The following is a 230,686-nucleotide window of genomic DNA, read 5'->3' as shown; positions in this document are numbered from 1 at the left end:
TCTAAATCCTAAATCAAAAACTCCACCAATAGCGTTTCCATATTCTGCTGGAAATGCCGAAGTAAAAAAATCAGAGTTTTCTAGCATATTGGGGTTTAATGCTGATACAGGGCCACCTGTAGTCCCGGCAGTTGCAAAGTGATTAGGGCTGGGAATAGGAATACCTTCTAATCTCCACAATAGTCCTGTAGGAGAATTCCCCCGAACTACAATGTCATTTCGGCTATCATCTGGAGCAGATACCCCGGCAAAGTTTGCAGCTAGTCTACCCACATCACCTCGACCTCCAGAAAATCGCTGAACTTCTTCGACACCAAACTGCCTTGCAGAAACAGTAGCCAGTTTATTGATTGGCCTATCTTTTCTTCTGGAAGAGGTTAAGACTACTTCGTCTAATTGTCCGAATGCTTCAATAAGTTGGGCATTTGCCCTAGCGTCCTTACCCGTAGTTACTACGATGTTTCCGTTGGTAATCGTTTCATATCCTAAAAAAGAAAAACGAATTGCCTGCCTCCCTAGCGGTACTTCATCAAGAGTATAATAACCATTTTGATTGGTAATGACTCCTTTGGCCGCTTCTTGATTTAAAAGCTCTATAGTCACTCCGGGAATGGGCAAGCCTGATTGCTGATCAATAACGCGACCTTTTATGGTGCCTGTTTGTGCTGTTACAGAGAGCGTAATTATTAAAATAGCGTAAGTGATTGTTAATTTCATTTCTAAAAGTTTTATTCAAAACTGCGCTTCAAATTCTTTACAAGAAATCCAGAAAAATTAAATTGAGAAATTATGGGTTAAACGAAGATAAAACTTCATAGAACTGCTAAATGCAAGAATTATTTATTAGCCTACAGTTGAGCACGGATTAAAAACGATTTAAAGTAAAAATCAACAGTTCAAATATACTAATTAGGTGATATCGCAGTGGTTTTTTACTTTTGAAAGTACTATATCCTTGTATTATGAAGCTATTACAAAAGATTCTTAAAAAATTAGCCATTCGATTAATGGTGGTAACTGGCGTTTTTGCCTGTATTCATTACTCGATGGTTGAGGATAACAGCTTACTGGATAATGCTACATTATTTTATTATTTCAGCGCAGTATTCTTTTTTATTACCGCTTGGGAAATTAGTGATAGGTTGATCAAGAAGCACGTTAAAAAGAACCGATTGAACAGCCTTGATTGGCGAGACGGCTTATTGATTCTGGCTGCGACCTTATTCATAATGATACCTATTTTTGCGATAGTCTATTATATCGCTATTTTCTACTTTAGAGATAATCTTGGCATTAATTGTGGTGAAGGCGGACCAATACAGCAATTCATAACTGATATGCTACGCGCAACCACCTTAACTATTACGGTATCCGTTTTTAACCTTTTTTACTTTAGCAACCAGGTAAAAAAACAAGTTCAAAATAGAATGCAGTCTTTGGAAAAAGAATTGGTAACTTCTAAATACAAAAGCCTAAAGAGCCAGATAAGTCCACACTTTCTTTTTAATAGCCTTAATACCCTTACCGCATTAATGTACGAAGATAGAGATTTGGCTTCTGATTTTACAAACAGGCTAGCCTTGTGCTATCGATATATTTTAGATAACCGTGATAAAGATTTAATACCTTTAAACAAGGAACTGGATTTTTTAGACTCTTTTATTTTTATGATGAACATACGTCACAACATGTCATTAAAAATTAGTACACACATAAATCTAAATACTAAAGATTACGTTATACCTACACTATCGATACAGATGCTTTTAGAAAACGCCTTGAAGCATAATTATTATTCAAAAGAAAAACCGATGCTTATCTCTATTACCAATACCGAAGAAATGTTGATCGTAGAGAACACATTTCGAAAACGGGAAAACGTAAAAAACTCGACTCAATTGGGTCTTAAAAATATTAAAAAACGTTTTGGTTTCTATTCGAATACAAAGGTGAGGATTGAAAAAACAGATAGTATTTTTCGAGTTGAATTACCGCTATTAAGTAAGGATATTGAAATGAGACCACCACTAACTATAGTTTCCTGATGAAAGCATTAATCATAGAAGATGAACAAATAGCCTCAAGACGCCTTACCAATCAAATCAATGAGTTAGGATTTGACATTGAAATTGTAGATACTTTAGATTCTGTCGAAAGCGGAAAGTCTTGGTTTCTGCAAAATGAGGCTCCAGATTTGGTTTTTTTAGATATTCAACTTAATGATGGGTATGGATTTGATATTCTGGAAGCCTTAGAAAAACAACCGCCTGTGATTTTTACAACTGCCTACAATGAATATGCGGTAAGGGGATTTAAATATAACGGTGTGGATTATCTTTTAAAACCTATTGATAAAAAAGAACTAAAGACCGCTCTAGAAAAATTTATGGAACGGCCTGTAATACAACAAGATCATTCTACTGCGAATATAGCCCAGTTTAAAAATATTTTCAAAAAAGAATACAAACATCGCTTTATGGTCAAGGTAGGAAATCATTTTAGTACATTTAATGTAGCCGATGTTGCTTATTTTTATGCCAGTGATGGTAGTATTTGTCTTCGCTCTTTTAACGGTAAAACGTTTCCTATTGAATATACTATAGATCAACTAGAAGAATTACTTAACCCGATTGATTTTTTCAGAGTAAATCGAAAATTCCTGATATCCCTTACATCTGTTGAAGAAATACATAATTACTTCAATAGTCGTCTACTGTTAAGACTTGAGCCTGATGTGCTTGAAAAAGTTATAGTATCCAGAGAACGTTGTACTTCATTTAAGAAATGGTTAGATATGTAACCTAAGCCTTCCCGGTTGAAAGTTTACAATTTTAGCAAAATAAAGTATTTGACTATCGTATCTACAAATTACTAGACTATTCCCACAAAAGTATTGGCATTAGGACTAGAAACCTATAAGCAATCAACCAAGGTATAGAGGATTTTGCAATCATGTTAAGATCGCTCGTTTACTGCGAGACCACTTAAAGTAGTCAATAGAGCGATATGTATCATTATATTCAACCAGTTTCCTGAGGGTATATGTACCAAAACAAGTGCCATTAACATCGTAAAAGCTAAAAAAACATACGATAGAAACTTAAAACGGTTTATCAGTACAAACACACCTGCAATAAGTTCAAATGCCGCCAATAGGATGGCGAGTATAAATGTACCGCTGCTACCTAAAAAATCTAATCCACTGTTGGCTAAAAAATCGGCCATATTCTGTAGGCCTACGCCTCCAAGAAATCCTTCAAAAAACTTTTCTAACCCTCCCCAAATAAAGAGTAGCCCAAATCCTATTCTAATAATTGTATTACCTGTATTCATCATATTTTGTTTATTGATTATTACTGATACAAATGTAGGCTCGAAATCGGCTTTATGCGATATAAATAGTTCACGGCTAATTGTATATTTTTCCCTTTTTATAGTATCTTGACCAGCAAAAAGTACAGCTAATTGGATATCATATCCTTTATATGAAGTAAGTCATAATAATGTGAGATACTCCCACCGATATGATGAAATGGCAATTCGACCCGCCTAACAGCCGCTAGGCAAGCAGGTCTGACCATCAAAAGCAATAAAAATAAACCTATGAAACTTGATTATACTAGCATAAAGGACGAAAGCCATTTTATAGTAACCAATTTTAGTTGTGGCCCTGCAATGAATTTATTGGATCAAAAAGGTTTCTATAAAATTTTATGGGCACGCGATAGTGCTGCCCAAATTACAGTTGATAGTTATAAACTACAGGTTAAAAAAAATCAGGTGGTTTTCTGCACACCACTTAACATAGTTGAGCTAGAAAAGGATGCCGGATTTACAGCATTGGTGTTTAATAGAGAATTCTATTGTATTAGAGACCATGATAAAGAAGTTTCTTGCAACGGTTTTCTATTCTATGGCTCCTCATTACCACCTGTACTAACTTTATCTGAAAGAGATATAAAGAGCTTTGAGGCAATGTTGGTAATTTTAAAAGAAGAGTTCGAGACCAAAGATCACATTCAAGGGGAAATGCTACGTTCAATCCTTAAGCGATTGCTTATCAAGTCAACCAGACTTATAAAGGAAGATAATAATCAGGCAGATTTACCAAAACCACAGTATGATTTGGTACGGCAATATCATGTTTTAGTAGAACAACATTTCAAACAAAAACATCAAGTGGCAGATTATGCAGATATGCTCTTTAAGTCTCCTAAAACCTTATCAAATGCATTTAAGAAATCTGGAAATAAATCACCATTAAAGATAATTAACGAACGTATTATTCTTGAGGCCAAAAGACTGTTGTTATATTCTGATAAAAATGCAGAGGAAATTGGCTTTGAATTAGGCTTTTCAGAACCTGCGCATTTTTCAAAGTTTTTTAAGAATCAAGCGGGCAGCCCACCTGGCAGTTTTCAAAAAGAATTCAAGAGCAATCTTTAACTGCTTTACAATAATACTTATGGTAAGTTATCTATGTACATACAAAAGCTACCCTTTCAAAATTTTCTAAAAAATGTCTACGGTCACACGCTTAGATAGCCGTTGTTGAGTACTTTTGGCTACCTATACAGTACTTATACCAAAATAAAAAAAGAGCAGTCCACTTCTCATAGACTGCTCACTTTCGTTGTACTTGTGTAAACAAGGGGGGTATTACTGTACAACTTCTAGGGGTGTGACCTCGGGGAAATCTACTGGTATCTTTGTGGTATTATTGATATAGTTCGAAATGGTCTTATCACCCACCAACGAAATAGTATCTATTAAATGCTCTTTGGTCCACCCGGCATTGAAAAAAGTTTCCAAAACTTCGGAATCTGTATTTCCTCTGTTTTCAGTAATATTTCTGGCCAGTTTTGCCAAAGCATCTAGTTTACTATCAAAAGAAGCTTCGCCAGCACGCAACTCTAATATTTGGTCTTCGGTGAAACCGTTTAGTTTAGCAATAGCCGTATGCGCTGCAAGACAGTATTCACAATTATTAACCTGGCTTACCGCTAAGTTTATCACCTCTTTTTCTTTTGCCTTAAGCGACGTTTTTGCATTCGAAAATTCGAGATAGTTTTTCAAGGCATTATTCGAATACGCATAGGTGGCGAAAAGATTGGGAACAAACCCTACGGTCTTTTCCAAATTATCGAATAGTGCTTTGTTAGTTTCACTTACTTCATCTCTTGTTGGTACATTAAATGTGCTCATAATCTTTGTTTTTAAAATGTTATTAAATTGCTTCATATAATTTGTCGGAATCGCAATAGTAATCATGGTGAGGATGTGTATCACAGTTCCGAGGTGTTCTGTTTGCATTTCTTTTTGAGTTTCCAAAAATTTCAATCAGGTTGAAAAGTGAGGTGCTGTTTAGCTTCATTCTTATTTTAATTTTAAGTACACCACAAAGATGCAACCGATACACAGCCAACGGCATATATGTTTTTCCTGTTGAATTATACATAATTCCCAAAACCTGAACTTTATTAATGAACTGGTTTAAACTTTCTTCAGCTTACCCTACCGATATGATTAAACCCGGTTTATGTATTAGAATGTCGTTATGAGGTTTAAAAATGCGATAAAACCAAGTGTTTTCTAAGTTTTAGCATAGCAGTTTACCCTGAGCGGAATCGAAAGGCTACGGCGAAATCTAAAAACATAACGTAGTGCTTGGTTTTGAAGCAGTTCTGGACCGTAGTAAATTTTCTAATGTATAAAGTGGGTAAAATAAGCTTATGCGAAAACGAAGCGGTTACAACTGTTTATAATTTTGTAACTGTTTATTTTCATTGAATTATAAAATTTTAAACAGATAAAAACAGATGACCATATCACTTTAGGCACTGCAAGTAAGCCACTGGTATATTATTAGGAAAATTGAATTCTACGGAAGACCTACTGACATAATTGAAAAGGAAAAAGTAGGCAGCAGTTGTGTGAATTATAATACTCAAAATTGTAACAAAAAAAAGTTTTTCTCATCTATATAAACGAATAAACTATTTATTTTGAATGTAGATATCATACCAAAATGAGTATAACTAAACTTTGAAACATACTATTCTATGAAAACTAACATTGTATTTTTAATACTGATTTTGTCTTTACAGCATATACGCGCTCAAAAACTGGATAAATACACAGGAAGTGTAACCGTGAATATGAAAGAACGTGTATACATTGCTGACCTCAATATCACTTTTGATTCGTTTTTGAATAGTGATGTCATTAAGCTCTACATTCAAGGAGGGGCTCAAATTAATGCGATCAAGTCTCAAGGCGTATCAATACCTTATGAAATTACTGCTGAAGAGTTAGTTTATGATAGTAGGAAAAAACAACTATTAATTGCCGTTGATAATATTTACCAGAAAAGCTTGAATATATCCTATTCAACTAGTTTTGACGAAATAAAAAATAAACGATTTCAATACAAACCGGATTGGGCAGAATTTAATATCTATACAGACTGGTTTCCTTGGAATATCAATTACGGACTATTTCACTACGAAGTGAAAATCAACTCGAAAGATACAATCATAGGAGCTCATCTTTTGTCAAATAACGTACTTAAAAGTACGAGAGAAACCTTTGACATTCCGTTTTTAGTTTCATCAAAAGCCAAGAAAATATCCACAAAGAATAAAAAAATTCATATTTACTCTCATCAAGTGGCAGATAGTATAATTGAAAGCATCCAGAACAAATCACAACAATTTTATGCTCATTTTGAAAAAACGTATGGGCCAACCAACTCAAAAGAACTACATATAATTGTTAACAATTCCAAACGCTCTCTAGCCTACGCACGACCTAATTACATATCTCTTGCTTTTGACGAAAAGTTTACCAAAATAGATTTTAAAACACTAGCGCACGAGATTGCTCATCTGTGGTGGGATAAGGCAGACCTGGCTACCTGGGAAGATTGGTTAAATGAAGGGTTTGCCGAATATAGTTCTATGAGAATCTATAGCGCAGAATATGGTCAGGATATTTGTGATGAATGGATTAAAAAAATAGATAGCTGGATTCAAAAGCTCGAAGCTCCTTCAGTTTGGGGAATCGATAAAAATAATTCTAAAAGCAATGCTGTACTAACATATAAAGCCGCTCTTATTTTACAAGAATTAGAACATAAGATGGGTAAAGAAAAAATGGATATGCTCTTAAGAGAAACCCATGAAAAACAGATCAAGACCACAAAAAATCTCCTAAAGTTGGTTACAAAGCTTACGGATCAAACAACGAGTCAATGGTTTGAAGAACAACTAAAAAAGTGAGTATATGTAATCCGTATTTATTAGAACTTCGTCATTAGACTTTCAAACACATTACAAAACAACGCTTTGAACGAGATCTGGTAATGGAAATGTTTTCTTAATTTTAGCATAGTACCGAGCTTTCGATGAGGTTGTTCATGCTACTTTTTGGGTATACTTTTCTCTATATAAAAGAATAAGATTACAAAAAGAAATAATAAACCCTGCAGAAAATAAATAGCATAAAAATAACAGGACAATAAGTTGTACTCTGTTGGCAGTAATACTTGCTTTTGTCCAAGCTTTCTCTGGATCTCCCAATAAGATCATCATTTTCTCATTTCTTGCCGGTAGGAAGCCGTGAGAAGCTTCGAAAGCTTTAAAGGGATTGTTGGCTATAAATTCATTTCCGATTACGATATCTTTTTCTTGATAGGGCAAGGTTTTGGCTTCTCTAGTAAAATAATAAGCCGTATAAACTCCTATCAAAATTAGAATAAAACTAACTGACAATCCCATCCAGACCCGAGTCTTTTTGTTTTTTAAAGAATATAAAATTAGAAAACCTGCCAGTGCTGTAGCAACAAATATTCCAAACTTTACTAAAAAAGAACTATGATCATCGGTTGCATACCAAGATGGTAATGGAATGATAAAAGCACCTGCTAAAGCAGCGATCCATGTGCTTAACAAAGTAACCTCTTTCCAAACTTCTTTTAACTTTGATACAAACATAATGCTTTCACTTTGGGGTTTGTAGTACTAGTGTTTTTTCTTCTTCTCCACTAGTACTCATGATAAGATGTAGCTCTGGCTCTCCTATCCTATCGTCTTTTTCTAACCAAAATAAATAATATCCAGGCACAAAATCATGGATCGCATCTTGAGTGGGCCGGTTAAAGCGAAATCTTTTAATATCTTGTTCTCGCTCGTAGGATAATTTTCCAAAAACAAAAAATCCTTCTTCTTCGTTAGAGTTTACGATTACCTTAATTTTTGTAGTAGCATTATTTTGTGCAGTATTACGAATTGTGCTTAGTTTGGCATCGTAATCCTGGTATATGGCATGGATCAAATATTCTTTATTGGCTATCGTCTCATAATTTTTAAGAAGATAACTTAATGTTTTTTCCGTTTCTTTTAATGTGGAAATATATTCTGGAGTAAGTGCGTATTTATCATTACATTTTTCCAAAACTGGGAACAACTCCAAACTCTTTTCATTCAATTCATTATAAACGTTAAGTAGCTTTGAATCATTTGTTTCTATGAGTTTTTTCTGTAACGCTTCTAATCGCTGCTGAGTGGTTAATAAAACCGATGAAAGCTCTTTGTTTTTAGGGCCATAGCTGGCACAACCATAGAATATTACTGTCACACAAAACAGAGCTATTTGTATTTGTTTCATTTTAAAGATATTTGAATGCATTATCGCAAAAGATTATAGTACACCTATCCAAAAGTTTGTAGAAGTATACCTTTATACTATCGTTACTACTTCAAATATAAGTAAACTTATAGCGATACTCGAGATATCATACCTCCCTTACAATGAACTGATTGAAACTTTTTTCAATTTGATAAAAAAAATGCAGTTTTACACGTATACTTTATAATTTTTGACTTCCGTAACGCGGCTATGCAAGTAAAAAATTACTTCATCCAAGCACAAAACCTTTCGCAATCGCACCATTTGGCATCTTCCTATGGGGTCGGTCCTGCTTACATCAAAAAAGTTTATATCAGTTCAATTTTATCGCTACTATAATTAGAAACTCCATCAATTTTGCCGTAAGATTTCGCCTCAATACTGTATCTTTATAATTTATCTGTAAAGCCATCTATGATACCTGTCGAAAAAGCGTTAGCGCTCGTTGATCAATATACTGAAAAAACTAAGAACATACTTACGGTCTCTTTATCAGAGGCTTTGGGTGCTACCTTGGCTAATGATGTAATCTCCCCTATTCATATGCCACCATTTCGGCAATCGGCCATGGATGGTTATGCCTTGGGTTCTATTGAAGAAAACAAATTTAACTTGGTTGGCGAAGTACAAGCTGGTGATAACAGCGATCCCGTATTACAAAAAGATGAAGCGATTCGAATTTTCACAGGAGCACCCGTACCATCTACTGCCAAATCAGTAATCATGCAAGAAAAAACCAAAGTAGTCGCCAAACAGCTATTTTTGGATGAACCTGCAAAAAAGGATGCTAATATTCGACCATTAGCTGAACAAATTAAACAAGGTGATCTTGCACTTCCAAAAGGTACTTTTATAAATGCAGCGTCTATTGGATATCTCGCCACGTTGGGAGTAACCCATGTAGAAGTGTACAAAAAGCCATCTATCGCAATTATTGCTACCGGAAATGAACTTATTAAACCGGGACAAGAACTTAAACACGGGCAAATTTATGAAAGTAACTCTATTATGCTTTCTACTGCCTTACAAACCTTCGGTTTTAAAAATACGACACGCTATAAAGTAGAAGATGATTATGACGCTACGCTAACCCTGCTCAAAAAAGTATTGCAACAACATGATGTTATTCTTATTTCAGGAGGGATTTCGGTGGGTGATTATGACTTTGTTGGTAAGGTACTGCGCGAGCTTCAGGTCAAAGAAATTTTTTATAAAGTAAAGCAAAAGCCTGGCAAGCCGCTTTATTTTGCAAAAAAAGAACACACTACGATCTTTGCTTTACCAGGTAATCCAGCCTCTTCATTAAGTTGTTTTTATATTTATGTTCTTCCGGCTTTACAAAAAATTTCAGGTGTAGCAGACTACCATTTAAAACGCAATTCTTCAATCTCAAACAGCACGTATTCAAAAAAGGGCGTGCGAGCAGAGTTTTTAAAAGCTACTTTGAAGGATGGAAAAGCGACGATTCTCGATGGTCAAGCTTCTTCAATGCTACGTTCTTTTGCCATAGCCAATGTTTTACTATATATCCCTGAAGAAATTTCAGAAATCAATCCTGGTGATACCGTACAAATCATTCCTATAAACCAGATGATGCATTAGATTTTACTAAGCAAGCTCATATAACTTACTAAAAATTATACAAAATAAGTGCTATATTCAAAATTTCGCTGTATCTTTAAAAACATAACGTTTGGTTATAATGAAATATAAAATCAAAAGTCGAATTTGGATAGAGTCAGACCATGGTGTTTTTTTGGGTGAAGGACGAGTACGCCTTCTTAAAGCTATCGCCAAAACAGGTTCATTAAGTCAAGCGGCAAAGTGTTTGGGTATGTCTTATAAAAAAGCCTGGAACTTATTAAATAGCATGAATACCATTGGCAATCGACCGTTGGTTACTACGGCAATTGGCGGCAAAGGTGGTGGTGGAGCATCCCTTACGGCTTATGGTGAAGAAGTTATACAGACCTTTGATGAAATCAATCAAAAATGTTGGGAATTTTTGGATCATGAATTACACAAGGTTTCTTTATGAAAGGAAATGTTTAAAATTTTTAATGTGAGAGCGTAGCGGCTACATACGTTCTCCATTTTTTAATTAGTTTGTTTTCAAACAATTAAAAACATGTGAACGTATGAATCAACTTAAAAAAATAACCGGTATTATACTCGCAGGGGGCAAAAGCCAAAGGATGGGTCAGGACAAAGGATTGATGATTGTTAACAACAAGCCGTTTATTCAACATATAATTGATGCACTAATGCCCCTTACCCACGAGATCATTATCGTAAGTAATACTTCTGCATATGATACCTTTGCAATCAAAAGGGTTGAAGATCATATTCCCAATGCTGGGCCAATAGCAGGAATACACGCTGGATTAATGCACTCTAAAACCGTAAATAACATCATCTTAAGCTGCGATGTACCCATGATTACTACTTCGTTGTTAGAAAAGTTAACATCCTACAAAAATGATGATTATGATGTGGTTCAATTTGAAGCTAATAGAAAAACGATGCCTTTAATCGCTTTATATAAGAAACGATGTGCAGCCTATTGTCTAGATGTACTTTCAAGAGGAGAAAAACGCTTGCGTACTTTAATTTCTGAAATGAATACCAAGACTATCGTGCTTCCCAAAAAGGATTGGTTTTTGGTTCATAATATTAATACAGTGACTGATTTAAAAACGATAATACATGCGATTGACCATTAAATACTTTGGCATGTTAGCAGAAACTACTTCGGTTAGCGAGGAACAGCTGGAAATAGAAAGTAGTTCTGTTGCCAAATTAATTGTAAAACTTAAAGATAAGTATCCCGAATTAAATAATCTAGACTTTAAAATTGCCGTAGATCAAAGACTGGTTTCTAATGAAGATCATATCCATGCTGAAGCCGAAGTTGCTTTGTTACCTCCTTTTGCAGGCGGTTGAAAAAAAAGACAATGAGTATATCAAACACCAGATACCATAGACAAATTATTCTTCCTGAAATTGGGACGGAAGGACAAGAAAAACTCACGGCTTCAAAAGTGTTGGTTATTGGTGCTGGTGGGTTAGGCTGCCCTATATTACAATATCTTGCGGCAGCCGGTGTTGGCACAATAGGTATCATAGATTTTGATCGCGTAGAAACCTCTAACCTACACCGCCAGATTTTATACGGACAAACCGCAGTAGGTGAACATAAAGCCATTGCCGCACAACATCGCCTAGAAGATTTAAATCCTGAAATACATACGATTGCGTATCCAGAAAAACTAAGTACAACGAATGCCTTGTCTTATTTTTCTGAATATGATATTATTGTAGATGGTACCGATAATTTTTCAACACGATATTTGATAAGTGACGCTTGTGTTATCGCCAACAAGCCGCTGGTATACGGAGCAATTTTTAAATTTGAAGGACAGGTTTCGGTATTTAACTACAAAAACGGCCCTACATACCGCTGTTTATTTCCCGACCCGCCCAGGACAGGAAGTGTTCCTTCTTGCGCCGAAATAGGAGTTCTGGGAGTCTTGCCCGGAATCATAGGTAGTCTACAAGCCAACGAAGTTTTAAAAATTATACTAGGAATAGGCGAGATATTGAACGGAAAACTACTGGTATATGATAGTCTTACTACCCGGTTTTCAACATTTTCTATACAGCGTATCGAATCTGAAGTAGAGAAAGTCATCAATTTAGCAGATCAATTTAAAACAATGGATTATGATTTTTTCTGCGGAATTAAAACAATAAAAGAAGTTACACCCGAAGATATTACCTCAACTAAAAATAGTACCCTCATTGATGTTCGAGAAACGAGCGAACAGCCTCGATTGAAACATTTGAATGCTATTTCTATTCCGTTAAGGGTACTATCTAAAAAGTTAACCACTTTGGATAAAGACAAAGAAATTGTGGTCTTTTGCCAATCAGGCATTCGCAGTAAAAAGGCGGCAGCACTGCTTTTGGATAATGGATTTACAAATGTCGCACACCTAAAAGGAGGAGCCCTTGCGCTTCATAATCATAAACCGCTAAGCAAAGTTTAATATTGACTATGGAAAAAAAGAAACCCAAAAATGTTTTTAGAGAAGGAGCAATTTCTTCAGAATTTATAGGCACATCTATCGCAAAACATCAAACAAAAACAAGTATCGGTGCTCATAATATCTTTTTAGGGCAAGTACGGGCCGATAGTATTGATGATAAAACAATCACAGCTATCGAATATACGGCTTACGAAGATATGGCCAATCAAAAATTTCACGAAATACGAGAGACCACTTTTGAAAAGTTTGACCTTACCTGTATGCATATTTACCATAGTTTAGGAAAAGTAAACGCTGGAGAAATCTGTCTTTTCGTTTTTGTTTCTTCTCCCAGAAGAAAAGTAGTTTTCGAAGCTTTAGAATATGTAGTAGAGGCAATAAAAGCTGATGTTCCTGTTTTTGGTAAAGAAATTTTCGAAGATCAAACCCATCAATGGAAACAAAACACTTAACTACGCATTACTAAAATGCAGACCAAAATTCAAAAAACAAAACGAACTAGATCCCTCACAAATGAGGGGATGACAATTTAAAAGTTGCTCGCGATCATGGTAGATATTACAAATAAAACCTCAACACTACGAATTGCCACAGCCCAAGCCGTGGTTAAGGTGAGTACGCCAGCTACAATCGAAGCCATAAAAAAAGGGACGGTGCCCAAAGGCGATGTATTGGCTATGAGTAAAGCTGCAGGACTGCTAGGTGTGAAAAAAACTCCGGATCTACTTCCAGATTGCCACCCTTTACCTATAGAATATACAAACATAGCATATAAAATTAGTGATCTTGAAATCCAGGTATCGGTTACCATAAAAACTATTTATAAGACCGGTGTCGAAGTAGAGGCGATGCACGGAGCGAGTATCGTAGCCTTAAACATGTACGACATGCTCAAACCTATTGATAAAGGGATAGAGATTCATCATATTAAATTGATCGATAAAAAGGGAGGTAAATCAGACTATACAGATACTTTTCGTTCAGATATACAGGCAGCTGTAGTGGTATGTTCTGATACGATTTCGGCAGGAAAAAAAGAAGATAAAGCAGGCAAGGCTATCATATCTAAATTAAAAAAATGTAATGTAGAAATTTTGAACTATGCTATTATACCAGACGAAGTAGCAACTATTCAGCAAAAAGCTAAACATTACCAAAGTCAAGGAGCAGATATTATCATTTATACAGGAGGAACGGGGTTATCCAAACGCGATGTAACTCCCGAGGCGCTTCAACCTTTGTTAGATCGAACCATACCCGGTGTAGAAGAAGCTATTCGTAAATATGGTCAGGATCGCATGCCCTACGCTATGCTATCAAGAAGTGTGGTAGGAACCATAGAAAATACATTGGTATTGGCGCTTCCCGGTTCTACAAATGGTGCAAAAGAATCGATGGAGGCTATTTTTCCCGAAATTTTACATGTTTTTAGAATTTTGAAAGGGGCGCGGCATGATTAAATTATAGTATTTTAATAATGAAAGACATACTTACAGATACTTTTGGTAGAAAACACAACTATTTACGCATTTCACTTACAGAAAGGTGTAATCTGCGTTGCACCTATTGTATGCCTGCAGAAGGCATTCAATTGTCTCCAAAAGAACACATTATGACGTATGAAGAGATTTATACGATTGCCAAAAAGTTTGTTGATCTAGGGGTTACCAAAATTCGGCTAACAGGAGGAGAACCGCTGGTTCGAAAAGATGTTTCACAGATCTTAGAGCAATTAGCTTTACTACCTGTGCAACTTACCTTAACGACCAACGGAATTATGGTAGACCGCTTTATTGATCTGTTTAAAAAATGTAAGATCAAATCACTTAATGTAAGTCTGGATTCCCTAAAGGCAGAAAAAAATAGAAAAATCACCAGAAGATCTTATTTTGAAAAAGTATACCAAAATATTTTGCTACTTATTCGAGAAGGTTTTACCGTTAAAATTAACTGTGTATTGATGAAGGGTTTTAATGATGATGAAATTATTGACTTCATTAAGCTCACCAAAGAACATCCAATACAAGTTCGGTTTATAGAATTTATGCCTTTTGATGGAAATCGCTGGAAAATGGATCAAATGGTTTCTCTGCAAGACATACTTCAAAGAGTAACTACTCATTTTGACCAAAAAAATTGCATTAAACAACAAGATGCCTTAAATGACACGACTAAATCTTATCGCATAAAAGGGTATCAAGGTACATTTGCCATTATAAGTTCTGTCACCAATCCATTTTGCGATGGTTGTAACAGAATTCGCTTAACCGCTAACGGACAGATTAAAAATTGTTTATTCTCGTCAAAGGAGTCAGATATCTTAACTCCGTTGCGACAAGGACACTCCATAACTTCAATTATTGAGCATGCCATACAAAGTAAATTTAAAGTTCGTAGTGGCATGGATACTATAGATAAATTCAAACAAACCGATGCACATAATAACCGAAGCATGATTACCATAGGAGGATAAGTTCACGTGGCTACCCTATATTCGAATTAACTGATAAATATCATAGTAATTCTTGCATCTCTACACTACTTTTAAAATCTACAATGGTAGTTAATAAATTGAGATGTACTGATCTTAGGTAGTTTACGATAATGAAGAATGTTTTACTTCCCACCGACTTCTCTGACAATGCTAAAAACGCAATGAACTATGCGATGGAGTTTTTTAAAAACGAAACCTGCACTTTTTATATGCTACATATTCATAAATCATCTCATTACATCACAGATGATCTTATGACTGCACCTACCAGTTCTTCGGTACACGAATCTGTGATAAGTGTGTTTAAGAAAAAATTAACCACGGTCACCAACGAACTAAAATCTGCATATGCTAAAGAAAGATACGCTTTTCATACCATTATTGATTATGATGATTTTGTTGACGCAATAAAACAAACCATTGCATCCAAAGACATACACCTTATTGTGATGGGAACCAATGGTGCTACAGGAGCGATAGAGGTCGTTTTTGGAAGTAATACACTCAATGTCATTAAAAAAGTAAGTTGCCCGGTAATCGCTGTCCCTCAAGGGTATAAGTTTAAAAAGCCTAAAACAATTCTGTATGCAATAGATAAAACCGATCGTTTTCATAGCGAGGGTATAGCACCCCTATACGATACCATATCCAGATACAAAGCTTCACTGCGAATAGTAACCATTAAAGAGGATGATACTATTACCGTTGCCGATTTTGATGATAAAAAGCAAATGAAAGCATTTTTTAAAGATGTTAATCATAGTTTTCATTCTATTATCAACATTCCGACAGCATTAGCTATTCATAGTTTCGTTCAGATTATGGATATCGATCTAACCGCAATGTTTATCAAAAGAGAAACGTTTATGGAACGTTTTTTTATTGGGACAGAAACCTCAAAAATTAGTTATGGTACACGAGTCCCTCTTTTAATTATGCATAGCTAACATTTATCTTATCTTCTATTTTGGGAATTTAATGTAACGTTAACCACATTCATATAAAATACCTTTGTAAAGTTATCGTTTACAATCTGTCGTATGTTTAACTAGACACAAACAATATCGAGAATAACATTTTTTTGGCTGTAGCGCTAAAACTTGAGGTCGTTATGAAACGAATAGTAACAAATTTTAAAAATTACTTCACGGGGTGGAGCGTTAAAAAAATGTTTAGTAAAAATTTTTAGCGAACAAGCCAGATGGCACGCAGGATTTAAAATTTTTAATATGAGAGCGTAGCGGTTGTATACATTCTCAACCTGCCTGCCAGCAAGGTAGGTTTTTTTATTATTTATTTTTCAAACAATTAAAAGATTCAAACGTATGAAATACTCATGTGTCATCTAAACTAAAAGAAGTTAATCGTTAGACCTTAAGTCGTAGTTTCTACTAGTCAGAATCATATAATATTGCAAATGAGGTTAGAGTTTGAAAACTAATTGCCTTATTTTTGAAAAAAATCATAAATCCATAGTTTTTTAATAATGAACTGGTTTAAACTTTTTTGATTTAGGCAGGACCGACCGATAGGAAGGTGCCAGATGGTGCGATTGCGAAAGGTTTTGTGCTTAGATGAAGTAATTTTTTACTTGCATAGCAGCGCTACGGAAGTTAAAAATTATAAAATAGAAGTGCAAAACAGCATTTTTTTAGCAAATTAAAAAAGTTTAAACCAGTTCAATAATTTGCTGAAGCTTTAAAAAAAGAAAATATGAAGATAGAACAAATGTACACAGGTTGTCTGGCACAAGGCGCTTATTATATTGAAAGTAACGGTGAAGTGGCTATAGTAGACCCATTAAGAGAGATTGAACCCTACATTGAAAAAGCTAATGAGGATCATGCCAAAATAAAGTACATTTTTGAAACTCATTTTCATGCCGATTTTGTAAGTGGCCATGTTACATTGGCAAAAGAAACTGATGCTGATATTATATTTGGCCCCTTGGCAAATCCCACTTTTGACGCTATTATAGCCACAGATGGGCAAGAATTTAAATTGGGCAATATCACAATAATCGCATTACATACTCCCGGTCATACGATGGAAAGTACAACATATCTTCTTAGAGATAAAAACGGTAAAGATCATGCTATTTTTAGTGGGGATACCTTATTTTTGGGTGACGTAGGTCGACCTGATCTCGCTCAAAAAGCAGCACATATGACGCAAGAAGAATTGGCTGAAACGCTTTTTGATAGTTTACGCAATAAGATTATGCCTTTGGCAGATGATGTGATTGTTTATCCCGCCCATGGTGCAGGTTCTGCATGTGGTAAAAATATGATGAAAGAAACTGTAGATTCTCTAGGTAATCAAAAAAAAATGAATTATGCGCTTCGTGAAGATATGACCAAAGAAGAATTCGTTAAAGAAGTAACCGATGGTTTATTACCACCACCTTTATATTTTCCTCTCAATGTTAAAATGAACAAAGAGGGGTATAAAGATATTGACAAGGTTATAGAACAAGGAACAAAGCCATTATCTCCGACAGAATTTGAAAAACTTGCGAATGATACTGGCGCTGTGGTACTAGATGTAAGGCATCAAAAAGATTATGTAAAAGGTCACATCCCCAGATCCATTTTTATTGGGATAGATGGTAGTTTTGCCCCTTGGGTTGGTGCTTTAATTGCCAACGTACAACAACCTATCCTACTTATAGCGCCCGAAGGCCGAATTGAAGAAACGATTACCAGATTATCTCGAGTTGGATTCGACAATACATTAGGCTACCTGAAGGGTGGTTTTGATGCCTGGAAAAATGCTGGTAAAGAGTACGACACTATTACTTCTATAACTGCATCTGAATTGAAAGATGTGATAGATAAAAAAGAAACTATTGTATTTGATGTACGTAAAGAAGGTGAGTTTACTGCCGAACATATGGATGCAGCATATAATACTCCCTTAGACTATATCAATGAGTACTTATCTGAATTTCCTGAAGACAAAACATTTTATTTGCATTGTGCAGGAGGATATCGCTCGGTTATTGCCGCTTCTATTTTAAAAAGTCGCGGTATTCATAACCTTATTGATATAGCCGGTGGTTTTAAGGACATAAAAGAAGTAGGAATTAAAACCACTAATAACGTATGCCCTAATACGCTTAAATGAACGTCATCATGGGTATTTAATTGAATTTTGATAATTAAGTAAGTTCATTCTCGGTGTGCTCTTTTCGATCCCAGCAGTTGATCGTATGAAATGTGGTTTCAGCGATATTAGAGAGTGCTTCTTGCGTAGCAAATGCCTGATGCGGAGTCAGCAGTACATTAGGTAGGTCAATAAGTTTTTGCAATACATCGTCTTTGAGTGCATTGTTAGAATGATTATAGAAAAATACCCCTTCCTCTTTCTCATAAACATCTGTTCCATAAGCATATATCTTTTTTGCTTCTAATGCGGTAAGGATATCTTGGGTATGTACAAGCGCGCCTCTAGCGATATTTATCAAGATAACATGAGGATGCATTTGCGCTATAGCATGTTTATCAATAATATAGTGCGTTTGAGTGGTTAGTGGAACGCAAAGAAAAATGATATCAGAGTTTTTATAGATATCATGCAAAGAAACGTATTGAGCATCGTAAGTAGTTATCAAATTTTGATCTTCCTGCACATCGTTACATAATATCTTACATCCAAATCCATGAAGAATGCTAACAATAACCTTACCTATTTTCCCTGTTCCAATAATTCCGACAGTTTTTTGGTTTAGATCTGACCCAACAAGAGCACTCAGAGAAAAGTTGTGGGCATTTACCATCTCGTTGGATGCTATTAATTTGCGCTTAATTGCCAGCAGCAAACCTATCGCATGTTCTGCAATAGCATAGGGAGCATATCCCGAGGCATTGGCTACCCGCAACCCCAGGATTTTTGCCTTCATGATGTTAACATTATCATACCCTGTAGCCCTAATTGTGATATAACGCACCCCAAAGTCTTTTAATCGTTCTAAAACCAAAGAAGATGCATCATCGGCAGAAAAGATAGAAACCACTTCGAACCCAATGGCTATGTGGGCTGTTTTTAATGTAAGCCTTTTATCACTATACGTAACATGATGTTTTTCTTGATTAGCTTTCTCTAGAAATGGAATTTCAAAATCTTTGGCACTATAAATTAGTATTTTCATACGTTTAAATCTTTTTAATTGTTTGGAAACGAAATAATTAAAAAATTGAGAACGTATGTAAGCGCTACGCTCTCACATTAAAAATTTTAAACATTCCCTTTTGTGAAGTAATTTTTAAAATTTATTAATGCTCGTTTCATCTGTCTGCTCTTCAATAATTAAAAGTTGTTGTTCTTCAAGTGCCCAAATCAATACGTTGACATAATCACTTACTGCTTTTTTAATATTTTCGGGTTCTGTGATATCTATAGATCCTCTCCAGATAAGCTCTCTTTCTTTTTCAGGACAAATGCAATAAAGCGAAGACTCTGCATGAAAAATTTGATAGGCTTCATAATACTCTTTGTCATAATATATTTCTTGGTTCTTATAATAATCATCTTTAAACCTTTTGAAGGTTTTATCCAGGTTTCTATATGCCTTAACTACAGTTACTTTATCTTCTACTCCTAACACTTTAGATAGCAATATTGCGTCAAAGCCTGCTTCTAAAAGACTACCTTCTAGCGCTATTAATTCTTCTTCCGATTTTTGCGATGCTGTAAAATTTTTTTCAAAAAACTCAAAACTCCTAACGGCATTTACGTGTTTTCTTTTTAGCGCTGCCACTAGTTTTCGTTCAAATGTTCTTCGATGATCATCTTCTGGAGTTATCCCAATAACCAAAACCTTTTGTGCTTCAAAAGTATCAATATCCGGATGCTTCCAATTCTCGACCAATTCGCTAGAAATACAGCTAGACAGTAGCCCTATAATAAGCAATGAGCATATACCTAATTTGTTCATTTTTAGTTACGTTTATTGTATTAGTTTATTCAATTTTTCTATTACGATACCAGAGTACTTAGGTGTTTTTTCCATAATAGATTCGCCAGATATTACATCGACATCTTTTAATGCGATATTACTACTACCAACTGTAGAAAGAATGATTAGCTTATCCAATTGATTTGGATGATTTTTAATAAATTTTTTAACATTTTTAGGAGGGCTTCCATACTCCCATGAGTTTATAATTACTACAGCATCCCATTTTTTAATAGTTACCGTAAACAGGGTATACACATCTATCACTTTAAAATAAATACTATCGTGTTGATAATGCGTAATAATACTTTGTACTAGTGAATCCTTAAATCTGCTTCCTTGTGATGCAATCAAAACTTTGGTTTGTAGATGTGGATCATTAATTTCAAAAGGAATTACGGTATCCATAGCATATGTATATTCATACCAAACCCAAAAAATGGCAAATAGTAGGATTAAAGATAATGCGGCGATTTTTATAGTTTTTCTAATCAAAACATACGTAATTAGCAGGTTGTACTTGATTATTGAGATCTAAAAGGTACAGGACTTCCCTAAAAATTAAAACTAGTTTCTAACTGGATGCCTTTTGGGCGTACCCATAGGTAGTTTATTCTTTTTCCTGGTTTTTTTTCAAAACACTACCTGTATACTTGAAAATTTTAGATTTTAATTCTCTAAAGTCTTGATTGCATTTTGAATATCGATCACCCAACAATTCATGTGTATTAAAATATGCATCATCGTAGGCAATAGTATCATAGGCTAATCGGTTACCCAATTCATTTTCATGCTTATTGATGCCTTGAAGTAGCTGCTGTAGACTTTCTTCAACTTTTATTACTTGTCTTAAGTATTCCTGCAAACGTTCAAAAAGATTAGGGGTCGAAGATTCAAATGCAGAAGATTTTAGAAGTAATTTAATAAAATCAATGTCTTCTTTAATAAGAGAAACACCAGATTTCCATGTGAATATATTAAAATGCACTTCCTTCCATTTTTTTTCTGCTGTAGTTTCTATTTTAGCTGCCATGGTGTATGATGATGTTTCGTTAAACCTATTTGGCGTCTGACCTAAATTTAGAGTATTACCTTTAGCGTTTAAAGAACGATTGTTTAAAACACGATCTAATCATTTGAAATAATCACGTATCAAAGCCTTTGTTTGATTTTCGGTCATGCTATCTGCCTTGTACACGCCTGTTGTCTTGGTGTAGAGATGGGTATTATTCTCTTTTAATTCTTTTTGAAACTTTTTAGCCGCTTCTGCAGGACCAAACAGGGCTATTTTATGTGCGTCTTTGATATGAGGAATTATTTTTGAAAAGTAAACTTTAAATTGGTTTTTTTCGCGTTCCAAATATCTACTGTCTTGAACTACATCTTGAGGCCCTCCTTTAAGCCTGGTTCCTGAACCGCCATGTATGCGAAAATTTTCGATATCTGATTGAATCACTGTCATGTCGGTAGTATCTTCTGTCAATGTGATGATGAAGGCTTTTTCTTTATCCATCCAAATCCCTATATTTTTCATAGCACAGTGTTTTAACCCGGGTTTAATTTCTAATGTTATGCAATGCCAGTACAGGTACTTTTGCGTATCGACCTAAGTTTTTTACCATTGGTCTTGAAAATATGCTTCCAAAGAAGCTATGCTTTCTATTAAAAAAAGCAATTAGATCACTATCTCTGCTTTCGACAAAGCAACGTACGGCTGAAGATGCGTCTAGGCTATACAATGTGTGTATAGAATGTGTTAACCCATCAAAATATTCTTGAAGCCGTTTTTTATTGTTCTCTTGCAATTCGTTAAGTGCTTCTCCGTTTGATGCATATAAGATCCGGATTGCAGCGTTACTGATTTTAGTAATTTCAATAATATCTAAAAGTTCACGCTTTTTAAAGCTCATTCTAAAGTTGGTCGGAAACACGATTTCTTCTAAACCCTCATAAACGGCATCTTCTGGGATCGCCATTACTGGGCAATTTCTGGATTTTTCCATGATGGTTACGGTGTTGCTGCCAAAAACAACATCTAGTGCATCAGTAATGCCTTTGGTGCCCATCATGATCATTTGTATATCCTCTTTATCCACTATATCTTTTATAGCTTCTAAGAGACTATTGAATTGAGAAACCATATAAAATTCGTGATTATTATGCTCATCCTTGAAAGTTAAGCGCTCTAGTATTTTAGATAAGCCTTGTTCTGATCTGGCTTTGGCCTCTTCATATAACCTTTCACCAGGTTCTGGAACCATCATACTTTCAAGAGCGTATCCCGTAGCATTAAAAGCATTGAGAATGTAAAAGTCACATTTTTGATCCTTATACAACGCCGTTGCGTATTGTATCGCATTCCATGCATTTTTTGAAAAATCTGTGGGCAACACTATTTTTTTTCTCATCACGTTACGTTTTAATTTTGCTAAGTAAGTCACTTCAAGGTCTACTCAAATTTGGATATAAATCTGAGTCCTTCTACTTCTTGATTATCGCGTAAATTTAAAAGGATACTGTTGCTAAAACTATGATAATTATCAGCTAGCTGAAGGTATTACTAAAAACGGTATTGTGGCTTCAAATCCTATTTTTTTGACTACTGGTTCGCGAGTAATAGTATCAAAAAAACCATGCTTATGCCTAAACATAGTTAGCAGGTCTATTTTCATGGTCTCTAAAAACGTTTTGATTACCTCAGTTTTTTGATCAAACTTTGATACCCAGTGCAAACTATACGTATACTCTTCGAGATATTTTTTAAACCTTTTAAAATGAAGCTCTTGTGTTCTGCTTAGTTTTTCATTTTCATAAATATGTAATACGCTAATGTGAGATTTGAACATCGCCGCAATCTCTAAAAATGGTACTAATTCGTCTAAGCTATAGTCACGTTTAAAATCTGTAGTAAGTGCTATTTCCTTGGGTATTTTAAAATCATGCTCATCTGGCACAGCCAATACTGCACAGCCTTCAATCTTCTTTGTTACGCTAACGGTATTGCTCCCTATAAAAACTTCTTTGACTCCGCTAGCTCCCTTCGTTCCCATCACTACAAGGTCTATCTTTTTATTTTTTATAGTCTTATTAATTGTTGTTGTTAACTCTTTTGAAACCGAAATCATCTCAAAAGAATGGTTGTAATCTTCTGTATCTCTTCGAATACGATAAAGTGATTCTCTTAACTTTTCTTGCGATTGACTATATAATTGCCGAAACAAAAGCTTTCCTTTATTCGTGTCTATTCTACTAGTTAATAAAGGTGTATTTACTTTGAATGTATGCAAAAGCAAAAATTCACAATCTTCATTTTGAAATAATCGTGTAGCGTACAGAAGTGCGCTATATACATTATGTGAAAAATCTGTAGGAACGAGTATCCGCTTCATGATATACATTTATCGATTAAAAACATAAAACTAAATGCTAATGATGAAAAGATCTATGACAATGCTCAGTTCTTAACAGAAGGAATCACTAGAAAAGGAATATTCGTATGATATGCAATTTGATGAATTACAGGCCTAAACAATAGATTTTCAAAAAACGAATGTTGATTGTGAATCATAATTAACAAGTTGACTTTGTATTTCTTCCGAAACTCTTCTAGGGCCTCAATCACGTCAACTTCTTCTTCAATATGAAAAATAGCCGTATTTTCTTTAAAGTAATCACTTAAAAATTCTTTGATCTCTTTTTGAGTATCCCGAAGAGGTATACCATAGTATGCATTTAAAATATTCAATCTAGATGTATAAGCATCACAAATCTCTTTAATAAGTGAAAGATATGTATTGTTTTTACTTAGCTTATAATCGGTTGGAAATAAAACATCTAAAGGCTCTTCAAATTCATACCCAGAGGGTATTGCTAAAACAGGAATTTTAACTTTCTTGATGGTATACATCGTATGCGTACCGATAAATACCTCTTTTGCTCCAGTTGCACCTTTTGTACCCATCACAATTAGGTCGATAGCATACTTTTCTACCGCCACTTTGATTTCACCCACCAGCGTATTGAATGATGCTAGCTTTTTAAAGGTATGTTTAGGATTGTCAAATTCGTTTTTGATTTTTTCTTCTGTTCGCTCCAGCTCTTTTTTTGAATTCATCATGGCTACATCTTCTAGACCATACATGGTAGGGTTTTCGATAAGATAGCCTGCATGATAAGAGACCGGTGTAAACGTATTTAGTATATAAAAAGTTGTAGTATTATTTTTGAAAAAATGCATAGCATAACGAATAGCATTAAATGCATTTTCTGAAAAGTCGGTAGGTAATAAAATTCGTTTCATACGTTTAAATCTTTTTAATTGTTTGGAAACGAAATAATTAAAAAATTGAGAACGTATGTAAGCGCTACGCTCTCACATTAAAAATTTTAAACACTCCCTTTTGTGAAGTAATTTTTAAAATTTATTAATGCTCGTTTCATCTGTTTATTTTATTGTTTTTTTATGGTCAGACCTTCCTGCCTAGAGGCTGTAGGCGGGGGGAATTGCCATATAATTATATCCGTGGGTATCATCTTCATTGTTACAACTAATTTCATGATCACCTTTCTTAATATCGTTGTAAGTTTTGCATTGTTAAAAATGGGATTTTAACATGCAAACCAATTTTATCAATAGTCGATTGATATAACATGTGCTCTAGATAAGAATGTCGTGAGTTCACCATGACCAAGAAATCTATGTGATTAAGTGCTATAAATTCGTTAATCATTTGTGTAAGATCTGTAGCATCAACACTGATAAACTTAAGTTCTATATCTGGTAACGACCCTTGTAAAAACAATTTATTATCCTCTTGCCGAATCGATAACGTTTTGGCTTTTGTACTATGTAAAAAGTGAATACTCGACCTAAAACTTTTGGTAAGGGTACTTAATAATTTTAATTCTCGTCGTTTAAAAGGCAATAAGTAGTCTGTAGGAAAAAGTATACGTTTTGGGCGCTTGTAGGTGAAGCTACTTGGGATAGCCAAAACCGGGCATTTTACATATTTTAGCACCTGCAAGGTATTGCTTCCGAAAGTTAAATGTTTGTCATTCGTTTTTCCTCTCGTTCCCATAATAACGATGTCTATATTTTCTTTATCAACAAGATCGTTAGTTTCATCAACAAGGGATCCAAATATAGAAAGTGCTTGATAGGTATGTCTAGGGTTAGGTGATATTTCTTCGATCTGTTCAACGATGTCTTCAAGTTGCTTTTCAGAGTTTTTATGAACGGTCTCCTTCAATTTTTCAAAAGAATCTCTTGATGCGCTTGTAGTGTGGTCGTATATTTCATCTGCAAATGCATTAATTATATAAACATCACATTTTTCGTACTTAAAGAGTTCTAATGCATAGCGTACCGCATTCATTGCATTCTCTGAAAAATCTGTAGGTATTACTATTTTTCTCATCAAAAAGTATTTGAAACTTGGTATCCAAATCTATATATACTTATTATGTAAAACTATGATTTTTATCAGGACCACCATATGAACGGTAACGATTTGTAACACTTGTTTTTAAATATGACAAATGTCATTCATTAACCAATCATACTTTGTCACCTTTGTAGTAAAACTATGGTGTCTATGATAGCGTCTACTTGTTTTCACTGCGGAAATGATTGTGGTAAAACAACGATAAGCTTTGATCAAAAAACATTCTGCTGCCATGGCTGTAAAACCGTATATGATATTTTTTCGAGTCATAATTTATCCTCTTATTATGACTTACAATCTGCTCCTGGAGCCATTCCTAAAAAAATTGAAGGAAAATACGATTATCTCGATACTCCTGATATTATTGAAAGATTAACCGAGTTTGATAACAATCATACTCAAATTACAACGCTTTATATCCCCCATATACATTGTAGCTCGTGCATATGGATATTAGAGAATTTGCATAAACTAGAATCTGCGATCACGGTCTCTCAAGTTAATTTTCCGAAGAAAACACTGAGAATAACCTACAATAAAGAGCATATTTCTCTCAAAAAAGTGGTATTACTATTAAACACTATAGGATATGATCCCTACATTAGTTTGGATGACTATTCGATCAAAACCACCAAAACGAACCGAAATTTGATATACAAACTCGGTGTTGCCGGTTTCGCTTTTGGTAACGTTATGTTTTTGTCTTTCCCCGAGTATTTTGAAGTACAAGAATATTGGTTAGAACAGTACAAGCATGTTTTTAGGTGGCTCATGTTTATCTTTTCACTACCTGTAGTTGGCTATGCAGCTCAGGATTATTTTATTTCCGCTTATAAAGGGTTACGCGCGCGATTACTCAATATAGATGTGCCGATTGCTCTAGGTATTTTGGTACTTTTTATAAGAAGTACAACCGAAATCATATTTGACCTGGGAACTGGTTTTTTTGATAGTCTTACCGGATTGGTATTTTTTTTGTTACTCGGAAAATTTTTTCAGCAAAAAACCTATTCCTTTCTATCCTTTGAAAGAGATTATAAATCATACTTTCCTATCGCGGTGACAAAAGTCAATACAGAAAAACACAATAATCAAAGATCTGAGAAAAATATACAAGTATACGATATTAAAAAAGGGGATCGACTTTTGATTAGAAATGAAGAATTAATACCAGTAGATGCTGTTCTATTAGAAGGTTGTGCTCAGATTGATTACAGTTTTGTGACTGGTGAAAGCGAATCTATTCATAAAACCCCGGGTGAAAAACTGTTTGCAGGAGGAAGACAAGTATCTGGAGCCATAGAAATTGAAGCATTAAAATCTGTTACACAAAGTTATCTAACTCAATTATGGAGCAATAATGTGTTTACCAAAAATAAATCAGCCTCTTTCACCAACCTAACCGATACCATAAGCAAATATTTTACAATTACAATACTATGTATAGCCCTTACAGCTACTACATTCTGGTTATTTTACGACAGTTCACAAGCAATTCATGTTTTTACAGCAGTTCTTATCATCGCTTGTCCTTGCGCACTAGCCCTGGCAAGACCTTTTGCACTAGGCAATATTCTTAGAATTTTTGGAAAAAGAAAATTTTATCTCAAAAATGCCGATGTGATCGAGCAATTGGCAAAAGCGAATACCATCATTTTTGATAAGACGGGCACCATAACTACTTCACAAAAAAGCACGATAACATATCAGGGGTTACCATTATCTAGGCAGGAAGAAGCACTACTTAAAAACACACTTAGAGCTTCGAACCACCCGTTAAGCAGGTCGCTTTATAAAATTCTTTCTGAACATGATATATATATTTTAGACGAATTTGATGAACACACCGGAGAAGGTATTGAAGGAAAACGCGAACAACATACCATTAAAGTTGGATCATCAGGTTTTGTACGAAAAAAAATAGATTCAGATGCTATGAATACCGCCGTACACATAAGTGCAGATGATACATATAAAGGACGATATATTTTTAATAATTCATACAGAAAAGGGATTTCCGAAGTATTTAAAGCCTTATCACAAATCTATTCGTTATCTATTTTGTCGGGAGACAATTCAAGCGAAAAAAAGTACTTACAAAAAGTGTTGCCTAAGCACACTGACCTACTATTTCGGCAAAAACCCAAAGATAAGCTCAATTATATTGATGCATTGCAACAACGAGGAAAAAATGTTGTGATGATTGGAGATGGCTTAAACGATGCCGGAGCACTAGCGCAAAGTGATGTGGGAATTGCCATATCAGAAAATGTGAACGTATTCTCACCTGCTTGTGATGCCATTCTAGATGCCTCTCAATTCAAAAATATATCCAATTATTTCAAGATCTCAAAAAGTACTATGAAAATCATTTCCTCTAGTTTTGTGTTTTCATTTTTATATAATATCATAGGGCTATACTTTGCCGTTACCGGTCAGTTGTCGCCCTTGATAGCTGCTATACTTATGCCATTAAGTTCTATTTCTATTATAGTATACGTTACTTTGCTAACGAATTTTTTATGCAGAAAATTGAAGGTAGAACAATGAACATTCGAGAAAATCATAATCCCATGGAGCATTTTCAACAATGGTTCTACGAGGTAGACACAGCGCATCCTGAAGACGAGGCAAATGCTATGCTATTCACTACAGTTGGAGAAGATGGGTTTCCAAAAAGTAGAATCGTATTATTAAAAAAGTTTACTTGGGAAGGTTTTATTTTTTTCACGAATTATCATAGTGAAAAGGGAAAAGCAATAGCCTATACGAACAACGTATGCATTTCATTTAATTGGATGACTTCGGGTCGTCAAATTATGATTGAGGGAAAAGCAGAAAAAATAGCCAAAAATATGGCCGAAGGATATTTTGAATCCAGACCCAAAGGTAGTCAACTAAGTGCTTGGGCTTCACAACAAAGCCAAATAATCGCCTCACGCGATGTCCTTGACAACCAATTGAAAAAGTATGCCAAAACATTTAATAATACTTCGGTTCCCAAACCCGAACATTGGGGCGGCTACATTATCAAACCATTGAAAATGTCATTTACAGAAAAAGATAGCAAAAATAATATCTACAAATCTACCCTGTATTCTTTACTATCCAACTACTCATGGACGAGAACAACCTTTTTTGAGTATATATAAAACCTGACAAATATCATTTTTTAAGAAAATATTCACACATACATTTGAGGCGTAAACAAAAAAAGTATGGGTGTCATTTATGTACTCTTAACGATAAGTATTGTCGTTGCGATACTCTTTTTTATAGGCTTTATCATTTCGGTAAAAAACGGTCAGTACGACGACATGTACACTCCTTCAATACGAATTCTTTTTGAGGATGAATTGGTGAAAGAACGTAAAAACACCCCTTCAAAAAGCACCAATAGTAAACAATCTTAATATGGAAATAGAACAATTCTATTACGATAATAACATCGTAAAAAAATTCTTGTACGCCACACTGCTTTGGGGAATTGTAGGGATGTCTGTAGGGCTATTACTGGCATTCATGTTTTTATTCCCCAATCTTACCGATGGCATATCCTGGTTAAGTTTTGGTAGATTGAGACCCTTACATACCAATGCTGTTATTTTTGCTTTTGTTGGTAACGCCATTTATGCCGGTGTCTATTACTCTACCCAACGTTTGCTTAAAGCGCGAATGTTTAGCGACACCCTTAGTGCTATTAATTTTTGGGGATGGCAATTAATTATTGTAGGCGCTGCAATCACACTCCCTTTAGGATTTACAACTTCAAAAGAATATGCAGAGCTCGAATGGCCTTTTGATATTGCTATCGCTATCATTTGGGTAGTTTTTGGCTGGAATCTCATCGGGACTATTCTAAAAAGAAGACAACGACACCTATATGTTGCCATTTGGTTTTACCTGGCTACCGTAGTTACTGTTGCCGTTCTTCATATTTTTAACAGTCTAGAGCTTCCGGTAAGTGCTTTAAAAAGTTATTCAGTGTATGCCGGGGTTCAAGATGCATTGGTACAATGGTGGTATGGTCATAACGCAGTAGCATTTTTCTTAACTACACCCTTTCTAGGTTTGATGTATTATTTTATTCCGAAGGCAGCAAATCGCCCGGTATATTCGTACCGGTTATCAATTGTACACTTTTGGTCTCTCATATTTATTTATATCTGGGCGGGACCGCATCACTTATTATATTCATCCCTGCCAGATTGGGCTCAAAACCTTGGTGTTGCCTTTTCGGTCATGCTAATAGCACCATCCTGGGGTGGAATGATTAATGGGTTACTTACGCTTCGTGGTGCCTGGGATAAAGTACGTACTGATCCCGTATTAAAATTTATGGTAGTGGCTATCACAGGATATGGTATGGCTACTTTTGAAGGACCTATGCTTTCCCTAAAAAATGTGAACGCCATTGCACACTTTAGCGATTGGGTTATTGCGCATGTTCATGTAGGTGCTTTGGCGTGGAATGGATTTTTAACTTTTGGGATGGTGTATTGGCTAGTGCCTAGATTGTGTAAAACCAAACTATGGTCGACGGGATTGGCGAATACTCATTTTTGGCTAGGCACTTTAGGAATAATCATGTATGCGCTGCCCATGTATGTTGCAGGTTTTGTACAAGCTTCTATGTGGAAACAATTTAATCCTGACGGAAGTTTGGTATATGGTAATTTCCTGGAGACTGTTAATGAAATTATCCCTATGTATTGGATGCGTGCTATTGGCGGAAGCATCTACATTATTGGGATTTTCGTAATGCTGTATAACGTAATAAAAACAGTAAAAAATGGTAGTACTGTAAGTGATGAATTGGCTGAAGCTGCACCCCTTACAAAAGTGACACCACATAGAACTTCAAAAGAGGGATATCACACCTGGCTAGAAAGAAGGCCGGTAAAACTTACCATTTTTGCTACCATCGCCATTCTAATAGGAGGAGCTGTACAAATCATTCCTACATTGATGGTTGATTCTAATATTCCTACCATAACCAGTGTTAAACCGTATACACCACTAGAATTAGAAGGTAGAGATCTCTATATCAGAGAAAGCTGTGTTTCTTGTCATTCGCAGATGATACGACCCTTTAGAAGTGAAGTAGAGCGTTACGGAGCGTATTCTAAAGCAGGAGAATATGTATATGATCATCCATTTCTATGGGGAAGCAAACGTACCGGACCAGATTTGATGCGTGTCGGCGGAAAATATTCAGATAACTGGCACCTCAACCATTTTTATGACCCGCAAAGTACTTCTTCGGGATCTATCATGCCAAGTTATAAATGGCTCATAGCAAATGAACTTGATCGCTCTCAAACCGAGACAAAAATGAAAGCAATGGTAGCATTGGGTGTTCCTTACACTCCAGAAGAAATTGCCCGCGCTCAACAATGGATGGATGAGCAGGCTACTCAGATTGAAAAAAATCTATATACCGATCCTGATTTCGCGAAAACCTATGAAGCCGATAAAAAATATGCCCAAGAAAACGGATTGTCTTTTATTGAAATGAGAAATCGAGAAGTGATTGCCTTGATAGCCTATATCCAACGATTAGGAACCGATATTAAGGTCAAAGACGATATTGTAGAAAATGAAAAGTAACGTAATTCTAATTTGATTCATAAATCTCCTCTCCCCCAAGGGAGAAGATTAAGGTGAGGGTGTTTACTATGACTCACCTGATCCTAAATCAAGCCCTGTCTCATTTATTGCTATTGCAATGTCGATCGAGCTGAAGGAATCACAAATAGCTACTAAAAGAATAAAATCATGCTAAAATTTGTAAAAGGACATATGGAAAGTATTGAAGGTATTGAAGTTTATCCTGTGATTTCATTACTCATTTTTTTCATCTTTTTTGCAGTACTGTTCTGGTGGGTACTCACAGCAAAAAAAGAACACATCAAAACGGTAAGTAATATTCCACTAGACACTGAAAATCATATTTAATTATGAGAAGTACCGCATCCTACATACGTATTATTTTATTTTTATGTATCACCTACGTACTATTAGAAGCAACCGTAGCATCAGGTGATCAATCTGCTTTTATAGCACAACCATTAACCTGGCTGGTTTTAGGAATGGTATTTCTCTTTATGATAGCCATAGAAATCAGTTTGGAGGCCTTAAAAAATATTTTGTTTCGCTCTTTAAAACCTGAGGCACAAGAACGATATCTTCTTACAGCAAAAATTAAGAAAGAAAAACAATTTAAATGGATTAAAGACACTTATGCTAAACTAGTAGATAGCAAACCGGTTGCCGAAGAAGAGGATATCATACTCGATCATAATTATGATGGTATTAAAGAACTAGATAATAATCTACCACCCTGGTGGGTATATGGTTTTTATGCAACGATCGTATTCGCAGTGATCTATTTGGCTCGTTTTCACGTTTTCAATGATTATACGCAAACCGAAGAATACAAAACCGAAGTAGCACAGGCTCAAATTGCTATCGAAGCCTATAAAAAGACGGCTAAAAATCTGGTTGATATCAATACCGTGGCATTGCTTACAGATGCCGCTGATATAAGTGCAGGGAAAGCTATTTTTACCGCCAATTGCGTAGCCTGTCACAAGGCAGATGGTGGTGGGGGTATTGGACCTAATCTTACTGATGACTATTGGATTTTAGGAGGTGGAATTAAAAATGTTTTTCAAACTATTTCTGAAGGAGGAAGAGATGGAAAAGGGATGGTAGCCTGGAAACAGACTTTGAAACCTATTGAAATGGCTCAGGTAGCCAGTTATGTACTCACTTTGGTAGGTACTACACCCGCAGCTCCTAAGGAGCCCCAGGGCGAACTATGGGTAGATCCAGATGCGCTCCCAAAAGAAGTGCCTAAGAATGATGAAACCCCCAAAACAGTGTCAGATTCGACAGCTGTGGTAGTAGTTGAGTAATTACAAAAATGATAGGATATCCTCTCCCTCGCGGGAGAAGATTAAGGTGAGGGTGTTTAGCATGAAAATCTCCTCATCCTAAATCCCAGCTTTGTCTCGTTAATTTCTATGGTATAGTCTGTGTTGAACGCGCTTTATATATTAGAAAATCTATTTTAAATTGGAAACACCAACGAATGAAAAATTTAGAGATTCAATAGCTACTGTAAATGCAGAAGGCAAGCGAGCTTGGATCTACCCTAAACAACCCAATGGTATATTTTACGAATATCGAAAATGGGTAAGCTATGGTTTATTAATCTTTCTTTTTGCGGCACCTTTTATAAAGGTAAATGGCAACCAGTTCTTACTTTTTAACATTCTGGAACGGAGGTTTACTATTTTTGGTGCTCCTTTTTGGCCACAAGATTTTCACTTATTTGTCATTTCTATGATCATAGGGGTCATCTTTATTACCTTATTTACCGTTGCTTTTGGCAGATTGTTTTGTGGATGGATATGCCCCCAGACTATTTTTATGGAAATGGTCTTTCGGCGAATAGAGTACTGGATCGAAGGGGATCGAGGAAAACAAATTCGGCTAGACAAACAACCCTGGAACGTCGAAAAAATCAAGAAGAGAATGATAAAATGGATTATCTTTTTTATCATCTCTTTTCTCATCGCCAATGTTTTTTTAGCGTATCTGATAGGTAGCGATACCTTGATTCAATATATCTTTATAGAGGGTCCTTTTGAGCATGTAAGCACTTTAATTTCACTACTCATTTTTACTGCAGTTTTCTATTTTGTATTTGCTTGGTTTAGGGAACAGGTATGTATCATTGCCTGTCCGTATGGTAGGTTACAGGGAGTATTACTGGATTCAAAATCAATTGTTGTCGCATACGATTACAAACGAGGAGAAAAAGAAACAGGAAGGGCAAAGTTCAAAAAAAATGAGGACCGCTCTGTAACCGGAAAAGGAGATTGTATTGATTGCTTTCAGTGCGTTCACGTTTGCCCTACGGGAATTGATATTCGCAATGGTACACAACTAGAATGTGTGAATTGTACCGCATGTATCGATGCATGTGATCATATCATGTCAAGTGTTAATCTTCCGAAAGGGTTGATACGATATGCAAGTGAAGAAAATATTGCTAACAAAGCAAAGTTCACATTTACCCCCAGATTGAAAGGCTACAGTGCTGTGCTTACTATTCTTACCGGTGTTTTAATTGGTATGCTGTTTCTAAGAAACGATGTAGAAGCTAATATCCTTAGGTTACCGGGACAACTTTATGAAAGAAAAGAAAATAATGTGATAAGTAATGTATATACATTTAAACTGATAAATAAAACGACGAATGATATTAAAGATGTGTACTTTACATTATTATCACACAAGGGAACCATCGAATTGGTTACTCATCAAAACTTTACGGTGCCTAAACAAGGTTTGGCAGAGGGGACATTATTTGTAGAAATCAACGCTGCAACGCTAAATAGCGATAAGAATAAAGTAAAAATAGGGGTTTACAGCAATAATAAGTTGATTGAAACCACTACAGCAGCATTTTTAGGCCCTAGAAGTTATCGGTAGCATGTGCGTATGTAAGCACGCTTCGCTTTGAGATGACTAGCACTTTAGATTATCGTACATAGAATGTGTAGATTTTAAAAAAAAAATGGATTTTCAATAATTTAGAATTTTACTGATGAACTAAAAATCAAACTTAAAAATTAAAAAATTTAATACGAATATCCGTAATTTAAACTAAACGGTTTGCGTCAAGTTGAATACTGAAACGAGTTCAGCACAGGCTCGTTTCAGCTTCTCATCTCAATGTACTGAAAATACACTTAATGAGATCCTGAAATGAATTCAGGATGACTTCTCAGTTAAATTTTAGGTATAATAACGGACAATCAAAAAATTAATGAAAGAGGTAGTAATCAAGCCTTCTAAAAATAGGAAAACTCATCTCTTAAAAACTCAAAAAACAAAACCTATGAAAATAAACTGGGGCACATCTATTGTACTTGTATTTATAGGGTTTATCTCTTTTGTCATGTACTTTGTAGTAAAAATGAATATGCACGATAAGTACCAGCATGATCTGGTGACCAAAGAGTATTATAAAAAAGAACTGAATTTTCAGCAAGAAATGAATGCTGAAAAAAATGCAAGAGCCTTAAAACATAAGGTTGCTATTCAAAAACTACCCCAGGGTATACTTGTTACCTTTCCAGAAGATAAAGATTATGTCACGATTTCAGGAACTATTTACATGTACAGGCCGTCAGATCAACAACTGGATTTTCAAATTCCTATTGCACTTGAACATCATAAGTTTTTGATCCCCGATGAATATATTGTAGAAGGACGCTGGGATATCACCGTAGATTGGACATACCAAAACACCCCTTACCTCTTAAAAGAATCTATAATTTATTAAACCCGGATTATGCATTATAAAATCTATTACGGCTTGATATACCTTCAAAAACAAACGCTGCGCTGTATTTTTCAATTTCACCGTAGCCCTTCGACTCCGCTCAGGGTAAACTGCTATGCTAAAATTGAGAAAACACTTGTTTTTATTGGCATTTCAACCCTCATTACGAAATTCTAATACATAGTCCGGGTTAAATGTTGTTATCTGCTATACTATTAGGACTGTTTGGTAGTTTTCATTGTGTCGGGATGTGTGGCCCTATTGCGTTTATGCTTCCTGTACATACCTCAAATTTGCTTCAAAAATCGTATCGAATAATGCTGTACCATATAGGAAGGTTATTTGCATATGGTACTTTAGGTTTGTTTTTTGGCTTGATAGGCAAAAGTTTAAACATTTTTGGATTACAACAAGGACTTTCTATCGCTATCGGGGCGTTGATGATTCTTACGGTTTTGATACCCTTTTCATCGCTATTACATTATTCGGCCTCCAAAACTGTCTATGCTATAATTTCGAAGATCAAAAATTCTCTAGGCAAAACCCTTAAAAAGAAAAGTCCTGATACATTTTTAACGATAGGCTTTTTAAATGGTTTTTTACCTTGCGGACTAGTTTATGTTGCCATTTTTGGTGCTATTGCCTCTGCAGGCATGCTACAAAGTAGTTTGTACATGATTTTTTTTGGGTTAGGAACCATTCCATTAATGACCATTACTGTATATGCCGGTAATTTTTTGTCTTCAAAAACAAGAAAGTATATTCAAAAAATAGTACCTGTTGTGGTTGTTTTGATGGGGCTACTTTTTATGATAAGAGGCATGGGGCTGGGTATTCCATATATTTCCCCAAAACCAGTGGTAGAAATTATATCTGCAGATTTTGAATGCCATCAATAATCGAATTTTTACACAGTCATAGAAAACACTTGCTTTTCTGGATGTTTATAATGTAAACGAAGATCAAAAGCCATGCATATATTACGAATAAATGGTCGACCTTTTTCTGTTACTTTAATCAACGTATCGGTAATAATTAATAGTCCGTCTTTTTGCATTCCTTCTAGACGATCAAGCACTTTGGGGAGCTCACAAAAGTAATCCTTTTTCGTGGTCCACCCTGTTTCAAAATGACACATTAGATTGAGTATATGCCGTCTAATAATTTCGTCTTTTTTTGTTAATACATGTCCGCGGTATACAGGAATAATTCCTTCATTAATCAGATGTATATATTCTTCTATCCCTTTTACATTTTGCGCAAAACCATACCAACTATCACTTATAGAAGAAGCTCCCAAGCCAATCATCATTTGTGTTTTGGATGCCGTATATCCCATAAAATTGCGATGAAGTTTCTTCGCTTTCATAGCGCGGTACAATGTATCTTTTTTCAATGCAAAATGATCCATTCCTATTGCTACATATCCAGCTTCTGTTAATAAATTCTTTCCTGTTTCATATTGTTTCCTTTTTTGTAATGCAGTAGGCAGATTGGATTTTTCAAAACCTCGTTGGCCATTTCCTTTTAACCAAGGAACATGAGCATAACTGTAAAATGCAATACGATCAGGAAGCAAATCCTTCGTTTTCCTAATAGTATTTATAACCGTGTCTTCGGTCTGGAAGGGCAATCCAAAAATGATATCATGCCCTACCGAGGTATACCCTACTGCTCGTGCTGTTTCAGTAATTTTCTTAACAGTTTCATAAGATTGTACTCGGTTAATAGCTTTTTGAACAGTGCTATCATAGTCCTGTACACCAAAACTTACTCTTCGAAATCCTACATTATATAATGCTTGCAGATGAGCCTGAGTAGTATTACAAGGATGCCCCTCGAAACTAAACTCACAACAATCAGATCGCTTTGCATGATGAAAAATGCCTTCAATTAATCGCAATAGATGCTCTGGAGAGAAAAATGTTGGTGTTCCGCCTCCCAAATGAAGTTCTTTAATCTTTGGTTTACTGTCTAGTAATGTACAGTACAACTGCCATTCTTTTAGTAATGCGTCGATGTATGGCCTTTCAACATCATGTTGTTTGGTCACTCTTTTGTGGCACCCGCAGAATGTACACAAACTCTCACAAAACGGTAAGTGAATATATAGGCTTATACCTTCCGTTTTGTTACTTTGATCGAAAGAGTTTTTCACCAAAAATTTCCAATTCTTTAAAGAGAAGGAAGTGTTATCCCAATAGGGTACTGTAGGATAACTTGTATATCTTGGACCGGGAACATTGTATTTATCAGTTAGCGTAGTACACATATTTTAATTTATTTTTGTTGTTGAAGATTATTTGACTTACTCGTGTACAACCAAAAAGGGTACATGTGTGTGATAGTTTATTTTTTCGATAGTAGGATAGAATAAAATGTGCTGAAAAAAATTGAGATTCTTGGCGACCATAGTGATCATATCGATATGACTACTCTCTACAAAACTCTGCATAGCTTCTTCGATGTTTGAATTGGATAAAAAATGAAAGCTAAGATCAGAGGCCTTGTGCAGATACGCGTGCAAAAACCGCCGATTCTCTTTTTGCAACTTACTTAATTCTTGTTTTTTTCTAGCGATGTGCAACACGCGCAATGCAGCATCATTGATCTGAAGCACTTTTGCTATAGTATGTAATACACGGTCTTTATATTGTAGGTTATAATCTGTAGGAAATGCAATTTCCCTGGGTTTCTTATATACCGCCTTTTCAGGAATCACCATAACAGGACATTTTACTTTAGTGATTACATCTGCTGTATTCGAACCAACCGTAATTTTTTTATGTCCTGATCCTCCCCGGCTTCCCATAACGATAAAATCTATGCTTTTTTCTTCAATCTGTTTTTTGATTGAATCTATAAAGAATATATAGTCATTACTGGTGAAAAAACGATGATTATTATTGATGGGCAGTTGTTCAATTCTATCTAACAATCGCTGCAACTTTTCTTTATCGTTTTTCATGATTTGATCCAAAAAGTTATTTTTTGGATGCGATACTGTTGCGTTATCAGTCTTTTCATAACCTGATACATGCAATATGTAAAACCGGCATTGTATATTTTTAAAAAACAACAATCCATAAACTATGGCATTCCAAGAATTTTCTGAAAAATCTGTAGGGATCAGAATATTCATCATGTTACGTTCTTTATTATAACCTGTTGTATCCTCGGGCGTCAATTTCACAAAAAAGCATCACTATCGAATGTTTTACGCCGGTTTATGTATTAGAATTTCGTTATAAGGTTTGAAAATGCTATAAAACCAAGTGTTTTCTATGTTTCAGTATAGCAGTTTACCTTAAGCAGAGTCGAAGGACTACGGTGAAACTTAAAAATACAACGTAGTACTTGGTTTTGCAGCAGTTGAAAGCCGTAATACCTGCCTGCCTTTTTCTAAATAAAATGGCAGGCGGGGATTTTCTAATGCATAAAGCGGGTTAACCTATCTAAAAACAAAAGATATTGATAAACAACTATCTAAATGTGCTACAGGTTTTCTAATACAACAAATGTATAGGGAAGTGTTAATCCAAAGAATGATAAAAATCAGTTTAAATAATGCTCTTTTTTGAGTGGGTTATTGAGGTGTATTCCGATTGAATAACTTCAAGATTTTCAACAAGGTGATCTACTCTATAAGTTGTAGTCCCGCAAGGTCTAGAATTTTAATATTCCGCCCTTCAATCTCTATTAAGCCATCTTTTTTAAAGCTCGACAGGGTACGAATTAAGCTTTCTGTTGCTATTCCGGCGACACTGGCAAGATCGTTTCTAGATATTTTTATACTTTCTTCAGGTTTTTTATTGAGTATTTCTGCAAATTGTAAAATGGTTTGTGCTGTTTTTTTGCGTACCGAACTGTAAGCCATTTGTAAGAGTTGCTCTTTGATTTCGGAAAGATTTTCAGTAAGCAACTCCATCAATTCTAATGATACATGCTTACTTTTCTCCAGGATTTCTTTCAGACTGTTCTTAGAAATACCCACCAAAGTACAGTCTTCTACTGCAGTAGCCGACTCTTGATAGGGAATGTGATCTACAAATGATGTGAACCCAAGAAAATCATCTGCCTTGTATAATGCGGTAATTAATTCTTTGCCATTCTCATCCATCTTATGAGATTTCACTATTCCATTTAAAATTAAATATATTTTATTGGAGTGTTCTTGCTCTTTAAAGATGAACTCTCCTTTTTTGAAGGTAAAAGTTTCACCATGATCGTCAAAGAAATTTTTTAATTCGTGTAAGCTTTTTAATTCGTCTTCACTTTGGTTTTGCTCTGTTTTTTTGGTTTGTTCTTCAAGTACATTGGCAATAATCTTTGCTTTGGCCAAACGGCTTTCGATCGCACTTACGAGTTCTTCTTCTTCAAAAGGTTTGGTGAGATAATCATCTGCGCCCATATTCATACCTTTTCTTATTTCTTTATGTTCTGTTTTTGCAGATAAAAATATAAACGGTATTTGGCAAGTAGTTACATCAAACGATAATGCTTCTAATACGCCATAGCCATCAACTTCTGGCATCATAATATCACAAACGATAATATCTGGTTTTTCAATTTTGGCTTTGGCGATACCTATTTTACCATTTGGAGATGTAATAACATTATAGTCTGAAAGTTCTAATAGCTCGGCGGTATTTTCTCGTAGCGCCATATCATCTTCTATTAATAAAACAGTTTTCATACGTTTAAATTTTAGTAATCATATGGGTGGGTATCATCCGCATTGGTATGGCTTATTTCATAACACCTTAACTTTAACGGTAAATAATAGCATCTATGGCTACGAATGATAATTGACACTCTCAATGGGTATGGTCACAATAAAAGTAGAACCTACATTTTCTTTGCTTATAAAGTTGATACGCCCCCCAAGATTTTCTAAATGACTTTTTACAATATTTAACCCAATTCCGGTACCTTGGTCTAGCAATGCATTTTCTGCTCTAAAATATCTTTTGAAAATAAATTTTTGTTCTTTTTCAGGAATTCCTATCCCCTGATCTATGATTTTAAAAGTAAGTATTCCCTCTTTAAAATGCACCTGCACGTCAATAATAGTATTTTCTGCCGAATATTTTACAGCATTGTGAATTAGGTTTGACAGCACCAATTCCAGAATCTTCTCATCAAACTCGATTGTATACTCATCGATATCTTGAGGATATCTAATTCGTTGCCCGTCTTTTAATAACATATTGGCATTGTACACTACCTCATTAATCACTTTACTTAACGGAAACTTACTAAATTTATAGTTCACTTTTCCGGATTCTAAACGCTCAATAGACAAAAAATCATTAAGAATATTATCTAAGTATTTTACTTTATTTTTGATGGTTGTAAGATGTCTTTCTCTTTTATCTTGCTGTGCTACTGTAGTATATTTTCCTATTAATGTGGCCGATGTTAAGATTCCTCCGAGCGGTGTTTTAAATTCGTGAGAAACCATAGATAAAAATTTAGTTTTTAAATCATTTAAATCTCTTTCTTTTTTCAATGATTCTTTCATTCTTGATTCAGCTTCTTTTCGAAGTCTTACTTCTTCTTTCAACTCTAATATGGTATCATGCAATTCTTGAGTTCTTTCTTCGATTTTATGTTCGAGTTTCGTGTTTAAATCGAATATCTCTTTTTCTTGTTGTTTTCTCTCAGAAATATCGATGATCAGCGCCATAACATAATCGGTTCCATAAATGGTAAAAGGATTAAGACCGGCTTCAAGCGGAAACTCTGCACCATCTTTTCGAACACCATACAACTCTCGCCCCTTCCCCATATGTCGCTTTTCACTATTGGCTACAAAACTGTTAAAATGCACACTATGGCTATGATGATATTTAGGGGGTATTAGAACGTCGAGATGTTTACCTACAAGCTCATCTGTGGCGTATCCAAAAATAGAATTTGCAAATCCATTAGTTGCAACGATAACCTGTTCTTTATTCACCACGATGATCCCTTCAGAAACAGCTTCAGAAAGCAGTCTAAAAATATTATTGTTTTCTTTGAAAACCCTCATACAATATAACGGTGGTTGGTCCTCTTTTTATTGATTATGTTTGATATAAAGCAATTTTTATAAAACCCAGGGTTACTATCCGGATTCTTGTTATAAAAATTTCTTAAACCTAGATGATGCATTAGAATTTCATAATGAGGCCTGACATACCTTTAAAAACAAGTCTTTTCTCAATTTCTTCGTAGCACCACAGCAGTGACATCGAAAAATGCAGCGCAGCGTTTGTTTTTAAAGGTATTTCAAACTGTAATACCTGCCCGCCTTTTCTAAATAAAATGGCAGGCGGGGATTTTATAACGCAAAATCCGGGTTAAATCGTATGATCTCAAAAATAGTACAATCCAATGTAAAAACTTACATTAATAATTTCTTATTAACATTGCTTACATCACTTTAACCAAAAATTATGAATATTTAAAATGTGTTATAAGTTACCCAAAATTCAGAAAAATTATAAGGAACAACCTTAACTTCTTCTGCTTTTTTGAGGTATGCTAAACTAAGTATATCAAGAGCTATTGCTGTCGACTGACTTTTATCATGAGAATACTACAGTAATCCTTTTACTATTGCTTCATATAAAACCAATTACCCTATGAATGCTTCAAAAAATGAAGGAATAAAAATTTATCAAAATTTAGGAAAGCTATTTTATGCTATCGCAGCATCAGACCGAGTAGTTCGTGAAGCAGAATACAATATGCTACGCAAAATCGTGCAAACGAAATGGCTTAATGCAAGCAAGGTTGAAGATAAATTTGGTCCCGATGCCGCTTATCAGATTGAAATCGTATTTGACTGGATGGATGCTGAAGAATCCTCAGCCGAAACATGTTTTAGCTCTTTTGAACAATGCTACCTGAATTATAAATCTAAATTTACAACACAAATACGGCAATTGATTTGGGATACCGCAGATGCAATCGCCAGTGCCTTTTCAGACAAAAATAAATCAGAGCTAATAATGTTAGGAAGACTGAGGCTATTATTTGAAAAATAATTATTTTTATAATGAAGTGATTGAAGTGATGAATAGAGATTTTTTAGGTAAACAACCTAAGTGCAAGCTTAGTGGGCATCTGGCTAGAAACTCATTTTTATTTCAAAACAAGCCCTGGAAGCATTTAGATCTTAAGTATGGAGTACAATGAGCTATCCAGAGGCCAAGCCGTTGGGTATCAGAATCAAGACCGCTTCGCTTGGATAATCAAGAAACTATATTGTCTTTTTGTCTTAACTCTTGGTTCTAAAAGCCTCAATATCTATTCTACGCTCAAGGTAGAGCTTTAAGGGAATTTTATGGATTAAATATATAGCAACACTATGCAATTTATTGATTATTATAAAGTATTAGGGATAAGTAAAAATGCATCAGAAGAAGCTATTAAAAAGGCATACCGCAAATTGGCTAGAAAATACCATCCTGATCTTAACCCCAATGATAAAGACGCAGAAAAAAAATTTAAAGAAATCAATGAAGCCAATGAAGTATTAAGCCATCCAGAAAATCGAAAAAAATATGATGAGTATGGTAAAGACTGGAAACATGCAGAAGAGTTTGAAAAGGCTCAACAATCTCGAAGATCATATCAGCAGTCTAATCGACAACAACACTCTCGTAATTTTTCAGAACATGATTTTTCAGACTTTTTTGAGTCTATGTTTGGAAGTGCCGGGCGAAGCTATCAACATAGTCACACAAGATACAGGGGAGAAGATTATAATGCCGAGCTTCGCCTAAATTTAATGGATGTCTATACTACCCATAAGAGAACCCTTACCATAAACAACAAAAGCATTAGAATTACTATTCCCGCAGGAGTTGAAAATGAGCAAACCATAAAAATTAGAGGACATGGTGGGCCAGGAACTGGAGCGGGCCCTAACGGTGATTTGTATATCACTTTTATCATAGAAAACAACAGTCCTTTTAAACGGGACAAAAGCGATCTCTATCTCGATAAGGAAATTGATATCTATACAGCAATTTTAGGTGGTGACATTACTATTGCAACCCTAAATGGAAAGGTGAAATTGAAAGTAAAACCAGAAACCCAAAATGGTACCAAAGTAAAATTAAAAGGAAAAGGGTTTCCTGCGTATAAAAAAGAAGGGGTTTTTGGGGATCTTTATATTACGTACACCGTTAAAATACCCAAAAATCTATCTGAAAAACAAAAAGCATTATATAGAGAATTGTCTAAAATGTAATAGTATGACAACTAAAAATTTGATATCGCTAAATGAATTTTGTGATACCCATAGCATAGAATTCTCGTTTATCAATTCTTTAAACGATTTTGGATTAATTGAAGTTATAACTGTAAAACGGCAAGTATTTATTAAGCAGGAAGAATTGCCTAAACTCGAACAAATCTTGCTTTTTAATAAAGAACTTGACATCAATCTCGAAGGCGTGGAAGTGATCATACGCTTACTAGAGCGTGTTCATCACATTCAGAACGAAATGACTACCCTAAAAAATAGACTACGATTGTATGAAATAAGCCATAACCATGAAGATGATACCTGCCGATATGATTAAATGGCGATTCCACCCGCCTACCAGCCACTAGGCAGGCAGGTCTGACCACTAAAAATAAAAAAAATGAGCAGATAAACCCTCATCGAGGGATTAGGTATAGCAAGATAATCGCTTCTACAAAAGAAAATGAATAAAAGATAGGACAGTAAGCTTAAGGAAATAGTAAAGATATTTGGCTAAAAAATTTAAGGCCAATCAGTTATTCGTATGAAATGAACATTTATAAATTTTAAAATTTCTTAACCAAAAGGAATGCTTAAAATTTTGATAAGTTCGAGCTGATCGATGTCATATTTTATCCTGAGAAACTCTTTTATTTTTAGCCTGCCTTCTATATCAAAATAGCAGTTTAGACTTGATACTATTTTTACTACCGCCGCTTGGTAATAGCATATTCAAGCTAAGCTATCGTGAGTTGATAGGAGGACTTGGCTGTAAAAAGCTTTCAGAAATAGAATTTTAAAAAAGCGTAAAAATTGCTTGTAGTAGCTCAATTTTCTCACTTTAAACTTTCGCGAAGCCAGAATGATATGTCAAAAAATAGTAAAACTTTGAAATCATACGTGAGTAGAAAGAGCCCTTAATAGAATATAAATGTAAATGTATGCCTAGACCAAAAACTAAAGAAGAACTCATTCATTTAAGTCATAAAAATTACACAAAATTAATAAACTATATCGATTCATTTTCAACCAAAGAATTATCAACACCATTCCCCGATGGATATTTAAACCGAAATGTTAAAGATGTTTTGGCACATCTTCATCATTGGCACATCATGACACTCGGTTGGTATGCTGTAGGTATGAAAGGAGGCAAACCCGATATGCCGGCCAAAGGATATAACTGGAAGATGACCCCAGCTCTTAACCGGGAAATATGGAAAAAATATGAAAATATAAGCTTAGAAGAAGCTGTACAGCTATTAGAAGAATCATTCTCTAGAATACAACAAGTAATTACTAAGCATTCTGACAACGAACTGTTTGAGAAGAAAAAATATACTTGGACAGGAAGTACATCATTAGGTTCATATTTGATATCTGCTACTTCTAGTCACTATGATTGGGCGTACAAACTTATTAAAAGATGCAGAAAAGAAATGAAGAAGGCATCATAACCTCTCTTGCTTAACTGTAAAGCAATATATCGACATACTGTTTTTACTATAGCTAAATCAAGGTCATGTCTGGTAAACTTTACTCTGATTATATAAACAATACATTTAAACGTATGAAAGCAAAACGATTACAATTCTTACTGATACTTTGTCTATCAGTAAGCTTACTAACTTGTAAAGACGAAACCAAAACTCAAAAAAACTTAGATATTGAGGAAACAAATCAGAATGCTCAGGATTCTACTACTGTTTTTTCTGAAAAAAGTCTCGATTCACTACAGCATAAAACAAAAACAATCAAAAGAAATCGATTACTAGAGGCAGTAGATGATAAAGCTAATCTTCAAGAACTAATGGTTTCAAAACGTTTTTTTAAAGAAGAAGATCTTTATGTTTTAGACTATAACTATCCACATCTTAATGAAAAAGCTGATCCAGGATTTCGAGTCTTTAACGTCTTTATCGAAGAAAACTACCTGAATATCAGTACAACCGAAAATGAGATTCTTGAGGACAAAGAATTACTTTGTGACACGCTCAAAACCAATAGCATCAGAGATAAAAGAATAATAGATTACAAGATCTACAATTTGAACGACCAATGGTTAAGCACTGTGCTGTACAAAGAGAATTATTATTCTGGAATGAGATACGCTACATATCTTTTTGATTGTATTAATTTTGACCTGAAGAATCATAATTTTTTATACTTCGACGATGTATTTACACCCAATGCTGAAAAAACGATTTACAGCACCTTAAATTCTATAATAAATGAAGGAATCACTTCTGGAGATCTGTATTTTGAATGTTGGGAGTTATCTCTCGGTGATTTTAAAGCGTACAAGAATAATTTTATAATTACCAATGATACAATTACCTATTATTTTGATGATTGTGTTATTTGTCCTTCATATACAGGAACGTATTCGATTAAAATTCCGATACAAAGGATAATGCATGTGCTTAAGAAATATAATGCCCCACTGCGAGTAAGTTATACCAAATGAATATGAAATGCTTTATGAATTGGAAAATCCCCGCCTGCCATTTTATTTTGAAAAAGGCGGGCAGGTATTATGCCTTTAAACTGCTGCAAAACCAAGCATATAACAATGAACAAGTAGATTGGCCTATTTTATATTCATTTTAGTATTAACACAGTTTTAATCCAATGTATTAAAGGATTGTTTTACTTTTAATGAATATCCGTTAAGACTCATAATCTATGCGTAACTCTGAACTTGTTTCAGTGTCTCAATCCATAAGGTATTGACTAGCTATATCTTTATGAGATGCTGAAACAAGTTCAGCATGACAGGAGATGACATTATTAATTACGGACAATCAATTTACTTTTAAATTATAAATATTTCTCGCTATTATCATGAAAAGTAATTTTAACTCTATTACACAAGAAGAAACTCCGGTTCTAGTTGATTTTTTTGCAGATTGGTGTGGTCCATGCAAAGCACTTGCGCCAATCTTAAAAGAAGTAAAAAATGAACTGGGAGATCAGATTAAAATTGTAAAAATAGATGTAGATAAAAATCAACCTTTAGCTACAAAATATCAAGTTCGAGGAGTGCCAACTATGATTTTATTCCAAAATGGAAAACAATGCTGGAGACAATCTGGAGTCCTTCAAAAGCACGAAATTCTAGAAGTGATCAATGCTCATCGTTAGTTCATGCTTAGGAGGAGCGAACAAAATCAGTAAAAATCTCCGGCCAAGCCCAAGGAGCATTCAGCGAACTTCTCGTTTTTAAACTGTTTACGTTTTATTGGCGAGGTAAACAAAAGGAAATAGAGATCGATATACAGTGGCGAATCACTTTTAAGTGGAATAACGGAAATGCGAGCGACGTAGAAATAATCGACTATCATTAAAAAAGAATAAAATGAAAAAGCTGGCAAACGTACATCCTGGTGAAATCCTAAATTTTGAATTTCTCTAACCAATTGAAATTTCGGCTTACCGACTTTCAAAGGATCTAAAAATACCTCAAACAAGGATTTCAGAAATTATAAAAGGTAGGCGAAGAATAACGGCGGACACAGCACTTCGGTTGAGCAAATATTTTGGAAATTCTGCAAAATTCTGGCTCGGACTTCAAGACGATTATGATATCGAAGAAGAACGAGATGATAAAAAAGCGGAATTTGACGAAATAAAAAAATTTGAAAATAAAAACGTTGCCTAACAAGATGTAAAAATGCATTGAAAACGAGTTTTACATCAAGCGTTGTACTTCATTAGATAAAATATTCAATTGTCAAATTAATTATTTCTTCCTCCAAAATTCTACCTATTTGTTCAATTATGTAATAATAGATAGATTTAAGACTATTTATTTTAATAAATTTATGTTATTAAGATGAATATATGGCAATATTAAACCCTATTCCGACAGAAAAGATCATCGAACGTCTTCGATACGAAAATCCGTGGTGGATTATCAAAGAGATTTCACACACTTACAGTATAATGTCCAAAAGATTATATTTTGATCTCTTTTATCCATTCGTCCTTGAAAGAAGTATAAAAAGGGCATTAGTCCTAATGGGGCCAAGACGAGTAGGTAAAACGGTAATACTATTTCATTGCATTGGAAACTTACTAAAAGAAGGAACAAATCCTCATAAACTATTCTTTGTTGGAATTGATAACCCGATTTATGCATTAGAAAATCTATTACGGCTTTAAACTGCTGCAAAACCAAGCACTACGTTGTATTTTTAAGTTTCACCGTAGCGGTGCTGTGCTGAAACTTAGAAAATACTCTTCCAACGCTACATCTCGCCCAAAGCAATGCTTTGTCGTGACATTTTCAAACCTCATAACGACATTCTAATACATAAACCAGGTTAAAGAAAAACGAAAGCACAATAATGTGTATGTGCATAGCACCCTGTGGGATGCTATGACACCATACTAGAACCGTTAAAAATGATAAGAAAATAGAATCAAATTACCATTATTAAATTTTGAATGTCAATACAGGTTTATCGGCATGATTGGCGATATCTTCACCTATACTTCCACTAAAAAAGTGAGCTAATCCTCTGCGACCGTGTGTTGGTATTGCAATAACATCTGCATTAACTTTGTTACTAAAATTGAAAACACCATCTTCTACGGTATAGTCATTATAATAAACTACATCATCGTGTCTATGTAATTGACCAGCTTCAGCCTTAAACAAAAATTCTTTAACATGATCCTCCATATCGCTAGAGTTTCTGAATTGATCTCCCGGCAGATTCACATATAATAAATGTACTTTGGCTTTCATACTTTCGAACAATTTCATTGCTTTTTGATACACCTGTAAATTCTCCATTCTAAAATCGCAGGCAAATACGACATTTTCAATTTTAAAATCTTCAATAGAGTTTTTAATGACCAAGACAGGTACTTCTGAGGTACGTACCACCTTTTCTGTATTCGAGCCTATAAATACTTCTTCTCTCAAACCACTTACACCGTGAGAGCCCATAACGATAAGATCTATGGCATTCGCTTTGGCTACCGTATTCATTTCACTAAACACCTTATAATTTTGTACCATCTCAGATATTTTAATCCCATGGAGATACTCCTTATCCAAAAAGGTTGTAAAACGTTGCTCAGCGAGTTTCATATAATATACAGCTTCGGCTACATCTTGCCCTTCGTTTTTAGTAAATACGGCTTCAGACAATCCCAGCATATGTAACGCGATAATTTCAGCTTGTTGTGCTTTGGCTATGGTAGCTGCCACATGTAGTGCATATTCAGAGTATTCAGAAAAATCAACAGGAACGAGAATTTTTTTTATCATTTTCTATAGTTTTAATATTGAAAGTTAGTCGAGTGATCTTCACATCAAATTTAAGATAGTTGAATTTCGTTTTATTCATCCTTTAACAATGTATAAATGTATAAGGCTTACTAACTTAAGACAGTATCAAACTGCAAGTATTTTACCCTAATTAAGCCTCATAAAATCCCCGCCTGCCATTTTATTAGAAAAGTGCGGGCAGGTATTACGGCTTAAAATACCTTCAAAAATAAAAAAAGCAGCTTTCAAAAGCCATGACAATTATCATACTATTTCTGAATTAATATCATCATAGTATAGCCATATTTAATATGCAGAATGATATTTATAGTACTAAAAACCAAAAATACTAGGAAGCCACAAGCTCAATTCAGGAATATACGTTATGAGCAATAGCACTATCAACATCATAAAAAACAATGGTAATAACGGGCGTATTACTTTTTGGATACTTAAATTAGCCACTCCACAACCTACAAAAAGAACAGATCCTACGGGTGGCGTACAAAGCCCAATACATAAATTCATGATCATAATAATTCCAAAATGAACGGGATCAATCCCAATGTTTGTAACAATAGGAAGAAAAATTGGTGTAAAAATTAAAACTGCCGGAGTCATATCCATAAAAACACCTACAAAAAGCAAAATTAAATTAATGACTATCATAATCACAATAGGATTATCACTAATGGCTAATAATGCATTGCTAATTTCCTGCGGAATGTTTTCGTAAGACATTACCCAGGACATCGCTACCGATGTCGCTATTAATAGTGTAACGATGGCCGAAGTTTTAGTAGTTTCTAACAGAATAATAGAGATATCTTTAACTTTTATTTCTTTATATATAAATGCTAAAATAAATGTATACACTACTGCTACTGCAGAAGCTTCGGTAGCAGTAAATATACCTGCTACGATACCCCCTATGACCACGACCAAAAGGAGTAAACTAGGAAACGCATCTAGAAAACGCTTTATAAAAACTTTAAAGTGAACAGCTTTTTCAGTTGGATATTTTTTAATGAAAGAATATACTCCGGCAACAATCATTAAAGCGAAACCAATAAGAATTCCTGGAATGTACCCCGCTAGAAATAGTGCTGCTATTGATACTCCTCCGCTAGCAAGCGAATATATGATTAAAATATTACTAGGCGGAATGATAAGTCCGGTAGTAGCGCTAGTGATGTTAACTGCTGCACTAAACGATTTATCATACCCTTCTTTTTCCATCATCGGGTTCATAAATCCTCCAATTGCCGAAGCTGCAGCAACTGCCGACCCAGAAATCGCTCCAAATAACATACAGGCAATAATATTCACAAAGGCTAACCCGCCGGGCAACGGACCCACTATCGCTTTGGCGAATTCTATTAACCGATGCGCAATACCTCCACGGTTCATAACCTGTCCTGCAAGAATAAAAAACGGAATAGCTAAAAGGGCAAAACTGTCTAAAGAGGTTGCCATTCGCTGTGCCAAAGTAGTCACCGATGGTAAAAATGGCATCGATACTATCAAAGTTAATAATGCAGAGAGTCCGATACTATACGCGATAGGCACTCGTAGTGATAAGAAAAGTAAAAATGAAGTTACTAAAATAATAGCCTCTATGTAATCCATATTCTTTTATTTAAATGCTTTACGTTGTTTTACATAAATATCCAAACTGAAGTATACAATAAGTAACCCGCTCAACGGCAAAACAGCATATACAAAGGCTAAAGGAATTTCTAAGGCGGCCGAGTTCTGATTGAGCGTGTAGGTTAACCAACAAAGTCGTACCCCCCCGATAACCATGACCAAAAAGGCAAAAACCGCTATAGAAAAGGTGACCACACCCATGAATAGTGTAGGAGATTTTGCAATAATTTTTTTAGGAATAAGATCTATAGCTAAATGTAATTCTTTTCCTGTAGCATAGGCGGCTCCTAAAAGTCCTAACCAAATCAACGAAAAACTGGCAACCTCATCTGTTAACGTACTGGGTGCTCCCAAAACATATCTCGAGATAACTTGCCAGACCACAGCTATGAGCATGATCGAAATTACAGCAATCAATACCTTTTCCAAAACGTTGTTTATAGCAGTTCGAATCATTGTAGCGCTTTTATTTCTTGAATTAATCGCATTGCCTCTTTATCGTCTTTGAATGTAGCTAGTATTGCTTTTGTTTTTGAGACGAAAGCTTGCTTATCTGGGTAACTCACTTCAACCCCTGCTTCTTTAATAGCAGTTAACGATTCCTTTTCTGAAGTTGCCCATACTTTTCGTTGATAAATCGCTGACTCTACCGCTGCTTCTTGTAACCACTGCTGTTCTTGATTTGTTAGTCGATCCCAACTTTCGGTACCGATAAGTAAGATATCAGGTACGGCAGTATGCTCATCAAAACTATAGAATTTGCAAACTTCATAATGTTTGGAAGAATAAAAGCTCGGCAAATTATTTTCAGCTCCGTCTACTACACCTTGTTGTAAAGCGGTGTACAATTCCCCCCAGGAAATAGGTGTAGGAGAACCTCCCAACTGCTGTACCATAGATACAGCCATATTACTTTTTTGTACTCTGATTTTTAAGCCTTTCAAATCCTCTGGAGAGCGAATCATTTTATCTTTGGTGTAAAAACTTCTACTTCCTGCATCGTAAAAAGTTAACCCCCGAAGCCTGTATGGTTCACCCTTCAATAAAAATTCTTCTCCTACCTTACTATCATATACTGTATGACTATGCGATTTGTCATTAAATATATAAGGAATACTAAATATTTTATACGCAGTAACAAAGTTTTCTAGTACTGCAGCAGAGACTTTGGTGATATCCAAACTGCCTATTTGTAACAACTCTAAACATTCACGCTCTCCACCCAATTGTCCACTAGGGTATATTTTCACCTCTAAGCTACCATTGGACTTACTATACAACCGCTCTCCCAAATGAACCATAGCTTTATGCACCGGATGTTGAGTATCCAGACCGTGAGCCAATCGTAGTATCTTACTGTCTTTTTCTTTTTTACATGAAAAAAACAGTACAATTATAAGAACACTTAATGTAGATCTAAAATGCATATTAATTACGGATGTTTTTTATGATAGTAAGAGTTTCGGCAATCACTCTAGAAAGCTCCTGGTAATTCTCGGTTTGCAGGTACTCCTTTTTAAAAAGTTGTGACCCCATCCCCACACAAGATACGCCTGTTTTAAACCAATCGTTTAGATTCTCTTTTGTAGGCGAAACCCCTCCTGTAGGCATCACTTTAACCCATGGCATTACAGATGTAATTGCTTTTACAAAAGCAGGCCCCAACATATTACCTGGAAATGCTTTAATGATCTCGGCTCCTAATCTTGTAGCACGATATACTTCAGTTACCGTACTGCAACCAGGAATCCACAGCACATCATTTTTATGAGCGAAGCTCGCTAATTCTTCTACTAGCGCAGGTGAAACGATGAATTGAGCGCCCTTATCTAAATAGTTCTGGGCAGTTTTTTCGTCAAAAATAGTACCTATACCTAGTATCAAATCTTCATATTTTTCAGCATATGCTGCTAATTCAGTAAAAACCTCTAGCGCATTGTCCCCTCTATTAGTAAATTCGAATACCCGAACACCACCATGATATGCGGCATCAAGAACTTTTCTTGCAATTTCAATATTTTTATGGTTAAAAACAGGAATCATTCCTGTATGCTCCATGATTTCAATAATATCACTTTTATGATGTGCCATATTTATCGTAATAATCTTCCGGTATTTTTTCCTATGACTAATGCCTCTATTTCTTCAACGGTAACCAGGTTAGCATCGCCTATAACAGCATGTTTGAGTACCGAAGCGGCTAATGCAAATTCTAAAGCCTCTTGATGATCTTTATATAACAATCCATAGATCAATCCTGCCATAAAAGCATCACCCCCACCTATTCGGTCTATAATACCCGTCATTTCATAACTCTTTGATGGATACACTTTGGTATTATGATATAACAAGGCCGATAATTTTTGTTCTGATGCAGAAATAGAATCACGTTTAGTGGTAGCTATAGTTGTAATGCCTTGAAACTTTGTTTGTGCCTCGCGACAGGCGGCTTCAAAATTATCTTCTTTGATGGCCATGCAGTTTTCAAAATCGGTAAGTCCGGCAATAATAACATCGGTTTTATCAATAAGTTCTGGCATAATATCGAGTGGTTGTTTTCCGTATTGCCAAAGGTTTCTTCTATAATTGATATCGCCACTTACAGTAATTCCTTTTTCTTTAGCTTTTATAATGGCGGTTAAACAAAGATGAGCTGCCGTTTCTGAAAGTGCAGGAGTAATACCTGTCCAGTGCAGCCAGTGCGCATCTTCAAAAATAGCATCCCAGGAAAGTTGATGCTCCTGTAGTAAGGAAAAAGAAGACCCAAAACGATCATAAATAATACGAGAAGATCGTTGCATGCTTCCTGTTTCATGAAAATAGAGACCTAATCTTCCCTGATTTAAATAAGTAATATGTGAAGTATCTACACCGTACCTACTCAAATAATTACAAGCCGCTTTTCCTAGGTCATGATTAGGAAAAGCAGTGATGTGCACAGTTTCTTGACCTAATTGAGCTAGTGATATAGCTACGTTTGCCTCGGCTCCTCCAAAATGAACATCATATCGATCTGTCTGCAAAAAACGCTGATGATCACATGCTGCCAAACGCATCATTACTTCACCTATGGTAATTATTCGTTTTCCCATTTAGAACAAGTTTCTCATAAAGATACTATTTAATGAGTGATTACAATTTATCAGTAAACTATTTCAGGGGTATTATACCCTTTGGCGGTGCTATTAGAAAAAGCTATGTAACCCTCCTTATATACTTAGACAATTATTCAAAATGATTCTTTGGGATACCCTCTTAACTCCAGCGAGGATAACACTTAACAAATCATTCTAACTCACTTATATTTTTATTTATTAAACTTCAATTATTTAATTTTCTATCGCTTTTTGTGTACAATTCTATTTTTTTATGTAAATTGTGCAATCGATTGCGCAATATAATAATTAAATCTTAAAATGAATCACAAATTCTTAAAAATACATCCAAAAGATAATGTTCTTGTTGCGCTCGAGGATCTTTATAAAGATGATGAAGTTATTGATGTAACTACAAGAATTACAATTCACAATCCTATTCCCGCCAAACACAAATTCGCCAAATACACTATTAATCCAGGCGAAGATATTATCATGTATGGTACACTGGTGGGAAAAGCCACTACAAAAATAGATAGCGGAGAAAAAATTTCTACAGTTAATGTATCCCATCAATCGCAGTCCTACACCAATAAAGAAACTTTGTTTCACTGGGATTTGCCAGATGTAAGTGTATGGAAAGATCAATTTTTTTTGGGGTATCACAGAAACGACGGGCAAGTAGGCACTGCTAATTACTGGCTTGTAATACCCCTGGTGTTTTGTGAGAACAGAAATGTCGAAGTGATGAAAAACGCATTTCTCGAAGAACTTGGTTTCGTTAAACAAAATCCATATAAAGCGTATGTTCGTCGAATGGTACGTTTATATGAGCAAGGTAAAAACCATAGTGCTGAACCCTTCGAGATGGTTACTCATACCTCAACTTCTTCTTCGATATTCGAAAATGTAGATGGCATTAAGTTTTTAACACATCAAGGCGGTTGCGGGGGTACGAGACAGGATGCAGAAATGCTCTGTAGTCTATTTGCTGGCTATATTAATAATCCAAACGTAGCCGGAGCTACAATACTGAGTCTTGGATGTCAAAATGCACAGATTTCTATATTGCAAGAAAAGCTTAAAAGCTTGAATCCTGATCACGATAAATCTGTATTTTATATAGAACAACAAAAAGAAGGTACAGAGCAAAGTATGCTTGCCAAAGCCATACAAAAAACATTTAATGGGCTTATCGAGGCGAACACTTTAAAGCGTAAGCCCGCTCCTTTAAGCAAATTAACCATAGGTTTAGAATGTGGCGGATCTGACGGATTCTCGGGAATATCTGCTAACCCTACTGTAGGTCGAGTTTCTGATCTTATTGTCGCTCTTGGCGGAAAAGCGATATTGGCAGAGTTTCCAGAGCTTTGTGGTGTAGAACAACAACTTATTGATCGATGTAATAATACAACTATAGCCAATAAGTTTATTCATCTTATGAAATCTTATGCAAATGCTGCCGAAGCTGTAGGATCGGGATTTGATATGAACCCAAGTCCGGGTAATATTAAAGACGGGCTCATCACCGACGCTATGAAAAGTGCAGGAGCAGCAAAAAAAGGGGGAACTTCACCTATAGTAGATGTTTTAGACTATACTGAATATGCAAAAAAAAGAGGACTGAATCTATTATGCACACCTGGCAACGATGTTGAAAGTACAACAGCACTGGCAGGCTCTGGGGCAAATATCATTCTTTTTACAACAGGTCTAGGTACCCCAACCGGAAATCCTATTGCACCTGTAGTCAAAATTTCATCAAACACCACTTTGGCAAAGCGAATGAATGATATTATCGATATAGATACCGGATCTATCATTACCGGCGATCACACGATCAAAGAAATGGGAGAAAAGCTACTTGCACTAATTATTAAAGTAGCTAGCGGACAAATAAAAACAAAAGCTCAACACTTACATCAGGATGATTTTATACCCTGGAAAAGAGGAATTTCACTTTAAGTAAAAATACATGACATCACTATTTTCAATTAAAAATAAAATTATTGTAATCAGCGGGGCCACGGGCGTTTTAGGTACGGCGATCTCTACATATTTGGCACAAGAAGAAGCTGTAGTCATCGTACTTGGCAGATCAAAAAAGAAAGTCGAAAAACTAGTAGATAAAATTAAAACTACCGGTGGTCAAGCTTTTCCTGCAATTGCCGATGTCACCGACGAAAAACAATTGACAGCGGTTAAAACACAGCTCCAAAAACAATTTGGTAAGATTGATGTATTAATTAATGCTGCAGGAGGAAATATGCCAGGCGCTGTAATTATGCCTGATCAGTCTATAGATGATTGTGATACCGAAGCGCTTCAAAAAGTTATGGAATTGAATTATATGGGAACTTTTTTACCGACTAAAATCCTGTTACCACTATTTCTTGACAACAAAACCGGAAGTATTATTAACATTTCATCTATGGCAGCATCCAGGCCACTTACCCGAGTTATGGGCTATTCATCTTCAAAAGCTGCTATCGATAATCTTACACAGTGGCTTGCTGTAGAGTGCGCACATAAATATGGTGAAGGACTACGAGTTAATGCCATTGCTCCCGGATTTTTTCTTACCGAACAAAACAGAAATCTCTTAACACATACAGACGGAAACTTAACACAACGAGGTCAACAAATCATTGAACATACGCCCATGGGTCGTTTTGGAGACCCAAACGAATTATTAGGTGCCATACAATGGCTGTGTAGTGATGCTGCAAAATTTGTAACCGGAACCATTATCCCTATCGATGGTGGATTTAATGCATTCTCGGGAGTTTAAAAATTGAATATGAAATAAGCCATAACCACGAGGGTGATACCTACAGATATGAAGCTTTGGCGATTCCACCAGCCTACCAGCAGCTAGGCAGGCAGGTCTGACAATTAAAAACATTTAAACGTATGAAAACATTAGAGCAAACAATGCGATGGTATGGTCCTAAAGATTCTGTATCACTATCCAACATTCGACAAGCTGGCGCCACCGGAGTAGTGTCGGCATTGCATCATATCCCCAATGGCGAAGTTTGGAGTATTGAAGAAATCTCTAAACATAAGAAAATAATCGAGAACGCAGGTTTAACATGGTCGGTGGTAGAGAGTGTTCCGGTACATGAAGCAATTAAAACCAGAAGTGGTGATTTTAAACTGTTCATAAACCATTATAAACAAACAATTAAAAATTTATCTTCTGAAGGTATCCATACTGTTTGCTATAATTTTATGCCAATTCTGGATTGGACTCGAACAGATTTACAGTTCGAATTACGCAATGGTGCCAGGGCACTTCGATTTGATATGCGGGCTCTGGTTGCATTTGATTGTTTTATTCTTAAACGACCTTCTGCACAGACGAGTTATACGCAACAACAACTCGAAAAAGGAAAAGCGTATTACGAACTTCTTTCAGAAGAGGGTACCACAACATTAACAAAAACTATTATTGCCGGTTTACCAGGAGCCGAAGAAGGATATATACTTCAACAATTTCAAGAAGCCTTAGATACCTATCGCCATATTGATAGTGATGTTTTAGCTACAAATTTGCAACTGTTTTTAGATGAAATTATCCCTGTGGCCGAAGAAAGTAAAGTATTTATGGCTATACATCCTGATGACCCTCCGTACTCAATTTTTGGATTACCTCGTGTAGTAAGCAATACAGAAGATTTAAGACGTATTATTTCAAATACAAAAAGTGACTATAACGGAATTACATTTTGTACCGGTTCTCTGGGAGTACGAAAAGATAATAATTTGCCGAACATGATAAAAGAGCTAGGAGCATGGATTAATTTTATACATTTAAGAAGTGTGCAGGTTGAAACTGACGGTAGTTTTTACGAAGCAAATCATCTCGAGGGTGATGTCCCCATGTTTAACGTAATGAAGGAACTCATCGCTTTACAACAAAAAAAAGACAAATCAATACCTATGCGCCCCGATCATGGTCATCAAATGTTAGATGATCTACAAAAAAGTACCAATCCTGGATATACTGCTATCGGAAGACTAAAAGGATTAGCAGAATTGCGTGGATTAGAACTTGGTATACTTACTAAATAAATTAAAAATCATGACTATTCGTCCTTTGGTTACTGCAATCTTTACTGCCCGTTTTGTTTTATATAACACTTTATGCGCTGCAAATAGCCTATGGAGAAAAACCAAGCCAGATCGGGATATCCCAATCTATCTAAGCGTAGATCCATGTTCATATTTATGGAATAAAAATATAGCTGCTAAAAACGGTCTTAAAAGTAAATTGGGGATTAATTCTTCCGCTAATAACGTACATTTAAGGTTAGTAACACATTCAAAATGTATACCATATGAATAGCCCAATTAGTTTTATTATCATTTGTTTATCCTTTATGTTTTTACAAGCTTGTAAAAAAGATAAAAATGATCATCAAGAAAATACCGTACAACCTAATATTCTTTGGATCGTTTCCGAAGATAATAGTCCGTGGCTGGGCGCTTATGGAGATACACTCGCAATAACTCCTAATCTGGATCGATTAGCTTCTAACGGAATTCTATTTACAAATGCCTACAGCAATGCCCCGGTTTGTGCTCCCTCACGAAATACGTTAATAACCGGTATATATTCGCCAACACTAGGTACACAGCACATGCGATCGACATATGCTATCCCTGATAGTATTCAGTTTTATCCAAAGCTTTTAAAAGATGCCGGATATTATACTACAAACAATTTCAAGAGAGATTATAATACTCCTGATCGCCTTGAAGAATGGAGTGATTATTCAAAAACCTCATCGTATAAAAATCGACCAGAAGGAGTACCTTTTTTCTCTATTATCAACCTTCATGACACACACGAAAGTAAACTACATCGAGATAGCATTCCTAAAACACCAACAGACCACATAAGGTTATATCCTTATCATCCAGACACTCCAGAAATGAGATCAGATTATGCCGTATATTATGACCGCTTGCAAGATTTGGATACAAAAGTTGGTAACATCCTGAACGAACTTGAAAAAGAAAATTTATTAGAAAGTACCATTATATTCTACTATAGTGATCATGGGGGTGCTGTAGCAGGCACGAAACGTTATGCCACACAACAAGGGCTTAACGTTCCACTAATCGTTAGAGTTCCCGAAAAATTTAAACACCTCACAACATACCAACCAGGAGAAAAAGTAAACCAACCCGTGGCATTTATCGATTTTCCGCCTACATTAATGCAATTGGCTGGAATTTCAATACCCGATCAATTTCAAGGAACTCCTTTTTTAAGTCGTAAGAACGAAAAAAAACTGGCTTTTGGTTTTGCTGGTAGAATGGACGAACATATGAATATGGTTCGCACAGTAACCGATGGCACCTATCGATACACCAGAAATTATACCCCTAATATCCCATATGGCGGTTATCTCCAGACATTGTGGAAATCCAAAGGTATGCAAAGTTGGCATCAGGCATACTTAGACAATGCTACGAATGATACACAATCCCAATTTTTCAAAGCACGAGACTTTGAAGAATTGTACGACATTAAAGAAGATCCTTTTCAATTAAAAAACCTTGCAAAGGATACCACATTATCTACAATCAAAACAAAGCTTTCTAAAGCCCTGACCGATTGGCAAATCAAAAACCGTGATGCCGGTTTTATTCCAGAAGCTATGTTACAACAAATAGATACAGAAGGTTTGATCTTCACATATACACATTCTAAGGAGTATCCTCTAGAACGAGTTTTGAACCTGGTTGAAGAAAATTATAATAGTGATACGATACTTCCCGACGAGTTATTTAAAAATTTCGAGAGTAACAACCCGGTTATTAATTTTTGGATAGCACAAATCTTGAGCACAAAAAATAACTTAGATTTCAAATCATTGGTAACCCTTAAAAAAAGGCTATATGATGTAAAACCTTATACAGGCATCGTTATGGCTAAAGCTTTATACGAAAATAATGAGAATAAATATGCATATGATTATCTATACACAATTTTGGATCATAAAGAACTCATTATAAGAGTTCAGGCGCTTAATGTGCTTAGCCAGATGCAAGAAATTCCGTCAATTTTTATGCCCAAACTAACGAAACTGGCTAGCAAAACAAAAGACAGAAAAGATCCATATGATAAGAGATTGGCGCTATACATACTTAAAAAGAATACTAATAAAATAAGCGATAATAATTAGAAGGGTGCCCATCGAAATGATTACAAGGTAATTTTTTAATCATTTCGTTTTCAAACAATTATAAATAGTTAAACGTATGAAACGAGCATTAATAAATTTTAAAAATTACTTCACAAAAGGGAATGTTTAAAATTTTTAATGTGAGAGCGTAGCGCTTACATACGTTCTCAATTTTTTAATTATTTCGTTTCCAAACAATTAAAAAGATTTAAACGTATGAAAAACATTGTTGTACTAGTTGTCTTTATATGTTTTGGATGTACTCACAAACCTAAAGTAGACCTTACGAAAGGCAGAGAAGTATATACCGCTAATTGTGCAGTTTGTCATCAATCTAATGGGTTGGGTATACCTGAAACCCATCCCCCAATTGCTGAAACAAGTTGGGTAATAGGAAGCAAAGAACGTTTGATACATATCATCCTTAATGGACTACAAGACAAAATCACAGTTCGCGGTGAAATTTATGATAATGTAATGCCTGGTCTACCCCACCTTAGTGACCAGGATATTGCCAATGTGCTAAGTTATATTCGAAGTGATTTTGGGAATAATGCTTCTGCAATAACTGAAAAAGAGGTGAAAAAAGTTCGTTCAGGAGAGTCTCTTGAAGAACCCGAAGGGTTTTCTGAAACAAAACCCTCCTTTGATAAGAAAAAATATAAAGCTTCTATAAAACACATAGATAAAAAGGAAAGTCGAGTAGGTTCAACCTATAAAAAAGGGCAGATTCTTTTGAATCGGATTCATACTCCAAAAGGGTTTGCTGTCGAAATTTTTGCCGAAGGACTTGAAAACCCGCGTTCACTCACCCAGGGCCCAGGTAACACTATATTCGTAGGTACTCGAAGAAACGACGATCACTTTATTTATGCTATCAAAGATGAAGATCAGGATGGTAAGGCAGATCGCATTAGAAAATTGAGTAATGGGCTACAATGGGATCCTATGGGGGTAGCTATGCGCGGCAAAGACTTATATGTTGGTGAAATTGACCGTATTTTGAGATATAAGAATATAGAAGCACAATTAGATAATCCTCCTGAGCCCGAAGTCATATTTAACTATCCCCCTGTTAAAAAACACGGACATAAATATATTCGTTTTGGTCCCGATGACCGATTGTACGTGCCTGTAGGAGCACCTTGTAACGTTTGTCTTGAAGAAAATGACATATTCTCTACGATAACACGCATCTCTCCAGATGGTCAAAATTTTGAAATTGTAGCTCATGGTGTACGTAATAGTCGCGGATATGATTGGCACCCAAAAACAAAAGAATTATGGTTTAGTGATAATGGTCGCGATTTAATGGGTGATGATCTTCCGCCTTGCGAAATAAATAGGGTTAAAGAAGAGGGGAAGCATTACGGATTTCCATTTTATCACGGAAAAGATATAAAGGATCCTATCTTTGGAAACCAACGTGCGTTAACCGATTTTGTTCCTACAGCCTATGATCTGGTCGCACATGCAGCTCCCGTAAGTTTAAAATTCTATACCGGAAATATGTTTCCAAAAGAATATAAAAACAGCATCTTAGTGTCTGAACATGGCTCTTGGAATAGATCTGAAAAACAGGGATATCGAATTATGAAGCTTACGCTAAAGAATGATTCGATCGTAAGCTACGAACCTTTTGTTACAGGATGGTTAGACGATGAAAATAATGATGCCTGGGGAAGACCTGTTGATATTTTACAATTACCAGATGGCAGTATATTGGTAAGCGACGATTATGCAGGTGCTATTTATCGAATCTCATATAATTCAAAAGATCCAGTATGAGTACTAAGCAAATGAATAGACGTGATTTTACCAAATTAACAGTCGCCGCCACTTTAGGCAGTAGTGTACTTGGTGTTCCTTTCGCATGTAATACGACTTCTGAAGAACCAAAAAAACCAAGTTTGATCAATAATTTATATTATCGGGCAAATACCTTTCATTATAATCCGGCACATATTGCTGCAGATATGCAATGGATGGCAGATCATGGTACCAATGCGCTTACCATGGCCATTTCTGAAGTAGATTTTGGAAAAGCAGAACGCAATATCGAAACTATAGTTACCGAAGCGCATAAACGAGGAATCAAAGTGTTCTTTGTAACAAGCCGATGGGCCGGTGTGTTTGCCGGTGCTCCTAAAATGCCCAGTATTTTTGCTGCTAAAAACCCACATACCTGGTCTTTAAAAAGTGATGGAAACCCATATTTTCATAGCTCGGGTCCGATTTGTAGCATTTATTATCCCGAAGTATTTGACTTTTTTATTGAGCATCTGGATAAAGCATTTAAAACATGGGATCTGGATGGTGTTGTTTGGGACGAGCCTAAAGCCTATCAAATGGATTATTCTGCCATGGCCAAAGCAAGATTACAACACATCCCTGGGTATGAAACAGGAGAAAAAGAAGCCTTAATCACACATGAAGGCAATTATTGTAATTTTATTTCGAATGTAAATGATCATATCAAAAAAGAGCATGGTGATAAGATCATTAATTTTTTTGCCTATCCCTATTTAACCGATACCTGGATCGAACAAGCTTCTCAAATCAAGCACCTGGATTATTTTGGAGCCGATGGTCGTGCGTATCCCAATATCGAACGGCCCGAAACCTATACAGGTAAAAAATTTATACTGGGCAAGGGTAATGTGGGACATCGATATGTAACCAAGGCCCATGATAAAGGATTAAAAAGTATGGTACTTATTGAAAACTTCAAAACTACGCCTAATGAGTATCCTTTACTAGAAAAACATTTAGATACTATTATCACCATGGCCGATCAATTCGCCTATTACTATTATCCGCGTAGCTGTAAAGAACCTGACAAAGCTATGCAATTGATTTCAAAACATTTAAAAAAACATCTTTAAAACATTAAGTTATGAAAAACATCCTGTTTATTGTACTGTTCGCACCTGTACTAGTCTTTACCCAACAACCTTATTTAGATTATCAACTACGCCTAGAACCCGTGTGGTCGCGAGTAGCAGATGCACTGGGTGAACCCGGATCTGTAGAAAGTGCAGAATTTTCTCCTAACGGAAAATACATCGTGAGTGGTACCAAATACGATTATAGTGTTGTGATGTGGCGAACTAGTGATGGTGCAGAATTATGGAGAGCCTACCATCCCGCAGAAATAGAGCGCGTAGGATGGTCAAGTGATAATAACTATGTTGCGGCATGTAGCGAAGATTTTAAAACGACAATTTATGAAGCAAAAACAGGTAAGGCAGTAGAGACACTATCACATAACCAAGGTATTGATGGATTAATCTGGTCAAATAACAGTATGTTACTTGCTACCGGAGAAGAATACAGCTATGACAAAAATGGAAAAAAGCAAGGTTTTCTTGGAATTTACGATATGAATACGCGTAAAGAAATTGCCAAAATAAATTATGGCAGTACAATTAATGAGCTATTTTTTACCGAAGATGATCAATATATCGTTGCCATAGGACATGCCGGAATCAAAGTGTACAACACCACCGACTGGTCATTAGAAAAAGAATTTTTGACAGAAGGTGATGTGGTATTTACAGCTGGAGGTTTCTCGCCTGATGGAAAATGGATTATCGCTGCTCAAAATAAGCCTGTAAAAGGTACAATTCACTTAATAGACTGGAAAAAAGGTAAAATCAAGAAATCTTTTTCTCATATGGGACGCAAAATTGAAACCGTTGCCTTCCACCCAAGCGGAGCATATATTGCCTTCACAGGGCATGATCCTCACATCTTTATTTATCGCGTTTCAGATATTAAAAACTATAGCGTTGATCAAATTCGAACTGCTGCACAGGTATGGGCAGGTGATCATGCCGAATATATAGATTTTAATAAAGATGGAAGTTTTTTGGTAAGCGCTCATCAAAACGGGTTGATTAAACTTTGGGCATGGATGGGAGAAGACCCTAATCTCAATAAAAACCGCCACAAGGGAATTAAAAAAGATCAAACTTCGCCAGAGGCTTCAAAGAGTAAATAATGCACATGGAAATCAATTGTTTCTATTTTGGAAAATATGCCTATACATTTGTCCCATGGCAAATTGAAGAAGATATCCTTCGCATTAAAAATACAGGAGCGCATAGCATAACATTAAATGTTATTGAACAGGATTATAGAGCTGCCAAAGAAAATATCTTATTCGTAATCGCTACAGCAAAAAAACACGGCCTGAAAGTTTATTTTTTGCCTGATGGCTGGTGTAACTTGTTTAAAGGTATCTCTGGGTTTCCTAGCGTTTTTGCCGTTAAGAATATGGCATCTTGCCTAAAAAATGAAGACGGAAGTGCTTATCTCACCGATTTGGGGCCTGTAAGCTCCATTTCGGAAAAAGCCACTTCAGTATTTATAAAAAAGAAATTGAAAGAATGTTTTGAAGGGTTCAAATTTGATGGGGTGTTATGGTATTCATCTAAACTACACTCAAATCTAATTTCGACTAAAGCGTACGAACATTTTTTTTCTGAATTGAATAGGTATACCAGAGGCAATTTTGGTACTGAAAAAGTAATAGATTGGTATCATAAGAATTCGACCCCTTTAGACATAGGTAATATTAAGGGATTAAGATACGCAACTAACGATATTCAAATTCTAGATCACCGAAATTATAGTAAAGCAGATACAGAACGTTTAGCTACAGAAATTGACAATCTTTTCCAAAAAAAACCAAGATTGTTTTGTTATTTTGATTACCCTGTTAATGTAGAACTTCCTGAAGAGAGTATGAAAATTATTACGCAAAAGCTAAAACAACTATAGTATAGTGTTATTTAATCTTTAAAAGAGTTTCGTTCAAAAAACTTATTGATTTTAAAAATTCGTTGGTTTTTTAAAACGATATAATAGTTTTATTCAGCAACACTATAGGTATAACTCACCACTTGTTGAAATCCTTCTTTTGGGGTCTTCACCTTCATAATAATAGGATAGGTATACAGACCAGGAAATGGAAACCAATATTTATCGACATCTTTTCCTACTTCGATAGTAACGTTGCCTTGATTGATTTTGAAAAGTAAATTCCGGTTGGGAGAAGTAATTTTCACTGTTTTTTTATCAACTTGAGTCACTTCTACTCCTTCATTCAATACAATGGGTTCTACAATTTGTACTTCCGGTTTACGATCGTGATAACGTACGGTGACTTTCTTTGTTAATGACTTATTGGTTATAGTATAATCATACATATAGGCAACACCTCCCGGTAAGAATTCTTGATCACTCAATTCGCCTGATGTATTGATTTGAATAGCATTGGGCTGCTTATTTATGTGGATATGAGATTTGGTATCATATAAATTGGTAAAATATCCATTTTCATTTCTGAATTCGATCCGGGGCGTTAACGATCGAAGTGAATCTTCGATGGGAGGCATGTGAATCGTTTCACCGCGAACGTATTGGGCTTGTGAAGCCGTTGTTACCATTCCAAAATCCTTTAACCAGAGATTTAGCATGGCACCTCCTCTGGGAAAATGTCGATACTTGTCTTTACCCCAGCCCGTGTAATCATGATAGTCATAAGAGGATACCGTTGCCATCCAATCTCCTTTTCGAAGTGTTGCTACTTTTATCGTTGGAAAGAATTTAACCCAATCCCCCTGATCGGCAGGAATAGGGTTAGTTTTTCCTTTTTGGTGTTTTCCATACTCAAGGGCTAACGCCAAATTTTTTGCCCTTGCAAAAGTAGGATACAAATTAGGTTTTCCGGTCTTGCTTCCAAATGCCCATAAATCGCGCCCATAGCCTACTAATCCGCCTTTAATTGCTTTTCTTAGATATTCCAGATTACGTAAGGCTGCAGTTTGATATGCCGAATTTTCATTAGCAAATAAACTGAATAAAATTTGTGATCCATCTGCTGTTTTGGTGCCATACCCTGTCCATTTATAGGATCGTGCTCCCCATGAGCCATCAATAATCCCGTTAGGATATACAAAATGAATCACTTTGGCCAATGATTTTCGTACATAATCTTCTACTTCTTGATCCCCTGTAATACGAGCATATAGTGTTAACCCCCACAAAGACATATCCATTTGATAGCTTAGATCTACTCCATATTTGACTCCGTGTACACGTGCCGCTTCTCCATGAATAAACTGATCACTATCCATCTTGGCGATTGTTTGCCAGGCAAGTTTTTTCGCTTTTTCTTTGAAAATATCCTCTTGTATGACATTTTTCCAAAGCATGGCCATGGTACCCGCAGTGGTGGGCACATAATTTATACTTGCAAAATCAGGTTCCATTTTTTTTACTAAATACATCCCTGCGATTCTCATAGAAGCTTCCCAGTTACCCTTTTCTTCTGCGGAAAGGTGTTTCTCCAATTCAGGATAGGCGGCTGCCATCATGAGTAATTGATCTGCGGTGGTACCAGTCCATTGCCATGGATTTTCAATCCATTCACCTGTTTCTTCTTGTTTTGTGATAAGCCAATTACCAAGATTGATCGCAGCTTTGAGATACTTCTTATCTTTTGTATACTGATATATTACCACAAAGGGATACAAGGCCTCTGCAGCCCTGGTATAATAAATATCATTTTCTGGATCTAGAAGTCCACCATATTCTGGACTATTTTTATCGGTATTTTGTTGTTTCAATAGCGCTTCACACAATTCAGAAAGTGTTGTAAAATATTCTTGCTCGACCTGGCTATCTAGATTTTGTTGCGCCAAAGAGATATTGAAACCTAAAAGTAGAATTGTATATTTAAAGTGCTTTATCATTATGAGTTGTATTTACCCTTGTCTGCCAGGCTTTAAATTGCATATTCATTTTGGCAACCTTTTCTGGCATTTCTTTAGCAAGATTATGGGTTTCTCCACCATCTTCGGCCAGGTTATACAGTTGCCACTGATCTGTAGTTTCTTTGCGAACAATCTTCCAGTTTCCCTCTCGCATTGCAGCACCATCTGCCCACTCAAAAAATAGGGCCCTATCTGCCATCAATTCTGAATTTTCTGAAGTTGCTACTACTACCTTTTCAAAAGAGTGCCCTTCTAGAGGTAAAATCTCTTTACTTGTGGGATAAGAATGACCTGCAATATCTAGTAACGTAGGGAACATATCAATAAAGTGACCGTAAAAAGTAGTATTCACACTACCTTTTTGGTGCATCTGTGGCCAACTTACAATTGCCGGAGTATTGATCCCGCCCTCGTAACTGTTATTTTTATACATCCTAAAAGGAGTATTGCATACATTTGACCAATCTGCTCCTAAAGAGGTCCATTGGCCAACTGTTCCTATATTTCCATCACCGGGAATAGTAACTACCTCTGCGCTACCTCCATTATCCGATAGAAAGAGTACGATCGTATTTTTGAGCTTTTTTTGCCTTCTAAGCGCATTCATTACTAGACCTATATTATAGTCCATGCGATCAATCATAGCCGCGTAAATCGACATTTTAAGGTCTTCTTCGTCTTTTTTCGCCTCAGAAAGGCTTTCCCAGGGGGTGTATGTAGGGGAAGGAAGCTTAAAATCCTTTGGAATCACACCTAATTCTTTTTGCTTTGCAAAACGCTTGGTTCGTATTACCTCATATCCTTCTTTGTATTGACCACGATATTTGGCAATATCCTCTGGCCATGCCATCAAGGGATCATGAGGAGCTGTATACGATAGATATAAAAAGAATGGTTTCGTTTCTTGTTCTGAAGCATTAATCCATTGTAAAGCGGCATTAGTAAACGCATCTGTAGAATAATACGTACTATCAGGTGTATAAGGCTCATACCGCTTGCCATCGACATAAAAAGGTCGTACACGTTTTCTTGCGGGCTTGGCTTCTCCCGGACGTTGATTTCCAGGATTAAATTGATTGGCAGCACCACTTAATAACCCGTAATATTTATCAAATCCCATGTCGGTTGGTACATCAACACCGTGATGCTTACCAGACATCCAGGTGAGGTATCCTGCTTTTTTTAATGAAGCGGCAATAGTAGTAGTATTGATCCATGGATTTTTCCAGGTACGTCCTGCACCTACTTGTTGTGCATACAAACCTGTGAGCAAAGCAGCTCGTGATGGAAAACACTTTGAAGTGTTGTAGAACTGGGTAAAACGGAGTCCGTGATATGCCAAACTATCTAAGACCGGGGTTTTGATCTCACTTCCGTAACATCCTAGATCAGACCACCCCATATCATCTGCCAAGATTAGAACAATATTAGGTTTATGATGTTCCTGACCAACAGTTTGCTCCTTCGTCTCTTTTTCACAAGAAACTACGCCAAGTATTGCAAAAAGTATAAATAATCGAACCATCGTAAATTTTAATCTTTTATTTGATAGTTATACTTTTCTTCCATCTCATCATAATAGGCTTTTAATATATGGAAAGCTTTCTTTTTAAATCCTCCGTCAGAGATTAGCCCTTTTCTGTTCCAACCCTCCTGAATGATGGGTAGGTTTCTTCGTGGTGATCTAAAATCTGCTAAAATCCAGGGGGTCATTCCACGAAGCGTTGGTATTTTTTTAAGCATTTTGATTTGTTCCTGATATAAATACTCCTGATACTCTTCGGTCCATCTTGTTAATTTATCTCCGTGATGATTATAAAGCGCTCCTCCCCCAAATTCGCTTACAAAAAAGGGCTTATCACCTGGCAACTGCCAGGTTACTTGATCACATTTTTCTGGCAAGCCAGAGTACCAGCCAATGTACTCATTACAGGCCAGCATATCAACATCTGCTGCAAAAGGATCTGGTATTTTTACTACATCCTGCACATCCTTCTCATTACGCTCTAGTGCTGCGCTTATAAATCGGGTGTCATCAATATCGGTTGCTATTTTTTTAAGCTGTTTTAAAAATTCGAGTCTCGATTCTGTATCAGGAGTTTCATTGGCTACCGACCAGACAATAACACTTGCCCGGTTTTTATCTCTATGCACCAAGGTTTCTAATTGACTTTTTGCTTGATTAAAAGCCTCTGGGTCTTCATAATCAATACCCCAATATACAGGAATTTCTTCCCAAAGTAATATCCCCAGCTTATCGGCTAATCTGGGCATATTTTCATTATGAGGATAATGCGCTAATCGAATAAAATTACAGTTTAATTCTTTTGCCCAATCCATCAACATTTTTGCATCTTCTAGAGATCTTGCTCTACCGATTTTTATCGGGTTTTCTTCATGAAGACTAATCCCTCGAAGAAAAATTGATTGTCCGTTTAACAAAATGTCTGCTCCTTTGGCTTCAATAGTTCTAAAACCAATTTGATCCTCAATTTTATCAGTACCTGTCTGAATCTGAACATCATATAATTTCGGACGCTTAGGATACCATCTTTTAAGCTTTTTTACTGGAATTTCGAAATTCACTCGGCCATTAATATCGGTAGTTCCTGAAAAATTGACTTTAGCTTCAGGGATAGATAGTGATACCTTACTTTGTAAAGATGTACCTGCTAATTGTACATATCCTTTGATGTTTTTTGGATTGTCTTTATCCAATTGAACAAAATAATCTTGAATATAAGTTGACGGAAGTTCTACCAATTTCACATCCCTGGTAATTCCACCATAATTCCACCAATCGGTAGTATAATTAGGAACCCGATGTTTTTCTCTTCGATTATCTACTCGTACTACTAGAGAGTTTCCTTTAGGTTTAACCACATCGGTAATATCAAAATTAAAAGGATCAAAACCGCCAAGATGCTGCCCAACTTTTTGTCCGTTTACGTAGACATCGGTTTGATAATTGGCCGCTCCGAAGTAGATAAATAATTTGTTGTTTCCTTTGACAGTGTAATCAAAGGTTATTCGATACCAAACAGACCCTTCGTAGTAAAGAAGCATACGATCCTGAGAATTCCAATCCCCGGGAACTTTAATTTCAGCCGACGTATTAAAATTATATTCTACCCGATCCCATCGTTCTTTAATAACTTTATCGGTATAATAGGGTTTAGCTGAATTCCGCGTAGATTCCATTTGATCAAACGGTTTCCAGTTTCTGTGATTTCGATATCCCGTCTCGTAGGGATCAATTACGTATTTCCAATTCCCATTAAGCGAAGTGCTTTTACGATTGTATACATTCTGTACTAATGGTGTCTGGGCAAAAACTGAAGAAGCAACTGCCAAAAACAAGAATATTAGCAGCCCTTTAGTTGAACAAAAAGTCGAATTTTTTCTCATTTCATTTGTGTTTTAAGCATCATTTGAAGTCCAGTATATTTTTTCTTCTTTCCAAAGATCATTGGCATACTCGATTCCTAATCCTGGAGCTGTAAAAATTGAGATATTACCATTTTTTGGAAGTACAGGAGTGTGCCAGCTTTTTTGTTTTTCTTCGCCCCCAACTCGATATTCCTGATGTGCTGTTAAGACAGGGCAAACGGCAAAAATCTGATTTGGTGCTGCCGCCATGGGACCTGCTTTGGGAGAGTGCGGAGTAAAGCCGACACCATAGTGAGCCGCCATATGAGATATTTTAAGTGTTCTAACAATGCCGCCATGATAATACACATCTGGCTGTAGAATATCCATAGCTTTGATCTCGCACATTAGTTTAAACTGATCAAAACTGCTGTCCTGTTCTCCTCCTGCGATAGCACAGGTTGTTGATGCTTCTTTGACTAATTTATGAGACCATAGATCTTGCCAGTAACAAGGTTCTTCAAAGAATTTGACATCATAACTCTCCAACATTTTAAGAACTTCGATTGCTTCATCGGCAGTATACGAACTATTTCCATCTACATAAATGGTGAAATCATCTCCAAAAGTTCTACGTACATGAGGTACAAATTGATTGGTTCTTGTGATATAGGGTTCGATATTTTTCATGCGGCCACCAATCTTAATTTTTGTAGCTGTAGATCCAGTAACCTCAACTGTTTTTTGAATACGCTCTGTTTCTCCTTCAAAAGGTTTTTCTCTTTCGAGGCTAGAGATATATACTGGATACTCTTTGCGGACTTGATCGCCTAAGAAATGATGAGCTGGTTTGTTGACCAACTTGCCTAGAAGATCCCAAATAGCAATTTCTATGGTCCCGATGGCATTCCAGTAGGGTAATCCAACGAACTTATAATTACGGTCTACTTTTAGAATCTCGCCAGGTAAGTATGCTATTTCTCTTGCATCTTTGCCTATAAAATTAGCTGCGGCAAGTTTTTTAAAAATCGTTTCTGTACTTTTAAAACGACCTGAGTTCATCGCAGCTATTCCCTGATTACCCTCCTTATCAGTTATACGCGTAAAATAACGTCTACGCGCCACAACCACTTCGATTTTATCGATAATCACCGGAGAGGTCAATTTATTTTTCACCCTTGCACTAATTTCTTCTTCTATGTTCTTGGGAACATATAATCCTGTAGTTTTTATTTGTTCTGATGTAGCAGCCTTTTCTTTTGGGTTTTCTGCACAAGCCATTATAGGAAGTGTAGCTGCTGCAGCCCCAACAGTTGCTGTTTTTTTAAGGAATTTACGTCTATCCAACATAATTTATTTCTTTTCTGTGGTTGTGGTGATATCTTTATCTGAAATCATTTTCCCGTTAACGGAAATATTCTTCAATAACAGGTCTTGGGTAAAATTTGCAATTACCGGAGCTGGAGATCTTTTCACCGAAATATCTTCCATGTATACACTATGGATATTTTCTTCTTCTCGGCCATTGATCTTAATCGAAATCTCTGAAGCTTCTTCGAGCGTTATATTCTGAAAGTAAAAATTATTGTACTTTACAAAATACGCATTACCGCGCCATCCTTTGTAGTCTGTAGTAAATTCGAAACCATATTTTACCGGGTTCATCACTTTCATATTGCGCATATATATTTCTTCAATAAACCCTCCTCGATCCGGATTACTTTTAAATTGAAAAGCATGTTTATCGCTCCCGCGTAGTATATTATTTTCTGCAAATACATTGCGAACCCCGGCAGACATTTCAGAGCCTATGCAAAAACCACTACCTACAATATTCGTAAAATCATTATTTCTAATCACAATATTTTCTGAAGGAGGATATTCCCATCCATCTTGATCGCGACCAGCTTTGATAGCAATACAATCATCATGTGTATTAATTATACAATTCTCGATCAATACATTTTTACAACTCTCGGGATCAAAACCATCATCATTGGTGGTTCCTCTTTGAATAGTTAACCCGCGTGCCGTTATATTTTCAGATAGTATAGGGTTTATAGTCCAGAATGGAGTACTCTTTATCGTAAAGTCTTCAAGTAGAATGTTCTTACATGCTATAAATTGAATTCCCGGAGGACGTAAAAAATGACCGTCGCCAAAAACACGATCTTGTATTGGCACCTTATCATTGCCCATTTGCCGTGCCCGCATCTTGTCTGGTTTCTGCTTTTGTTTCCAGGGTGCCCAGATTTCTTCGCAATGGCCATCTATTGTCCCTTGTCCTGTAATCGCAATATTTTCTTGTTCTAATGCATAAAACAAAGGAGAGTAGTTCATTATAAATGTTCCTTCCCAGCGCATTTTTACGACCGGTAAATAATCTTCGGGATTTGGAGAAAAATTTAAAACCACACCTTCTGAAAGATTTAGATTCACATTAGACTTCATGAAAATTGAACCTTTTACGTTGTAACCCCCTGGAACGACTTTGATAGTTCCTCCTCCATTTACAGATACCTGCTCGATTACCTGATTAAGCGTATCTCTAAAGTTTAGTGTGTCAGAAATTAAGTAAGTCGTATCTTTAAATGAAGGAGGGATAATTTGTTTTAAAATATTAGGCATGGTTTGATTCCAGGCAGTATCAATTTTTGCCTTTGCATAGTTCTCGTTGAAACTACTTTGTGTTGTTTTTTTAGGAGAACAACAAGAGATAATGCAAACCACTACTACAAATACTATTTTTTTCATTTTGATCTTATATTAAAATGCATTTTGATATACATCACTTAAAAATCGCATTCCAAAACTGGTGGCTATATCACGATAATACAATTCGAATTGGCCATCTTTTTTGGCTTTTTGCCTAATCTCGTAATAAGCGCCGGCCAAGTTTGGATCTTCATGGTCTTTACTAAATTGATTTTTTAGTGTAAAGTCTAAGGCTCTCTTTATATTTTCTTCAAAATCGGTGATTCCTAATTCGTATAGCTGTAACCACAAAATGCCGGCAAAACTTGCCGCACTACCGCAGGGACTACGTCTGTCATGATTCCCATCTAGATAACTACTATACCAAATGACCCCTGTTCTATCTTGTATTTTTGCAAGCGCCTGAGCTGTTTTGATAGCTGCATTTAAAAATTTTTGTTCATTAGTAAGTGTATAAGCTTCTAAAAGCGCTTCGGCATTCCAGGTATTGAAACGCCCATGTATTTTTCCTGTTTTAGGGTCGTTGGGTTCATATTCTATCCACCATCCATTGTCGGATTGATCATCGACAAGTTTATTACAAATCTCTAAAAACGCGTTCTTAAAACGTTCTTCACCTGTATGCAAGTACACATCTTTCCATAAATATCCCTCTGCGTTTGGTCTGGCAACGTGTTTGATACTAAAAGTTAATCCCTGATGTTGCTCATGTGGACTTTTATCTTTCCATATCTCGCCCGTATCACTAGCTACGATATTATAGCTGAGGCGTTCATCAGGAATGTATAAATTATCAAGAATCCAGGCTCCTGCATTTGTAGCGGCATCAGCATACTTTTTATTACCTGTGACATCACTAAGATTAAATAATCCAGGTGTTCCATCGGCAATTGTGGTTGTATTGATCAAATCTCCTAATTTGTTACCATGTTTTGCATTGAGATATCCTGCTAATTTATGTCCTTTGGGAAATTGAAGGCTTATCCACCAGTCACCTGCGCGTACGGCTTCTTCTAAGGCTTTCTTATTATCGGTAACTTTATAAGCATTTAGCAAACCATAAATAGCTTGACCAGTATGCCATGCAGGTTCATATTCCTTCCACTCACCTGTAATAATATGGTAATTCCCTTTGGCCATCCCCTTATCATCAAGCATCGCTTTACTTGTATGCTGTACAGCCTGGTTTAAAGAAGAAACTATTTTTTCTTTATAAGCAATGTCTAAAATCAATTTAGGTTTTTGCGCGCAGGCCTGTAAGACAATACTGATGAATACTACAGTGACTATTTTATGTTTCATTCTGTTTCTTTACAAATACAAAAGTTTCTTTATGTATTGAATTTCTGACTATATTGGTAGAATCAACGTTACTAACTTCTAATAAACATAAGCCATGTCTAGCCATATCCTTTTTTAGTATGAAATTGATACATCTTTCATTCTAAAATTATCTGCATAGGTTACTATCATAAACGCAGGTGATTGCACATAACTTATTATATTTTTCAATATTTCATTTCTTTTTGGTTTTTTCTATTCAGCATCAATGATACGATCCAGTTTATTCATTATAGAATAGACCTGGTAATACGCCCAATCCAACAACCTGATATGAAATAAGCCATAATAATTAGGATAATACCCACTGATAGGATTAAATGGCGATTCCATCTGACCATTAAAAAAATAAACGGCTGAAACATGTTTTTAATAGACATGTACTTATATTTTGATCTTATTATATCATTGAATTTATTCTCTTATTGTTCCATCGATATTGCGCGTCCAACCCACTGTCCAATCATTCCCCTCTTGCACTGCTCCTACGTAATTTGCAGATTCAAAAAATGAATCGATTAAACTAGGATCTGTAGAGTTTGCTGTTGACACCCCTATATAAGAATTGGTTATAGCAAAAGGTACTACCGAGTTATTAAAAATTGGATCGTAGCTTGAATCTGTAGGATCAAAAATCTCTGCAGAGCTATGAAAACCAGGGTCATCTGCATCTTCGTCGTTACCAAAACAAGTGCTATTGCTAAAAACACTTGGTGTTCTTAAAAAGTCTTCTGACCCATTTCGGTATCTTATAGAGGTTTCTACTCCGGTAACTATAGCATTGTAAACTCTTGCTGTTGCATTATTTCGTATTAAAAATCCAAAGCCTCCAGGTGCAGAGCTGGCATCATTAAAACCAGATCCTGTAATTGTCACGTTCGAAATGAATGCACTGGCATCATCACGACCTTCAACTGCATTACCCGTAAACGTAGTGTTTATTATCCAAAACTGTCCATTACCTTCCCAGCCTGCATCATTATTATCGTCATAACGTATGCTCGCATCTTCACAATCAGTAGCAATGATATATTTCAAATTCACACCTCCACCATTAATTCTAAATGCATTATCAACACTTCGATACACTTGAACATATTCTACGGTAGTTTGTGCACCAACACTACTCAATTGAAAGGCATCATCACCTCCTCCGGCATATTCTATCCTTACATACTTGAAAACTCCAGAATTATCCACCGGACCGCTACCTTCAATCTGCACTCCGCTCCAACTTCCAGGAGCAGCGTTTCCAGATTGTCCCGGAGCTGTTTCAAAGGATGTAAACACAATAGGTTCCTCGGTAGTTCCTTCGGCTGCTATGGTTCCGAATTGTCTTACTCTTAACCTAGAAGTTTCGTCTACTCCATAAATCGTTGTACCCTCTTCAATAGTTAGAGTCGTTGATTGTTCTACGGCAACTTCACCATTAAGAATATACAAATTATCATTGGTTAACGTTTCATCAAGATTTACAATACCCGTAATTTCCTTATAATCCTGTCCATCAATTGTTACATCTTCAATTGTATATTGTGGTACAATTTCAGAAACTGAAACCTGAAAGGTTGCCGTAGCTTTTTGATTTAATCTATCTGTAACGGTAAAAGTAAGATCTCTCATTGTATCCAGCCAGTCAGCAGGAACTCTATAAAGAAAAGTGAAATCTAAGTTTCCTTCATTGCCATCAAAAGAAACATCTTGTATTACATTCGATCCTTCGACAACTTGTATGGATTTCAATGTAGTAAATGTTCTGATTTCTATCGTAAGATTGATAAACTGGCCAACACCTAATTGTGCATCGGTTCTGCCTAAATCTATTGTTGGTACTCTATATTCTACTGGTCCGAAATCTTCATCATCATTTCTATCACACGCCAAGAATAATGCACAAAGAAACAAACAACAAGTGATTTTATATATGTTATTTTTCATACGTTTAGATTTTATTACTATTCGTTTCATCCAGATTAAAATTTAAAATTGACACCTAATCTTCCCGTCCAGCCATAACGTTCATAATTAAGCACTCGCTCTCTTACTTCTTCATAAAGTACTACCGGATCATCTAGTAAATTCTGTAGCTCTACAAAAACAGTGAAGTAATCATTAATTTTATAAGAAGCATTCCCATCTAATTGATATCTTTCATCTAAGAATCTATCAAACATAGGATCCTGGGTAAAACTATCTATAGAACTGTCATTATAATTTAGAGATAGCCTAGCGCTAAATCCTTTTTTGTCATAATATAAGGCTGCATTATAAGTATGTTCTGCCTGACCTACAAAAGGAATATCCTCTCGAGTTGTAGTCAGTCCAGTTTCCTCATCTAAACTCACAAAGGTACTTTCACTCGTTACGTAAGTATAATTGAGGAATACTCCAAAACCAGATAGAAAACCGGGCAAAAAGTTTAACTTCTTCGCTAGTGCAACCTCTACTCCTGTGAGTTCTGCTTCTTCACCATTAACCGGTTTAAATCGTTGCCAACCATCAAAAGGTCCACCATCTACCAAAGAAGCTTGCTGAAAAATAAAATCATCAATTCGTTTATGAAAAACACCAACTGAAGCAATACCATCAGTCGCAAAATAATGCTCTAATGAAAGATCAAAATTGTTAGCAAATGCAGGCTGTAAATCTGGATTCCCTTCTCTTATTTCATTATCAGCAAAACTTCTATTTTCTCTAGGCACCAAATCAAAAAGATCAGGACGCGCAAAAGATTGTGTAAATGCCGCTCTAATATTCGTAAATTCATTCAAAGCATATTTTAACTGTACATTGGGCAAGAAAAAATCAAACGAAGGAGCTCCAGATACGGACTCTGAGGTTACGATCCCGGCGTTATTTTGTACTGCCAATGCATCATAAGATGCCTCTGTATTTTCATACCTTACCCCTAATAAAACCGTTAAGTCCTGAATATTAAATTTGCTTTGTATATAAGTAGCATATACATCTTCATCTACATTAAAAGTGTCCCTCAACGAATTTTCTGCAGATTCGTTTTCATTAAACAGATAGAGATTGAAGTTGTCATTAAAGTGTTGTAATGTTCTAGAAGGTGATGGAAATGCACCAAGGTCATAGGTTCCATCAAATATAGACCCTTGGTCATCTCCTACAACTTGATCTAGAAAATACTGACCATCAAAATTACCCCATTGATTATTTGTTGTTCTTCTCAAATTTTGTTGTAGTCTTACTTTTCCTCCCACTTTTATTTCGCCATTAATCTTTGTATTGAGAATAAACGGAAATGCAACATTCGTTTGTATGGTTTGAATTCTACCTTGTGTTAATCGAGGTTGATCTCTTTGAAAAGCAGAGAACTCGAGCTGAGAAATATCTGTAGGATCAAAATCTAAAGGAATAAATTGAGGAAAATCTCTATCTGATTGATCAATTCTATACGTAATACCTCTTCTTCTAAAAACGGTGCGGTCTACGGTTTGAAAGCGTTCAGACCTTGAAAATGAATATCCATAATCAAGTTTAGCAAAAGAAGCTATAGTATGTTTTCCTCCAAAAGTGAAGGTAACATTTTCACGGTCTGTGACTTGATCGGCCACATCTTTTCTAAATCTGGCATCAGAACCAGGACCACCCACTAGGGTTGGGTCTGAAGAATCTAAAAATGCACCTCTTCCTCTGTATCTAATTCTATATCTTTCAGACTCATCTTCTACTTTATTTAAAGCTAGTTTTATGAATACTTCAGAGGTAGGGTTAAATTTATAATCAAAAGTAGTATTAAAACCTAGTCGGGTTCTAACATTTTCTCTGGGTCTTAACTCTAATTCATTAAGCAAGTAATCCCGATATCGATTGGGGTCTCCTGATTCTCCAACATTAACACTATCATAATTAGTTTCATACCTTTCTTCTCCGATTACAGTATTATAAAAACTTCCTCCTAAAAGAATACCAAACTTACCATCGGCAAAGCGCTTATCCATTTTTAATTTAGCGCGAACAGCACCTGCTTCGAAAATATCTGCATATCCCCCGGCAACTGTACCTTTTATACTTCCCTTTCTACTTCTTGCTGTTGGAGTTTTCAAATTTACCGAACCACCTATAGCATCACCATCCATATCTGCCGTCGGGGTTTTGGTTACCTCCATTGATGATAATAATTCTGCCGGAATCAAATCCAGAGATTCTGTTCTAGCACCACCTCCGTCTGTAACTGGTAACTGTGCACCATCTATAGACACTGTAGTAAAATTTCTTGGGGTACCTCGTATTCTGATGTTAGCACCCTCACCATTATTTCTTTCAATATTTACACCTGGCACACGTTGTAGTGCCTCACCAACATTGATGTCTGGAAACTGATTTACCAAGTCGGCAGAAACAATAGTTTTAATATTATCGGCGGTTCTTTGTAGGTTGTATGCTTTTTGTTGCCCTTCAACATTTGCGGTTACAATAACTTCTCCCAAATCATTTGTAGATGGTCTTAATACCAAATCACCAAGATTAATAATCGTAGATCCTGAGACCTCTATTTCTTGTTCAAAAGTCTCAAAACCCAAATAAGATATCTCGATGGTATAAGTACCATTGGGAACTCTATCTAAAGTAAATAAGCCATCCCAATCTGTAGAATTACCTAAATTGAGTGATCTAATAATTACATTTACACCAGGTAAAGGATCATCTGCATCTCCCAGCACCCTACCTGTAACCGTGGCATATTCTTCTTGAAAAATTGAAGAAACTTCAATAGCATCTGTAGTGTTTGCTATTGCCATATTAGGCATTCCAATTAACAGTAACAGGACGAGTGACGACCTGATAATTTTAGTAATAGTTTTCATATTCCTGACTTTAAATACTCGAAGTAATTATTGATTTCAAATAATTACTCAGAACTCAATTTTTGTTTTCATATTTGCGCAATCGATTGCATATTATAAATTATTTATGAATTATGCAAATAATCCCAAAATATTCAATTAAAAACACAAGATATGAATGTAAAATATAATAATACTGTAGTTAAAATCTAGATTCCAATATCAAAAAAACAAGAAAAATAAGCTTTTTATGCAATCGATTACAATAATTTACGATATTTGCGTTCTAAATCAATTATGTAAACTATATCTTCTAGTTTCTTTATTGATTTTTGTATTTTACGCTTAATGAATTCGAAGAAAACTACCATACATGATATTGCTGAAAAGCTTAACATAACTGCCTCTACAGTATCCAGAGCTTTAAATAATAATCCCAGAATAAGCGAGGCTACCAAAAAAGCTGTGCTTACTATGGCCAAAGATTTAAATTACCAACCTAATAATTTGGCTGCTGCGTTAAGAAAGGGAAAAAGTCAGCTTATTGGCATTATTGTTCCCAGAATAAATCGATCTTTTTTTTCGGCAGTGGTAAGAGGTGTAGAAGAAGTTGCTAATCAACTAAATTATAGAGTCGTTGTTAGTCAATCGTTAGAAACCGTTGAAAATGAAATTGCGGTCGTGAATACGCTGCTAAATGCGAGAGTAGACGGAATTATAGTATCGCTCGTAGGAGAAAAGTCTACTGATTATGAGCATTATGAAAATGTCACAAAAAAAGGAGTTCCACTTGTTCTTTTTGATAGAACTACCACCGAAATAGGAACAAGTCAGGTAATAATTGATGATTATCTTGGTGCCTATATGGCCACTGAACATCTCATCAAACAAGGATGCACCAAAATTGCTCATTTTACACATAAAAAGAGATTTAATATCTATAATGAAAGATACAGAGGCTATGTAGAAGCCTTAAAAAATCACAACATCCCTTTTAATGAATCTCTAGTTTGCGAAGGAAATATGCAACTCGAAGATGGGCGCAATTGTACAAAACGGCTTTTGGATACAGATAACGATTTTGATGCTATTTTTTCTTCTAGTGATTATGCTATTATGGGAGCTATGCAAGTTTTAAAAGAAAGAAATGTTAAAATACCTGAAGAAGTTGCCCTCGTAGGTTTTAGTAATGAACCTTTCACCTCATTTACAGATCCTCCTCTTACCTCTGTGAATCAGTTTCCAATCGAAATGGGACAAGCCGCAGCCGAACTATTTTTTGAAATGCTAAATTCCACGAAGAAGAAATTAATACCCCAAAAAACTGTATTACAACCAGAACTTATTGTAAGAGCATCATCTCTTAAATTAGAGCACTAAAATGAAAATGGAATTATGAATAAAGATGTAAGTACAACGAACTATAAAAATATAAGCAATCGATTGCATAAATCTAATAAAAGTTTTATTTCACAGGATTTTCTGTTGCGTACTGAATTTGCTAAACGATTATATCATAACTATGCCAAAACACTACCCATTATAGATTATCATTGTCATCTTTCTCCACAACATATTGCTGATAATACACAGTTTGAAAATTGTACTCAGGTTTGGCTTGCCGGAGATCATTACAAATGGAGAGCAATGCGTACATTAGGTATTAATGAAAAATTTATAACTGGAAATGCATCTGATATTGAAAAGTTTAGAAAATGGGGCGAAACAGTACCCTATACAGTAAGAAACCCGCTCTACCATTGGACCCATCTCGAGTTAAAACGTTACTTTGATATCGATCAATTGTTAACCAAAACAAATAGTGAAGATGTTTATCATCAAACCTCTTCCATTTTGCAGAAAAAAACACATAGTACACAAGGCTTATTAAAACATATGAATGTTGAAATCGTATGTACTACTGACGACCCTACAGACAACCTAAAACATCATCAAAAAGCTGTAAAAAATAATGGGCCTTTAAAACTGCTCCCCACCTTTAGACCAGATAAGGTATATACTGTAGAGAATCCATCAAATTATAACGAATACCTGGATGTGTTAAGTGATACTTCTGGTATTGATATCCAATCATATGATGATCTAATCAATGCGCTTAACAATAGGGTCGCCTATTTTCACAAACATGGGTGCCGACTTTCTGATCATGGATTAGAACAGTTGTATTATTTTGAAGTGGGAACCTACGACATCGAAAAGTTATTTCAAAAATTGAAAAAACGGCAATCGCTAGATAAAGAAGAAATCAACTATTTTCAATTTGAAACCTTGCTACATTTATGTAAATCGTATCATAAGCAAGGTTGGGTTCAGCAGTTTCATCTTGGCGCTCTTAGAAACACAAATAGCCGCATGCTAGATAAATTAGGTCCTGATACCGGTTTTGATTCTATAGGAGATTTTTCGCAAGCCTTGGGACTTAGTAAATTTTTGAATCAGCTAGATAGCTCTAATCAATTATCGAAGACAATAGTGTACAATCTTAACCCGGCAGATAATGAAGTAATGGCAACGATGATTGGGAATTTTAATGACGGAAGCGTTAAAGGAAAAATACAATTTGGATCAGCTTGGTGGTTTTTGGATCAAAAAGATGGTATGGAAAAACAGATAAACTCATTATCTAATTTAGGGTTACTCAGTTGTTTTGTGGGAATGCTTACTGATTCTCGAAGTTTTTTATCCTTCCCTAGGCATGAATATTTTAGACGTATTTTGTGCAATCTTATCGGAAAAGATGTAGAAAATGGAGAATTACCAGCTGATGAAGAATGGTTGGGTAAGATGGTGAGCGATATTTGTTACTATAATGCAAAAGAATATTTTGGATTCTAATCTTTTGGTGATGAAAAAACTAAATAGAAGCATCTTAGAACTTGACCATAAAAGACCAATAAAGGTATTGCAGTTTGGAAAAGGTAATTTTTTAAGAGGATTTGCAGATTGGATTATTGATATTCTAAATGAAAAAACCATTTTTAACGGAAACGTTCAGATTATTGAATCTACAGATAATGGCCTCGCAAAAAAATTAAACGATCAAGAGGGACTCTACCATGTTCTTTTAGAAGGGCTTCAAAACGGAATGAAAATTCAAGAAACCAGGCTTGTTACCTGTGTTAATGGCATTTTTAATCCAAAGGATGATTACAAAACGTTCTTAAAAATGGGCAAAAACCCAGATTTACAAATTATTATTTCGAATACTACCGAGGCCGGAATTCGCTTTGATCCTAATGACACCGATGTTAATCAATTACCACGTTCATTCCCTGGTAGATTGACTGCTTTGTTGTACTATCGTTTTTTACATTGCAAAAACATCAACAGTCATAAGATTTTTGTTTTACCCTGTGAGCTTATTGATAGCAATGGAGACGCCCTAAAAGACATTGTTTTACAATATATCCAGCTATGGAAATTGCCAGAACGATTTAAAGGATGGATCGATACGAATATTGAATTCTGTAACACACTTGTCGATAGAATTGTTACCGGTTTTCCAAAAGATACCAGTAAAGAAACTCAAAAACAACTGGATTTTGAGGATCACATGATCGTAACTGCTGAGCCTTTCTATCTTTGGGTAATCGAAGGACCTAAAGAAATACAAGATATCTTCCCTACAGAACAGGCCGGATTAAACGTAAAGTTTGTAAACGACCTATCTAAGTATAAAACCAGAAAAGTCAGAATATTAAACGCTGCACATACAACCATGGTTCCTTTTGCGTATCTTAGTGGTTTTAGGACTGTAAAAGAAGCCATTGAAGACAAAAAAATCGGAGATTTTATCAATAATGTCATTTACCAGGAAATTATCCCTACGTTGGATTTACCAAAAGAAGAATTGACATCTTTTGCAGATTCGGTAACAGAACGATTTAAGAATCCATTTGTTAAACACCATTTGATAAGCATAGCGCTCAATTCAATTTCTAAATTTAAAGTACGGGTGCTGCCTTCTTTATTAAAATATCATAATCAAACGCAAAAACTACCTCAAAATCTTGTAAAATCACTGGCGTATCTCATACTATTTTATCGAGGAAAAGAAAAGGATGGCCAGATGATACCAATACAGGAAAATCATGAGATTTTGAATTTCTTTAGCGATGTCTGGCAAAATAATACTGTAGAGAAGGTTGTTGAAATCATCCTTGAAAATAAAGAATTATGGGGGATTGATCTTAATAAAATACCAAATTTAAAAAATAGTATATTTAAAGAAATTAATGCGTACAACAATACACGCGACTGATTTTAAATGATCATTTGCGCTCTAGGACTCAAATCTTAATACATTTCGGTTTAATTATGATTTAAAAATAAAACTTATGAAAAAAAGAAGAGATTTTTTAAAGACCACAGTAACAGGATTAGGAACGCTCGCAGTTACTCCTTTGATTGCAGGTGAGCGCTACATGTCACAGGTTGATGATCAATTAAAAAGTTCTGCTAAAACTGCATTACGAAAAATTACGATTAAAGATGCAGAAATCATAAGGTTAAAATTTGATAAAGCTACTCCTTTAAGCTGGAATGCTATCAAAACTTCTGGAGGAAAACCGCCTTCGACTACATTTCTTAAAATTACAACAAATGAAAATATCACAGGATACTCGATCATAAAAGGTGCTAGTAAAGATGTACTTAATTTTATTAAAAAAATTAAGGGAATGAACTTAATGAATACCGAGCAAATCTGGGATCATATGTTTTTTCACAATAGAAAACCGGTAGCCAAAGGGAAAGAGATACATGCCATCGGTAGTGTAGATTTATGCGTTTGGGACATTGTTGGTAAAGCGCTGCAACTTCCGGTTCACAAAGTATTGGGAACCTACCGAGAAAAAATTCCTGTGTATGCCGCCGGTGGATACTATGCAGAGGGAAAAGGCATCGCAGAACTAGTTAAAGAAATGGAAGATTATGTAAAAGAAGGATATAAAGTAGTGAAAATGAAAATTGGATATCTGGATGCGAAAGCTGATGCAGAGCGTGTAAAGGCAGTAGTCAATGCCCTGGGGACTGATGCAAGAGTCATGGTCGATGCTAATAATGGATACAAATCTGCGTATGAGGCGATTCGGTTCGGAAGAATGGTAGAAGATCTTGACCTTTATTGGTTCGAAGAACCTGTAGCTCCAGATGATTGGAGGGGTAATGCCGAAGTACGAAAAGAATTAGATATTCCCATCGTAGCCGGAGAAAATGAATATACGCGATGGGGTGCAAGAGATTTGGTAGAAAACCACTCTTGCGATATTGTTAATATAGACAGTATTAAAGGTGGCGGACTAACAGAAATGAGAAAGATTGCTGCCTTGTGTTCTGCTTTTCATATTCCGGTAGCCCCTCATGGGTATGCGCATATGAATGTACATGCTGTAGCCTCAATTCCGAATGCACTTATATTAGAAACTTATCCTGCAAAAGCCAGGGATTTTAACCCGTCGTTAGAAGCTTTTCCTATCAAAAATGGTCATATTGATGCACCTACCAAAATTGGTTTAGGCATGGATCCAGATCCTGCTTTGGTGAAAAAATATCAAAAATGATACCTATGTATAGTAATCGACCTCAGGGCAAATTTAACAACCACTACGTCGAAGACTAATTCTTTACTTGAAGCGAACCTTGCGATATCTCAATGATCAAGTGACATATAGCTAAATCAGCATAACATGTAAGTCATCTTATGCTGTATTAGCTATAATTCTTAAATTTTTTGAATATTTCGCATTTTTTAAGGATATCCCTTTATTTTTTTACGCTTTTTTATCAAAATTTTACTTTTCCCTCATATTTCATGAAAGTAAATGCTGTTTTACTATTTTTTTCATAAAAATTAACATTTACACATTCATTATTGTGAAAAATTTAGGTTTTTTTCGTTATTTAGAGTAGTATTTAACTATTTATGTTAATTTATAGTAAAATGCAAATATCTAAACGTGCAATCGATTGTATGTAGTACTATTACTTTACCATTTTATTTTCGCTAGATCAAGAAAAGTTCTACTGAATATTTTGAAGTACAGAAAACTAAATCTTCAATTGTAAGAATGTTTTATGCAATCGATTGTATTAATGTAGATTTTTAAAGAGAAATGTTTTAAACAAAAAATCACGCATTCATGAAAAAAATTGTACAAAACTCACAACACATTTTCTTCCTAACTATATTTTTATCGCTACTGTGCTACTCGGGAATGTTTGCCCAATCCATCTCTGGAACCATACGCGAAAACATTAATAATCTACCACTCCCTGGAGCAGAAGTTGTAATTAAAGGTACTTCTATCGGGGCAAGTGCCGATTTTGACGGTAAATTTAATGTGGTGTACGATAATCCAGAAACTGCCACTCTGGTTATTTCTTATTTAGGATTCGAAACAAAAGAAATTAACGTATCAGACTATAGTGATCCTACCAATATTACGATTATGTTAGAAGAGTCTTCATTTGGCCTGGATGAAGTCGTAATTTCAGCAAATCTTGAAGGGCAACGACAGGCATTAAACATTCAACGTAGTGCCGATAATATTAAAAACATCATTTCTACAGATTTAATTAGTCGTTTTCCAGACTTGAATGTATCTGATGCACTACAACGGGTACCAGGTGTAAATATTGATCTTGATCAGGGAGAGGGGGATGCTATTTCCATTCGAGGTACTCCAAGAAATTATACTACTGTGACCATAAATGGGGAGCAATTGCAAAATACAGGAACAGGAGATAATCGTACTTCTGGTCTTTATCAATTCCCTGTAGATCAATTAAGCCAGATTGAAGTCACAAAAACAATTACCCCTGACATGGATGGTGATGCAATCGGAGGATCGGTAAACCTTTCTTCACCAAAAGCAAGACGAAACAAATTAAGCGTAAAAAGCGAAATTGGTGGGGGGTATGTAGATCTTACCGAAGGCGTGAATTTTATTGGGAAACTAAAATTGGATAAACGTTTTGTTGTAAATGACAATAATCCTAATGGAGCATTTGGTTTAATGGGTAATATGTCGTTTTACAGAAGAGAGGGCGGTGAAGATAGAATAGAAGGAAGATGGAGAATAAACGATTTTGGAAATGGAGATCAATTTTATCTGGGTGACCTAAATTTACGCCCACTTTCTAGCGATAGATCCCGGTTAGGTGTAACCCTAACCACCGATTATCAATTCGATAATGAAAATTTTATTGTAGTTAAAGGATTTTATAGCTCTTTAAGAGAAGATGAAATCAGACAAAGAACACAATTTAGACCCCGTAACGGCGAGCTAGAGGCTCCAGACCTTAGTACCGGCGCAAGGATACGTAAAAGATTTCGAGATCGGGTGGTAGATCGATATACCATAAGCTTGAACGCAGATGCTCAATTTAGAATTGGAAATCTTGAAATCGTTCCAGGATATGCATTTTCTTCAGGACAAAGAGATGAAAATGGAACTCGTGGTGAAATTAGAGCCGACGGATCAGGAGTAGATATGCAGTTAAGCCTTGCCGATCCTGACTTTCCACAAGTCTTTCCTGTTGGTGGTCAGGTTGGAGATCAGTTTGATGATGCCTTATTCGATGATTTTAGAAATATTCAGTTGTACAATCGCTTAGTGAAGAATGCCGCAAGCACTGCAAAAATTAATTTTGAACTTCCGATCACTTTGAATAATTCGTTACTTACCCTCAAAACAGGATATAAAAACAGAGTAACACGATTAAGTCGAAGTGCAAACACCGAGGTGTTCGAATATGATGGAAATGAAGACATTACAATAGCTCAATTTAATACTCCCGGACTGGTAAGAAGTAATTTGCTTGATGGTAACTATACGTATGGATCGAATGTTAACCCAGGGCTATTTACCAGCTTTTTCAATTCAAACCGCAATGATTTTGCCCTTAACGAAGAAGAAAGCCTTCGAGAAACCAGTACATTTTTGTATAGTGCCAATGAGACTACAGATGCAGCATACTTTATGGGTAAACTCAGAACAGGTAAATTTAATATCCTGGCAGGATTTCGATACGAATCAGTTCGTGTCGATTATAATGCCAATATCGTAAGAGAAGAAGATCCTAATGCTAATGGAAATTTAACCGTAAATCCTATTGCCGATCAAACATCATATGATTTTATATTACCGAATCTGCAAGTAAAGTATGAAATTGATAGACTTACTAACTTACGACTAGCATATACTAGAGGATATTCTCGTCCTAATTTTGACGATGTTATTCCGTCAATTCGCATTATCGATGAAGATGACGAAGTTGAAATAGGAAATGCTAATTTTAAACCGCCATCGTCTAATAATTTCGATATTTTATTTGAGCGATACTTGGGAACTGTAGGTATTTTATCTGGAGGATTCTTTTATAAAGACATTAAGGATTTTCGTTTTGTAAGATTATTTCAGGTTCAATCAGGAGATGAATTTCCAGGTGCAGATTTATTTACACCAGAAGAAAGAGATCGATTTATCGTTTTTCAACCAGATAATGGTGATGGAGCCACCGTGTTTGGTGCAGAAGTAAATATCCAGAGTAATTTTAAATTCCTGCCCGGTTTTTTGAGTAATTTCGGTATTTATCTTAATTACACGTATACCGATAGCGATGCTACCGTAGATGGTGTTGGTGGCCGTAGATTGCCGGGACAGTCTCCTCATACAGCCAACGCAGCACTTACATTTGATAAGGGCGGATTATCTGCGCGATTTACTGCTAATTATCAAGACGAGCGAATAGAACAAATTGGAGGAGACCGCTTTTCTCAAGGAGATAGTGACATCATAAGGGCTGAAAGACTTCAACTAGATGCGAATGCCTCTTATACTATTAAGAAAAAATGGAGAATATATGCTGAAATTCAAAATATGACAGATGCCGCTCAAATAGAATACCTAGGTGACGAATCTAGGATCTGGGATGTAAGTTTCTATGGGTTTCGGTCTTCCTTTGGAGTTTCATATACTTTCTAATCTTAGTTAGTTTATAACCCGTTGCGCATTTTGAAAAAATTATTTAAGAAAAGTGTCAATTCGTGATATTCGTAATGACCTTACGGCTACGCTCGAGACGACATAGAGAAAAATTAGCCTGCTCCAACTTGATTGGGGGTATCGAGAATAGCTTTTTAAATCCAAAATGAACAACGGGTAGTTTATAAAATATCTTTACAAAAATCCGGTACTTACACTAGTGATAAAGTATCGGATTTTTTTGAATCCTTATATCTCTACAATCTTTATCCCCATTTATAATGTATATTTACTGAAAATCGGATTTATGTCTTCCCAATCACGTTTGGATCGTGCTTACAAAAACGCCAAGAATATTACTTTTAACGATACCTCAAAATTTATTCTTTTTAGTGATTGCCATCGTGGAGATAATAGCTTTGCCGATGAATTTGCAAACAATAGAAACATTTATATTCATGCCCTAAAACACTATTTTAAAGAAGGATTTACCTATTTTGAACTTGGAGATGGCGATGAACTCTGGGAAAATATAAATTTTAGCATGTTATTGCGGGCTCATAAAGATGTATATGATTTGCTTCAGCTTTTTTACAGAGAAAATCGGTTACATATGATCTGGGGAAATCATGACATGGTGTACAAAGATAAAACCTATGTTAAAAAACATCTTAGTTATTATCTGGATCACAAATTAAATAAAGAAGTTGCTCTTTTTCCGGGTATCACTTTTGAAGAAGCTATCGTACTTAAACACGAAAAAACATCACAAGAAATTTTTCTTTTGCACGGCCATCAAGCAGATTTTATGAATTATAATGGATGGCGTATTCATCGGTTTTTGGTTCGAATTTTATGGAGGCCTTTACAAGTCATAGGAATTTTAGATCCAACTAGCCCTGCCCATAATTATAAAGAAACCATACGTGTAGAGCGACGAGTAAAAAGATGGATTCTCAAACAAAAAAATAAACTTACTGTAATGGGGCATACACATCGACCAAGATTTCCAGAGCCTGGTGGTACTGCTCTTTTTAACGATGGGAGTTGTGTGCACCCAAGATGTATAACCGGAATAGAGATCGACAAAGGAACTATTACATTAATCAAATGGCAAATCTCAACCACTGAAGAGGGTTTCTTAAGAATTGTAAGATCTGTACTTGAAGGTCCGACAAAACTTACAGATTTTGTTACCGAATAAAAGAGATTTTAAGAAAAAAAGGCAATTCAATATATCAAAAAAGAATAAACTAACTCGGGGCTAGCCCACGAGGCATTCGTGGAAAATAATTTTCAATTTCAAGGAAAGCCACGGAGTAGCGTATACCTTTTGGCGGTGCCAATAAACTATTCGATATTTAAAACTTCTTCAATCTGCGGGGCATATTTTTTAATTGTCATTTCTACTCCAGATTTTAGCGTCATTTGATTTACGCTACAACCTACACAGGCACCTTCTAATTGTACTTTAACTCTTTTATCTTCTTCAATAGCTATTAAAGAGATATTACCCCCGTCACTCTCCAGAAAAGGCCTAATCTCGTCTAGGGCTTTCTCTACATTTACTCTTAATTCTTCAGAAGTCATGTGTTATTTTTTTACAGCAGAACAGCCTGCCATGGTTGTTATTTTGATTGCTTCGGTAGGAGGTAAATTTTCATTCCTGCTCACTACCTCTTGTACTATATTTTTTGTCAACTCTTCAAACGCTTTTTCTATAGGCGTTGCTGTTTGTAAAGCCGCCGGTCTACCAACATCTCCAGCCTCGCGAATACTTTGCACCAAAGGAATTTCGCCTAAAAACGGAACATTAAGATCTGTTGCCAGATGCTTTGCTCCTTCTTTACCAAAAATATAATATTTATGGTTAGGAAGCTCTTCTGGTGTAAAATACGCCATATTTTCTATAATTCCCAATACAGGAACATTAATACTATCTTGCTGAAACATGGCTACTCCTTTTCTGGCATCTGCCAAAGCAACATTTTGCGGTGTGCTCACTACCACAGCTCCCGTAATGGGTAACGATTGCATGATAGATAAATGGATATCTCCTGTTCCTGGTGGTAAATCCAGTAGTAGAAAATCCAATGCTCCCCAGGCAGCATCAAAAATCATTTGATTTAAAGCTTTTGCAGCCATAGGTCCTCTCCACACTACAGCTTGATTAGGCTGAGTAAAAAAACCTATCGACAAAATTTTAACCCCGTAATTTTCAATAGGTTTCATTTTAGATGTCTCGCCAACTTTTACAGAAAGGGGGCGTTCTCGTTCTACATCAAACATGATAGGAGCAGATGGCCCATAAATATCTGCGTCGAGTAATCCTACTTTGAATCCCATTTTGGCCAAGGTAACGGCCAAATTAGAGGTTACAGTAGATTTTCCTACACCACCTTTACCAGAAGCTACAGCAATAATGTTCGAAATACCCGGTATAAGTTTTCCTTTAATAGAATTTTTTAGGTCAGGCTTTTCAGGGGCCTCAACTTTGATATTTACCTTTACTTTAGCTTTCTCGTATACATTTTCATGAATAGCTTTTAGTACATCAACTTCAGCGCGTTTACGAATATGCAAAGCGGGAGTAGATAACACTAGATCTACGACCACCTCATCACCAAAAGTAATGATGTTTTTAACGGCACCACTTTCTACCATATTCTTCCCCTCGCCAGCAATAGTGATGGTTTCTAATGCTTTACGTATTTCTGATTTTTCTAACTTCATGCGTATTTTTCTTTTCTACAACAACCAAATCCTGCTCTGATTGGTTGTAAAAACAAAGATAGGTCGAAAAGTTTACATTATAAAGCCGAAAAATCGAAATGATTTATAGTGATATCGTTATTGATGATATACTACTATTTGTAAATTTTAAAAAAATTAGGAAATATCGTAATATGTTGTAAATTTGATAATATTTGTAAATTTTAAAAAAAATTAGGAAATAATGATCGAAAAAGCACCTGACAGTCTAGCTTACGATACAAATGAACTGATTTCCAATATAACTCCCAAAATTGCGAGAAAAATTGATAATGAGTATTTATACTGGGACAAAATTAAATATTTAGCCAAATCAATAAATGAAGCTAAAAAACTTTGGTTGACGACTAAAGTGTCCCGAGAATTTAGATACGACTATATAACCATACAAAGTATTTATTGTAAATATAACATTACTAAAAATCTTCAAAAAAAACTTCACTATCTAGACCACAATTTTGGGGCCGGTTTACAAAAAGATCAATTACTTTCAGAATTGGATAAACATCAATATTTGAATAACGCCTTGATGGAAGAATCTATTTTTTCTTCAATGATAGAAGGAGCAACTACTACCAGGATCAAAGCAAAAGATATGCTTAGGAAAAACAAAAGTCCTAAAAACAAGTCTGAGCATATGATCCTTAATAATTATGAAACTATTCAGTACATAAGCGATCATAAAACTGAGGATATTTCGATAGAAAAACTATATGAGATTCATAGATTAGTGACAAAAAATACATTGGAAGAAGAAAGAGTCGGTGTTTTTAGAAAAAATAATGAAATCCATGTCATGAATGAAATCACCGGAGAAATTGTGCATACACCTCCAAGTTTTGAACTGCTAGATAACCTTATGAAATCATTTTGTAATTTTTTCAATACTAATCTAAAAGATAATTTCATACACCCAATAGTTAAAGCAAGCATTTTGCATTTTTTGATAGGCTACATTCATCCTTTTGTCGATGGTAACGGAAGAACCGCCCGAGCTATATTTTATTGGTATTTACTTAAAGAAGGATACTGGTTAGCTGAGTATCTTTCAATTTCAAGAGTTATTATGAAAACTAAAACTCAATATGAGAAAGCGTATATCTATACCGAAATCGATGATCTAGATGTTACTTATTTTATGAACTATCAGGTAAAAATCCTTATTCAGGCCTTTGAAGATTTAAAAAAATATGTTGCTAAAAAGAAGAAGGAAGAAGGTAAACTTTCTTTGTTTTTTAAAGAACCAAATATCAATGAAAGACAAGCACAAATTCTATACTGGATTATGGAAAATGAAAATCGCCATTTTACGGTAAAAGAGATAGAAAATATTTTTTTAGTTACTAATCAAACAGCAAGAACAGATCTTGAAAGTTTAGTAGATAGAAATATTTTAAAAAAAATCCATATAAATAAAAAAACAGCCAATTATTGGAAAGGAGAAGCTTTTGATCAAAAATTTTCATAATTCTTTAGCTGGATCCCAAAATAGTTTCTCGAAATGCTGAACTTGATTATCAACAATGGCTACTCCTTCATTTTCTAATAATTGCTGCATGAGATTCGTTCCTTTAAAATGATGTTTACCTGTAAGTACTCCATTTCGATTCACTACTCTGTGTGCAGGCACATCTTCTCTACCTTCACAAGCGTTCATTGCCCAACCCACCATTCTAGCGCTACGGGCAGCACCTATATACTTTGCAATAGCACCATACGATGTTACCCTACCGTAAGGTATCAATCTTGCGATCTCATAAACACGCTCAAAAAAATTTGCACCAGACTCTGGTGTACTTTCTTTTCCGTTTTCTAATCCCATGTGTAAATAATTCTAGCTAATGTAATTATAACTAAAATCAACATCAAAACACCCATAAAGTAATTAGAATATTTTGTGATCGAAGCTGTCTTTTTTTCAATCTTTAAGAAAGAAAAGACGTAGAAGTAAAGCGTGACAAAGGTGCCGCTTCCTGCTGCTATTATAAACGCAATAATATGCTGGGTATCATACTCGATTTCACCACTTACACTCATCCCGGCAGCTATTGCCACAAAATAAGGAATAGGTAACACATTGATTGCCGAAATTATCATTCCCTTAAAAAAACTTCTAGTATTGCTTTTATGGTAAACTTTTATTTTCGTTTTTCGTTGTTTTGCTCTGGCAAAGAAATAAATGGCCATAAGAAAAAAGATAACTGCACCGGTCCTAAGCAAAATATTCTTTACAAATGGATTAAAAAAAATATATTTTGCCAAAAGAATGGCTATCAACGACTGAAACACTACGACAAAAGAGGCTCCTACAGCCACTAAAATCCCATTGTTTTTTCCACGCTCGAGGCAAGTTCTTGCCACTGTCATATTGACCAAACCAGGAGGTATTACTCCTACTAATGATGCGAAGAATGTAACCAAGAAAAGCCTCGTAGTTTCCAACATTGTAGTCCTGATTATTTGATCTTAAATTGGACGTAAGTTATGGGTTTATTTTTTTCCAGATATTGTTTTTCGTAAAAAGTTTGAATAGACGTAACACTTTCTGGAGCTCCTTCATTATGATAAATATCGTGATTGGCATATACAACTTTATGACCTTCCCCATGTAATATACCTAGTGTGTAACCATGCATAAACTCGCTATCGGTTTTGAGGTGTATGATGCCTTCTGGTTTCATGATTTTTTTATAGCGCTGTAAAAAATCCTGATTGGTAAGACGGTGCTTAGTACGCTTATATTTTATTTGTGGATCTGGAAAAGTGATCCAAATCTCATCGATCTCGTTGTCGTCAAAAAGAAAAGTTATAAGTTCTATTTGTGTTCTTATAAAACCTACATTGTGTATTCCTTCTTCAATAGCCGTCTTGGCACCTCGCCAAAATCGTGCTCCTTTGATATCAATCCCAATAAAATTTTTATTAGGATATTTTCTAGCGAGACCAACGGTATATTCTCCTTTTCCGCAGCCCAATTCTAGAACAATCGGGTTGGCGTTCTTAAAGAAAGATTCGTTCCATTTCCCTTTGAGGTGTAATGCATTTTGTAGCACTTCTTCTCGTGTAGGCTCTACTACATTTTGAAAGGTTTTATTTTCGTTGAAACGTTTTAATTTATTTTTACTTCCCACACACTCTCTTATTTCTTATTGATAGGCATCAAAATCATCTTAACTTTTCTATAAGTACTTCTTTTTAACCGTAGTTACAATAAAGATAATTTTTTGGTAAAATTAAGGAAATATACGGATAAGAAAATAGGATTACTTTTAAAATTGACTGGAACTAGGTAGTCGTTACAAAAATTAAAAAATAAAGCATTTGAACAAAAAAGTACTTATAGCTCCTTTAAATTGGGGACTAGGCCACGCAACACGTTGTATACCTATTCTCAATGCACTGCTAGATCAGGGTATAGAACCGGTGATTGCATCAGATGGTGCAGCTTTATCTTTATTGAAGAAGGAATTTCCAGAACTACAAACTAAGCTACTACCGTCTTATCGAATTACATATTCAAAAAAAGCTAGTAATTTTAAATGGAAAATGCTTTTAAACAGTCCGAAAATAGCACATACTATTAATGCCGAAAATAAAGTGATTAAACGAATTCTAGAAGAAGATCAATATTGTGGTATTATCTCTGATAATAGAATGGGGGTACGACATAAGAGTGTTCCATCGGTTTTTATAACACATCAACTTACTGTTTTAAGCGGAAACACGACCTCATTTAGTACAAAACTTCATAACAGGTACATAAAAAAATTTGATGTATGTTGGGTTCCTGATATGGCAGACGATCCTAATTTGAGTGGTGAATTAGGACATCCCAAAAAAACTACAATACCGGTAACTTATCTTGGCCCCCTAAGTAGGTTTGAACACCATATACTTCCAAAAAAATATGATATCATGGTGCTGTTATCGGGCCCTGAACCACAGCGTACGTTATTAGAACAAAAGCTTTTTCAGGAGTTTGAACAAAGTGATAAGAATATTGTATTTGTACGAGGCCTAATAGAGGACACACAACAAACGTATGTTAAAAACAATATTACTATTCATAATTACCTATCGGGAAAAGACCTCGAGCATACGATCAATAGCAGTAATTTGATTATTTCGAGATCTGGGTATACGACAGTAATGGACCTTGCTAAACTAAAGAAAAAAGCATTTTTTATACCCACTCCGGGACAATTTGAACAAGAATATCTGGCACAACGTTTAACAATGAACAGGTTGGTACCAAGTTGTAATCAAAATGACTTTACCTTAAAAAAATTAAGAGACCTGAATATGTATCGAGGACTAAGCAGTTTTGGGACTGACATCGACTACGGGGAACTTTTTCACTTTTTCCAAAGTAAATGAGAACTCACTACCTACTCTGTAATCGCTTTCTACGTATATACGTTCGTGGTGTGCCTCTATGATATGTTTCACAATAGCCAAGCCAAGTCCAGAACCTCCTTCTTTACGTGATCCGCTTTTATCCACTCTATAAAAACGCTCGAATAGCCTTGGAATATGCGCTTGGGCAATACCTTCACCATTATCGGTTACTCTTACGATTGTTTTATTACGAATAAGGTCTTCGATACTCACCTCGGTAGTGCCATCTTCTTTACCATATTTGATTGAATTTACAATCAAATTTGACAACACCTGTTGTATACGCTCTTTATCTGCATGAACCATTATGGGTTGTGTATAATTCATATCAAAAGTTAAGGCTATATTCTTTTTTGAAGCTTTCATTTCAAATAAATCAAATACACTTTGTACAAGTTCTACAATATCAAAATTTACGTAGTTTAAATTGAGATCTCCTGTTTCTAATTTGGTAATCATATCCAAATCATTTACAATGTAAATAAGCCGCTCTACTCCTTTATTGGCACGGTTTAAGTACTTATCCAAGATTTTGGGATCTTTCATAGCGCCATCGAGTAAGGTGAGGATATAGCCTTGTACTGTAAATAGAGGGGTTTTTAATTCGTGAGAAACATTACCCATAAACTCTTTACGATAGGTTTCTCGAATATTAAGTTTCTCTATTTCTGATTTTCTTTGTAGTGCAAACTTTTCAACTTCTTTAATTAAAGTTCGCATATCTGTGGTTACAGGACTTTCACCAATATCATCGACATCTAACATCTCGATATCATCATAAATTTTGCGCACTCTTCGATAAATAAATTTTTCTACTCTATATTGTATGATTATAAAGCTAGTGGCATAAGAAACTAAAGCAAAACCAATAATAAACCCTACATGCAATAGCGATACTATGTATAAAAAAACGCTCAGAATGAGCGTTAATAAAAGCGTTATATATAAAGACGACAGGTACGCAAACCTATACGACTTTTTAAAATTTTCTGCCATCTACACTACAAACTTATAGCCAACACCTTTGATAGTTTTGAAACTGGTATCACCTATTTTTTCTCTTAATTTTCTAATATGAACATCTATTGTACGCCCTCCAACAATAACTTCGTTACCCCAAACTTTATCCAAAATATCTTCACGTTTAAAAACTTTTCCGGGTTTAGAGGCCAATAAAGATAGTAATTCAAATTCTTTTCTTGGTAGCACTATTTCTTTTTTGTCTTTTACAATCTTATACTCGTCTCGATTGATGACCAGGTTTCCAATTTTGACTACATTATCAGATGACTCTTCTTCTTTCAATCTGCGTAATAGCGCTTTGACTTTACTTACCAAAACTTTGGGTCGAATAGGTTTGGTAATGTAATCATCTGCACCGGCATCAAAACCAGCCACTTGAGAGTAATCCTCTCCTCTTGCCGTTAAAAATGTAATAATTGTATTTTGAAGATCGGGCAGCTTCCGTATTTGTTCGCAAGCTTCGATACCATCCATCTCTGGCATCATAACATCTAAAATAATAAGATGTGGCTTTTTCTTTTTAGCAATTTTTATCGCCTCTACACCATTTTCTGCAGTAACTACATTATAGCCTTCGGTACTCAGATTGTAGCCAACGATTTCTAGAATATCTGGTTCGTCGTCTACCAATAATATGGTAACATCTTTTGTATTCATGTTTTTCTTAAAATTATATTAAGACGGGTAAATATACTATGTTACTTTGAGATTTTAAATATGGATTAACCATGAAAAAATAATCTAACAAAAATTTCTTGTACACATAACAATTACTTAACCTTCTGGAAAATTACAATCTTAATCCTGATGATCTCTATACGTAGCTAACAGGTTAAGAGTGGCATCGATTAAATCTTTGGTTTCTGTAAGCAGACTAAAATAGAGTGTCGTATTTTTGGGACTACTTTCTTCAGTTCTTGTTCGAGCGACTTGTTTATCAATTTTATCATTAACGGTAGTAAATAATTCTTGTTTTTCGCTAATAATATCATTGAGTTTGTTAAACTCTCTTTTATCAAATACCGTTTTTATGTGACCAAAAAACAGACTTAAATCATCTTCTATTTCTTTTAAATCTTTTATTTGGTTAAATCGTAACTTTTTATGATTATTATTCACATGTTTATGACTGGCCTTTGAAATATACTCTAGGGATTGTGCAATATCCTCGAGATACCCAAGAATTGAAATGTAGAAATTACTGGCACCTACGCTAGATTCGTCTAAGTTTTTAATAAAATAGAAAATACTGTCCCTAAGCCCTTCGACTTCTTTCTCCAGTTTAGCGATTCCCTTTCTATTTTTTTTCAGCGCCGATAAATCATATTTTGCAAGGCTATCGATAGTCCCTGCATATATTTTGTTTCCTCTATGAACAAATGATTTAATAGTATCTGCACTTTCTTCAATAACACCTTGTATAGAGCTACTTTCAGATTTCTTAAGTTGATCTTCTGCACGTTCTGCCCTGGTTTTGTTACGATATTTAATTGTACTTCTAACAATCAACAATAAGGCAACCATGAGCAAAATTGCTGTCATTACAGGTTGATTAATATGAATTAGGAAAGCTACGATAGCAGCAGCCGTAAAAGCACTTATGGCAGTAAAGAACCATCCCCCAATAACATTAAGTACCCCTGCAACACGATATACAGCGCTCTCACTACCCCAAGCTCTATCTGCTAAAGAAGTACCCATAGCTACCATAAAAGTAACATAGGTAGTAGACAAAGGAAGTTTCATAGACGTAGCTATAGATATCAAAATACCCGCAACCATAAGGTTTACTGCGGCCCTTACCATATCAAAAGCCGGCTGATCCTCTTTTTTCATGTAGGCGTTAGCTACTTTGATCTTACGTTCATCAAATTGCCTGTTACTAAATTTTTTAAAGGATTGAGGGACCACTGCAGCAACCCCTTGTGCTGTGATCATCGTAATTCTCACAATTTCTCTAGACAGAAAATTAGCACGAAACTTTTCATCCCCATCTCCTTGTCTAGATAAGTCTATTGATGTTTTCACAACATTGCGTGCTTTTGCCGAAAACCACAATGTAAGTACCATAATGAGACCTGCTGCCAGTAGCATAAGTGTTGGAGTTGCCACTTTAGAGGCCAAAACTCCCATAGCAAATGACTCTGCAGCGATTCCTGAGCTAGCCCAAGCTTGATACGATTGCCATGCCGCAATCGGAACACCTATAAAGTTGACCAAATCGTTACCCGCAAAAGCAAGAGCTAATGCAAACGTACCTACAATAATTATAATCTTATAGATGTTTGTTTTAAATATAGAAACTATAAGATAAGACAATAGGGATAAAACGGTAAAACCTATACAAACAATAAGAAGAATATGTGTTTCCAGAAAGCCACGAAGGGTTAACGCAACAGTTCCAGCTTTAGGATCAATCGCAAACAAGTCACTTTGAGCTTCAATTAATTCTTTTGTTGTGGTATAAGCACTATTGAAATAGACGTTGGCCCATTCTAGCAATCCTTCAGCCCCTTTGTTATAAACAACATCTACAATAGCATTAGCATAGTTGGTCCCTTTAATTCCTTTCACAAATATAAAGTACAAAATAGAGGTGAGCGCTACTCCTCCGAACACGGCACCTACCCACTTTGCTTTACTTTCAAAATTAAAGGATAACAATAATCGAGAAATATATTGTACCACCGCACCGATGGTAAAAGCAACAATTACAGATAACAATATCCCTGCAATAATTTCTCCTGCCTTTTGCGTATTGATAAAATTACCTATATCTGCAATAGAGAGATTAGCATCTGCAGAGATTTTCAAAAATGCCACACAAACTGCCGCTCCCAACAGTTCAAAAACTATAGAAACCGTAGTTGATGTAGGCATCCCCAGCGTATTAAAAAAATCGAGCAACAAAATATCAGTAATCATCACGGCCATAAAAATGATCATGATTTCATCAAAATAAAATTGTCCTGGGACAAAAATACCTTTTCGTGCTACCTCCATCAACCCACTAGAAAAAATAGCCCCGGCGGCAATACCGATACTGGCTACGATCATGATCGTTCTAAACGATATGGCTTTGGAGCCAATGGCAGAATTTAAAAAATTAACAGCATCGTTGCTTACTCCAACTATTAGATCGGCAATAGCCAAAATCGCCAAGGCGACGATCATCCAGATGTAAATGTCACTCATATAGTATTAGGTGCTTGTAGAGCACAAAAATGTTATTAAAATTCAAGTCATATGTTATTGAAATGTTATCTTTTGAAGGCATTCGTGATCATGAAAAAATCTACAGATCTTCTCACATAGCACATGGTTTTTATTTTAGCGGAAGTCGATACGTAAAATACGCAACAATTTTTATGATAAAGATAACGACATGAAATTATAACTACCTATAAATCAATTTTTTAAAAGCTAATATCATTAATTTATCCGGCAATATCATTTACAAACAGTATGCGTTGGGAAGAAAGGGTACATCTGTAAGCAAACATGAACGAAGCCAAAAGACATACTTTATGTGCAAAAAAAACAATATAAACATATGAAATACAGTTATTTACGTGTTTAGTGTTAATTTAATGTTACCTAAATGTTGTTTGAAAGTAAAATTAATGTTACCTTTGTAAGGTAATTATCAAGAACCCCAATTAAATTATATAAGATATGAGAAATTTAGTAATGATTTTTGCACTTATGTTTTCGGCAACTATATTCGCTCAAGAAGTAAAACCTACTTTTGAAAAACAAGGTGATCAAATTAAAGGTACATTTTTTTATGAAGATGGAACAGTAAGACAGTTCGGTTTTTATAACAAAGAAGGAATACTACATGGCGAGTGGAAATCTTTTGATATCACAGGAAAGAAAATTGCCATGGGACAGTACGACAACGGCATTAAAACCGGTAAATGGTTTTTTTGGTCTGGCGACAAATTATCTGAAGTAAATTATACCGATAATCAAGTTGCAGATGTAACTACCTGGTCAAATAAAGATAAAGTGGTGGTCAATTACAACCAATAAGATAAAATATACATACGATATAAAAGACTCCTTTAAAGGGGTCTTTTTTTTGTTCTATTTATCAAGTAATTTTACGTAACATTTAGATAACATAAAAAACTATTCTTCCTATTTTTTTACAGTTTTTCCGTAATTTTTGAGTCACAACATAACATCGTAACGTTTACATAACTTTAAAGTGATACATATTTAATCTCGCTTTAATGCACAATTAACAAAACTCCTCTTTCTTTGCGGCAGAAATTGAAACATACTAATGAAGAGAATTTTTATCGCACTGGCGTTGTTAATCACGAGTATTGTAAACGCCCAAGAAACCGGTACTATTGCCGGTAAATTACTAGACAAAGAATCCAACAACCAACCCTTACCCTTTGCTAATGTCATTGTAAAAGGAACGACCAAAGGATCCTCTACAGATTTTGATGGTTTGTATGAAATTAATGATATTCCTGTAGGTACTTATACCATAGAATTTAGTTTTACCGGATATCAAACCGTAGAAATCCCTAACGTTTTGGTAGAAGCCGATAAAGTGTCGGTAGTTGATGCTACTATGGGAGCTACTGCTGCAGCTCTTGATGAAGTTATTATTAAAGTAGTAACGAATAGAGAGCGTGAAGAAGCGCTGTTGTTGGAGCAGAAAAATGCTGTTGAAATTAAGCAGGCTATTGGGGCTCAGGAATTAGCTAGGAAAGGTGTTGGTGACGTAGAGCAAGGTGTTACTAAAGTGTCGGGAATTACTAAACAAGAATCTAGAGGCGTAATCGTAAGAGGTTTAGATGACAGGTATAATTTTTTAACAGTAAATGGTCTACCATTTATTACAGGAGATCCCGATAAAAAGATAGTACCTTTAGATAAATTTACAACTGATCTCGTAAGGAACGTTAATATTTATAAAACTTTTAACCAAGATTTATACGGAGACTTTGCTGGAGCTACTGTAGATATAATTACTAAAGATATACCATCAAAATCAACGACGACAATAAACGTTGGATTCAACGCTAATTCACAAACAACTTTTAAAGATTTTAAGTTAGATGACGAAAGTGCAGCTGAAGAATTAGGAATACAAGGTGACAACAGAGTGCTACCTAATGAATACGATCAAAGTTTAGTTAATCTAGGTTTTAGATCTACCCCTGAAGAGTCTAGAAATTTATTTGATACTAATTTTGATTTTAGCACTATAGATGCTACTATTGCAAGTAGCTTACAAATTACGCATGGAGGAACATCTACTATAGACGAGGATTCAGGAAAGAAACTTGGTTATTACCTTAGTTTTAATTTTGAAAATGACTACTTTACAATTCCGGAGGCTACAGAAAGTGCATTAAATACGCAAGGAGGGTTTAACAGTAATTATGAAGATGCGCAAACCTATACTTTATCAACAAGTAAATCATCTCTAGTTAGTTTTGAATTAAGCAAACGAGATTCTTACAATGTAAGATTAAATAATGTATTCATCCAAAGTACAGAAAATGCTTTTGAAGAAAAATTTGGATTTAATAGCGAAGCTAATGACGAATTTTTCTTTAGAAGTTCAAGATATAGACAAACTACCATTAATCACACTCAACTCTTGGGAGATTTTTATTTGGATTCTGATCAACGAAGCAAAGTTAAATGGGGAGGCTCATTCGGTATAGGTAGATATGATGAACCAGACCGAAAGATCTTAAGAGCAGAAGGTGTTGGAGAAGAAAGAAGGTTATATACGGCAAATAATGGTAATCCATTTAGATTTTGGGCAGACTTAGATATTACAAATTACAATGGGTATTTAGAATTCGAACAAATCTTTGGAAATCAAAACAATGAGAACAATTCATCTAAATTGATTATAGGTGGAGACATTGATGTTTTACGATATGACTACTTCAACAGAGCTATCCGTCTAGACGCAAATAGAAGTGTAGCCAATATTACACTAGATGTAAATAATGTTGATAGCTATATCACCGATGGTTTTGATGGAGCATACTTTTTTTATGAGGATGCAAGTGATGCTTCCAAATTTGCAGAAATTGAACAAAATATTTTGGCAGGATATGTAGCTTATAATCTTGTTCTAGATAAATGGGATTTTACTGTGGGACTAAGAGGTGAGCTTTCTGACAGGACCATCTTTTATAGGCTTTTCAACACTCCGGTTTCAGATGATTTCTTAACTGAAACCGATGATCCTTTCAATATTTTACCAACTTTAAACATTAAATATTCTCTTAACGAAAGTTCTAATCTTAGACTTGCGGGTTCTGTAACTAATACAAGACCTAGAGTACGTGAGATATTACCTATTAGATACGATGGTGGTAACTTTAACCTAGTTACAGGTAATAGAGAATTAGAGAACTCAACTAATTATAATTTAGACATAAAATATGAGTTTTTCTTTGAAGATGGTGGACTTTTTGCCATTACCGGTTTTGGAAAATATATCGACAAGCCTATAGAAACTGTTTTAACGCCTGTTGCAGGTGGTACTTCTATAGGATTTGCTAATACCCAAGAAGCTCAAATAATAGGTGCTGAAATAGAATATATAACTGGGTTAGGAAAACTGTTAGGAGAATCATTTGAAGATTTTAAACTAGGATTTAACGGTTCTCTAATGTATACAAATGCAAAAGTAGACAGAAATGATCCAAGACAAAACATACTCACCAATGATGAGCGAAAGCTTCAGGGAGCATCCCCATATCTAATCAATGCCGATTTAAGTTACAATAAGGATTTTTCAGAAAACTGGAACAGCATATTTACAATAGCATACAACGTTTACGGTGAAAGAATCTACGCATTAGGTGGATCCAACCTAGACGACACTTTCGAAAAACCATTTAATCAACTAGATTTTGTTTGGAGAAATAATTTTGATAACAAATTCTCTTTAGGCGTATCAGTTAAAAATATTCTAGATGATACTTTTCAAGTAGTTCAGACTCCTACTGCTGTTGAGAATGCATCAGAAATCCCTGTTTTAGAATTTCAAAGAGGAATAGACTTTTCTCTATCCCTTGGATATAGATTTTAGTAACACTCAAATTAATCTTTAAATAACATCTATTTAATAGGAATTTTAGTGAGTCAATTTACATTTATCGAAACTTAAAAAAGTAATTTATTATGAAACGAAACAGTTTAAAATTTTATTCTTTAGCGTTTTTTGCTACAGCTCTATCAATAGTGGGATGTAGTGATGATGATGATGGAGGAAACAACGGAGGGGGACAAACTACAGGTGAACTAAGAGGTAGTATAACAACAAACACAACGCTTGATGCATCTTTAGATTACACGTTAGTTGGGTCGGTAACCGTTGAAGACGGGGCTGTATTAACAATTCCAGCAGGAACAACAATTACTGCTAATCAAACGGATGGCTTGGATGCTCTTATTGTTAAGCAAGGTGGTAGACTAATAGCAAACGGTACAGCAAACGATCCAATCGTATTTACTGAAGTTTCTGAGCAAATAGGATCTTGGGGAGGTATTGTTTTATTAGGACGTGCACCTATTAATGTGCCTGGTGGAACTTCCTCTCCAGAATTTGACGATACCTTAGTGTATGGTGGTACAGATCCAGCAGATAACTCAGGATCTCTTCAATTTGTGAGGGTAGAGTACGCAGGTGCAGGTATAGTTGAAGGTTCTGTTGAATATAACGGATTTGGATTCTATGCTGTAGGTTCTGGTACTGTATTAAATAATCTACAAACCTTTAGAGGATCAGATGATGGTTTCGAGTGGTTTGGAGGAACTGTTCAAGCTACAAATTTAATAGCAATTGGTGACGAAGATGACTCTTTCGATTGGACTGAAGGATGGACTGGTGGAGGTTCTAACTGGATTGCTGTTAAAGAAGGAATCGCTGATAGAGGGATTGAAGCTGACAATAATGAAAATGATAATACTTTAACTCCTTTTTCTAATCCTACGATTAGTGACATAACTTTAAGAGGAATAGGAGAAAGTGATGGTATTTTGTTTCGAAGAGGAACTGGAGCTAATTTATCCAATGTATTAATTACTGATTTTGTTGATGGAATCGACATTAGAGATCAGCAGACTTATAACAATACTGCTACTGGCGGAATATTGGCTATTAATGGGCTTTTTGCCGTAGTAGACGACGTTATTAACGTTAATACAGATGGTGGACCTAATCTAACGCAAGAACAAGTTGATGCTATTGAAGCAGCATTTGTTACAAATCTAAATGTAACAGGTGCCGATGATTCATTTACACAAGGTTGGACGATTGGCTACAATATTGAAACTCCTACTGCACCATTAACCGGTTCTATAACCTCCGACTTAACTTTAGACGCTAATACCGAATATACTTTAGTCGGATCAGTGATTGTTCAAGAGGGAGCAACTTTAACGATACCAGCTGGAACAAGAATTGTAGCTAACATAACAGATGGTTTAGATGTTTTAATTATTAACCAAGGAGCTCAGATAAATGCGGTTGGTACTGCTGATAACCCTATCGTTTTCACAGAAGCTTCAGAAGAAATAGGTTCTTGGGGTGGTATAGTGTTATTAGGTCGTGCACCCATTAATGTGCCTGGTGGAACTTCTTCTCCTGAATTTGATGACACGTTAACTTATGGAGGTACAATATCCGATGATAACTCCGGTACACTATCTTACATCAGGTTAGAATATGCAGGTGCAGGAATTGTAGAGGGATCTGTAGAATATAATGGTTTCGGATTCTATGCAGTAGGTTCTGGCACAACACTTAATAATTTAGAAACATATTTAGGCTCTGATGATGGTTTCGAATGGTTTGGCGGAACAGTAACTGCTAATAATTTAATCTCAATTGGTGACGAAGATGATTCTTTTGACTGTGCTGAAGGCTGGACTGGTGGAGGTTCTAACTGGATCGCTATAAAAGAAGGAATAGGTGATAGAGGTTTTGAATTTGACAATAATGAAAACGATAACACCTTAACCCCACTCTCTAATCCGACTATTAGCGATGTAACGCTTATAGGTACTGGTGAAAGTGATGGTATGCTTTTTAGAAGAGGAGCCGCAGCTAATATTACTAATGCAATAATAAGAAACTTTACTGATGGAATTGATATTAGAGATGAACAAACCTTTGACAATGCTACTGGCGGAACATTGTCTGTCAATGGATTATTTAATCTAGTAGATAATGTTGTTAATGTTAATACTGATGGAGGTCCTACTTTAACAGAAGAACAAATAACTGCAATTGAAGCTGCTTTTACTAGTGATACTAATGCAACTGGTGCTGACGATACATTTGCCGCTGGTTGGTCTAGATATGACAGTGAGAATTATTCTATAAATAATTAAAAATAGAATAAGATAAATAAATGTAAAAACCCACCAAATTGGTGGGTTTTTACATTTATTTATGCTCATTGCTTACACATCCACAATCGTCCTGGATTGCTGATATTCATTATAAAAACTAATATCGGTAAATTGATATCGAATCATTAATTTATCTATAATGGCAGTTAGCAAATACTTTCCTTGTTTTATATGTTCGTCTATACTACTCTTAGCTGCATTTATAGCCGATTGCTCGGGTTTTGCATTTCCGATTAGGGGCTGAAACTGTGAAACCGTAATTGTAATATCTTCGGCCTTTACTTGTTTTAGTAAAGTTTTGCCATACAAAACGATATCGGTTTCTTTGTGTTTTCTAAAGGTGCTTTTGAAGTTATGATCATACTTTTCAGCGTTTCATTTTTTGAAACTGAAAAAATTTTGTATAAAAAGCACTTCCCCTTACAAAGAAAGGTGGCTTCACTTTTTTTTACAACAAAAGGTGAAGCCGGAGGGTTCAAAACAAGCTCAAGCCCTGTTACCCTGATGAAGCAAAAGGTACTAAGCTCAAACTTTACGTGTAGTTAAACCCCTCTTTCTCGAAGTTTGCGAGCAAACTTCAATTCATTCTCCCCTTTAAAGAGGAGAGCCTTTAGCTAGTTTGTGGAATTGTATGCGCTCTGCCTAGCGCTTTCCCCCTTATGAAGGAAATAGCTTTTAGCAAGGTTCCGCAGATATGACATCTGGTATACATTGCGCACTACTATGCGCTCCTCCCTTTAGTAAAGGGAGGTGTCCGCCCCATAGGCGGACGGAGGGTTCAGAAAACCCCCCGAGCACTATTTGCAAGATCATAGTAATACAGAAATCCTTTTAATAGTATTTTGTGTATGTTTGCGAGATGAAGAAACGGCAAATTCACACCAAAAAAGAGTTAAAACCTTATCGTAGGGAACTTCGAAAAAAGATGACCCCTGCCGAAGCTTTTTTATGGCGTCATTTGAAATCTAGACAGCTTCAAGGGAAACGATTTCAGAGACAACATAGTATTGAATATTATATTGTTGATTTCTACTGTGCTTCAGAAAAACTAATTATCGAATTAGATGGTGAATATCATAATCGACCTGATATTATGGAAAAAGATGAAATACGTAGTAACCGATTACAAGAATTAGGTTTTACCGTAATCCGGTTTGAAAATAAAATGGTTTTTGATCATTTACCTTCAGTATTATCAGAAATACAAGATCATTTTAATTTATAAAAAGCTCCTCCCTTTATCAAAGGAAGGTGGCTCTATGTTTTTTTTACAAAAAAGATGAAGACGGAAGGTTCAAAACAGGCTTGAACATTGTTATTCTGATGAAACAAAAGGTACTAAGCTCAAACCTCGCGTGTATCGGAACCCCTCTTTCTTGAAGTTTGCTAGCAAACTTCAATTCATTCTCCCCTTTACAAAGGGGAGAGCTTTTAGCTAGGTTGTCGAAATATAATACCTGAAATACTTTACGTATTGTTATACACTTCTCCCGTTGTAAACGGAAGAGCTCTTAGCTAGTTTGTGGGAAATATAATACTTGTTATATCTTGCGAACTGCCATACGCTCCTCCCGTTATAGAGGGGTGCGCTTTTAGCAAGGTTGCACAGATTTAACATCTAATATAATTCACGCACTGCTATGAGCTCCTCCCTTTACAAAAGGGAGGTGGCCGCCCCATAGGCGGACGGAGGGTTCAGAAAACCCCATCATCACACCGCCACTTGCTTCCATTTTCCTTTTTTAAACCAAATAATTCCGATCACAGCAATAAGCAATTCGGCTAAAGTAATTGCTATTAATACCCCTATAGCACCCCAGTCTAGAATTATGGCTGCCCAATACGCAAAGGGCAATTGAAACATCCAAAAACAAAAGAAATTAATAATTGTTGGTGTTTTGGTATCACCAGCGCCATTAAACGATTGTATGATCACCATACCGTAGGCATAAAAAACATATCCTGTTGCAATCACACGCAAGCTTAGAGCCCCGTAGCTTATAACTAGTGCTTCACTACTAAAAATCGTAAGGATTACCTCTGCCAATAACAAATAAAATATCGATACGATCAACATAAAATAGGCATTGTATTTTCCGGTTTTCCAAACCGATTTTTCGGCTCGATCTGGCTTTTGAGCTCCCAAATTTTGCCCTACCAGTGTTGCTGCAGCATTACTCATCCCCCAGGATGGCATCAAGGTAAACATTAACACTCTTATGGCTATGGTATATCCAGCTAATACTTCGCTACCAAATTCTGCCATAATACGCATTAAAAATACCCAACTCGAAGTTCCTATAATAAATTGACCTATTCCGCCAAGGGAAACTTTAATCAGATTCAGCATAATTCCAGCTCGAAAAACAAGATCCTTGATGCCTATCTTAATTTTACTCCAACCATAAAAAAGTAGTACTAATTGAAAAATTACAGCACTACCCCTACCGATAGTGGTTGCAATTGCCGCCCCCTGTACTCCAAATGCCGGTACGGGCCCAAACCCGAAAATGAAGAGTGGATCCAAAACGATATTCAAAAGATTAGAAAATAGCAAAACTTTCATCGCTACCGCAGCATCTCCTGCACCTCTAAATATAGCATTAATCAAAAACAACAGCATAATCGTCACATTGCCCCCCAACAATACCTGGGTATATTGATAACCGTCTATAATCAAATCAGGGGCTGCTCCCATGAGTTTCAAAATTTCCTTCGGAAATAAGATCCCAACACCACTAATTATAGCTGCGATAGCAATACCTAAAAATATAGATTGTACTGCGGCACGAGAAGCACCTGGTATATCTTTCTCACCGGTTCTACGAGCTACTATAGCGGTAATACCCATGCTTAGACCAATAGCAACAGCATAGACCAGGGTAAGTACAGATTCTGTTAAACCAACTGTGGCAATGGCATTAGCCCCCAGACTAGATACAAAATATGCATCTACCAAAAAGAAAACAGATTCCATCATCATTTCTAGTACCATGGGTACAGAGAGCATAAAAATTGCACGTCGAACACTACCGGTGGTAAAATCCTGTTCCCTACCCGAAACTGCAATTTTGAAATAAGAAAATAATTGATGTATTGTGAGTGTATCTTGAGCCATCATGTAAAGAATTAAAAAATTAAAGAAAACAGAGAAGTAAATAAGCTACTATGTGGTGTAGCTATCCATTCTATTAAAAATCAGATGCACATTTGTGCTTTATTCTTTACAGCTTCATAATAGAACAAATATGCACTATTATTTTTTTATTTCAAAATTATAGATAGTAGACATTTTGTTTCTTTAGTATTCATCATGGGTAATAGTATGTAGCTAATTTTGTAGAAAATTAAACATAAATTTCAACTATAGTTGCATGAATATTAAATGACACAAATTTGACCTCACCATAAATACTAAAGCACGGGAGCGTTTCAGGGTCTCTATGTACATTGTACCAAAACGAACCACTACATTAGCATGACCAAAATTTGATTCTTTAGTGAATCATATTCATAGTACATTATATTAATTTAGCTATGAATGTAAACATGAAAAGATTCAAACTCAGTTATTGAGGGAAAACCGTAATTCTATTATAGAACATCCATTCAATCCATATTTAACAGTAACGTATAGAAAACTTTTTGAGTAATATTAATTTTAAATTGTATCTTTAACGTCCCAAAATAACTTTTTATGAGAAAAATCTACTTGCTATTTATATTCGTTGGACTCATATGCTTTTCCTTTACTACAGGAATTCAAGCTCAAATTAGTGCGTATACAAACACTAAAACAAAATCTCAAGAAGATATTGCAGGACTTCAGGTTTATCAAAGTCCGGCCACAAGAGACGTGCTTTATATTACTTCAGATTCACAACATACCAAGACAGTACGAATTTTTAATGTTTTAGGAAAACTGATGCTTTTTAAAGTTCTTATTGGCAAAGAACTCGACATTAGTACTTTTCCTCCTGGAGTTTATATCCTAAAAGTTACAGAAGACAAAACGCACCAAAAAACTTTAAAACTTATACTCGAATAGGTATAATCTACAAGATTTTAACGTTATTCCATCTTTTTTAGAAATGCTATTATCTGCGAACTCTTTTTTACCTTTGTTCTATTATTTTAGAATACATGTAGATGCTTTCTGAAACTATTTTTTCTATTCAAAACCATGCTCATTTTGAGCAACTTGCTCTCGAAGTTTTCAGGCATCAATATATTTATAATGCCACGTATCAAAGATTTTGCAATTTACTAGGGATCTCCAAAACTTCAGTAACTCATATTGATCATATTCCCTACTTGCCAATTGATCTTTTTAAGCATGAGCAAATTGTAAGCGGTCATTCCTCTATTTCAAAAATCTTTACCAGTAGTGGTACAACAGGGAACCTGACCAGCAAGCATTATGTACAAGATCTTGGTGTTTATGAAAAAAGCTTTAGAAAAGGGTTTCAACATTTCTACGGAAACATCAAAGACTATATTATACTGGCATTATTGCCTTCATATTTAGAAAGAGAAGGGTCGTCTTTGGTATACATGGTAGAAAAACTAATTGCAGACAATCAGCAACCCGAAAGCGGTTTTTATTTATATGATACCGAAAAATTGATTGCCGTTTTAAAAAACTGCATATCATCTAATAAAAAAGTACTTCTTTTAGGAGTTTCTTTTGCTTTACTTGATCTTGTAGAAAATTACTCTATAACGCCAAACAACAATATCGTGATTATGGAAACAGGTGGTATGAAGGGAAGAAGAAAAGAAATGATACGGGAAGAGCTTCATGATATTTTAAAGAGAGGTTTTAACGTTTCACAGATCCACAGTGAATACGGGATGACAGAGTTACTTTCTCAGGCGTACTCAAAGGGAGATGGTATTTTTTACTGTCCGCCGTGGATGAGCGTATCTATAAGAAATCCTGAAGACCCACGCACGTCGCTTGGATATGACAAAACCGGTGGGATTAATATTATTGACCTGGCAAATATTAATTCATGTTCTTTTATAGCTACTCAAGACTTAGGGAGAGTGTATCCAAACTATAGTTTTGAAATTTTAGGAAGATTTGATCATAGTGATATCAGAGGTTGTAATTTAATGGCTTTGTAACACTTTCAATAACGTCTCGTCCTTTATGGTGTATAGATGTTTTATCAGGAATATAAAACACACTTTGTTGATTTAAATATATTGAGACTGACTTATAATTCTTATAATTAAGTTAAAACTGTAAGGGCTTATTCTTCTTTACGACATAATAGACGTAATGCACTAAGGAAGAATACAATGAAGAAACAAATAATTATTATTTTCTGTTTGTTTGGTATGCTAATAAATGCTCAAAGCGTGGCATATAATACCAAGAAAAATTTTGTTGCTGAAGGGTATGATGTTACCGAATATTTCAACAACAAAGCAATTAAGGGAAATAGCAAATTTGTGGCAACTTATGATCAGGTAAATTATAAGTTTATATCCCAGGAAAACTTGAATACATTCAAGAAAAATCCTGAAAAGTATGTTCCACAGTATGGAGGGTATTGCGCATATGCAATCTCTGTGAATAACGAAAAAGTGGCTATTAATCCAAAAACCTTTGAGATTAGAGATCAAAAATTATATTTGTTTTATAACTCCTGGGGAGTGAACACTTTAGAAAAATGGAAAAATGAGAACCCCGAAAAGCTTAAAAATCAAGCTGATAAGAATTGGGGCAAATTAAAAATGAAGTGATTTAAAGTTTTTTGATGCTAGCGAAAAACAGTATAAATCCTTCTATATAAAGATAATACAGTTGCATCGAACTGTGTTGATGTTAAGTTTTTTCAATAATTGATTGGTTAGTTGGCAAAGCCTACTTAGAAGAAATTCTGGTAGGCTTTGTTTTTTATTAAATCTAAGTTACTCTAATAACAAAATAATTCTTTTTACCCCGTTGCAACAAAACAAATTGATCGTTAATCAGATCTTTTTCTGATACAACAAAACTGTCGTTTACCTTTTCTTTATTTACTGAAATAGAATTTTCTTTAAGTGCTCTTCGAGCTTCTCCGTTTGATTTTAAAAAACCGGTATGTTCTGAGAGAGCAGCGATAACACCCAGACCATTTAAAAGTATCTCTTTCGAAATTTCAGCTTGAGGTACCCCATCAAAAACATCAAGAAATGTGGCTTCATCTAAGTTTTTTAGATCTGCAGAGGTAGATTTTCCAAACAATATGTTCGATGCTTTTATTGCATTATCCAGATCTTCTTGCGAATGAACGATTACAGTAACCTCATCTGCCAATCTTTTTTGTAATATTCGAAGGTGGGCAGCCTGACTGTGTTCTAGTATCAATTGCTCAATATCTTTTTTACTTAGAAATGTAAAAATCTTGATATATTTTTCAGCATCTTCATCACTTGTATTTAACCAGTATTGATAGAATTTATAAGGTGAAGTTCTATTGGCATCTAACCAAACGTTACCTCCTTCAGATTTACCAAACTTTGAACCGTCTGATTTTGTAATTAAAGGGCAGGTAAGTGCATACCCTTTCCCGGCGGCAATCCTTCTTATCAGTTCTGTACCCGTGGTAATATTACCCCATTGATCGCTTCCACCCATCTGTAGCGTACAGTCATGACCCCTGTATAAATGAAGAAAGTCATATCCTTGTACCAATTGATAGGTAAATTCTGTAAACGACATTCCTTCTGATGATTCTGATGATATTCGGTTTTTAACCGAGTCTTTTGCCATCATATAATTAACCGTAATGTGTTTTCCTACATCTCTTATAAAATCAAGAAATGAAAAGTTCTTCATCCAGTCATAATTATTTACCAAAACAGCAGTATTAGGCGCATCGCCTTCAAAATCTAAAAATCTGGATAGTTGCGCTTTTATCGCCTCCTGATTGTGGCGTAATGTTTTTTCATCCAGAAGATTTCGTTCTGCAGATTTACCAGAGGGATCCCCTATCATACCCGTAGCACCACCCACAAGCGCAAAAGGTTTGTGACCCGCTCTTTGGTAATGTGCCAACAACATTATGGGCACCAAATTACCGATGTGCAACGAATCTGCCGTAGGATCGAAACCAACATAGGCCGATCGCATTTGTTCTAATAAATACGCCTCTGTACCGGGCATGGCATCATGTAACATCCCTCTCCAGCGTAATTCTTCTATAAAATTTTTGATCATTTCAGTAGATTTCCTTTGTGCAAGCGACAAAGATAAAAATATGGTTAATATTGAACTACCAATAGAAAAGAAATCCAAAATATACTTACATTCGTAACGAATAGTAGAGGATATGATATTAGTTACTGGAGCAACAGGGTTGGTAGGAACCCATTTGTTAGTAAAATTGATACAGCAAAAACAACATATACGTGCGTTGTATCGATCTGATGCTAAAAAAAAACAGGCTCGCAAAGTATTTTCTTATTATTTTAATGCTGAAGAAAGTACGCTATTTGATACGATCGATTGGGTAAAAGCTGATCTTGAAGATATCCCGACTTTAACAGAAGCTTTTGATCAAGTGGATTATGTATACCATTGTGCTGCATGGATCACTTTTAATCCTAGATATACCCAGAAAATTCGTAAAATTAATATAGAAGGCACCGCAAACATTGTAAATCTTTGTCTATTGCACGCTATAAAAAAATTATGCTATGTAAGCTCTATCGCTACTTTGGAGCATGATCTGATTCAACCCTGTATTGACGAAACCGCTGAGTGGAATCCTGAAACGCTAAAGTCGATATATGCTATTTCAAAATATGGTGCCGAAATGGAAGTATGGCGTGGCACACAAGAGGGTTTAAAAGCAGTGATTGTAAATCCAGGAATCATTATTGGTCCGGGTTTTTTTGATAACGGAAGTGGATATTTATTTCGCAAAATCAATAAAGGTTTGCGCTATTATACCCAAGGAATTACTGGCTATGTAGCCATAGAAGATGTTGTAGATATTATGCAACAATTGATGATTGGCAGTCATCATCAAGAAAGATATATTCTTGTAGGCGAAAATCTAAGCTATAAAAAAGTGTTCTCTATGATAGCCAAGGCATTAGATAAACCCTCGCCATCTCGAGAGGCTTCTTCATTTTTATTAAAAAGTGTATGGTACCTTCAATGGATTGGGTATTTACTTTTTGGTATCAAACGCTCTATTTTTAGATCTACTATACACAATGCAAAAACGATTTCGGTATATAATAATGAGAAAATTAAGAACGAATTAGCGTATACCTTTACTCCTATAGAAAAAGCTATACAAAAGACAGCTACGTATTTTTTAAATCAGTAAACTAGTTCGGCGACAAACCATAGCGTATTATCCCTTTTGGTGTCGCCGATGGGATTTTCTATTTTTTATTTTTCGTTCGTAGCGTTGTTTGTAAAGAATCTTTGGCTTTTTTTACAGAATCCTGCACTTTTTTTATAGAATCTTCTTCTTTTTTAATAGCTTCATACTTGGCTTTTGAAGCTTCCAGGTTTGATTTTACCTGGGTAAGAATATGTTCATACGCTTCTTGTTGATGCGTATACCAGGCATTATTTTGTGCAAAAACAGCACTGTCAATATGATGTTTTTGTAAAATGTAGGTTTCTGGATTGATGTGCTTTGTCTCTAATACTTTTCTGAATGAAGTTTTGGCAGCCTTTACAAAAGCAAGATCGCTCAGGATGGCTACCATTTTGTCTTCTCCCAACAATATCTCCGGTTTTTGAGGTTTATCCAGCGTTTGACAAGAAAATGCCACTATAAAAATTAGTAAGAATGTATATTTTTTCATCATTAAATTAATTGAGCTACAGATACAGCTAATATCATAAATTGTAAAGTTAACATGACGTCATATTCTAATCGAAGACCTGAATTAACGCGTAAAAGTTAATCGTTGTGCATGTTTAACATCATAAAATTTAAAATTCTTATATACCAAACCTCCATTAACAAATGTATGGGTAATTCTAGATTTGAAAGTTGTTCCTTCAAAGGGAGACCAACCACACTTATAAGCAATATTCTCTTTATTTACAGTCCATGGTGCGTTTAAATCTACCAATACCGCATCGGCATGATATCCTTCTTTGATATAGCCTCTTTTTTCGACTTGAAACAAAATAGCCGGATTGTGGCACATTTTTTCTACAATCTTCTCTAAGCTTATTTTACCTTGGTGATAAAACTCTAATACTGCAGGCAGTGCATGCTGTACCAGTGGGCCACCAGAAGGGGCTTTGGTATACACATTTTCTTTTTCTTCGATAGTATGTGGCGCATGGTCTGTGGCAATTACATCTAATCGGTCGTCTAACAATGCCTCAAATAACGCATCACGGTCTTTGGATGTTTTTACGGCAGGATTCCATTTAATCAATGTACCTTTTTCTTTATAGTCTTCGTCTGAAAACCATAAATGATGAATACAAACCTCTGCCGTAATCTTTTTTTCTTGTAAAGGAATTTTATTCGTAAATAAAGATAACTCTTTTGCTGTAGAAAGATGAAATACATGAAGTCTCGCCCCCGTTTTTTTTGCCAAAGCTACTGCGTTAGATGAAGAGATATAACACGCCTCTTCACTTCTAATTACCGGGTGAAGCGCTATCGGGATATCATCTCCATACTTTGCGGTATAGGTCGAAAGGTTATCCTTTATGGTGTCTTCATCTTCGCAATGCACAGAAATGACAAGATCTGTCGAAGAAAATATGTTCTCTAAGACATTGGGATCATCTACCAGCATGTTTCCCGTAGAAGAACCTAAAAACAGTTTAAGCCCGGCTACTTTTTTTGGATCTACCTTTAAAATTTCTTCTAAATTATCATTTGTCCCCCCAAACATAAATGAATAGTTGGCGTAGCTGGAGCTTGCTGCAATATCAAACTTTTCTTCGAGTTTGGCGATGGTCGTTGTTTGCGGCACCGTATTAGGCATTTCTATAAAAGATGTAATTCCACCAGCTATAGCAGCTCGAGATTCTGTCGCTATAGTAGCTTTGTGTGTTAATCCCGGTTCTCTAAAATGAACCTGATCATCGATCACTCCAGGTAATAAATATTGGCCTTCGGCGTCAAAAATTTGAACATTAGCATTTTTGGCGCTTATTTGCGGAGCAATTTCTTTAAAAAAACCATCCTCTATTAGTACATCTGCATTGATGACCGCTCCCTCATTAACAATATTTGCATTTTTTATTAGCACGCTATTCTTACTCATATTTCATACGTTTAAATCTTTTTAATTGTTTGGAAACGAAATAATTAAAAAATTGAGAACGTATGTAAGCACTACGCTCTCACATTAAAAATTTTAAACATTCCCTTTTGTGAAGTAATTTTTAAAATTTATTAATGCTCGTTTCATCTGTTTATTTTTATAGTTTTTCAACGGTCAGATGGAATCGCCATATCATCATATCGGTGGGTATCATCCTAATCGTCTTGGCTTATTTCATACTTCTTAAATAAGCTTTTAAATTTCATTTTAATGACTCCAAATATGGCTTCAGAGATAATTCCTTTACTCATTTTTGAAGTACCATTGGTGCGATCTGTAAACACTACAGGAATCTCTTCAATTTTAAATTTCAGCAGATAGGCCTTAAATTTCATTTCGATTTGAAAGGCATATCCAACAAACTTTATCTTGTTTAGATTTATCTTTTCAAGTACTTCTCTTTTATAACAGATAAATCCCGCAGTGGTGTCATGAATATCCATACCCGTTACCCATCTCACATATTTTGAGGCTAACCATGATAATAATACTCTGCTCATCGGCCAATTTACAACGTTTACACCGGTAACATACCGAGAGCCAATAGCAAGGTGAGCATTGCCTTTTGAGCAGGCATTGTACAAACGAATCAAATCATTAGGATTGTGCGAAAAATCAGCATCCATCTCAAAAATATACCTATATGATCGTTGTAAAGCCCATTTAAATCCTTGGATATAGGCTGTGCCTAACCCTAATTTTCCTGTTCGTTCTAGTAAAAAAAGACCGTCTGGATAATCTTGTTGTATTTCTTTCACTTTGTCACCAGTGCCATCTGGAGAACCATCATCCACAATAAGTATATGAAAGTCTCGTTGAAGCGAAAATACATTTTTGATAATACGCCCCACATTTTCAATTTCATTATAAGTAGGAATAATGACTAAGGCCTCTGCCATTTGGGTAAATTTTTCAGGCAAATATAATTAATCATCCCTATTTTTTTGTTTTTATATGAGAATAGATCGTAATTTTAACCCCTTATCAACCTATGGAGTATATCACAAGAGAAATAGCATCAACCAACTGGCATACGATCTTATTCTTGGTCTGCCTATTATTTTTGGCTATTGTCAAGGGTATGAATTCTATCAGATTTGCTGATTTTATAATGTTTCTTAACCATAAAAAGTACATTTTATCGTATCAAAAACCCAATAAACTTTCATCGCCGTTTAATGTCGTGTTGATGTTGTTACAAATCGTATCAATAGCGATGTTTTTGTATTTGTGTTTTGGTATTTTTGAATGGCAAGTTGTTCCTACCGAGATCACTCTCTATATTAAAATCAGTATCATTTATGCGGTACTAGTCCTTTGTAAATTGTTTATTGAAAAAATCGTTGCCACCATTTTTTCAATAGACGGCATTGTTGATGAATATCTATTTTACAAAATCTCATACCGCAATTTTTTAGGGGTGCTACTCATCCCCTTTAATATGTTATGTATTTATGCCCTATCGCCTTCAAAAAACTTGTTTTTATTACTACTAGTAGTATTGTTTATTTTGAATTGTATTGTCCTGGGGTCTTTTTACAAGAAAAATGAAAAAATCATTTTGAACCACTTTTTTTATTTTATTTTGTATCTTTGCGCACTTGAAATCGCACCCTATTTTATACTATTCAAGCTTATTAGTAATTAGAAGAGCCGTTTACAAAAAGAATATATATGAAAGTGAAAACAATTTTGGTTTCACAACCGGAGCCTAAAGTGGAAAATTCACCTTATTTTGATTTAGAAGAAAAGGAAAAAGTAAAGATTGACTTTATACCTTTTATTCATGTTGAAGGAGTTGATGCTAAAGAGGTAAGGTTACAAAAAGTAGATTTATCACAATACACTGCCATTATTCTTACTAGTCGTAATTCTGTAGATCATTTTTTTAGAATTGCAGAAGAAATGCGCTACAAAGTTCCTGATACGCTTAAATATTTTTGCCAGAGCGAAGCTGTTGCTTACTATCTTCAAAAGTATGTGGTTTACCGTAAAAGAAAGATTTATGTAGGAAAACGTACTTTTCAAGAACTTGTCCCATTAATTAAAAAGTATAAAAACGAGAAATTCTTATTACCCGCATCAGATAAATTGAAACCTGAAGTCCCAAAAGCACTAGATGAGCTAAAAGTTGAATGGAAACAAGGTGTGTTTTATAGAACGGTGGTTAGTGATTTGTCTGATCTTAGAGATGTCTTTTACGATATTTTGGTTTTCTTTAGTCCATCAGGCATACAATCATTATTTGAAAACTTCCCAGATTTCAAACAAAATAATACGAGAATTGCAGTTTTCGGTAATTCTACGGTAAAAGCTGCAGAAGAACACAATTTAATCGTAAATATACAAGCACCTACGCCAGAAACCCCTTCTATGACAATGGCGCTTCAGAAATATATCAAAGAAGTGAATAAAAAATAATCATATTTTATTTAAGCAATTTTAAAGTAGAACTGGTAGTGATGCTTTAACCCGGTTTAAAAATATAAAGAGCCTGTCTAAAAATATCTGGATAGGCTCTTTACATTGAACTACTCTGAGACCTAGTCATCTGCGTATCAGAATCAAGAAACTAGATAATTTCTCTGTTTTGGATCTAAAAGTCTTACTATCTGTTCGCTATATGCACGACAGAGTCTTGCAGAATGCTATTGATTAAATATTATCAAAAAGAATAACGTTGCGGACCTCCACGTCGAATTTCTTCATTGGCATAAGACTCAAATTTTTTAAAGTTCTCTCTAAAGGCATTCGTTAACTTAAATGCTGTTGTATAATATGCCTCGTCATCGTTCCAGGTTGCTCTCGGACTTAATACACTGTCTGGTACCCCAGGACATTTTCTAGGCTGGGCTACCCCAAACACAGAGTGAATATGATAATCATCATAAGAGTACAATCCTAAATCACCGTTAAGCACAGCCTGGATCATAGCTCGGGTATATTTCAATTTAATTCGGGTTCCTACACCATAAGGACCACCAGTCCACCCTGTATTGACCAACCATACATTTACACCGGTATCTTTCATTTTTTGAATCAACATTTCGGCATAGGCTGCAGGATGTAAAGGCATAAATGGCGCCCCAAAACAAGCCGAAAACGAAGGTTGAGGCTCTACAACACCAGCCTCGGTACCTGCTACTTTTGCCGTATAACCTGATATAAAATGGTACGCCGCCTGGCTGGGAGTCAATTTTGATATGGGTGGCATTACTCCAAAAGCATCTGCCGTTAAAAAGAAGATGTTTTTGGGGTTCTTACCGATCGAAGGTGTTTGAATATTCTCTATGTGGTGAATGGGATAACTTACCCGGGTATTTTGAGTTATCGAGGTATCGGCATAATCTACTTCTCCATCGTTGATGATCACATTTTCAAGTATAGCACCTTCTTTGATGGCTCCGTAGATTTCTGGTTCTTTTTCTTTAGAAAGATCGATAACCTTTGCATAACAACCTCCTTCAAAATTAAAAATCGTATTTTCTTTGGTCCAGCCATGCTCATCATCACCAATCAATTTACGATTGGGATCGGTAGACAAGGTAGTTTTACCTGTACCCGAAAGGCCAAAGAATATAGCAGTATCACCATCTTTGCCGATATTGGCAGAGCAGTGCATAGGGAAACAATCGCGTTGTACCGGAAGAATAAAGTTTAAAGCCGAAAAAATACCCTTTTTGATTTCACCGGTATAGCCTGTACCCCCAATAAGAGCAATTTTTCTATCAAAATTTAAGATGGCAAAATTATGTTGTCGCGTTCCGTCAATTTTTGGGTCTGCCATAAAACCGGGAGCGTTAATGACCGTCCATTCGGGGTCAAAATCTTTTAACTCTTCATTAGTTGGTCTCAAAAACATATTATATGCAAACATGTTCGACCAAGGATATTCATTAATCACTCGTATATTTAAGCGATATTCGGGATCTGCACACGCATAACTATCGCGTACAAAAATCTCTTTCCCAGATAAGTACGAAGTTACTTTGTCGTACAATGCATCAAATGCGTCAGGCTCAAAAGGAATATTAATATCTCCCCACCAAATTTTATCTTTGGTAATATGATCTTTGACAATAAATCGATCTTTAGGAGAACGCCCGGTAAATTCACCGGTGTTAACGGCTAGTGTTCCAGACTTTGTAAGTTGCCCCTGACCTTTTTGCATTACCTCTTCCTGCAATTCTTTAGGAGATAATTGGTAGCGCATTGTAGCATCTTTAATACCGTAATGCTTTAACGAAAACGTTTTCGTAGTTGGATACAGTGATTCCATAAAAATATATCGTGTTTGTTATATACGTGCAAAATTAGGAATAATAATCACACTACCTACCTAAATGACTACTTAATCTGTGCTGCATTGATAATTAAAAGAATCCATCCAAAAATTAACAACAAACCGCCCAATGGTGTAATAAAACCAATACTTGATAATGAAATTCCTAAAACTTCATCGATAACCAAAAGGTATATTGACCCAGAGAAAAGGATCATTCCGACTAAAAACAGAAAAAAAATACGCTTTTTTGCTGTAACTTTTAAAAGACTCATGTTACTCAAAAACAGACAAGTAATGGCATGATACATTTGATATCGCACTCCTGTGTTAAATGACGCTATACTTTTGGCATCGACCAACTTTTCTAAACCGTGAGCGCCAAAAGCACCAAGGAGTACGGAAATTAGCGCCATAACCGCTCCCGTAATCAACATCATTTTATTCGCTTTATGTTCTTTCATAGGCTGATTCAATATTTGCGTAAACTACCCTGGGATTAGCCTAAGAGGCATTCGTTAAAAACAATTTTTTGATTTCTTTTTCAGGTATTTCTTACATTCGTATCAAAGTTATCAAAATATTAGCACGTATGCGAAAGATTCTAGTTATTGGCGCAGGAAAATCTACTGCCGTTTTGATTAAATATTTTCAGGATAAAGCTTTGACTGAGCAGCTTCATATCACCATAGGAGATATTTCTTTGCGACATGCTGAAAATCTGGCTGGCAATCATTCAAACTCTTTGGCTATTCAAATTGATGTGTTTGATAAAACATCTCGTGAAAACGCTCTTAAAAACTCAGATATTGTAGTCTCTATGCTTCCGGCAAGATTTCATATTGAAGTTGCTAAAGATTGTCTGCGGTATGGCAAACACCTGGTAACTGCATCTTATGTAAGCTCAGAAATGCAAGAATTAGATGATCATGTTCGTCAAAAAGGATTACTATTTATGAACGAAATGGGTGTAGATCCCGGTATCGATCATATGAGTGCCATGAAAGTTATTGATAACATAAGAGATCAAGGAGGAAAAATAATTTTGTTTGAATCATTTACGGGGGGTTTGATAGCACCAGAAAGCGATACAAACTTATGGAATTATAAGTTTACATGGAACCCGCGTAATGTAGTGATCGCAGGTCAGGGAGGTGCTGCAAAGTTTCTCCAGGAAGGAACCTATAAATATATCCCTTATCATAAATTATTTAGAAGAACCGAGTTTTTAGAGGTAGACGGCTACGGGCGATTTGAAGCATATGCCAATCGAAACTCTCTTCAGTATCAAAGTATATATGGTTTAGACGATATTCTCACACTATATCGTGGAACCATTAGAAGAGTCGGGTTTTCTAAAGCATGGAATACTTTTGTTCAACTGGGTATGACCGCAGATGATTATATCCTATCGAATTCTGAAAATATGAGCTATCGTGATTTTACGAATTCCTTTCTGGCGTATAGCCCTACTGATTCTGTAGAACTGAAACTTCGTCATTATTTAAAAATAGATCAGGATGACATCATGTGGGATAAACTTCTTGAACTCGACATGTTTAATCCTGATAAAAAAGTTGGCATCCCTGATGCCACCCCTGCACAAATACTTCAAAAAATATTGATAGATAAATGGTCACTTAGCGATGGAGATAAAGATATGATCGTGATGTATCACAAATTTGGATACGAACTAGATGGTGTACGCAAACAAATAGATGCCACTATGGTGAGTACCGGAGAAGATCAAACCTATACCGCAATGGCCAAAACTGTTGGATTGCCTGTTGCTATGGCTACGCTACGAATTCTCAATCAGCAAATCACGTTAACTGGTGTTCAAATTCCTATTCAAAAAGAAGTGTACGATCCTATACTGAAAGAACTCGAAGCTTACGATATCAGATTTACCGAAATTGAACGCGAGTATATGGGCTATAATCCCGATGGGGTTAAAGGTTAAACCCGCTTTATACATTAGAAAATCCCCGCCTGCCTATTCAGACGATTAAGGCGGGCAAGTATTACGGGTTGAAATATAGTCTTAAACGACGCTTTTATGCAAGACGATATAGTAATACCGTATTTAACATATGCTCGAGTAGAACTCATCTTAACCTGTTTGCCGAGGGTTTGAGACCAAAATATCCTAATTTATAGCCAATAAATTTCAATTATACGTCTTTAATCGTAATTTTGATTATCTAGAAATATGCCAAAGATACTGTTCAATACGATTGCCCTTATATCAATTCATTATATAATTTATTTGAGAAATTTTGGAGGATAAACCTAAGAAACATTGAAACGGGACTTGGCTTAGATTTTAACGCTAACATTGTACTCTTTAAATCCCGATAACTAAGTATAACATTCAGAAAATTGGAATTCATATGATAAAAATTGATGGCATCGATAAAGAAATATTACGCAATTTGATGGAAGATGCGCGTAGACCAATTTTAAAAATTGCCAGGCAAGTGGGTGTATCGGGAGCTGCAATTCATCAAAGACTTCGCAAACTTGAAAGCTCTGGACTTATCGCCGGATCCAAATTTATTATCGATCCTAAAGTAATGGGCTATAAAACCATGGCTTTTGTTGGGGTTTTTTTAGATAAAGCAGTGAGTAATCCTAAGGCTGTTAAGCAACTTAAAGATATTCCTGAAGTTATCGAATGTCATTACACGACCGGGAATTGGTCGATTTTTCTCAAAATATTGTGCAAAGATAATGAGCATTTAATGAATGTTCTCAATAAAGACATTCAGGCTATAGAAGGGGTTTCAAGAACTGAAACTTTTATTTCTCTGGATCAACAAATAGATCGACAGATTCAAGTATAATGTAAGTATGAATCTGCTGAAGTATGTAATTCGACATGCTACTACATGTCCACCATTTTTTATGAAGTTATGTAAAATATAATAATCCCGATAGTGTTAAAGGTTATTGAAGAAAAATAATATCTTCGTTTTAAACTTATTATATTTCCTTTATGTTTGAATTAAAAGAGAGTTCTCCATTAGGAATGTTACGGCAATTTGCTGTTAATTTAAATGCGACCCTACATGAAGACTTAGGAGCATCCAGTCTTATTCTAAATAACGAAAATGGTAAGGGTCGAATTAATCTGTACGAAGTTTTTCCCGGGTTAACGGCATGGATATACAATATTGAATTCAATAATGATTATAAGTTTATTCACGAGTTTTCTAAAAGTTACGTCTACTATTTCGGCTATCATGTATCCGGATATCAGCTGACAAAATTTCCGTACGAAGAAGAATATAATAAAATAGAGAAAGGCCAGAATTTTATCTTGACCGGAAAGTTTGGTGAAAAATCAGAATTTGTGATCCCAGCAAAGAAACACTATGAATGTTGTTATCTAATTGTGCAACCCGATCTTTTAAATCAACCTAATACAAAGACCAAGACAGCCTTAAAACTTCATTTGGCAGAAGTGTTTTCAATCTCAGATGCATCCAAACCTTTTAGATATTTTGGAAATAATGATTTAAGAACAGGAATTTATGCAGAGCTTATAGTTAGAAACAAAAGAACCGATCTGGTAGGAAGACTACTAACCGAGTCTGCCATTTTAAATATGCTTGCCTCTCAAATAGAGGCACATGATTATGATCAAAATACAGAAAACTTTCAACCCGACTTAAGTAAACAAGAGCTCCAGGATATAAGTAGTCTAGGCGATTATATTCAGGATAATATCGATCAAAGATTTCATAACCAAGAGCTAGCAAAAAAGCTTGGAGTAAGTCAAAAAAAATTACAGCGCGGTGTGCGTTTTCTATTCGGATACTCAATTAATAAATATATTATTAATATACGACTAGAACGTGCCAGAGAGTTGTTTATCACTTCAGATTTGAATGTTTCAGAGATATGTTATAAAGTGGGATATGCCAGTAGGAGTCATTTCGCCAAGCAATTTTATAATAGGTATGGAGTTTTCCCTAATCACTATAGAAATTCCCTGTTCAAAGAAAATATTCTTTTTGAAGTTTCTTACAGATTAATGGCTAAAACCGGTATTGATGAAAAGGAAATAACAGACATATTAAGCGTATCCCGTAAAAACAATAAAGTTTATGACATTACGGGTAGTCTAATTTATCATAGAGGTATATTTTTTCAATTAATAGAGGGATCGAAAAAAGATGTGTTATATATTTATGATAAAATAAAGAAGGACAAGCGACATTTTGATGTACAAACCATTTGGCAAGGCACAAAGATGAGCAGAGAGTTCGAAAACTGGAATATGGCTATGATATCTGATGAAGGTATTCTTAATATCCCAAGTGATGGAAATACGAAGAACCTAAATTTAGGTTTACTTGTTGGGGAAATTAGTGAACAGGCATTAGAATCCAAGAATCTTTGGGGAAAGGTAAGAAACATTTTAAAAACTATTTGACTCCTCAATTCTCCTTATTATTATTTCGATATTGAAGGCTGTCTTATTAATTCTGCTAAACTATACGATATATGTAGTTTGAGCTAAAACTTCTGCAATCACATTGCCGTCACTACTAAATTTAACCCGTTTTATGCATTAGAAAATCTATTACGGCTTGAAACTGCTGCAAAACCAAGCACTACGTTGTATTTTTAAGTTTCACCATAGCCCTTTGACTCCGCTCGGGGTAAACTGCTATGCTGAAACTTAGAAAACACTGCCAACGCTACATCTCGCCCAAAGCAATGCTTTGTCGTGGCATTTTAAATCCTCATAACGAAATTCTAATGCATAAACCGGGTTTAAATTATCTAAAAGTTAACTAAAAAAGAAATACCCCCAGTTCATCAAATAACTGGCAGGTTTCTATTTGTTCAAATAAGTTTAAACAAACCTAATTAATCCCTATTTCCTAAAAAAAGAGAAATAAAATATAGTAATGTTGCCAATGATCCCAAAGCAGCCACTACATACGTTCGTGCAGCCCATTTCAGTGCGTCTTTTGCACCATCATACTCTTGCGGGGTTACCATATTTCTATTTTCTAGCCATGCTAATGCTCTCTTACTAGCATCGTACTCTACAGGAAGTGTTATGAACGCAAATAAAGTGGTTGCAGCAAAAAGTATGATACCGACAAGAAAAATCAAGTTACCGAATACCATTCCAGAGGCAGTTAATACCAAACCTGCCATAATTACAATATTAGAAAGTTTACTGGCTATTCCCACAGCAGGAACGATTTTAGAACGCAAGGTTAACCAGCTATACGCAGTAGCGTGTTGCACAGCATGTCCAACCTCATGAGCAGCTACGGCTGCGGCTGCGGCATTTCTTTGATGATATACGCCCTCGCTTAAATTTACTGTTTTGTTCGTTGGATTATAATGATCGGTTAGCATGCCGGGTGTAGAAATCACCTTTACATCGTAAATACCGTTATCCTCTAGCATTTTTGTTGCGATCTCTGCACCACTCATTCCGTTTTGCAAATGAACTTTTGAATACTTCTTAAACTTACTCTTTAATTTATTGCTCACGTACATACTTACCAAAAATATGACCCCAGCAATTATATAATATCCCATCATAAAGCGCTAATTTTTATACGTGTTAATATAACTATTTTATAAGCAAAAACCTCGCCATACTAGCGAGGTTTTTAAGTAAATAAACTTGAGTTAGCCAATACTTCGAGTTTATCCTAAATATGTTTCAACATCTACTAGTGGTAGCTCAAATGCCTCTGATATTGCGGGATATACTACATCTCCCTGGATAACATTGAGTCCCTTTTTAAGAGGTTCGTTACGGGCACATGCAGCTTTCCAACCTATATTTGCTAACTGTACAGCATATGGCAAAGTGACATTGGTTAATGCCAGAGTGGACGTAAAAGGTACTGCGCCTGGCATATTTGCAACAGAATAATGCACCACATCATCAATGATGTATACCGGATCCTGATGGGTCGTTGGTTTGGTAGTTTCAAAACAACCGCCTTGATCCACAGCCACATCAACCAATACCGTACCTGGGCGCATATCTTTTAACATATCCCGTGTAATCAACTTAGGGGCTTTTGCGCCAGGTATAAGTACGCCACCAATAATCAGGTCTGAGGTTTTTATATGTTTACGAATGGTATATTCGTTAGAATATTCTGTATTGACATTGGCAGGCATGACATCGTCGAGATACTTTAGTCTTTTTGGACTAATGTCTAAAATAGTAACATCAGCACCCATACCGGCTGCCATTTTTGCAGCCTGAGTACCTACCACACCGCCACCAAGTACGAGGACTTTAGCAGGTGCCACTCCTGGAACTCCACCAAGCAGAATACCTCTACCTTTAAGAGGTTTTTCTAGATACTTGGCACCCTGTTGTATCGACATTCGTCCGGCAACCTCGCTCATCGGAGTTAATAACGGCAAACTACGGTCGGGGTCTTCTACGGTTTCATAAGAAATACATACCGAACCACTGTTGATCATTGCCTGGGTCAATGGTTCACTAGATGCGAAGTGAAAATAGGTGAATACCAATTGATCTTTTTTGATCAACGCATATTCAGGTTCTATAGGTTCTTTGACTTTGATGATCATCTCTGCTGCATGGTATACCTCTTCTATTGTAGGTAATATCTGCCCACCGGCACTTATGTATTCATCATCACTAAAACCACTCTGCAAACCGGCATTTTGCTGAATGTAAACCGTATGACCGTGTCTAACAAGCTCCATAGTTCCTGCAGGTGTTACCCCTACACGATTCTCGTTATTTTTAATCTCCTTCGGAACCCCGATTATCATATTCTTATTTTTTTGTCGAAAATAGATGTTTTTATGAAATAAACCAATAAATCATATTCAAAAAATACTTTATCAATAATTTTAATAAGTATATATTGAAAATGTTAAAAAAATAAATATTTATAATTTCAACTTTAGTTTTTATAGCGATACTTAAAATATAACAACAAAAATCCGGAAATTGCCGTTATAAAGTTTGCTAAAATTATCGGTAAACTATCAATTAAGAACCCGTAAATAAGCCAACACAATACACCCGAGACAAAAATGAGTAACATAGACAACGATAAACTGTCTGCCGATTTTGTTTTCCAGGTTTTAAATACCTGTGGTAAAAATGCTGTCGTGGTTAATGTTGCTGCCACTAACCCCAAAATTTCGGTAAAATCGATCATATTTTGTTGTGAAATAGAGAATATGAAAAGTAGAAAATAGAAAATAGAAATTGGAAAGTAGAAATTAATTTAATGGATTGTCCATTATTATTATACCTAAAATTTAACTGAGAAGTCATCCTGAATTCATTTCAGGATCTCATTACGTTTATTTTCAGTACATCGAGATGAGAAGCTGAAACGAGCCTGTGCTGAACTCGTTTCAGTATTCAGCTTGACGCAAACTGTTTAGGTTAAATTACGGATATTCATATTAATTTAGTCTCTTTTCCATACGCTTTTTTCTATTTTCCGGTTTCTAATTTCTAATTTCCACATGCTACATTATTATCTATCCTACCACATTCACAATCTTACCTGGCACTACGATTACCTTTTTAGGTTCGCGACCTGCGAGTTGTTGTTGTGTTTTTTCATGTGCCATAACTGCAGCCTCAATTTCTTCTTTACTCAAGTCTAACGATAATTCTAGGGTAAAGCGCATCTTACCGTTAAAAGAAATCGGATATTGCTTTGTACTTTCAACAAGATGTTGTGCTTCAAAAACGGGAAATGCAGCTGTTGCTATTGACTCGTTATGTCCCAACTTTTGCCATAATTCTTCGGCGATATGAGGGGCATAAGGTGAAATTAACACCAACAAGGGTTCTAGAATGGCTCTAGCATTACATTTTTGAGCAGTCAATTCATTCACTGCTATCATAAACGTACTTACCGAAGTGTTGAACGAGAAATTCTCGATATCTTCTTCTACCTTTTTGATCGTTTTGTGCAGGGTTTTTAGGTTATCTTTTGTAGGTTCTGCATCTGAAACATTAAAAACATCCCCCTGACCCCCTTCGAAGGGGGAATGGTACAATTTCCATAATTTTTTAAGGAAAGAATGCACCCCGGTGATCCCTGCGGTATTCCAGGGTTTGGCTTGCTCTAATGGTCCAAGGAACATTTCATACAACCGTAAGGTATCTGCCCCATAATCATCACAAATGTCATCTGGATTAACGACGTTGTATTTGGATTTAGACATTTTTTCGACTTCGCGACTTACTATATACTTTCCGCCGTTTAAAACAAAGTCTGCATCTTTTAGATGTTTATATTTGTTATCCAATTTAAAGCCTTCTATATCTAGCTCATTTGAAGAATTTATAAGAGTAACATCCACATGTAGAGGCATTATATTAATTTTCGAAATATCTATATCTACTCCTCTTTTCTGAGTCAAATGAACTAATCTTTCTTTAAGTTCACTATCGTTTTCTAACAAATCCGCAGAAATAAAAATTGCTTCATCCGTTTGTAATCCTGTATTCAAAAAAACCCTATGCATAAAAGCACTAGTCCCCAAAATCATCCCTTGATTGATCAGTTTTTTAGCAAATTCCTCTACCGGTACAATCCCGCGATCAAATAAAAACTTTTGCCAAAAACGTGCGTAAAGTAAATGCCCTGTAGCATGTTCGCTTCCGCCAATGTACAGATCTACCTCTTTCCAGTACACAATAGCCTCTTGTGAAAATATCTCATCTTCATTATGAGGATCCATATACCGGTTAAAGTAATACGAACTTCCTGCCCAACCTGGCATGGTGTTCAGCTCTAAAGGAAACACACTATTATGGTCTATTAAGTCGTTTGCAACCACCTTGTTATTTTTAGTATCCCAAGCCCAAACATCTGCACGACCTAATGGGGGTTCCCCGCTTTCGGTAGGCAAATACTTCTCTACCTCTGGTAGTTCAATCGGCAGATATTTTGCTTCAATCATTTGTGGCATTCCGTCGACATAATACACCGGAAAGGGTTCTCCCCAGTAGCGTTGTCGACTAAAAACAGCATCTCGTAACCTATAATTGATTTTTCCTTTTCCTTGATCGATCTGCTCTAATTCATAAATCGCTCTTTTGGTGGCTTTTTTATAATTAAGACCATTTAAGAAGTCAGAATTGGCAATAATAGTATGCTCTTTATCGGCAAAAGCTGCTTCAGAAATATCAACGCCTTCAAAAATATTTGGGATAGCAATATCAAAATGCTTTGCAAAGTCATAATCACGTTGATCTCCGCAAGGTACTGCCATTACCGCTCCGGTACCATAGCCTGCCAACACATAATCCCCAATCCAGATGGGTATGGGTTCTTTAGTGAATGGATGCTCTGCATATGCCCCGGTAAACGCACCGCTTATCGTTTTTACATCGGCCATACGTTCGCGCTCACTTCGTTTTGCAGTGGCTTCAATATACGCGTCGACCTCAGCCTTTTGCACTGAAGTTGTTATTTTTTGAACCAACTCATGCTCTGGAGCCAACGTCATAAAACTAACTCCAAAAATCGTATCAGGTCTTGTAGTAAATACTTCAATTTTGAATTCTGAATTCTGAATTCTGAATTCTACAGAAGCTCCTTCAGAACGACCAATCCAATTGGTTTGCGAATCCTTTAGCGGTTGCGGCCAATCGATGGTGTCTAAACCGTCTAATAACCGTTGTGCATACGCCGAAATACGCATGCTCCATTGGGTCATTTTTTTACGTAGTACAGGATATCCACCCCGCTCTGAGACTCCGTTTACGATTTCATCATTGGCCAATACGGTACCCAATTTCGGACACCAGTTTACTTCAGTTTCAGCCAAATAGGTTAATCTATACTTTAGTAATACTTCTTGTTTTTCTTTGGAAGAAAAAGCATTCCATTCTTCAGCTGTACATTGGATGACATCTTCATCGCAAACCGCATTTATAGTTGCATTTCCTTCCGCAGAAAAAATAGCCTCAAGATCATTTATACTTCGGGCTTTATCTTCTGTAGCATCATACCAGGAATTGAATAGCTGAATAAAAATCCACTGCGTCCATTTATAAAATTTTGGATCGCTGGTACGTACTTCTCGACTCCAATCAAACGAAAACCCAATTTTATCTAACTGCTCTCGATACCGGGCAATATTTTGTTGGGTAGTAATGGCAGGGTGCTGTCCTGTTTGAATAGCATATTGCTCTGCAGGTAAGCCAAAAGAGTCGTACCCCTGGGGATGCAAAACATTGAATCCCTTATGTCGTTTGTATCGTGCATAAATATCGCTGGCAATATACCCAAGAGGATGGCCAACATGCAATCCCGCACCCGAAGGATAAGGAAACATATCTAACACATAATACTTTGGAGCCCCCTCCATCTCCCCCGAAAGGGGAGGGTTTTTTGCTACAAAGGTGGTGTTGTCTTTCCAGTATTGCTGCCATTTGGCTTCGATCTCTCTAAAATTGTAGCTCATCCTTATGAAATTAAGATCGCAAATTTACTAAAACCTGACTAATTCTAATCCTAACCGCTTTACAATTGTTTAGCCTTTACGATTGGATTTCTTATTTGGAGTCCGAGAGGTTTCTCGCTTTTGCTTCCATGGGCTGCAAACAACTATAGGTAAATGAATTAATAGGTGTTTCGATCCCCAATCGTTTCCCTTCAGTTACTATAAACCCATTAAAGTTTTCTAATTCTGAAGGTCTGCCTTGGATGATGTCTCTTTGGGTAGAAGCTGTTGCATTATACGGTTGTTGACTGATCATGTGCATGATCTGCTCGACAATAGTATTGGGTACTGCCACGTTTTTGGCTATTGCAACACGATAGATTTCTGTAGCAGTTTGCCGTAGCATTTCTCGAGTATACGTATTCTCATACATTTCACCAATAGTGGCTCGGGTGAGCGCTCCCAAACCACTTACGGTAGCGATGAACATAAATTTACTCCATATAGCTACATGAATATCTTTGGAAATCGTATTTGTGAAGCCGGCTTTATCGAATACCTCTTTTACTTTTTGAATACGTGGTGTGATTTGCTTATCTAATTCTCCGAATATAAGTTCGGGACGAAATCCGAAATGTGAAATCACACCTGGTTCTTCTATTTTGCTATATATTTTACACAGTCCCCCTATCACCTGTGTTTTAGGCAGGATTGAGGCCACTTTTGCTGCATTATCTGCGCCGTTTTGCAACGGAAGTACTACAGTATCTTTATGCAAAAGCGGCTTGATTAAGGTTGCTGCTTCGGTTACTTGCCAGGACTTGGTACAAATAAGAATTAAGTCTGCCTTTTCGACCTCGTCGATAGACTGAGTAGCCCGATAGGGGTGAACCTTAAAATCACCATCAATACTTTTGACCTGTAGCCCATTGCTTTGAATAGCTTCGAGATGCTTCCCTCTGGCAACTAGGGTAACTTTTTGACCTGAATGCGCTATTTTTCCGCCAAAAAACCCTCCTACGCCGCCGACCCCAATAATGACTGTATGCATCATTTACAAAACAAATTAATCATTTCTAATATAGGCAAAAGCAAAAACTCTAATTAGCAGATGTCTTATATTTTTAAATAGTTATACACAAAAGTATTATTTTTAAGCCTCGGATCGTTATTTGTTATATATTTTTACCGAAAATTCAGTACATCCATGAGTTCATCATTTGAAAAGTATCAAAAACGCAGACTAATTTCTTCCTATTTTTCAGTAGTTATTAGTGTATCTTTGGTGTTGTTCTTATTAGGTTTATTGGGATTGCTGGTGTTAAACACAAAAAAGGTGGCCGATCATTTTAAGGAAAAGATTGCGCTCACGATCTATTTAAAAGATAATGCCAAAGAAGTTGAAATTAAACAATTAGAAAAAACATTGGCACTGGCAGCCTACACAAAATCTACTGTTTTTATCTCTAAAGACGAAGCTGCCGAAGCACATAGTAAGGATATAGGAGAAAATTTCATGGATTTTCTGGGATATAATCCTTTACAAAACTCTATAGACGTATACTTAAAAGCTGATTTTGTTGATCCTGCAAAAATTGAAGAAATTTCGACAAGCATCACCAGAAAAGATTTTGTAGATGAAGTGATCTATGATAAACCCCTTATTTCATTGCTTAACGACAATATTAAAAAAATTAGCTTTTGGGTGTTACTCATTAGCGGGATTTTTACCTTTATTGCCGTATTGTTGATCAATAGTTCTATTCGCTTATCGGTATATTCAAAAAGATTTATTATTAAAACCATGCAAATGGTTGGAGCCACCAAAAAGTTTATTCGCAGACCTTTTATCTGGAAGAGTGTGCGTCTAGGGATGATAGGAGCACTTCTAGCGCTATTTGGTGTAGGTATAGTATTATACTACCTTAATAAAACATTTCCTGAACTAGCGCTATTAGAAGATAAATTTTTACTAATGATCTTATTTTTAGGGGTATTTGGTATAGGTGTACTGATCACATGGATTAGTACTTTTTTTGCTACGCAGCGGTTTTTAAATCTTAGAACTGATGAGCTATATTATTAGCGGTTAGTTTTTAAGAAATAGTAGTTAAAAAAATTAAACGTTGTTTTATGGGACCAGTAGTGTGGAACGTCGACCCGGAAATTATAAAATTATTTGGTAGTATTCCTATTCGGTATTATGGGTTATGCATCTTACTAGGTGTACTTATTTCGTATCAGATCGTAAAGAAAGTGTATGTACAAGAACATATCCCAATTGAAAAGCTAGAACAGCTTTCGACATATCTTTTTGTTGGTATTGTGATAGGTATGCGTCTTGGTCACTGCCTCTTCTATGATTTTGAGTATTATTCAAATCATATCGTAGAGATTTTTGTTCCGTTTCGATGGACTAACGATAGTTGGGAGTTTACTGGATTTCAGGGACTAGCAAGTCACGGAGGTAGTATAGGTGCTATCTTGGCCATTGTTTTTTATTCTTTCAAGCATAAAACCTCAATTTTTTGGATACTAGACAGAATTGCCATAGTTGCACCCATTACCGGAGCCTTTATCCATCTTGGAAATTTTATGAATTCTGAAATCTACGGAAAACCCACTCATGGTAATTACGGAGTTATATTTATGCGAGATGATATGATCCCAAGACATCCTACGCAATTATACGAAGCTTTCGCCTATGTACTCATATTTTTTGCAGCGTGGTTTTCTTATAAAACTACAAATGTGCGCCACTATAAAGGTATGCTGTTTGGTTTTGTTCTTATCGCTGTTTTTACAGCGCGATTTATCATAGAATATTTTAAAGAAAATCAGGTGGCGTTTGAGGATGCAATGACGATCAACATGGGGCAATGGCTTAGCATTCCATTTATTGTTAGTGGTATTGTCTTACTTTTTTTAAGTCGGCTACAAAGAGAAACAATGCTATAAATTTTATGGATAAATTTGCCAAAATCTGGTTACTATGTGCGTTTATACTATTTATTGTATTTATGGTGGTCATGATCCAAACATTTCGACCTGTAACAAAAATAGATCCAGAAGATGTTATGAAAATTACCGGTAAAGTAATCAACATTGAAGCCGCTCCTGGATTTGACATTGCTATTACCCTTGAAAACGACAACCATTATTATTATATCAACCGGGGTTTACAACAATCTCTAGCTATTGAACCCCTGCGTACTGCTATTTTAAATAAAAATGTAACATTGTATACTTTGAAAAGATGGACTATCTTTACTCCCGATTGTAATATGGGGCATATTGCTAAAATTGTTACAGCTAACCAAGTAGTATTCAATAAAATTAATAACGACGATCATGAGCAAACAACACCGTAAAAACAACCCACCTCAACCCGATTTTGTATTTGGGAAGAAAAATTATGTAGTCATGGCGATTGGTATTGCAGTTATTGCGCTAGGATTTATTTTGATGGCAGGAGGCGGTAGTGATGATCCTAATGTTTTTAATCCAGAGATTTATAACTTCAGACGAATACGGCTTGCACCAACCATAGTATTGATAGGCTTTGGTATCGAAGTATATGCTATTCTTCTAAATCCAGACAAGAAGAAAAAGTAATATTTCAAAGAAACATCCCAATGCTCTATGGATATAATTGATGCCATTGTTTTAGGAATAGTTCAAGGTCTCACAGAATTTTTACCGGTTTCATCGAGCGGTCACCTAGAATTAGGCAAAGCCATTCTTGGGGATACGAGCATTCCTGAAGAATCCTTATTATTTACAGTTGTCCTTCATTTTGCTACCGCGCTAAGTACTATAGTCGTTTTTAGAAAAGATATCTGGAGAATCATTCGCGGTTTGCTAGCCTTCAAAAAAAATGAAGAAACCCTATTTTCATTAAAAATTATCGTTTCTATGATTCCGGCAGTAGTTGTAGGACTGTTTTTTGAAGAACAATTAGAACAGCTTTTCGGTGGTAATATTACCTTTGTAGGATGTATGTTGCTCATTACTGCTATACTGCTATGGTTTGCCGATAAAGCGAAAAGCACAAGAAAACCTGTAAGCGCCACCAATGCATTTGTTATTGGTATTGCGCAAGCTGTGGCTATGCTACCGGGGATTTCGCGTAGCGGAGCTACAATTTCGACTTCGGTTTTATTGGGAAATGATAAAACCAAAGCGGCGCGCTTTTCGTTTTTAATGGTGATCCCATTGATCTTTGGGAAAATTGCTAAAGATATGTTGAGTGGTGATCTTTCATTTACTTCTCAAAATAACAGCGCCATTATTATAGGTTTTATAGCTGCTTTTATTTCTGGGCTTTTTGCGTGTACCTGGATGATTTCGCTAGTAAAAAAGAGTAAGTTAACATATTTTGCCGTATATTGTGTTTTTGTTGGTATACTTGCCATCATTTTTGGTTTGATGAAATAGCCCCAAATTATGTTAACCGAACAAGACTACAGAAACGGTCAAATTATTTTGATCGACAAACCGTTACAATGGACTTCTTTTCAGGTCGTCAATAAGCTACGTTGGGCCATTCGGAAAAACTTTGGTATTAAAAAGATCAAAGTAGGACATGCAGGTACATTGGACCCCTTGGCTTCGGGTCTCTTAATTCTATGCACAGGAAAATTTACCAAGCAAATTCCGCAGCTTCAGGGACAAGTAAAAGAGTATACCGGTACCATTACTTTAGGAGCTACAACACCATCATACGATCTGGAAACCGAGATAGATCAAACCTTTCCAATTGATCACATTACCAATGAAGATATTATAGCTGCTACAGCTATATTTACCGGAGAAATCGAGCAATATCCACCCATTTTTTCAGCTTTAAAAAAAGATGGAAAGCGCCTGTACGAATATGCCAGAGCGGGAACCACAGTAGCCATAAAATCAAGAAAAATCACCATACATCATTTTGAAATTACCAGAATAGCTTTGCCAGAGGTCGATTTTAAAGTTATATGTAGTAAGGGAACTTATATACGTTCACTTGCGCATGACTTTGGAAAAGCGTTACAAAGCGGGGGGCACTTAACTGCTTTACGAAGAACAAGCATAGGATCATTTTCTATTGAAGATGCTACTACTGTAGAAGCTTTTGTGAAACAGGTATCTACAAAAATTGAAACTGCATAAAATATTGTTGAATAAAATTAGTTATACATACACTTATGGAGTTTTTAGAGAAACATAAAGCCTTGATTATCACATCTATGTTGATGGGAATCTTTGTTCTTAGCTTGTACAATATCAATATGATCAAAAAGCAAAAAGAACAAGCCGAAATTATGATGGAAATTCCTGAAGAATTTTTGGCAGAACAGGAAGAAGAGCAGCAACCCGAAGAAGAATTGATCGCTCAAGAGAATAGACAGATTGATGCTTCTAGAAGAACTCATGCGGCCTATAATGAAGATTTTGAGGATCATGATGAGTTTGAACAACGCATGAAATCTCTTACAGAAACTGAGGATCTGGCACAAAGTGAAGAAACCATGACTGCTGAAGAAGGCGATGTCCCTCTAGAGGAAGATACCAACGAAGAAGCGAAAAACGAAGAAGCGAAACCCGAGGATGAAGAAATGAATAACAGAAATAGCTCCCTTACCTACAGTCTTAAAGGTCGTACCTCTATTGAGCTACCAAATCCTGTATATACCTGTAATGGCAGCGGAAAAGTTGTGGTAAAAATTGAAGTTAATAAAAACGGATATGTTGTCGATACTAAAGTTGACAAAAAAAAGTCGACAACACGTAACGAATGCCTCTTTGACAATGCCATGAATTATGCCAGAAAAGCATTATTTTCTCGTACCACTTTAGAAGAACAACATGGATCTATAACTTATTATTTCAATTACAATAATTAATTGATTTTACCTCGCCATAAGGTAATGCTCGGTATAAATTATGATCCTAATACTGTAGTAACTGAAGTAGATCTTGAGCAATATTTTGACCGCGGTCTTTGTTATACCACACTTGTAAATCTTGTTTGAATTGTGCGTCTAAACTCCCGTATTTTGATTTGTAATCGTTCACCATTTTAGTAGCAATAGAGGGTCTTGGTCCCCATGTATTTAGCACCTTTTGATTTTGAGGGTTATAAACAATCAGCTTCGGAATTGCTTTGCCTCCATTGGTAAGAAAATTACTCATTAATTGTTCATGATCATCTCTAGACACTATTTTTAATTGAATTGTATCAGATACTTCTGCTAATATATTCATCACCGGCAATGATTGTGCAGCATCGCCGCACCAACCTTCAGACAAGACCAACCAGATCACCTTTTTTTGAGTCTTAGCAAACGTATCGATTACTGATTTTTCGATAGCTAACGTTTTGTCTAAACGTTTCATTCTACGTTCATTGAGTAGGCTATAATTGGTTAACGCTTCAGATTGTTCATGACCTGTTGATTTTCCTTCAGCCAAAAGATGACTTAGTAGTGCTTTGTATTCCTGATATGTATAAGAATGATGGATAGCTTCTTCAACCAAATCAATAACATGTGTACGCTTCATTTTTCTACGGTGTTTTTTTGTAAAAATAGGACGTTTATCTTTTGAAACCCTTACAATTAAAAAAAATTGAAGAATATGATATATTTGTGCCGGGTATTGCCTCTCCCTAATCTCAAAAAGAGTAATTCATGAACAAAACCTTATTTTACCGAGCAGATATAGATGGTCTACGAGCTATAGCTGTTATTCTTGTCATTTTATATCATGCGGATTTATCCTGGATAGAAGGAGGGTATATAGGGGTAGACGTATTTTTTGTAATTTCTGGATATCTTATTACCAGTTCGATCAACAAAGAAATGCTAAACGGTGCGTTTTCTTTTAAAGCTTTTTATTTACGGCGGATACGAAGGATAATTCCTGTTTTGGTATTTGTTATGCTTGTGGTAACGCTTCCTGCATGTCTGTTTCTTTTTGCCAATGATCTCGAAAACTTTTCTAGAACGGTTTTGCACACCATGCTAAGCACCAATAACTTCTATCTATGGCTTAATGGCAAAAATTATTTTGTTGAGAATACCGAGGTAATTCCTCTACTTCATACCTGGTCTTTAGCTGTCGAAGAACAATTTTATGTGATATGGCCCCCTATTCTTTTGCTGATGCATCGTTTTCTTCACTCAACAAAAAGACTAGTATGTATCGTTTTATGTATCATAGCAGGATTAGGAATATCTGTATATCAAGCGTATTATGATCCTACAACAGCCTACTTTTTGTTACCGGCGCGATTGTTTGAACTTTCTATGGGCGCGGGTCTCGCTCTGTTTTGGGATAAAATTCCAAAAATAAGTACGCTCTATAACCATATAATTTCAAGTATTGGGCTTTTATTAATCATATCTTCAGGGGTGTTGCTGGATAATTCGAGCATATTTCCTGGCATGAATGCTTTATGGCCTTGCTTAGGTGCTGTCATGATTATTTTGGCGGGTAAGTCACAAGACAACGCTTTAGTTAACAGGCTATTAGCGATGAAGCCTTTAGTTACCCTTGGCCTATTATCGTATTCTATGTATTTGTGGCATTGGCCTATTTTTGTATTTATAAAATATTTGGGGTATGATCTCGATGTTCCTAAAATTATAAGTGCAATTACACTTACCATCGTACTCTCTTATTTTTCATGGAAGTATGTTGAACAACCTTTTCGATATCGCTTTACTTATCGCTTTTCTAAAACAATATGGGTTGTACTATTACCTTGTCTTTTTATCACAGGCACTATTTATGGTATACTCGATGCTAAAGATGGTTTCCCAGAGCGTCATCCCGAACTTACAGAGTTTAATAAAGATGAAAATTTCCCGAATAAAGTACGAAAACATTGTTTTGATACCTACGCAATAGGCAACGTAGCGTATTGCAGCTTGGGTGTCAAAAAAGATACGCTAGACGGAATCCTAATTGGTGATTCTTTTGCAAATCATACCGCCGCTTTTATTGATGTGCTGGCCAAAGATGCAAATTTATATTTTCACGATAGTGCAGCAGGCGGATATCCTTTACTACACGATATAGATGATATTAGCGGTGAAAACGAACGCGATCCTCGATACGGATTAGAAAGATTGGCGTATGCACAGAAATTAGAAACGATTATTATTGCTACAAATTGGGAACGCTTTTATGACCCTGCTTCAAAAAACTATCAATTCGTACTTGAAACCCTCGCAGGACTGGTAGAAAGCAAAAAAAATATAATCATAATAGATCCTCTACGAGCGACTAGTGCCATGAATATACATAAAATGAAGATGTATAAAACTAAAGGAAATGCTTCAATTCTAAAAAAAGATATATTGATTCCTTTTTATGAGCGTCCGGAAACATATATCGTATACGAGATACAACGCAAATTTCCGTCGGTAACTGTTATCAATCTAAATGATGTGATGTGTGATGCACAATTTTGTGAATTTGAAATTAACGGAAGTATCATTTATCGCAACGGAAATCATTTGAATACCAGTGGAGCCGAGTTGATTGCGAGAAGATTTATCGAGGAAAAAGGAAATCCATTACATTTCCTAAAAAAATAAGGGCTAGATCCCGAATGCATCTAAGTTGTAAGGTTAGCCTACGGTTAATGACAGGTGTTGAAGTAATTTTACTAAAGATTAACAGAATTGTAATCTAATAAAACAAGATACATATGCAGAAGCAACGATGTGAATGGTGTTTAGGTGATCCCTTGTATGAAGCCTATCACGATAAGGAATGGGGCGTACCGCTACACGATGAACAATTATTATTTGAATTTTTAGTTTTAGAGACGTTTCAGGCCGGATTAAGTTGGATTACCATTTTACGAAAAAGAGAACATTTTAGACTTGCCTTTGATAATTTCGATTACCGCCTGGTCGCTCAATATAATGAACAGAAGAAGGAAGCGCTATTGCAAAATAAAGCTATTATTCGAAATAAATTAAAAATAAATTCTACAGTATCTAATGCGCAGAATTTTATGAAAATACAGCAAGAATTTGGAAGTTTTGATAGCTATATTTGGGATTTTGTGCAAAACAAGCCCATCGTAAACCGTTGGAAGCACCACAAAGATTGCCTTGCAACTACCGAAATCTCAAATCGAATAAGCAAAGATCTCAAAAAAAGAGGATTTAAATTTGTAGGTCCTACGGTAATGTATGCGTTTATGCAAGCTATTGGTATGGTTAATGATCACACGGTGGATTGCTTCCGGTATACCCAGGTGTAATACTCATTTTGGTGTAACCAGAGAGTATACAATAGTGAAATAGTGATAATTTTATGATCCGCACTATTGTAAATACGATAAAAATTCTTCTCTAGAAATTTCCCTGGCTCCCAGACTTGCTAAATGATCAGTATGTATTTGACAATCTATTAATGTTACGTTTTGTTGTCGTAACCAATCTACTAATTTTACAAAACCGTATTTGGAGGCATTACTAACTAGTGAAAACATACTTTCGCCACAAAACACTTTTTTATTGCGTAGCCAAACTCCGTAAAGACCACCTACTAGCCTCTCATCATACCACACCTCGACAGAGATTGCATGTCCTAATTCATGCAGTTGTATATAGGCTTCTTGCATCTCATTGGTAATCCAGGTATCGTCTTGATCTTTTCTTTTTACATGAGCGCACTGCCTGATCACACTTTTAAAATCCTGATTAAAGGTTACTTCAAAAGGATCTTTTTTAAGAAGTTGTTTCATGCTTTTGCTAATTTTGAGCTCTTTTGGAAATAAAACCATCCGTGGATCTGGGCAAAACCATAAGATAGGCTCACATGAACTATACCAGGGAAATATCCCCGAATGATACGCTTTTAATAACCTGGATATTGATAGGTCACCGCCAATAGCCAATAATCCATTCGTGTCTGCACAATAAGCGGGAGGAAACCAAATAGCAGCTGTGAGTAAGTACAAAATATAGGCTTATTAATTATATTGAATCGGGTCTGAATCCGTTCATTAAGTTAAATATCAATCAGTTGTTTGAATTGACCAAAAAAATCGCAATATTTGTTAAGACCTTTTAAGATAAATTTTGTTCATCATTGCTTTTTTGAGTTTTATTAAAAGGTTGACCTAAAACCACAATACGAAAAGTCCGATATACCCTATCGGACTTTTTACTTTTCTAAGTATAAATGCATTTAATTTACGGCTTATGCATACCGTTACTTGTATGTTGGTTTAGAATGGTAGATCGTCATGCTCTTCTTCAGAAAAATCTGTAGCTGGTTCAAAAGTATCTGCCGGTGGTGGGGGCACAGCTCCAGAAGCAGGCATTGCAGACTGCAAATTCTCTATCCGCCAGCCTTGTATGGCATTAAAATACTTCGTTTCTCCTTGTGGATTAACCCACTCGCGACCTCGAAGATTAATACCAATTTTTACATCCTGACCTACCTGAAAATTATTTAACAAATCACATTTATCTTGAATAAATTCTACCATAATGTGTTGTGGATATTGCTCGTCGGTAGTTACCACTATTTCTCTCTTTCTAAAACCATTGTTACCAAAAGTTTGCGTCTCGCCTATCATTTTTACTTTACCTTGTACTTCCATCGCTGCTGTGTTATTATGTTGCTGATAAAATATTCCATGCTGTATCTACATCATCATGATCTAGATAATATTTGGCAAATTTATGAATTTCTGTCGGGTTTGCCTGCTCAATTTTAGCCTTTATATCCTCTCGATTATTAACAAAGCTAACCGCATCCTTTTGATCTGGTATTTTTTCTACGTTTGCAAGTTTACCCAGATCATTACCTGTTAATATGGAACTATTCTTAATATCCTCTGGTAACCCATCTACTCCAACCCCTAACGATCTAAGGGGTTTAGGCACCTCGAACATCCCTAAATTTGCTCTGGTATACCAATTCCCACCCATACGAGCTACCTGGTCAATTTTATGTTGATCGATGTTATCGTTTTGATCGAGAACATTTTTATGAATATGCATCAGTAGTACTTCACAAATAATAAGGTTTCCTGCTCCTCCTTCTTCGCCCAAGGCTATGATATCATTTACTTTACATTCGAACTGTACAGGAGATTCTCCTACCCGAAATGATTGTACCTTCTTTGAAGGTACCATGGTAAGCCCTGATTTTACAAACTCGTTCACACCAGTAGCATATTCTGTACTAGACAAAGACATTTGTTGTACAATGTCATAGTTTACAATATTTATAACTACTTCTTTGGTGTTTTTTGCATTCTCTAATGTGTGTTTAGTCGTATTATCTCTTACTCTTCGTGCTGGAGAAAATATGAGAATTGGTGGATTGGCACTAAACACGTTAAAAAAACTGAAAGGAGATAAATTAGGCTGTCTTTCGGCATCTATTGTGCTGGCAAAAGCAATAGGCCTTGGACCTATAGCTCCTAACATAAGACCATGTAATTTTCCGGTAGAAACCGTTAAAGGATCGATCGTAACCATAAATTTTTTTATATTGAACAAAGATAACTAAACTTTACCCGATATGAAATGGTAAGATGCCTTTCAAACATAGTATTGTAAGACAATAAAATTATCTAAAAACGTTATTATTAAGATTGGGTTAACATTTCTTTATGAATTTCTCTGACGAGCGTAACTTTTCAAGTTATTTTATTATCGTAGCTGTGGTAGTAATTACAGCTTTAATATTGTGGAGTACTTCTCTGTTTCTACAACGTCTTAAAGATGATGAACGTACGAAAATAGAGATTTGGGCGCAATCGCAAAGAGCGCTAAATAGCGAACAATCTGATGACTATCTAGAGCTATCCATATTAATTGGAGCAACAAACCGATCGATACCTATTATTATAACAGATGTTCAAGGCGATTTTATTAGAGATTCTATTGGCAAACCCGATCCAAGCTATTTTCAAAATGTATCTGAAAAATTAATAAATAATGAAAAGCGACTTAAATCTTTTCTCAATACATTAAAAGCAGAGAATAAACCTATAGAATTAGACTTAAAAGGCACCGTGCAATACATATATTATGGTCATTCAGACATTTTGAACAAGCTGAAATACTATCCTATTGCTATCGCTTTAATTTTATTCTTGCTCATAGGAGTTATTTATTTCTTTTTTACAACTTCAAAAGCAAGCGAACAAAACAAACTTTGGGCAGGTATGGCAAAAGAAACTGCGCATCAAATTGGCACCCCGTTATCCTCTCTGGTAGGATGGAACGAAATTTTGAAAGCAGAAAATGTAAATCCTGAATATATTACCGAAATAGAAAAAGACATTGCTAGATTAAAGGTAATTACAGAACGTTTTTCTAAAATTGGATCAATTCCTAACTTAGAAAAAGTTAATATTGTTGAAGAAACAAGAGATGCCTACACCTATTTACAGTCTCGAAGCTCGAAATTGATTAATTTTTCCCTTGATTTACCTGATAAGCCTATATATGTCCTGCTAAATTCACAATTATATAGTTGGACTATAGAAAATCTGGTTAAAAATGCTATTGATGCCATGCGTGGAAAAGGAGATCTTCAAATTGGTCTTACCGATGATGCAAAACGTGTATTCATATACGTAAAAGATACTGGAAAAGGATTGCCCAAAGGAAAGTTTACCAAAATTTTTGAACCCGGATATACTTCTAAAAGTAGAGGATGGGGCTTAGGGTTGTCGTTAGCCAGAAGAATAATAGAAGAATATCACTTGGGACGTATCAAGGTACTTCGCTCTGAAATTGATAAGGGCACTACTTTTCAGATCACGCTTAGAAAATCTGAAGACGAAGACTAGGGTCTTTGTTTGTTGTAGTAGTAACGATATAGCACTGGTTTAACCTGTTTTGTGCATAGATGAAGTGATTTTTTATTGGCACTGCAGCACTACAGAAGTCAAAAATTATAGAATATAAGTGTAAAACAGCATTTATTTAGCAAATTAAAAAAAGTCTAAACCAGTTCATAACAATAATTTTTTCAAGCCGTTATAAATACCAGAAATTAAATTAACATATTGTGAAAAAAGAATACATTGTCCTTAAGGAAACTACATTGACCAATAACTGCCCTGAATGTTATGCAACCGACGGAATGGTACTTTCATTTAAACAAGAAAAACAAAAATCAAAATTTTGGATAAGAACAAAAAAAAATGTTTTAGAAAGTATAGTATGCGGTAAATGCGAAAATACTATTTATCCAGGACAATGGACTACAGATATTGAACGCGTATACGATTATCATAAGAAAACCATTGATTCGAAACCTGCATCCTTAAAGTTTACCGGTTTATTCTATGGTTTATTACTATTTGTGCTAGTCATTGTAGGGTTGGGATATTTGTATCTCTATCATCCTGATCTTTTAGGCGTGACAACATTGGTCTAATATTTTTCCATTACTTTTCTTAGATCATCTGTTATTTTAAAAGTTTTATCGGTATTGAAATCGTAACAAACCGCTACATCATGCCCTACTGCGCACAAAACATCATCATCGTTATAAAGATGATGATATAAGCCGAAACTAGAATTCTTAATAAATTCAACTTTTGTTTTAATCATAACATTTCCGGGAAAAAACAAAGGATGCTTGAAATCACAGCGTGTAGACACCAGCATGGGGCCTTTTTTGGTTGCTTCATATAATTTTGCTAAACCGGTTACATCCCAAAACTGAACTCTGGCACTTTGCATATATTTCATAAAGTTCACATTATTAACGTGCATATAGGTATCCATTTCACTCCAATCGATACGTAGTTTTAAAGATAATTTAAAGTTTGAATCTTGCATGGCTATACATTCGATTGAATTTTTAATGCCAATTCTTCAAATGCGGTTGCAGACATAGAAACTTTATGAGCAAATGTCATTTCTTTCATTTCATTTAAAGGAATGAGATGTACATGAACATGAGGAACTTCAAGCCCAACGACGGCCATTCCTATTCGCTTGCAGGATATGGTTTTCTTGAGAGCTTTGGCAATTTTTCGAGAAAAACGCATCAAACCGAGATACGTCTCTTCATCAAGATCAAATAGTTTGTCTTCTTCTTTTTTGGGAATACACAACGTGTGACCTTTTGCGTTAGGGTGAATGTCTAAAAAGGCATAAAAATTCTCATCTTCTGCAATTTTGTACGACGGAATTTCACCGTTAATAATCTTAGTGAATAGGGTAGGCATTTATCAAATTTTAGTTGGATTACAGTCGAAATATAGTTTATTTATTCGTGAACTTGACTTAACCCTTTCTTTTTGATCAAAAAATTAAACAAAGTTTAACCTTAAACCCGGATTATGTATTAGAATTTTTGAATATCCGTTTTACGTAATAAAGACATTTTTTAGCGTCATTCCGAATTTATTTCAAAATCTCATCATGCTTATAAACAACGATTTATAATGAGAACCTGAAACAAGCCTGTGCTGAACTCGTTTCAGTATTCAGGTTGACGGTTATATTTTATTCTTCATTACGGATATTCAATCAGAATTTATCGATTGTCCGTTATTATACCTAAAATTTAACTGAGAAGTCATTCTGAATTCATTTCAGGATCGCATTACGTTTATTTTCAGCACATTGAGATGAGAACCTGAAACAAGCCTGTGCTGAACTCGTTTCAGTATTCAGCTTGACGAAAACCGTTTAGGTTAAATTACGGATATTCGTATACCAAAATAAGGTAATGCATCATACTGATAATGCAAAAGTGATTTTTCTTTAGTTGAAGCCGTGAAACAGCTGATTGAAATTGAAATAAAGACAAAAAAACTGTCTGAAAAGTAATGACGACCACTTTTCAGACAGTTTTGTATACAAACGATAGCTATTGAAACTTAATATCTATAATACTCTGGTTTAAAAGGTCCTTCAACCGTTACACCGATGTAATCTGCTTGTTCTTGCCTTAATGTTTCTAATTCTGCTCCAAGGCGAGCTAAGTGTAATTTAGCTACTTTTTCATCGAGATGCTTAGGGAGCATGTATACTTCATTCTTATAATTTTTGGCATTGTTCCAAAGTTCAATTTGTGCAAGCGTTTGATTGGTAAATGAATTACTCATTACAAAACTTGGGTGCCCTGTAGCGCAACCTAGATTTACCAAACGTCCTTCAGCAAGAATAATAATATCTTTACCATCTACAGTATATTTATCTACCTGTGGCTTTATTTCGTCTCTGGTATTTCCATAGTTATCATTTAACCATGCCATATCGATTTCGTTGTCAAAATGACCAATATTACAAACAATAGCTTTATCCTTTAACGCTTTAAAATGTTGAGCTTGTACAATATCTTTATTACCTGTGGTAGTAATTACCACGTCGGCATTTTTGATTACCGTCTCAAGTTTTTTAACTTCAAAACCATCCATAGCCGCCTGTAAAGCACAAATAGGATCAATTTCGGTTACCGTAACAATAGATCCAGCTCCTCTAAATGATGCCGCAGTACCTTTACCTACATCACCGTATCCACAAACAACCACGCGTTTGCCTGCTAGCATTGTATCGGTTGCTCGACGAATGGCGTCTACAGCACTTTCTCGACAACCATATTTGTTATCAAACTTAGATTTGGTGACAGAGTCGTTAACGTTGATGGCAGGCATAGGAAGTGTTCCGTTTTTCATTCTTTCGTATAAACGGTGTACGCCGGTAGTGGTTTCTTCAGATAAGCCATTGATCCCATCTACCAACTCTGGATATTTGTCTAATACCATATTAGTAAGATCTCCCCCATCGTCAAGAATCATATTTAAAGGTTTTCTGTCTTCTCCAAAAAATAAAGTTTGTTCGATACACCAGTCAAACTCTTCTTCATTCATACCTTTCCATGCATATACGGGTATCCCGGCTTCAGCAATAGCAGCAGCGGCTTGATCTTGTGTAGAAAAAATATTACAAGAACTCCAAGTTACCTCGGCACCTAAGGCTTGAAGCGTTTCAATAAGAACCGCAGTTTGTATCGTCATATGTAAACAACCCGCAATACGCGCTCCTTTTAAAGGTTGTTCGTTTTTATACTCTTCACGAAGGGCCATTAGTCCTGGCATTTCGGCTTCCGCCAGTTCAATTTCTTTTCTTCCCCAGGCAGCTAACGAAATATCTTTTACTTTGTAAGGAACATAAGGTACTGTTTTGGTACTCATAGTAATTTAATTTATTGTTTATAAAGTGCATGTTAGTATATAGCACTAAATTATTTTATTTTCGTTCTCAGAAAAGAAGGTAATCCTACTTCATTTTCAGTTGGCAAAGGTACGCAATAACTTTAAGAATTTAAATGCCTCTTTACAAAACTATAACAATAGATGACCGCACTAATGTGCTGATTTGGAAGATTGAAGAAACCTATGCATCGTTGTGCAAAGGTATCGATTTAACCGAGCGTTGCCAGGCTCGAGTAGCTGGTATGAAATCTGAAATTCATCAAAGAGGCTTCATGTCTGTAAGACATTTGTTGGCGGTTATGGGATACACCGATCATGATTTATATTATGACGACAACGGGAAACCACACCTTGCCGATGGCAAATGTATTTCTATAACACATTCATTTGAGTTTGCTGGGATCATTATTAGTGATAGAGCGATAGGAATAGATATCGAAAAACAACGTGAAAAAATTCAAAGTATCGCACATAAGTTTACCAATACTTCTGAGCATAATTATTTTAACGAGCACCTACAAGACAACATTAGAGCTTTAACTATAATTTGGGGTGCCAAAGAATCTTTGTATAAATTATATGCCACGCCAGGACTCAGTTTTCAGGATCATATTACTATGTCTTCGTTTACACTTACCTACCCGATTGTTCATGCCACTGTTTGTTATAAAAACAAAAGCAATTCTTATGATTTAGCGTTCATCGAGTTTGAAGGGTATACCTGTGTTTATACCCTACCAACTCCCCAAGTTTAATACTATTTTATGAGATAAAACACGGCAAACACAAGAACAATATCTACCTTCGTATACACATTAACAAATTTCGTCTGCTCGATGCAAGTATCTATAGAATTAACGCTATCTCCTCTTCAAAATGATTATGAAGAACATATTATCGCATTTATTAAACGCCTAAGAGCGTCAAAATTTACGGTTTTGGAAAACCCGTTAAGCACTCAAATTTATGGAGAATACAATAAAGTCGTTCCCTTTGTAACCAAAGAGATCGAAACCGCATTTAGTGAACTAAACCATGTTTTGGTATATATGAAAATGGTTAAAAGTAATCGAAGTGATTATGAGCCCCACTTTTGAGTATCTCTTTGGTCAATATGCCGATTATACCTCTATTGATATCGCATTAGAAATTACCGCAGTTATTTTTGGTATTGCCAGCGCTTTATTTGCCTGGCATAATAAGGTTTGGGTATATCCTACAGGTATCGTAAGTACTGCGATTTATGTGTATTTGCTACTAAAATGGTCGTTGTTAGGTGATATGATGATCAATGGGTATTATTTTATAATGAGTATATATGGTTGGTATGTATGGACCCGAAAGATCGATGGAACCTATGTTGTCCCTATTACAAGAACTACTGCATTAGAGAAAATAGTAGCTGTTTTGATAGCTGTGGCTACTGTGATTTTTGTCTACATCGTATATATTACTTTTGACAAGTGGAATGACTGGACAGCCTATGTTGATACGTTAACGACTGGACTGTTCTTTGTGGGAATGTGGTTATTGGCGCGAAGAAAAATAGAAAATTGGATTTTTTTGATGATCGGAAATATAATTTCGATACCCTTATATTTTTACAAAGGATTTACATTTTCAAGTTTTCAATATATCATTTTTACCGGTATAGCAATTTTTGGATATCTGGCATGGAAGAAAAACTTAAACAACAACCTAGTAGCTGCTTAAAAATAGTTCTTTTTGGACCAGAATCTACAGGAAAAACCACACTATCAAAACAATTAGCCGTCTACTACGAATGCCAATGGGTACCTGAATATATGAGAATATATCTTCAGAAAAAATGGGATGAAGAGAAAAAGACATGTACGTATGAAGATATTTTGCCAATAGCTACAGGTCAAATGAAATTAGAGAACCGTCTCGCCCAAAAAACAAACAAAATATTGATTTGCGACACTAACCTTTTGGAACTTAAAGTGTATTCTGAAGTATATTATAAAGAAAAAGTACCTGAAATCTTACGTAAAATTTCGTTAGAAAATGTTTATCATTTATATCTTTTAACTTATATTGATACCCCCTGGGTGCCTGATGATCTTAGGGATAAACCCCACCATAGAGAAGAGATGTTTTTGAGATTTAAAAACTGTCTAGAACATTATAATCTTCCGTATGTAACTCTAAAAGGAAGTAAAACTTCAAGAGTACGCAAAGCAACACAAATTATTGACCAATTAAGAAAAGAAAAGAAGTGAATATAACAGATAAAGACATAGCACTCATCAAGTCTAAAGGATTAACGGTAGATAAAATAGTATCGCAGATTGAAATATTTAAGAACGGAATTCCGTTTGTACCCTTGCGAAGTGCAGCCACTCTAAATCATGGAATTCTAAAATTTACAGAACATTATCAATCTGAGTTAACAAAATTATACAATTCGAGAATTTCAAAATTAGAAACAATTAAGTTTGTTCCTGCTTCTGGTGCGGCTACTCGAATGTTCAAAGATTTATTTAAATTTCTGGATACTTATGACTTCAAAAAAGAAAGTCTCAACTCTTATACCAATCATGAAAAGGCAAATGCCATACGCCTATTTTTGATAGGCCTTGAAAAATTTCCCTTTTATGATACCGTTATGAGTGAGATTAAAAACGCATATCCAAAATTCGAATCTTTGTCTGAAGGGAGACAGCTTTATATTTTTGTAGAAACTATGCTGAAGGAAGCAGGGATGAACTATGGAAATTTTCCTAAAGGGCTACTTCCCTTCCACAAATACTCAGATAGTGTAGCTACATCTTTTGAAGAGCATCTGTATGAGGCAGCAGGATATAATACAAATCATAAAGGCGAATCTAAACTACATTTTACCATATCCAAGGATCATTTAGAAGGCTTTAAAGAAGAGTTTGACAGAATACGAAAAAAAGTTGAAGAGAAAACAAATACGCATTTTAGCATCACCTATTCGTTTCAAAAATCTGAAACCGATACTATAGCAGTAACCGAAAACAATGAGTTATTTAGAAAAGAAGACGGATCATTATTGTTTAGACCAGGAGGACATGGTGCACTTATAGAAAACCTGAACGATCTGGATGGTGATATCATTTACATTAAAAATATTGACAATGTCGTAGTTCGTAAATATCAGGATGAAGTAACAGGTTATAAAAAAATACTGGCAGGAAAACTATTAGAAATACAAGACGAAGTCTTTAGAATTTTAAATGGTCTTGATCAACAAAACCCTACTGAAGCAGAATTAAAGGATATTAAAAAATTTCTAGTACAACAACTTAATGTTACATTACCATTAGATTTTGATAAATTTTCAGAAAAGTATAAACTTCAATTTTTAAGAACATCTCTTGATCGACCAATACGGGTATGTGGTATGGTAATTAATGAAGGTGAGCCCGGCGGTGGACCGTTTTGGATAAAACAGGAAAACGGTAGATTAGCGTTACAGATTATAGAATCGCCGCAAATTAATAAAGATGATAGTAGGCAAAAGAATATTTTGGCCAGCTCTACACATTTTAATCCCGTTGATTTGGTATGCGGAGTTCGAAATTATAAAGGCGAAAAGTTTAATCTACTACAATTTATAGATCCAGATGCTGGTTTTATTACAAAGAAAAGCATGAATGGTCAAGTACTTAAGGCACTAGAACTCCCAGGATTATGGAACGGAGCCATGGCGAATTGGATTAGTGTCTTTGTTGAAGTTCCTATCACTACATTTAATCCCGTAAAAACAGTCAATGATTTACTCAAATCGGCGCATCAAGTAACTCTATTTTCGTGAACACTTCAACCATCATTAATGAGCTAAAGTTTAAAGCCATTCGAAGTTCGGGTGCTGGGGGCCAGCATGTTAATAAGGTTTCTTCAAAAGTCGAACTTAGTTTTGATATCGAAAACTCACAGGGGCTTTCACCAGATGAAAAACTACTTCTGTCTCAAAAGTTATCTTCAAAGTTGACCAAAACAGGAGTTTTATTAGTATATTGTGATGATAGTAGGAGTCAACATAGAAATAAAGAATTGGGTATACAAAGATTACTAGATACTTTAAAAGTAAACCTTCAAGTTCCAAAAAAACGTATGGCTACCAAACCCTCAAAAGCAGCAGTTGCTAAACGCCTGGATGCCAAACAAAAACTTGCACAGAAGAAAAATAATCGAAAAAAACCATTATTCTAGATCAGTTCTCTATAAATGTGTGTAATTTTTCTACACTTTTGTGTGTATTCCACGATTTATAATGGATTATTTATACCTAAGTTTTTATTTCAAAAAATTGATTTTCAGTTAGTTGTGTATTTTATCTATTGATCCAGAGTTTTGGAACAATTATTACTATCTGTTAAGTGTTGATTAATTCAATAACCCAATGAAAAAGTTACCAATGATAGTAATGATAGTAGTAAGTATCTTTTCTGCACAGGGTGCATTAGCTCAAGACGAATTAGCCATGAATAATCATCCTGAGTTTATAGATTATGAGTATGAATTACAAGAATATACTGAGGTAAAAGTGTTAGAGCTTCCGCTGGCCGTACATGAAACAATAGCGAGAAACTACCTTAGATTTGAAATTGCTGAAGCATATATTTCAAAAGATAATACCTATAAAATCGTATTAAAAGATCTTAACGAAAATACCAAAGTTGTATTTGCAAGCGCTAATGGCGAATTAATTAAGCCAAACGACAATAAATCTTAAATCTAGGGGTAGAAAAAGGATATCGTTTTGCAACCAAGAACGATATAAAGTTGTTTAGTGCTAAAAAAGAGACTCACTCCCAAGGGTCTCTTTTTTTATGTTTTTATTCGATCAAAGTGTGTTTTTAATCGTAATTTTATACTGAACTAATTTAAACTTTTTTGATTTAGGCAGGACCGACCAATTGGAAGGTGCCAGATGGTGCGATTGCAAAAGGTTTTGTGCTTGTATGAAGTAATTTTTTACTTGCATAGCAGCGCTACGGAAGTCATAAATTATAATATAGAAGTGCAAAACAGCATTTTTTTAGCAAACTGAAAAAAGTTTAAATCAGTTCACTATTAATTAGTAGTAGTAAACTTGCCTCGGGAAGTAATAAACCCTTTGGTGAGATCAATAAATCTTTCAACATGTCAAAAATACTTATTGTAGAGGATGATGTCGCTTTTTGTACGATGCTCAAAACTTTTTTACAAAAAAAGGACTATGAGGTGGTGACTGCGTTTTCTGGCAATGAAGCTATCCCAAAAATTAAGCAAGAGGTATTTGACGTGGTGTTGGCCGATGTACGACTACCTGACAGAGATGGAATCACTCTTTTGGATGAAATTCTGACCAACAACCCGTCTACCCAAGTAATTATCATGACAGGTTATGCCGAAATAAACATGGCCGTAAATGCTATAAAACTTGGTGCTTTCGACTATGTATCTAAACCTTTTAACCCCGATACTATTTTACAAACCATAGATAAGGCTTTACTTTCACATAAAAAGGGCGATACGCATAGAGAAAACAAAGTCAAGGTTCCCAAAAGAGTTTCCAACAGCACCAATGCTTCTTTTGTTAGAGGCGTTAGTGATGCTTCAAAAAAATTAAATGAATATGTGGCTTTGGTAGCTCCTACACGAATGTCTGTTCTCATTGTAGGAGATAGCGGTACGGGTAAAGAGTACGTAGCAAGTAGTATTCATAAATCGAGTAAACGTTCAGAAAAACCATTTGTACCTGTAGACTGCGGTGCGATACCCAAAGAAATTGCGTCTAGCGAATTTTTTGGTCATATCAAAGGATCGTTTACTGGGGCTGTTAATGACAAAGTAGGGCACTTTGAAGCCGCAAATGGTGGTACCTTATTTCTTGATGAAATAGGAAATTTAAGTTATGAACTACAGGTACAGTTATTACGAGCACTACAGGAACGGAAGATCAAACCTGTAGGTAGCAATAAAGAAATCGAAGTTGACATTCGGGTTATCGCTGCAACTAATGAGGATTTAAGTACAGCCGTAAAAGAAGGTGATTTTAGAGAAGATTTATACCATCGTTTAAATGAATTTACAATTAAAGTACCACCTCTAAAAGATAGAATTGAAGATTTAATGCTATTTGCCAATCATTTTCTTGAAGAATCTAACATGGAATTGGATAAAAACGTAGTAGGTTTTGCCGATGAGGTGTTAGAGGCTTTCAAAAAATATTATTGGCCCGGAAACCTTAGAGAGCTTAAAAATATAGTAAAGCGTTCTGTACTGCTTTCTCAAAAGGATATGATTACCCTTGATATTCTACCCAAAGATGTTGCCAATGCATCGCAAAACTCAAAACATACCTACGGATTGTTTAAAAATCAAAATGAGCAAGAACTTATTCTTGATGCACTAGAAAGAGCAAATGGTAATAAAGCCAAAGCCGCCAGAATGCTATCTATAGATCGCAAAACACTGTACAATAAATTAAAACAGTACGATATTAGCCTTTAATTCTCGACTTTGAGTTTACTTATTAGATCCTCTATTTTTTCTATACCTGCATGGGTTAATGATAAAATAGACAAGGTATCTAATTCATAATCATGCGGATGCTCTAATTTCATTAGAATCGGTACTACATCTTTTGCTTTTATTTGCTTAAACATAGGAAGCATTTTATGTGCAATCTTTTTTATGCTATTTATGTCTTTAAGTTCTACTTTTGATTTCAATTCGGCTATATTTTCAATAGTACTTTCGTAAAAAGTATCCAAAATTGCATATAGTGAATCAGAATCTCCGTGAGCAAACAACATTAAATCTTCTAAAGAATATGCGTCTGATAGATGGTCATGAATAGGGGTATCAGGATATGTATTCAGTGCTACACTTAATATTTCTGCAATAAGACGTATCAGCTCTTTTGGCGCATAAGGTTTTCGTAAACTTCCTGCAAATCCGGCTTCCTGATATGCAGTATATGAGATACCTGTTCTACCAGACAAAGCTATCACAGGTATACTCGAAAGAGACGTATCATCTTTTATCGCTTGTATGAGCTCAAATCCGTCCATTTTCGGCATCTGAATGTCGGTTAGTACCAAATCATAAGCGTTGTTCTGCAAGAAAGACATCGCCTCGGTACCATTTTTACATACATCATACGAGAGTCCTGCTAATGATGCTACTTCGCTCGTTAATGCTAGTTGACTTGGGTCATCGTCTACAATCAACACCTTTTTATTAGAAAAACTCTGAAGCTCAAAAACTTCAGGTTCTTCATCTGGTGCCAATGTGTGTGATAGTTTTATAGGAATTTGAAAAGTAAATTCACTTCCTTTATCAGGTTCGCTATCCAAACGAATAGTACCCTCTAATAATTCTATTATTTTTTTTGTAATAGCCAGACCCAGGCCAAAACCGCCGTACCGCTTTTCGGTATCTGCATCTCCTTGAGAAAATTCATTAAAAATATATTGCTGTTGCTTTTTTGTGATCCCAATCCCGGTATCTTTTACAGAGATGACCAATTGCTTTTCACCAACACCGTTTTCAAGGATCCTGCTCTCGACAGTTATAGCACCTTCATTAGTAAATTTATAAGCATTGTTCAATAAATTTGTAAGTACTTGTTTTATTCTAAAAGGATCGCCCAGAAATTGTTTGTTTAATTGATCATCGGTATAGATAAAAACGTCCAGATTTTTCTTATCGTTAATCGGAATTACACTAGAAACCGTATTTTCAATTAATTTTTTGGGTGAGAATGGCAGTTCTTCTATGATCATTCTGCCAGCTTCAAGTTTCGAGAGATCCAAAAGATCATTTACCAGATGTAAAATATAGTCTGACGATTTTTTTAAATGCTCAAGATAGTGTTTCTGTTTAGTGTCAAGTCCGGTTCTTTCTAGTAAATCTGAATATCCAATTACTGTATTTAGAGGAGAACGCAAATCATGAGTTACAGTATTGATCAAAGATTCTCTCGTTTTTAAAAGCGTTTCGGTGTATATTTTTTCTGCTTCGAGTTCGTTGCGATATTTCTGGCTGCGAGAAACGTCTTTTGTAATTAAAAACAAGAAAATGATCGCAATTAAAAAACTTACTGCAGCAATAATCAATATGATGTTAGAGGTAGTTTCTAGTACTTCGTTAGAGGCATCTAAACGCACAAAATATTGATTTCTTTCATTACGTTCGATAGCCGCAAGTAGATCTCTTAATTGTTTGGTAATAATTTGATCATTTTTTAGAAGATTGTTCTCTTTTGCTGAGATTTCGCGTTTATATTTTTTGTCTTTCTCCTCAAGCTCTGCCAATACTTGTTTTACAGATGTAGCAAGCGAATCTATTGTTTGATTGGTCAGGCGTTTTGCGTTATCCTGCTTTGTATACTCTAGGATATCGATAAGTGCTCTTTTGGTGCGTGCGTCGTATTTACCAAACCTTTCATCATAATTATCGTACCCCCCAAAACTTTTGTTTACTTTTTTTAATTCATCAATTGCTGTTTCGTATAATCCTTTTTGTTTTCGCTGTTCATAAATCCTAACAAGCTCTTTTAGGTTTTTATTTTTACTATCAATAAGGTACTTAATACTATCAATTTTTCGGGTCTGTAATGTATCATCTGAGATTTCAGAAACTTTATTGATCGTTTTAAGAATTGTATCTATTTTACTTTTATAGGTCTTAAATTTTACGACATCAGACGTTTGAATGATATTTCTTGTCAAACTCTCAGCCTCATATAAGCCGGTAATAGCTTCTCCAACCAGAAAGAGTTTTTCATTATTTTCACTTTTAATCTCGGTAATCTCTGTGTAATTAGTGATTTGACGATAAATAATCCAAAAAGCCGTTACAGCAAGTACCCCGGCAAGAAAATAGCCAGCAATAATTTTAGACGTAACAGATCGTTTAGTATTTTTCATGATTTCACCACTTACACTATCACAAACACTAGTTCATAATATTTCACACCCTTAAGTAAACTACCTCGAGATATTAGATCCTTTGACGATACCAATACATTAACTTCAAAATAAAACCCAAAGTATTTCCATTCAATGTCATTAGTAATAACTCAAAAAAGAAAAAAGCATTGCCTACAGGTATTCTATGAAATAAAGTTACAATAAATCAATAAAACATAGTACTTTTGCCGTTAAATCTCAAAGGGGTGCTTTTTTCCAGTTTTTGAGTTTTGAGTTCAGAGTTTTGAGTTTTTTAACTCGTAACTCGTAACTCGTAACTCGTAACTCGAATAGGCTGAGATCATACCCAATGAACCTGGGCGGGTAATGCTGCCAAGGGACAGCGGAGCAAAAAAGCGAATATACTTTTTGTGACGAGCGAGATGGTGCGGTAAAAATTTATATAACTATGATCAAATATAAATTCGCAAACCATTGCGCATTTACATATATCAATTAATTTTTAATAGCTGAATAATTACCCCTTTTATTCGTAAACCATAATTTACGAATGAAACGTTTATTATTTTATGTTGTATTTTTCTTTGCTTACGTAACAATGTTGGGCCAAGAAGTGCAAAAAGATTCTATTCCTGACGGAATGGAAAAACTAGATGAAGTGTTGGTGAAATCTGTGCGAGTAGATGCCGATTCGCCTATTACACACTCGAATTTATCCAAAGAAGAAATTGAAGAGCGCAATCTTGGTCAGGATATTCCAATATTATTAAATTATCTGCCAGGTGTGGTAACCACAACCGATGCCGGAACAGGAATCGGATATACTTACATAAGAGTTAGAGGTAGCGATGCCTCTCGCGTAAATGTAACATTAAACGGAATTCCGTTTAATGATGCAGAAAGTCAGGGTACATTTTGGGTAAATTTACCAGATTTTGCTTCATCAATCGAAGATTTGCAATTGCAACGAGGAGTAGGTACCTCAACTAATGGTTCTGGAGCTTTTGGGGCAAGTTTAAATTTATTAACAGACGCTGTTTCTGAAGAGGCTCGTGCAGAAATTGCAAACTCTTTTGGTTCATTTGGTACGCGTAGGCACAATGTTAAGTTTAGTACCGGGTTATTAAATGACCATATTGAAATTGCAGGTCGACTATCAAATATTGTCTCAGACGGTTATATAGATCGTGCTTTTGCAGATTTAAAATCCTATTTTCTACAAGGCTCGTATGTAGATGATAATACACTAATCAAAGCGATAATTTTTGGAGGTCATAATATTACCTATCAATCATGGGATGGTATAGATGCTGAAACTCTAGAAGAAAATAGAACATTTAACCCTATAGGGCGGTATACTGATGATGAGGGAAACACTCGTTTTTATGACAACGAAGTTGATGACTACAAACAAGATCATTATCAATTACATTGGAATCAAAGGTATAACAATAACTGGTCTACAAATCTAGGCTTAAATTATACGTACGGCAGAGGTTTTTTTGAGCAATATAGAGAGGATGAGGATTTTGCCGACTACGGCTTTACCCCGATCATTATTGCTAATGATACCATCAATACAACCGATCTGATCCGCCGTAGATGGTTAGACAACGATTTTTATGTAATTAATGCCACCGCAAATTACAAAAACAACACCATTGATGTTGATTTCGGAACATATTTTAGCCACTACGATGGTGATCATTTTGGAGAAGTGATATGGGCTCAAAATGCTGGCGGTTCTGAAATTCGCGATCAGTATTACTTCGGAAACGGAAAAAAAGATGAATTTACCATTTTCGGAAAAGCTACCTATAGAATTGATGATCAATGGAGTGCCTTTTTAGATCTTCAAGGTCGGTTTATCAACTATGATACTACAGGTGATGCTTCTACAGGAGAACCTCTAGTGATCGATGAAAACTTTAATTTCTTCAACCCTAAAGCAGGTTTTACGTATCAAATCAATCCTTCGCACCAGCTTTATGCTTCTTATGCCAGAGCGAACAGAGAACCTAGACGTGACGATTTTGAAAATGGTATTACTACTGCCGAGACCCTAAATGATTTCGAATTAGGATGGCGATACAATCATGAAAATACTGTAGTGAATGCCAATGTATATTACATGCAATATCAAAATCAATTGGTATTGACTGGTGCTTTAGACGATGTGGGAGCGCCTATTCGAGAAACAAGTGGTGAAAGTTATCGTTTAGGAATTGAAATTGATGCCGATATTCAGCTACTAAATGCATTTAGAATGAAACCTAATATCGCGCTTAGTACGAATAGAAATGTAGATTTTGTTGCGACAGTTGATGGTGCACTCACCAACTTAGGGGATACAGAAATTTCATATTCACCTAGTATAGTTGCAGGCAATATGCTTATTTACCAGCCTGCAAAAGGACTTCAACTTGGATTTCTGTCAAAGTTTGTGGGAGAACAGCAGCTTACAAATCTAGATAATGACAATCTCAAACTGGATAGCTTTTTTGTTAATGATTTGAATGTGGTTTACGAAATTAAAGGGTTTTCTGTTTTTAGATCAATAGTATTCACAGGATTGATCAATAATATATTTGATCTCGAATATGAATCGAATGGCTATGCTTTTGCATTAGGTGATTTCCCAGATAACCAAAGCGCTACAGGAGTGAGAACAGCATATTTTACTGGATTTTATCCTCAGGCAGGGATTAATTTCTTAGTCGGAGCAACATTAAAATTTTAAGAAAAAAGAGGTTAAAAAAATATTTTAACCTCTTTTTTCATCTAAGTTTCAGTATTTTTATATAAATAAACTTTAGGGGTGTCCTTAAACTTTGGTTTAGGTCTGAGAAATACCCTTTGAACCTGATGCGGTTAATACCGACGAAGGGAAAAGTTATAATCACAATTTTATTTGTGGTTTTTCTTCTCTATATAGGTAATGCTGCCTAAAGTTTATGGAAATAGTTTTAAAATATGACCGTAAACGTAAACAATCAAACACAATCAGTTTCCAAAAACAGCTCTGTACATGATTTGCTAGATGAGCTTCGTATTACTGCTAACGGAATAGCAGTTGCCATAAATAACACCGTAATTGGTAAAGATTATTGGTTAGAAACTGTACTTCAAGAAAATGATCAAGTAATCATTATTCAAGCAACACAAGGAGGCTAATAGTTTGTTCATAAGCAATTATGAGTCCCTTCTCTTTCGAGGGAGAAGGTTAAGATGAGGGTGTCACATCAAATCCCCTGATCTTACTTCTCTCTCTCCTTAAAAGGAGATATCATAAAATTAATAGAAAAGCTTAACACACAATTACGATATTCATGAAGAAAAAAGATACAGCACCACAGGAAAAGGTAATAACCACCAAACCATTTCCAAGTTCAAAAAAAATATATGTGCAAGGAAAAATACATCCTCAGATTCAGGTGGCGATGCGCGAAATTTCGCTCTCAGATACAGTAGATAGCTTTACGCAGAAAAGAACTCCAAATCAACCTGTAATTGTTTATGATACTAGTGGTCCCTACACAGATCCTTTAAAAAAGATAGATATTCATAACGGGATAGAGCGAATTCGCGAGCAATGGATTCTTGACAGGGGTAACGTAGAAGAACTTGATCATTTCACTTCAACATATTGCAATGAACGATTAAATGATAAAAGGTTAGACCATTTACGGTTTAATCATATACGTAAACCTAAACGAGCAAAAAAAGGAAAAAATGTTTCGCAAATGTATTATGCCAAACAGGGGATTATAACTCCTGAAATGGAGTATGTAGCCATTCGCGAAAATCAAAAAATACAAGAAGCCAAAAGGTTGTCAAAACAACATCCCGGACAAGATTTTGGAGCTAACATTCCAGAGGTTATCACGCCAGAGTTCGTTAGAAGCGAAATTGCAAGAGGTAGGGCCGTGATCCCTTCAAATATAAATCACCCAGAAAGCGAACCCATGATTTTGGGTAGAAATTTTTTGGTGAAAATCAATGCTAATATCGGAAACTCGGCTACCACATCAAGTATTGAAGAAGAAGTAGAAAAAGCAGTTTGGGCATGCCGATGGGGTGCAGATAATATCATGGACCTTTCTACAGGAAAAAATATTCATGAAACCAGAGAATGGATCATTCGCAATTCACCAGTACCCGTAGGCACAGTGCCTATATATCAAGCCTTAGAAAAAGTAAATGGTAAAGCCGAAGAGTTGACTTGGGATATCTTTAAAGATACCCTAATTGAACAAGCAGAACAAGGGGTAGATTATTTTACAATTCATGCCGGAGTTCGGCTAGCCTATGTGCCCATGACGGCCAAGCGTATTACTGGGATTGTTTCTAGAGGAGGGTCTATCATGGCAAAATGGTGTTTAGCACATCATAAAGAAAGTTTCTTATATACGCATTTTGAAGAGATTTGTGAGATTATGAAAACGTATGATGTAGCCTTCTCCTTAGGTGACGGACTACGTCCGGGGTGTATTGCCGATGCCAATGACGAGGCTCAATTTGCAGAATTAGAAACACTGGGAGAGTTAACCAAAATAGCCTGGAAACATGATGTACAAACTTTTATCGAAGGACCAGGGCATGTACCCATGCACATGATCAAAGCCAATATGGATAAGCAATTAGAAGCTTGTGGCGAAGCTCCTTTTTATACACTAGGGCCACTTACTACCGATATTGCACCTGGGTACGATCATATAACTTCTGGGATTGGAGCCGCTATGATTGGCTGGTACGGTACTGCAATGCTTTGTTACGTAACACCAAAAGAACATTTGGGATTACCCAACAAAGAAGATGTAAGAACAGGAGTAATTACCTATAAACTTGCAGCGCATGCGGCAGATTTGGCCAAAGGACATCCTGTAGCACAACATCGTGACGATGCCCTTAGTAAAGCGCGTTTTGAGTTTCGTTGGGAAGATCAGTTTAATCTTTCACTAGACCCAGAATTGGCCAGAGCATATCACGATGAGACATTGCCCGCCGAAGGTGCAAAAATTGCACATTTTTGTAGTATGTGTGGGCCAAAATTCTGTTCTATGAAAATCTCGCAAGAGGTAAGAGACTATGCAGCCAAAAAAGAAATTGATGATCAAAAAGCCCTTGAGAAAGGAATGCAGGAAAAAGCAAAAGAATTCAAAGAAAAAGGAAGCAAAGTTTATTTGTAAATCATAAAAAGGCTAATCATGCTAATCGTACTTACTTCAGAACGAGCAATAAAAAACGAAGCTGATCAAATTAATAAACTTTTTGAAAACGGTTTAGAAGTGCTTCATGTAAGGAAACCAATGATGGATTTAGAAAAATATAAAGCATTAATTCAAGAGGTTGAGCCTATATACCATGATCGCGTTGTACTACACCAATATCACGAATTGAGTACCGTGTTTTCATGTAAAGGCATACATCTTAAAGAACGGTTACGGCAATGCTTACAGCAAAATGTAAATACGTATGTAGAGGATTATAAAGCAAGAGGGTTAACCGTAAGTAGTGCTTTTCATTCTAAAGAAACTATTAAAAGTTGCGTAGTCGATTTTGACTATGTTTTGCTAAGTCCCGTTTTCAATTCAATTTCTAAGACAGATTACATAGGACAAGCTTTTAATGTTTGCGACTTAAAAGAAGTTGTCGTCGGAATGGGTGGTGTTAATCAACACACACTACAAAAAACATTCAATTTAGGATATAAAGGAGTAGGTATTTTAGGCGGAATTTGGAATTCGAAAAACCCTATAGAAAGTTTTATTGTACTATACAAAAAGTATACAACCATCTTTAAACAAATTAAACACTAAAAAATTGAAATCTCGCCCTTGTGCATTAACGATTGCTGGTTTTGATCCATCGAGTGGAGCCGGAGTTACGGCAGACATCAAAACCTTTGAAGCACTTAAAGTATATGGATTGGCGGTGTGCACGGCTAATACCATCCAAACTGATATTAATTTTAAAGCATGTTATTGGGTGAATATTGAAATCATTAAAACACAAATCGAAATTCTTTTTAATCGTTTTAAAATTGACGTTGTAAAAATTGGGATTGTGCAGAATTGGGAAGTTTTGCATAAGATTATCGATATACTTCTTCAAAAAAATCCAAAAGTAAAAATTGTGCTTGATCCAGTATTGAAAGCTAGCTCTAGTTTTGAGTTTCATAATTTATCATCAGAAACCCAAGAGAAAAGTGAAAAACGATTTGAGGTGATTTTAAACAAGGTCTATTTGCTAACTCCAAATTATCATGAAATCAAAGCGTTGTTTTTGAGCAAAAGTGTTGAAGAAACCATAAAATATATCCATAATAAAACCAATGTTTTACTCAAAGGCGGGCATATAAAGGATAATGTAGGAATAGATCATTTTTTTATCCATAACGGAAATCATTTTGTGCTAAATCCTAAGGGGAAAAATATATCAGACAAACATGGCAGTGGTTGCATACTTTCTTCAGCGATAACCGCTTATTTGGCTTTAGGTTTCCCAATACTGAAGGCTTGCTTTAAAGCAAAACGATATACTGAGCAAATTCTTCGGTCTAATAAAACCCTTCTTGGGTATCACAGAATATAGAATTTAAGAATTGAGTAGTAAGAAGTTAAGTTTAATAAAATGAATACATCAAAATCTTTTGAAGATCTAGTTGTTTGGCAAAAAGCACATCAGTTTGTTCTGAAAGTTTATGAACTGACACAAAATTTTCCCAATTCTGAAGTATATGGCTTATCGAGTCAATTTAGAAGAGCCTCAGTTTCTGTCGCGGCTAATATTGCAGAGGGATATTAAAAGAAAGGAACGAAAGATAAATTAAGATTTTTTAATATAGCTCAAGGTTCTTTGGAAGAATGTAGATATTATTTAATACTTACAAGAGATTTGTCATATCAAGAAAACATTAATGAAGAGGCTGATTTGTTAGTTGAAGTTAATAAACTTCTTAATGCTTACTGTAAAAAGATTCTTAACTCCTAAATTACTTAACTTCTGAATTCTTATGGAAAAATTACAGTATATCTCCCAAGGAAAAACACCAGATGAACATCTTTATAATATCATCAAAGTATGCAAAGCAGGTGGTAAATGGATTCAGCTTAGACTAAAAGATGTTGATCTCGCTACAAGTATCAATACGGCTATTCGGTGTAGAGAAATTTGTGATCAATTTGGTGCAATAATGATTGTGAATGATAAAGTCGATGTTGCCAAAATTGTAGGGGCTGATGGTGTGCATTTAGGTTTGCAAGACATGAATCCAAAAGATGCGCGTAATGTATTGGGAGATAATTTTATTATAGGGGGAACCGCAAATACTGTTGATCATTGCTTACAACATAGTGAAGCTGGAGTTAATTATATAGGGTTAGGCCCATTTCGATTTACGACCACAAAAAAAGAATTAAGTCCCGTTTTAGGAATTGAAGGATATGAGCAGATTCTTAAAGAATTAAAAAATAACATTGTAAACGTTCCTATTGTAGCCGTAGGAGGAATAAAACAAGAAGATATAGATATCCTTATGCGAATTGGAATTTCGGGGGTGGCTGTTTCGGGGATGCTTACAAAAGATGAAAACCTAAAAGAAAGAATTAATACCATAAAAAACACATTGAACTCTTAGATTATGGATACATTAAAAATAGCGGATAAAGAGTTTCGATCTCGCCTATTTACCGGGACTGGTAAATTCAGTTCTTCGCAACTTATGAAAGACGCTCTATTGACTTCTGAAAGTGAATTAGTTACAGTGGCTTTAAAACGAGTGGATGTCACTAACGAAAATGATGACATTTTATATCATATTTATCATCCACAACTTAATTTATTGCCGAATACTTCAGGAGTTCGTGATGCTAAAGAAGCAATTCTTGCAGCACAAATGGCAAGAGAGGCTTTAGAAACCAATTGGATAAAACTAGAAATTCATCCGGATCCCAAATACTTATTACCAGACCCGATAGAGACTTTAAAAGCAGCAGAAGAATTGGTAAAATTAGGCTTTGTGGTCATGCCTTACATTCATGCCGACCCCGTTTTGTGCAAACGATTAGAAGAAGTGGGTACACAGTGTGTGATGCCTTTAGGAGCCCCCATTGGCAGTAATAAAGGTTTAAAAACATTAGATTTTCTTGAGATTATTATAGACCAGAGTAATGTTCCTGTGATTGTAGATGCTGGTATAGGCAGTCCTTCTCATGCTGCTCATGCTATGGAGATAGGTGCAGATGCCGTACTGGTAAATACAGCAATTGCGGTATCTCAACAACCAGTTGAAATGGCAAAAGCTTTTAAATTGGCAGTAGAAGCAGGTAGGTTAGCCTATAAAGCAAAACTTGCTCCGGTAAAAAACCATGCAGAAGCGAGTAGTCCCTTAACAAGTTTTTTAAATGAATAGCTTTAAAAACATATTCGGTCAGTTTCAATGGGATGAAGTTTTAGATAGTATAATGTCTAAGAATGAGGTAGATGTTCTTCGCGCTCTAAGTACTTCAAAGAGAACTTTAGACGATTTCAAAGCATTAATTTCTCCTGCGGCAAGACCATATTTAGAAAATATGGCGCAGCTAAGTAGTGCTATTACAAAAAAACGTTTTGGAAATACGATGCAGATGTATGCCCCCATGTATTTGAGTAACGAATGCCAGAATATATGCACGTATTGTGGTTTCAGTATGACCAATGCAATTCCTAGAAAAACGCTTACAAATGAAGAAATTTTAAAGGAAACTGATTTTCTTAAATCAAAGGGTTACGATCACGTTCTTTTGGTTACCGGCGAAGCTAACAAAACGGTTGGTGTTGACTATATAAACAACGCTATTCAACTGATACAATCAAAATTTGCAAATATTTCGATAGAAGTACAACCTATGGATCAGGAGGATTATGAACCGTTAATCAAAAGTGGTCTTTATGCAGTATTGGTCTACCAAGAGACGTATCATAAGTCAGCATACAGAAAACATCACCCTAAGGGCAGAAAATCCAATTTTAATTATCGATTAGAAACTCCGGATCGGTTGGGTAGAGCAGGAATTCATAAAATAGGATTAGGCGCTCTTTTTGGGCTTGAGGATTGGAGAGCAGATAGCTTTTTTACAGCGTTACATTTACAATATTTACAGAAAACCTATTGGAAAACCAAATATTCTATATCCTTCCCTAGACTACGGCCTTATAGTGGCGGTTTAGAGCCCAAAGTCGAAATGACAGATGTCGATTTGGTACAGTTGATATGTGCCTATAGATTGCTAGATGAAGATGTTGAGTTATCAATGTCTACAAGAGAAAGTGAGAATTTTAGAGAAAATAGTATTAATCTGGGCATCACATCTATAAGTGCAGCATCAAAAACAAATCCTGGCGGATATGTGGTACAACCCGAATCTTTAGAGCAATTCGAAATATCAGACGAAAGACCTACCGAAAAATTCGCAGAGCTATTAAAAAACAAAGGTTTTGAAGTCGTTTGGAAAGATTGGCATTACAATTGGCAACAATTCGAGTAATATTTTAGCACTAGTTGGTAACGGTTAAAATATTTCCGTCCCGTCGAATACGATATTGCAAAAGTGCAAACCCACCTTCTCCTTGAATCTGTTGTCCGAATGACGTAATTTCATAGATATTTTCATTTCCATTACAATTCGAAGAAGCTCTGGATCCTTCTACTGTTAATGTAGAACAAGCAAGACTTGGATCTAGGTTTGGATCACTCAATTCGTAAGCAAAAAATTGAGTCCCGTCCTGATTGTATAGTATCACACCTTTTAAACCTCTTCCGGCAGTTCTTTCTACTTCAATTCCTCCAGGAAATTCCAATCTATTGTATTGCGGTAAATTGAGATTAACTTGAAAATTAACGGATACACTAGGTAGAAATGGATTATTAGGACCATCATCACTATTGCAAGAGAAAATTAAGGATATACAGATCAAAAAAACTATCTTTTTCATAACGCTGTTATTGTTTTGCCAAATTACGTAAATTTATAAACCTCAGTAAAATTTTTGTTATCTTTGAAAAAAAATCCCATCCCGATGGGATTTTTTGTATTTATATAAACGATGAAGTTATGAGCAAAGTATCTTATTATACTGCAGAAGGGCTAAAAAAATTAAGAGACGAATTGAATCATCTTAAAGATATCGAACGTCCAAAAGCGTCGCAAGCTATAGCAGAGGCTCGTGATAAGGGAGATCTAAGTGAAAATGCTGAGTATGATGCTGCAAAAGAGGCTCAGGGACTTTTGGAAATGAGAATTTCTAAATTAGAAGAAACGCTGGCTGGTGCTCGTTTGATTGATGAATCTCAGCTTGATACATCAAAGGTTTTAATTCATTCTACCGTAAAAATAAAAAATCAAACTAATGGTGCTAATATGACCTATAAGTTAGTCGCGCAAAGTGAAGCTGATCTTAAATCGGGTAAGATTTCTGTAGATTCACCTATCGGAAAAGGTCTTTTAGGAAAAAGTGTTGGTGAGGTAGCAGAAATACAGGTCCCCAATGGGATCATGAAGTTTGATGTTATTGAAATTACAAGAGAATAAACTACCTTGTAAGCCCACGAGGCATTCATTGAAAACAATTCTTCAATTTCGAGGTAAGCCTCGGGATATCATATCCTTTGGCAGTGCCAGCAAAAGCAGCTATTGATTAGCCAATCTAATATTTAAAAGAGTTTTCACATTTGATTATAGAACACATAAAGATGTAATCCTTGAGTAGTAGTGACCACAACACTATATAATCAGGATTTACTACTACCAAAAATAATAAGAAAAAATGTAACAAAATTAAAAAACCCTCTTTAGCGGATTGCTAAAGAGGGTTTTTACTTTAAAATCATATTTTCTTAAGCTTCGAATGGTTCTATAGACACATACGACTTATTATCTTTTTTCTTAGTGAATTTTACGATACCATCAACTTTGGCATGTAGTGTATGATCTTTACCTGCATACACATTTTCACCTGGTTTGTGGGCTGTACCTCTTTGTCTTACAATGATGTTACCAGCCACGGCAGCTTGTCCACCAAATATCTTTACACCTAAGCGTTTCGATTCTGATTCTCTACCGTTTTTCGAACTACCAACTCCTTTTTTATGAGCCATTTTCTTTAGGTTTTATATGGTTAATACTCGTAGTGTTACCTACCGTCGTTTTATTTTGCTTGTAAAGCCTCAATTAATTCTGCTTTCTTCATAGAAGATATTCCAGAAATTCCGGCAGCTTTTGCCATTTCTTTCAATTCAGCTACGGTTTTAGTGCTCAAATCTTCAGTTTTTCCTTTTGGCGCCTCTTCTTTTTTAAGAGCCGCTGTCTTAGGCTTAGCTTCAGTTTTTGGAGCAGCCGCTTTCACTTCTTTTTCTGCTTTTGGTTCAGCTTTTTTAGTTTCTTTTTTAGGAGCAGCTTTCTTAGCTCCAGAAGTTACAATGCTTTCAATAACAATTTCAGTAAGCGCCTGACGATGACCATTTTTTACACGGTATCCTTTTCGTCTCTTCTTTTTGAAAACAATAACTTTATCACCTTTAAGGTGTCTTGTGATTTTTGCTCCTACCTGAGCTCCATCTATAGCTGGGGCGCCTAAAGTAATCGAGTCTCCATCTGCAGCAAGAAGAACTTTGTCAAAAGAAACTTTATCTCCTTCTTCTCCTGCTAAACGATGTACAAATACTTTTTGGTCTTTTGCAACTTTAAATTGCTGCCCTGCTATCTCTACAATTGCGTACATAGCGTAACATTTAATTAATTATTTTAACTACAAGAACATCACCTATTTTAAATAGGCGGGTGCAAATATACTGTTAATTAATTAATTGACAAATTATTTTATGCTTCGACTGGAGACGCTTTAGTGTTTTTTGTCTGATTCCAACTTTCTTTAAATAATTGCATAAATGATAGTGTAAGCACAAAGGTAGTGGCAAATCCCATAATTGCTGCAATAAATACTACAATACCGACTCCTACATGATAGTGAGAGCTCCAATTAGCTAGCATTTCTGGCAAGAAATCAGTATTGATATGCGTAACGTATATGGCGAAAAAAATGGTGAAAATAAGCGTGGCATTAAAACCGGTAAATAATCCAGCCATAAAACCTTTTTGATATTCATAATCGCTTCCTTTTTCTTTCTTATATTTTTTCATAGCTGTGTATAATCCAAAAGCTACAATAAAGCCATTACCTAAGCTGAAAACCGGGTTTGTTTGAACACCTACAAGCGAAAGAAGTGAAAAATATACAATCAGACCAATTGCGATTACTATTCCGTATATAACGGGAAGAGTGGATTTTTTCATGCGTTTAAATTTTATTAATTATTTGATAATTCGTTAATTATAAAGTTGAGAACGTAAGTAACCGCTACGCTCTCACACTAAAAATTTTAAACATTCCCTTAAGTGAAGAAACTTATTACTATTCGTTTCATACGTTTAAATCTTTTTAATTGTTTGGAAACGAAATAATTAAAAAATTGAGAACGTATGTAAGCGCTACGCTCTCACATTAAAAATTTTAAACATTCCCTTTTGTGAAGTAATTTTTAAAATTTATTAATGCTCGTTTCATTTGTTCAAAATTTTTATAGTATACTCGATAATCAAGATTGAAATACATCTAAGTTCGTCTACAAAGGTGAAGAAATCAAAATCTGTTAGTCAAAAGAATAGTTTTTTAATACACTAAGATATAACGATTAGTAAATCACAAACTAACTTTTGATCAGAATTGAATTTTACATGTACTTATTTCAGAATTTCAAGCTTTTTCTCTTAAAAATAAGAATTTAAGAACGTTTTAACCTTAAAAGCTTGTTAATTTAGAAAAATGACCGTGAAAAACTACCTGTTTTTATTCGTTAAATACACCCCGAAAATAATAACGCCCGATGCTAAGAGTTGATAACCCGAAAATTTTTCGCCATCCCACAATCCCCAAATTAGGGCTATTATCGGCATCGTATAAGTAACAGAACTTGCAAAAACAGGAGTGCTAATTTGAACTAATTTATTGAACATAATTTTGGCAATGCCAGTACCAAAAATGGCTAATAGCGCCATATATCCAATACTGGTCTGCATCTTATCATCTGTCAGAATTTCTGGAGTAAAGAAACCTGATGCTATTAATATCAAAAACGCTGGTATAATAAGTACAATAAAATTACCATTTGCAATAGCCATAGGTGAGACTTGTTGTAGATGTCGCTTTATGATATTAACATTGGTTCCATATCCAAATGTCGCAAGAATAACCAAAAGCGCATAGCTATAGTTTTGATCCGGATTAATGATAGCACCTTCCCAAACTAATCCAACACTTCCAACAAGACCAATAATGACACCTACAAGTTGATTCTTATTAAAGTGGATAGAAAACAATACAATACCAAGTATAAATGTAATTAGAGGAGTTAATGAGTTAAGAATCGAAGTTATCCCACTATCAATTTCAGTTTCTGCAAAAGCAAACAAAAAAGCGGGTATAAAGGTTCCTACACATGCAGAGATAGCGATCCATTTCCATTCTTTTTTTCGAATAGATCGAATACTTTTTATACCTATGGAAAATAAAAAGAGTGCAGCAAAAACTGTTCGTAATGCGCCCAATTGTAGGGGTGAAAGACCAATAAGTGCTTTTTTAATTAAAATGAAAGAACTTCCCCAGATTAATGATAGCACGGTTAAGTAAATCCACTTAAGCTTTATATTTTGCATTCCCTTACCTTAAGTGCGAAAATTATGAAATTATCAACGCATTCGACTTCTTTTGGAATAAAATTAACTATAATTTTTAGCTTATTCTTTCCATCGTAATGATTCCATTAAATGTCGCATATCATTTCGTAAATAATCTGCTGCCGGAAGGATGGAATCATAATTGGGTTTTACCTTAAAATATATAGAACCCACTAGAAAATGTGTAACACTATCGGTAAGATAAAATTGTGATTGTGATGCGGCATCGCCTGAAACTTCGTAAAACATACCATATACTTTATTTTTAGGATCGGCATAAGGTTCTTGTAAAATTCCGTCAGCTTTTACAACGTGCTCTTGTGTTAAGTTTTGTGCATCTCTTAGCAAAGCATCTAAGTTGTTTCTTACCTCATAATAAGAAATGTATAGTGTTGCTTTTAGTTTTTTATACTCTAAATTATACCAGCATTTTTTGTTCCGTATTGCTTTTTGTAGTTCTGAAAATTCATTTTTTTCAAAAACATACGGACAGGGTGATACCACTTCTATGTACTTGGGAGTAGGATAGCTTAGCCTTAACATTCCCTTTGGTTTTGGCAGGACCTCGTCACCACACGAATACAGCCCTAATGAAACCATAATAATGATAAGATAGCTACGCATCGTTGTCTTCTTTTATCGTAAGTTTTACTTGTTTTATTCGCTTATTATCTAATGCTTCAATTTTAAAAACATAGCGATCTAAAGCTAATTTTTCTCCTCGCCTAGGAAAATTACCTGATATTTCGAGTAGAAGACCGGCAATAGTTTCAGAATCTCCTTTTTTATTTTCAAAAACGCTAGAATCTTCAAGCTTTAAAATCTTATAAAAATCTTTGAGTGCGGTTCTTCCTTCAAAAACAAAATTATGATCATCAAGCTTAGAGAATATTAGATTTTCATCATCAAATTCATCACTTATATCACCTACAATTTCTTCTATAATATCTTCAAGAGAAATTAATCCGCTTGTACCACCATACTCATCAACAACGATAGCCAAATGATTTTTTTTATCCTTGAAGTCATTGAGCAAATCATCTAACTTTTTATTCTCTGGTACAAAATACGGATCCCTTAACAAAGAGACCCAGTCAAAGTTACTTTTATTTACATGGGGTAATAAATCTTTTACATATAAAATACCTACTACATTATCTATATTTTCTTCAAATACCGGAATTCTAGAATATTCATTTTCTACAATTTGAGGCATGATTTCTTTATAGGTACTAGCATTATTGAGTGCAAAAATATCTATTCGCGGTTTCATCACTTGTTTTGTATCTGTATTGCCAAAAGATACAATACCCTCGAGTATTTTCTTTTCTTCTATTGTTGTATCTTGATCTGATGTAAGCTCGAGTGCCTGGGATAATTGATCCACACTCAAATTTGATTTTTGTTTTCCTAATCTATTATGAATCCCAACGGTTATTCTACGCATTGGAAGACTTATCGGGGACAATATCCAGTCTAAAACACCAAGAGGTTTTGCCATAAATTTGGAAAACTTTACCCGGTTTCTACTTGCATAAATTTTAGGAAGAATTTCTCCAAATAGCAAAATTAAAAAGGTAGCTACACCAACCTCAACAACAAATCGCACATTAATCCAGCCCAACCAATAATAATTGAGGTCCTTAAAATACACCTCGCCAATAGCGTCGAACAAAAGCACAATGGCGATGTTAATAAAATTATTAGCGACCAGTATGGTAGCCAATAACTTTTTAGGATTACTCAATAGCTTTGCAATGATTTCGCCATTTTTCGTATCAGTCTCTTCTTCTTTTACATCTTTTGAAGTTAAAGAAAATAAAGCGACTTCGCTACCAGATATTAACGCAGAACTAACAAGTAATGTGATGAGCAACACCAAATTAAAGGTTTGCATCCAATCAAAAACTAGTAACAAAATGAATATCGGTTCAGGATCAGGGTCCAAATTCTTTGGGTTTAATTAAACATATCAGAACGGAAGATCGTCTTCTTCTTGAGTTACTACAGTATTAGAAGAGCTTGCCTGCGCAGAAACAACAGGAGCACTTGATTGAGGTATATACTGCGGTGCAGATCCAGAAGGCTGATTTTCGTTTTTTGGAGTTAAAAAAGTAAAGTCTGTGCACTGTATTTCTGTGCTGTACCTGTCTTTACCTTGATCATCTTGCCATTTTCTGGTCTTAAGGCGACCTTCGATATACACTTTATCTCCTTTATTTAAGTATTTTTCGCAAATTTCTGCAGCTTTATTTCTAACCACAATGTTATGCCACTCTGTTGAAGTTACTCGTTCATTTGTAGACTTATTCACATAAGAATCATTAGTTGCGAGCGGAAATCTGCCTATACAGTTTCCTCCCTCAAAATAATGCATCTTTACTTCATCACCTGTATGCCCTATAAGCATTACTTTATTTAATGTTCCTGACATGGTTTATTGTTTAAAATTTTAAAGTAGCAAAGAAATAATAACCAATTTAAATAACGCTACATTCGTACAACTTATTTTTTATTCGTTTATCAAAATCTGCGTTGCTAAGTAAATGTAATAAAAATTTGATAAATATTTATCCTCGGAAGGTAACAGAGTAGCAAAACCAGTGTTTGTATATTTCGTAGTAAAAAAAGTTATACTTATTTGCGATGGTCTTTTACCATTATTTTACGCTTTCAACAAGAAAAAAGAGTCAATAAAATTACCCAACAGTATGGGAACAGGATACTGATGTATCTCTTCAAGAGTAACAACTTTTTGATGTTCTTCTACTGCAGGGATGTTCTTTGTCGTAATTATATAAAATTTAGTAAATAAGTGTTGATGGGACAATTTATGAATGATATACTCGTCATTATATGGTGTTATGTCATATGATGTCTTTTTAATCATATCTAAAAATACACGGTTAGACGTGATACTATCCTTAACGTTATCTTGATTTTCAATTAGAGGAAACTCGTATAAACCTTGCCATATCCCATTTCCTTTACGCTGTCGAATTATAGTTTGCTTTTCGTTGATGATAAACACCAAATAATTGAAGTATCGTTTTTTGATCTTTAACTTTTTCAGTTTAACAGGTAATTGATTAATCTTAGCCTGTTTCAATGCTTCGCAACTGTCATTAAACGGACAAACAATACAATATGGATTTTTTGGTTTACACTGTAACGCCCCAAACTCCATTATAGCTTGATTGTAATTCGCAGGATTTTCATGATCAATTAGTTCACTGGCCAATTCTTTAAATTCTTTTATACCCTTTGTACTATTAATAGGTGTCGTTATACCAAAATATCGAGATAACACCCTATACACATTCCCATCTACAACCGGTACCACCTCATTATAGCAAATTGAAGCGATAGCACTTGCTGTATAATCTCCTACTCCTTTTAATTCGAGCAGCCCTTTATAGGTTTTAGGAAACACCCCCTTTAATTTACTAGCCACATATTTTGCTGTCGTATGTAAATTTCTCGCTCTCGAATAATATCCGAGTCCTTGCCATAACTTTAATACTTCTTCTTCCTTGGCATTGGCTAGATCAAAAACAGTTGGATAGGTTTGAGTAAACGACAAATAATAAGGTAATCCTTGAGCAACTCTAGTTTGTTGTAATATAATTTCGCTAAGCCAAATATGATAAGGATCTGTGGTTGTTCTCCATGGCATTGCTCTTTTATTATGTAAGTACCACGTTATGAGTTTTTTAGAAAATTTCATTACAAAAATGTTTGTTTTGCAAAATTAATCGAATAAAGATGATAATTTCATCTTAAGTATTGATATTTTGGAATTTAAATTCATATATTTGCCCCCTTGAAAATTTAAAAAACCCCTAAACTAGGAATATAATGACTAAAGCAGATATCGTAGCAAAAATTTCAGAAAAGCTAGGAATAGAAAAAGGAGATGTTCAAGCCACTGTGGAAACCTTTATGGAAGAAGTAAAAAGTTCTTTAGAGAGCGGAGACAATGTTTATCTAAGAGGTTTTGGAAGTTTTATTATCAAAACCAGAGCAGAAAAAACTGGGCGTAATATTTCAAAAAATACGACTATCAAAATTCCTGCACACAACATACCTGCGTTTAAGCCAGCTAAGGTATTTGTGGAAGGTGTAAAAACAAACGTAGAAGTTAAATAATAATAAATAAACAGTATACACTATGCCAAGTGGTAAAAAACGAAAAAGACACAAGGTAGCTACGCATAAGCGTAAAAAAAGAAGAAGAGCCAATCGCCATAAGAAAAAGTAGTTTTCTAACTACTTTTTCTAGTTAAAAGTAATGTTCTTTGAAATCGAAATAAAACAATCATGACTACCGAATTATATGTTTTATTTCAACGGAATTATAAAAATTCCTGTGAAAAATTTGTTTAATCCATTCCGATGCCCTGTAATTATGGGGAGCGGGATAAAAATCTTATCAGAGTGAACAAAGAATTGATCATTAGATCCGGTTCCTCTACGGATTTTGCCTTACTAAAGGATGGAAAACTGATTGAATTACATAAGGAAGAAGACGACAGCAATTTCTCTGTAGGTGATATATTTATCGCCAAAATCAGAAAATCTGTTCCTGGTCTTAATGCCGCATTTGTTAATGTAGGCTACGAGAAAGATGCATTTTTGCATTATCATGATCTGGGTCCTCAAGTTTCTTCTTTACTTAAATTCATCAAGCGTGTAAGCACAGGTAAATTGAAAAATTATTCTCTAAAGGATTTTCCTTTGGAAAATGATATTGACAAACACGGTACGATAACCAACGTGTTAAAATCAAATCAATCGCTACTCGTACAAATCGTAAAGGAACCTATATCCACCAAAGGCCCTCGAATAAGCTCAGAGCTTTCGATTGCCGGAAGATATATTGTGTTAGTTCCTTTTTCTAGTAGAATTTCTATCTCTCAAAAAATAGAATCTTCAGAAGAAAAAGAACGTTTAAAGAGACTTGTAAAAAGTATCAAACCCAAAGGTTTCGGAGTTATTGTTCGTACCGTAGCAGAAGGCAAGAAAGTAGCAGAACTAGACAAAGATTTGCAAAATCTGGTGGATCGTTGGAAAGCTATGTGTAAAAAATTATACAAAGCACATCATCCATCAAAAGTGTTAGGTGAAATGAATAGAGCATCCTCTATTTTAAGAGATGTATTTAACGACACCTTTACTTCTATTGTTGTAGATGATGAAGATCTCTGCAACAGAATCAAAGAGTATCTGCAAGAAATTGCACCCAAAAAAGAATCAATCGTAAAACTTCATAACGCTAAAGTACCTATTTTTGAAAAATATGGTATCGAAAGGCAAATCAAAACAAGTTTTGGTAAGACGGTTTCAATGAGTAAGGGAGCCTATTTAGTTATCGAGCATACAGAAGCTATGCATGTTATCGATGTAAATAGCGGTAACCGTTCTAATAAAGCCAAAAACCAAGAAGATACTGCACTAGAAGTTAATCTTATAAGTGCAGCTGAAGTAGCCCGACAATTACGTCTTCGAGATATGGGAGGTATTATTGTAGTCGATTTTATAGACATGAATAATTCTGATAATCGCAGAACGCTTTTCAATCATCTGCGAGAAGAGATGAAAGATGACAGGGCAAAGCATAAAATTTTACCGCCAAGTAAATTTGGCTTGATTCAAATCACACGACAACGTGTGCGACCAGAAATGAATATCAAAACTCGCGAGGATGATCCTAGCGGAATTAATGGCGAAGTTGAGGCGCCAATAGTCTTGATAGAAAAGATTAAGGTCGAATTAGAAAAATTAATAAAAAAAGAGCATAAAAAGATCACACTAAGTGCGCATCCTTTTATAGCCGCTTTTTTAACAAAAGGATTTCCATCTACCCGATCAAAATGGTTTTTTGACCATAAACGATGGGTAAAAATTGTACCTAGAGACGCTTACACGTATTTAGAATATCATTTTCACGACAAAAACGGTGAATTGATAAAGTAAAAACTGAAACCCGGCTTTGTAAGCTGGGTTTTTTTGTTTCATACCAGTTCTCGACTGAGCCTGTCCTGAGCTCTGGCGAAGGGCTCGACCAGATTGGCAAAAGTAAACGAATATCATGCAACAAAATAACAATCGGACTCAGGTTAATACCAAAATGAGCATAAAACAATGGCCCTCGAAAAGAGATCGGGTTACCAAGAAATTGTTAGTATCTTTGCAATAATGCATCAAAAAACAACACAATTTGTAACTGTAGCTGAAGCTCTAAAAAAAATGGAGCGGTTTTGTGCGTATCAAGAACGATGTCATAAAGAGATAGAGACCAAACTACATACGATGACATTAATCCCCGAAGCTAAAGAAAAAATTATTTTACATCTTTTGGCACATGATTTTTTAAACGAAGAGCGGTTTGCCAAAAGTTTTGCCAGAGGCAAATTTCGTATCAAAAACTGGGGGAGACAACGTATTACAAAAGAACTTAAATACCGCGAAATTTCGAATTATAATATTAAGACAGCGCTAAAAGAAATTCCTGAACATGAGTATATCAATTCATTTCATCGTCTAGCTGAAAAAAAACTTGCTTCCCTTCAAGAAAGTAATCCCTATAAAAAACGAAAAAAACTTGCCGACTTTCTATTGTATCGAGGCTGGGAAACACATCTGGTTTTTCAAAAGGTTAACGAGTTAATTCCGTTTTGAAAACCAGTCTTCTTTTGTGCTCAAGACTTGATCATCTCATACCAAATTCACTTAAATTTTAAGCTAATACACGAGTTTAACTTAATATAGTTGCAGATCAAAATTGCTATCCAATATGAACTTGTATACTATTGGTAAACTGAACCTGTAAAGATTGTACCTCCCCAATGGCACATAAAATCTTTAGCAGATTCAGATTGACTATTAATTTTATAGTTACTAATTATTTAGTATTTCGAGAGCTCGATCTATACCACTATCCTTTTCTTCTATAAAATCGCTATTAGAAAACAGAGGTACCATATCGGTCTCTTTTGGACCAATGCCCACGCCCTCATAAATGGTTCCCTGTGCATCTTCGTATACTTCATTTGATAATCCTACAAAAGCCCCGTTAGGTAATTTATGCACCAAAACATCAGAAAATATACCATTCGTGTTTTCTCCTACTATAGTTACATAAGGAAAATCTTTGAGACAAAGAACAAAAATCTCTGCTGCACTGGCTGTGATAGCACTTGTAAGTAGTATAATTTCACCTGTGAATTGAAAATCACCTTGAGGACTAATCGCAACCGATGTACTTTCGGTAAATCCAGCTCCTAATCGAGCTTTTTTTGAAAATACCGATCGCTCCCTATTCGCAAAACGAGACGCGATAGCCAACGATACTCTATCATAACCCCCACCATTAAAACGCATATCGATAATCAATTTTGAAATTCCTGCACTTTTAAAATCATTCATCAATCTATCCAATACGGTATTGAGTACCTCTAATTCTGTTTTTTCTGTAGTGCTAAACCCTTGCATCTCTAAACTATTGATATATCCTGTACTATCGTTAAGTAATCCCCAGGCTATTTTTTGCTGATCGTCTATTTCAAATTCGCCTTTAAGGTACCTTGATGCTATAATCTCTAATTTTCGATTGTATAAAGTATCATAATCTTCTTGAGATTGAATCACTAAATCGCCACTTAAACTAGCATTTAAGCGATTCAAAAGTGCTACATCCCCAGAGCTGATGTTTATACCCCTGCTTTCATCAGAAATGCTAACATGTCCATCGTTAAGTAGAAGAATCAGTTCCTGCAAAATGTCGTAGAAATTTTCGGAAGTTATTTGCGCTCTCATATTCTTATATTGGGCCCAATCCACATTTCGTCTTTCAAAGAAGGCATAATATTCGTTAAATAAATTCCAGAAATAGTCGAAGTTAATTTTAGGATCGTTGGTATTAAAAACTTGATCAGGAAGACACAGCTCGCTTTGATCTGCCAGCCTTTCAAACTTAAGAGTCGTTATTGAAAGTTTTGAAATTCCTACTAATTCATCGGGACTATCTAGGTCTAATGGGAACCCAAAAGATGCTTCAAAATCAAGATTATCTTCCAAAATTGTACATCCTGTAGAATTTATACTAAACAATGTATTTTTTGTATCGTTAATTTCTAAAACATATCCCTTATCTGCGGCCAACCAAAAGCCTTTTTTAGCATTGTCCTGTTGTGGTTGATCATCATCGTTTTGACAGGCAATGCAACATCCAATTAGAAGGAATACTACTTTTAACTTCAAAACCCTTATCATACGTACAGTGGTGTTTTTGTTTGATTTCATAATGTGTTGTTTGACTATATATTTTATATTGACGAATGTATATGCTATACTGCTATCAAAAATGTAAACAGCGTACAACTTGGTTGTTACAGCATCTTATTTTGGTCAAAACTAGGAATGTCAAAAAAAATTTGTGTTCGAAATTATGGAGACTTAATAATTTCGAACCTTTTTGTTTTCAGTTTTATATTGGTGCGGCGTATATCCTGTTTCTTTTTTAAATGAAGTGTAAAATGTAGTTTTAGACTTAAAACCAGCTTCTAGACCTATGGCATAGAGGCTGTATTTGTCAAAATTGACGTCAAGGATCATGGCTTTAACTTCTTTGATTCGATAAGCGTTAATATAGGTGGAAAAATTTTTTTTGGTAACCTCATTAACTATTTGTGACAAATAACCAGTGCTAATTTGTAATAATTCGGCTACGATATCTTGATTTAGATCAGGGTCTCGATAAATTTGATCTTTTTGTAAGAGGTTTTCTAATTTCTGAAAATAACTGTTGTCGGCAGTAAAAGAAGAGCTTTGTGTTAGTCTTTGCGAGTTTGAGTTTTCTACATTCGTAGTTCTATTATTAGATATTGGACTATATTTTTGATCGTAGATAACTGCTTTAGGATTATTAGTAAGTTTTAAAGTATAAATCCCATAATATACTACCCAAAAAATAAAACAGGAAACCCCTGAACAAATGATTGATATTCTAATGACATACCCAATATCATAAAGCATATCTATAACATCAATTAAAATCCAGGAAGTTACTAAAGAAAATACCCAGATACAGAGTCGTTTTAACCATTTAACATTTCGGTACTCAGAAAATTTTTTATCTCGTAAAATCTGATAAGACCATATCGCTAAAATAAAATTAAACGAATAGTATCCTAAATCCTGAATATCGAAAAGCCAATCATAAGCATGGTTTTTATAATCCCAAGAAAAGGCAAACCATTGATAAACACACTCCAGATTGTAGACCACGTTAAGGATAGCAGATAATAAAAAGGGTAGATAGAGCCAATATCTTTTTTTACGTATTGCTAAAGGATGATCAATCGATTTCAAGATATAACAGAAGAAAAAAATTGGAAATAAGAATATCCATTCAATATCATAGAGTACTGCCAATTTAGGATATTCAATAAACACCCCGATAGCATCAAGATATACATTAAGCATCAAGTATGTTAAAGTTAAAATAGCATATCCTAGATATGCATTCACTTTACTTCTATAAAAAGGCGAAAAAAGAATGGCAAAACCAAAAATAAATCCTTGAGAAATACTAACGAGTAGAAAAAGATTAACAAAGTTCATGATCTCTTAATCCACTTTATAGGTTCAAATGTTTATGGGTTTTTCGTATGGCTTCAGCGTTTTTGTAATCGATCCATTTTTGTCCTCTTATGCTACGCATAATATTATCAAAATATCTCATAAAAAAAACGTTATATGTCGCTTGCATAAAATTACTAGCACTTTTAGGAACAGAGCGAATACTCATCGAAAATCCGGGGGAAAGGTAGGTCATTTGATGCCAAAAGCCTTCTGGCATATAAAGTGTTTCACCATGGTTTAACGTAGTAATATATCCTTTTGCTTTTTTTAGTGCAGGCCATTGCTCGAGGTCAGGATTGGTATAATCAATTCCCTGGTGCGAGATAAGCGCATGAGGCACTTTGTATAAATATTTTGTTTCTGAAGGTGGAAATAGAATACATTGTTTTATACCGTGAAAATGAAAGTGAAGGATGTTACTTAAATCGATATCATAATGCATAAAAACCTTGGAACCACTCCCCCCAAAGAAAAGAAAGGGCATTTTTTTCATAAACCGAAGTCCGATATCGGGATAGCTAAAATCATTTTGAAGTTTGGGTACTTCTTTAAGTAGATTATATAAAAAGATGCGATAATTTGTAGGTGCCTTTTTAAGTAAAGAAATGTAATCACTCATGTTCATATACCCATGAGGCTCATTAAATTTACGTTCTGATGTAATAGGTTGATTATCATACACAGGGACTTTTTTATCTCCTGCTACAGTATTGATATAGTCTAAATTCCATTTTTGATATGCCGGCCAATCTTTAATTAAATGTTGGATAACTACCGGTTTTTGCAAGCTAACATATTGCCTAAGAAATTTTTCTTTGGTAATTGTCGATATGCGTGGTATTTGTTCTACATGTAATCCCACCTGTTTTTAAAAAGAATTAAAAAACCTTACGTTCTAGAAATAGTTAAAGCAATTCTATTTGTTGGCTACCACTTTTTTTGCTTTTTCTTTGGCTGCTTCGTTTCTTTCGATAGTATGCCCTGGTCTTGACCATTTAGGTTTTTCTCCGTAGGCTTCAAATTTTGAAGCGTCCGCTTCGACAGTTTCGGGTTGCGCTTTTTTAACGAATGGTTTTTGTGGTTGAAGCCCTAATACTTTAAACATTTCCATATCCTCGTTTACATCGGGATTAGGTGTAGTTAGCAGTTTATCCCCGGCAAAGATAGAATTAGCTCCCGCAAAGAAACACATTGCCTGGCCTTCTCTATTCATTTGAGTTCTTCCTGCTGATAATCTCACTTGTGTATTAGGCATAACAATACGTGTAGTTGCCACCATTCTGATCATATCCCAAATAGGGACAGGTTGTTCATCTTCCATTGGAGTTCCCTCTACCGCTACCAATGCATTGATAGGTACAGATTCTGGTTGTGGGTTCAACTTTGACAATGCAACGAGCATTCCTGCCCGATCTTCGACATCTTCGCCCATTCCTATAATTCCGCCGCTACATACAGTAACATTAGTTTTTCGAACATTATCGATCGTTTGTAATCGATCTTCGTATCCTCTGGTTGAAATGACCTTTTTATAATATTCTTCAGAAGTATCTAAGTTGTGATTATACGCATATAGCCCTGCTTCTGCAAGACGTTGTGCCTGATTTTCGGTAAGCATGCCCAGTGTGCAACATACTTCCATATCTAACTTATTTATGGTTCGAACCATTTCTAATACATCTTCAAACTCCTGACCATCTTTCACATTTCTCCACGCTGCCCCCATACAGACTCTAGAACTTCCTGATGCTTTTGCACGCAACGCCTGAGCTTTTACTTGTCGTACACTCATTAAATCATTCCCTTCTATATCGGTATGATATCGAGCAGCTTGCGGGCAATATCCACAATCCTCTGGGCAACCGCCTGTTTTTATAGATAATAAAGTAGATACCTGTACCGTATTTGGATCATGAAACTGTCGATGCACTGTAGCAGCTTCATATAACAAATCCATCATAGGTTTATTATAAATGTCTAAAATCTCTTGCTTTGTCCAATCGTGTCGTATAACGCTCATAAAAAAGAAATGTAAGTCTTCAAAAGTAATTGTTTATAATCAAAAAACACAACTTAGAAACGTCAAATTACTTGAAGTATGTATAGTTTTATCTTCTTTTAACGGTTAATTATTTGAAGGTCTTTCTAATAATACACTCACCGCATTACCGCCAAAACCTACTGCATTAATTAAAATCCTGTTAATTTCTTTTATTTTGTGAGTTGTCTCAATATAGGGTATAGGTATAAACTCATTGTGTCTTAACATTAATATGGCTAGCTCGATACTAAGCATCCCACTGGCGCCAAATGTATGTCCTATTTTCCACTTGTTTGAAGTTAGAGCAGGTAGATCATCTTTAAACACTGCTTTGATAGCATTATATTCTGAAAGATCTCCTTTCATAGTTCCCGGAGCATGCATTACAATAACATCAACATCTTCGATAGGCGTATTTGCCAAAGCCATTTTCATCGATTTCTGAAAACACTGTGCATCAGTTGATATTGATATATTGTGTTGCAAAGGTTCTGTAGCATAGCCTATTCCTTTAATAACGGCGAGCGCATTTGCGTGTATTCCTTTTTCTAAGCAAGCTATAGCAGCACCTTCTCCTAAAAACATAGTATTCAGATTTTTGGACAAATTCATGGCCTGACACGGAAATGTAGCCTCTGTCTCAGACGCATAAATCTTCAAAGCTTTCATTTGTGCAATGGTAAATGGAGTCAAGGGTGCTTCACTACCCCCAACCAAAAAGGTATCTGCTAGACCAGATTGTAACCAAGCCACTCCATTAAGTAAAGCGTGCAAGGCTGTCGAGCAGGTGATAGAATGACTAATAGTAGGACCATCACTTTGCAAATCATGAGCTATCCATGAAGATATATTGCCTAGCGTAGTTGTAGGAGAACTAAGTGTCGAGGATCTTCCTGTTTCTAAAAACTCTTTGTGATACGTCTCAAAAAGCGTTGTTGCCCCGCGGGATGACCCCATATTAATCCCGAAATTAGTATGTCCTTTCCAGTTCGCATTTTTTATAGCTTCCCTTGCTACATAAATTCCAAAAAGAACAGCATCATCAAGAGCGCGATACTGTTGGTTTTCTGATTTTAACGTTGCAATTACCTGCTTACCGTTGCTAGAGAGTTTTGCTATTGGGGTTGATACCCCGTTAAAATCGGCATAAGAAATATGATGAGAGGTCGTTTTATAGTGATCCCATATCTCTGTAGCTGATATTCCTAGCGGAGATATGGAAGAAATGCTCGTAATGGATATTTTTTGCTGCAATTTTTTAATTTTGACAAATGTAGGAGTTTGCTAGATTTTGTTCAATAGATATAACAGCAATTTATACTTCTAATACCAAATCTACCATAAAATAGCACAAATCTCCTTGTTCATTTTTCCCTCCTACTTCATTGAAAAATAATTCTGTAGCTATGGCTATGCAATAATTTTACAGCTTCGAAGGAGAGAAAAGTAACTTCGCATCTTTTATGCCATTTTATAGCAGATTTGGTATACTTTTGTAACAAAAGTCAGTTTGTTGACCCTTGTAAAAGAAGAACATCAAAAAAATCTAAAATATGGAGGATCAAAGTTCACAAAAGAGTTGGTTTGCACGCAATTGGGGCTGGGTAATACCTGTTGGTGGTTGCTTAACGATCATTGTTCTGTTTTTTGTTTTTTTAGGCTCTGTGATATTCGGGGTAAGTGAATTAATGACAGGGTCAGACCCTTATAAAGAAGGGATTGCCAAAGCACAACAAGATGATTATGTGATCCAAATACTAGGAGAACCCATAGAAGCTGATGGTATTATGCGAGGTGAGATCTCTATTAAAAACAGTACGGGGAAGGCCAATATTTCAATCCCGATCAAAGGACCCAAAGGAGAGGCTCGGTTGTATGTAGTAGGTGATAAATACAAGGATACATGGGAATACTCTGAAATGTATGTAATTATAGAAGAAACTGATGAACAAATAGATTTGCTGGGATATGAAAATGACTAAACCTTTTCTAGAAGTTCTGCGATCGCCTCGTATATTTTTTTAAGTTCTTTTGGGGTAATTACATAAGGTGCCAAAATGTAAATTGTATTCCCAAGAGGCCTTAAAAACACACCTTTTTTCATAAAATGGTTAAAAATCTTGTATCGTTTCTTACCATATCGATCCATTTCAATATGTAGATCTAATGCAAAAATCACCCCTTTTTGTCGTGTCGATCTAACTTTTGGATGCGCTTTAATTTGTGCATTAAATGTTTTGTGTGATGCGATAATACGTTGAATATTATTTTGAATTTCATCGCTTTGAAGCAGTTCGATAGCAGCCAATGCAGCAGAACATGCGATCGGATTAGCAGAATAAGTATGGGCATGAAAGAAGGCCTTTCCTACAGAATCATCTAAAAACGCATCATAAGTTTCTTGAGTACAACTTGTTACTGCCATGGGCACAAAACCTGCGGTAAGAGCCTTTGACATTGAAATAATATCTGGTTTTTCCTCTATAAAATCTGAAGCAAAATCACGACCTGTTTTTCCAAAGCCTGTCATTACCTCGTCGGCAATGGTAAGTATTTTATGTTCTTTACATATGCGAAGGATGTGATTAAGATGTTCAGCTTCAAACATATGCATAGCATTAGCTCCCTGTACCAAAGGTTCATAAATAAAAGCAGCCACCTCATTGCTTTTAATGATCGTATGCAATTGCTCAAGAACACTTTGAATATTTTTAGAATTAGGAGTAGGAATACGCTTTACATCAATAAAAAAGTCTTCAAAAGGACCATTATATACAGATAATCCCGAGGCAGACATCGCTCCAAAAGTATCGCCGTGAAAACCATCTTCAAAAGCAATTATAGTATTTCTTTTTTCGCCTTTGTTGAAATGATATTGTAAGGCCATTTTAATCCCTACTTCATTGGCTGTTGATCCATTGTCTGAAAAGAATATTTTCTCCTGATTATCTGGCAACATCTTAATCAACGCTTCAGATAATTGTATAGCAGGCTTATGGGTAAATCCCGCAAATACAATTTGATCCAGCTGCTGCATTTGCTGCTGTACTTTATGCAAAATAAAATCATTACAATGCCCAAACATAGCGGTGTACCAAGATGCAATCCCGTCGATATAGGTTGTGCCATCTTCACCATACAACAAAGCTCCCTTAGCCTTTGTAATTGGAATCGCTTCGGGGTGAATTTTATGTTGGGTTAAAGGGTGCCACAAGTGTTTTTTATCCCTTTCTTTTAAAGTCATACTATCCATTTGAGTTATCATAGCTTTTGTAGTTCGCTTATGTTACGAATAGCTCTTCAAGTTTACTTCGAAATCGATCGGCATATTCTTGAATTACCATGGTATCAAAATAGGGTTCATCGGCTATTCTTCCGATCACATCGACTTCGCCCATTTTTTTGATTATATCTTCAGTCGTTTTATGTTCATTGCCATTAAAGATTACAGATACATTAAACCCCTGTTCTTTCAGGATCCAAATAGTCATAAGGGTATGATTAATACTTCCTAAATAATGTCTCGATACCACAATAACCTTATAATCAGGCCGTATTAAATCCATAATGGTATCTTCATCATTTAACGGAACTAAAAGCCCACCTGCTCCTTCGATCACTAAATGATTCTTAGTTTCTGGAATTTTTATTTTATCAACCTCAACGGTAAGCCCATCTATTGCCGCAGCAGCGTGCGGACTCATAGGTGTTTGCAATGCATAACTGTTCGGATAAAACGTTGAACTAGTATTCGCAACCAGCTTTTTTACTTTATCTGTATCAGAATTCTCTAAATCTCCGGCTTGTACCGGCTTAAAATAATCGGCCTGCAATGCCTCGACAACAACGGCAGAAGCTATGGTCTTTCCAACATCGGTTCCTATTCCTGTAATAAATATATTTTTCATTTCAAATTGAATTTCGTTTTACAACACTCACAGCGATACGTGTATTTTGTATAAAAGGGAAGGCTTCCAAATAAAAAACCCAGTAAAAAAGCAAAGAAAGATTTTATATCTGTAATGGTAGTGATAAATACAACTTTATGACTTCGACAGACAGTACATAACATCTGAGTTCCCTCATCGTTTAATGAGTACTTTTGAATGTCGTCAAGAATTGCTTTCGCTTCGGTCACATCAGAAGACCTTACCTTTATCTTAATTCCGCCTATAGCATTACTTACTAATGGATCGGTATCAATAGTATGCATATCGGTCATGAATACTTCAATACCTTCAGATTCTAGTCTACCTTTTACAATTAATGCTTCAGCTGAATATTGAAAAGAAGCTATGGTTTTAAACATTTCACTCATACCTAGACAAAGGTAGCTAAGCGCTGTAAAACTTTTGTGATTTCTTCTTCAGAATTAAAGCTGTGTAAACAAAATCGTAGTCGTTCTTGCCCTTTGGGTACCGTTGGTGATACAATTGGTTTTATATCGAAACCACTATCCTGAAGCTGTTTAGCTATCTGTTTAACATTTTTAGTACCAGAAAGTATACAACAATGAATAGCAGAATTGCTTTGAATAAACTTTGAAGTTAATCTTAAATCTTCAAGCATTTGATTAAAAAATAGGATGTTGTCTTTTAGTTTTTTGATTTCTGAAGTATGAGTAAGCGATCTATAGGCTGATTGAATTGTTGCTATAGCATGTGGTGATAAGCCGGTAGTATATATAAAACTTCGTGCAAAGTTGATTAAATAGCTTTTTAAATCTTCGGATCCTAAAACTGCAGCTCCATGGCACCCCAGAGCTTTACCAAAGGTATTGATTCTTGCAAAAACACGATGCTCTAGGCCCAGTTCCTGAAGCAAACCAACACCATACTGCCCAAAAACCCCAGTAGCATGAGCTTCGTCGACAATTAGATGACATGTATTCGCTTCACAAAACTCAACAAAATTCTTTAAATCAGGAGAATCACCATCCATAGAGAATACAGATTCGGTTACAACATATACTGTCTGATCTGTAGTATTAACATCTCGGCTTCGTTCAATCTGCAAACCTAGATTTTGCAGATCATTATGGTTAAACTTATAAGATTTTGCGTGACTCATTTGTATACCATCCCGTATGGACGCATGTATCAGCTCATCATAAAAAATAAGATCTCCACGCTGAGGAACCGACGAAAAGAATCCCACATTAGCGTCATATCCCGAATTAAAAATCAAAGCTGCTTCAGCATGGTGAAATGCTTTAAGTAGCTCTTCGGTTTCGTTATATAATTCGTGATTGCCTGAAAGTAAGCGGGATCCCGTTGCTCCATTTTGTTTCATCCCTTTCTTGATAAGAAGTTGATGTGCCTGATCAAAAATTACTTGTGAAGCGGCAAAACCCAGATAATCGTTAGATGAGAAATCTATTTGGTGATTTTGAACGCCTAATTGTCGTAGGGTATTGCTGGCATTGCGGTCATCTAGCTTTTTTATAAGTTTTTGTGGTAACATATGTCAAAGGTACAAAGACCTTTAGATTTCAGAAACCTAAACTTTCTAGTTATCTTTTTTATTGGCACCGCCAAAGGGTTTAATACCCCGAGGCTTGCCTCGAAATTGAAAAATTGTTTACAACGAATGCTTCGTGGACTTGCCCCGAGGTAATTTACTTACTGGATGAATATTACGATCACTTGACTTGTCAAAAATTAAGAAATCTATAATAGTATGATGTATAGAATGACTGTATTTTTATGTAATGAAAAATATCACCTATACCATCACTTATTCAATCGATGAATTGAAGCAAATTCTTAAGCTTCAACAAAATAATTTACCTGCTTCAATATCAAAAATCGAAAAAGAAAAAGAAGGCTTTGTAACGGTACAGCACGATCTTGACACCTTAAGAAAAATGCATCATCTTGAACCTCATATTATTGCAAAAGATGGTAATAATGTAATAGGTTATGCATTATCTATGGTCAGAAGTTTTAAAGATGATATTGATATTTTGAAACCTATGTTTGTAAAAATAGATAATCTGTTACATACTGACACTTCATATATTGTTATGGGTCAAGTATGTATAGATAAAGATTTTCGAAAACAAGGTGTTTTCAGGGGTTTATATCATAAAATGCAAGAGGAGTTAAGAAACAAATACGATGTGCTTATTACTGAAGTAGCTGCAGATAACACAAGATCCCTTAATGCCCATTATGCGATTGGATTCACCGATTTGCTTGTTTATGAAGCTGACGGAGTTATGTGGCATTTGCTACAATGGGATTGGAAGTAAAACCTTGGGGTATCATACCCTTTGGTGTTACTAATAAAAAACGCCTTCAGAAAAACTGAAGGCGTTTTGTACTTTTAATAAATGATCATTTAATCTGCTAAAACGATCACTCTATTATCTTTCATTTCTAAAGTTCCTGAATTAATAGAAAGTAAAGTAACGTCATTTTCTTTGGTAAATTTACTAGCAACGTCTTCATTTAGCTCCATATCGCCCCACACTTTTACCTGCCCTTGTCCTAACAGTGATACAATAGGCGCGTGATTATCTAACATTTGAAACTCTCCATCAACACCCGGTACGGCAACTGAAGTTACTTCACCGCTAAATAGTATTGCTTCTGGGGTTACTATTTCTAAATACATATTTTTCAATTATAAATTATGAATTATGAACTCAGAATATAGAGATATTTTAGACCCTCTGAATTCTGCATTCTTAATTCCGAATTCAACCTACGCTTCGGCCAACATCTTTTCACCAGCCTCGATCGCTTCTTCAATCGTACCTTTAAGGTTAAATGCAGCTTCAGGAAGGTGATCTAACTCCCCGTCCATAATCATAGTAAATCCTTTGATAGTATCTTTAATGTCCACCAATACTCCTGGAATCCCGGTAAACTGTTCTGCCACATGGAAAGGTTGAGATAAGAAACGTTGTACACGACGTGCTCGACCTACGGCAAGTTTGTCATCCTCAGATAATTCTTCCATACCCAAAATGGCAATGATATCCTGTAATTCTTTGTAATGCTGTAATAACTCTTTAACACGTTGTGCGCAATTGTAATGCTCGTCTCCCAAAATATCTGCAGTAAGAATTCTAGAAGTAGAATCTAATGGATCTACCGCCGGATAAATACCTAACTCTGCAATTTTACGAGATAGTACTGTGGTTGCATCTAAGTGAGCAAAAGTAGTAGCTGGTGCAGGATCTGTTAAATCATCTGCAGGTACATACACTGCCTGCACAGAGGTAATTGATCCTTTTTTGGTAGAGGTAATACGCTCTTGCATCACACCCATCTCAGTTGCTAATGTAGGCTGATAACCTACTGCAGAAGGCATACGCCCAAGAAGTGCTGATACCTCTGAACCTGCCTGGGTAAATCGGAAAATATTATCCACAAAGAAAAGTACATCTTTCCCTTGTCCGTCACCAGCTCCATCACGGAAGTATTCTGCAATCGTAAGACCAGAAAGTGCTACTCGTGCACGTGCTCCCGGAGGTTCATTCATCTGACCAAATACGAAGGTAGCTTTAGACTCTTTCATCACTTCTTTATCTACCTTAGAAAGATCCCATCCTCCTTCTTCCATAGAATGCATAAAATCATCACCGTATTTAATAATTCCTGATTCTAGCATTTCGCGCAACAGGTCGTTACCTTCACGAGTTCGTTCTCCTACTCCCGCAAACACCGAAAGACCACCGTGGCCTTTGGCAATATTATTAATCAACTCCTGGATTAATACAGTTTTACCTACTCCTGCACCACCAAATAAACCGATTTTACCTCCTTTGGCATAAGGTTCGATAAGGTCGATTACTTTAATCCCGGTAAATAAAACCTCGGTAGAGGTTGATAAATCTTCAAATTTTGGTGCCTGACGGTGGATTGGAAGTCCATCTTTTCCAGACTTTGGAAGATCCCCAAGACCATCAATAGCATCACCTATAACATTAAATAAACGTCCATACACATTACCCCCGATAGGCATTTGAATAGGAGTTCCTGTTCCTACCACTTCCATTCCTCTACTTAACCCATCACTCGAGTCCATTGCAATGGTACGTACAGTATCTTCTCCAATGTGAGACTGCACCTCTAATACTAGTTTACTACCGTCTGTTTTATTAATTTCTAATGAATCGTAAATTTTTGGTAATTCAGTCTCTGCTGCGAATTCTACATCGATCACAGGACCTACAATTTGAGATACTTTACCCGTAACTTTAGACATTATCTAACTATTTAATGTTTAGTATTTAACTATTTCAAAAAAGCGCTTATCTATACATTGATAATACAAGCTTTTTTCAGGCTGCAAATATAGTCTTTTATAATGAAAAAAATAACTCCTTTTTTAGTGTTTTTTTAACGGTAGTTTTTGTCTTCAAATTTCACTAGAAAATCGCAATCGAGTTTAGTTTACATGTTTATAAAAGCTGCTTCTAGTAAACTACCTTGGGGATCTCTCTGTCTTGGCTCTTAATTCTAAAAGCCTTCGGGTCTGTTCGCTACGCACGACATAGAGCCTCGAGGGAAATTCTATTGACTAATTTTAACTACTCGAGTAAAGCAGGCGAATAATTCGTATTATAAGCTGCTACATCTACTAAGTTTCCTGAAGCTTCGAAGTTGGAGCCGTAAGTCACATCAATAGCTTTAAGCATCTCATTGGCAATCAAAGCATACCCCCTAGAGGTAGGATGTACCCCATCTAATGAAAAAGCCCCACCAGTTACCAGATCTGATCTTATGATTAGTCCATTAGTTGCTACTCCGGTTGAAGCCACTTGGTCTAATAGTGCATTGGCATCAAATAATGCAAAGCCATTTGCCGTAGCAACTGCTTCAATGATGGTATTAAAGGCAATAGTTGCTGCTTCAATTTCATTTTGTTCTTGTGGTGTTAGTACCCATCTATCAGATAACGGTACAGCCACACCATTAATAGATGATGGGTTTTGCGGGTCGTCGAGCGTCCCTATAAAACTTGAAGCCGGTAAAACCAGTAAGTCGTCTTTGGTCGCTTGTCTATAATTAGGAAGACCCAAACCAGATAAATCTGTTAAATCCTCGTCTATAATTACGACTGCATTAGTCATTGAAGCCTCAAAATTAATGGTTCGAGCAGTAGCCTCTTCTGCAGTGATTAAACTATTAGTTAGCGCTAATTGTAACCCTCCGTTGTATTGAGCATAGGCTTGATTAACTGCATTTGCAGTAGCAGCGTCTAATGGTACCGGATTGTGTGGTACTGTCGTAAAATGAGGTATAGCCGTTACATTAGGAATATTGCCAAGTATTCCTTGCACCCCAGATATATTAGCTGTTAGCGATCCTACAATAGCTTGATACGTAGCTTCAAAACCAACCCCTGGTGCTCCTGCAATTGGTGTTATCGGATTACTACCGTCACCACCAGAAAGTGCATAACCTAATACATCGTTATTACCAATCCATAAAGAAATAAATGACGGTTGTTGTGCAATCGCTAATTCTATTACACTTGTATTGGGAGTTGTACCAGTCATCCTAACAAAATAGGGGTTTGCAGTTGGTGGATTTGCAAAAACACCGTTTACGTCGCCATATCCGGGAGCCAACAAATGAAAACTTTTTGCTCCCGGTACACCAAGATTATTAAATGGACCTGTTGGATTATTTAAAACTATATCTGTTGTAGATACCGCAGAAGGTACCAAAGACTGTAAAGGAACAGGAGTAGGTCTTGGCAGATTTGGATCAAGATTTAATGCCAATCTTGGGCCAAAACCAGGAAGCTGGGTTCCCCCAGCCAATAATCCGCCCACATTATCATTCATTAAAGGTTGTGTAAATGTTCCTCCGTTTCCTAAAGCTGCGAATTGTTGTGCTAATATGGAAGGAGTAGAATTTTCCTGAGCAATTTTATACAATGTACCGTCTGCAAAACCAGCTGTTAATGAATTTCCTAACGATACATATGTAGAAAAATCTGCGCTTCCTTGTGTAAAAGTTTCAAGTTCTACAGGCTCCTCTTGTCCTCTGTTTCTTAAGTCTTCTAAAGTGTCATTCTCACAAGACATGAAGCCGATGGTAATCAGGGACAATAGTATATATTTAATTTTTTTCATCTGTTATTTTTTATTGTTTTATAATTGTCAGATGGAATTTGTCATTGAACATCTCCGGTTGATATTACCTTAATTGTTATGACTCATTTCATGATAATTTCTAATTTTCAATATTATAAGTTATTGATGGTCCATGACAAATAGTACTGAGAACCAATGAATCCAGTACCAAATGCAGTAAAGTATTCGTCTTGTAATAAGTTTGTCGCTCCTAATTTAAATGTAGACTTAAGGCTGGGAATTGTATAATTAACCTGCGCATCAACCACTTGGTAAGCAGGTACTTCACCATCGCCAAAAGAAGCTTCCCAGAAGAAGTTGTCACTCCATCTCCAAGAGGTATTAAATCCAAAATTCTTAAATAATTCAGGTTTACCAAAAGAGACTTTTACTTTATGTTCTGGTGTATTAAACTGTGTTCTAAAATCCGGATTTTCGTTAACATCAAAATCTAATCTTGCCCATGTATAGCTGGCATCTAGATTAAAACCATTAAATACCTTTGTCGATACCTGAATAGCTGCTCCATACGAATTGATATCCAAGTCTGAATTTGTATAAGTTTGGTAGGGTTGGAAATCGTCGTTTGCTAAAGCTGCTATCGAAAGAGAGTTATCTCCAACGGTACCATAAAGTGGCGCCACTACGGTTTCATTAGCCAAAAAGTCTTGATACTGGTTAACATAGGCAGACGCATCTATAATAAACTGTTTTACTTTACCACGGTAGCCCACCTCAAAAGAAGTAACCTGCTCTGGTTCTGCCAAGGAAGAATTTCCTATTTGTAAATCATCAGGATTGCCAGATTCGGCAAACGCTTCAACAGAACTTAGCAAATACGAATTTGTGTATGCTGCAGTACCTGTTTGTGTGATTTGTGAAGGCTGTCCTAATGCTTGCCCATCAAGACTTACGTCATATGTTCTTGAATATCGTTCTGGATTATCAAAAGCACTTCCAATTAATACCGCTCGACCTACATCTAAACCGATATATAGATCCTGAGTTGTTGGATTTCTAAATCCTGTTTGAAAAGACGCTCTAAAATTGTGGTTCTCGTTCAATGTAAAACCTGCTGAAATTCTTGGAGAGAAAAATCCATCAAATAACTCAGATTTGTCATATCGTATAGATCCTGTTAATTTTAATTCGAGATGATCACTCAGATCCATTTTTTTCTGAGCTTGGGTATAAACACCAAATTCTGAATAGGTAATAGGGCCATCAAAATCGGTAAAGATAGTTCCAAAAGAATTTAGACGATATGTTCTGAAAGATCCTCCCGCTTGTATCTCTACAGCTTCCCAAAGATGACCAAAGTTATAGTTTGCATCTGCGTGATAAATTTTCGAATTATCTTGAAAACGTGAACCTGTTGATAAATCAGGATCTCTTACTATCCTTTCTAGCGTTTGTTGAAACTCTGGGGTGCCTGGAATTAATCGGCCTGTATCGGCGGCTGCTCTTGCTGCGTCATGCTTTTGCTGCGTTGTTAGGCCTTGTGGATTGCCCGCCAATTCTATACCTGCATAAGTTTGTATATAGTCACCAAACCAATCTTCGTCGCTTTTCCATGCGCGATTAATATTGATTCCTGTAAAAACCATATCGTAAGAGTCGCCTGCTTTACCTTCGGTGAGGTAACCTCTTATAAAAAAGTTATCATTTCTTAGTTCTAATTTGTGTTGTTGCTGAAAGAAGTTTTTAATGTTATACCGGTTAGCACCTTGATAAATGGTATTACCAGAACCTACTTTACCTACATATTGGATCTCGAAATCTGTAGCCCAGGGGCGAAAATACAACCCCCAATCTGCCTTAATACTCTCTGCATTATAATTGGTAAGATCAACTTCATTATATCCTGTTCTACTTACTTCTACATCTGGAATAATTCCTAAACCAGAGGCTTCTCTAATATTCGTTGAAACTTCATCTCCATATACATTAATACCATCATAATCTGTATTTGCTCTTGTAAAACCTCTATTGAACCTGTCTTCTTGATTTGTGGCAAACCAATCGGTACCTTTTAGATATCCAAAATTAACTTTGGCTGCGAATTTGTCACTAAATTTATGAGCAGCTCGTATACCAAGGTCTCTATAGTCATTGTCTCCTGCAGCTTCTTGAGAGGTTACACCTCCTTTAACATAGGCACTAATACCTTGATGATCAAAAGGACTTTTACTACGCATAAATAAAATACCGTTAAATGCATTGGCACCATAAAGCGCAGATGCAGCTCCCGGAAGAATTTCTACACTTTGCACATCTGTTTCTACCATACCCAACAGATTACCCAAAGGAAAATTAAGGGAAGGAGCAGCGTTATCCATGCCATCAATAAGTTGCATAAATCGAGTGTTGGCAAAGCTGGCAAACCCTCTTGTATTTATGGATTTAAAGGTTAAACTGTTGGTATTGATATCAACACCTTTTAAATTTTCTAGACCCCCATAAAAATCTACAGAAGGCGTGTTCTTCACTTCTTTTATTCCGAAACGCTCTACGGTAACCGGTGACTCAAATATTCGTTCTGGTGTTCTAGAAGCAGAAATGATTACCTCATCTAGTTCTGTACCTTCTTTGAGCGTAATGGTTACATCTGCGGTTGACGAAGTAATTTGCGTAGCATTTTCTTCGAAGCCAACACTACTAACAATGATGGTAAAAGGTGGTGATTGTTCTACCGTTAACGAAAAAAGACCATCAAAATCAGTTACGGTACCTACTGCAGAATTTTTTAATTTGATGTTTGCCCCGGGGATCGGTTGGTTATTGTCATCTACAACCGTTCCCTTAATTGTGGTTTGTGCAGTAACAACAATGCCGAACATCAGCATTATCGCTAAAGTAATTGTTCTCATACCCCTTAAAATTTATAGTTACCAGAACAATATACGTTTTTTTATGAATAATTTAATAATTCGGTTAAACCTTTATGATTTTTTAAATTGTAAAACCCTTGAATGATAGTATTCGTAATTTATAGTGAATTTGATTACGATTTAGGTATTTGCAACTATCTACTAGTTTATGAATCCAAAAAAACCTGCCTAAATTTTAGACAGGTTTTATATGCAATTGTTTCAGTACTTAAATAGTCCTTTATGATGACTAAAAGTTATTCAATATTAGACCTACGTAATATTGACTTCCTATAAATCCAGAACCTATACCTGTGATATACTCTTCACCTAGCACGTTATTTGCACCTATTTTCAGTTTCGCTTTTAGGGATGGGATTCTATAATTTACTTGAGCATTAACTACAGTATAAGAAGGAATTTCTCCCGTACCAAAGTCAGATTCCCATAAATATGCGTCGCTCCAGATAGCATTTGCATTGAATCCAAAATTTTTGAATAGATCTGTGTTTCCTATAGAAGCTTTTACTTTATGTTTTGGGGTGTTAAAACTAGTTTGAAAGTCTGGATCTTCTTCCTGATCAAAATCTTGCTCGGCAAATGTATAATTTACGCCTAGATCAAAACCTTTAATTTGTGCTGTTACTCCACCTACAAAGCCATAGGAGTTGATATCAACATCGGCGTTGGTTGAGGCAGAAAAAACTTTTCTAGTTTGAATATTACTTACAGCATCTCTAGCAGCTTGTTGTTCTGCAGGAGTCCCATTAACGTCACCTACACCTGGAACAATTACTTCTTCAGTTGCTATGAAATCTTCATACTGGTTGTAATAAATGCTACCATCTAATATAACTGATCCAAATTGTGCTCGATATCCAATCTCATAAGCAGTAATTTTTTCAGGTTTCACAATATCTATATTCGCCTGTGTAGGATTGCCATCTTCTAATACCGAACTTGCAGTATACGAATTTTCATATGCATCACGGCCTGTAATTACATTTCCTGAAGGATCTGTAGTAACATATCTATCCAAATTATCAGGTGCCGATCCCAGTATTGCTAAAGCTCCTGTATCTAAACCTACATAAAGGTTTTGTGTAGTCGGATTTCTAAATCCGGTTTGAACAGAGGCACGAACATTACGATTCCTATTTGCTCCTAATGTATAACCAACAGAGAATCTAGGTGAGAAATTACCGTCGAATAATTGCGATTTATCATAACGAACCGAACCCGTAATTTTTAAACGCTCATCGATCAATTTCTTCTGTATTTGAGTATAAACACCATATTCTGAATATTTGATAACGTCATCAAAATCGGTAAATATAGTCCCCTCAGAATTTAATACATATTCTCGAAACGAACCCCCTAATTGTATATCGGCGAACTCTCCCGTTAAATGACTAAAATTATAATTAGCATCAGCATGTCGAAATCTTGTTTTATCTACAAACTGAGAACCTTCTGTAAGATCAGGATTACTAGTTACTTGATTAAATGCCTCTCGAAATTCTGCCGTACCCGGTACGAGTCTACCTGTTTGAGCTGCAGCACGAGCGGTTTGGTGCGCATCTGCTTCTGATTGACCAGCACCGAGTGCACCTAAATATGTTGTTGCATAATCTGTAAACCAACGGTTGTCACTTTTCCAAGCTCTATTAACATTGATCCCCGTAAAACGAATATCATACGAATCTCCAGCATCTTCGGCAGTAACATATCCTCTAACAAAAAAGTTGTTATTTCTGATTTCTATTTTATGCTGTTGTAAGAAGAAATTTCTTAAATTATATCTATTTGTGATTTGAGTTACCGTAGTACCTCGCCCTAATTTACTATTCAGTATAATTTCAAAATCATCACCAAATGGTTTGTAATGTAATGATGCGTCGAATTTTAGACTCTCTGCTTTATTATCGATTAAATCACCTTCTGCATATCCAGTTCTACTTACTAGGGTGTTTGGTAATAATGCCGCTTGTGCGGTAGTCAAAATAGGTTGGCCGGTTTCAGGATTAATAGCCTGGGTAAGTTGTTGTCCTACGACATCAAGCGTTTGTGCCACCTCATCCCCATAAATATTAAGTCCGTCGTAACCGGGTAGTGATGCTCTTGTAGCGCCTGGATTCGATAAATCACGCGCATCTGCTGCTAGCCAATCTGTACCTCTAAAAAATGTAAAATTAGCTTTTGCCGCTATTTTATCAGAAAATGCATGTGCCATTCTAACACCTACGTCATAAAATTCATTATCTCCTGCAGCTTCTTGAGAAGTAATCCCACTCTTGGCATAAGCGCTGATACCTTGATGCTCAAAAGGATCTTTACTCGTCATAAATAAAATACCATTAAACGCATTAGCCCCATATAATGCAGAAGAAGCTCCTGGCAAAAGTTCGATATTTTGCACATCAAGTTCATTAAGTCCCACCAAATTTCCTAAAACGAAGTTGAGGGCAGGAGCAGTGTTATCCATTCCATCAATCAACTGTACAAAACGTGTGTTTGAAAATGTCGCAAAACCTCTGGTGTTTATAGATTTAAGCGTAATACTATTTACGTTCATATCAACACCCTTTAGGTTTTCGAGACCCCCGTAAAAATCTGCTGCGGGTGTACTTTTAACATCTTGACTACCAAAACGTTCGATACTAACGGGTGATTCAAATAATCTCTCGGGCGCTCGTGATGCTGCAACTACCAGCTCATCTAAAAAAGTAATGTCTTCTAAAACGATCACAATGTCTTTTGTTTCTGAAGTGACTACAAACGTTGTAGCATCAAACCCTATACTTGAAGCCTCTAGGCTAAAAGGATAGTCCTTATCTGTAGTTAGGGAGAAATTTCCATCAAAATCTGAGATTGTAGATGCAGTGGTTCCTTTAACGGTGATGCTAACACCTGGAATTGGTTGATCAAAACTATCAATCACCCTACCATCTATAACATTTTGAGCAAAGCCAATAGTACTTATTAGCACCATTAAAAATGTGAATTTTTTCATAAGTAGATTCTTTTATAATTTAGGTTTTTTTCTTATGCATGCATAAGATGATGTATTTTGGGCTGCAAAAATAGACTTTTTTATGAAATACAAAAGAAATTAGTCTCTTAAACGATAAAAAATTGTTCTTCAACGATTTTTACTATTTTCAAAACAAAAAACATTCAACAATGCATACTATTCTAATAGATGTTACTACTTCGTTTTCGCATAAACTTATTTCATAACTCTAAAATTGATGATTAATTATATAAAGGATGAAGAAAAAAGTGAGTGATGTATCGATGCGTAAACTTAGTACTTGTACTGCCTAAAATGCGTCTATTTTAACCCGTCTTATTACAATTTCGAATATCACTTATAGGTAATAATCCCTTGATTGCGTCATGCTGAATTTATTTCAGCATCTCATAAATTATTAATTTTTAATACTTTATGAATTGGAACAATGAAACAAGTTCAGCAGGACTCGAAATCCAAGAGTCTTTACCGGTAATCCAATTACAGTAATAGCTAAATCAATACTTGTTGAGCCTACAATCAAAAAAATACTGATTAAGAAAATTTTCTTAATCAGCATTTTTTACTATTCGAATCGAGTAAATTACCTCGGAGGCAAGCCTTGTGATATTATATCATTTGGCGATGCCAATAAAATCTGAATGTTACTCTACCGTTACAGATTTAGCTAAATTTCTTGGCTGGTCTACATTCTTATCAAGCATTACAGCAATATGATAAGATAATAACTGTAGCGGTATAGTGGTGAGTAAAGGTGTAAGAAATTCTTCTGTTTCTGGTATTTCAATAACGTGATCTGCCAGTTCTTTTACAGTAACATCGCCCGCTGTAACGATCCCGATAATTTTTCCTTTTCTGGATTTTATTTCCTGAATATTACTTACTACCTTGTCGTAATGTCCTTTTTTTGTGGCGATAACAACTACAGGCATTTGATCATCTATAAGTGCGATAGGACCATGCTTCATTTCGGCAGCCGGGTAGCCTTCTGCATGTATGTAAGAAATTTCTTTTAATTTTAATGCGCCTTCTAATGCCACAGGAAAATTATAACCTCTACCTAAATACAAAAAGTTCTTCGCATTTTTATATGTATCGGCAATATGCCTTATATGACTATCAGATTCTAAGGCAGTCTTTACTTTCTCTGGAATTCTTTCAAGCTCTTGCAAATAATAATGAAAGTCACTGGTAGATATGGTACCTTTTCTTTCAGCTAGTTTTAATGCTATTAGCGAAAGAATGGTGATTTGGGTAGTAAATGCTTTTGTTGACGCAACACCGATTTCTGGACCAGCATGAGTATACGCTCCAGCATGTGTTTCTCTAGAAATTGAAGATCCAACCACGTTACAAATACCAAAAACAAAAGCGCCTTTTTCTTTAGCCAATTTGATAGCTGCCATGGTATCTGCAGTTTCTCCACTTTGCGAGATGGCAATAATTACATCATCCTGATGTATTACGGGATTTCTGTATCTAAATTCAGAGGCGTACTCTACTTCTACAGGAAGACGAACTAATTCTTCAAATATATACTCGGCTACAAGACCTGCGTGCCACGAAGTACCACAAGCAATTACAATAATTCGTTTGGCATTAAGCAATTTAGCAAGGTTATCATCGATCCCTGCCATTTTGATAATACCCTCGGCAACCCGCATTCTTCCTCTAAACGTATCACTTATCGCGTTGGGTTGTTCATATATCTCTTTGAGCATAAAGTGATCATAACCCCCTTTTTCTATTTGCTCAAGGTTGATCTGAAGTTCTTGAACATAAGGCTCGACTAGCTTATCGTCTTTAATTTTTCTAACCTTTACGCCTTTATTTCTTCGTACAATAGCCATCTCTCCATCTTCGAGATAAATGGCATTATTGGTATATTCTAAAAACGGAGAAGCGTCTGAGGCAACAAAAAACTCGTCTTCTCCCACACCTATTGCCAAAGGACTACCTAATCTGGCAACTACAATTTCGTCTGGTTTTTCTTTGTCGAAAACTGCGATCGCATAAGCACCTACCGTTTGATTAAGCGCTACTTGAACTGCTTTTCCTAATTTTATATTTTCTTTATTCTTTACATCTTCAATTAAATTGACTAATACTTCAGTATCGGTTTCAGAAGTAAAGCTAAATCCTCGTTTTTGTAATTCTTGTCTTAGCGCCTCGTAATTCTCAATGATTCCATTGTGAATAATTACAAGATTCCCAGAATTTGAATAATGTGGGTGCGAATTAATATCGTTGGGTACCCCATGAGTTGCCCATCGTGTATGTCCTATCCCTAAACTTCCGGTAGTTGGGATCTCGCTTGTTAATCGTTTCTCTAGATCTGCAACTTTACCTTTTGTTTTTGACAACTTAATATCGTTACCATCATAGAGTGCGATTCCTGCTGAATCATATCCTCTATATTCTAATCGTTTCAAGCCTTTTAAAACAATTGGATAGGCATCCCTATGACCTATGTATCCTACAATTCCGCACATTCTTATAATTTTTTGTTAGTTACTGGTTATATTATTTTTTGATACTGTATAAAAAATTTCGAGTTGTAATCGTTTCGATTCGGGAACGTTAGGCGAGTTTCCATACAAGATCGTGCCTTCGTGAGATATGATGGATGAGGTAGGGATAATCTCATCGCTCTCGTTAACAGTATCTCCGGTTGTGCTAGAGGTAATATTAACATTTTGAGAAACCGAAACTCCTAATTTTATGTTCTCAACATCTTCGTTAAAAAGATCAATGATATGTTGTGTTAATCGTATCCTGTAGAATTCTCCCTGATCATCAGCCCCACGATTAATACGGCCCAAATGATTTAAAATAGAATTAACAGGGTCACCAAGGTTACTTAATTGAAACCTTATATCTAATCCATAATCTCCTAAAATACTCCCATTCTCCATATTAAAAATATAGATTCTTTCGGGTTCTGCGTCACCAGAAGTTACTAGATCTTGATTGATGTAAAACTTAAGATTCGCATCATTAATTAACCAATTCTGTCTTTTTAAATACTCGAACTCATTTTCTTCTTCTCCGTTTTCGTTAACAACTGTTCTGTTAAACAGATCTATTACTGCTATAGACCCATCCCCTCCTTTGAGATATAAATTTTCTTCACCATTAATTTGATCTTGATTATCAGGTGCTAATTCTGCAGCGATCATAGGATTAAAGGCAGTATTAATAAAATTTATTGCGTTTGTTGAAAAAGATAACGTGAGCTCTTCTTGACTTTCGGTGGCGGGAGTATCGCCATTGGCAGCGGTTTCTGTCTTATAATACAACGTAATCGTAGCTTCTCTAAGATTGAAATACAACAAATTACCTGTTCCCGAGTCATTGGGTTCAGCCTTTAAATAAATTCCCCTAAAATAATTTTCAAAATTACTTGAATTACTCAGTTCTGTACTTCCTTCTTTGTCAAGAAACTGTTCTTTGAATGTTTCAACAGGCAGTTTGGCTCTTAATCTGGGCGCTACCCTGTTGCGATCTGGAGCTGTATCATCGTCAGATTCCGTATCTGGACTAGTTAGGATCAATTCAGCATTAGAAGGAACAAAAGAAGTATTAACAAATAATGGATCTTTAGACATTAACTGGGCTTCAAAATTCTCTAAATCGTTAGAATAATAAGCTTGCCTTTCTGTAGTTGAAGGGTCAAAATCCCGAAGAAAATAGTTGGATTGATATATCGATAATTTAAACGGCTGGTTTTGATAAATAGAATCCAGCTCATACGTAGTCACCATTTCAGGTACTATGACTGTAGTACCATCAGCATTTGTTAATGATACATCGACCGATCGTTGCTCTACAGGACGACTTAAATAAGGTAATGTTAAAACAACACTATCCAAAACAGCATTATTCCCAAAAGTAATGGGATATGACGGAGCTTGTATTTGTGAGAGAACACTATATACCGACTGGCCGTAAATAGGATCATTATAAACACCTAACATACTACTGTGAAATAAAATGTCTTGTCGACCTTCTATGGTATATGATAAATTATCTGTACGCACCCTTTCAAATTTTTTACTGTATGCTACAGGTATAGATACATACAGACTATCCTGAAAGTTTACATCGCCGATAATCTCACTTCCTACTGAATTAAAATCGTCTTCACAAGACAAAACATTGATAATAAACACTATGGCAGATAGTATTTTCATTAAAATATGTATCGGTTTCATACGTTTAAATTTCTTACTATTCGTTTTATCTGTTTATTTTTATTGTTTTTAATGGTCAGATAGAATCGCCATTTAATCACATCTATAGGTATCATATTAATTGTTATGGCTTATTTCATAAAATATGAAGTTTGTACACTCCTAGACTAATACCTCTGTTTGATAAAAGGCTTCATAGGCGTCTGCAAATTCGTCTGGTTTTTTATAGTCTAATACAGGTTGATCTATAGTTTTTAAATGCTCGGTAAGTTCTTCAGGAATATGTTCTGAACCTACGATAATTGCATCAGAATTATCTATAGCCACTTTCATCACGTTGCTATAGGTAGGAATATCTAAGTCCTTGATTTTTTCTTCATCGATCCCATCAAATTTAACTTTAGCCATCATGTTTTGGTCTAGTGTTCCTTTATAACCATGATCGTATACAGATGTAACTATTCTACTATGCCCAAATAGGGGTTCATTCGCATAATAATGTTTCAAATATAATGGTAAAAGTGAAGCTAACCATCCATGAACATGTATGACATCTGGTGACCAGTTCAATTTTTTAACGGTTTCAATAACTCCTTTTGCAAAAAATATGGCACGCTCATCATTGTCAGGAAATAAATTTCCTTCTTCATCTGTTAAAGTAGCTTTGCGTTTAAAATAATCTTCATTATCAATAAAATAAACCTGCATACGCTCTTTGGGTATAGAAGCTACTTTAATAATCAATGGCATGTCTAAATCGTTAATCACTAAATTCATCCCTGATAGTCGAATTACTTCGTGTAATTGATGCCTTCTTTCATTAATATTGCCATATCTGGGCATAAAAATTCTAATTTGACCGCCTTTACTATTGACCATTCTTGGCGCTTCAAAAGACATTGAAGAAATTTCAGTCTCTGGCAGGTAAGGTATTACTTCTGATGATACATACAATATCCTCTTATCTTTCATATAATCGATACTTTTATCGTCCTCCTTTTGGAATTAATTTTGCAAAATTACGAAAATTTATGCAGTCTGCCAGTAATATCTTATTTTTGCACCCTTTTAAGTTTAGGCTCATGTATGTATATAAAAAAAGACGAGATATAGTTGCTGCTGTTGCACCTTATTTGGAAGCACAAAGGACTATTGGTTTTGTACCTACTATGGGGGCTTTACACCAAGGACATATCGAACTGGTAAACCGTGCAGTTAAAGAAAATGAAGTAGTTGTGGTTAGTATTTTTATTAATCCAACACAATTTAATACTACTGAAGATTTAGTGAATTACCCTCGTACACTAGATGCAGATATTATGCTTTTACAAGAGGTTTCTACTCATATACTTGTATTTACTCCAGATGTAAAAGAAGTGTATCCAAGTGACATCACATCTCTTCATTATGATTTTGGAGGTTTGGAACATGAGATGGAAGGTAAATTTAGACCGGGTCATTTTGACGGAGTAGGTACTGTACTAAAGCATTTTTTCGAAATTGTGAAACCAACCCGAGCCTATTTTGGAGAAAAGGATTTTCAGCAATTACAAATTGTAAAAAAATTAGTTGACATTGAAAAAATGTCAGTGCAGATTATAGGTTGCCCTATTTTTAGAGAAGAAAGCGGATTGGCGTTAAGTTCGCGAAATAAAAGACTTAATAATGAGCAATTAAAAGCTTCTCCTCTGATCTACAAAACTTTAGTACAAGTGAAAAAAAAATTTGGCACAAAAAGTGTTATAGAATTAAAGCATTGGGTTTTCGAGCAATTTGAACATAACGCAACATTAGAATTGGAATATTTTGAAATTGCCAAAACATCAGATCTAAAATCAGTCGAACAAAAAAAGGAAAACATTAAATATAGAGCTTTTATTGCTGTGTTTGCTGGTGAAATAAGACTTATTGATAACATTGCCCTAAACTAAAAATAACTAACTTTGTAACATGTTTGTACACGTAGTAAAATCAAAAATTCATCGCGTTAAAGTTACCGGAGCCGATCTAAATTATATCGGAAGCATTACTATTGACGAAGACTTAATGGATGCTGCCAATATTATTGAAGGTGAAAAAGTACAGATTGTAAATAACAACAACGGTGAACGCTTGGAAACTTACGCTATTCCCGGACCAAGAAATAGCGGCGAAATAACCCTTAATGGTGCTGCTGCTAGAAAAGTAGCAAAAGGCGACGTGCTCATTTTAATAACGTATGCAATGATGGAAATCGAAGCTGCCAAAAATTTCAAACCCAAGCTTCTTTTTCCGAATGAGGAAAATAACTTATTAAAATAGCCGTAGTTGCATTCTAGACTCATAAAAATTATAAAAATCATACTCCCACTAGCATTGGGAGTTTTTTTAATTTGGTACTCTATAGCATCTGCTTCCCCAGAAGAACGTCAAAAAACATTTCAATATGTGTACCAAGCAGATCCTAAATGGATTATTCTTTCTATCGTTATGGGAATTACCTCTCACTTGTCTAGAGCCTACCGGTGGAATTTTTTATTACAGCCCTTGGGATATTCTGCAAAGCTTTCTAATTGCTTTATGGCAGTAATGGCAGGATATTTGGCTAATTTAGGAATTCCAAGGTCTGGTGAAGTTTTACGGGCGGGTACAATTTCGACCTATGAGCATATACCCTTTAAAAAAGCACTGGGTACCATAATTTCAGAAAGGGTCATCGATTTAATTATGCTCTTACTCATCATCGGTCTTACTTTACTTTTTCAATCTGAAGACCTGTTTTTTTACTTCAAAGAAAACATCACCGGAAAATTTTATATGCTCAGCGCCCTTATCGTTTTACTTATCGGAGGAGTGCTATTTCTGAAAATCTTAAAAACCACCCAACACTCTTTTTTAGTCAAAATTAGGGATTTTGGATACGGGATTTTAGAAGGCATACAAAGTATTTCAAAAATCAGGCAAAAAGTTGCTTTTATTATGCATACACTACTCATCTGGATTCTGTATGTCGCCATGTTTTATGTTGTCAAATTTACTGTTCCTGAAACCGCATCACTTACCATCGGTCCCATTCTAGCCACATTTGTTGCTGGTTCTATTGCTATGTCTACAACCAATGGTGGTATTGGTGCATTTCCATTGGCAATCGCTGCCATTTTACTTGTATTTGATATTGATCAACCGGCTGGCGAAGCTTTTGGCTGGATATTATGGGGGTCGCAAACCGCAGTAAATATCTTGATTGGTGCGCTATCCTTTTTATTTCTACCTATTCTAAACCGCGAAAAATAGGTAAATTATTTATATATTGCTCCTAGCTTAACCTTAATCCTAGCATACTTATGAAAAAAAATATAGTTTTTGTAATTGCTTGCTTGTTTGTAATTACAACTTATAGTCAGGCTATTTATGAATCGTTTAGATCCATTAAATTGGATCAAAGTAGAGAGCTAAAAATTCAACTCCCCCGCAATTACAAGAAAAATGTCGACAAGACCTATCCTCTTATCCTTGTATTAGATGGTGATTATCTATTTGAGCCCGTAGCCGGAAATGTAGATTATTTTTCGTATTGGGAGGATATGCCCGAATCGATTGTAGTGGGTATTAATCAAAGAAAAACAAGAGAAAACGACGTTCAATACGACGAAGCCGAATTTTTACCAACGTTGAAAGGGGCAGAGTTTTTTGAATTCATTGGTCAAGAACTTTTACCTTACCTTAACGAAACGTATCGAACCGCACAATTGAAGATTATAGTAGGTCATGATTACACCGCAAATTTTATCAACTATTTTTTGTTTAAAGATAATCCAATCTTTCAGGGTTATATCTGTTTAAGTCCCGAACTAGCGCCACCTATGGCAGATCGTATCTCAAGTAAATTAGCATCTTCTACAGATATTTGGTACTATTTGGCTACAGCAACCAATGATGCTGAAAGTATAAAAACCGAAGTGCGAAATCTCGATGAGAAAATGCAAGCCGTAGAAAATCCAGACATGCACTATTTTTTTGATGATTTCGACGAATCTTCTCACTATACACTGGTAGGAAGAGGAATCCCAAAAGCTCTTGAAGCTTTATTTCAAATGTATCGCCCTATTAGTAAAAAAACGTATAAAGAGGTTTTGCTACCTTTAGAAACATCGACATATGACTACTTAGTAGACATGTACCGTACTACCGAAAAATTGTATGGTATTAAAAGAAAAATACGCGTAAATGACTTTGTTGCGGTTTCAACGGCTATGATAAAGAATAAAAAATGGGAAGAATTAGAACCTTTGGGTAAATTAGCTATCAAAGAATATCCTGAAACGATGTTAGGTCACTACTTTCTCGCTATGTTTTATGAACAAACAGGAGAGCCAAAAAAAGCCATGAGATCTTATGAAAATGGTTTTCAGCTTGAAGAAGTTGCTTTTCTAACTAAAGATTACATGTTGGATAAGGTGAATAAAATTAAGGATGATTTTGGGTGGTAATACACGCTTTTTTATACCTCACTCCATAATTCATGGCTAAAACGAAGACTGTATTTTTCTGTCAGAACTGCGGGGCGCAATATGCCAAATGGCAAGGGCAATGCACGTCATGTAAAGAATGGAATACTATTGTAGAAGAAGTAGTTCAAAAAGCCGAAAAAAAAGACTGGAAAAGTGAATTATCCGGCCCAAATGCATCTAGGGTTGCCAAACCTTTAAAAATTTCACAAATTGATACGCGCCAGGAGTCCCGATTTAATACCGATGATCTTGAGTTGAATAGAGTATTGGGTGGTGGATTGGTGCCTGGCTCACTAACTTTGCTAGGTGGTGAGCCTGGTATTGGTAAAAGTACGCTTTTGTTGCAAGTAAGCCTTAGATTACCTTACAAGACTTTGTATGTTTCAGGTGAAGAAAGCCAGAAGCAAATCAAAATGCGAGCAGAGCGTATTCGATCTAAAACTGATAATTGTTTCATTCTAACCGAAACCAAAACTCAAAATATCTTTAGGCAAATCGAGGCGGTCGTACCCGATATTGTGGTGATAGATTCTATCCAAACGTTGCACAGCGACTACATAGAAAGCAGTGCCGGAAGTATATCTCAAATTAAAGAATGTACAACAGAACTCATCAAGTTTGCTAAAGAAACAGCAACTCCGGTTATTTTGATCGGCCATATTACCAAAGATGGTACCATTGCAGGTCCTAAAATTTTGGAACATATGGTAGATACAGTGTTGCAGTTTGAAGGTGATCGCAATCATGTGTACCGCATTTTGCGAGCGCTTAAAAATCGTTTTGGCTCAACGTCCGAGCTTGGCATCTACGAAATGCAAGGCAGCGGTTTGCGCGAAGTGAATAACCCCAGCGAAATACTCATTTCTAAAAAAGACGAAGAATTAAGTGGTACTGCTATAGCCTCAACACTAGAGGGTATGCGGCCTTTGATGATAGAAATTCAGGCGTTGGTAAGTACTGCAGTATATGGCACACCTCAACGCAGTGCTACAGGATATAATTTAAAACGACTTCATATGATCCTGGCTGTGTTAGAGAAAAGAGCAGGCTTCCGGTTAGGGGCAAAAGATGTTTTTTTGAATATTACTGGGGGGATATCAGTCGATGATCCCGCTATCGATCTGGCTGTTGTAGCTTCTATATTATCTTCTAGCGAAGACATTCCGATTCCAAAAGATTTTTGTTTTGCTGCAGAAGTAGGTCTTGCGGGAGAAATAAGACCTGTGACCAAAGTGGAACAACGTATACAGGAAGCAGAAAAATTAGGTTTCGCTACCATTTTTGTTTCAAAATACAATAAAATAGCATTACAAAATACCCAGATCAACATACAGCTGGTGGCCAAAATTGAAGACGTGGTTGAGTATCTCTTTGGATAATTTATGGTGCCGGATTAGGAATATCCTCATGCACAGCTTCAATTTCTTTCAAAATTTCATCAGACAAAGTAATATCAATACTATTGATGTTTTCTTTAAGTTGTTCCAAAGTTGTAGCGCCTATAATGTTACTCGTTACAAAAGGACGATCATTAACAAAAGCTAGTGCCATCTGGGTTAGACTTAGATCATACTTTTTAGCAATTTCGTTATAGGCTCTTGTGGCTTTAAATGAATTCTCGTTATGATAGCGCGCAAACTGCGGAAACAAGGTTACTCTAGCATTTTTTGGAGTATCCTCAAGATACTTACCTGTAAGTTGTCCGAAACCAAGAGGAGAATACGGTAAATGACCCACATTTTCGCGGTGCAATACTTCGGTAAGTCCTATTTCATCTTTACGATTTAGCAAATTGTATGGATTTTGCACGGTAATCATCTTAGGAGCACCTTTTCGAGCTTCTTCCACATAACGCATCACACCGTAGGCAGTTTCATTAGAAACCCCGATTTGCCCGATTTTTCCTTGTTTTACAAAATCTTGAAGGTAACTTAGTACGCTATCAAAGTTATCTTGCCATTTTTCAGTTTCATCATGCTGATACCCTCGTACCCCAAAAAAATTAGTAGTACGTTCGGGCCAGTGTAACTGATAAAGATCTATATATTCTGTTTGTAAGCGTTGTAAGCTTTTATGGATAGCATCTTCAAATTCGGCTTTGGTAAATCCACCCGTTCGAATATGTTTCACAAATTCTCGGGGACCTACGATTTTGGTAGCAATAACTACATCGTCGCGTTTTCCTGTTTTTTTTAGCCAGGTACCTATAATCCTTTCGGTGCTGCCTTGTGTTTCTTTCTTAGCAGGAACCGAATACAATTCGGCCGTATCAATAAAATTTACGCCTTGTGCTATAGCATAGTCTAGTTGTTGATGAGCTTCATCTTCTGTATTCTGCTCTCCCCAGGTCATCGTGCCTAAGCATATTTTGCTTACTTTAATATCGGTATTAGGTAGGGTAGTGTATTTCATATCCTAAATCTCTAAGCGGTTTTCGGGTTAATGGCTTCAAAAGTAGAAACTATCCTATGATCTTATGTAAAAATTATCATAATTAATCACAAAGCCGGGTACACGAAAATGAGTACAATCTCTACAGCGATTAGTGTTTTATCTACAATTATATGATAGCCTGTATTTTAAAATGACTGATAATCAATTATTTAAATAAATGGTTATATTCGGAACGATTTTTTCTTACATACTTATAATATAGACCATGTGCTCAATTGCTAGACGAGGATTGGTGTGATTTTATGATAGGGAAATGACTGACTTGACCCTATTTGATGGAAAAGAGTCTCTTGTATGAGGCTCTTTTTTGGTTACTATTTGCTTTGTTTGTATCTAATTCTCCTCATCATTCGCTTTTTTAGAGATACCGCATTTTCTGCGAATCGTTCTTTCAGCAAGCGCCGCTACGTTTCGAGCTTCACCTTCAGAGACCCCTTTACTTACAATTTCGTCATAAACAGTTTTGTTTTCTATAAGACCTTTTAAGACGCACATAAACCCAGGGCTGTCTTTACCTTTGTACGGATTTTTTTTATTAGGCTTTGCTATCAACTCTCCAAATAAGCGGTCTTTTAGTACCTCGTCCTTTTGAACCTCTAGTACAAATGTATTCAGGATGTCTTGCTCTTCAGGATACATTTCATTTACCTTATCGGTAGCATTGGCATATTCATCATTGGTAAAACTAAAATAGTTATACAGGTCAAAATAATTAGCATTCTCTTCATCTTGTACATCATCCTCTTCCTGTACTTCCTCTTCACTTTGTGTTTCTTCTTCGTATGGGTACTCTTCTTCACTTTCCTGGCTTATGCCTCTAAACACGGCAAGTACTACTAGTAAAAAAATGGATAGCTTCTTCATTTGTTTGATAGTTTAAAATTAATTGGGGTAGTATAAACGTTTCACAACGTCATTTTGTTACGTATAGCCTTTATTTTCATTCCTTTTTCTTTAACATATCTAAGGTTTTTATTTTTCTTTATTAAATTCGTGGCATACTTTTTGGTTTTTGTGAAATATAATGTCTATTTTGACGCAAATAATTAAGGTTATTTTAACAATAAAAATAAGAATTTATGCGTTAAGTAACCAATTTCATTAACCTATAAACTTTTAATACATTTTTTAACACCCAAACATTATGAAAAAATTATTTCTACTTTTATTCGTGCTAGGTGCAGGATTCTCAGTTCAGGCTCAGGAGGATTGGACAAAACTTACCGAGGTTTTTGATCGAGTATATTCTCTTGCTACAGATCTTGGCGAGCAAACAGATAAAGTAACTGCCGCAGGTAATGTGATTTCTATAATTACAGGCAAAGGAACGGTATCGGTACAGAAAAAATTAGATAAGTCAAAGCCAAAACATTTAAATCATTATCAATATTCTTTGTTAACCACTACCGGAAGAAGCATTCAATTAGATAAAATGAATGCTGAACGCGTGATTGAAACTTTTCAAGCTAAACTTTTAGAATTAAAGACTACCCTGGCAGAAAATCAAGATGCTGATGTATCCAAAATTTTGGATAGTCTATTCCAATAACGAAGTCCTCTTCTATGATATAAAAACAGCGGCCAAAAGGCCGCTATTTTTTTACATCTCACTCCAAAATTAGATATCGTTTAGCAATTTAGAAATTTCGTCCAGTTTTGGGGTTAGTATCACTTCGATTCGCCTGTTTTTGCTTTTACCCTGGCTGGTGTCATTACCTGCTACCGGGGCAAATTCTCCCCTGCCCGCAGCAGTTAGATTTTGTGGATCGATTCGTTTGTTTTCTACCAAAATAGTAACAATAGCCGTAGCTCTTTTGGTAGATAAATCCCAATTCCCAGATAATTGTGTATTACCTGTATACGGATCATCATCGGTATGCCCTTCGATCAAAACGGCAATGTCTGGATTTTCAGCCAAAACTTTTCCCAATTGTTTAACAGCTTTTCGACCTTGCGCTCCTACAGCCCAGCTGCCCGATTCGAACAATAATTTGTTTTCCATAGAAATATATACCTTTCCGTTGCGCTCTTCTACGGTAAGACCTTTGCCTTCAAAGTTTCGTAAGGCTTTAGAAATTGCCGATTTCAACTTTTGCATTTTGGCATCTTTGGCAGCGATTAATCCTTCTAATTCATCAACTCTTTGGGAGCGCGCCTCTAAATCCCGCTGTAATTTATCCAGGCGGGTGCGCTCTTGTGCCAGTACTCGTTCCTTTTCTTCTAATTGTGATAATAACTCTCTGTTCTTTTTACTATTGGCAGCTATAGCAGCAGAACTATTTTTTTCTAAAGCATCATACGATCTTTTTAGGTTTTCATAATTGGCCTGTGCAGCGTCGTAATTGCGCTGTAGCTCATCTCTTTCTGCCTTAACTTTTTCATACTGCGCCGTACGCTCGTTTAGCGATTTTTTATTCGTATTGTTTTGCTTTTCCAATTCGGCAAACTGGTCTTCCATCTTACGATTTTTCCGTTTCAAACTGGCGTACTTACCTTCAAGATCTTTGTATACTTTAGACGTTACACAAGAAGTGGTAAGTACGGCTGCGACAATCATAAATACAATGTGTTTACTCATTTTATAGGGTTTTTAGGTAGTGAACTCGTTTAAACTTTTTTCGATTTGCTAAAAAAATGCTGTTTTTGCATTGATTTTAAGTAGTTCCAGACGATTGAAGTTCCTTCGTTAGCTGCTGGCAACCGAAAATGGAACCGTTACAGGTCTAATTCAACAACAATGGGGCAATGATCACTATGTTTTGCCTCTGATAGAATAACGGCTCTTTTCAATTTATCTTGTAGGGGTTGTGCTACCATTCCGTAATCCAAACGCCATCCTTTATTATTTGCCCTGGCATTGGCCCGATAACTCCACCATGAATAGTGATGCGGTTCTTTGTTAAAATGTCTGAAAGAATCAATAAATCCGCTATCGATAAAATTACTGATCCATTCGCGTTCTACCGGTAAAAAACCAGATACATTTTTATTACGCACAGGATCATGTATATCAATCGCCTGGTGACAGATATTATAGTCTCCAAGGATAACCAGATTAGGATACTGTTGCTTTAGCGAATCAATATACGTTTGAAAATCGGCCATAAACTTCAACTTATGCTCTAAACGATTGATATTGGTACCGCTAGGCAAGTAAAGACTCATAATAGATACTTCGTTAAAGTCGGCTCTTACATTGCGCCCTTCCTGATCCATATATTCGATACCGGTGCCGTATTCGATATGATTGGGAGCATTTTTTGATAAAATTGCTACTCCGCTATATCCTTTTTTTTGTGCGCTATACCAATAGTTGTACGGATATCCTGCTGCTGCGAATTTGTTAAGATCTAGTTGATCTTCGTTAGCTTTTATTTCCTGAAGACAAATTACATCTGGATCTGCCTGTTGCAACCACTCTAAAAATCCTTTATTGATTGCTGCTCTGATTCCGTTTACGTTATAGGAAATGATTTTCATAGGATATACATTTGAAATTTTGGTAAAAATAAAACCTATATCTTTATAACAACAACTGCAATTCATTTTAATTATGTTTAGGATCGTTTATTTAGTAGCTGCGTTTAGTCTATACACCTGTGCATCTTTACAAGAAACAAAAACAATGAATACATCTATGGCCAAGATCGACGAAAATCAAGAAAAAGAAATGAAAGAGAAAGGCTTTAGCAAGGGTACTATTACCGCTGGTAAAACAAAGGAATGCCCTTATATCCTCACAATCGAAGGGTCTAAAGATACGCTTGATCCTATGAATCTTGATAAGTTCTCTAATAAAGGCCAGCAGTTTTCAAAAGTCTGGGTAAAATTTTCGAGTTTGAGAATGCCCAACCGATGCAAAGAGGCACGCCCGGTATCTATTACTGCAGTTCATGAGCGTTTTTAACCCGGTTTATGCATTAGAATTTCGTTATGAGGGTTGAAAATGTCATAAAACCAAGTGTTTTCTAAGTTTCAGCATAGCATCGCTACGGTGAAACTTAAAAATACAACGTAGTGCTTGGTTTTGCAGCAGTTTAAAGCCGTAATAGATTTTCTAATGCTTAAAGCGGATTTAATATACCTCTTAGAGCACTCCAAATCCTGCAACATTATTTTTGCTATTTCCCAATCGGGCAAAGTAAATCCCAGATCTTGCAAAAGACATATCCAATTCGTAGGTAAATGTATTGTTTCCATCTTTTTTTACAAGATTAGAAGCTACAATTTGACCTAGCAGATTAAAAATATAAATTCGTTCTTCTACAGGACCGTCGGGATCTGTCTTAGTGATGATAAATTGATTATTAGGTTGACTTACTACTATAAGACGTGTAGCTACATTTGGGTCGGGTCCTATAGGCCTATCCAAAACTTCGACTGTGTAGTCATGAGTAGTTCCGAACAACATCGAACCGCAAGTATCATTTAATAACGCTCCTTCTTCATTAGAATTAACATCGCCTCCCCTAATTCTACATAAATGAGATCCTAACGCAGTATTATCGTCTAAAGTAAAGGTATAGGTCTGATCTGTATTAATTTCGGTAATGACCTGATTGTTGAGAATCAATTCGGTATTTTCGAATATATTATTGTCATTAACATCTATCCAGAAAGAAAATCGCTCTGATTCGTTATCATCTGCAAAACCAGATCTAACTGTCAACGTATATGGAGTTGCTCTGGTAAGCTGTATGGGCGTATGATCAGTAAAATCTTCGTATCCGGTGTTACAATTGATGGGGAAATTGGTCACATTAGCCAATTGAAAATACGTTATACCATCTCCAAATCGTGCACAGTTTGATGTTGGTCTGCAAAGCAAATTTTCAAAATTCCTTTCTATACTATCGTTTGTGGTATCTTCATCGGTTGTAAGTAAAGTTCCCAACGCTATTGTATATGTTCCTAAGTCTTGTAAATTGGCTGCGGTCGTAAATGTATAGGTTGCCGATTGCTGTGATGCTAGTGTACCTGTAAAGACCTCGTTAACCGTAGTTTCACCATTAATGGAATAAAAAACAGGAATATTAGTCTGTGATACACCGCCGTAATTAAAAAGAGTAATGGTAATTTCTTCTGCTGAAGAAAACTGTACACCCGATGCAAGCGAAATCAAATTGGTGACCCCTACATCATTAGCAAGTAAGTTTTTAATCTCTCGTGAGGTACAATCATTTTCAGGCATAGTGTCTCCTGAAAGATTGGTTTCTGCTGTGATGATATACGATCGTTCTGAAGTTAAATCTGTAACAGTGCTGAAGGAAAATACTATTGTCTCTCCTGCATTAACAGGTCCTGGCACTATTTCGGTAACAGGGCTATTACCCTCTACAGTATAACTCACAGGAATATCAGTTTGTACCGAAGTACCAAAGTTCTTTATAGCAATCGTTATCGTTTCTGAATTTGTTAAAACAGCATTTGCAGGGGAATCAATACGCACGACACCCACATCGCTGGTCGTATCTTCAGCAATAGTAAACACTCCAACTATATTTTTGGCATCTGTGTTTTCATTTTCAAAATACTCTGCAGTATGCCAAAACGTTTTATCATCTATAGGGTCAACAGTCATATGGGCATAGTCCCCATAGCGATTTGAGTCGTTTATTCCAGTCCCTTCGACGATAGTTTCTTCAGCAAAAGTCATCACCCCTAGAGGATCATCTGCCAATCTACCTGTATATCGTATAGAGGCATAACTATCTTGGGTAGCACCATTCGAAGTAGTACCCATAGTAGTATACGCCATACCAATATTGCCATGTATATCCATAGCCATACTACCGCACCAGGCACTTTTCCCGTCTGTAGAGGTGTATGTTCCTTCTTGATAAATGGTCCAAGGCTGATTATCGCCAGTTTGTCTCAATTCATACCACCTGATGCCGGCGACATTATCAGAATCTTGTCGGTCATCAATATCTACGGCAAAATTAAGGACTACCGAGTTGTAGTTACAAAATCTTCTGTAATTGGTGGCATGCATAATTACAGCCTGCTGTGCATCCAAACTAATACCCCCATCAGGCTGAGGTAAATTGTTAAAGAAAGCTCCATCAAAAACTCCGTCAAAAGGAGTTACCGATAGTTCTTCAGCTTCTTGTATTGTAGATTGATTTGGGTTAAGCCAATTCATAGAAATCGTCCATAATTTTAAGATATCCTGATCTACGCCGGCCCATGCATCATCTTGCATATAAATTATCTTTGCGTTACCTAAAGGAGGAGGCGTAGTACCTATGGCATTAAAAGAAGCAGGGCTATAAAATCCGTTAATACTAGATCCAGGTAGCGGAAAACCAATCATTCGGGCATTTTGATCTCCTGACAAGATTTTGTCTCGCTCTATCACATAGATCACTTCGCTTTCGGTTTGTGTACCTTGATCTTTATTAGTTGTGATATAATATCCATCTGACCAGACTGAAAACTTGGGATAGTCTGGAAATGTATTTCCTGTTCTAAATCTAAATGTATACCAACCGTCATTTACAGGGTCAGGACCCTGGCTTACTGCAATTAAGAACCCATTGTCGGGATCTGTTGATGAGTTGGGTGTGCCATCAAATTGAGTAATTACAAATCGATCTGCAAAATTATCATAAAATACAATCGGATCGCCCAATCGTTCATCCTCCCAAATATTTGCTAATGAACTTGGACCAAGTAAAAGGTTTCCTCTTTTATCATGTATAGCAAACTCTGAATTTAGAGCACTTACATAATGATTGGGTCCGACAGCTCCTGTAGGATCAGAGGGATCTAAACGTGTACTCGCCGATTGAAAGACTAATGAGGGTGCTTTACTTTTCTTTGCACGATAGGTGCTTTTTTGTTTAGAAATCAAGGGATCCTGCCCTTTTGGTAATCCTTTACCCGGTACTACTTTACTAGCACTCCAGCTTTTTGGATTCACTTTGCCCGACCTTGGTTTTGCAGCAATAAGTTTTCTTGAGTGTAAAGGCAATACTTCTTTTACGTCTACGGCTGTAGTTACAAGGGTAGGACGAGCCATTTTCTTATCTTGAGCATATCCTAATGTGATGACAAAAAACATCGCGATTACCCAAATCTTTTTCCACAGCATATATATTCTAGTATTAAAACGAATAATAACAGGACTAAAATACAATTAAACTTCAAAAATAAGATCATCAGCGTTGTGTAATTCGATATAATTGTATCGCCAAATAGTAGACTGTACGCCAAAGTCTTATAAAGTCAACCAATGTTCTGCATCGGTTTTTTGCGAAATGATGGCTTTCAACTCTGAAATAGGTACCCGATGCTGCTCCATCGTATCTCTATCTCTTATCGTAACCGTTTGATCATTAACTGTATCATGATCTACAGTAATGCAAAAAGGTGTACCATTAGCATCTTGTCTTCTGTATCGGCGTCCTATAGCATCTTTTTCGTCATAGATGATGTTGAATTTCCATTTAAGGTCATCGACAATCTGTTGTGCTATTTCTGGCAATCCGTCTTTTTTAACTAAGGGAAGAATGGCTGCTTTTACTGGAGCTACTACTGCGGGCAACTTCAAAACAACTCTGCTACTACCGTCTTCTAATGTTTCTTCTTGAAGTGCGGCAGAAAACACAGCCAGAAACATTCGATCTAGTCCTACCGATGTTTCTACCACATAAGGCACATAACTTTCTTTTAATTCGGGATCAAAAAACTGCAATTTTTTTCCAGAATATTCTTCGTGGGCTTTAAGGTCGAAATCGGTTCTAGAATGTATCCCCTCTAGTTCTTTGAAGCCAAAGGGAAAGTTAAATTCTATATCTGCGGCAGCATTGGCATAATGTGCTAATTTATCGTGATCATGAAAACGATACTTTTCTGCACCTAAACCTAAAGAAAGATGCCATTTTAAGCGCGTGTCTTTCCAATAGTCATACCATTTCATTTCATCTCCCGGTCTTACAAAAAATTGCATTTCCATTTGTTCAAACTCGCGCATTCTAAAGATAAACTGGCGGGCTACGATTTCATTCCTAAACGCTTTTCCTGTTTGTGCTATACCAAAAGGTATTTTCATACGCCCGGTTTTTTGAACATTAAGAAAGTTTACAAAAATTCCCTGGGCGGTCTCAGGACGCAAATATAAATCTGTGGCAGAATCTGAAGAAGCTCCCACTTTGGTCCCGAACATAAGATTAAATTGGCGAACATCGGTCCAGTTTTTAGAGCCAGATTCTGGACACCCTATGCCAAGATCTTCTATTAAGGTTTTAAATCCTGCAAGATCATTTTCTTCTTGAACTCTAGTGAGTTCGATAGTAATTTTGTCAATTTCTTTTTGACGGCGAAGTACGTTGGCATTGGTACTTCTAAATTCGTCTTCATTAAAAGCATCTCCAAAACGTTTATTTGCTTTGGTAATATCTTTTTCAATTTTCTGATTGATTTTTTCTCTAAAATCCTCGACCAAAACATCGGCTCTATATCTCTTTTTGGAATCTTTATTGTCGATAAGAGGATCATTAAACGCATCAACATGCCCCGATGCTTTCCATGTAGTAGGATGCATAAATATGGCAGCGTCTAGACCAACAATATTTTGATGCATGTAGACCATACTTTTCCACCAATATTCTCGTATATTCTTTTTTAATTCTGCCCCATTTTGACCATAATCATATACGGCGCTTAATCCATCATAAATTTCACTAGAACCAAAAATATACCCATACTCTTTTGCATGAGCGATCACCTTTTTAAATGTATCTTCTTGCTTTGCCATGTCGCAAAAATAATCGAATTTATCTAATTTACACGCTACAAAAATAATTTCTGAAAAAAGCATAAAAAAACCACTACATTTATAAAAAACATAGTGGTTTTTGCTGTTTTATGATGAATTATTTCAATTCAAATTGTGTATTAGAAATCATTCTTGGTCCAGAGAACAGGTTTACTACGTAGTTTCCTTTAACCAATTCACCTTCAGTTGTGTCTACCAAAACACAAACATCTAAGGCATCATTTTCATAAAATACTTTGTTTCGACCACTATACGTAAGTACGGCATCATCAAAATTTACAGATACTTTATCACCAATTAGATTATTTTCTGGATTGATAACCTGTACAAAAAGTTCTTTATCTCCTTTTTCAGTCAACTTATTAGGTGATAATGTAAAACATACTCTTACTTTTTCGGCTCTGCTAGCCTTCGAAGAACTAGAAATTTTACCGCTGTTACGTACTCTCACGCCTTCAGCTTTGATATTTGCCGCTGTAAGGGCAGAACCTCGTTCTACAATCTCTGCCAATTTTTCGTTCTGAGTCTGTAGCGAGTCAGATAAAATAATACGTTCATTCAAAGCTGTAGATGTACTATCAAGATCTGTAGATAGTTGAGTATTTGCTACAGTAAGACTGTCGGCCAATTTAAATAATCGTTCGCGCTCTTTCTTTAGCTTTCCTACCTCTCTTCGGTATCTTGAAATAAGTGCGAGATTGGCGTCATTATCTTTCACACTATCCAACAATACCACGATACGCTCTTTGGCTTTAAGTAAATGGTCGTCCATTACTTCGTTAAGAGCAATAGCATTGTCGTATTTGGTGATCAATTCTCCTAATTCGCTTTCAATTAGATCTTTTTCTTGTTGCAAAATTGCTTTATTTTGCTTCTCTTCGTTGTAAAATTTATAGGTGAAAATACCTAAAATTAGCAACAGCGCCCCCAGTACTCCGATTAGGATTTTAAGGGTTAAATTATTGTTTTGAGTTGTCATAATTAATAAATTTCTAATTTTGATGGTTATTTCTTATAGCTAAAATATAATAATTAACGGTAATCTCCCTAATAAAATGCTAAGAGACTTAGCCTATTTATTCTATCCTATACATTGCGCTGCTTGTAATAACGCTCTATACAGAAATGAAAAATTGCTGTGCACTACTTGTAGACACGAGCTACCTTTAGGTAATTTCCATACCATAAACGCAAAAAAAATTGAAAAAGTATTTTATGGTCGTGTCAAAATCGAAAATGCAGCATCGCTGTTCATATTTGAGAAAGGAAGTTTGGTGCAAAACCTTATTCATAATTTAAAGTACAAAGGAAGAGAAGAAATTGGAGAAGAACTGGGAAAATGGTTGGGTGAAAAGTTGTATACCAATAAGAATTATCATGAAATTGATGCTGTCATCCCTGTACCATTACACAAAAAGAGGCTTCGAGAACGGGGATATAATCAAGTAGAAAAATTTGGAAAAGAAATTGCTAAAAAATTAAAAACAGCGTATATAGATACCGTGCTCAAAAAAAATACGTATCATAAAAAACAATCAAAACACAATAAAAGTACCAGGTGGGCGAATACCTCTGAAACATTTGACCTTCAAAATACGTCTTTACTTGAAAACAAACATATATTAGTAGTAGATGACATTATCACCACCGGAGCCACTATAGAATCTTGCATAGAACTTTTAAGCTCAATTCCCAATGTTAAGATTAGTGTGGCGACGATGGCAGTGACAGCCTAAGACTCTTATAAAATTTTTAATACCCGAATTCGTTATTGTATGGGTTGCTAGCATAAAAAGAAAGAAAGCTATCTTAGGGTAAATACGCCTTATGAGTATTTCAAATCCAGATTATCGAGTAAAAATAGGTTCGAATAGATACTATGGTTTTTTTTTACTTATTATAATTGTTTCTTTGTGATCAAAATAGCTAAAGCTGATATGAATAAAAAATTAGAATCGGTCGTACTTACTTTACTAGTGTTGGCTTTTGTGGTAAGTTGCGCTAAGAAAGGATCTATAACCGGTGGTGAAAAAGATGAAATACCTCCTGTTTTTGTAAAGGCTTTTCCTCCTAATTTTTCTACCAATTTTAACAGAGATGAAATTCGTATCTACTTTGATGAGTATGTAAAATTAAAAGATGCTCAAAAACAAATTATTATTTCGCCTCCTATGGATCCCAAACCAGAGATTACTCCGTTAGGCAGTGCTAGTAAATATATCAAAATTAAGTTTAAAGATACCCTATTGCAAAATACTACCTATAGTATCAATTTTGGGGAAAGCGTAGAAGATAATAACGAGGGTAATGCATATCCTTTTTTTCGATATGTTTTTTCTACCGGTGATTTTTTGGATTCGCTTCAGATCAAGGGAAATGTAAATAATGCCATACAGAAGAAGATAGATCCATATATAACTGTAGCATTGTATGATATCAATGATAGTTATAACGATTCATTAGTGTTTAATACGGTTCCACAATACATTACTAACACCCTGGACAGCACGGCATTTCATTTTTATAACCTCAAAGAAGGAACCTATAAATTGATTGCTCTTAAAGATGCAGCTTCAAATTATTTATATGAACCCAAACAAGATCAAATTGGTTTCTATGAAGAAGTTATAACCTTACCGGCAGATACAGCGACTTTTTTTACTATTGATATTTTTAAAGAAATCCCAGAGTTTAAAGCTTTGCTTCCGAAGCAAGCATCAAAAAATGAATTCTTTTTTCCATACCAGGGGGAACTTGATCGTATGAAAATTAAGTTGTTAAGTGATGCCCCTGATGATTTTAGAACCTTACTATTCCCAGATAAAGAAAAAGATACCGTACACTATTGGTTTACTCCTTTTTTCGAAGCAGATTCGTTGATTTTTGAAGTGACGAATTCGGAAAATTATCGAGATACCCTGGTGACTCGATTTAAGGATCAGTATAAAGATTCGCTTCAAATCACCACAAAATTTCAATCGGTATTGCCTTTAAACGAAAAATTTGTACTCTATTCTAATACGCCCATAGACAGTGTCAATCAAGAACTCGTTACGCTAACCGATAAAGATACGGTAGCCGTCCCCTTCAATATTATGTTAGATAAAGAAAATAATGAAGCACAACTGCTATTCGAAAAAACTGAAAGCAATTCGTATACACTAAATATGTTGCCTGAAGCCATCAAAGATTTTATTGGTAATGTAAATGACTCGATTCGTATTAATTTTAGAACCAAAAAAGCTACAGACTACGGAACTATTTTCTTAACATTACAAAATGTACCGCAATACCCGGTCATTGTAGAGCTTACTAATGAAAAAGATGAAGTAATCAGAGAACAATTCTCAACCAAAGAGGAGTTGCTCACTTTTGAGTATTTAGATCCCGGTACGTATTATCTACGAGTTATACTGGACATCAATAAAAACGGAAAATGGGACACTGGTAATTTTTTAAAAGGCATACAGCCAGAAGAAATTAAATATTTCCCAGATGCAGTAGATGTACGAGCGAATTGGGAACTCAAACAAACCTTTATTTTAGAGTAGTTTAAAATGATCTCTATCTTTTAAAAATGGAAGTTTTTCTCTCACTCTAGAGATATGTGATTTTTCTAAGGTTGCTAATAGTGTATATTCTTTTTCTACTGGGTTTTCTTTTGAAATCGAATTCCCAAGAACGTCATACACGGCAGAGTGCCCATTATACTCGAATCCTTTCCCGTCTGTACCCACTCTATTAACCCCAATACAATAGCACATATTTTCTATAGCCCTTGCCTGTAGCAAAATATCCCAAGCGTTAATTCTTGGCCTGGGCCAACTTGCGACATATAATACCACATCATATTCGCAGGTATTTCTTGCCCATACTGGAAATCTTAGGTCATAACAAATTTGTAGTTTGATTTTCCAACCCAGATATTCAACAATTACTTCTTCTTGTCCGGCAGTAAATACTTCATTCTCTCTGGCCAGGGTAAAAAGCTGGTGTTTATCATAGGTATCATATGCTCCATCGGGTTGCATAAAAATAAGTCGATTGTAATACTTCCCTTCTTCGGCAATACTTAGGCTTCCTGCAATCGCACAATTTTTTTCTTTAGCCATTTGAGTCAACCATTGCACGGTGTCACCACTCATCATTTCAGAAACCTCAACCGCATTCATGGTAAATCCCGTAGTGAACATTTCTGGTAAAATAATGAGATCAATAGACGTAGTGATCGCCCTGATTTTTTCAGAAAACATATCGCGGTTTTTCGATGCATTCTCCCAAACCAAATCCGATTGAATCAAAGCTATGTCTAAGCTATCCTTCATAATTCAAAAATACTAAAATTTGTATGCTACCAGGGGTTTTTGAATGTAGAATTTCGAATTTATAATGCAGAATGATGAACTTGAAAAATGTAAAAGTCAAAATGTGAAATGTGAAAGGTCAAAGTACAAAGTATAAAGTAAAGTGTACGTTCCCTCCTTGAGGAGGGCTAGGGAGGTGTTTTTGAATGTAGAATTTCGAATATCGAATGCAGAATGATGAACTTGAAAAATGTAAAAGTCAAAATGTAAAATGTAAAATGTAAAAGTACAAAGTATAAAGTAAAGTGTACGTTCCCTCCTTGAGGAGGGCTAGGGAGGTGTTTTTTGAATGCAGAATTTCGAATATCGAATGCAGAATGATGAATGTGAAAAATGTAAAAGTCAAAATGTGAAATGTGAAAGTACAAAGTATTACGTACTAAGTATTAAGTACTAAGTATCAAGTAAAAAATCATAAAGAATTCCCTCCTTGAGGAGGGCTAGGGAGGTGTTTTTGAATGTAGAATTTCGAATGCAGAATGATGAACTTGAAAAATGTAAAAGTCAAAATGTAAAATGTAAAAGGTCAAAGTACAAAGTATAAAGTAAAGTGTACGTTCCCTCCTTGAGGAGGGCTAGGGAGGTGTTTTTGAATGTAGAATTTCGAATGCAGAATGATGAACTTGAAAAATGGAAAAGTCAAAATGTAAAATGTGAAAGTACAAAGTATTAGGTATTAAGTATTAAGTATTAAGTAAAAAATCATAAAGAATTCCCTCCTTGAGGAGGGCTAGGGAGGTGTTTTTGAATGTAGAATTTCGAATACAGAATGATGAACTTGAAAAATGGAAAAGTCAAAATGTGAAATGTGAAAGTACAAAGTATTAAGTATCAAGTAAAAAATCAAAAAAAGGTAGGATCTCAGTAAACCAACAAACCTTCTCGGTATACAAATATATTATCTCGGTAGGTTAATAACGCTTCTTGGTGTACAAATAAGTCATCTCGATGAGCGAACAACCCCTCTCAGTGTTCTAACATATAGTCTCGGCAAACAAATAATCGCTCTAGGTATACAAATAAGGTATCTCGGTGAGCAAACAACCCCTCCCAGTGCATCAACATGTCATCTTGGTGAGCAAACAACCCCTCTCGGTGCGCTGTACAAACTGTTAAAATTTAGGTCTTAGTTCTCAGGTTTCAGGTTTCAGGTTTCAAATTTCATTCAACTTTCAACTTCCGTACTTTAACTTTAGAAATTATTTCAGTAGTAATTATAAAGGTCTGCCTAGCAACTTTTACATTTTATATTTAGACTTTTACATTTTTCATTCGATATTAAGTTGCTAACCTTAATTTAAAATTTTAACTTCTACAGCCCTTTTATAGCCAGTAGGTCCTATAATAGCACCCCCGTATCATCTGCTCCTAGATCTGATCTGGTGGGTTCTGGTGGCATTGTATTACATTTGCCTGCATAATTTGTGATCTTTATACTAAGTTTTTGAAGTACTAAAAGCACTTTATTTGCTCGTGCTTTTTTCAATAAAATCCTTATTTTCGCAAACTTAACAGAGAACTGATATAAACTTTTTTCAATTTGCTAGAAAAATGAAGGTCCTGCCTAAATCAAAAAAGCTTACATCAGTTCAGAAAGAACGAGCAAATGAGCACTAAGTTTCCTGAATATAAAGGACTTGACTTACCAAAAATAGCCGACGATATCCTGGATTTCTGGCAGCAAAATGACATTTTTGAAAAAAGTGTTACCGAACGTGGCGGAGCAGAACCGTATGTCTTTTTCGAAGGACCACCTTCGGCAAATGGATTGCCGGGTATTCATCATGTTATGGCTCGTGCAATTAAAGATATTTTTTGCCGATACAAAACCCAAAAGGGATACCAGGTAAAACGTAAAGCCGGATGGGATACGCACGGGTTACCGGTAGAACTTGGCGTCGAAAAAGAATTAGGGATCACCAAAGAAGATATTGGTAAAAAAATTTCAATTTCAGCATATAACGAAGCTTGCAAAAAAGCGGTAATGCGCTATACCGATATTTGGAACGACCTTACCCAAAAAATAGGATACTGGGTAGATATGGAGGATCCTTATATTACCTATACACCTAAATACATGGAAAGTGTGTGGTGGTTGCTTTCTCAAATCTATAAAAAAGGATGGCTATACAAAGGATATACCATTCAGCCCTATTCTCCAAAAGCTGGTACGGGATTGAGTTCTCACGAATTAAATCAGCCCGGGACGTATCAGGATGTTACCGATACTACTGTGGTAGCGCAGTTTAAAAGCCCCCTAACCCCCAAAGAGGGAACTACAAATTCTGTAGCCAAGGCTTTTACATTAGATGAGAATATCATTGAGGAATTCGAAGCAGCTTATTTTTTGGCATGGACGACCACTCCGTGGACTCTGCCATCCAATACAGCATTAACTGTAGGGCCAAAAATTGATTATGTGTTAGTAAAAACCTTCAACCAATATACTTTTGAGCCTATCTATGTAATTTTGGCCAAAAATCTAGTTGATAAACAATTTAGCGGGAAATTTACTCAGGTCGAAACTGAAACTGAAGTAGACAATTTTGACAAAAAAGATAAGAAAATACCATATTATATCGTAGCCGAATGTAAAGGAAAAGACTTGGTCGAAATTCGATATGAACAGCTTATCGATTATGTGCAACCCTATCACCATCCTGAAAATGCATTTAGGGTGATTGCCGGGGATTTTGTAACTACCGAGGATGGTACAGGTATCGTTCATACCTCTCCAACATTTGGTGCCGATGATGCTCTTGTTGCAAAACAGGCAAAACCCGAAATTCCGGCTTTACTCGTAAAAGATGAACACGATAACTTGGTACCTACAGTAGATTTGCAAGGAAAATTTATCAAACAACTCGGGGATTTAGGGGGTAAATACGTAAAAAACGAGTACTATGATGAAGGTACAGCTCCCGAAAAATCTGTGGACGTTGAGATAGCAATTAAACTCAAAACAGAAAACAAAGCCTTTAAAGTCGAAAAATATGTGCATAGTTACCCCAATTGTTGGCGTACAGATAAACCGGTTTTGTATTATCCGCTAGACTCCTGGTTCATAAAAGTAACCGACTTTAAAGATCGTATGCATGAATTGAACTTAGGTATCAACTGGAAGCCAAAAGCAACAGGAGAAGGACGTTTTGGAAACTGGCTGGCCAATGCTAATGATTGGAACCTATCTCGTTCTCGTTTCTGGGGCATCCCACTACCTATCTGGAGAACAGAAGATGGTAAAGAAGAGGTAATTATCGGTTCTGTAGAAGAATTAAAAGCCGAAATGACCAAAGCTGTTGAAGCAGGAATTCTTGAAGCCGATGTTTTTGCCGACTTTGTGGTGGGTGATATGAGTGAAGAAAACTACGAAAAGGTTGATCTTCATAAAAATATAGTTGATCAAATTATCCTAGTATCTCCTTCTGGAAAACCTATGAAACGTGAAAGCGACCTTATCGATGTATGGTTTGATTCTGGATCTATGCCCTATGCGCAATGGCATTATCCTTTTGAAATGCCCCCTGAATCTCCTAAAGGAGGAAGTCCTTTTAAGGCTGATTTTATAGCTGAAGGGGTTGATCAAACTCGAGGATGGTTCTATACATTACATGCTATCGCAACTATGATTTTTGACGATGTTGCTTACAAAAATGTAGTATCAAACGGCTTAGTATTAGACAAGAACGGTCAAAAAATGTCAAAAAGACTCGGTAATGCTGTAGATCCTTTTGAAACTTTGAAAGCTTATGGCCCAGATGCCACCCGTTGGTATATGATCAGTAACGCCAATCCCTGGGATAATTTAAAATTTGATGCGGAAGGAATTGCAGAGGTGCGCCGTAAATTTTTTGGTACGTTATACAATACGTATTCGTTCTTTACTTTATACGCCAATATCGATAACTTCTCGTATACCGAAGATAATATTCCCTTACAAGAACGCCCTGAGATCGATCGTTGGATTTTAAGTGAACTACATACATTAATTAAAAATGTAGATGAATACTATAATGACTATGAGCCTACCAAGGCAACCAGGGCGATATCTGAATTTGTACAAGAATACTTGAGTAACTGGTTTGTACGATTAAGCAGAAGAAGATACTGGAAAGGCGATTATCAAAAAGATAAGATCTCGGCATATCAAACTTTGTATACCTGTATGATTACCGTCGCCAAATTAGGGGCTCCCGTAGCACCGTTTTTTATGGATAGACTATATAAAGATTTGGTTACAGGAACCCGAAAGGAAAAATTTGAAAGTGTTCACTTGGCTAATTTCCCGGTATATGATCAAGCATTTGTTGATAAAGCCCTTGAACATAAAATGCAAAAAGCGCAAAATATCACCTCATTAGCACTTTCTTTGCGACAAAAAGAAAAGATAAAAGTACGCCAGCCATTGCAACGAATGATGATTCCTGTGCTTAACGAAGACGAAAAAAATGAGATCAAAGATATTGCCGATCTTGTAAAAAGTGAGGTTAATATTAAAGAAATAGAGCTTCTGGATGATGCATCGGGTATTTTAGTAAAGCAAATCAAGCCCAATTTTAAAACTTTGGGTCCTCGCTTCGGAAAAGATATGAAGTTGATTGCCAATAAAATACAATCATTTGATCAAGAAAGTATCAAAATTCTTGAACAAACAGGCAAATTTGATATAGAAATTAACAATAAAATTATTACATTAGGAACCGATGATGTAGAAATTAGCTCTCAAGATATTGAAGGCTGGTTGGTAGCAAACTCGGGTTCATTAACTGTAGCATTGGATATTACAATTTCCCCAGAGCTTAAAAAAGAAGGAATAGCTAGAGAACTTGTAAATCGAATCCAGAATATTCGTAAGGATAGTGGTCTCGAAGTAACTGATAAAATAGAAATCGTTTTTCAAGAGAACGCGACTATACAAGATGCTGTCAGCACTAACGAAACTTACATTAAAAACGAAACCCTAACTGAGACAATTGAATTTACAGCTAATGTAATAAATGGTACAAAAATCGCGTTTGATGACATTGCAACTCAATTGATCATAAAAAAACATTAGAAAATGGCAGAAGATGTAAAAGTAAGGTACAGCGACTCTGACTTAGAAAAATTCAGAGAAATAATCGTTGACAAAATGGAAAAAGCACAAAAAGACTTGGAATTACTACAAAGTGCTTACAAAAATGATGGAAATAATGGTACCGATGATACCTCACCTACCTTTAAAGCGTTTGAAGAAGGAAGTGAAACCATGTCTAAAGAAGCGAATACACAACTCGCTATTCGACAAGAGAAATTTGTACGTGATTTAAAAAATGCGTTGTTACGTATAGAAAACAAAACATATGGTATTTGTCGTGTAACCGGAAAATTAATTAATCCAGAGCGATTAAAACTAGTTCCTCACGCTACGCTAAGTATCGAAGCAAAGAATATGCAGAGCTAACAGGCTGTAAAATATTGTACATTTAAAGTGCTTTCCGGATTGGGAAGCACTTTTTTTATATCCTGATGTAACCTTTTTAAAAAACTAAGGTATTATTAATAGAAACTAACCAAAAGAGTAACATCTTGAAAAATGTAAGTGACGAAGAATTAATGATTCTGGTATCTAACGGAGATTTAGATATGATGAGTGTTCTATTTGAAAGATATCATGTACGAATCTATAATTTCCTGCTAAAAATGACTCGGGATCGAGATGTAAGTCAAGACATTACTCAAGAAGTTTTTTATAAGGCAATCAAATATAGAAACTCATATAAAAAAGGAAAGTTCTCAGCATGGATTTATACCATTGCCAGAAACATATTTTCTGATCATTATCAAAAACAAAAAAATAAAGATCAGCGTCTAGATGGCATAGAATACAAAACTGAACAGCAAGATAACAACAGTATTGAAGCCAACGAAACGAAAGAACAATTACATCTTGCTCTGGAACAACTTAACCCAAGTGATAAAGAACTAATTGTTATGAATCGCTATCAAGGAATAAAATACCAGGAAATTGCCGAGATTATCGGCTCTACTGAAGGTGCCGTAAAAACCAAAGTGCATAGAGCCATACATAAATTAAAAGAATATTATTTACAAAAGATATAATATCATGAACTGTCAGCAAATAGAAGACCTGCTCATCGATCATCTGGATCAAAATCTGGATCAAGAAACGCGTCAAAACCTAGAAGCGCACTTGAGCGATTGCCCAAATTGTATCAGTTCTTTACAGCAGCTTAAAGAAGTTTTTGAAGCTATTGGTAACGATCCTATAGAACTGCTTAAAAAAGAATTAACTCTTGATTTCGAGCAAATGCTCGAAAAAGAAAAAGCGTTATTGCATGACCCCAAAGTAGTTTCAATCGAAACAAAATCAAAATACTCTTGGAAAACTGCTCTGCAAATAGCCGCTACCATTGCACTGGTATTTTCTGCCTATTTCTTTGGTAAAAACCAGAATAACGAATCTTTTTCTAAAGAAATAGCCGTTCTGGAAAAAGAAAAAATTGAGATGAAGCAAACGATGACCATTTCACTTATTGAAAACGAATCGGCCAGCAAACGATTACAAGCTGTTAATTATGCCGAAGAGTTTGAAAAACCGGGGAATGACATTCTAAAAGCTTTAGTCAATAAAATGCATTACGATGATCATATCAATGTGCGACTGGCTGCAGCAGAAGCACTAGCAAAATTTTCAGATTCAGAAATGGTTCGTAAAGCATTAATCGATGCATTGGATAAAGAACAAGATCCCAGCATGCAAATTGAATTAATTCAAATATTAGTTTCCATTCAGGAAAAGCGCGCAATTCCTTCAATGGAAAAATTACTTCAGGAAGAAAAAACTCCTGATTATGTTAAAGACCAAGTAAAAATTGGTCTACCAAGTTTAATTTAAAATTTCAATCAAAAAACAAATAGTCATGAAAAAAATAGCAATCATATTAGTTGCATTCTTATGTATTGGGCAATTAAACGCCCAGGATTATACTAAATCACTGCAAGGCGTTAAAAAAGTAAAGATTAGTTCTGCATCAGGAGTAACTGTAAAAGCTCATAACAAAAATGAACTCTTAATTATTGGTGATGAACGAAAAACACCTGAAAAAGCAAAAGGCTTAAAAGCGGTTTATGCAGCAGGAAGTGATAATACGAACATAGGTGTATATATTGACCAAGAAGGAGAAACACTAATTGTCAAAAATCTTAAAAACATGCACAGTAGAGTATTAGAAATTTTCCTTCCTAGCACAATCAATATCACAGTCGAAAAAAGTAATTTAGGAAGTCTAAATATTAGTGGATTTTCTTCCGAAATCGAAGCTACCACCAATGTAGGACACATCAAACTTAAAGATGTTACAGGACCCATTGTTGCCAAAACTGCAACTGGAGAAATCAATGTAGTATTTACCAAAGTAAGCCAAAACTCGCCAATTTCTTTAGTCTCGGCAACTGGAGCTATAGACGTAAGCTTACCATCGAACACTGCGGCCAATTTAGAATTAAAAACATCAATGGGTGAGATTTACACCGATTTTGAAATTAAATTCCCGGTAGAAGATAACGATATGAAAATTGTAGGAGGAAAAAGAACCATAAATACTGCTCTTAATAATGGCGGAGTAGAAATAAACCTTAGATCATCTACAGGAAACATATACCTGCGAAAAAAGTAAAAAAGAAGTTAAAAATCAATCCCCCTGATCCGAAATTTTATTGAAGATCAGGATCAAAAAACGAACAACAATGAAAAACGTACTAATCTTAACCCTGTTTTGTTTTATTGCATTGCAAACCAATGCTCAAAAAATAATCGAAAAAAACATCAATACCTCTGCCAAAGAAGTGAAAGTAGCATTTAAATTTGCCGAAGATATCGTGATTAAAACCTGGGACAAAAATGATGTTTATCTAAAAGCTGAAGTAAGTGTAAGAGAAGGAGAATTTGACGATTATTTTAATCTCAAAATAGACAATTCTTCATCGGTTTTGGATATCCAATCAGATTATGGTGACTTGTTTGACATGTGGAAGAAAGAGCGTAAATCCAACAAAGAAAACAATTGGGACCCTTGTAATAACTTAAATATTGAGGCTTTCTATACCCTTTATGTACCAAGAAACATGAGATTACAAGTAAAAAGTATATCAGGGAGCGTACAATCTGAAAATTATCAGGGAGAACTTATCGTAGATATCATAAGTGGTAATATCGACATCAAAAAATATGATGGATACCTAAATCTTAAAACGATCAGTGGAGATATCGATATTAATGTAGCCAGGTCTCGTCTTAAAGCAGAAACCGTTTCTGGAATGATTTACTCTGATAAAGATATGGAGTTTGATCAGGGAAAAAATCGAGTGGTAGGAAGTAAAGTAACCGGGACTTTTGGTAGTGCCAATAGCGAATTGCTTCTTAAAACCATAAGTGGAAGTATCTTTATTAGAAAGCAGTAGAAAATATACTTTAGGTGTTATTAAAAGCATCCTTGTCTGAGACATGAAGAACAGGGATGCTTTTTTATTTGACTATTTCAGTTATAAGCAAACAGATAAGTGTTTGTATAACGAAATAAAACACTATTTTTGTCCGGCACTTTTAATACCAAGGCAAACCCGTTTATTTATGTCCTTAAAGAAATCTATCGTAGTGATCGTTATCATCTTATTACTCGATCAAATTAGTAAGATTTACATCAAGACTCATTTCAATCTTCATGAAGAATTCAAAGTATTCAGTTGGTTTCGTATTGTGTTTGTAGAAAATAAAGGAATGGCCTGGGGTTTTGAATTACCGGGTAACTATGGTAAACTTGTACTAACACTATTTAGGTTAGTCGCTATTACGGGTATCGGATATTGGTTATATGATGCTGTTCGTAAAAATAGCCCTGCTGTACTTACATTTTGTATTGCGCTGATATTTGCCGGTGCTTTGGGTAATATTATTGACTCCCTTTTTTATGGGGTACTTTTTGGAGAAAGCACAAATATAAATGTTGCCAGTTTTTTACCAGAGGGAGGAGGATATGAAAGCATTTTTTACGGTAAGGTGGTAGATATGCTTCAATTTACGCTATATGATGACATTTTACCAGAATGGATACCCTTTTTTGGGGGTCAACATTTCTCATTCTTTGATCCTGTATTCAATATTGCAGATTCTGCCATAAGTGTGGGCGTATTTTTGCTTATCCTATTTTATAAAAAAGCGTTTCCAAAGCAAAACGAAGCTCAGGTCGAATAGTTATCACTATTTTAATAATCTCTCCAAATTATCTATTGTAATAGGTTTTACCAGGTAGTTACTTACCCATGCTATAGATTTGACTCTTTTAATATCACGCTCATCAATAGAAGAGCTTACGACATAAAGATTAATTTTTTCATCAAATTGATGTTTAATCTTAGAAAATTCGTTCAAAAATTCCCATCCATCCATAATCGGCATATTAAGGTCCAAGAAAATAACTTGTGGTACTCCTGGAATGGATGAAGTAGTTATAGATTCCTGAAAAAAATTCATAGCTTCTCGACCGTTATTAAATACAATGATAGTTTCAGACAGCTGTTTCAATTTAATAATTTTACTTAATAAACTGATATACATACTATCATCATCGATAATGCAGACGCTTTCTATATTCTGGGACATGTTAGGGGTTATACATAGAT

207 protein-coding genes, 1 pseudogene and 1 riboswitch (1 of these 209 only partly in view) are annotated in these 230,686 nt (G+C 35.6%); of the genes and pseudogenes, 110 read left to right on the top strand and 98 right to left on the bottom strand.

Translation table 11 applies throughout. From position 1 onward, the window contains the following. On the bottom strand, positions 1-717 hold the start of the coding sequence (locus J8281_RS04900; RefSeq protein WP_210196470.1) for a TonB-dependent receptor. Its footprint begins 1,665 nt before the window's first position; 717 of the gene's 2,382 nt are visible here — the first part of the coding sequence; its start codon is at positions 715-717; the stop codon falls past the left edge of the window. Positions 718-962: 245 nt separating this feature from the next. Here J8281_RS04900 and J8281_RS04895 point away from each other — a divergent pair, with 245 nt between their 5' ends. Further along, complete coding sequence (locus tag J8281_RS04895) at positions 963-2,045, top strand: sensor histidine kinase (RefSeq protein ID WP_210196469.1); 1,083 nt, start codon at positions 963-965, stop codon at positions 2,043-2,045. Next, positions 2,045-2,800: a LytTR family DNA-binding domain-containing protein gene (locus J8281_RS04890; RefSeq protein WP_210196468.1), complete on the top strand. Its 756-nt coding sequence runs from the start codon at positions 2,045-2,047 to the stop codon at positions 2,798-2,800. The genes J8281_RS04895 and J8281_RS04890 overlap by 1 nt, the downstream gene beginning before the upstream one ends. A 155-nt stretch (positions 2,801-2,955) precedes the next feature. Here the strand turns inward: J8281_RS04890 and J8281_RS04885 are convergent, their stop codons facing one another. Beyond that, positions 2,956-3,336 (bottom strand): DoxX family protein, encoded by a 381-nt coding sequence (locus J8281_RS04885; protein WP_246848970.1) that lies wholly within the window; start codon positions 3,334-3,336, stop codon positions 2,956-2,958. Positions 3,337-3,603: 267 nt separating this feature from the next. Here J8281_RS04885 and J8281_RS04880 point away from each other — a divergent pair, with 267 nt between their 5' ends. Next, the gene (locus tag J8281_RS04880; protein WP_210196467.1) at positions 3,604-4,446 is read left to right on the top strand and encodes an AraC family transcriptional regulator; all 843 of its coding nucleotides are present in this window, start codon (positions 3,604-3,606) and stop codon (positions 4,444-4,446) included. Positions 4,447-4,659: 213 nt separating this feature from the next. On the opposite strand, the gene J8281_RS04875 is transcribed toward J8281_RS04880, so the two are convergent. After that, complete coding sequence (locus tag J8281_RS04875) at positions 4,660-5,205, bottom strand: carboxymuconolactone decarboxylase family protein (protein WP_210196466.1); 546 nt, start codon at positions 5,203-5,205, stop codon at positions 4,660-4,662. A gap of 857 nt (positions 5,206-6,062) precedes the next feature. Here J8281_RS04875 and J8281_RS04870 point away from each other — a divergent pair. Further along, on the top strand, positions 6,063-7,280 hold the full coding sequence (locus tag J8281_RS04870) for a hypothetical protein (RefSeq protein ID WP_210196465.1): 1,218 nt from the start codon (positions 6,063-6,065) through the stop codon (positions 7,278-7,280). 135 nt (positions 7,281-7,415) lie between these two features. Here the strand turns inward: J8281_RS04870 and J8281_RS04865 are convergent, their stop codons facing one another. After that, complete coding sequence (locus tag J8281_RS04865) at positions 7,416-7,994, bottom strand: hypothetical protein (protein ID WP_210196464.1); 579 nt, start codon at positions 7,992-7,994, stop codon at positions 7,416-7,418. Positions 7,995-8,001: 7 nt separating this feature from the next. Then, complete coding sequence (locus J8281_RS04860; protein ID WP_210196463.1) at positions 8,002-8,667, bottom strand: hypothetical protein; 666 nt, start codon at positions 8,665-8,667, stop codon at positions 8,002-8,004. 435 nt (positions 8,668-9,102) lie between these two features. Between J8281_RS04860 and glp the strand changes: the two genes are divergently transcribed. The 10 genes from glp (at position 9,103) to J8281_RS04810 (ending at position 18,357) form a co-directional block, all read left to right on the top strand. Then, entirely contained in the window at positions 9,103-10,290 is a 1,188-nt protein-coding gene (glp, locus tag J8281_RS04855; RefSeq protein WP_210196462.1) for a gephyrin-like molybdotransferase Glp, read from the top strand. Positions 10,291-10,390: 100 nt separating this feature from the next. Next, a complete protein-coding gene (locus J8281_RS04850; RefSeq protein ID WP_210196461.1) occupies positions 10,391-10,726 on the top strand; it encodes a winged helix-turn-helix domain-containing protein in 336 nt (111 codons plus the stop codon). A 100-nt stretch (positions 10,727-10,826) separates the two neighbouring features. Then, positions 10,827-11,411, top strand: a complete 585-nt coding sequence (locus J8281_RS04845) for a molybdenum cofactor guanylyltransferase (RefSeq protein ID WP_210196460.1) — start codon at positions 10,827-10,829, stop codon at positions 11,409-11,411. Continuing rightward, the gene (locus J8281_RS04840) at positions 11,395-11,631 is read left to right on the top strand and encodes a MoaD/ThiS family protein (protein ID WP_210196459.1); all 237 of its coding nucleotides are present in this window, start codon (positions 11,395-11,397) and stop codon (positions 11,629-11,631) included. Before J8281_RS04845 ends, J8281_RS04840 begins: the two co-directional genes overlap by 17 nt. An 11-nt stretch (positions 11,632-11,642) precedes the next feature. Then, entirely contained in the window at positions 11,643-12,737 is a 1,095-nt protein-coding gene (moeB, locus tag J8281_RS04835; RefSeq protein ID WP_210196458.1) for a HesA/MoeB/ThiF family protein, read from the top strand. 8 nt (positions 12,738-12,745) lie between these two features. Then, complete coding sequence (locus J8281_RS04830) at positions 12,746-13,189, top strand: molybdenum cofactor biosynthesis protein MoaE (protein WP_210196457.1); 444 nt, start codon at positions 12,746-12,748, stop codon at positions 13,187-13,189. Positions 13,190-13,285: 96 nt separating this feature from the next. Continuing rightward, on the top strand, positions 13,286-14,197 hold the full coding sequence (gene moaCB, locus J8281_RS04825) for a bifunctional molybdenum cofactor biosynthesis protein MoaC/MoaB (protein WP_210196456.1): 912 nt from the start codon (positions 13,286-13,288) through the stop codon (positions 14,195-14,197). Between the two features lie 8 nt (positions 14,198-14,205). Beyond that, the gene (gene moaA, locus J8281_RS04820; RefSeq protein ID WP_371812584.1) at positions 14,206-15,210 is read left to right on the top strand and encodes a GTP 3',8-cyclase MoaA; all 1,005 of its coding nucleotides are present in this window, start codon (positions 14,206-14,208) and stop codon (positions 15,208-15,210) included. Between the two features lie 131 nt (positions 15,211-15,341). Beyond that, complete coding sequence (locus J8281_RS04815) at positions 15,342-16,178, top strand: universal stress protein (RefSeq protein ID WP_210196454.1); 837 nt, start codon at positions 15,342-15,344, stop codon at positions 16,176-16,178. Between the two features lie 766 nt (positions 16,179-16,944). After that, positions 16,945-18,357, top strand: coding sequence for a rhodanese-like domain-containing protein (locus J8281_RS04810; protein WP_210196453.1), 1,413 nt, complete (start codon positions 16,945-16,947; stop codon positions 18,355-18,357). Positions 18,358-18,391: 34 nt separating this feature from the next. Here the strand turns inward: J8281_RS04810 and J8281_RS04805 are convergent, their stop codons facing one another. The 9 genes from J8281_RS04805 to J8281_RS04765 all read right to left on the bottom strand — a co-directional run bounded on the left by J8281_RS04805 (position 18,392) and on the right by J8281_RS04765 (position 25,605). Continuing rightward, complete coding sequence (locus J8281_RS04805; protein WP_210196452.1) at positions 18,392-19,381, bottom strand: 2-hydroxyacid dehydrogenase; 990 nt, start codon at positions 19,379-19,381, stop codon at positions 18,392-18,394. 114 nt (positions 19,382-19,495) lie between these two features. Further along, positions 19,496-20,167 (bottom strand): hypothetical protein, encoded by a 672-nt coding sequence (locus J8281_RS04800; RefSeq protein ID WP_210196451.1) that lies wholly within the window; start codon positions 20,165-20,167, stop codon positions 19,496-19,498. Between the two features lie 12 nt (positions 20,168-20,179). Beyond that, positions 20,180-20,683 (bottom strand): hypothetical protein, encoded by a 504-nt coding sequence (locus J8281_RS04795; RefSeq protein ID WP_210196450.1) that lies wholly within the window; start codon positions 20,681-20,683, stop codon positions 20,180-20,182. Positions 20,684-20,798: 115 nt separating this feature from the next. Beyond that, on the bottom strand, positions 20,799-21,221 hold the full coding sequence (locus J8281_RS04790) for a hypothetical protein (RefSeq protein ID WP_210196449.1): 423 nt from the start codon (positions 21,219-21,221) through the stop codon (positions 20,799-20,801). A 99-nt stretch (positions 21,222-21,320) separates the two neighbouring features. Further along, complete coding sequence (locus J8281_RS04785) at positions 21,321-21,722, bottom strand: hypothetical protein (protein WP_210196448.1); 402 nt, start codon at positions 21,720-21,722, stop codon at positions 21,321-21,323. A gap of 22 nt (positions 21,723-21,744) precedes the next feature. After that, on the bottom strand, positions 21,745-22,596 hold the full coding sequence (locus J8281_RS04780) for a universal stress protein (RefSeq protein ID WP_210196447.1): 852 nt from the start codon (positions 22,594-22,596) through the stop codon (positions 21,745-21,747). 132 nt (positions 22,597-22,728) lie between these two features. Further along, positions 22,729-23,577 carry a universal stress protein gene (locus J8281_RS04775; protein WP_210196446.1) on the bottom strand — a complete coding sequence of 283 codons (849 nt, stop codon included), beginning with the start codon at positions 23,575-23,577 and terminating at the stop codon, positions 22,729-22,731. Between the two features lie 65 nt (positions 23,578-23,642). Beyond that, positions 23,643-24,488 (bottom strand): universal stress protein, encoded by an 846-nt coding sequence (locus J8281_RS04770; RefSeq protein ID WP_210196445.1) that lies wholly within the window; start codon positions 24,486-24,488, stop codon positions 23,643-23,645. A 268-nt stretch (positions 24,489-24,756) separates the two neighbouring features. After that, positions 24,757-25,605, bottom strand: coding sequence for a universal stress protein (locus J8281_RS04765; RefSeq protein WP_210196444.1), 849 nt, complete (start codon positions 25,603-25,605; stop codon positions 24,757-24,759). 177 nt (positions 25,606-25,782) lie between these two features. Here J8281_RS04765 and J8281_RS04760 point away from each other — a divergent pair, with 177 nt between their 5' ends. The 9 genes from J8281_RS04760 to J8281_RS04720 all read left to right on the top strand — a co-directional run bounded on the left by J8281_RS04760 (position 25,783) and on the right by J8281_RS04720 (position 35,892). Continuing rightward, positions 25,783-28,182 (top strand): heavy metal translocating P-type ATPase metal-binding domain-containing protein, encoded by a 2,400-nt coding sequence (locus J8281_RS04760; RefSeq protein ID WP_210196443.1) that lies wholly within the window; start codon positions 25,783-25,785, stop codon positions 28,180-28,182. Continuing rightward, positions 28,155-28,784, top strand: coding sequence for a pyridoxamine 5'-phosphate oxidase (pdxH, locus tag J8281_RS04755; protein ID WP_210196442.1), 630 nt, complete (start codon positions 28,155-28,157; stop codon positions 28,782-28,784). The genes J8281_RS04760 and pdxH overlap by 28 nt, the downstream gene beginning before the upstream one ends. Before the next feature lie 66 nt (positions 28,785-28,850). Next, positions 28,851-29,045, top strand: a complete 195-nt coding sequence (gene ccoS / locus J8281_RS04750) for a cbb3-type cytochrome oxidase assembly protein CcoS (RefSeq protein ID WP_210196441.1) — start codon at positions 28,851-28,853, stop codon at positions 29,043-29,045. 1 nt (position 29,046) lies between these two features. Next, entirely contained in the window at positions 29,047-31,242 is a 2,196-nt protein-coding gene (gene ccoN, locus J8281_RS04745) for a cytochrome-c oxidase, cbb3-type subunit I (protein ID WP_210196440.1), read from the top strand. A gap of 168 nt (positions 31,243-31,410) precedes the next feature. After that, positions 31,411-31,590 (top strand): CcoQ/FixQ family Cbb3-type cytochrome c oxidase assembly chaperone, encoded by a 180-nt coding sequence (locus J8281_RS04740; RefSeq protein ID WP_210196439.1) that lies wholly within the window; start codon positions 31,411-31,413, stop codon positions 31,588-31,590. A 2-nt stretch (positions 31,591-31,592) separates the two neighbouring features. Beyond that, positions 31,593-32,552 carry a cbb3-type cytochrome c oxidase N-terminal domain-containing protein gene (locus tag J8281_RS04735; protein WP_210196438.1) on the top strand — a complete coding sequence of 320 codons (960 nt, stop codon included), beginning with the start codon at positions 31,593-31,595 and terminating at the stop codon, positions 32,550-32,552. Between the two features lie 160 nt (positions 32,553-32,712). Further along, the gene (gene ccoG, locus J8281_RS04730; RefSeq protein ID WP_210196437.1) at positions 32,713-34,137 is read left to right on the top strand and encodes a cytochrome c oxidase accessory protein CcoG; all 1,425 of its coding nucleotides are present in this window, start codon (positions 32,713-32,715) and stop codon (positions 34,135-34,137) included. Positions 34,138-34,546: 409 nt separating this feature from the next. Beyond that, on the top strand, positions 34,547-34,993 hold the full coding sequence (locus tag J8281_RS04725) for a FixH family protein (protein WP_210196436.1): 447 nt from the start codon (positions 34,547-34,549) through the stop codon (positions 34,991-34,993). A 194-nt stretch (positions 34,994-35,187) separates the two neighbouring features. Then, positions 35,188-35,892: a sulfite exporter TauE/SafE family protein gene (locus J8281_RS04720; protein WP_210196435.1), complete on the top strand. Its 705-nt coding sequence runs from the start codon at positions 35,188-35,190 to the stop codon at positions 35,890-35,892. A gap of 8 nt (positions 35,893-35,900) precedes the next feature. On the opposite strand, the gene hemN is transcribed toward J8281_RS04720, so the two are convergent. The 4 genes from hemN to J8281_RS04700 all read right to left on the bottom strand — a co-directional run bounded on the left by hemN (position 35,901) and on the right by J8281_RS04700 (position 41,027). Then, the gene (gene hemN, locus J8281_RS04715; protein ID WP_210196434.1) at positions 35,901-37,265 is read right to left on the bottom strand and encodes an oxygen-independent coproporphyrinogen III oxidase; all 1,365 of its coding nucleotides are present in this window, start codon (positions 37,263-37,265) and stop codon (positions 35,901-35,903) included. A 36-nt stretch (positions 37,266-37,301) separates the two neighbouring features. Beyond that, on the bottom strand, positions 37,302-38,138 hold the full coding sequence (locus tag J8281_RS04710; protein WP_210196433.1) for a universal stress protein: 837 nt from the start codon (positions 38,136-38,138) through the stop codon (positions 37,302-37,304). Positions 38,139-38,630: 492 nt separating this feature from the next. Then, positions 38,631-39,689, bottom strand: coding sequence for a response regulator (locus tag J8281_RS04705; RefSeq protein ID WP_210196432.1), 1,059 nt, complete (start codon positions 39,687-39,689; stop codon positions 38,631-38,633). A 99-nt stretch (positions 39,690-39,788) separates the two neighbouring features. Continuing rightward, entirely contained in the window at positions 39,789-41,027 is a 1,239-nt protein-coding gene (locus tag J8281_RS04700; protein ID WP_210196431.1) for a PAS domain-containing sensor histidine kinase, read from the bottom strand. A gap of 595 nt (positions 41,028-41,622) precedes the next feature. Between J8281_RS04700 and J8281_RS04695 the strand changes: the two genes are divergently transcribed. From J8281_RS04695 to J8281_RS04660, 8 genes are all read left to right on the top strand, one after another. Beyond that, positions 41,623-42,027 (top strand): hypothetical protein, encoded by a 405-nt coding sequence (locus J8281_RS04695; protein ID WP_210196430.1) that lies wholly within the window; start codon positions 41,623-41,625, stop codon positions 42,025-42,027. Positions 42,028-42,350: 323 nt separating this feature from the next. Beyond that, a complete protein-coding gene (locus tag J8281_RS04690) occupies positions 42,351-43,238 on the top strand; it encodes a DnaJ C-terminal domain-containing protein (RefSeq protein ID WP_210196429.1) in 888 nt (295 codons plus the stop codon). A gap of 4 nt (positions 43,239-43,242) precedes the next feature. Beyond that, positions 43,243-43,572 (top strand): chaperone modulator CbpM, encoded by a 330-nt coding sequence (locus J8281_RS04685; protein WP_210196428.1) that lies wholly within the window; start codon positions 43,243-43,245, stop codon positions 43,570-43,572. 604 nt (positions 43,573-44,176) lie between these two features. Then, positions 44,177-44,692, top strand: coding sequence for a ClbS/DfsB family four-helix bundle protein (locus J8281_RS04680; RefSeq protein WP_210196427.1), 516 nt, complete (start codon positions 44,177-44,179; stop codon positions 44,690-44,692). Positions 44,693-44,805: 113 nt separating this feature from the next. Beyond that, positions 44,806-45,702: an RsiV family protein gene (locus J8281_RS04675; protein ID WP_210196426.1), complete on the top strand. Its 897-nt coding sequence runs from the start codon at positions 44,806-44,808 to the stop codon at positions 45,700-45,702. A gap of 377 nt (positions 45,703-46,079) precedes the next feature. Further along, positions 46,080-46,379, top strand: coding sequence for a thioredoxin (gene trxA, locus J8281_RS04670; RefSeq protein WP_210196425.1), 300 nt, complete (start codon positions 46,080-46,082; stop codon positions 46,377-46,379). Between the two features lie 274 nt (positions 46,380-46,653). Then, the gene (locus J8281_RS04665; RefSeq protein WP_371812583.1) at positions 46,654-46,896 is read left to right on the top strand and encodes a HigA family addiction module antitoxin; all 243 of its coding nucleotides are present in this window, start codon (positions 46,654-46,656) and stop codon (positions 46,894-46,896) included. 182 nt (positions 46,897-47,078) lie between these two features. Beyond that, entirely contained in the window at positions 47,079-47,399 is a 321-nt protein-coding gene (locus tag J8281_RS04660) for an AAA family ATPase (protein WP_246848969.1), read from the top strand. Positions 47,400-47,673: 274 nt separating this feature from the next. Here J8281_RS04660 and J8281_RS04655 read toward each other — a convergent pair whose 3' ends face one another. The 6 genes from J8281_RS04655 to J8281_RS04630 all read right to left on the bottom strand — a co-directional run bounded on the left by J8281_RS04655 (position 47,674) and on the right by J8281_RS04630 (position 53,258). Then, positions 47,674-48,516 carry a universal stress protein gene (locus J8281_RS04655; protein ID WP_246848968.1) on the bottom strand — a complete coding sequence of 281 codons (843 nt, stop codon included), beginning with the start codon at positions 48,514-48,516 and terminating at the stop codon, positions 47,674-47,676. 333 nt (positions 48,517-48,849) lie between these two features. Beyond that, positions 48,850-50,145 carry a TRAP transporter large permease gene (locus J8281_RS04650; protein WP_210196424.1) on the bottom strand — a complete coding sequence of 432 codons (1,296 nt, stop codon included), beginning with the start codon at positions 50,143-50,145 and terminating at the stop codon, positions 48,850-48,852. A gap of 6 nt (positions 50,146-50,151) precedes the next feature. Then, positions 50,152-50,622: a TRAP transporter small permease gene (locus J8281_RS04645; protein ID WP_246848967.1), complete on the bottom strand. Its 471-nt coding sequence runs from the start codon at positions 50,620-50,622 to the stop codon at positions 50,152-50,154. Beyond that, entirely contained in the window at positions 50,619-51,593 is a 975-nt protein-coding gene (locus J8281_RS04640) for a TRAP transporter substrate-binding protein (protein ID WP_210196423.1), read from the bottom strand. Before J8281_RS04640 ends, J8281_RS04645 begins: the two co-directional genes overlap by 4 nt. A gap of 1 nt (position 51,594) precedes the next feature. After that, positions 51,595-52,257, bottom strand: coding sequence for a bifunctional 4-hydroxy-2-oxoglutarate aldolase/2-dehydro-3-deoxy-phosphogluconate aldolase (locus tag J8281_RS04635; protein WP_210196422.1), 663 nt, complete (start codon positions 52,255-52,257; stop codon positions 51,595-51,597). A 2-nt stretch (positions 52,258-52,259) separates the two neighbouring features. Then, positions 52,260-53,258 carry a sugar kinase gene (locus J8281_RS04630; RefSeq protein WP_210196421.1) on the bottom strand — a complete coding sequence of 333 codons (999 nt, stop codon included), beginning with the start codon at positions 53,256-53,258 and terminating at the stop codon, positions 52,260-52,262. Positions 53,259-53,582: 324 nt separating this feature from the next. Here J8281_RS04630 and J8281_RS04625 point away from each other — a divergent pair, with 324 nt between their 5' ends. The 8 genes from J8281_RS04625 to J8281_RS04590 all read left to right on the top strand — a co-directional run bounded on the left by J8281_RS04625 (position 53,583) and on the right by J8281_RS04590 (position 64,246). After that, the gene (locus tag J8281_RS04625; RefSeq protein ID WP_210196420.1) at positions 53,583-55,226 is read left to right on the top strand and encodes a UxaA family hydrolase; all 1,644 of its coding nucleotides are present in this window, start codon (positions 53,583-53,585) and stop codon (positions 55,224-55,226) included. Positions 55,227-55,236: 10 nt separating this feature from the next. Then, entirely contained in the window at positions 55,237-56,052 is an 816-nt protein-coding gene (locus J8281_RS04620) for an SDR family oxidoreductase (protein ID WP_210196419.1), read from the top strand. A gap of 122 nt (positions 56,053-56,174) precedes the next feature. Further along, positions 56,175-57,338: a mannonate dehydratase gene (gene uxuA / locus J8281_RS04615; protein ID WP_210196418.1), complete on the top strand. Its 1,164-nt coding sequence runs from the start codon at positions 56,175-56,177 to the stop codon at positions 57,336-57,338. 266 nt (positions 57,339-57,604) lie between these two features. Then, entirely contained in the window at positions 57,605-59,461 is a 1,857-nt protein-coding gene (locus J8281_RS04610) for a sulfatase (RefSeq protein WP_210196417.1), read from the top strand. 216 nt (positions 59,462-59,677) lie between these two features. Then, the gene (locus J8281_RS04605; protein WP_210196416.1) at positions 59,678-61,249 is read left to right on the top strand and encodes a PQQ-dependent sugar dehydrogenase; all 1,572 of its coding nucleotides are present in this window, start codon (positions 59,678-59,680) and stop codon (positions 61,247-61,249) included. After that, the gene (locus tag J8281_RS04600) at positions 61,246-62,346 is read left to right on the top strand and encodes a hypothetical protein (protein WP_210196415.1); all 1,101 of its coding nucleotides are present in this window, start codon (positions 61,246-61,248) and stop codon (positions 62,344-62,346) included. The genes J8281_RS04605 and J8281_RS04600 overlap by 4 nt, the downstream gene beginning before the upstream one ends. Positions 62,347-62,357: 11 nt before the next feature. Further along, complete coding sequence (locus tag J8281_RS04595) at positions 62,358-63,464, top strand: WD40 repeat domain-containing protein (protein ID WP_210196414.1); 1,107 nt, start codon at positions 62,358-62,360, stop codon at positions 63,462-63,464. Between the two features lie 5 nt (positions 63,465-63,469). Next, positions 63,470-64,246: a hypothetical protein gene (locus tag J8281_RS04590; protein WP_210196413.1), complete on the top strand. Its 777-nt coding sequence runs from the start codon at positions 63,470-63,472 to the stop codon at positions 64,244-64,246. 89 nt (positions 64,247-64,335) lie between these two features. Here the strand turns inward: J8281_RS04590 and J8281_RS04585 are convergent, their stop codons facing one another. The 9 genes from J8281_RS04585 to J8281_RS04545 all read right to left on the bottom strand — a co-directional run bounded on the left by J8281_RS04585 (position 64,336) and on the right by J8281_RS04545 (position 78,503). Next, positions 64,336-66,222 (bottom strand): hypothetical protein, encoded by a 1,887-nt coding sequence (locus tag J8281_RS04585; protein ID WP_210196412.1) that lies wholly within the window; start codon positions 66,220-66,222, stop codon positions 64,336-64,338. After that, on the bottom strand, positions 66,206-67,768 hold the full coding sequence (locus J8281_RS04580; protein WP_210196411.1) for an arylsulfatase: 1,563 nt from the start codon (positions 67,766-67,768) through the stop codon (positions 66,206-66,208). The genes J8281_RS04585 and J8281_RS04580 overlap by 17 nt, the downstream gene beginning before the upstream one ends. 8 nt (positions 67,769-67,776) lie before the next feature. Next, positions 67,777-69,651 (bottom strand): glycoside hydrolase family 2 protein, encoded by a 1,875-nt coding sequence (locus tag J8281_RS04575; protein WP_210196410.1) that lies wholly within the window; start codon positions 69,649-69,651, stop codon positions 67,777-67,779. Positions 69,652-69,663: 12 nt separating this feature from the next. Continuing rightward, positions 69,664-70,962, bottom strand: a complete 1,299-nt coding sequence (locus tag J8281_RS04570) for a mandelate racemase/muconate lactonizing enzyme family protein (RefSeq protein ID WP_210196409.1) — start codon at positions 70,960-70,962, stop codon at positions 69,664-69,666. A gap of 3 nt (positions 70,963-70,965) precedes the next feature. Further along, the gene (locus J8281_RS04565) at positions 70,966-72,366 is read right to left on the bottom strand and encodes a glycoside hydrolase family 28 protein (RefSeq protein ID WP_210196408.1); all 1,401 of its coding nucleotides are present in this window, start codon (positions 72,364-72,366) and stop codon (positions 70,966-70,968) included. 12 nt (positions 72,367-72,378) lie between these two features. After that, the gene (locus J8281_RS04560; RefSeq protein WP_210196407.1) at positions 72,379-73,629 is read right to left on the bottom strand and encodes a hypothetical protein; all 1,251 of its coding nucleotides are present in this window, start codon (positions 73,627-73,629) and stop codon (positions 72,379-72,381) included. A gap of 234 nt (positions 73,630-73,863) precedes the next feature. Beyond that, a complete protein-coding gene (locus J8281_RS04555) occupies positions 73,864-74,001 on the bottom strand; it encodes a hypothetical protein (RefSeq protein ID WP_210196406.1) in 138 nt (45 codons plus the stop codon). An 81-nt stretch (positions 74,002-74,082) separates the two neighbouring features. Further along, positions 74,083-75,606: a hypothetical protein gene (locus J8281_RS04550; protein WP_210196405.1), complete on the bottom strand. Its 1,524-nt coding sequence runs from the start codon at positions 75,604-75,606 to the stop codon at positions 74,083-74,085. A gap of 35 nt (positions 75,607-75,641) precedes the next feature. Further along, positions 75,642-78,503 carry a TonB-dependent receptor gene (locus J8281_RS04545; protein WP_210196404.1) on the bottom strand — a complete coding sequence of 954 codons (2,862 nt, stop codon included), beginning with the start codon at positions 78,501-78,503 and terminating at the stop codon, positions 75,642-75,644. Positions 78,504-78,830: 327 nt separating this feature from the next. Between J8281_RS04545 and J8281_RS04540 the strand changes: the two genes are divergently transcribed. The 6 genes from J8281_RS04540 to J8281_RS04515 all read left to right on the top strand — a co-directional run bounded on the left by J8281_RS04540 (position 78,831) and on the right by J8281_RS04515 (position 88,694). Beyond that, positions 78,831-79,862, top strand: a complete 1,032-nt coding sequence (locus tag J8281_RS04540) for a LacI family DNA-binding transcriptional regulator (RefSeq protein WP_210196403.1) — start codon at positions 78,831-78,833, stop codon at positions 79,860-79,862. Between the two features lie 15 nt (positions 79,863-79,877). Beyond that, positions 79,878-81,338 carry a glucuronate isomerase gene (gene uxaC, locus J8281_RS04535; protein WP_210196402.1) on the top strand — a complete coding sequence of 487 codons (1,461 nt, stop codon included), beginning with the start codon at positions 79,878-79,880 and terminating at the stop codon, positions 81,336-81,338. A gap of 10 nt (positions 81,339-81,348) precedes the next feature. Beyond that, the gene (locus J8281_RS04530; protein ID WP_210196401.1) at positions 81,349-82,764 is read left to right on the top strand and encodes a tagaturonate reductase; all 1,416 of its coding nucleotides are present in this window, start codon (positions 81,349-81,351) and stop codon (positions 82,762-82,764) included. Positions 82,765-82,840: 76 nt separating this feature from the next. Next, entirely contained in the window at positions 82,841-84,064 is a 1,224-nt protein-coding gene (locus tag J8281_RS04525) for a mandelate racemase/muconate lactonizing enzyme family protein (protein WP_210196400.1), read from the top strand. A gap of 579 nt (positions 84,065-84,643) precedes the next feature. After that, entirely contained in the window at positions 84,644-87,490 is a 2,847-nt protein-coding gene (locus J8281_RS04520; RefSeq protein ID WP_210196399.1) for a TonB-dependent receptor, read from the top strand. A gap of 307 nt (positions 87,491-87,797) precedes the next feature. Next, positions 87,798-88,694 carry a metallophosphoesterase family protein gene (locus J8281_RS04515; protein WP_210196398.1) on the top strand — a complete coding sequence of 299 codons (897 nt, stop codon included), beginning with the start codon at positions 87,798-87,800 and terminating at the stop codon, positions 88,692-88,694. Between the two features lie 146 nt (positions 88,695-88,840). Here J8281_RS04515 and J8281_RS04510 read toward each other — a convergent pair whose 3' ends face one another. Both J8281_RS04510 and J8281_RS04505 read right to left on the bottom strand, forming a co-directional pair. Beyond that, the gene (locus tag J8281_RS04510) at positions 88,841-89,080 is read right to left on the bottom strand and encodes a NifU family protein (protein ID WP_210196397.1); all 240 of its coding nucleotides are present in this window, start codon (positions 89,078-89,080) and stop codon (positions 88,841-88,843) included. Positions 89,081-89,083: 3 nt separating this feature from the next. Then, a complete protein-coding gene (locus J8281_RS04505) occupies positions 89,084-90,223 on the bottom strand; it encodes an Mrp/NBP35 family ATP-binding protein (protein ID WP_210196396.1) in 1,140 nt (379 codons plus the stop codon). Between the two features lie 223 nt (positions 90,224-90,446). Between J8281_RS04505 and J8281_RS04500 the strand changes: the two genes are divergently transcribed. Continuing rightward, entirely contained in the window at positions 90,447-91,730 is a 1,284-nt protein-coding gene (locus tag J8281_RS04500; RefSeq protein ID WP_210196395.1) for a Fic family protein, read from the top strand. On the opposite strand, the gene J8281_RS04495 is transcribed toward J8281_RS04500, so the two are convergent. From J8281_RS04495 to trmB, 3 genes are read right to left on the bottom strand one after another with little or no spacing between them, the layout of a single operon-like run. Beyond that, a complete protein-coding gene (locus J8281_RS04495) occupies positions 91,725-92,084 on the bottom strand; it encodes an MGMT family protein (protein WP_210196394.1) in 360 nt (119 codons plus the stop codon). The genes J8281_RS04500 and J8281_RS04495 overlap by 6 nt on opposite strands. After that, complete coding sequence (locus tag J8281_RS04490; protein ID WP_371812581.1) at positions 92,075-92,707, bottom strand: LysE family translocator; 633 nt, start codon at positions 92,705-92,707, stop codon at positions 92,075-92,077. Before J8281_RS04490 ends, J8281_RS04495 begins: the two co-directional genes overlap by 10 nt. A gap of 11 nt (positions 92,708-92,718) precedes the next feature. Next, entirely contained in the window at positions 92,719-93,393 is a 675-nt protein-coding gene (trmB, locus tag J8281_RS04485; protein ID WP_210196393.1) for a tRNA (guanosine(46)-N7)-methyltransferase TrmB, read from the bottom strand. 190 nt (positions 93,394-93,583) lie between these two features. Here trmB and J8281_RS04480 point away from each other — a divergent pair, with 190 nt between their 5' ends. Continuing rightward, positions 93,584-94,639: a glycosyltransferase gene (locus J8281_RS04480; protein ID WP_210196392.1), complete on the top strand. Its 1,056-nt coding sequence runs from the start codon at positions 93,584-93,586 to the stop codon at positions 94,637-94,639. Here J8281_RS04480 and J8281_RS04475 read toward each other — a convergent pair. From J8281_RS04475 to J8281_RS04465, 3 genes are all read right to left on the bottom strand, one after another. Continuing rightward, a complete protein-coding gene (locus tag J8281_RS04475; protein WP_210196391.1) occupies positions 94,577-95,656 on the bottom strand; it encodes a cell wall metabolism sensor histidine kinase WalK in 1,080 nt (359 codons plus the stop codon). The genes J8281_RS04480 and J8281_RS04475 overlap by 63 nt on opposite strands. Next, entirely contained in the window at positions 95,657-96,340 is a 684-nt protein-coding gene (locus J8281_RS04470; protein ID WP_210196390.1) for a response regulator transcription factor, read from the bottom strand. 141 nt (positions 96,341-96,481) lie between these two features. After that, the gene (locus J8281_RS04465) at positions 96,482-98,878 is read right to left on the bottom strand and encodes an inorganic phosphate transporter (RefSeq protein ID WP_210196389.1); all 2,397 of its coding nucleotides are present in this window, start codon (positions 98,876-98,878) and stop codon (positions 96,482-96,484) included. 480 nt (positions 98,879-99,358) lie between these two features. On the opposite strand from J8281_RS04465, the gene J8281_RS04460 reads away from it, so the two are divergent. The 3 genes from J8281_RS04460 to J8281_RS04450 all read left to right on the top strand — a co-directional run bounded on the left by J8281_RS04460 (position 99,359) and on the right by J8281_RS04450 (position 105,073). Beyond that, the gene (locus J8281_RS04460) at positions 99,359-99,718 is read left to right on the top strand and encodes a toxin-antitoxin system YwqK family antitoxin (protein ID WP_210196388.1); all 360 of its coding nucleotides are present in this window, start codon (positions 99,359-99,361) and stop codon (positions 99,716-99,718) included. A gap of 256 nt (positions 99,719-99,974) precedes the next feature. Further along, entirely contained in the window at positions 99,975-102,767 is a 2,793-nt protein-coding gene (locus tag J8281_RS04455; RefSeq protein ID WP_210196387.1) for a TonB-dependent receptor, read from the top strand. 92 nt (positions 102,768-102,859) lie between these two features. After that, positions 102,860-105,073, top strand: a complete 2,214-nt coding sequence (locus J8281_RS04450) for a hypothetical protein (protein ID WP_210196386.1) — start codon at positions 102,860-102,862, stop codon at positions 105,071-105,073. Positions 105,074-105,145: 72 nt separating this feature from the next. Here J8281_RS04450 and J8281_RS04445 read toward each other — a convergent pair whose 3' ends face one another. Continuing rightward, the gene (locus J8281_RS04445; RefSeq protein ID WP_210196385.1) at positions 105,146-105,403 is read right to left on the bottom strand and encodes a hypothetical protein; all 258 of its coding nucleotides are present in this window, start codon (positions 105,401-105,403) and stop codon (positions 105,146-105,148) included. 550 nt (positions 105,404-105,953) lie between these two features. Here J8281_RS04445 and J8281_RS04440 point away from each other — a divergent pair. Next, on the top strand, positions 105,954-106,319 hold the full coding sequence (locus J8281_RS04440) for an endonuclease domain-containing protein (protein ID WP_210196384.1): 366 nt from the start codon (positions 105,954-105,956) through the stop codon (positions 106,317-106,319). Positions 106,320-106,805: 486 nt separating this feature from the next. Here the strand turns inward: J8281_RS04440 and J8281_RS04435 are convergent, their stop codons facing one another. After that, positions 106,806-108,215: an MATE family efflux transporter gene (locus tag J8281_RS04435; protein WP_210196383.1), complete on the bottom strand. Its 1,410-nt coding sequence runs from the start codon at positions 108,213-108,215 to the stop codon at positions 106,806-106,808. A gap of 576 nt (positions 108,216-108,791) precedes the next feature. Between J8281_RS04435 and J8281_RS04430 the strand changes: the two genes are divergently transcribed. From J8281_RS04430 to J8281_RS04420, 3 genes are all read left to right on the top strand, one after another. Then, entirely contained in the window at positions 108,792-109,142 is a 351-nt protein-coding gene (locus J8281_RS04430; RefSeq protein ID WP_210196382.1) for a T9SS type A sorting domain-containing protein, read from the top strand. 101 nt (positions 109,143-109,243) lie between these two features. Next, positions 109,244-110,224: an acyl transferase gene (locus tag J8281_RS04425; RefSeq protein ID WP_210196381.1), complete on the top strand. Its 981-nt coding sequence runs from the start codon at positions 109,244-109,246 to the stop codon at positions 110,222-110,224. Positions 110,225-110,401: 177 nt separating this feature from the next. Further along, entirely contained in the window at positions 110,402-110,848 is a 447-nt protein-coding gene (locus J8281_RS04420; protein WP_210196380.1) for a YHS domain-containing (seleno)protein, read from the top strand. 163 nt (positions 110,849-111,011) lie between these two features. Here J8281_RS04420 and tyrS read toward each other — a convergent pair whose 3' ends face one another. Then, complete coding sequence (gene tyrS, locus J8281_RS04415; protein ID WP_210196379.1) at positions 111,012-112,307, bottom strand: tyrosine--tRNA ligase; 1,296 nt, start codon at positions 112,305-112,307, stop codon at positions 111,012-111,014. 112 nt (positions 112,308-112,419) lie between these two features. On the opposite strand from tyrS, the gene J8281_RS04410 reads away from it, so the two are divergent. Next, positions 112,420-113,427, top strand: coding sequence for an NAD-dependent epimerase/dehydratase family protein (locus tag J8281_RS04410; RefSeq protein WP_210196378.1), 1,008 nt, complete (start codon positions 112,420-112,422; stop codon positions 113,425-113,427). Between the two features lie 58 nt (positions 113,428-113,485). Here the strand turns inward: J8281_RS04410 and J8281_RS04405 are convergent, their stop codons facing one another. The 3 genes from J8281_RS04405 to J8281_RS04395 all read right to left on the bottom strand — a co-directional run bounded on the left by J8281_RS04405 (position 113,486) and on the right by J8281_RS04395 (position 116,307). Next, a complete protein-coding gene (locus J8281_RS04405) occupies positions 113,486-113,920 on the bottom strand; it encodes a DUF4296 domain-containing protein (protein ID WP_210196377.1) in 435 nt (144 codons plus the stop codon). Between the two features lie 81 nt (positions 113,921-114,001). Further along, positions 114,002-115,348 (bottom strand): dihydroorotase, encoded by a 1,347-nt coding sequence (locus J8281_RS04400; protein WP_210196376.1) that lies wholly within the window; start codon positions 115,346-115,348, stop codon positions 114,002-114,004. Positions 115,349-115,563: 215 nt separating this feature from the next. Next, on the bottom strand, positions 115,564-116,307 hold the full coding sequence (locus J8281_RS04395) for a polyprenol monophosphomannose synthase (RefSeq protein ID WP_210196375.1): 744 nt from the start codon (positions 116,305-116,307) through the stop codon (positions 115,564-115,566). Between the two features lie 92 nt (positions 116,308-116,399). On the opposite strand from J8281_RS04395, the gene J8281_RS19930 reads away from it, so the two are divergent. Both J8281_RS19930 and J8281_RS04385 read left to right on the top strand, forming a co-directional pair. Beyond that, positions 116,400-117,056 (top strand): DUF4271 domain-containing protein, encoded by a 657-nt coding sequence (locus tag J8281_RS19930; protein WP_210196374.1) that lies wholly within the window; start codon positions 116,400-116,402, stop codon positions 117,054-117,056. Positions 117,057-117,082: 26 nt separating this feature from the next. Further along, the gene (locus J8281_RS04385; protein ID WP_210196373.1) at positions 117,083-117,829 is read left to right on the top strand and encodes a uroporphyrinogen-III synthase; all 747 of its coding nucleotides are present in this window, start codon (positions 117,083-117,085) and stop codon (positions 117,827-117,829) included. A 244-nt stretch (positions 117,830-118,073) separates the two neighbouring features. On the opposite strand, the gene pckA is transcribed toward J8281_RS04385, so the two are convergent. Further along, positions 118,074-119,687 carry a phosphoenolpyruvate carboxykinase (ATP) gene (pckA, locus tag J8281_RS04380; protein WP_210196372.1) on the bottom strand — a complete coding sequence of 538 codons (1,614 nt, stop codon included), beginning with the start codon at positions 119,685-119,687 and terminating at the stop codon, positions 118,074-118,076. Between the two features lie 68 nt (positions 119,688-119,755). Beyond that, entirely contained in the window at positions 119,756-120,154 is a 399-nt protein-coding gene (locus J8281_RS04375) for a DUF423 domain-containing protein (RefSeq protein ID WP_246848966.1), read from the bottom strand. A gap of 128 nt (positions 120,155-120,282) precedes the next feature. On the opposite strand from J8281_RS04375, the gene J8281_RS04370 reads away from it, so the two are divergent. From J8281_RS04370 to J8281_RS04360, 3 genes are all read left to right on the top strand, one after another. Beyond that, on the top strand, positions 120,283-121,653 hold the full coding sequence (locus tag J8281_RS04370) for a saccharopine dehydrogenase family protein (protein WP_210196371.1): 1,371 nt from the start codon (positions 120,283-120,285) through the stop codon (positions 121,651-121,653). 430 nt (positions 121,654-122,083) lie between these two features. Beyond that, a complete protein-coding gene (locus J8281_RS04365) occupies positions 122,084-122,536 on the top strand; it encodes an Lrp/AsnC ligand binding domain-containing protein (RefSeq protein WP_210196370.1) in 453 nt (150 codons plus the stop codon). 152 nt (positions 122,537-122,688) lie between these two features. After that, positions 122,689-124,131 carry a BLUF domain-containing protein gene (locus J8281_RS04360; RefSeq protein WP_210196369.1) on the top strand — a complete coding sequence of 481 codons (1,443 nt, stop codon included), beginning with the start codon at positions 122,689-122,691 and terminating at the stop codon, positions 124,129-124,131. Positions 124,132-124,571: 440 nt separating this feature from the next. Here the strand turns inward: J8281_RS04360 and J8281_RS04355 are convergent, their stop codons facing one another. The 5 genes from J8281_RS04355 to J8281_RS04335 form a co-directional block, all read right to left on the bottom strand. Beyond that, on the bottom strand, positions 124,572-125,264 hold the full coding sequence (locus tag J8281_RS04355; RefSeq protein ID WP_210196368.1) for a zinc metallopeptidase: 693 nt from the start codon (positions 125,262-125,264) through the stop codon (positions 124,572-124,574). 108 nt (positions 125,265-125,372) lie between these two features. Then, the gene (gene ald / locus J8281_RS04350) at positions 125,373-126,488 is read right to left on the bottom strand and encodes an alanine dehydrogenase (protein WP_210196367.1); all 1,116 of its coding nucleotides are present in this window, start codon (positions 126,486-126,488) and stop codon (positions 125,373-125,375) included. Between the two features lie 134 nt (positions 126,489-126,622). After that, positions 126,623-126,883: a SemiSWEET transporter gene (locus J8281_RS04345; RefSeq protein WP_210196366.1), complete on the bottom strand. Its 261-nt coding sequence runs from the start codon at positions 126,881-126,883 to the stop codon at positions 126,623-126,625. A gap of 331 nt (positions 126,884-127,214) precedes the next feature. Beyond that, complete coding sequence (locus J8281_RS04340) at positions 127,215-130,160, bottom strand: leucine--tRNA ligase (RefSeq protein ID WP_210196365.1); 2,946 nt, start codon at positions 130,158-130,160, stop codon at positions 127,215-127,217. Between the two features lie 91 nt (positions 130,161-130,251). After that, positions 130,252-131,193, bottom strand: coding sequence for a ketopantoate reductase family protein (locus J8281_RS04335; protein WP_246848965.1), 942 nt, complete (start codon positions 131,191-131,193; stop codon positions 130,252-130,254). A 153-nt stretch (positions 131,194-131,346) separates the two neighbouring features. Between J8281_RS04335 and J8281_RS04330 the strand changes: the two genes are divergently transcribed. The 7 genes from J8281_RS04330 to J8281_RS04300 are packed head-to-tail and all read left to right on the top strand — an operon-like array spanning position 131,347 to position 136,027. Continuing rightward, positions 131,347-132,225 carry an ABC transporter permease gene (locus tag J8281_RS04330; RefSeq protein ID WP_210196364.1) on the top strand — a complete coding sequence of 293 codons (879 nt, stop codon included), beginning with the start codon at positions 131,347-131,349 and terminating at the stop codon, positions 132,223-132,225. A gap of 47 nt (positions 132,226-132,272) precedes the next feature. After that, positions 132,273-133,097: a prolipoprotein diacylglyceryl transferase gene (gene lgt / locus J8281_RS04325; RefSeq protein WP_210196363.1), complete on the top strand. Its 825-nt coding sequence runs from the start codon at positions 132,273-132,275 to the stop codon at positions 133,095-133,097. 5 nt (positions 133,098-133,102) lie between these two features. Then, positions 133,103-133,510, top strand: a complete 408-nt coding sequence (locus J8281_RS04320; protein WP_210196362.1) for a hypothetical protein — start codon at positions 133,103-133,105, stop codon at positions 133,508-133,510. Further along, entirely contained in the window at positions 133,491-133,754 is a 264-nt protein-coding gene (locus tag J8281_RS04315) for a DUF3098 domain-containing protein (protein WP_210196361.1), read from the top strand. The genes J8281_RS04320 and J8281_RS04315 overlap by 20 nt, the downstream gene beginning before the upstream one ends. Positions 133,755-133,781: 27 nt before the next feature. After that, positions 133,782-134,576, top strand: coding sequence for an undecaprenyl-diphosphate phosphatase (locus tag J8281_RS04310; RefSeq protein WP_210196360.1), 795 nt, complete (start codon positions 133,782-133,784; stop codon positions 134,574-134,576). A 9-nt stretch (positions 134,577-134,585) separates the two neighbouring features. Beyond that, entirely contained in the window at positions 134,586-135,293 is a 708-nt protein-coding gene (gene truB / locus J8281_RS04305; RefSeq protein WP_210196359.1) for a tRNA pseudouridine(55) synthase TruB, read from the top strand. Positions 135,294-135,328: 35 nt separating this feature from the next. Next, a complete protein-coding gene (locus tag J8281_RS04300) occupies positions 135,329-136,027 on the top strand; it encodes a hypothetical protein (RefSeq protein ID WP_210196358.1) in 699 nt (232 codons plus the stop codon). Between the two features lie 46 nt (positions 136,028-136,073). Here the strand turns inward: J8281_RS04300 and J8281_RS04295 are convergent, their stop codons facing one another. Beyond that, the gene (locus J8281_RS04295) at positions 136,074-136,685 is read right to left on the bottom strand and encodes a thioredoxin family protein (RefSeq protein ID WP_210196357.1); all 612 of its coding nucleotides are present in this window, start codon (positions 136,683-136,685) and stop codon (positions 136,074-136,076) included. A gap of 128 nt (positions 136,686-136,813) precedes the next feature. Here J8281_RS04295 and J8281_RS04290 point away from each other — a divergent pair, with 128 nt between their 5' ends. Then, positions 136,814-138,727 carry an acyltransferase family protein gene (locus J8281_RS04290; protein WP_210196356.1) on the top strand — a complete coding sequence of 638 codons (1,914 nt, stop codon included), beginning with the start codon at positions 136,814-136,816 and terminating at the stop codon, positions 138,725-138,727. A gap of 113 nt (positions 138,728-138,840) precedes the next feature. Then, positions 138,841-139,404, top strand: coding sequence for a DNA-3-methyladenine glycosylase I (locus J8281_RS04285; protein ID WP_210196355.1), 564 nt, complete (start codon positions 138,841-138,843; stop codon positions 139,402-139,404). Positions 139,405-139,467: 63 nt separating this feature from the next. Here the strand turns inward: J8281_RS04285 and aat are convergent, their stop codons facing one another. The 3 genes from aat to J8281_RS04270 form a co-directional block, all read right to left on the bottom strand. After that, on the bottom strand, positions 139,468-140,106 hold the full coding sequence (aat, locus tag J8281_RS04280) for a leucyl/phenylalanyl-tRNA--protein transferase (RefSeq protein WP_210196354.1): 639 nt from the start codon (positions 140,104-140,106) through the stop codon (positions 139,468-139,470). Between the two features lie 270 nt (positions 140,107-140,376). Then, the gene (locus tag J8281_RS04275) at positions 140,377-140,754 is read right to left on the bottom strand and encodes a DUF3127 domain-containing protein (RefSeq protein WP_210196353.1); all 378 of its coding nucleotides are present in this window, start codon (positions 140,752-140,754) and stop codon (positions 140,377-140,379) included. Positions 140,755-140,767: 13 nt separating this feature from the next. Beyond that, entirely contained in the window at positions 140,768-141,640 is an 873-nt protein-coding gene (locus J8281_RS04270; RefSeq protein ID WP_210196352.1) for a flavin reductase family protein, read from the bottom strand. A 134-nt stretch (positions 141,641-141,774) separates the two neighbouring features. On the opposite strand from J8281_RS04270, the gene J8281_RS04265 reads away from it, so the two are divergent. Further along, the gene (locus J8281_RS04265; RefSeq protein WP_210196351.1) at positions 141,775-142,962 is read left to right on the top strand and encodes a HAMP domain-containing sensor histidine kinase; all 1,188 of its coding nucleotides are present in this window, start codon (positions 141,775-141,777) and stop codon (positions 142,960-142,962) included. Between the two features lie 221 nt (positions 142,963-143,183). Continuing rightward, positions 143,184-143,555, top strand: a complete 372-nt coding sequence (locus J8281_RS04260) for a hypothetical protein (RefSeq protein ID WP_210196350.1) — start codon at positions 143,184-143,186, stop codon at positions 143,553-143,555. Here the strand turns inward: J8281_RS04260 and J8281_RS04255 are convergent. The 3 genes from J8281_RS04255 to ahcY form a co-directional block, all read right to left on the bottom strand. After that, entirely contained in the window at positions 143,552-143,962 is a 411-nt protein-coding gene (locus tag J8281_RS04255; protein WP_210196349.1) for a thioesterase family protein, read from the bottom strand. The two genes, J8281_RS04260 and J8281_RS04255, sit on opposite strands and share 4 nt — an antisense overlap. Positions 143,963-143,964: 2 nt before the next feature. Next, positions 143,965-144,354: an HIT family protein gene (locus J8281_RS04250; RefSeq protein WP_210196348.1), complete on the bottom strand. Its 390-nt coding sequence runs from the start codon at positions 144,352-144,354 to the stop codon at positions 143,965-143,967. 657 nt (positions 144,355-145,011) lie between these two features. Beyond that, entirely contained in the window at positions 145,012-146,328 is a 1,317-nt protein-coding gene (gene ahcY, locus J8281_RS04245; protein ID WP_210196347.1) for an adenosylhomocysteinase, read from the bottom strand. A gap of 134 nt (positions 146,329-146,462) precedes the next feature. Between ahcY and J8281_RS04240 the strand changes: the two genes are divergently transcribed. The 8 genes from J8281_RS04240 to J8281_RS04205 all read left to right on the top strand — a co-directional run bounded on the left by J8281_RS04240 (position 146,463) and on the right by J8281_RS04205 (position 152,838). After that, a complete protein-coding gene (locus J8281_RS04240) occupies positions 146,463-147,104 on the top strand; it encodes a 4'-phosphopantetheinyl transferase superfamily protein (RefSeq protein WP_210196346.1) in 642 nt (213 codons plus the stop codon). An 81-nt stretch (positions 147,105-147,185) separates the two neighbouring features. Next, positions 147,186-147,446 carry a hypothetical protein gene (locus J8281_RS04235; protein WP_210196345.1) on the top strand — a complete coding sequence of 87 codons (261 nt, stop codon included), beginning with the start codon at positions 147,186-147,188 and terminating at the stop codon, positions 147,444-147,446. Beyond that, positions 147,430-148,062 (top strand): nicotinamide riboside transporter PnuC, encoded by a 633-nt coding sequence (pnuC, locus tag J8281_RS04230; RefSeq protein ID WP_210196344.1) that lies wholly within the window; start codon positions 147,430-147,432, stop codon positions 148,060-148,062. Before J8281_RS04235 ends, pnuC begins: the two co-directional genes overlap by 17 nt. After that, positions 148,023-148,592 carry an AAA family ATPase gene (locus tag J8281_RS04225; RefSeq protein WP_210196343.1) on the top strand — a complete coding sequence of 190 codons (570 nt, stop codon included), beginning with the start codon at positions 148,023-148,025 and terminating at the stop codon, positions 148,590-148,592. The genes pnuC and J8281_RS04225 overlap by 40 nt, the downstream gene beginning before the upstream one ends. Next, the gene (locus tag J8281_RS04220; protein WP_210196342.1) at positions 148,589-150,154 is read left to right on the top strand and encodes a DUF4301 family protein; all 1,566 of its coding nucleotides are present in this window, start codon (positions 148,589-148,591) and stop codon (positions 150,152-150,154) included. The genes J8281_RS04225 and J8281_RS04220 overlap by 4 nt, the downstream gene beginning before the upstream one ends. Further along, entirely contained in the window at positions 150,151-150,552 is a 402-nt protein-coding gene (gene arfB, locus J8281_RS04215) for an alternative ribosome rescue aminoacyl-tRNA hydrolase ArfB (RefSeq protein ID WP_210196341.1), read from the top strand. Before J8281_RS04220 ends, arfB begins: the two co-directional genes overlap by 4 nt. A gap of 190 nt (positions 150,553-150,742) precedes the next feature. After that, positions 150,743-151,075 carry a hypothetical protein gene (locus J8281_RS04210; RefSeq protein ID WP_210196340.1) on the top strand — a complete coding sequence of 111 codons (333 nt, stop codon included), beginning with the start codon at positions 150,743-150,745 and terminating at the stop codon, positions 151,073-151,075. A gap of 410 nt (positions 151,076-151,485) precedes the next feature. Beyond that, positions 151,486-152,838: a sigma-54 dependent transcriptional regulator gene (locus tag J8281_RS04205; RefSeq protein WP_210196339.1), complete on the top strand. Its 1,353-nt coding sequence runs from the start codon at positions 151,486-151,488 to the stop codon at positions 152,836-152,838. Here J8281_RS04205 and J8281_RS04200 read toward each other — a convergent pair. After that, on the bottom strand, positions 152,835-155,261 hold the full coding sequence (locus tag J8281_RS04200) for an ATP-binding protein (protein ID WP_210196338.1): 2,427 nt from the start codon (positions 155,259-155,261) through the stop codon (positions 152,835-152,837). The two genes, J8281_RS04205 and J8281_RS04200, sit on opposite strands and share 4 nt — an antisense overlap. A gap of 553 nt (positions 155,262-155,814) precedes the next feature. Between J8281_RS04200 and J8281_RS04195 the strand changes: the two genes are divergently transcribed. From J8281_RS04195 to thiH, 9 genes and pseudogenes are all read left to right on the top strand, one after another. Further along, positions 155,815-158,004, top strand: a complete 2,190-nt coding sequence (locus J8281_RS04195) for a TonB-dependent receptor domain-containing protein (protein WP_210196337.1) — start codon at positions 155,815-155,817, stop codon at positions 158,002-158,004. A 64-nt stretch (positions 158,005-158,068) separates the two neighbouring features. Next, positions 158,069-158,170, top strand: a riboswitch (TPP riboswitch). 67 nt (positions 158,171-158,237) lie between these two features. Beyond that, the gene (gene thiS, locus J8281_RS04190; RefSeq protein ID WP_210196336.1) at positions 158,238-158,438 is read left to right on the top strand and encodes a sulfur carrier protein ThiS; all 201 of its coding nucleotides are present in this window, start codon (positions 158,238-158,240) and stop codon (positions 158,436-158,438) included. A gap of 155 nt (positions 158,439-158,593) precedes the next feature. Further along, entirely contained in the window at positions 158,594-160,453 is a 1,860-nt protein-coding gene (gene thiC, locus J8281_RS04185; protein WP_210196335.1) for a phosphomethylpyrimidine synthase ThiC, read from the top strand. 18 nt (positions 160,454-160,471) lie between these two features. Continuing rightward, entirely contained in the window at positions 160,472-161,083 is a 612-nt protein-coding gene (locus J8281_RS04180) for a thiamine phosphate synthase (RefSeq protein WP_210196334.1), read from the top strand. 4 nt (positions 161,084-161,087) lie between these two features. Continuing rightward, positions 161,088-161,858 carry a hydroxymethylpyrimidine/phosphomethylpyrimidine kinase gene (locus J8281_RS04175; RefSeq protein WP_210196333.1) on the top strand — a complete coding sequence of 257 codons (771 nt, stop codon included), beginning with the start codon at positions 161,088-161,090 and terminating at the stop codon, positions 161,856-161,858. 39 nt (positions 161,859-161,897) lie between these two features. Then, a pseudogene (locus J8281_RS04170) lies at positions 161,898-162,257 on the top strand (four helix bundle protein). Positions 162,258-162,279: 22 nt separating this feature from the next. After that, the gene (locus tag J8281_RS04165; RefSeq protein WP_210196332.1) at positions 162,280-162,903 is read left to right on the top strand and encodes a thiamine phosphate synthase; all 624 of its coding nucleotides are present in this window, start codon (positions 162,280-162,282) and stop codon (positions 162,901-162,903) included. Continuing rightward, positions 162,904-163,677 (top strand): thiazole synthase, encoded by a 774-nt coding sequence (locus J8281_RS04160; protein ID WP_371812582.1) that lies wholly within the window; start codon positions 162,904-162,906, stop codon positions 163,675-163,677. It abuts the gene before it with no gap. Beyond that, the gene (gene thiH, locus J8281_RS04155) at positions 163,670-164,791 is read left to right on the top strand and encodes a 2-iminoacetate synthase ThiH (RefSeq protein ID WP_210196330.1); all 1,122 of its coding nucleotides are present in this window, start codon (positions 163,670-163,672) and stop codon (positions 164,789-164,791) included. Before J8281_RS04160 ends, thiH begins: the two co-directional genes overlap by 8 nt. Before the next feature lie 10 nt (positions 164,792-164,801). Here the strand turns inward: thiH and J8281_RS04150 are convergent, their stop codons facing one another. Next, the gene (locus tag J8281_RS04150; RefSeq protein WP_210196329.1) at positions 164,802-165,239 is read right to left on the bottom strand and encodes a hypothetical protein; all 438 of its coding nucleotides are present in this window, start codon (positions 165,237-165,239) and stop codon (positions 164,802-164,804) included. A 119-nt stretch (positions 165,240-165,358) separates the two neighbouring features. Here J8281_RS04150 and greA point away from each other — a divergent pair, with 119 nt between their 5' ends. Then, on the top strand, positions 165,359-165,835 hold the full coding sequence (gene greA, locus J8281_RS04145; protein ID WP_210196328.1) for a transcription elongation factor GreA: 477 nt from the start codon (positions 165,359-165,361) through the stop codon (positions 165,833-165,835). A gap of 305 nt (positions 165,836-166,140) precedes the next feature. On the opposite strand, the gene rpmA is transcribed toward greA, so the two are convergent. From rpmA to mutY, 8 genes are all read right to left on the bottom strand, one after another. Further along, on the bottom strand, positions 166,141-166,401 hold the full coding sequence (rpmA, locus tag J8281_RS04140; RefSeq protein ID WP_210196327.1) for a 50S ribosomal protein L27: 261 nt from the start codon (positions 166,399-166,401) through the stop codon (positions 166,141-166,143). A gap of 50 nt (positions 166,402-166,451) precedes the next feature. Next, on the bottom strand, positions 166,452-167,024 hold the full coding sequence (gene rplU / locus J8281_RS04135; RefSeq protein WP_210196326.1) for a 50S ribosomal protein L21: 573 nt from the start codon (positions 167,022-167,024) through the stop codon (positions 166,452-166,454). Positions 167,025-167,122: 98 nt separating this feature from the next. Further along, a complete protein-coding gene (locus J8281_RS04130; RefSeq protein WP_210196325.1) occupies positions 167,123-167,596 on the bottom strand; it encodes a DUF4199 domain-containing protein in 474 nt (157 codons plus the stop codon). 543 nt (positions 167,597-168,139) lie between these two features. Further along, positions 168,140-169,015, bottom strand: coding sequence for a DMT family transporter (locus J8281_RS04125; protein ID WP_210196324.1), 876 nt, complete (start codon positions 169,013-169,015; stop codon positions 168,140-168,142). Between the two features lie 81 nt (positions 169,016-169,096). Further along, positions 169,097-169,660: a gliding motility lipoprotein GldD gene (gene gldD / locus J8281_RS04120; RefSeq protein ID WP_210196323.1), complete on the bottom strand. Its 564-nt coding sequence runs from the start codon at positions 169,658-169,660 to the stop codon at positions 169,097-169,099. Further along, complete coding sequence (locus tag J8281_RS04115) at positions 169,653-170,984, bottom strand: gliding motility-associated protein GldE (RefSeq protein ID WP_210196322.1); 1,332 nt, start codon at positions 170,982-170,984, stop codon at positions 169,653-169,655. Before J8281_RS04115 ends, gldD begins: the two co-directional genes overlap by 8 nt. Positions 170,985-171,008: 24 nt before the next feature. After that, positions 171,009-171,470 carry a single-stranded DNA-binding protein gene (locus tag J8281_RS04110; RefSeq protein WP_210196321.1) on the bottom strand — a complete coding sequence of 154 codons (462 nt, stop codon included), beginning with the start codon at positions 171,468-171,470 and terminating at the stop codon, positions 171,009-171,011. A gap of 231 nt (positions 171,471-171,701) precedes the next feature. After that, positions 171,702-172,763 (bottom strand): A/G-specific adenine glycosylase, encoded by a 1,062-nt coding sequence (gene mutY, locus J8281_RS04105; RefSeq protein ID WP_210196320.1) that lies wholly within the window; start codon positions 172,761-172,763, stop codon positions 171,702-171,704. A gap of 131 nt (positions 172,764-172,894) precedes the next feature. On the opposite strand from mutY, the gene J8281_RS04100 reads away from it, so the two are divergent. From J8281_RS04100 to J8281_RS04090, 3 genes are all read left to right on the top strand, one after another. Continuing rightward, positions 172,895-173,185, top strand: coding sequence for an HU family DNA-binding protein (locus J8281_RS04100; protein WP_024768281.1), 291 nt, complete (start codon positions 172,895-172,897; stop codon positions 173,183-173,185). Positions 173,186-173,473: 288 nt separating this feature from the next. Continuing rightward, complete coding sequence (locus tag J8281_RS04095) at positions 173,474-175,012, top strand: ribonuclease E/G (RefSeq protein ID WP_210196319.1); 1,539 nt, start codon at positions 173,474-173,476, stop codon at positions 175,010-175,012. A gap of 168 nt (positions 175,013-175,180) precedes the next feature. Then, positions 175,181-175,717 carry a regulatory protein RecX gene (locus J8281_RS04090; RefSeq protein ID WP_371812579.1) on the top strand — a complete coding sequence of 179 codons (537 nt, stop codon included), beginning with the start codon at positions 175,181-175,183 and terminating at the stop codon, positions 175,715-175,717. Between the two features lie 219 nt (positions 175,718-175,936). On the opposite strand, the gene J8281_RS04085 is transcribed toward J8281_RS04090, so the two are convergent. The 5 genes from J8281_RS04085 to J8281_RS04065 all read right to left on the bottom strand — a co-directional run bounded on the left by J8281_RS04085 (position 175,937) and on the right by J8281_RS04065 (position 181,976). Beyond that, positions 175,937-177,340: a S41 family peptidase gene (locus J8281_RS04085; RefSeq protein ID WP_210196318.1), complete on the bottom strand. Its 1,404-nt coding sequence runs from the start codon at positions 177,338-177,340 to the stop codon at positions 175,937-175,939. 153 nt (positions 177,341-177,493) lie between these two features. Next, positions 177,494-178,660, bottom strand: a complete 1,167-nt coding sequence (locus J8281_RS04080; RefSeq protein ID WP_210196317.1) for an AraC family transcriptional regulator — start codon at positions 178,658-178,660, stop codon at positions 177,494-177,496. Positions 178,661-178,676: 16 nt separating this feature from the next. Further along, positions 178,677-179,543, bottom strand: coding sequence for a cupin-like domain-containing protein (locus J8281_RS04075; protein WP_210196316.1), 867 nt, complete (start codon positions 179,541-179,543; stop codon positions 178,677-178,679). A 54-nt stretch (positions 179,544-179,597) separates the two neighbouring features. After that, positions 179,598-180,701, bottom strand: a complete 1,104-nt coding sequence (gene bioB, locus J8281_RS04070; protein WP_210196315.1) for a biotin synthase BioB — start codon at positions 180,699-180,701, stop codon at positions 179,598-179,600. Positions 180,702-180,806: 105 nt separating this feature from the next. Continuing rightward, complete coding sequence (locus tag J8281_RS04065; RefSeq protein ID WP_210196314.1) at positions 180,807-181,976, bottom strand: beta-ketoacyl synthase N-terminal-like domain-containing protein; 1,170 nt, start codon at positions 181,974-181,976, stop codon at positions 180,807-180,809. 299 nt (positions 181,977-182,275) lie between these two features. Between J8281_RS04065 and J8281_RS04060 the strand changes: the two genes are divergently transcribed. Next, positions 182,276-182,704 carry a cytochrome c oxidase assembly factor Coa1 family protein gene (locus J8281_RS04060; protein WP_210196313.1) on the top strand — a complete coding sequence of 143 codons (429 nt, stop codon included), beginning with the start codon at positions 182,276-182,278 and terminating at the stop codon, positions 182,702-182,704. On the opposite strand, the gene bioA is transcribed toward J8281_RS04060, so the two are convergent. The 4 genes from bioA to J8281_RS04040 are packed head-to-tail and all read right to left on the bottom strand — an operon-like array spanning position 182,701 to position 186,185. After that, entirely contained in the window at positions 182,701-183,966 is a 1,266-nt protein-coding gene (gene bioA, locus J8281_RS04055; protein WP_210196312.1) for an adenosylmethionine--8-amino-7-oxononanoate transaminase, read from the bottom strand. The two genes, J8281_RS04060 and bioA, sit on opposite strands and share 4 nt — an antisense overlap. Before the next feature lie 37 nt (positions 183,967-184,003). Next, positions 184,004-184,630: a dethiobiotin synthase gene (gene bioD, locus J8281_RS04050; RefSeq protein WP_210196311.1), complete on the bottom strand. Its 627-nt coding sequence runs from the start codon at positions 184,628-184,630 to the stop codon at positions 184,004-184,006. Further along, positions 184,627-185,040 carry a DUF2007 domain-containing protein gene (locus J8281_RS04045; RefSeq protein ID WP_210196310.1) on the bottom strand — a complete coding sequence of 138 codons (414 nt, stop codon included), beginning with the start codon at positions 185,038-185,040 and terminating at the stop codon, positions 184,627-184,629. Before J8281_RS04045 ends, bioD begins: the two co-directional genes overlap by 4 nt. 2 nt (positions 185,041-185,042) lie before the next feature. Continuing rightward, positions 185,043-186,185 (bottom strand): aminotransferase class I/II-fold pyridoxal phosphate-dependent enzyme, encoded by a 1,143-nt coding sequence (locus J8281_RS04040; protein WP_210196309.1) that lies wholly within the window; start codon positions 186,183-186,185, stop codon positions 185,043-185,045. A 247-nt stretch (positions 186,186-186,432) separates the two neighbouring features. On the opposite strand from J8281_RS04040, the gene J8281_RS04035 reads away from it, so the two are divergent. Further along, the gene (locus J8281_RS04035) at positions 186,433-186,975 is read left to right on the top strand and encodes a GNAT family N-acetyltransferase (protein ID WP_210196308.1); all 543 of its coding nucleotides are present in this window, start codon (positions 186,433-186,435) and stop codon (positions 186,973-186,975) included. A gap of 89 nt (positions 186,976-187,064) precedes the next feature. Here J8281_RS04035 and J8281_RS04030 read toward each other — a convergent pair whose 3' ends face one another. The 8 genes from J8281_RS04030 to J8281_RS03995 form a co-directional block, all read right to left on the bottom strand. Next, entirely contained in the window at positions 187,065-187,340 is a 276-nt protein-coding gene (locus tag J8281_RS04030) for a F0F1 ATP synthase subunit epsilon (RefSeq protein WP_210196307.1), read from the bottom strand. Between the two features lie 90 nt (positions 187,341-187,430). Continuing rightward, positions 187,431-188,939 carry a F0F1 ATP synthase subunit beta gene (gene atpD / locus J8281_RS04025; RefSeq protein ID WP_210196306.1) on the bottom strand — a complete coding sequence of 503 codons (1,509 nt, stop codon included), beginning with the start codon at positions 188,937-188,939 and terminating at the stop codon, positions 187,431-187,433. 325 nt (positions 188,940-189,264) lie between these two features. After that, positions 189,265-190,818: a G-D-S-L family lipolytic protein gene (locus tag J8281_RS04020; RefSeq protein ID WP_210196305.1), complete on the bottom strand. Its 1,554-nt coding sequence runs from the start codon at positions 190,816-190,818 to the stop codon at positions 189,265-189,267. Between the two features lie 113 nt (positions 190,819-190,931). Further along, positions 190,932-193,688 carry a TonB-dependent receptor domain-containing protein gene (locus J8281_RS04015; protein ID WP_210196304.1) on the bottom strand — a complete coding sequence of 919 codons (2,757 nt, stop codon included), beginning with the start codon at positions 193,686-193,688 and terminating at the stop codon, positions 190,932-190,934. Positions 193,689-193,938: 250 nt separating this feature from the next. Then, entirely contained in the window at positions 193,939-196,701 is a 2,763-nt protein-coding gene (locus J8281_RS04010) for a TonB-dependent receptor (RefSeq protein WP_210196303.1), read from the bottom strand. 665 nt (positions 196,702-197,366) lie between these two features. Beyond that, a complete protein-coding gene (gene glmS, locus J8281_RS04005; protein ID WP_210196302.1) occupies positions 197,367-199,214 on the bottom strand; it encodes a glutamine--fructose-6-phosphate transaminase (isomerizing) in 1,848 nt (615 codons plus the stop codon). 15 nt (positions 199,215-199,229) lie between these two features. Beyond that, positions 199,230-200,936, bottom strand: coding sequence for a DUF4270 domain-containing protein (locus tag J8281_RS04000; RefSeq protein ID WP_210196301.1), 1,707 nt, complete (start codon positions 200,934-200,936; stop codon positions 199,230-199,232). 141 nt (positions 200,937-201,077) lie between these two features. Then, a complete protein-coding gene (locus J8281_RS03995; RefSeq protein WP_210196300.1) occupies positions 201,078-201,887 on the bottom strand; it encodes a glycogen/starch synthase in 810 nt (269 codons plus the stop codon). A 110-nt stretch (positions 201,888-201,997) separates the two neighbouring features. On the opposite strand from J8281_RS03995, the gene panC reads away from it, so the two are divergent. The 5 genes from panC to radA are packed head-to-tail and all read left to right on the top strand — an operon-like array spanning position 201,998 to position 206,784. After that, on the top strand, positions 201,998-202,846 hold the full coding sequence (gene panC / locus J8281_RS03990) for a pantoate--beta-alanine ligase (protein WP_210196299.1): 849 nt from the start codon (positions 201,998-202,000) through the stop codon (positions 202,844-202,846). A 19-nt stretch (positions 202,847-202,865) separates the two neighbouring features. After that, a complete protein-coding gene (panD, locus tag J8281_RS03985) occupies positions 202,866-203,216 on the top strand; it encodes an aspartate 1-decarboxylase (protein WP_210196298.1) in 351 nt (116 codons plus the stop codon). Positions 203,217-203,222: 6 nt separating this feature from the next. Next, entirely contained in the window at positions 203,223-204,188 is a 966-nt protein-coding gene (locus J8281_RS03980; RefSeq protein ID WP_210196297.1) for a lysylphosphatidylglycerol synthase transmembrane domain-containing protein, read from the top strand. Positions 204,189-204,238: 50 nt separating this feature from the next. Then, a complete protein-coding gene (locus J8281_RS03975) occupies positions 204,239-205,384 on the top strand; it encodes an alpha/beta hydrolase (RefSeq protein WP_210196296.1) in 1,146 nt (381 codons plus the stop codon). 32 nt (positions 205,385-205,416) lie between these two features. After that, positions 205,417-206,784 carry a DNA repair protein RadA gene (radA, locus tag J8281_RS03970; RefSeq protein ID WP_210196295.1) on the top strand — a complete coding sequence of 456 codons (1,368 nt, stop codon included), beginning with the start codon at positions 205,417-205,419 and terminating at the stop codon, positions 206,782-206,784. A gap of 1 nt (position 206,785) precedes the next feature. On the opposite strand, the gene J8281_RS03965 is transcribed toward radA, so the two are convergent. Continuing rightward, a complete protein-coding gene (locus J8281_RS03965; protein WP_210196294.1) occupies positions 206,786-207,817 on the bottom strand; it encodes an aldo/keto reductase in 1,032 nt (343 codons plus the stop codon). A gap of 375 nt (positions 207,818-208,192) precedes the next feature. Beyond that, a complete protein-coding gene (locus tag J8281_RS03960; protein ID WP_210196293.1) occupies positions 208,193-208,723 on the bottom strand; it encodes a hypothetical protein in 531 nt (176 codons plus the stop codon). A 280-nt stretch (positions 208,724-209,003) separates the two neighbouring features. On the opposite strand from J8281_RS03960, the gene J8281_RS03955 reads away from it, so the two are divergent. Next, a complete protein-coding gene (locus J8281_RS03955) occupies positions 209,004-209,408 on the top strand; it encodes a hypothetical protein (protein ID WP_210196292.1) in 405 nt (134 codons plus the stop codon). A gap of 69 nt (positions 209,409-209,477) precedes the next feature. Here the strand turns inward: J8281_RS03955 and J8281_RS03950 are convergent, their stop codons facing one another. Together J8281_RS03950 and J8281_RS03945 are read right to left on the bottom strand one after the other, a co-directional pair. Further along, positions 209,478-210,437 carry an OmpA family protein gene (locus J8281_RS03950; RefSeq protein ID WP_210196291.1) on the bottom strand — a complete coding sequence of 320 codons (960 nt, stop codon included), beginning with the start codon at positions 210,435-210,437 and terminating at the stop codon, positions 209,478-209,480. A gap of 137 nt (positions 210,438-210,574) precedes the next feature. After that, a complete protein-coding gene (locus J8281_RS03945; protein WP_210196290.1) occupies positions 210,575-211,339 on the bottom strand; it encodes an exodeoxyribonuclease III in 765 nt (254 codons plus the stop codon). A gap of 145 nt (positions 211,340-211,484) precedes the next feature. Between J8281_RS03945 and J8281_RS03940 the strand changes: the two genes are divergently transcribed. After that, positions 211,485-211,766, top strand: a complete 282-nt coding sequence (locus tag J8281_RS03940) for a hypothetical protein (protein ID WP_210196289.1) — start codon at positions 211,485-211,487, stop codon at positions 211,764-211,766. Between the two features lie 180 nt (positions 211,767-211,946). Here J8281_RS03940 and J8281_RS03935 read toward each other — a convergent pair whose 3' ends face one another. The 3 genes from J8281_RS03935 to J8281_RS03925 all read right to left on the bottom strand — a co-directional run bounded on the left by J8281_RS03935 (position 211,947) and on the right by J8281_RS03925 (position 217,620). Next, positions 211,947-214,955, bottom strand: coding sequence for a GEVED domain-containing protein (locus J8281_RS03935; protein WP_210196288.1), 3,009 nt, complete (start codon positions 214,953-214,955; stop codon positions 211,947-211,949). A 126-nt stretch (positions 214,956-215,081) separates the two neighbouring features. Continuing rightward, entirely contained in the window at positions 215,082-216,620 is a 1,539-nt protein-coding gene (locus J8281_RS03930; protein ID WP_210196499.1) for a glycine--tRNA ligase, read from the bottom strand. A 118-nt stretch (positions 216,621-216,738) separates the two neighbouring features. Further along, positions 216,739-217,620, bottom strand: coding sequence for a hypothetical protein (locus J8281_RS03925; RefSeq protein ID WP_210196287.1), 882 nt, complete (start codon positions 217,618-217,620; stop codon positions 216,739-216,741). Between the two features lie 76 nt (positions 217,621-217,696). Between J8281_RS03925 and J8281_RS03920 the strand changes: the two genes are divergently transcribed. Both J8281_RS03920 and J8281_RS03915 read left to right on the top strand, forming a co-directional pair. Then, a complete protein-coding gene (locus J8281_RS03920) occupies positions 217,697-218,377 on the top strand; it encodes a ComF family protein (protein WP_210196286.1) in 681 nt (226 codons plus the stop codon). 201 nt (positions 218,378-218,578) lie between these two features. After that, positions 218,579-220,192: an Ig-like domain-containing protein gene (locus tag J8281_RS03915; protein WP_210196285.1), complete on the top strand. Its 1,614-nt coding sequence runs from the start codon at positions 218,579-218,581 to the stop codon at positions 220,190-220,192. Here the strand turns inward: J8281_RS03915 and J8281_RS03910 are convergent. Both J8281_RS03910 and J8281_RS03905 read right to left on the bottom strand, forming a co-directional pair. Further along, the gene (locus tag J8281_RS03910; RefSeq protein WP_210196284.1) at positions 220,184-220,966 is read right to left on the bottom strand and encodes an amidohydrolase; all 783 of its coding nucleotides are present in this window, start codon (positions 220,964-220,966) and stop codon (positions 220,184-220,186) included. The two genes, J8281_RS03915 and J8281_RS03910, sit on opposite strands and share 9 nt — an antisense overlap. Before the next feature lie 1,378 nt (positions 220,967-222,344). Beyond that, positions 222,345-222,491: a hypothetical protein gene (locus J8281_RS03905; protein WP_210196283.1), complete on the bottom strand. Its 147-nt coding sequence runs from the start codon at positions 222,489-222,491 to the stop codon at positions 222,345-222,347. A gap of 120 nt (positions 222,492-222,611) precedes the next feature. On the opposite strand from J8281_RS03905, the gene ileS reads away from it, so the two are divergent. The 7 genes from ileS (at position 222,612) to J8281_RS03870 (ending at position 230,258) form a co-directional block, all read left to right on the top strand. Next, positions 222,612-226,061 carry an isoleucine--tRNA ligase gene (gene ileS / locus J8281_RS03900; protein WP_210196282.1) on the top strand — a complete coding sequence of 1,150 codons (3,450 nt, stop codon included), beginning with the start codon at positions 222,612-222,614 and terminating at the stop codon, positions 226,059-226,061. 3 nt (positions 226,062-226,064) lie between these two features. Then, a complete protein-coding gene (locus tag J8281_RS03895) occupies positions 226,065-226,448 on the top strand; it encodes a TraR/DksA C4-type zinc finger protein (protein WP_210196281.1) in 384 nt (127 codons plus the stop codon). Positions 226,449-226,573: 125 nt separating this feature from the next. Beyond that, positions 226,574-227,107: an RNA polymerase sigma factor gene (locus tag J8281_RS03890; RefSeq protein WP_210196280.1), complete on the top strand. Its 534-nt coding sequence runs from the start codon at positions 226,574-226,576 to the stop codon at positions 227,105-227,107. 4 nt (positions 227,108-227,111) lie between these two features. Next, the gene (locus tag J8281_RS03885) at positions 227,112-227,903 is read left to right on the top strand and encodes a HEAT repeat domain-containing protein (RefSeq protein ID WP_210196498.1); all 792 of its coding nucleotides are present in this window, start codon (positions 227,112-227,114) and stop codon (positions 227,901-227,903) included. 25 nt (positions 227,904-227,928) lie between these two features. Next, the gene (locus J8281_RS03880) at positions 227,929-228,684 is read left to right on the top strand and encodes a DUF4097 family beta strand repeat-containing protein (RefSeq protein WP_210196279.1); all 756 of its coding nucleotides are present in this window, start codon (positions 227,929-227,931) and stop codon (positions 228,682-228,684) included. A gap of 70 nt (positions 228,685-228,754) precedes the next feature. Then, positions 228,755-229,468: a DUF4097 family beta strand repeat-containing protein gene (locus J8281_RS03875; RefSeq protein WP_210196278.1), complete on the top strand. Its 714-nt coding sequence runs from the start codon at positions 228,755-228,757 to the stop codon at positions 229,466-229,468. A gap of 169 nt (positions 229,469-229,637) precedes the next feature. Then, positions 229,638-230,258 (top strand): lipoprotein signal peptidase, encoded by a 621-nt coding sequence (locus J8281_RS03870; RefSeq protein ID WP_210196277.1) that lies wholly within the window; start codon positions 229,638-229,640, stop codon positions 230,256-230,258. A gap of 6 nt (positions 230,259-230,264) precedes the next feature. On the opposite strand, the gene J8281_RS03865 is transcribed toward J8281_RS03870, so the two are convergent. After that, positions 230,265-230,666: a response regulator gene (locus J8281_RS03865; protein WP_210196276.1), complete on the bottom strand. Its 402-nt coding sequence runs from the start codon at positions 230,664-230,666 to the stop codon at positions 230,265-230,267. Positions 230,667-230,686: the final 20 nt, after the last annotated feature.

Origin of the sequence: Aquimarina sp. U1-2 (assembly GCF_017897595.1) — a bacterium.
GTDB lineage: Bacteria > Bacteroidota > Bacteroidia > Flavobacteriales > Flavobacteriaceae > Aquimarina.
Note: the sequence above shows the minus strand (reverse complement) of the source record. Positions and strands in the feature narration are given on the sequence as shown.

What these genes read in the sequence shown, in the direction of transcription:
- J8281_RS04650 (WP_210196424.1), bottom strand. Translation starts at nt 50,145, where the DNA reads ATGGATTACATAGAGGCTATTATTTTAGTAACTTCATTTTTACTTTTC.
- J8281_RS04455 (WP_210196387.1), top strand. Translation starts at nt 99,975, where the DNA reads ATGAAGAGAATTTTTATCGCACTGGCGTTGTTAATCACGAGTATTGTA.
- J8281_RS04045 (WP_210196310.1), bottom strand. Translation starts at nt 185,040, where the DNA reads ATGAGTGAAATGTTTAAAACCATAGCTTCTTTTCAATATTCAGCTGAA.
- J8281_RS03960 (WP_210196293.1), bottom strand. Translation starts at nt 208,723, where the DNA reads ATGAAGAAGCTATCCATTTTTTTACTAGTAGTACTTGCCGTGTTTAGA.
- J8281_RS04865 (WP_210196464.1), bottom strand. Translation starts at nt 7,994, where the DNA reads ATGTTTGTATCAAAGTTAAAAGAAGTTTGGAAAGAGGTTACTTTGTTA.
- moeB (WP_210196458.1), top strand. Translation starts at nt 11,643, where the DNA reads ATGAGTATATCAAACACCAGATACCATAGACAAATTATTCTTCCTGAA.
- J8281_RS04395 (WP_210196375.1), bottom strand. Translation starts at nt 116,307, where the DNA reads ATGGCAGAGGCCTTAGTCATTATTCCTACTTATAATGAAATTGAAAAT.
- J8281_RS04870 (WP_210196465.1), top strand. Translation starts at nt 6,063, where the DNA reads ATGAAAACTAACATTGTATTTTTAATACTGATTTTGTCTTTACAGCAT.
- J8281_RS04555 (WP_210196406.1), bottom strand. Translation starts at nt 74,001, where the DNA reads ATGGAATCGCCATTTAATCCTATCAGTGGGTATTATCCTAATTATTAT.
- J8281_RS04600 (WP_210196415.1), top strand. Translation starts at nt 61,246, where the DNA reads ATGAGTACTAAGCAAATGAATAGACGTGATTTTACCAAATTAACAGTC.
- J8281_RS03955 (WP_210196292.1), top strand. Translation starts at nt 209,004, where the DNA reads ATGAAAAAATTATTTCTACTTTTATTCGTGCTAGGTGCAGGATTCTCA.
- J8281_RS04410 (WP_210196378.1), top strand. Translation starts at nt 112,420, where the DNA reads ATGATATTAGTTACTGGAGCAACAGGGTTGGTAGGAACCCATTTGTTA.
- mutY (WP_210196320.1), bottom strand. Translation starts at nt 172,763, where the DNA reads ATGAAATTTTCTAAAAAACTCATAACGTGGTACTTACATAATAAAAGA.
- J8281_RS04595 (WP_210196414.1), top strand. Translation starts at nt 62,358, where the DNA reads ATGAAAAACATCCTGTTTATTGTACTGTTCGCACCTGTACTAGTCTTT.
- J8281_RS04680 (WP_210196427.1), top strand. Translation starts at nt 44,177, where the DNA reads ATGCCTAGACCAAAAACTAAAGAAGAACTCATTCATTTAAGTCATAAA.
- thiH (WP_210196330.1), top strand. Translation starts at nt 163,670, where the DNA reads ATGAATAGCTTTAAAAACATATTCGGTCAGTTTCAATGGGATGAAGTT.
- atpD (WP_210196306.1), bottom strand. Translation starts at nt 188,939, where the DNA reads ATGTCTAAAGTTACGGGTAAAGTATCTCAAATTGTAGGTCCTGTGATC.
- J8281_RS19930 (WP_210196374.1), top strand. Translation starts at nt 116,400, where the DNA reads ATGGAGTATATCACAAGAGAAATAGCATCAACCAACTGGCATACGATC.
- bioA (WP_210196312.1), bottom strand. Translation starts at nt 183,966, where the DNA reads ATGACTTTAAAAGAAAGGGATAAAAAACACTTGTGGCACCCTTTAACC.
- J8281_RS04545 (WP_210196404.1), bottom strand. Translation starts at nt 78,503, where the DNA reads ATGAAAACTATTACTAAAATTATCAGGTCGTCACTCGTCCTGTTACTG.
- J8281_RS04200 (WP_210196338.1), bottom strand. Translation starts at nt 155,261, where the DNA reads ATGAAAAATACTAAACGATCTGTTACGTCTAAAATTATTGCTGGCTAT.
- greA (WP_210196328.1), top strand. Translation starts at nt 165,359, where the DNA reads ATGAGCAAAGTATCTTATTATACTGCAGAAGGGCTAAAAAAATTAAGA.
- J8281_RS03915 (WP_210196285.1), top strand. Translation starts at nt 218,579, where the DNA reads ATGAATAAAAAATTAGAATCGGTCGTACTTACTTTACTAGTGTTGGCT.
- J8281_RS04355 (WP_210196368.1), bottom strand. Translation starts at nt 125,264, where the DNA reads ATGATGGGATATTATATAATTGCTGGGGTCATATTTTTGGTAAGTATG.
- J8281_RS04275 (WP_210196353.1), bottom strand. Translation starts at nt 140,754, where the DNA reads ATGGAAGTACAAGGTAAAGTAAAAATGATAGGCGAGACGCAAACTTTT.
- J8281_RS04440 (WP_210196384.1), top strand. Translation starts at nt 105,954, where the DNA reads ATGAAGAAACGGCAAATTCACACCAAAAAAGAGTTAAAACCTTATCGT.
- J8281_RS04340 (WP_210196365.1), bottom strand. Translation starts at nt 130,160, where the DNA reads ATGAGCTACAATTTTAGAGAGATCGAAGCCAAATGGCAGCAATACTGG.
- J8281_RS04430 (WP_210196382.1), top strand. Translation starts at nt 108,792, where the DNA reads ATGAGAAAAATCTACTTGCTATTTATATTCGTTGGACTCATATGCTTT.
- J8281_RS04265 (WP_210196351.1), top strand. Translation starts at nt 141,775, where the DNA reads ATGAATTTCTCTGACGAGCGTAACTTTTCAAGTTATTTTATTATCGTA.
- trxA (WP_210196425.1), top strand. Translation starts at nt 46,080, where the DNA reads ATGAAAAGTAATTTTAACTCTATTACACAAGAAGAAACTCCGGTTCTA.
- J8281_RS04180 (WP_210196334.1), top strand. Translation starts at nt 160,472, where the DNA reads ATGCTAATCGTACTTACTTCAGAACGAGCAATAAAAAACGAAGCTGAT.
- J8281_RS04290 (WP_210196356.1), top strand. Translation starts at nt 136,814, where the DNA reads ATGAACAAAACCTTATTTTACCGAGCAGATATAGATGGTCTACGAGCT.
- panC (WP_210196299.1), top strand. Translation starts at nt 201,998, where the DNA reads ATGTATGTATATAAAAAAAGACGAGATATAGTTGCTGCTGTTGCACCT.
- J8281_RS04655 (WP_246848968.1), bottom strand. Translation starts at nt 48,516, where the DNA reads ATGATAAAAAAAATTCTCGTTCCTGTTGATTTTTCTGAATACTCTGAA.
- J8281_RS04630 (WP_210196421.1), bottom strand. Translation starts at nt 53,258, where the DNA reads ATGGGAAAACGAATAATTACCATAGGTGAAGTAATGATGCGTTTGGCA.
- J8281_RS04000 (WP_210196301.1), bottom strand. Translation starts at nt 200,936, where the DNA reads ATGAAACCGATACATATTTTAATGAAAATACTATCTGCCATAGTGTTT.
- J8281_RS04060 (WP_210196313.1), top strand. Translation starts at nt 182,276, where the DNA reads ATGGAGGATCAAAGTTCACAAAAGAGTTGGTTTGCACGCAATTGGGGC.
- J8281_RS04010 (WP_210196303.1), bottom strand. Translation starts at nt 196,701, where the DNA reads ATGAAAAAATTCACATTTTTAATGGTGCTAATAAGTACTATTGGCTTT.
- J8281_RS04375 (WP_246848966.1), bottom strand. Translation starts at nt 120,154, where the DNA reads ATGAAAGAACATAAAGCGAATAAAATGATGTTGATTACGGGAGCGGTT.
- J8281_RS04580 (WP_210196411.1), bottom strand. Translation starts at nt 67,768, where the DNA reads ATGGTTCGATTATTTATACTTTTTGCAATACTTGGCGTAGTTTCTTGT.
- J8281_RS04270 (WP_210196352.1), bottom strand. Translation starts at nt 141,640, where the DNA reads ATGGTTACGATCGATCCTTTAACGGTTTCTACCGGAAAATTACATGGT.
- thiS (WP_210196336.1), top strand. Translation starts at nt 158,238, where the DNA reads ATGACCGTAAACGTAAACAATCAAACACAATCAGTTTCCAAAAACAGC.
- ccoS (WP_210196441.1), top strand. Translation starts at nt 28,851, where the DNA reads ATGGGTGTCATTTATGTACTCTTAACGATAAGTATTGTCGTTGCGATA.
- J8281_RS04295 (WP_210196357.1), bottom strand. Translation starts at nt 136,685, where the DNA reads ATGAAGCGTACACATGTTATTGATTTGGTTGAAGAAGCTATCCATCAT.
- J8281_RS04165 (WP_210196332.1), top strand. Translation starts at nt 162,280, where the DNA reads ATGGAAAAATTACAGTATATCTCCCAAGGAAAAACACCAGATGAACAT.
- thiC (WP_210196335.1), top strand. Translation starts at nt 158,594, where the DNA reads ATGAAGAAAAAAGATACAGCACCACAGGAAAAGGTAATAACCACCAAA.
- J8281_RS04570 (WP_210196409.1), bottom strand. Translation starts at nt 70,962, where the DNA reads ATGTTGGATAGACGTAAATTCCTTAAAAAAACAGCAACTGTTGGGGCT.
- J8281_RS04610 (WP_210196417.1), top strand. Translation starts at nt 57,605, where the DNA reads ATGAATAGCCCAATTAGTTTTATTATCATTTGTTTATCCTTTATGTTT.
- J8281_RS03870 (WP_210196277.1), top strand. Translation starts at nt 229,638, where the DNA reads ATGTCCTTAAAGAAATCTATCGTAGTGATCGTTATCATCTTATTACTC.
- J8281_RS04020 (WP_210196305.1), bottom strand. Translation starts at nt 190,818, where the DNA reads ATGAAAAAAATTAAATATATACTATTGTCCCTGATTACCATCGGCTTC.
- J8281_RS04030 (WP_210196307.1), bottom strand. Translation starts at nt 187,340, where the DNA reads ATGTATTTAGAAATAGTAACCCCAGAAGCAATACTATTTAGCGGTGAA.
- J8281_RS03885 (WP_210196498.1), top strand. Translation starts at nt 227,112, where the DNA reads ATGAACTGTCAGCAAATAGAAGACCTGCTCATCGATCATCTGGATCAA.
- J8281_RS04500 (WP_210196395.1), top strand. Translation starts at nt 90,447, where the DNA reads ATGATCGAAAAAGCACCTGACAGTCTAGCTTACGATACAAATGAACTG.
- pckA (WP_210196372.1), bottom strand. Translation starts at nt 119,687, where the DNA reads ATGGAATCACTGTATCCAACTACGAAAACGTTTTCGTTAAAGCATTAC.
- J8281_RS04090 (WP_371812579.1), top strand. Translation starts at nt 175,181, where the DNA reads ATGGCCCTCGAAAAGAGATCGGGTTACCAAGAAATTGTTAGTATCTTT.
- J8281_RS04490 (WP_371812581.1), bottom strand. Translation starts at nt 92,707, where the DNA reads ATGTTGGAAACTACGAGGCTTTTCTTGGTTACATTCTTCGCATCATTA.
- tyrS (WP_210196379.1), bottom strand. Translation starts at nt 112,307, where the DNA reads ATGATCAAAAATTTTATAGAAGAATTACGCTGGAGAGGGATGTTACAT.
- hemN (WP_210196434.1), bottom strand. Translation starts at nt 37,265, where the DNA reads ATGTGTACTACGCTAACTGATAAATACAATGTTCCCGGTCCAAGATAT.
- J8281_RS04845 (WP_210196460.1), top strand. Translation starts at nt 10,827, where the DNA reads ATGAATCAACTTAAAAAAATAACCGGTATTATACTCGCAGGGGGCAAA.
- J8281_RS04640 (WP_210196423.1), bottom strand. Translation starts at nt 51,593, where the DNA reads ATGCATTTTAGATCTACATTAAGTGTTCTTATAATTGTACTGTTTTTT.
- ahcY (WP_210196347.1), bottom strand. Translation starts at nt 146,328, where the DNA reads ATGAGTACCAAAACAGTACCTTATGTTCCTTACAAAGTAAAAGATATT.
- J8281_RS03930 (WP_210196499.1), bottom strand. Translation starts at nt 216,620, where the DNA reads ATGGCAAAGCAAGAAGATACATTTAAAAAGGTGATCGCTCATGCAAAA.
- J8281_RS04400 (WP_210196376.1), bottom strand. Translation starts at nt 115,348, where the DNA reads ATGAGTAAGAATAGCGTGCTAATAAAAAATGCAAATATTGTTAATGAG.
- J8281_RS04565 (WP_210196408.1), bottom strand. Translation starts at nt 72,366, where the DNA reads ATGAAAAAAATAGTATTTGTAGTAGTGGTTTGCATTATCTCTTGTTGT.
- J8281_RS04085 (WP_210196318.1), bottom strand. Translation starts at nt 177,340, where the DNA reads ATGAAATCAAACAAAAACACCACTGTACGTATGATAAGGGTTTTGAAG.
- J8281_RS04710 (WP_210196433.1), bottom strand. Translation starts at nt 38,138, where the DNA reads ATGATGAATATTCTGATCCCTACAGATTTTTCAGAAAATTCTTGGAAT.
- J8281_RS04890 (WP_210196468.1), top strand. Translation starts at nt 2,045, where the DNA reads ATGAAAGCATTAATCATAGAAGATGAACAAATAGCCTCAAGACGCCTT.
- pnuC (WP_210196344.1), top strand. Translation starts at nt 147,430, where the DNA reads ATGAGCCCCACTTTTGAGTATCTCTTTGGTCAATATGCCGATTATACC.
- bioB (WP_210196315.1), bottom strand. Translation starts at nt 180,701, where the DNA reads ATGAGCGTTATACGACACGATTGGACAAAGCAAGAGATTTTAGACATT.
- J8281_RS04240 (WP_210196346.1), top strand. Translation starts at nt 146,463, where the DNA reads ATGCCTCTTTACAAAACTATAACAATAGATGACCGCACTAATGTGCTG.
- gldD (WP_210196323.1), bottom strand. Translation starts at nt 169,660, where the DNA reads ATGCGTAGCTATCTTATCATTATTATGGTTTCATTAGGGCTGTATTCG.
- J8281_RS04525 (WP_210196400.1), top strand. Translation starts at nt 82,841, where the DNA reads ATGAAAAAAAGAAGAGATTTTTTAAAGACCACAGTAACAGGATTAGGA.
- J8281_RS03895 (WP_210196281.1), top strand. Translation starts at nt 226,065, where the DNA reads ATGGCAGAAGATGTAAAAGTAAGGTACAGCGACTCTGACTTAGAAAAA.
- J8281_RS04450 (WP_210196386.1), top strand. Translation starts at nt 102,860, where the DNA reads ATGAAACGAAACAGTTTAAAATTTTATTCTTTAGCGTTTTTTGCTACA.
- J8281_RS04740 (WP_210196439.1), top strand. Translation starts at nt 31,411, where the DNA reads ATGCTAAAATTTGTAAAAGGACATATGGAAAGTATTGAAGGTATTGAA.
- ald (WP_210196367.1), bottom strand. Translation starts at nt 126,488, where the DNA reads ATGATAATCGGGGTTCCGAAGGAGATTAAAAATAACGAGAATCGTGTA.
- lgt (WP_210196363.1), top strand. Translation starts at nt 132,273, where the DNA reads ATGGGACCAGTAGTGTGGAACGTCGACCCGGAAATTATAAAATTATTT.
- J8281_RS03995 (WP_210196300.1), bottom strand. Translation starts at nt 201,887, where the DNA reads ATGAAAGATAAGAGGATATTGTATGTATCATCAGAAGTAATACCTTAC.
- J8281_RS04875 (WP_210196466.1), bottom strand. Translation starts at nt 5,205, where the DNA reads ATGAGCACATTTAATGTACCAACAAGAGATGAAGTAAGTGAAACTAAC.
- J8281_RS04310 (WP_210196360.1), top strand. Translation starts at nt 133,782, where the DNA reads ATGGATATAATTGATGCCATTGTTTTAGGAATAGTTCAAGGTCTCACA.
- J8281_RS04780 (WP_210196447.1), bottom strand. Translation starts at nt 22,596, where the DNA reads ATGAGAAAAAAAATAGTGTTGCCCACAGATTTTTCAAAAAATGCATGG.
- ileS (WP_210196282.1), top strand. Translation starts at nt 222,612, where the DNA reads ATGAGCACTAAGTTTCCTGAATATAAAGGACTTGACTTACCAAAAATA.
- J8281_RS04895 (WP_210196469.1), top strand. Translation starts at nt 963, where the DNA reads ATGAAGCTATTACAAAAGATTCTTAAAAAATTAGCCATTCGATTAATG.
- J8281_RS04560 (WP_210196407.1), bottom strand. Translation starts at nt 73,629, where the DNA reads ATGAAACATAAAATAGTCACTGTAGTATTCATCAGTATTGTCTTACAG.
- J8281_RS04205 (WP_210196339.1), top strand. Translation starts at nt 151,486, where the DNA reads ATGTCAAAAATACTTATTGTAGAGGATGATGTCGCTTTTTGTACGATG.
- J8281_RS04675 (WP_210196426.1), top strand. Translation starts at nt 44,806, where the DNA reads ATGAAAGCAAAACGATTACAATTCTTACTGATACTTTGTCTATCAGTA.
- J8281_RS04770 (WP_210196445.1), bottom strand. Translation starts at nt 24,488, where the DNA reads ATGAAACGAATTTTATTACCTACCGACTTTTCAGAAAATGCATTTAAT.
- J8281_RS04785 (WP_210196448.1), bottom strand. Translation starts at nt 21,722, where the DNA reads ATGAAAAATATAGGGATTTGGATGGATAAAGAAAAAGCCTTCATCATC.
- J8281_RS04840 (WP_210196459.1), top strand. Translation starts at nt 11,395, where the DNA reads ATGCGATTGACCATTAAATACTTTGGCATGTTAGCAGAAACTACTTCG.
- J8281_RS04370 (WP_210196371.1), top strand. Translation starts at nt 120,283, where the DNA reads ATGCGAAAGATTCTAGTTATTGGCGCAGGAAAATCTACTGCCGTTTTG.
- J8281_RS04040 (WP_210196309.1), bottom strand. Translation starts at nt 186,185, where the DNA reads ATGTTACCACAAAAACTTATAAAAAAGCTAGATGACCGCAATGCCAGC.
- J8281_RS04540 (WP_210196403.1), top strand. Translation starts at nt 78,831, where the DNA reads ATGAATTCGAAGAAAACTACCATACATGATATTGCTGAAAAGCTTAAC.
- J8281_RS04620 (WP_210196419.1), top strand. Translation starts at nt 55,237, where the DNA reads ATGACATCACTATTTTCAATTAAAAATAAAATTATTGTAATCAGCGGG.
- J8281_RS04345 (WP_210196366.1), bottom strand. Translation starts at nt 126,883, where the DNA reads ATGATCGATTTTACCGAAATTTTGGGGTTAGTGGCAGCAACATTAACC.
- J8281_RS04315 (WP_210196361.1), top strand. Translation starts at nt 133,491, where the DNA reads ATGAGCAAACAACACCGTAAAAACAACCCACCTCAACCCGATTTTGTA.
- J8281_RS04590 (WP_210196413.1), top strand. Translation starts at nt 63,470, where the DNA reads ATGGAAATCAATTGTTTCTATTTTGGAAAATATGCCTATACATTTGTC.
- panD (WP_210196298.1), top strand. Translation starts at nt 202,866, where the DNA reads ATGTTTGTACACGTAGTAAAATCAAAAATTCATCGCGTTAAAGTTACC.
- J8281_RS04125 (WP_210196324.1), bottom strand. Translation starts at nt 169,015, where the DNA reads ATGCAAAATATAAAGCTTAAGTGGATTTACTTAACCGTGCTATCATTA.
- J8281_RS04465 (WP_210196389.1), bottom strand. Translation starts at nt 98,878, where the DNA reads ATGAGTGACATTTACATCTGGATGATCGTCGCCTTGGCGATTTTGGCT.
- J8281_RS04760 (WP_210196443.1), top strand. Translation starts at nt 25,783, where the DNA reads ATGATAGCGTCTACTTGTTTTCACTGCGGAAATGATTGTGGTAAAACA.
- J8281_RS04635 (WP_210196422.1), bottom strand. Translation starts at nt 52,257, where the DNA reads ATGGCACATCATAAAAGTGATATTATTGAAATCATGGAGCATACAGGA.
- J8281_RS04015 (WP_210196304.1), bottom strand. Translation starts at nt 193,688, where the DNA reads ATGAGAACAATTACTTTAGCGATAATGCTGATGTTCGGCATTGTTGTT.
- J8281_RS04720 (WP_210196435.1), top strand. Translation starts at nt 35,188, where the DNA reads ATGTTGTTATCTGCTATACTATTAGGACTGTTTGGTAGTTTTCATTGT.
- J8281_RS04255 (WP_210196349.1), bottom strand. Translation starts at nt 143,962, where the DNA reads ATGCAAGATTCAAACTTTAAATTATCTTTAAAACTACGTATCGATTGG.
- J8281_RS03875 (WP_210196278.1), top strand. Translation starts at nt 228,755, where the DNA reads ATGAAAAACGTACTAATCTTAACCCTGTTTTGTTTTATTGCATTGCAA.
- J8281_RS04100 (WP_024768281.1), top strand. Translation starts at nt 172,895, where the DNA reads ATGACTAAAGCAGATATCGTAGCAAAAATTTCAGAAAAGCTAGGAATA.
- J8281_RS04320 (WP_210196362.1), top strand. Translation starts at nt 133,103, where the DNA reads ATGGATAAATTTGCCAAAATCTGGTTACTATGTGCGTTTATACTATTT.
- J8281_RS04705 (WP_210196432.1), bottom strand. Translation starts at nt 39,689, where the DNA reads ATGAAAACTGTTTTATTAATAGAAGATGATATGGCGCTACGAGAAAAT.
- J8281_RS04695 (WP_210196430.1), top strand. Translation starts at nt 41,623, where the DNA reads ATGAATGCTTCAAAAAATGAAGGAATAAAAATTTATCAAAATTTAGGA.
- radA (WP_210196295.1), top strand. Translation starts at nt 205,417, where the DNA reads ATGGCTAAAACGAAGACTGTATTTTTCTGTCAGAACTGCGGGGCGCAA.
- moaCB (WP_210196456.1), top strand. Translation starts at nt 13,286, where the DNA reads ATGGTAGATATTACAAATAAAACCTCAACACTACGAATTGCCACAGCC.
- J8281_RS04725 (WP_210196436.1), top strand. Translation starts at nt 34,547, where the DNA reads ATGAAAATAAACTGGGGCACATCTATTGTACTTGTATTTATAGGGTTT.
- J8281_RS04575 (WP_210196410.1), bottom strand. Translation starts at nt 69,651, where the DNA reads ATGAGAAAAAATTCGACTTTTTGTTCAACTAAAGGGCTGCTAATATTC.
- J8281_RS04470 (WP_210196390.1), bottom strand. Translation starts at nt 96,340, where the DNA reads ATGAATACAAAAGATGTTACCATATTATTGGTAGACGACGAACCAGAT.
- J8281_RS03945 (WP_210196290.1), bottom strand. Translation starts at nt 211,339, where the DNA reads ATGAAAATCATTTCCTATAACGTAAACGGAATCAGAGCAGCAATCAAT.
- J8281_RS04285 (WP_210196355.1), top strand. Translation starts at nt 138,841, where the DNA reads ATGCAGAAGCAACGATGTGAATGGTGTTTAGGTGATCCCTTGTATGAA.
- J8281_RS04330 (WP_210196364.1), top strand. Translation starts at nt 131,347, where the DNA reads ATGAGTTCATCATTTGAAAAGTATCAAAAACGCAGACTAATTTCTTCC.
- J8281_RS04080 (WP_210196317.1), bottom strand. Translation starts at nt 178,660, where the DNA reads ATGAACTTTGTTAATCTTTTTCTACTCGTTAGTATTTCTCAAGGATTT.
- J8281_RS04520 (WP_210196399.1), top strand. Translation starts at nt 84,644, where the DNA reads ATGAAAAAAATTGTACAAAACTCACAACACATTTTCTTCCTAACTATA.
- J8281_RS04850 (WP_210196461.1), top strand. Translation starts at nt 10,391, where the DNA reads ATGAAATATAAAATCAAAAGTCGAATTTGGATAGAGTCAGACCATGGT.
- J8281_RS04585 (WP_210196412.1), bottom strand. Translation starts at nt 66,222, where the DNA reads ATGATAAAGCACTTTAAATATACAATTCTACTTTTAGGTTTCAATATC.
- rpmA (WP_210196327.1), bottom strand. Translation starts at nt 166,401, where the DNA reads ATGGCTCATAAAAAAGGAGTTGGTAGTTCGAAAAACGGTAGAGAATCA.
- rplU (WP_210196326.1), bottom strand. Translation starts at nt 167,024, where the DNA reads ATGTACGCAATTGTAGAGATAGCAGGGCAGCAATTTAAAGTTGCAAAA.
- J8281_RS04250 (WP_210196348.1), bottom strand. Translation starts at nt 144,354, where the DNA reads ATGCCTACCCTATTCACTAAGATTATTAACGGTGAAATTCCGTCGTAC.
- J8281_RS04435 (WP_210196383.1), bottom strand. Translation starts at nt 108,215, where the DNA reads ATGATGGCTCAAGATACACTCACAATACATCAATTATTTTCTTATTTC.
- J8281_RS04210 (WP_210196340.1), top strand. Translation starts at nt 150,743, where the DNA reads ATGAAAAAGTTACCAATGATAGTAATGATAGTAGTAAGTATCTTTTCT.
- glmS (WP_210196302.1), bottom strand. Translation starts at nt 199,214, where the DNA reads ATGTGCGGAATTGTAGGATACATAGGTCATAGGGATGCCTATCCAATT.
- J8281_RS04660 (WP_246848969.1), top strand. Translation starts at nt 47,079, where the DNA reads ATGGCAATATTAAACCCTATTCCGACAGAAAAGATCATCGAACGTCTT.
- J8281_RS04735 (WP_210196438.1), top strand. Translation starts at nt 31,593, where the DNA reads ATGAGAAGTACCGCATCCTACATACGTATTATTTTATTTTTATGTATC.
- J8281_RS04880 (WP_210196467.1), top strand. Translation starts at nt 3,604, where the DNA reads ATGAAACTTGATTATACTAGCATAAAGGACGAAAGCCATTTTATAGTA.
- J8281_RS04625 (WP_210196420.1), top strand. Translation starts at nt 53,583, where the DNA reads ATGAATCACAAATTCTTAAAAATACATCCAAAAGATAATGTTCTTGTT.
- J8281_RS04815 (WP_210196454.1), top strand. Translation starts at nt 15,342, where the DNA reads ATGAAGAATGTTTTACTTCCCACCGACTTCTCTGACAATGCTAAAAAC.
- J8281_RS04225 (WP_210196343.1), top strand. Translation starts at nt 148,023, where the DNA reads ATGGAAGAAAAACTTAAACAACAACCTAGTAGCTGCTTAAAAATAGTT.
- J8281_RS04195 (WP_210196337.1), top strand. Translation starts at nt 155,815, where the DNA reads ATGAAACGTTTATTATTTTATGTTGTATTTTTCTTTGCTTACGTAACA.
- J8281_RS04550 (WP_210196405.1), bottom strand. Translation starts at nt 75,606, where the DNA reads ATGAAAAATAACATATATAAAATCACTTGTTGTTTGTTTCTTTGTGCA.
- uxaC (WP_210196402.1), top strand. Translation starts at nt 79,878, where the DNA reads ATGAATAAAGATGTAAGTACAACGAACTATAAAAATATAAGCAATCGA.
- J8281_RS03910 (WP_210196284.1), bottom strand. Translation starts at nt 220,966, where the DNA reads ATGAAGGATAGCTTAGACATAGCTTTGATTCAATCGGATTTGGTTTGG.
- ccoN (WP_210196440.1), top strand. Translation starts at nt 29,047, where the DNA reads ATGGAAATAGAACAATTCTATTACGATAATAACATCGTAAAAAAATTC.
- J8281_RS04505 (WP_210196396.1), bottom strand. Translation starts at nt 90,223, where the DNA reads ATGAAGTTAGAAAAATCAGAAATACGTAAAGCATTAGAAACCATCACT.
- J8281_RS04150 (WP_210196329.1), bottom strand. Translation starts at nt 165,239, where the DNA reads ATGAAAAAGATAGTTTTTTTGATCTGTATATCCTTAATTTTCTCTTGC.
- J8281_RS04830 (WP_210196457.1), top strand. Translation starts at nt 12,746, where the DNA reads ATGGAAAAAAAGAAACCCAAAAATGTTTTTAGAGAAGGAGCAATTTCT.
- J8281_RS04790 (WP_210196449.1), bottom strand. Translation starts at nt 21,221, where the DNA reads ATGGCAGCTAAAATAGAAACTACAGCAGAAAAAAAATGGAAGGAAGTG.
- J8281_RS04775 (WP_210196446.1), bottom strand. Translation starts at nt 23,577, where the DNA reads ATGAAGCGGATACTCGTTCCTACAGATTTTTCACATAATGTATATAGC.
- J8281_RS04765 (WP_210196444.1), bottom strand. Translation starts at nt 25,605, where the DNA reads ATGAGAAAAATAGTAATACCTACAGATTTTTCAGAGAATGCAATGAAT.
- J8281_RS04860 (WP_210196463.1), bottom strand. Translation starts at nt 8,667, where the DNA reads ATGAAACAAATACAAATAGCTCTGTTTTGTGTGACAGTAATATTCTAT.
- J8281_RS03880 (WP_210196279.1), top strand. Translation starts at nt 227,929, where the DNA reads ATGAAAAAAATAGCAATCATATTAGTTGCATTCTTATGTATTGGGCAA.
- J8281_RS04690 (WP_210196429.1), top strand. Translation starts at nt 42,351, where the DNA reads ATGCAATTTATTGATTATTATAAAGTATTAGGGATAAGTAAAAATGCA.
- truB (WP_210196359.1), top strand. Translation starts at nt 134,586, where the DNA reads ATGTTAACCGAACAAGACTACAGAAACGGTCAAATTATTTTGATCGAC.
- J8281_RS03925 (WP_210196287.1), bottom strand. Translation starts at nt 217,620, where the DNA reads ATGACAACTCAAAACAATAATTTAACCCTTAAAATCCTAATCGGAGTA.
- J8281_RS04515 (WP_210196398.1), top strand. Translation starts at nt 87,798, where the DNA reads ATGTCTTCCCAATCACGTTTGGATCGTGCTTACAAAAACGCCAAGAAT.
- J8281_RS03975 (WP_210196296.1), top strand. Translation starts at nt 204,239, where the DNA reads ATGAAAAAAAATATAGTTTTTGTAATTGCTTGCTTGTTTGTAATTACA.
- J8281_RS04510 (WP_210196397.1), bottom strand. Translation starts at nt 89,080, where the DNA reads ATGACTTCTGAAGAATTAAGAGTAAATGTAGAGAAAGCCCTAGACGAG.
- J8281_RS04405 (WP_210196377.1), bottom strand. Translation starts at nt 113,920, where the DNA reads ATGATGAAAAAATATACATTCTTACTAATTTTTATAGTGGCATTTTCT.
- J8281_RS03935 (WP_210196288.1), bottom strand. Translation starts at nt 214,955, where the DNA reads ATGCTGTGGAAAAAGATTTGGGTAATCGCGATGTTTTTTGTCATCACA.
- J8281_RS04800 (WP_210196451.1), bottom strand. Translation starts at nt 20,167, where the DNA reads ATGAACAAATTAGGTATATGCTCATTGCTTATTATAGGGCTACTGTCT.
- J8281_RS03920 (WP_210196286.1), top strand. Translation starts at nt 217,697, where the DNA reads ATGCTAAGAGACTTAGCCTATTTATTCTATCCTATACATTGCGCTGCT.
- J8281_RS04495 (WP_210196394.1), bottom strand. Translation starts at nt 92,084, where the DNA reads ATGGGATTAGAAAACGGAAAAGAAAGTACACCAGAGTCTGGTGCAAAT.
- J8281_RS03865 (WP_210196276.1), bottom strand. Translation starts at nt 230,666, where the DNA reads ATGTCCCAGAATATAGAAAGCGTCTGCATTATCGATGATGATAGTATG.
- J8281_RS04645 (WP_246848967.1), bottom strand. Translation starts at nt 50,622, where the DNA reads ATGATTCGAACTGCTATAAACAACGTTTTGGAAAAGGTATTGATTGCT.
- uxuA (WP_210196418.1), top strand. Translation starts at nt 56,175, where the DNA reads ATGAAAACATTAGAGCAAACAATGCGATGGTATGGTCCTAAAGATTCT.
- J8281_RS04605 (WP_210196416.1), top strand. Translation starts at nt 59,678, where the DNA reads ATGAAAAACATTGTTGTACTAGTTGTCTTTATATGTTTTGGATGTACT.
- bioD (WP_210196311.1), bottom strand. Translation starts at nt 184,630, where the DNA reads ATGAAAAATATATTTATTACAGGAATAGGAACCGATGTTGGAAAGACC.
- J8281_RS04360 (WP_210196369.1), top strand. Translation starts at nt 122,689, where the DNA reads ATGTTTGAATTAAAAGAGAGTTCTCCATTAGGAATGTTACGGCAATTT.
- J8281_RS04130 (WP_210196325.1), bottom strand. Translation starts at nt 167,596, where the DNA reads ATGAAAAAATCCACTCTTCCCGTTATATACGGAATAGTAATCGCAATT.
- J8281_RS04885 (WP_246848970.1), bottom strand. Translation starts at nt 3,336, where the DNA reads ATGATGAATACAGGTAATACAATTATTAGAATAGGATTTGGGCTACTC.
- J8281_RS04805 (WP_210196452.1), bottom strand. Translation starts at nt 19,381, where the DNA reads ATGAAAATACTAATTTATAGTGCCAAAGATTTTGAAATTCCATTTCTA.
- J8281_RS04530 (WP_210196401.1), top strand. Translation starts at nt 81,349, where the DNA reads ATGAAAAAACTAAATAGAAGCATCTTAGAACTTGACCATAAAAGACCA.
- J8281_RS04365 (WP_210196370.1), top strand. Translation starts at nt 122,084, where the DNA reads ATGATAAAAATTGATGGCATCGATAAAGAAATATTACGCAATTTGATG.
- J8281_RS04035 (WP_210196308.1), top strand. Translation starts at nt 186,433, where the DNA reads ATGAAAAATATCACCTATACCATCACTTATTCAATCGATGAATTGAAG.
- J8281_RS04335 (WP_246848965.1), bottom strand. Translation starts at nt 131,193, where the DNA reads ATGATGCATACAGTCATTATTGGGGTCGGCGGCGTAGGAGGGTTTTTT.
- J8281_RS04810 (WP_210196453.1), top strand. Translation starts at nt 16,945, where the DNA reads ATGAAGATAGAACAAATGTACACAGGTTGTCTGGCACAAGGCGCTTAT.
- glp (WP_210196462.1), top strand. Translation starts at nt 9,103, where the DNA reads ATGATACCTGTCGAAAAAGCGTTAGCGCTCGTTGATCAATATACTGAA.
- J8281_RS04235 (WP_210196345.1), top strand. Translation starts at nt 147,186, where the DNA reads ATGCAAGTATCTATAGAATTAACGCTATCTCCTCTTCAAAATGATTAT.
- J8281_RS04300 (WP_210196358.1), top strand. Translation starts at nt 135,329, where the DNA reads ATGGAGTTTTTAGAGAAACATAAAGCCTTGATTATCACATCTATGTTG.
- J8281_RS04475 (WP_210196391.1), bottom strand. Translation starts at nt 95,656, where the DNA reads ATGGCAGAAAATTTTAAAAAGTCGTATAGGTTTGCGTACCTGTCGTCT.
- J8281_RS04110 (WP_210196321.1), bottom strand. Translation starts at nt 171,470, where the DNA reads ATGTCAGGAACATTAAATAAAGTAATGCTTATAGGGCATACAGGTGAT.
- J8281_RS04685 (WP_210196428.1), top strand. Translation starts at nt 43,243, where the DNA reads ATGACAACTAAAAATTTGATATCGCTAAATGAATTTTGTGATACCCAT.
- J8281_RS04700 (WP_210196431.1), bottom strand. Translation starts at nt 41,027, where the DNA reads ATGAGGGTTTTCAAAGAAAACAATAATATTTTTAGACTGCTTTCTGAA.
- J8281_RS04420 (WP_210196380.1), top strand. Translation starts at nt 110,402, where the DNA reads ATGAAGAAACAAATAATTATTATTTTCTGTTTGTTTGGTATGCTAATA.
- J8281_RS03965 (WP_210196294.1), bottom strand. Translation starts at nt 207,817, where the DNA reads ATGAAATACACTACCCTACCTAATACCGATATTAAAGTAAGCAAAATA.
- J8281_RS03950 (WP_210196291.1), bottom strand. Translation starts at nt 210,437, where the DNA reads ATGAGTAAACACATTGTATTTATGATTGTCGCAGCCGTACTTACCACT.
- J8281_RS04385 (WP_210196373.1), top strand. Translation starts at nt 117,083, where the DNA reads ATGAAAGTGAAAACAATTTTGGTTTCACAACCGGAGCCTAAAGTGGAA.
- J8281_RS04460 (WP_210196388.1), top strand. Translation starts at nt 99,359, where the DNA reads ATGAGAAATTTAGTAATGATTTTTGCACTTATGTTTTCGGCAACTATA.
- pdxH (WP_210196442.1), top strand. Translation starts at nt 28,155, where the DNA reads ATGCAGAAAATTGAAGGTAGAACAATGAACATTCGAGAAAATCATAAT.
- J8281_RS03940 (WP_210196289.1), top strand. Translation starts at nt 211,485, where the DNA reads ATGAATACATCTATGGCCAAGATCGACGAAAATCAAGAAAAAGAAATG.
- J8281_RS04425 (WP_210196381.1), top strand. Translation starts at nt 109,244, where the DNA reads ATGCTTTCTGAAACTATTTTTTCTATTCAAAACCATGCTCATTTTGAG.